161 protein-coding genes (2 of these 161 running past the window's edge) are annotated in these 230,686 nt (G+C 49.8%); 46 read left to right on the top strand and 115 right to left on the bottom strand.

The window, feature by feature from the left end; translation table 11 throughout:
- From IEV98_RS07010 to IEV98_RS06920, 19 genes are all read right to left on the bottom strand, one after another.
- Positions 1-643: the 5' portion of an alkaline phosphatase family protein gene (locus IEV98_RS07010; RefSeq protein ID WP_188505161.1), read on the bottom strand. It extends 281 nt beyond the left edge of the window; the window shows 643 of its 924 coding nt (coding positions 1-643); its start codon is at positions 641-643; its stop codon lies beyond the left edge, outside the window.
- A gap of 1 nt (position 644) precedes the next feature.
- Positions 645-2,027, bottom strand: a complete 1,383-nt coding sequence (gene pbfA, locus IEV98_RS07005) for a (R)-1-hydroxy-2-aminoethylphosphonate ammonia-lyase (RefSeq protein WP_188505160.1) — start codon at positions 2,025-2,027, stop codon at positions 645-647.
- 1 nt (position 2,028) lies between these two features.
- The gene (locus IEV98_RS07000) at positions 2,029-3,924 is read right to left on the bottom strand and encodes a metallophosphoesterase (RefSeq protein WP_188505159.1); all 1,896 of its coding nucleotides are present in this window, start codon (positions 3,922-3,924) and stop codon (positions 2,029-2,031) included.
- Between the two features lie 10 nt (positions 3,925-3,934).
- Positions 3,935-5,305, bottom strand: a complete 1,371-nt coding sequence (gene pbfA / locus IEV98_RS06995) for a (R)-1-hydroxy-2-aminoethylphosphonate ammonia-lyase (RefSeq protein WP_188505158.1) — start codon at positions 5,303-5,305, stop codon at positions 3,935-3,937.
- A 140-nt stretch (positions 5,306-5,445) separates the two neighbouring features.
- Positions 5,446-6,624 (bottom strand): purple acid phosphatase family protein, encoded by a 1,179-nt coding sequence (locus IEV98_RS06990; protein WP_188505157.1) that lies wholly within the window; start codon positions 6,622-6,624, stop codon positions 5,446-5,448.
- Positions 6,625-6,640: 16 nt separating this feature from the next.
- A complete protein-coding gene (locus IEV98_RS06985) occupies positions 6,641-8,173 on the bottom strand; it encodes an Ig-like domain-containing protein (protein WP_188505156.1) in 1,533 nt (510 codons plus the stop codon).
- Between the two features lie 23 nt (positions 8,174-8,196).
- The gene (locus tag IEV98_RS06980; RefSeq protein ID WP_188505155.1) at positions 8,197-8,676 is read right to left on the bottom strand and encodes a hypothetical protein; all 480 of its coding nucleotides are present in this window, start codon (positions 8,674-8,676) and stop codon (positions 8,197-8,199) included.
- Between the two features lie 12 nt (positions 8,677-8,688).
- Positions 8,689-10,326: a LamG-like jellyroll fold domain-containing protein gene (locus IEV98_RS06975; protein ID WP_188505154.1), complete on the bottom strand. Its 1,638-nt coding sequence runs from the start codon at positions 10,324-10,326 to the stop codon at positions 8,689-8,691.
- 10 nt (positions 10,327-10,336) lie between these two features.
- Positions 10,337-11,185: a DUF5007 domain-containing protein gene (locus tag IEV98_RS06970; RefSeq protein WP_188505153.1), complete on the bottom strand. Its 849-nt coding sequence runs from the start codon at positions 11,183-11,185 to the stop codon at positions 10,337-10,339.
- A gap of 8 nt (positions 11,186-11,193) precedes the next feature.
- The gene (locus IEV98_RS06965) at positions 11,194-11,829 is read right to left on the bottom strand and encodes a fasciclin domain-containing protein (RefSeq protein WP_188505152.1); all 636 of its coding nucleotides are present in this window, start codon (positions 11,827-11,829) and stop codon (positions 11,194-11,196) included.
- Positions 11,830-11,848: 19 nt separating this feature from the next.
- On the bottom strand, positions 11,849-13,375 hold the full coding sequence (locus IEV98_RS06960) for a RagB/SusD family nutrient uptake outer membrane protein (RefSeq protein ID WP_188505151.1): 1,527 nt from the start codon (positions 13,373-13,375) through the stop codon (positions 11,849-11,851).
- Between the two features lie 37 nt (positions 13,376-13,412).
- On the bottom strand, positions 13,413-16,481 hold the full coding sequence (locus IEV98_RS06955) for a SusC/RagA family TonB-linked outer membrane protein (RefSeq protein WP_188505150.1): 3,069 nt from the start codon (positions 16,479-16,481) through the stop codon (positions 13,413-13,415).
- A 32-nt stretch (positions 16,482-16,513) separates the two neighbouring features.
- Complete coding sequence (locus IEV98_RS06950) at positions 16,514-17,821, bottom strand: RagB/SusD family nutrient uptake outer membrane protein (protein WP_188505149.1); 1,308 nt, start codon at positions 17,819-17,821, stop codon at positions 16,514-16,516.
- A 10-nt stretch (positions 17,822-17,831) separates the two neighbouring features.
- Positions 17,832-20,267, bottom strand: coding sequence for a TonB-dependent receptor plug domain-containing protein (locus tag IEV98_RS06945; protein ID WP_188505148.1), 2,436 nt, complete (start codon positions 20,265-20,267; stop codon positions 17,832-17,834).
- 330 nt (positions 20,268-20,597) lie between these two features.
- Positions 20,598-21,170, bottom strand: coding sequence for a helix-turn-helix domain-containing protein (locus tag IEV98_RS06940; protein WP_188505147.1), 573 nt, complete (start codon positions 21,168-21,170; stop codon positions 20,598-20,600).
- Between the two features lie 130 nt (positions 21,171-21,300).
- A complete protein-coding gene (locus tag IEV98_RS06935; protein ID WP_188505146.1) occupies positions 21,301-22,518 on the bottom strand; it encodes a purple acid phosphatase family protein in 1,218 nt (405 codons plus the stop codon).
- A 92-nt stretch (positions 22,519-22,610) separates the two neighbouring features.
- Positions 22,611-25,622 (bottom strand): TonB-dependent receptor, encoded by a 3,012-nt coding sequence (locus IEV98_RS06930; RefSeq protein ID WP_188505145.1) that lies wholly within the window; start codon positions 25,620-25,622, stop codon positions 22,611-22,613.
- 209 nt (positions 25,623-25,831) lie between these two features.
- Positions 25,832-26,845: a FecR family protein gene (locus IEV98_RS06925; protein ID WP_188505144.1), complete on the bottom strand. Its 1,014-nt coding sequence runs from the start codon at positions 26,843-26,845 to the stop codon at positions 25,832-25,834.
- Between the two features lie 97 nt (positions 26,846-26,942).
- Positions 26,943-27,593: a sigma-70 family RNA polymerase sigma factor gene (locus IEV98_RS06920; RefSeq protein WP_188505143.1), complete on the bottom strand. Its 651-nt coding sequence runs from the start codon at positions 27,591-27,593 to the stop codon at positions 26,943-26,945.
- Positions 27,594-27,750: 157 nt separating this feature from the next.
- Here IEV98_RS06920 and IEV98_RS06915 point away from each other — a divergent pair, with 157 nt between their 5' ends.
- Positions 27,751-31,137 carry a DUF7133 domain-containing protein gene (locus tag IEV98_RS06915; protein ID WP_188505142.1) on the top strand — a complete coding sequence of 1,129 codons (3,387 nt, stop codon included), beginning with the start codon at positions 27,751-27,753 and terminating at the stop codon, positions 31,135-31,137.
- Between the two features lie 62 nt (positions 31,138-31,199).
- On the opposite strand, the gene IEV98_RS06910 is transcribed toward IEV98_RS06915, so the two are convergent.
- From IEV98_RS06910 to IEV98_RS06790, 25 genes are all read right to left on the bottom strand, one after another.
- The gene (locus IEV98_RS06910) at positions 31,200-31,937 is read right to left on the bottom strand and encodes a hypothetical protein (RefSeq protein ID WP_188505141.1); all 738 of its coding nucleotides are present in this window, start codon (positions 31,935-31,937) and stop codon (positions 31,200-31,202) included.
- Between the two features lie 70 nt (positions 31,938-32,007).
- On the bottom strand, positions 32,008-32,724 hold the full coding sequence (pgl, locus tag IEV98_RS06905) for a 6-phosphogluconolactonase (protein ID WP_188505140.1): 717 nt from the start codon (positions 32,722-32,724) through the stop codon (positions 32,008-32,010).
- Positions 32,725-32,732: 8 nt separating this feature from the next.
- Positions 32,733-34,235, bottom strand: coding sequence for a glucose-6-phosphate dehydrogenase (gene zwf / locus IEV98_RS06900; protein WP_188505139.1), 1,503 nt, complete (start codon positions 34,233-34,235; stop codon positions 32,733-32,735).
- Between the two features lie 72 nt (positions 34,236-34,307).
- The gene (locus IEV98_RS06895) at positions 34,308-34,763 is read right to left on the bottom strand and encodes an RpiB/LacA/LacB family sugar-phosphate isomerase (protein WP_188505138.1); all 456 of its coding nucleotides are present in this window, start codon (positions 34,761-34,763) and stop codon (positions 34,308-34,310) included.
- Positions 34,764-34,901: 138 nt separating this feature from the next.
- The gene (locus tag IEV98_RS06890; protein WP_188505137.1) at positions 34,902-36,167 is read right to left on the bottom strand and encodes a glycoside hydrolase family 99 protein; all 1,266 of its coding nucleotides are present in this window, start codon (positions 36,165-36,167) and stop codon (positions 34,902-34,904) included.
- 5 nt (positions 36,168-36,172) lie between these two features.
- A complete protein-coding gene (locus tag IEV98_RS06885; protein ID WP_188505136.1) occupies positions 36,173-37,411 on the bottom strand; it encodes a hypothetical protein in 1,239 nt (412 codons plus the stop codon).
- Between the two features lie 26 nt (positions 37,412-37,437).
- Entirely contained in the window at positions 37,438-38,694 is a 1,257-nt protein-coding gene (locus IEV98_RS06880) for a hypothetical protein (RefSeq protein WP_229738613.1), read from the bottom strand.
- 10 nt (positions 38,695-38,704) lie between these two features.
- The gene (locus tag IEV98_RS06875; protein ID WP_188505135.1) at positions 38,705-40,981 is read right to left on the bottom strand and encodes a GH92 family glycosyl hydrolase; all 2,277 of its coding nucleotides are present in this window, start codon (positions 40,979-40,981) and stop codon (positions 38,705-38,707) included.
- Between the two features lie 40 nt (positions 40,982-41,021).
- Complete coding sequence (locus IEV98_RS06870; protein ID WP_188505134.1) at positions 41,022-42,356, bottom strand: glycoside hydrolase family 99 protein; 1,335 nt, start codon at positions 42,354-42,356, stop codon at positions 41,022-41,024.
- A 134-nt stretch (positions 42,357-42,490) separates the two neighbouring features.
- The gene (locus tag IEV98_RS06865; RefSeq protein ID WP_188505133.1) at positions 42,491-43,228 is read right to left on the bottom strand and encodes a DUF3823 domain-containing protein; all 738 of its coding nucleotides are present in this window, start codon (positions 43,226-43,228) and stop codon (positions 42,491-42,493) included.
- A 22-nt stretch (positions 43,229-43,250) separates the two neighbouring features.
- On the bottom strand, positions 43,251-45,179 hold the full coding sequence (locus tag IEV98_RS06860; RefSeq protein ID WP_188505132.1) for a RagB/SusD family nutrient uptake outer membrane protein: 1,929 nt from the start codon (positions 45,177-45,179) through the stop codon (positions 43,251-43,253).
- A gap of 97 nt (positions 45,180-45,276) precedes the next feature.
- On the bottom strand, positions 45,277-48,420 hold the full coding sequence (locus IEV98_RS06855; RefSeq protein WP_229738612.1) for a SusC/RagA family TonB-linked outer membrane protein: 3,144 nt from the start codon (positions 48,418-48,420) through the stop codon (positions 45,277-45,279).
- Positions 48,421-48,822: 402 nt separating this feature from the next.
- A complete protein-coding gene (locus IEV98_RS06850; protein ID WP_188505130.1) occupies positions 48,823-50,763 on the bottom strand; it encodes an FG-GAP-like repeat-containing protein in 1,941 nt (646 codons plus the stop codon).
- Positions 50,764-50,776: 13 nt separating this feature from the next.
- The gene (locus tag IEV98_RS06845) at positions 50,777-51,688 is read right to left on the bottom strand and encodes a sugar phosphate isomerase/epimerase family protein (RefSeq protein ID WP_188505129.1); all 912 of its coding nucleotides are present in this window, start codon (positions 51,686-51,688) and stop codon (positions 50,777-50,779) included.
- 43 nt (positions 51,689-51,731) lie between these two features.
- Positions 51,732-53,984, bottom strand: coding sequence for an outer membrane protein assembly factor BamB family protein (locus tag IEV98_RS06840; protein WP_229738611.1), 2,253 nt, complete (start codon positions 53,982-53,984; stop codon positions 51,732-51,734).
- Between the two features lie 44 nt (positions 53,985-54,028).
- Positions 54,029-55,282, bottom strand: a complete 1,254-nt coding sequence (locus IEV98_RS06835; RefSeq protein ID WP_188505127.1) for an MFS transporter — start codon at positions 55,280-55,282, stop codon at positions 54,029-54,031.
- An 11-nt stretch (positions 55,283-55,293) separates the two neighbouring features.
- Positions 55,294-55,737 carry a nuclear transport factor 2 family protein gene (locus IEV98_RS06830; protein ID WP_188505126.1) on the bottom strand — a complete coding sequence of 148 codons (444 nt, stop codon included), beginning with the start codon at positions 55,735-55,737 and terminating at the stop codon, positions 55,294-55,296.
- A gap of 15 nt (positions 55,738-55,752) precedes the next feature.
- Entirely contained in the window at positions 55,753-56,727 is a 975-nt protein-coding gene (locus IEV98_RS06825; protein ID WP_188505125.1) for a hypothetical protein, read from the bottom strand.
- Between the two features lie 6 nt (positions 56,728-56,733).
- Complete coding sequence (locus IEV98_RS06820) at positions 56,734-58,911, bottom strand: outer membrane protein assembly factor BamB family protein (RefSeq protein ID WP_229738610.1); 2,178 nt, start codon at positions 58,909-58,911, stop codon at positions 56,734-56,736.
- Between the two features lie 12 nt (positions 58,912-58,923).
- Complete coding sequence (locus IEV98_RS06815) at positions 58,924-60,297, bottom strand: enolase C-terminal domain-like protein (protein WP_229738609.1); 1,374 nt, start codon at positions 60,295-60,297, stop codon at positions 58,924-58,926.
- Positions 60,298-60,478: 181 nt separating this feature from the next.
- Complete coding sequence (locus tag IEV98_RS06810) at positions 60,479-63,043, bottom strand: galactose oxidase (RefSeq protein ID WP_188505124.1); 2,565 nt, start codon at positions 63,041-63,043, stop codon at positions 60,479-60,481.
- A 210-nt stretch (positions 63,044-63,253) separates the two neighbouring features.
- Positions 63,254-63,451 carry a glycoside hydrolase domain-containing protein gene (locus IEV98_RS06805; RefSeq protein ID WP_188505123.1) on the bottom strand — a complete coding sequence of 66 codons (198 nt, stop codon included), beginning with the start codon at positions 63,449-63,451 and terminating at the stop codon, positions 63,254-63,256.
- Positions 63,452-63,461: 10 nt separating this feature from the next.
- The gene (locus IEV98_RS06800; protein ID WP_188505122.1) at positions 63,462-65,675 is read right to left on the bottom strand and encodes a DUF7133 domain-containing protein; all 2,214 of its coding nucleotides are present in this window, start codon (positions 65,673-65,675) and stop codon (positions 63,462-63,464) included.
- A gap of 47 nt (positions 65,676-65,722) precedes the next feature.
- Positions 65,723-66,463 carry a ThuA domain-containing protein gene (locus IEV98_RS06795; protein ID WP_188505121.1) on the bottom strand — a complete coding sequence of 247 codons (741 nt, stop codon included), beginning with the start codon at positions 66,461-66,463 and terminating at the stop codon, positions 65,723-65,725.
- Between the two features lie 51 nt (positions 66,464-66,514).
- Complete coding sequence (locus IEV98_RS06790) at positions 66,515-70,318, bottom strand: glycosyl hydrolase family 95 catalytic domain-containing protein (protein ID WP_188505120.1); 3,804 nt, start codon at positions 70,316-70,318, stop codon at positions 66,515-66,517.
- A gap of 485 nt (positions 70,319-70,803) precedes the next feature.
- On the opposite strand from IEV98_RS06790, the gene IEV98_RS06785 reads away from it, so the two are divergent.
- From IEV98_RS06785 to IEV98_RS06775, 3 genes are read left to right on the top strand one after another with little or no spacing between them, the layout of a single operon-like run.
- Positions 70,804-73,257: a TonB-dependent receptor gene (locus tag IEV98_RS06785; RefSeq protein ID WP_188505119.1), complete on the top strand. Its 2,454-nt coding sequence runs from the start codon at positions 70,804-70,806 to the stop codon at positions 73,255-73,257.
- A gap of 10 nt (positions 73,258-73,267) precedes the next feature.
- Positions 73,268-74,620 carry a PepSY-associated TM helix domain-containing protein gene (locus tag IEV98_RS06780; RefSeq protein WP_188505118.1) on the top strand — a complete coding sequence of 451 codons (1,353 nt, stop codon included), beginning with the start codon at positions 73,268-73,270 and terminating at the stop codon, positions 74,618-74,620.
- Positions 74,617-74,865, top strand: coding sequence for a hypothetical protein (locus IEV98_RS06775; protein WP_188505117.1), 249 nt, complete (start codon positions 74,617-74,619; stop codon positions 74,863-74,865). Before IEV98_RS06780 ends, IEV98_RS06775 begins: the two co-directional genes overlap by 4 nt.
- Positions 74,866-74,875: 10 nt before the next feature.
- On the opposite strand, the gene IEV98_RS06770 is transcribed toward IEV98_RS06775, so the two are convergent.
- From IEV98_RS06770 to IEV98_RS06735, 8 genes are all read right to left on the bottom strand, one after another.
- Positions 74,876-75,517 carry a beta/alpha barrel domain-containing protein gene (locus tag IEV98_RS06770; RefSeq protein ID WP_188505116.1) on the bottom strand — a complete coding sequence of 214 codons (642 nt, stop codon included), beginning with the start codon at positions 75,515-75,517 and terminating at the stop codon, positions 74,876-74,878.
- An 18-nt stretch (positions 75,518-75,535) separates the two neighbouring features.
- Positions 75,536-76,528, bottom strand: a complete 993-nt coding sequence (locus IEV98_RS06765) for a sugar kinase (RefSeq protein WP_188505115.1) — start codon at positions 76,526-76,528, stop codon at positions 75,536-75,538.
- A gap of 43 nt (positions 76,529-76,571) precedes the next feature.
- On the bottom strand, positions 76,572-77,756 hold the full coding sequence (locus IEV98_RS06760; RefSeq protein ID WP_188505114.1) for a trans-sulfuration enzyme family protein: 1,185 nt from the start codon (positions 77,754-77,756) through the stop codon (positions 76,572-76,574).
- Between the two features lie 62 nt (positions 77,757-77,818).
- Entirely contained in the window at positions 77,819-78,274 is a 456-nt protein-coding gene (locus IEV98_RS06755) for a DUF4395 domain-containing protein (RefSeq protein ID WP_188505113.1), read from the bottom strand.
- 110 nt (positions 78,275-78,384) lie between these two features.
- The gene (locus IEV98_RS06750) at positions 78,385-78,924 is read right to left on the bottom strand and encodes a dihydrofolate reductase family protein (RefSeq protein ID WP_188505112.1); all 540 of its coding nucleotides are present in this window, start codon (positions 78,922-78,924) and stop codon (positions 78,385-78,387) included.
- Between the two features lie 168 nt (positions 78,925-79,092).
- Positions 79,093-79,989 (bottom strand): DMT family transporter, encoded by an 897-nt coding sequence (locus tag IEV98_RS06745; protein ID WP_188505111.1) that lies wholly within the window; start codon positions 79,987-79,989, stop codon positions 79,093-79,095.
- Between the two features lie 89 nt (positions 79,990-80,078).
- Positions 80,079-80,495, bottom strand: a complete 417-nt coding sequence (locus tag IEV98_RS06740; RefSeq protein ID WP_188505110.1) for a hypothetical protein — start codon at positions 80,493-80,495, stop codon at positions 80,079-80,081.
- Between the two features lie 154 nt (positions 80,496-80,649).
- A complete protein-coding gene (locus IEV98_RS06735) occupies positions 80,650-81,630 on the bottom strand; it encodes a hypothetical protein (protein WP_188505109.1) in 981 nt (326 codons plus the stop codon).
- A gap of 230 nt (positions 81,631-81,860) precedes the next feature.
- Between IEV98_RS06735 and IEV98_RS06730 the strand changes: the two genes are divergently transcribed.
- Complete coding sequence (locus IEV98_RS06730) at positions 81,861-84,011, top strand: phosphocholine-specific phospholipase C (protein WP_188505108.1); 2,151 nt, start codon at positions 81,861-81,863, stop codon at positions 84,009-84,011.
- A gap of 92 nt (positions 84,012-84,103) precedes the next feature.
- Positions 84,104-86,170, top strand: a complete 2,067-nt coding sequence (locus IEV98_RS06725) for a dipeptidyl-peptidase 3 family protein (protein ID WP_188505107.1) — start codon at positions 84,104-84,106, stop codon at positions 86,168-86,170.
- A 73-nt stretch (positions 86,171-86,243) separates the two neighbouring features.
- Here the strand turns inward: IEV98_RS06725 and IEV98_RS06720 are convergent, their stop codons facing one another.
- Both IEV98_RS06720 and IEV98_RS06715 read right to left on the bottom strand, forming a co-directional pair.
- Positions 86,244-86,891 carry a hypothetical protein gene (locus tag IEV98_RS06720; RefSeq protein WP_188505106.1) on the bottom strand — a complete coding sequence of 216 codons (648 nt, stop codon included), beginning with the start codon at positions 86,889-86,891 and terminating at the stop codon, positions 86,244-86,246.
- Between the two features lie 179 nt (positions 86,892-87,070).
- Entirely contained in the window at positions 87,071-87,451 is a 381-nt protein-coding gene (locus tag IEV98_RS06715; protein ID WP_188505105.1) for a DoxX family membrane protein, read from the bottom strand.
- Positions 87,452-87,718: 267 nt separating this feature from the next.
- Between IEV98_RS06715 and IEV98_RS06710 the strand changes: the two genes are divergently transcribed.
- From IEV98_RS06710 to IEV98_RS06695, 4 genes are all read left to right on the top strand, one after another.
- Positions 87,719-89,863: a tetratricopeptide repeat-containing sensor histidine kinase gene (locus IEV98_RS06710; RefSeq protein ID WP_188505104.1), complete on the top strand. Its 2,145-nt coding sequence runs from the start codon at positions 87,719-87,721 to the stop codon at positions 89,861-89,863.
- Entirely contained in the window at positions 89,860-90,495 is a 636-nt protein-coding gene (locus tag IEV98_RS06705; RefSeq protein WP_188505103.1) for a response regulator transcription factor, read from the top strand. Before IEV98_RS06710 ends, IEV98_RS06705 begins: the two co-directional genes overlap by 4 nt.
- A gap of 91 nt (positions 90,496-90,586) precedes the next feature.
- On the top strand, positions 90,587-91,915 hold the full coding sequence (locus tag IEV98_RS06700; protein ID WP_188505102.1) for an OmpA family protein: 1,329 nt from the start codon (positions 90,587-90,589) through the stop codon (positions 91,913-91,915).
- A gap of 35 nt (positions 91,916-91,950) precedes the next feature.
- Positions 91,951-92,454, top strand: a complete 504-nt coding sequence (locus tag IEV98_RS06695; RefSeq protein WP_188505101.1) for a hypothetical protein — start codon at positions 91,951-91,953, stop codon at positions 92,452-92,454.
- On the opposite strand, the gene mfd is transcribed toward IEV98_RS06695, so the two are convergent.
- The gene (mfd, locus tag IEV98_RS06690) at positions 92,448-95,792 is read right to left on the bottom strand and encodes a transcription-repair coupling factor (RefSeq protein WP_188505100.1); all 3,345 of its coding nucleotides are present in this window, start codon (positions 95,790-95,792) and stop codon (positions 92,448-92,450) included. The genes IEV98_RS06695 and mfd overlap by 7 nt on opposite strands.
- A 44-nt stretch (positions 95,793-95,836) precedes the next feature.
- A complete protein-coding gene (locus tag IEV98_RS06685) occupies positions 95,837-97,891 on the bottom strand; it encodes a tetratricopeptide repeat protein (protein WP_188505099.1) in 2,055 nt (684 codons plus the stop codon).
- A 202-nt stretch (positions 97,892-98,093) separates the two neighbouring features.
- On the opposite strand from IEV98_RS06685, the gene IEV98_RS06680 reads away from it, so the two are divergent.
- The 4 genes from IEV98_RS06680 to IEV98_RS06665 all read left to right on the top strand — a co-directional run bounded on the left by IEV98_RS06680 (position 98,094) and on the right by IEV98_RS06665 (position 100,950).
- A complete protein-coding gene (locus IEV98_RS06680; RefSeq protein WP_229738608.1) occupies positions 98,094-99,167 on the top strand; it encodes a serine hydrolase domain-containing protein in 1,074 nt (357 codons plus the stop codon).
- A gap of 24 nt (positions 99,168-99,191) precedes the next feature.
- Positions 99,192-99,644 (top strand): carboxymuconolactone decarboxylase family protein, encoded by a 453-nt coding sequence (locus tag IEV98_RS06675; protein WP_188505098.1) that lies wholly within the window; start codon positions 99,192-99,194, stop codon positions 99,642-99,644.
- 164 nt (positions 99,645-99,808) lie between these two features.
- On the top strand, positions 99,809-100,183 hold the full coding sequence (locus IEV98_RS06670; protein ID WP_188505097.1) for a hypothetical protein: 375 nt from the start codon (positions 99,809-99,811) through the stop codon (positions 100,181-100,183).
- A 137-nt stretch (positions 100,184-100,320) separates the two neighbouring features.
- Positions 100,321-100,950 carry an LEA type 2 family protein gene (locus IEV98_RS06665; RefSeq protein ID WP_188505096.1) on the top strand — a complete coding sequence of 210 codons (630 nt, stop codon included), beginning with the start codon at positions 100,321-100,323 and terminating at the stop codon, positions 100,948-100,950.
- Here the strand turns inward: IEV98_RS06665 and rfbB are convergent.
- From rfbB to IEV98_RS06635, 6 genes are all read right to left on the bottom strand, one after another.
- The gene (rfbB, locus tag IEV98_RS06660) at positions 100,947-101,999 is read right to left on the bottom strand and encodes a dTDP-glucose 4,6-dehydratase (protein WP_188505095.1); all 1,053 of its coding nucleotides are present in this window, start codon (positions 101,997-101,999) and stop codon (positions 100,947-100,949) included. The genes IEV98_RS06665 and rfbB overlap by 4 nt on opposite strands.
- Positions 102,000-102,005: 6 nt before the next feature.
- The gene (locus IEV98_RS06655) at positions 102,006-102,587 is read right to left on the bottom strand and encodes a hypothetical protein (RefSeq protein ID WP_188505094.1); all 582 of its coding nucleotides are present in this window, start codon (positions 102,585-102,587) and stop codon (positions 102,006-102,008) included.
- A 9-nt stretch (positions 102,588-102,596) separates the two neighbouring features.
- On the bottom strand, positions 102,597-103,625 hold the full coding sequence (gene galE / locus IEV98_RS06650) for a UDP-glucose 4-epimerase GalE (RefSeq protein ID WP_188505093.1): 1,029 nt from the start codon (positions 103,623-103,625) through the stop codon (positions 102,597-102,599).
- Positions 103,626-104,609, bottom strand: a complete 984-nt coding sequence (locus IEV98_RS06645) for a UDP-glucuronic acid decarboxylase family protein (RefSeq protein WP_188505092.1) — start codon at positions 104,607-104,609, stop codon at positions 103,626-103,628. It abuts the gene before it with no gap.
- 155 nt (positions 104,610-104,764) lie between these two features.
- A complete protein-coding gene (gene hemW, locus IEV98_RS06640; RefSeq protein ID WP_188505091.1) occupies positions 104,765-105,898 on the bottom strand; it encodes a radical SAM family heme chaperone HemW in 1,134 nt (377 codons plus the stop codon).
- Between the two features lie 8 nt (positions 105,899-105,906).
- Positions 105,907-108,567 (bottom strand): PQQ-dependent sugar dehydrogenase, encoded by a 2,661-nt coding sequence (locus IEV98_RS06635; protein WP_188505090.1) that lies wholly within the window; start codon positions 108,565-108,567, stop codon positions 105,907-105,909.
- Between the two features lie 125 nt (positions 108,568-108,692).
- Here IEV98_RS06635 and miaB point away from each other — a divergent pair, with 125 nt between their 5' ends.
- The 7 genes from miaB to groL all read left to right on the top strand — a co-directional run bounded on the left by miaB (position 108,693) and on the right by groL (position 115,640).
- Complete coding sequence (gene miaB, locus IEV98_RS06630) at positions 108,693-110,129, top strand: tRNA (N6-isopentenyl adenosine(37)-C2)-methylthiotransferase MiaB (protein WP_188505089.1); 1,437 nt, start codon at positions 108,693-108,695, stop codon at positions 110,127-110,129.
- A gap of 51 nt (positions 110,130-110,180) precedes the next feature.
- Positions 110,181-111,431, top strand: a complete 1,251-nt coding sequence (locus IEV98_RS06625; RefSeq protein ID WP_188505088.1) for a sigma-54 interaction domain-containing protein — start codon at positions 110,181-110,183, stop codon at positions 111,429-111,431.
- An 11-nt stretch (positions 111,432-111,442) separates the two neighbouring features.
- A complete protein-coding gene (locus IEV98_RS06620; protein ID WP_188506147.1) occupies positions 111,443-111,964 on the top strand; it encodes an LptE family protein in 522 nt (173 codons plus the stop codon).
- 38 nt (positions 111,965-112,002) lie between these two features.
- The gene (locus IEV98_RS06615) at positions 112,003-113,010 is read left to right on the top strand and encodes a hypothetical protein (protein ID WP_188505087.1); all 1,008 of its coding nucleotides are present in this window, start codon (positions 112,003-112,005) and stop codon (positions 113,008-113,010) included.
- Positions 113,011-113,023: 13 nt separating this feature from the next.
- Positions 113,024-113,362 carry a preprotein translocase subunit SecG gene (gene secG / locus IEV98_RS06610; protein WP_188505086.1) on the top strand — a complete coding sequence of 113 codons (339 nt, stop codon included), beginning with the start codon at positions 113,024-113,026 and terminating at the stop codon, positions 113,360-113,362.
- 217 nt (positions 113,363-113,579) lie between these two features.
- Positions 113,580-113,855, top strand: coding sequence for a co-chaperone GroES (gene groES, locus IEV98_RS06605; RefSeq protein WP_188505085.1), 276 nt, complete (start codon positions 113,580-113,582; stop codon positions 113,853-113,855).
- Positions 113,856-114,002: 147 nt separating this feature from the next.
- Entirely contained in the window at positions 114,003-115,640 is a 1,638-nt protein-coding gene (gene groL, locus IEV98_RS06600) for a chaperonin GroEL (RefSeq protein WP_188505084.1), read from the top strand.
- A gap of 96 nt (positions 115,641-115,736) precedes the next feature.
- On the opposite strand, the gene IEV98_RS06595 is transcribed toward groL, so the two are convergent.
- The 5 genes from IEV98_RS06595 to IEV98_RS06575 form a co-directional block, all read right to left on the bottom strand.
- Entirely contained in the window at positions 115,737-116,063 is a 327-nt protein-coding gene (locus IEV98_RS06595) for a nucleotide pyrophosphohydrolase (protein ID WP_188505083.1), read from the bottom strand.
- Positions 116,064-116,087: 24 nt separating this feature from the next.
- Entirely contained in the window at positions 116,088-116,546 is a 459-nt protein-coding gene (gene dtd, locus IEV98_RS06590; RefSeq protein ID WP_188505082.1) for a D-aminoacyl-tRNA deacylase, read from the bottom strand.
- A 35-nt stretch (positions 116,547-116,581) separates the two neighbouring features.
- Positions 116,582-117,817: a PQQ-dependent sugar dehydrogenase gene (locus IEV98_RS06585; protein ID WP_188505081.1), complete on the bottom strand. Its 1,236-nt coding sequence runs from the start codon at positions 117,815-117,817 to the stop codon at positions 116,582-116,584.
- A gap of 121 nt (positions 117,818-117,938) precedes the next feature.
- Positions 117,939-120,404, bottom strand: a complete 2,466-nt coding sequence (locus tag IEV98_RS06580) for a TonB-dependent receptor (protein WP_188505080.1) — start codon at positions 120,402-120,404, stop codon at positions 117,939-117,941.
- A gap of 238 nt (positions 120,405-120,642) precedes the next feature.
- Complete coding sequence (locus IEV98_RS06575; protein WP_188505079.1) at positions 120,643-121,764, bottom strand: putative sensor domain DACNV-containing protein; 1,122 nt, start codon at positions 121,762-121,764, stop codon at positions 120,643-120,645.
- A gap of 89 nt (positions 121,765-121,853) precedes the next feature.
- Here IEV98_RS06575 and IEV98_RS06570 point away from each other — a divergent pair, with 89 nt between their 5' ends.
- Positions 121,854-122,219 (top strand): phage holin family protein, encoded by a 366-nt coding sequence (locus IEV98_RS06570; RefSeq protein ID WP_188505078.1) that lies wholly within the window; start codon positions 121,854-121,856, stop codon positions 122,217-122,219.
- A gap of 26 nt (positions 122,220-122,245) precedes the next feature.
- Here IEV98_RS06570 and IEV98_RS06565 read toward each other — a convergent pair whose 3' ends face one another.
- Positions 122,246-123,109 (bottom strand): helix-turn-helix domain-containing protein, encoded by an 864-nt coding sequence (locus IEV98_RS06565; protein WP_188505077.1) that lies wholly within the window; start codon positions 123,107-123,109, stop codon positions 122,246-122,248.
- Between the two features lie 36 nt (positions 123,110-123,145).
- Positions 123,146-123,541 (bottom strand): DUF983 domain-containing protein, encoded by a 396-nt coding sequence (locus tag IEV98_RS06560; RefSeq protein ID WP_188505076.1) that lies wholly within the window; start codon positions 123,539-123,541, stop codon positions 123,146-123,148.
- Positions 123,542-123,757: 216 nt separating this feature from the next.
- On the opposite strand from IEV98_RS06560, the gene IEV98_RS06555 reads away from it, so the two are divergent.
- The 6 genes from IEV98_RS06555 (at position 123,758) to IEV98_RS06530 (ending at position 130,687) form a co-directional block, all read left to right on the top strand.
- A complete protein-coding gene (locus tag IEV98_RS06555) occupies positions 123,758-126,550 on the top strand; it encodes a DUF1553 domain-containing protein (RefSeq protein ID WP_229738607.1) in 2,793 nt (930 codons plus the stop codon).
- Between the two features lie 12 nt (positions 126,551-126,562).
- The gene (locus tag IEV98_RS06550; RefSeq protein ID WP_188505075.1) at positions 126,563-128,053 is read left to right on the top strand and encodes a DUF1501 domain-containing protein; all 1,491 of its coding nucleotides are present in this window, start codon (positions 126,563-126,565) and stop codon (positions 128,051-128,053) included.
- Between the two features lie 71 nt (positions 128,054-128,124).
- On the top strand, positions 128,125-129,561 hold the full coding sequence (locus IEV98_RS06545; RefSeq protein ID WP_188505074.1) for a c-type cytochrome domain-containing protein: 1,437 nt from the start codon (positions 128,125-128,127) through the stop codon (positions 129,559-129,561).
- A 215-nt stretch (positions 129,562-129,776) separates the two neighbouring features.
- Positions 129,777-130,019 (top strand): DUF6266 family protein, encoded by a 243-nt coding sequence (locus IEV98_RS06540; protein ID WP_188505073.1) that lies wholly within the window; start codon positions 129,777-129,779, stop codon positions 130,017-130,019.
- Positions 130,020-130,165: 146 nt separating this feature from the next.
- On the top strand, positions 130,166-130,372 hold the full coding sequence (locus IEV98_RS06535; RefSeq protein WP_188505072.1) for a hypothetical protein: 207 nt from the start codon (positions 130,166-130,168) through the stop codon (positions 130,370-130,372).
- A gap of 72 nt (positions 130,373-130,444) precedes the next feature.
- A complete protein-coding gene (locus tag IEV98_RS06530) occupies positions 130,445-130,687 on the top strand; it encodes a type II toxin-antitoxin system RelE/ParE family toxin (RefSeq protein WP_307726854.1) in 243 nt (80 codons plus the stop codon).
- 66 nt (positions 130,688-130,753) lie between these two features.
- Here the strand turns inward: IEV98_RS06530 and IEV98_RS06525 are convergent, their stop codons facing one another.
- Together IEV98_RS06525 and IEV98_RS06520 are read right to left on the bottom strand one after the other, a co-directional pair.
- Positions 130,754-132,658, bottom strand: coding sequence for a RagB/SusD family nutrient uptake outer membrane protein (locus IEV98_RS06525; RefSeq protein WP_188505071.1), 1,905 nt, complete (start codon positions 132,656-132,658; stop codon positions 130,754-130,756).
- 17 nt (positions 132,659-132,675) lie between these two features.
- Positions 132,676-135,852, bottom strand: a complete 3,177-nt coding sequence (locus IEV98_RS06520; protein ID WP_188505070.1) for a SusC/RagA family TonB-linked outer membrane protein — start codon at positions 135,850-135,852, stop codon at positions 132,676-132,678.
- Between the two features lie 519 nt (positions 135,853-136,371).
- Between IEV98_RS06520 and IEV98_RS06515 the strand changes: the two genes are divergently transcribed.
- Genes IEV98_RS06515 through IEV98_RS06505 form a run of 3 tightly spaced genes read left to right on the top strand, consistent with a single transcriptional unit; the run spans position 136,372 to position 140,997 of the window.
- Positions 136,372-136,914, top strand: coding sequence for a T9SS type A sorting domain-containing protein (locus IEV98_RS06515; RefSeq protein ID WP_188505069.1), 543 nt, complete (start codon positions 136,372-136,374; stop codon positions 136,912-136,914).
- Positions 136,915-136,922: 8 nt separating this feature from the next.
- Entirely contained in the window at positions 136,923-138,077 is a 1,155-nt protein-coding gene (porV, locus tag IEV98_RS06510; RefSeq protein WP_188505068.1) for a type IX secretion system outer membrane channel protein PorV, read from the top strand.
- Between the two features lie 22 nt (positions 138,078-138,099).
- Positions 138,100-140,997 carry a collagen-like domain-containing protein gene (locus IEV98_RS06505; RefSeq protein ID WP_188505067.1) on the top strand — a complete coding sequence of 966 codons (2,898 nt, stop codon included), beginning with the start codon at positions 138,100-138,102 and terminating at the stop codon, positions 140,995-140,997.
- 19 nt (positions 140,998-141,016) lie between these two features.
- Here the strand turns inward: IEV98_RS06505 and IEV98_RS06500 are convergent, their stop codons facing one another.
- On the bottom strand, positions 141,017-141,835 hold the full coding sequence (locus tag IEV98_RS06500; RefSeq protein WP_188505066.1) for a sensor histidine kinase: 819 nt from the start codon (positions 141,833-141,835) through the stop codon (positions 141,017-141,019).
- Positions 141,836-141,855: 20 nt separating this feature from the next.
- Between IEV98_RS06500 and IEV98_RS06495 the strand changes: the two genes are divergently transcribed.
- The 3 genes from IEV98_RS06495 to IEV98_RS06485 are packed head-to-tail and all read left to right on the top strand — an operon-like array spanning position 141,856 to position 145,895.
- On the top strand, positions 141,856-143,307 hold the full coding sequence (locus IEV98_RS06495) for a flavin-containing monooxygenase (RefSeq protein ID WP_188505065.1): 1,452 nt from the start codon (positions 141,856-141,858) through the stop codon (positions 143,305-143,307).
- A 39-nt stretch (positions 143,308-143,346) separates the two neighbouring features.
- Complete coding sequence (locus IEV98_RS06490; RefSeq protein WP_188505064.1) at positions 143,347-145,128, top strand: histidine kinase; 1,782 nt, start codon at positions 143,347-143,349, stop codon at positions 145,126-145,128.
- A gap of 8 nt (positions 145,129-145,136) precedes the next feature.
- The gene (locus IEV98_RS06485; RefSeq protein WP_188505063.1) at positions 145,137-145,895 is read left to right on the top strand and encodes a LytR/AlgR family response regulator transcription factor; all 759 of its coding nucleotides are present in this window, start codon (positions 145,137-145,139) and stop codon (positions 145,893-145,895) included.
- Positions 145,896-145,946: 51 nt separating this feature from the next.
- On the opposite strand, the gene nagB is transcribed toward IEV98_RS06485, so the two are convergent.
- Together nagB and IEV98_RS06475 are read right to left on the bottom strand one after the other, a co-directional pair.
- Positions 145,947-147,875: a glucosamine-6-phosphate deaminase gene (nagB, locus tag IEV98_RS06480; protein WP_188505062.1), complete on the bottom strand. Its 1,929-nt coding sequence runs from the start codon at positions 147,873-147,875 to the stop codon at positions 145,947-145,949.
- A gap of 122 nt (positions 147,876-147,997) precedes the next feature.
- Entirely contained in the window at positions 147,998-149,419 is a 1,422-nt protein-coding gene (locus IEV98_RS06475; protein WP_188505061.1) for an AAA family ATPase, read from the bottom strand.
- Between the two features lie 333 nt (positions 149,420-149,752).
- On the opposite strand from IEV98_RS06475, the gene IEV98_RS06470 reads away from it, so the two are divergent.
- Positions 149,753-151,174, top strand: a complete 1,422-nt coding sequence (locus IEV98_RS06470) for a Gfo/Idh/MocA family protein (protein WP_188505060.1) — start codon at positions 149,753-149,755, stop codon at positions 151,172-151,174.
- A gap of 8 nt (positions 151,175-151,182) precedes the next feature.
- Here IEV98_RS06470 and IEV98_RS06465 read toward each other — a convergent pair whose 3' ends face one another.
- The 8 genes from IEV98_RS06465 to IEV98_RS06430 all read right to left on the bottom strand — a co-directional run bounded on the left by IEV98_RS06465 (position 151,183) and on the right by IEV98_RS06430 (position 160,188).
- Positions 151,183-152,337, bottom strand: coding sequence for a methionine aminotransferase (locus tag IEV98_RS06465; RefSeq protein WP_188505059.1), 1,155 nt, complete (start codon positions 152,335-152,337; stop codon positions 151,183-151,185).
- A 20-nt stretch (positions 152,338-152,357) separates the two neighbouring features.
- The gene (locus tag IEV98_RS06460) at positions 152,358-152,732 is read right to left on the bottom strand and encodes a helix-turn-helix domain-containing protein (protein WP_188505058.1); all 375 of its coding nucleotides are present in this window, start codon (positions 152,730-152,732) and stop codon (positions 152,358-152,360) included.
- A gap of 233 nt (positions 152,733-152,965) precedes the next feature.
- On the bottom strand, positions 152,966-153,184 hold the full coding sequence (locus IEV98_RS06455) for a hypothetical protein (RefSeq protein WP_188505057.1): 219 nt from the start codon (positions 153,182-153,184) through the stop codon (positions 152,966-152,968).
- Between the two features lie 271 nt (positions 153,185-153,455).
- A complete protein-coding gene (locus tag IEV98_RS06450) occupies positions 153,456-156,050 on the bottom strand; it encodes a TonB-dependent receptor (protein WP_188505056.1) in 2,595 nt (864 codons plus the stop codon).
- Positions 156,051-156,245: 195 nt separating this feature from the next.
- The gene (locus tag IEV98_RS06445) at positions 156,246-157,145 is read right to left on the bottom strand and encodes a sulfite exporter TauE/SafE family protein (RefSeq protein WP_188505055.1); all 900 of its coding nucleotides are present in this window, start codon (positions 157,143-157,145) and stop codon (positions 156,246-156,248) included.
- Positions 157,146-157,311: 166 nt separating this feature from the next.
- Positions 157,312-158,559, bottom strand: coding sequence for a YeiH family protein (locus tag IEV98_RS06440; protein WP_188505054.1), 1,248 nt, complete (start codon positions 158,557-158,559; stop codon positions 157,312-157,314).
- Positions 158,560-158,594: 35 nt separating this feature from the next.
- Entirely contained in the window at positions 158,595-160,025 is a 1,431-nt protein-coding gene (locus tag IEV98_RS06435) for a phytoene desaturase family protein (protein WP_188505053.1), read from the bottom strand.
- Positions 160,026-160,035: 10 nt separating this feature from the next.
- The gene (locus tag IEV98_RS06430; RefSeq protein WP_188505052.1) at positions 160,036-160,188 is read right to left on the bottom strand and encodes a DUF1731 domain-containing protein; all 153 of its coding nucleotides are present in this window, start codon (positions 160,186-160,188) and stop codon (positions 160,036-160,038) included.
- Between the two features lie 34 nt (positions 160,189-160,222).
- On the opposite strand from IEV98_RS06430, the gene IEV98_RS06425 reads away from it, so the two are divergent.
- A complete protein-coding gene (locus tag IEV98_RS06425; protein ID WP_188505051.1) occupies positions 160,223-161,359 on the top strand; it encodes an acetyltransferase domain-containing protein in 1,137 nt (378 codons plus the stop codon).
- Here the strand turns inward: IEV98_RS06425 and IEV98_RS24415 are convergent, their stop codons facing one another.
- From IEV98_RS24415 to IEV98_RS06390, 6 genes are all read right to left on the bottom strand, one after another.
- Complete coding sequence (locus tag IEV98_RS24415) at positions 161,360-162,607, bottom strand: DUF1684 domain-containing protein (protein ID WP_229738606.1); 1,248 nt, start codon at positions 162,605-162,607, stop codon at positions 161,360-161,362. It abuts the gene before it with no gap.
- Positions 162,608-162,947: 340 nt separating this feature from the next.
- Entirely contained in the window at positions 162,948-163,244 is a 297-nt protein-coding gene (locus tag IEV98_RS06410) for a hypothetical protein (protein WP_188505050.1), read from the bottom strand.
- A gap of 25 nt (positions 163,245-163,269) precedes the next feature.
- Entirely contained in the window at positions 163,270-163,842 is a 573-nt protein-coding gene (locus tag IEV98_RS06405; protein WP_188505049.1) for a DUF417 family protein, read from the bottom strand.
- Between the two features lie 81 nt (positions 163,843-163,923).
- Complete coding sequence (locus IEV98_RS06400) at positions 163,924-164,802, bottom strand: helix-turn-helix domain-containing protein (RefSeq protein ID WP_188505048.1); 879 nt, start codon at positions 164,800-164,802, stop codon at positions 163,924-163,926.
- Between the two features lie 49 nt (positions 164,803-164,851).
- Complete coding sequence (locus IEV98_RS06395; RefSeq protein ID WP_188505047.1) at positions 164,852-165,496, bottom strand: hypothetical protein; 645 nt, start codon at positions 165,494-165,496, stop codon at positions 164,852-164,854.
- Between the two features lie 109 nt (positions 165,497-165,605).
- On the bottom strand, positions 165,606-169,097 hold the full coding sequence (locus IEV98_RS06390) for a DEAD/DEAH box helicase (RefSeq protein ID WP_188505046.1): 3,492 nt from the start codon (positions 169,095-169,097) through the stop codon (positions 165,606-165,608).
- Positions 169,098-169,297: 200 nt separating this feature from the next.
- On the opposite strand from IEV98_RS06390, the gene IEV98_RS06385 reads away from it, so the two are divergent.
- From IEV98_RS06385 to IEV98_RS06375, 3 genes are all read left to right on the top strand, one after another.
- On the top strand, positions 169,298-169,675 hold the full coding sequence (locus tag IEV98_RS06385) for a hypothetical protein (RefSeq protein ID WP_188505045.1): 378 nt from the start codon (positions 169,298-169,300) through the stop codon (positions 169,673-169,675).
- 274 nt (positions 169,676-169,949) lie between these two features.
- Positions 169,950-173,138: a SusC/RagA family TonB-linked outer membrane protein gene (locus tag IEV98_RS06380; RefSeq protein WP_188505044.1), complete on the top strand. Its 3,189-nt coding sequence runs from the start codon at positions 169,950-169,952 to the stop codon at positions 173,136-173,138.
- Positions 173,139-173,157: 19 nt separating this feature from the next.
- Positions 173,158-174,702, top strand: a complete 1,545-nt coding sequence (locus tag IEV98_RS06375) for a SusD/RagB family nutrient-binding outer membrane lipoprotein (protein ID WP_188505043.1) — start codon at positions 173,158-173,160, stop codon at positions 174,700-174,702.
- An 83-nt stretch (positions 174,703-174,785) separates the two neighbouring features.
- Here IEV98_RS06375 and IEV98_RS06370 read toward each other — a convergent pair whose 3' ends face one another.
- From IEV98_RS06370 to IEV98_RS06315, 12 genes are all read right to left on the bottom strand, one after another.
- On the bottom strand, positions 174,786-176,279 hold the full coding sequence (locus IEV98_RS06370) for a sodium:solute symporter (protein ID WP_188505042.1): 1,494 nt from the start codon (positions 176,277-176,279) through the stop codon (positions 174,786-174,788).
- Between the two features lie 11 nt (positions 176,280-176,290).
- On the bottom strand, positions 176,291-177,106 hold the full coding sequence (gene murQ / locus IEV98_RS06365) for an N-acetylmuramic acid 6-phosphate etherase (protein WP_188505041.1): 816 nt from the start codon (positions 177,104-177,106) through the stop codon (positions 176,291-176,293).
- A 97-nt stretch (positions 177,107-177,203) separates the two neighbouring features.
- The gene (locus tag IEV98_RS06360) at positions 177,204-177,905 is read right to left on the bottom strand and encodes a polysaccharide deacetylase family protein (RefSeq protein ID WP_188505040.1); all 702 of its coding nucleotides are present in this window, start codon (positions 177,903-177,905) and stop codon (positions 177,204-177,206) included.
- The gene (locus tag IEV98_RS06355; protein WP_188505039.1) at positions 177,905-181,486 is read right to left on the bottom strand and encodes a glycoside hydrolase family 9 protein; all 3,582 of its coding nucleotides are present in this window, start codon (positions 181,484-181,486) and stop codon (positions 177,905-177,907) included. Before IEV98_RS06355 ends, IEV98_RS06360 begins: the two co-directional genes overlap by 1 nt.
- A 78-nt stretch (positions 181,487-181,564) precedes the next feature.
- Positions 181,565-183,412, bottom strand: a complete 1,848-nt coding sequence (locus IEV98_RS06350; protein ID WP_188505038.1) for a RagB/SusD family nutrient uptake outer membrane protein — start codon at positions 183,410-183,412, stop codon at positions 181,565-181,567.
- A gap of 11 nt (positions 183,413-183,423) precedes the next feature.
- Complete coding sequence (locus IEV98_RS06345; RefSeq protein ID WP_188505037.1) at positions 183,424-186,930, bottom strand: SusC/RagA family TonB-linked outer membrane protein; 3,507 nt, start codon at positions 186,928-186,930, stop codon at positions 183,424-183,426.
- 57 nt (positions 186,931-186,987) lie between these two features.
- Entirely contained in the window at positions 186,988-188,217 is a 1,230-nt protein-coding gene (locus tag IEV98_RS06340) for an exo-beta-N-acetylmuramidase NamZ family protein (RefSeq protein ID WP_229738605.1), read from the bottom strand.
- A 322-nt stretch (positions 188,218-188,539) separates the two neighbouring features.
- A complete protein-coding gene (locus tag IEV98_RS06335; protein ID WP_188505035.1) occupies positions 188,540-189,976 on the bottom strand; it encodes a SusD/RagB family nutrient-binding outer membrane lipoprotein in 1,437 nt (478 codons plus the stop codon).
- Positions 189,977-189,991: 15 nt separating this feature from the next.
- Positions 189,992-193,162, bottom strand: a complete 3,171-nt coding sequence (locus tag IEV98_RS06330) for a SusC/RagA family TonB-linked outer membrane protein (RefSeq protein ID WP_229738604.1) — start codon at positions 193,160-193,162, stop codon at positions 189,992-189,994.
- Between the two features lie 318 nt (positions 193,163-193,480).
- Complete coding sequence (locus tag IEV98_RS06325) at positions 193,481-194,983, bottom strand: serine hydrolase domain-containing protein (RefSeq protein WP_188505034.1); 1,503 nt, start codon at positions 194,981-194,983, stop codon at positions 193,481-193,483.
- Positions 194,980-197,394 (bottom strand): serine hydrolase, encoded by a 2,415-nt coding sequence (locus IEV98_RS06320; protein ID WP_188505033.1) that lies wholly within the window; start codon positions 197,392-197,394, stop codon positions 194,980-194,982. Before IEV98_RS06320 ends, IEV98_RS06325 begins: the two co-directional genes overlap by 4 nt.
- 69 nt (positions 197,395-197,463) lie before the next feature.
- Positions 197,464-199,557, bottom strand: a complete 2,094-nt coding sequence (locus tag IEV98_RS06315) for a S9 family peptidase (protein WP_188505032.1) — start codon at positions 199,555-199,557, stop codon at positions 197,464-197,466.
- A gap of 67 nt (positions 199,558-199,624) precedes the next feature.
- Here IEV98_RS06315 and IEV98_RS06310 point away from each other — a divergent pair, with 67 nt between their 5' ends.
- Positions 199,625-199,855 (top strand): hypothetical protein, encoded by a 231-nt coding sequence (locus IEV98_RS06310; protein WP_188505031.1) that lies wholly within the window; start codon positions 199,625-199,627, stop codon positions 199,853-199,855.
- The gene (locus IEV98_RS06305) at positions 199,842-200,258 is read left to right on the top strand and encodes a putative toxin-antitoxin system toxin component, PIN family (protein WP_188505030.1); all 417 of its coding nucleotides are present in this window, start codon (positions 199,842-199,844) and stop codon (positions 200,256-200,258) included. The genes IEV98_RS06310 and IEV98_RS06305 overlap by 14 nt, the downstream gene beginning before the upstream one ends.
- Positions 200,259-200,280: 22 nt before the next feature.
- Here IEV98_RS06305 and IEV98_RS06300 read toward each other — a convergent pair whose 3' ends face one another.
- Positions 200,281-202,116: an N-acetylmuramoyl-L-alanine amidase gene (locus tag IEV98_RS06300; protein WP_188505029.1), complete on the bottom strand. Its 1,836-nt coding sequence runs from the start codon at positions 202,114-202,116 to the stop codon at positions 200,281-200,283.
- Positions 202,117-202,263: 147 nt separating this feature from the next.
- Between IEV98_RS06300 and IEV98_RS06295 the strand changes: the two genes are divergently transcribed.
- The 5 genes from IEV98_RS06295 (at position 202,264) to IEV98_RS06275 (ending at position 210,342) form a co-directional block, all read left to right on the top strand.
- Positions 202,264-203,565 (top strand): UDP-N-acetylmuramoyl-tripeptide--D-alanyl-D-alanine ligase, encoded by a 1,302-nt coding sequence (locus tag IEV98_RS06295; RefSeq protein ID WP_188505028.1) that lies wholly within the window; start codon positions 202,264-202,266, stop codon positions 203,563-203,565.
- A 94-nt stretch (positions 203,566-203,659) separates the two neighbouring features.
- Positions 203,660-204,070 carry a DUF6841 family protein gene (locus tag IEV98_RS06290; protein WP_188505027.1) on the top strand — a complete coding sequence of 137 codons (411 nt, stop codon included), beginning with the start codon at positions 203,660-203,662 and terminating at the stop codon, positions 204,068-204,070.
- A 209-nt stretch (positions 204,071-204,279) separates the two neighbouring features.
- The gene (locus IEV98_RS06285; protein WP_188505026.1) at positions 204,280-205,533 is read left to right on the top strand and encodes an efflux RND transporter periplasmic adaptor subunit; all 1,254 of its coding nucleotides are present in this window, start codon (positions 204,280-204,282) and stop codon (positions 205,531-205,533) included.
- Between the two features lie 14 nt (positions 205,534-205,547).
- On the top strand, positions 205,548-207,926 hold the full coding sequence (locus tag IEV98_RS06280) for an ABC transporter permease (RefSeq protein WP_188505025.1): 2,379 nt from the start codon (positions 205,548-205,550) through the stop codon (positions 207,924-207,926).
- 49 nt (positions 207,927-207,975) lie between these two features.
- Positions 207,976-210,342: an ABC transporter permease gene (locus tag IEV98_RS06275; protein WP_188505024.1), complete on the top strand. Its 2,367-nt coding sequence runs from the start codon at positions 207,976-207,978 to the stop codon at positions 210,340-210,342.
- 3 nt (positions 210,343-210,345) lie between these two features.
- Here the strand turns inward: IEV98_RS06275 and IEV98_RS06270 are convergent, their stop codons facing one another.
- The 14 genes from IEV98_RS06270 to IEV98_RS06205 all read right to left on the bottom strand — a co-directional run.
- Entirely contained in the window at positions 210,346-211,983 is a 1,638-nt protein-coding gene (locus tag IEV98_RS06270; RefSeq protein WP_188505023.1) for a M56 family metallopeptidase, read from the bottom strand.
- A gap of 5 nt (positions 211,984-211,988) precedes the next feature.
- Positions 211,989-212,360, bottom strand: a complete 372-nt coding sequence (locus tag IEV98_RS06265; protein ID WP_188505022.1) for a BlaI/MecI/CopY family transcriptional regulator — start codon at positions 212,358-212,360, stop codon at positions 211,989-211,991.
- A gap of 111 nt (positions 212,361-212,471) precedes the next feature.
- Complete coding sequence (locus IEV98_RS06260; protein ID WP_188505021.1) at positions 212,472-213,560, bottom strand: hypothetical protein; 1,089 nt, start codon at positions 213,558-213,560, stop codon at positions 212,472-212,474.
- A 143-nt stretch (positions 213,561-213,703) separates the two neighbouring features.
- Positions 213,704-214,786, bottom strand: a complete 1,083-nt coding sequence (locus tag IEV98_RS06255) for a Gfo/Idh/MocA family protein (protein ID WP_188505020.1) — start codon at positions 214,784-214,786, stop codon at positions 213,704-213,706.
- Between the two features lie 26 nt (positions 214,787-214,812).
- Positions 214,813-216,018, bottom strand: a complete 1,206-nt coding sequence (locus tag IEV98_RS06250) for a nucleoside permease (protein ID WP_188505019.1) — start codon at positions 216,016-216,018, stop codon at positions 214,813-214,815.
- A gap of 8 nt (positions 216,019-216,026) precedes the next feature.
- Positions 216,027-218,681 (bottom strand): PQQ-dependent sugar dehydrogenase, encoded by a 2,655-nt coding sequence (locus IEV98_RS06245; RefSeq protein ID WP_188505018.1) that lies wholly within the window; start codon positions 218,679-218,681, stop codon positions 216,027-216,029.
- A gap of 19 nt (positions 218,682-218,700) precedes the next feature.
- Positions 218,701-219,696 (bottom strand): Gfo/Idh/MocA family protein, encoded by a 996-nt coding sequence (locus IEV98_RS06240; RefSeq protein WP_188505017.1) that lies wholly within the window; start codon positions 219,694-219,696, stop codon positions 218,701-218,703.
- 35 nt (positions 219,697-219,731) lie between these two features.
- Positions 219,732-221,303 (bottom strand): ADP-ribosylglycohydrolase family protein, encoded by a 1,572-nt coding sequence (locus IEV98_RS06235; protein ID WP_188505016.1) that lies wholly within the window; start codon positions 221,301-221,303, stop codon positions 219,732-219,734.
- A 102-nt stretch (positions 221,304-221,405) separates the two neighbouring features.
- Positions 221,406-222,866, bottom strand: a complete 1,461-nt coding sequence (locus IEV98_RS06230; protein ID WP_188505015.1) for an N-acyl-D-glucosamine 2-epimerase — start codon at positions 222,864-222,866, stop codon at positions 221,406-221,408.
- Positions 222,867-224,105: a DUF4998 domain-containing protein gene (locus IEV98_RS06225; protein WP_188505014.1), complete on the bottom strand. Its 1,239-nt coding sequence runs from the start codon at positions 224,103-224,105 to the stop codon at positions 222,867-222,869. It abuts the gene before it with no gap.
- A 27-nt stretch (positions 224,106-224,132) separates the two neighbouring features.
- Complete coding sequence (locus IEV98_RS06220; protein WP_188505013.1) at positions 224,133-225,323, bottom strand: DUF5000 domain-containing lipoprotein; 1,191 nt, start codon at positions 225,321-225,323, stop codon at positions 224,133-224,135.
- Between the two features lie 44 nt (positions 225,324-225,367).
- Positions 225,368-227,266, bottom strand: a complete 1,899-nt coding sequence (locus IEV98_RS06215; protein ID WP_188505012.1) for a RagB/SusD family nutrient uptake outer membrane protein — start codon at positions 227,264-227,266, stop codon at positions 225,368-225,370.
- A gap of 11 nt (positions 227,267-227,277) precedes the next feature.
- Positions 227,278-230,490, bottom strand: coding sequence for a SusC/RagA family TonB-linked outer membrane protein (locus tag IEV98_RS06210; RefSeq protein ID WP_229738603.1), 3,213 nt, complete (start codon positions 230,488-230,490; stop codon positions 227,278-227,280).
- Positions 230,491-230,556: 66 nt separating this feature from the next.
- Positions 230,557-230,686: the final stretch of a sugar MFS transporter gene (locus IEV98_RS06205; protein WP_188505011.1), read on the bottom strand. It continues 1,115 nt past the right edge of the window; only the last 130 of its 1,245 coding nucleotides appear in the window; its start codon lies beyond the right edge, outside the window; the stop codon is at positions 230,557-230,559.

Here is a 230,686-nt window from a genome sequence, read left to right as displayed (position 1 = left end):
CGTGCAAAATGAGTGCAACCAGGGAATCCGCATGGGTGATGGCAGTAAGGTACTCGTCGGTCATATGCCCATAGTGATGCCCAGCGTGGTCAACATGATCCAATTGGATAAATGCAAATACCGGCTTTTTGGTGGCGATGTATTCGCTAAATGCTACTGCTGTGGAATCCGGCGTATTGAAGTGTGCGTCGTAGCTGACGGATGCCTTATCATACAAGCGGCCAAAACCGCCCCACTCGTAAACGGCCCCGATTTCGGCATCGGGCCACTGTGCATGCACCACATCGAATACGGATGGAAACCGCCCATTTTCACCCCGTACAACGGGCGGAAGTCCGATGCTGTCCGGGTCCCATTCATTGCTGGTAATGCCATGCTGCTCGGGCCCCGCACCGTGTATCATGGACGCCCAATTCGGACTGCTAACCGAAGGGAGAACCGTACGCGCATTCCAAACGATGCTACCCTGTGCAATCAGGCTATCCATGGTCGGCGTGCTGGCATCGCGCAATCCCGTGCTGCTCAGTCCGTCAATACCGATAATAATGACGTGCTGGATGCCCTGTGGGGTTTTGGGGGAATCAGTCGCGCAGCTGGCTACCAGAAATGCGACCGCTATCAATACGTATTGTGGTAATTTCATCTTATGGTTTTATGTGATGGTTTATCTTGTTAAATGCATATTCAAATACGGATAGTATGGTATCGCTCTGCGCTTTGGTGATGGTCAGGGCGGGGCGGATGGTCGCCACATTGCCTTCGATGACTTTAAAGGCCACTCCATTTTCCATGCACGTATACATCACTTGCTCAGCGTAACGAAAGGCGCGCTCCTTGGTTGCCCGGTCCGTAACCAGATCAAGACCGATGTGCAGTCCCTTTCCCGCCACATGGCCGATGACCGGGAAGCGCTGTTGCATGGCGCGGAATCCTTCCAGCAGGTAAGTCCCCATCGCAGCTGCATGTTCGATGATGTGGTGTTTTTCCAGGTATTGGATGGCTGCAAGGCCTGCCGTGGCACTCAACGGATTCTTCTCGTGTGTATAGTGACCGATGGAACGGTGGCCTACGATGTTAAACTCCTCCTTGGTAACGATGCCGGCAAGTGGCAACAGCCCACCGCCCAGGGACTTGCCGATCACCAGTACATCCGGTGTAACGTAATGGTCGCAGGCAAACCACCGGCCTGTCCTTCCCAGCCCCTCGATAATTTCGTCGAAAATCAGGAAAATACCGTACCGGTCGCACAGGGCGCGTATACGCTCCCAATAGTGCTTTGACGGGACAACTGGTGTCGCGGAGATGGGTTCGGCCACCAGGGCTGCTACATCGGGATGCCGTTGCAAAATTACTTCCAGCTGCCGGATGTAGTGCTCATCGATGGCTTTGACGTCGGTCAACCCCCATGGGTTGCGGTAGTAGTTGGGAAATTCCACGTGGAAGGCCCCGGGAACCATCGGACCATTGCCACCGGTGAAATGCTCTTCGCCCCCGACACTTGCTGCCTGGAAACCGTTGCCGTGGTAGGAATCCCAATAGGAAAGTGTTTTCCAGCGTCCGGTAACCTGCTTGGCTAGTGTAATGGCCATCTCAATGGCTTCTGATCCTCCGGGACAGAACAAGACGCGGGTAAGCGGCTGCGGCGTCAGCGCAACCAGTTTTTGTGCAAGCCGGATGGCCGGAATGTTCGTATAGCGACGCGGGGTGAAGGCCAACTGCGACTGCAATTGCTGAATGACCGCCGCGATTACTTCCGGATTGGAAAATCCGGCGTTGTGAACGCCGTTGCCGTGTAAATCGAGGTATTCATTGCCCTGTAGGTCATAGATACCGGCACCTTCGGTTTTTGACAGGACGTTCATTACCGGCGTAGAAAGTGCCTGATGCAGGAAGGTTGCGGCATCGGCGGCGATCCAGTCGCGGGTTTGCGCATCGAGCCCCGAAAGATACCGGTCGCGCAGTTCGCTGGCATTGATGTCCCCCTGTTCACGTGAGATTTGTTCGTTCGCGATGGGTATGGTGCTCATCTTACTTCTTTTTCTGTAGGGACAAGTAATCACGCAGGTTTCCGACTATGTCATACACATGGAGCGTCAGCGTATCGCCGACAAGCTGCACCATGCAGTAATGATGACCACGGTATGTTTTCGCGCTGTACCATGCACGTGTGGGTGTGAAATCCTCTAAATTGCCCCCGGCACCGCCGGCTTGGATATAGGTGACCCCACCCGGTTCGATGTGCCCTTCACGTATGGGACGGGTACGCTGGTAGGTATGCAGGTGGCCATAAAAAACGACGTCTACCTGATATCGCTCGTACAGCGGCGCCAACTGCTGAAGCTCGGTGTCGCCCAACGCAGCCGGCCCCAACCACGAATTGCCGTAGTCATCGTCGTCGGCCGAATAAATGGCATGGTGATGGGCAACGAATTTCCACCTTGCGGTGGAGGTTTTCAGTGCGTCCTCCAGCCATTGGTATTGTTTGCCTCCCGGTTGCAAATCTCTTGGATGGTTGGTATCCAGCATGAAAAACTCGGCATCGCCTTGAGCGAAGCGGTAATAACCGGTGGTGCTGGGCAATGCGTGATAGCGATTGTACCAGTATAGGTCGTCTTCGCCGTTGCCCGGCACGGGAAAAAATGGAATCCGTTCCAGCAACTGACCCATTCCGGCGAAGTACTCGTAATTCCACTCATACTTGTTGTCCTTCATGCCGCCGTCGGTGACGTCACCGAGGTGGAGGGCAAAATCCGGCCGTTCATCCCAAGCGAGCTTGGCAATGCGGTTGTTGATGTGCGGGCGACCTTCGGTATCGCCGATGACGGCAAACGCGTAGGCCTGCACATCGGACCGGGCGGTCGCGAATGTGGAGGTACCCGAACGTATGGTTGCGTCCGCAGTGTCAGTCGCTTCGATTTCATAAAAGTAGGCCGTTCCCGGGCGGAGTCCGTCAATCGTTGCTTTGCGGATGTAGCTCCGCGTACCATCCTCGTGGGGTTCCCCCGCTTCCCGCTGGAACACCAGGGAATCTGCCAGGGGCAGCCGGTCGCCATACCGCACCACCGACCGTGCCGATCGGTCGGTTTCCCAGACAAGCTGGATGCTTTCCTCCTTGACGTTATTGAGGTACGGCCCGGCATTGAAGTGAAACCGATCTGGCAACAACCGTCCACTGGTAACCATATCCCGGAGCCTATTGAAACGGGTGCCGATCTCGGGTTGCCTGAGTGCACCATCCAGCAGCCGGACGTTCTTCATCAAATCCCCAAGCTGCATGTAGGGTTCTTTCTCAAAATATCCAGCTAGTTCCAGGGGCTCGCCGGATAGCAGCGGCCTATCGGTTTCAAGTTCGCGTTCATCAACCAGCTCGCCGTTGATGTAGAGGGATAGCCTGCCCGCTTGGTAGGTCCCCACCACATGCCACCATCGGTCTTTCCACCCTTCCCCATCAAGCACGTGCTCAACCGCACCATGTCGCTCACCACCGTCTTGCAACAGTTCCTCGGGTTGAAGCGAAAACCAGACCCGGTTATCATGGTAGCCCAGCACCCAGGACAGCCCGGTGCCGGACTGCCCACTCCGCATATACGCAGTGGCTCCCACCGGTTGGTTTACATGGTCAATGAGCCACATCTCCACGGTAAAAGCATCCATCGACCGGTGCTCGGAAGGAAGGGCCAGGGTCATACCATCGGTCGGAGAAGCCCCCAATAGTCGGTAATGCGGCCCGGTAGGCGATAGTAGCGCTACCGGCAAGCTATCCCATTGCAACTGATAGGCTTTGGGATTCCTAGCCTGTTGCCCCAGTGTATAGTCCGGCCATAGCCATTGATCGATCAACACATTCCTGTCCTGCGCATAGCCACAGGTCAGCAAAGCCAGCAGGAAGCAGCCCGAAAAAGCAAAAATCAGTTTACGCATCATCCGTAATTCGTTATACTTGAGATCGAAAGGCGTCATCCAATATATCCAGTGCCCGATGCAGCTCGTCTTCGGTAATCACCAGCGGCGGATAAAGGGAAAGCACATTGCCGCCGGATACCTTAAAGCTCAATCCCCGGCCAAGGCAATGGTACAACACACGTTCCGCCAATGCCGCATCGGGTGCTTTAGTCTCTCTATTTTTCACCAGTTCTACGCCCCATAATAAACCGATACCCCGAACGTCGCCTATCGCTTCATAGGTCGCTTTCATAGCCTCCAGGCGATCGGCCATAATCCGTTCCATCCGGCCGACATGCGGCAGGATATCGTGCGTATCCATATAATCCAGCCCAGCCAATGCGGCGGCGGCGCCCAATGGGCTCTTCTCGTGGGTGAAATGCCCCAAGGAAACCTGCGCCGCGACATTCAACTCATCTTTACAGAGCATAGCAGCCATCGGCATAATACCTGCTCCCAACCCCTTGCCCAACACGACGATGTCGGGTACGATGCCGTAGTGCTGGTAAGCAAACGACTTACCTGTACGCCCCAGCCCGATCGGGATTTCATCGAAAACCAGCAGTACCCCGTGCTGATCGCACAATTCCCGGATACGCTGCCAATACGCTTGTGACGGAACATGTACCGTGGTGCTGCGTACGGTCTCCGCAACCAACACCCCGATATCACCTTCCTTCTCCAATACGTATCCCAGGTAATCGGCGTACGCCATATCCCCGCTCCTGTCATTCGGGTTAAACCACATGCCCCGGTAGCTGTCCACAGGCGGGACGTGTACACTCCCTGCCATCAACGGCCCCAGCCCCTGCTGGAAAACATATTCGCCGCCCAACGAAATGCTATCCATCGATGCACCGTGGAAAGCATCGTACATGGCCAGCGTTTTAAATTTACCGGTGTGGATGCGGGCCAGTTTCAAGGCCATACCGATAGCCGATGTACCCCCCGGCGCGAAGAGCACCCTGCTTAACCGGTGTTCGGTCAGCGCAGCCAGCCGCTCTGCCAGCTCGATGGCCGGCAGGTTGGTAAACCGGCGCGGGCAGAACGCCAGTGTATCCAGCTGCTGCTTCACACGATCGATGATAAACGAATTGTTATATCCCAATTGGTGTACATTATTGCCGTGGAAATCGACATAGATCTTACCCGCAAGGCTCGTCAGCCGCACGCCATCGCTCGATGCCAGCACATCCAGACAGGGGGTGGAAAGTGCTTGATGTAGAAAACGGTCGGCATCCCGTTGCAAAGCAGCTTGGGTCGCGCCGTCGGTGAGTGCGTCGTGCCATTGCTTACGCTGACCGCTCAGATTAAGATCGCCCTCCTCAACCAAATGCTTTGCCGTATGTTTGGTATCGCTCATCAAATCGCATTAAAGTTTATCAATACTAAACATTGTTTATTAACAAAACTTGCAATTGGAATTAAGAAATCGTTAAACAAAAAAACGGGCGCCCTGAACTTGCAAGGCATCCCGTTTCCGTTTAGGTACTGGTTGCGTCGTTACTTGGCTATCTTTTCCAACTGGAATTGGTCGAATACCTGTCCGTTGAGGTCCATGGCCTGAAAATGCAATTCATCGCCGGCTATGCGGACATAACCGTAATGGTGACCATATTTCAGCTTATTGGTAAACCAAGAGCGCAGCAATGCCGGCGTTTCCAGGCTGCCACCGTTGCCGCCGATCTGTATGTAAGTAATCCCATTGTGGTTGTCTACCTCATTGTTCCGTATCGGCCAGGTGCGCTCATAGGTGTGAACGTGCCCGTAGAACACCAGGTCCACATCGTATTTTTCATACAGCGCTGGCAAATGGGCCAAACGCGGCATGCCCAATGTGGATTTGCCCACATGCGTATTGCCATGATCGTCATTATCCGACGAAAAAATGCAGTGGTGATGAGCGACGATCTTCCATCGGGCGGTGGATTTCGCCAATTCTGCTTCCAGTTCTTTGTAGTGTTCACTACCGACTGACATGTCCTGATTGGAATCGAAGAGGATAATCTGGGTATTCCCGTATGTGACCGTAAAAGCGCGCTTTTTTTCGGGGTGACCGAGGTATTTGTGGAAATACGGCGCATCCCCCTCGTGGTTACCGAGCGTCGCGTAGACGTTGTACTTGCTCATAAACGGCTGCCCTTGGGGAAGAAACTGCCCCACCCAATCGCTAAGCCGGTGCCCGTTGTCTACCTGATCGCCCGCATGAATGGCAAAATCGGGCCGTTCCAACTCAGCCAAGGTGGCTACCTGTCCCCATACGTTTGGATTGGGCCGCCCCTGCGAATCGGAAAACACGATAAAGCCGATCGGGGTGTCTTCCTTTACCGCGGTTTTGAACGGATACACGGAACTGTACAGCGTGTCACCCTGCTGGCTAACGCTCACCGTCCGGTAAAAGTACTCGGTCTGTGCTTCCAGCGCTGTTAACTGCACGGTATGGAAGTCCGTATCCGGATTGACAACACTCTTGCGCGAAAGATTGGGTTTCTTCGCCTTGAACTCCGCGGGTCCGTACTCTACCCAACCTATTGTAGGGTGTTCCGTTTCCCACTTCACCACAATGCTCGTTTGGGTAGCCCATTGTAAATAGGGAAGTACCACGAAACTTGGTTTATCTGCGGCAAGTCCCGCGTGCCAAACCATAAGTAAAACACAAAATTGAAAAAGCTTCTTCATCATCGTTGTCTTTATTCAGTTAATCGTTATACAATGCGGTCACTTCCGCCTCCGTCAGTGCCTTTTTATAGATATGCAATTCATCCATCAAACCGGTTAGTACTTTCCGGGTATCGCTGCCGGCGTTATAATCACCGGTTCCGCCCTCCCACAGGGTAAATGGATAGTCATTGACTTCGTCCCACAGCGGCCCGACAAGCGTACTCAGGTCGTCACTCGAAGGATTGCCGTCCTGTGCATAGGCCGTGCCATCGATATACACCTGCAGCTGCTTTTCGGTTTGGTTGATGACCATGGTAACCATGTGCCATCGATTGTCTGACAATGCCGGTGCGGGCGGATTGGTCTGCCCCGCCCGCCAGTCGATACGGGTGCGGGCATTGGCATCGCTGCCGGCCACTTTCACGATCCAGCCCCGCCCCGTTTCCGGCGTACCATTATACGTGGCTCCGCCATCGGTACAAAGTACCAGACCCGGATTGCTGCCACTATCCCAGTCAGAATTCGAGAAGATGACGGGGTCAGAACCTATACCCTGCAGTTTCACCCAAAGGTTGATGCTGAAGTTTTGCGTAGCCGTTGGCCGTAGCAGATCGTGCTTGGGCAAAACGGCATAGGAACCGGGGTTAAACTCAACCACCTTGCCGCGGATTGGGTCTTCCACGAAGCCTATCTCGGCTGTCGCCTTCATTCCCAAAGTAGCATCAAATCTATTTCCGCTGGCATCAGCCAGATCATCGTCCATAGGCAGGTAAACCACCACATCATCGGCACTGCCGGCTGTGGTCGTAAATGCCCACGGTGATGCCTCATCAAATCCCTGGAAGGTTTTACCATTGATATCTACAAACGCACCTTCTTCGATGGTTACGCGGTAATCCGTAGCAAATGCCAAGGGTGTCGGTAAGCTAACGGTCACTTCGCCGCCATTGATCATCACCTGCTGGCTGGCCACGGGCAAATCGGCGAGCACGCTGCCGTCAGGTCCTATGACCCGGATATTTCCTTCCCCTTTGCTTACTGCTGAGGCGAAAGCAAGGTATAGGTCGAACAACGAGGCGTCTGTTCCACCATTCGCTGGCATCATGGCTGTCAACGGCAAGCCACTTTCTCCCGCTGTGGTGAATGTCCACGAGGTACCTTCGGGCAATCCCATAAATTCATTGTCCAGCAAATCCATTACGATTCCGCGTTCCAACGTAACGGTATACACTTCATCCGCGTCGAACTCCGATGGAACGATGGTGACAATCCGCTCGTCTTCGCCGATCGTTACGTCATCGGACGTTACGTCGATCACCTGCGTGCCACCCGATTCGCCGGCGATGGTGATGGTGCCTTTGCCTTTCTTGACAATTTCATCAAACGTCAATATCAGCCTGCTGTCGATCGCGATGCCCTCCACCCCGGATACTGGGTTGTAGCTGACAACGGTGGGATTGGCCGTATCGATGGTGTGATCAAACTCTTCTTTGCACGCACCCAGGCAAACCGCCGCGATAACGACCCATACCAATTGCAGCTGCCTATACCTGTATTTTACTTTGTTCATATCTAATAACATTATCGTTCGTATTATTTCCTCGTGAGCGTTGCACTGAATTCTCCTTCACCCTGCTCGCCGGTCTCCGTATTTTCCCAGCCCATATAAAAGGAAAGGGTCAGCGAAGTGGAGGATACCTGGATGTCAAATTCGTCTACGGGTGCTACGCCGGACAAAACAACTTTTGCCGAGTCCGGTGTGCCGGACACCGACCAGGTTCCCGCTTCGGAGCCAAAAACAATCGGGCAGTCCTTGGCGGAGAATTGCGCCGGATACCCGTCGGCATCGGTCGTAAATACCAAACGCATCCCACCGAAGATTTCATTCGGGATATCATCCGGAGTAACTATTGAAGTTGGATCTCCCCATGTACCATCCAGTCGCCCGGCTACAAGCTGATCAGCATCCAAGCCATGGTCACGCACAAAATCCTTCTCGCAGCCACCTAATAGCAAGCAACATACAGCCATTAAGGCAAATAAGTTGTTTCTTAAAATAAGTTGTGTTCGCATAGTTATCGGTGATTAATTCACTTTAAATAAACGGTAAGGCACATTCGATTTCAACGCATTGCCTTCCAATCCCCAACTTCCGTCGATATTCAATCCCAAATGCCCCACGATATTGACAGCTACATCGGTGAGGCCGATGGGATAATACGGGTGGCGCTGCGTAGCATTGCCAACCAGTTCGCCGTGGTTTCCTTTGCCGCTGAAATCACGGATCATATTGCCCCGGGTCTCATCCAGCTTTAGGTAGAGGTTTAACGACGATAAGTTGGGATGGTCGCTGTTTTCAAGGTTTCGCAAGTACATGTAGTTCCTGATCGTTTCGGTAGGCAGTACGTCGGTCCATATCCGTACTTCGTTAAATGCGCCCGACCAGTTCGGACTGCCACCGCCGTAGCTCCCGGTACCTTCCTGGGCAAAGTTGATGTAATTATATGGCGAGGTCATGTTATCCTCGGGCTTGTAGGTGAGCGGCGAGGAGTTAACCAGTTCCCCGTCCTGGTATACGCGGCACTCGTTGGTCTTGTCAAACGTCACCGCCAGGTGATGCCAGCGGCCATCCTCTATCGGCTTGCTCGAACCGATGTCGTAGCGCTCGCTTTTGTGGTTTGCAAAATTGATTTTCCACGTGGATCCACTCCGGCAGAGGACAAACCCGGGATTGCCGCCGGAGTCCCAATCTTTATCGCCCATGATTGCCGGGTCGCTGCTGTTGTCACTGCCTGCCTTGACCCAAAGCTCAATGGTATACTTCTCCATACCCTGTAAGGCGGTACCCCCGATGGGAACTCGGACGTAGGTGCGGTCGCCAGATGGGTTTTTACTGATGGTCAGTATGTTGTCTGTGTTTTCGCGGGGGCTCAATGCACTGCCCACCAATTCTTTGTTGTCCAGGCTTGCACCCGAAAGAATGATGGGCACGTTGATTTCTTCCTCGCTGTTGTTCGTATACGCGCCGGATTCCGTTCCGCCATGGGACGACACCAGAAAAATCGCCCAGTCCTCACTGGCATAATTTTGCCGCGATTGGATGGCTGCGTGCAGTTTCGAGACATATTGGTCGATCTTTTGGATGGCCTGTACGTACCGCGCCTCCCGCAGTTGGAACCCAGTCTCCTCGCCGACTTCCTCGGGGCTGCTGAACTGCACAAACACCACATCCGCATCGGCCTGCTTCAGCAACTCTTCCGATTTGGCATAAACCGCTTCGTCAGAAGCGAAGTGGAACTTGTCGTCCGCAGCGCTATTCAGTAAATCGTTGATGGACGCATTACGTACAATGGACGCTACCGATATACCGGGATTGGCCGACTTGATACGGGTTACGACGGACGGGTAAAGACCGAACTGATTGCCTTCAAAAGAGTGATTGGAAGTCACGTGGTGCTTACCAACCGAGACTCCGGTCAGCATCGTAGCCCAACCCGTCGACGCGTACGCCGGCACGCCGCTGAAGCCGTTCATGCTGTAGGAGGCATTGGCAATCAATTGGTCAATACCCGGTGTTGTTGCATAATCTATGGCGGTATTGATGATTCCATCGACACCGATCACCAGAATTTTCTTTGTACCATCGGCAGCGGCCAATGATAACCGGCAGACCGCAACACTAAGGGTCAGCACCATGATGGAAAATCTAAAAAAAGTTCTCATTCCGTGATATTTATTTGTACAGCCGAATTATGTAGCTTCCCGGGCGGCCTAACACGAAATTAAACTCGGCGTTTTCATACGTGCTGGCCCCGACCCCGCTTTCGTTCGTTGTGATTTTCCAGTTGCAGTAGGTTGTAGCCTCCTTGACAGGAAAGCCGACATTCCAGATTTCGCCTTGCTGCGTATCGTCTACAAACGTTCCTTTGAATCCTAATGCCCTACTCTCGGTAAAATCAATCCGGTTGCCGTGGAGCGGCATGCCATCGAGGTGCCCGACAAACAAGATCTGGTTCGGTGCATCGCCAACACGTTCGATCTCGGGTGCTTTTGCCATGCTTCCCGACCATGATTTCAACTCATATTCGGCAAATTCGATAACAAGTGCGTCTTTAAGCAGCCTCGTGCCCGATGAATTGGATACCTGGATATCGAAATGATACTCTCCCGCCCGGATACCATTCCCTTCCTGGATTTCCAGACGTCCGGTATGCTGATTGATGGCAACGGCCGGAATCCGCACGGTGTCTGATTTGAGTTTAAGCTCTTCCGCTGTCTCGTCGCCAACAACCGGCTTGGTGTACCGGATGACCGGAATTTCCTGCTGCAAGGCCGATACATCGTTGCCATTCGCCTCGGTGATGTTGACAATCTCGAAATACAGCGGCAAGGTTGATGTAGATACCTGGAAATCGCCGATTGACTGTGCCAGTCCGGCAATAGCCTGCTGCTTCCTGTTCCGGTAGTTAATATCGGGGGCAAGACTGCCTTCTTTGGGAATATCCACGCAGCTACCTGCTAGGAACAGCCCTAATGTGATCAGTGCACCGCTGTAGAGCCGGTTTATTCGTTTGTTCTTCATTCGCTCCATTAGTTAAATCCAAAGATGTGTGTATCCGAATCAAGCACCTGAATCACCCCATTGGCTGACTGCAGGTCTGAAACCACCACACGTACCGATTGATAGTGTTCCTTCTGCCCTTCTTCCGCCATGTTCAGGGAGAACATGATGGCCTGTGCACCCATATTCACATTCCCTAGGTAGTCCTCACGGACCAGGTTAAACCGGGCCTTGCCCCCGCCATAGGTGGGCACATAGCTGTAGGAAGTCTTTAAGTCGCTCCGGATGATTTTCCGGTCCGGAATGATATAGTTCCTGATGTTTTGCTCGATCTCCGTGAGTTCGTCGGCGCCGATATCGGAAAGGGAAGCTGGCCAGGCATCCATTTCGGCAAACAACAGCTTGAAATAGTTATGGATAGAATAATCCTTGGGTGCCAGGAAGGTATTTCCTTCCTGGTTTACCGCATTTTCCAATCCACATAGCCTGATTAATGTGGCCAGTGTGTCAAATGTTTCGGGATGACTTTCCAGGTATTCCAAAGTTGACCCTTCAAAAACACCGGCATTTTCCGGAAGTATCCCGCCGTCTGCGAAATAGTCATCACTGCAGGCAGACACAAAAAGGGTTGCAAGGGCTATAAAGAGCACAATTGATTTTATCATGTAATGTACCATCGTATGCTTATTGATTGAATTGCCAGTACTCGGTCTGCGTCATATTCGGGTTATTTGCAAAAGCCTCCCTGCTAACGGGGACAAAGCCTGCGCCTATCCGCTCGTCCCGCTCACTGATATCCGGATTAAATTCGTGCAACCGACCCAAACGTACCAAGTCATATACGCGGTAATATTCGCCGATCAGCTCCCGCCGGCGCTCTTCCAGCACTTCTTCGATGACGAGCGGCTGATCGATCCGGTCGTATGTCCCCAAGCCAGCACGTTGGCGAACCGCATTCAAATTGGCCAAGGCCTCCGGAATCCGGTTCAGCCGGGCATCGGCTTCGGCCTTCAGCAACAGCACATCGGCATAACGGAAAACGGGGACCGGGGCATCCATACGGCTATATGATAGATCTTTAGGCTTGCGGAACTTGGCAAACATGATTTCGCGTTCGCCGTTCTGTAACGGATCTGCATGAATAGGCCGCAGCTCTGTGCCACTGACGGAGAAGTCCACGCTCTCGAAGAATGCAGCCACACGCTTATCCGACCTGTCGCGCGCATAATCGGGGTAAATCTGCAGGATGCGCTGCCGTGGCACGGCCAACGTCAGGTTAGTCCGTGGCGTATAGGGATTACTCAGGTAGTAGGTCATGATGTGACCGTAGTAATCCGAATACTCGCCCTTGCTTTCGTCGTAATACAGGTGAAAGATGGTCTCGTCCGAATCGCCAGTATCAAACAACGCACGGAACTCATCAACAGTCACCAACCGGAACACTTTCGAGTCGATTACCTGCTGAAGTACAGCAGAAGCGTCTTCATATTCTTCCAGCCACATGTGGGCATGGGCCTTCAAGACCAGTGCGGCTCCTTTGGTCCCCCGCGACATCACGGTTTTCCGCGGACCTTCATACTGCCAAGGCAGACCCTCCGCGGCTGTGGCTGCCTCCTCCACCACCATACGCATCACCGCGTCAAGGGGCTCACGGCCCAATGGCTCTACATTGCGCGCCGTGAGGTTGATCGGTATGTCTCCCCACACGCGTGCCGCGTAAAAATGGGCCATGGCGCGCAGGAAACGTGCCTCGGCCAGCAGTTGCGTTTTGCGCTCCTCGCTGAAATTTTCGGTTATTGCGGGCAATTCCTCCAGTGCGAGGTTGCATTGTTCGATTGTCCGGTAAAACAGCCGCCAATTGGTCAACGGCTCCAGCTCCGTACGCTGGATCAGGCGGTTCTCGAAACTGGCCTGCCAATCACCATCGTTATTCGGGGTAATCCAATCGCCCGAACGGGCATCGCCCCAGAAAAAGTGGTCGCCCCAGGCACCATTGCGGGTGGTGGCGGGGGTATCGTCTTTCGTAAGCCCTGCCAGGGCCCTGCGGAAAATGGCAAATGCGATTGCCACTGCACCCTCTGCATCGCTGCCATTTTGCCAAGCCTGGTCTTCGGTAACGGTATTCAGTGGCAATTCATCCAGCCAGTTCCTGCAGCTCCCTGTTATCACTACCAATACGGCCAGGCATACAATCAATTGTCTTCGTTTCATCTTTTGATTATCTTTCTTTAATACCCTTCAAAAAAAATTACAGTCCGAATGAAATCCCGAACAGCACCATCCTACGCATCGGATAACCGGAAGAATTGTCAAACCCGCCGACGGTCATCAACTCGGCATCAGGCCCGCTATACCGCGAGAACGTAGCAATATTATCCACCGTGCAATACACCCGTGCTTTATCGATCGGGATGCGTCCGAGCAGCTTTTTATCCAAGCGATAGGACAGCGTGGCCGTTTTTATCTTGAAATACGAACCATCCTCGATATACTCCGAATCGTAGTTGATGATCTGGGAGGCGTCGTTCCACGGGTTCAATGTCGGATAGGTGGCCACGTCGCCGCTTTTCTCCCAGATGGCATAGTTATCAAAATTGGGGAGCGCTCCGCTGCCTGCAAACTCTTTACCCAGGTTAAGCCTGCCCAACACGTCCGAGTTGACCACATCGCGGCCGATCATAAATGCCGAGATGACACTCAGGCTAAAATTTTTATAGGTGAAATCATTGGTCCACCCACCGGTCCACTCCGGGTTGGGGTCGCCGGCATAAATGCGGTCCTGCACATCGATGATGTAGTCGCCGTTCTGGTCTTTGAAATTCCGGTCGCCAACAGCCAGCTTCTTGTTCTGAAGGCTGACCAGCCGCTTTCCGGTATTCGGATTAACCGGGATTTCCTGCTCCGTTTGATAAATCCCCTGTGATTCGTAGAAAAAGAAACCATTGAGCGGCGTTCCTACCCGAACGATGGAACCGAAGTCCTGCCCTGATGTGCTGGTCTTGATGATATCGGCGTTCCCATCGGGAAGCGCCACCACCCGGTTTTGGTTATAGGCGAAATTGAGACCCATATCCCATCGGAGGCCGGATTGCCGGCCCACGCTGGTGTTTATGGTAAATTCCAGCCCGCGGTTCAAGACATCTGCGGCATTGCGGTATACCTCGTTGTATCCCGAGGTGGTAGGCAGGGCCGTGGTAAGCAAGAGGCCCTTGGTCAATTTTTCGTAGGCGTCAACTATAAACCCGACCTTACCATTAAATAGCGACAGGTCCATGCCGATATTCGCCATCTGGCTTTTCACCCAGGTAAGGTCCTCGTTTTTAAAACCATCGTACCAGGTGGGCGTAAAGCCCGATATCCCGCCATAGCTGATTTCCAACAACGAGCTATACTGGTCGAGCGAACCGCCGTCCATCACGCCCAGGGCCAGGTAATTGTTGTCCCAGGTAGTACCCGAAACGCCGTAACTACCCCTTAGTTTACCGCTTTCCAGCCAATCCGAGCCGGCAAATAGCGCTTCGTCAGAGAAGTTCCATCCGGCGGATACGGCGGGGAATATCCCCCAGCGGTTTGCCTGGCCGAATTTGGAAGACCCGTCTGCACGGAGTGATGCACCGAACAGGTATTTCTGCTTATAGGCGTAGTCCAGGCGGCTGAAGTAAGACAACAGGGTCGAGGCCGTATAGTCGCTGGAACCAATGCTATTATTGCCCGACCAATTGACCGAATGGGAAAGTGTAGGCGCTGCGGCCACGCTATTGACCTTCGTGATTTTTGACTCGATTTTTTCCGCACTTTGGCCCACCAATAAACTGATGCTGTGATCATCGCCAAACTTAGGCGCGTAGGTCAGTGTATTCTGGAAGAGCAGATTGGCGTTTTCCCCAACCCCACTGCTGTTTGTCGCCCGCAGCGTACGCCTGGATTCGCTGTACAAATCCTGCATGGACCGGGTATACTCCAGGCTCAGGCTGACTTTGTAGGTCAGGTCATTCCATATTTTCAGGGTGATATCCGGGCTGAACCGGATCCGGTCGTTGACATTGGCATTGTAGCCGATTCCATATACGTCTGCACCTTTCACGAGCGGGCTGTTTGGCAAGGGCAGCAAGGAAGAGAAGTTGCTCGAAAGGGCATCGGGGGTCCGGCTTTGGTCCGTCCGCGATAAGGCCAACGTATTATTGATAACCAACCGGCCGTTCAAGGCATTGAAACTGGTATTGGTCATTGCGCTGTACCGCTTGAACCCGGTATTAAACAGGATCCCTTCATTATCCATATACCCTAGGCTCACGCTGTATTGACCGAAGTCCCCCGCACCGCGGATCGACCCGTTATAGTCTTGCGTCAGCGACGTGTCATACAGATACCCTTGCCAGTCGGATGAATTGCTGTAGAACGGATTGGTCACATCGGTATACATACCTGGGGCCGAAACACCGTAGGGCGCGTACAATTCGTACAGCCGCAATACCTGCTCACGCTCCTTTACACCACCGGCGACGTCGCGCAATTGCGGCACCATGTTCACCCCGTTACGCACATTGAAATCAATCTGTGGCTTCCCACGCTTTCCCTTCCGGGTAGTGATCAGGATTACCCCGTTGGCTGCCCGCGACCCATAAATCGCTGCGGCCGATGCATCTTTCAATACGACCACCTCTTCAATATCACTGGGATTCAGGTCAGCAAGCACATTCGTACTCGTAATGGCAAATTCATCGCTGGAGCGCGAGATGATGGGCACGCCATCCACTACATACAACGGTTCCGATACCGCCGATGCATCGTCGCGGCTCACGGCTGCCAGCCCACGGATGATGATGGTGGGCGTTGCCCCCGGTTCACCCGAATTCAGCTGGATGTTGACCCCGGCGACACGTCCCTGCAGCATCGATTCAAACGATTCGGCAGCCTGAACTTCGGTCAACTGTTCCATCTCTACCGTTGCCACAGATCCGGTAACTTCCTGCTTTTTCTGTGAGCCATAGCCCACAACGACGACATCGTCCAACAATTGGCTATCCTGTTCGAGCCGAACATTCAAATCCGCCTTGTTGTTAAACGTCACTTCCCGCGCTTTATATCCGACAAACGAATAGACCAATACATCACCTGCGTTCAGTCGTAGCCTGTACGTTCCGGTTTCGTCAGTTAACGTTGCTTGGCTTGTGCCCTTCACCTTGATCGTAGCGCCCGCGATGGGAGTGCCCTGCGGATCATGCACTGTCCCTGTCTGCAGCTCCTGGCTCCAGGCCAGCACCGGAAACAGGACCACTGCGAAAAAGAAACCGAGCCGCTTTATTACTGTCTTCATTGGATCAAAATTTTCACTATCAGTTGTGTTGATTATTCATGTTCCCAGTAAGAATGTTGAGTCAGACCATTCCCGTTGAGGCTTCGTTGGGCGAGCGGCCAGTGGGCAGCCCCATTTTGGATGTCAGCCGTAGAGAAAATGGGAAGGTAGGCACTGACCTTGCCAAATCGCTTCAGATCAAAGAAGCGTTGCCCGCTCCCAATCAGTATCCGTTGCCGTTCGCGCAGCAGCGCATCTCCAAACTCCGCCTCAGTGAGTTCGCTATAATTTTCCGTGCCACCGTCAGCTGCTTCCGTCAGCCAGGTTCTGGCTTCCTCCAGCTTGCCGGTTTTCCAAGCGGCCTCAGCCATTAGCAGGTAGTGTTCATTTATCGTCAACAGACCGAGGCGCTCCTGATCCCTGACAATAAATGTCGCTTTCTGTTCATCGGCCGATAGGCGAAATATTACGCCTTGCCTGGCATCACCATCCGGGTAGATGGCGGCCAGGTTCGCTGCGGATATGCTGACCATGCTGGCGTTCAGCGGCTCCTCGGTAACACCTCCCCGCTCATCTTTGCCCATCGCCAGTCCGAAATCAGACAGGCTGTCTGCCCGCGCTTCGGTAGCCAGGTCCGCCATCAATTGGTAGGCTTCCTGGTCGTTGCCAAGCCATAGATTTTCCTGCGCCAATAAGATGGCTGCCGCTGTTTTATTGAACCTCACCGCAGTAACCGCGGCACTTTCAATCTGGTCGTCGTTAAGGAGTATCCACGGCAACAGGCCGTGCGCTTCGCGGGCAAATCCGGCAGCACGTTCAATTGCCATTGCTTCATCCATCGGTTGCCCGAAATCGGCCTCTTCCGCCGACGGCGCGATACCCCAGATCCGGGCAATGTAAAAGTAAGCCATTGATTTGAGCGCTAAAGCCTCCCCTTTAAACAGGTTATAGTGGTAGGTCGACAGTACGTCACCATCTGCTGCATCAATCAGGCGCAATACTTCGTTGGCATCATATATGACATCGTAAAAATATTCCCAATCCGCCAGGCGGGCAAGCTGCCGGTCGGCAACCGTCAGTTGCTGACCGGCTACCTTGGGATAGTACGCAACCTCGACCTGCAGTTCACCGGTTCTCGCTTCACCATACATCAGCCAGGCATGGTTGGTCAGCAGTGCCCGGCGCAGATCGACATAGCCACCGATGACTGCCTGTTCGACCCGTTGGGTCGACGTATAGTATCCTTCAGCTACGGTGCGATTATCCAATTCTTCCAGTGTAAGGTAATCACTGCACGAAGCCAGTACCGCTACCAGGAGTAATCCGACAGGCCAATAAATTATGTGTTTCTTTTTGTTCATCGCAGTCATGTTAAAGCACCAGTTTTAAACCCAATACAACCGATGATGGAAGCGGCATACCCGTACTGAAAAGGTCGGTACGCCGAATACCCGTTATATTTTCTTCGGGATTGAACCCGCTATACGCACTCAGCGTTAGCAGGTTGTCTCCCCGCACAAATAATTCGGCCTGACGGATGGGCAGCCCCTGCAGGAAAGACCCGAATTGATACGACAACACGGCTCTGCCCAATCGGATGAAACTCCCGTTTTCAATGGATCGGATGCCCTGATACACCGTGCCACCGTCGGCATCCTCTTCCACGAAATAGTACGGGGTCTCGGCGGTTTTCAACGGGAAGAAGCCCCCCACCTGCGATGCGGAATAGCGGCTGGAAAACGACTCCGCGGCCACATCGGCATTCAGGGCATAGTTGATTCCAAGGCCCAGCGTAAATCCTTTATACCGGAAGGTGTTGGTTACGCCACCAAACAGGCTGGCTTCGCTATTGCCTATTACCCTGGCCTGCTGCCCCTCCGTTGCAATGATGGAAGTCAGCGCATCTCCGGATTGCAGCGCCTGGAGATAAGCAAAGCTGGTATTCGCCGGGTCTTCCGGCAATGCGTTGACCGCGTTGCTGTAAGATGCCAGGTTGATATTGGTTGTCCATTGGAACCTGTCGTTTTGGATCAGCGTTCCATCCAACTCCACTTCCACCCCCGATAAAGCCAGTTTTCCGCCGGTTTCGTACCGGTAGTCTATGCCATAAATGTTGGGCAAATATCTCCGATAGGTGAAATCCGAATAACGCTTATCGAAGTAGTTGACCGATAAAACCAACGCGTCTTTAAACGCATAACTGATGCCGCCGTCAATCTGGAAAACGTCGATACTTTTTGCGCCCTCGAATGCTGCGTATAGCTTGCCGATTCCCAACTCATTGCCACTGAAATAGTCGCCAAAGGCCGTCAATTCACCTCGGTATACTTCCGGGCGGGACAGTATCCCCGTCTTACCCACCGATGCGCTAACTGTCAGCGGTAGTTGCAAGGTGCTTTTGAAGCTATAACTCGCTCCCGCAGCCGGATAAAAACCCCATTTTTGATCATATAACGAACTCGCGTCAGCGCGCAGTGTTGCATTCAGTTTGAGGTCCGGGTTGAAATCAACATTCCATAAGCCGTAGAAAGAAAGGAGGTTCTCCTGGTCATGGCCGGACAGTGCGTCCGTCTGATTGGCATTGTAACCGGTTACCACCTTTACAAAGTTGGAACCGCCATATTCCAAGCTCCGGCTCCCATCAACAGACGTGATGCGGTTGTCCGTCATCCGGACTTCATTACCCAGTGTCATGGACAGGCCCAGCCGGTCTGAAAAACGGTGACGATATTCCACGGCTGTATTGACGGAAATCAATTGTCGCCTTACGGCAGCACTGGCTGCACGGACATATCCGTCCAACACATCCGACGGGATAAAAAAGTCGCGTTTGGCGCCTTCGTAAGATATACCCGCAAGGGACGAAACGGACCACGCCGGAGCCAACTGGTAACTTAGGCGCAGCGACGAAAGCTGGGCGGTGTTTTTATTATCGTCCATAAAGAACGTCTCATCACTCAGCACCGGCCTAGCTAGTCCACGTTCGTATCCACCAGCGTAACGTCCCTTCCGGTTTGCCAACGTCAAATTACTATAAAATTGGGCTTTGAGCTGCTTAGAAATGTGATACGTGGCGTTTAAAAATAAAGATTGCTGCGTAAACTTACTTTCTGCTACCGCACCATTGTCCTGGTAATTCGTTACGCCAAATAAATACGACCCGAAGTCTCCGCCACCATCAATGATGGCTTGCTGGCTATGGGTGATTTGCGGCCGGTATACTTTCCGCCGTGCCGTGGTGTTGAAATCGTAGAACGCGTCTTTACGATAGTTGAAATCATTTAAATAATTGGTCCCGGCAAATGCAGATGCAGTGACGTGCAGTGGTCCGCTGCGCCCCTCTTTCAATACGATGTTAATCGCCCCGTTTGCCGCTAAAACGCCGTACGCCGCCAATTGGTCAATGGATTTGATGATTTCAATACGTTCAATTTGATCGGGTGTGTAATAGCTCAACGGGTTAATCGCGGTCACGCTGGAAGGGGTTGCAACGATCGGCACGCCATTGACCAAAATCATCGGCATGGTGGACTCATCGGTGGGATCCATGCTTAGCCCTCGAAGATTAATGATCGACTGTATACCGGCCTCGCCGGACCAGCTTTTCACGCGAAGACCTGCCGTGCTGCCCTGCAATAGGCTTTCCACCCCATTCCGCACCGGCCACAGCACGCTGTCCACCTGGACGACCTCCTGTGCACTTACGTGCACCAACCCCGCCGGAAGCAAAATGACGCAGAAAATTGCCCTCCAAAAAAATTTCGGGAGTAAGTCCATCATACGAATACCAAGGGTTACCTGCTCCATTTTTTAGTTAATAAGTGATTCATATGCATTACATTAGTTTTGATTGAAATTTCGTTGCCTTGAGATTGCGTCATCCAACCAGTCGTTTACAAATACTAATCGCATCTACCTCGTCACGTTCATTTCCAAACACGCACCCAATAAGTACGTCACTTAACTATCAAAGCCCCAACTGCTTGTTCAGAAAAGTTAAGCAATACTAAACAATGTTTATTAAGTCAATAAACCGGGAAAATTAAAAAATCATTAAACCGGCTGGCAATGCCATCGAGAAATCGAAATGCAGGAATGGAAAGGCTTAAGCTTTAGGGTTTTTGTTTGGTCTGTCAGTTAATTCTCAAAGAAATAGATGACCAACATGACGGCATTGTAGGCTCCGATATTTTTCGGCGTATGTGGGATACGCCCGTCAAATAGCATGGAGTCCCCTGCGCTTAGTCGGATATTCTCGTGTTCAAATTGGTATTCAACTTCACCAGACAACATGTATTTATACTCGAACGCCTCAGTTTCCACCATAGGTCGTTTAGCATTCGGTTCCAGTTCAAGCAATACAATGTCTACTGTTGATTTTTCGATGTTCCGAGTAAAGATCCGATGGTACCGGAAACCCAACGCTTGTTCTTTTTCGAAATAGTAATATTCGTCCCGGCGTTTAACCAGAATGGTTTTGGTCGAATCCGCCGTATCAATTTCCTTAAAGAAGACATTCAGGTCGACATCCAAGGCCTTGATAATCGCTATCAATACAATCAAGGATGGAACGGCACGGCTGTTTTCGATCTGAGAAATCAGGCCCTTGCTTACTGACGCGCGCTCAGCGAGCTCTTGTACGGTAATTCCTTTACTCTTTCTTCGTTCCCTGATTTGATTTGCAATTTGGATGAGAATGTCTTCTTTCATGTGCGTACTCTTGGGCGCAAAGATATTTCATTTTGGGAGAATGGCCAAAAAAGCCGCCAAGATGCCGGTGTTGACATCATGGCGGCTTTTCCTTACTTATCCAAACGCGTTGAAAAAAGGATACAAGCGGCTATTTCGTCAATTCAAATGAATCAAACAATTCGCCTGATACCTTATACGACTTGTACTCCAGCGTTTCATTTGAGACCTGGATCGTCTGGTAAAGTTGTATATCCGTAATCGATACATCCATCCAGCGATCTGAATCGGATTCGTACATCTTCGGCCCGGCAACGGAAAGCACATATACCGGACTGTTTGGCTGCGCATCAGGCCCCTTGCCCCTGGCATAGGTATGGTCATGACCCTGCAATACCAGATCCACGCCATAACGGTCAAACAAAGGTTTGAACAGTTCCCGCAGTACAGCATTGTCTCTCCGCTTCGATGTGGAATATACCGGATGGTGCATTGTTACGATTGTCCAACGCTGGGCATTGTCTTTCAATACCGCTTCGAGCCATTGCAATTGTGCGCTCCTAGCGGCTTCATCCAACATGATCAGCTGGCTGTTGAGCGAAATGATACGCACGTTCTGATAGTCGAGGTAATACACCGACTCTTGCATCCCATCCGGCCCATTGGTTGGCAAGGTAAATTGAGCTGCCCAATGTGGGTCCAACGTGAGCTGTTCGTTGTCATCTCGGAAGTACTCGTGATTACCTGGCGTAGGCACTGCGGGTATCATTCCGTGTATAAATGACGTGCCATAGTGCCATTCACCCCATTCCGAATCGGTATTGGAGCGGTTTATCAAGTCGCCCGCGTGGATAATGAACCGCGCATCGGATTGCTGCCGGAATGCCTGGCGGACGGTGCGTGACCACCGTGATTTCAGGTCGTTTTGACCGTCGCCGAGGTAAACGAAGGAAAAAGTAGAGTTGCCGTCGGCAGCATCTGCTGTGCGGAATTGGTACCACTCGCTCCAATGCTCCCCGTCTCCCACGCGATAGATGTAGACCGTAGCAGGTTGAAGCCCTTTGAAAGTCGCATGATGGTACCGATCTTCACGCCCTTCTTTGGTCGCTAGTGATCGTGTCGTAGCCGGAAATTCCTCAATGCCATGCTCCATATCCGGTGAAGCATCTTCCTTTTTGAACTGGGCTTTTGCCCTGTTGACCGTGGCATCCGTACGCCAAGTCACCGTTTGTGTCGTAGCCGGGTCGGCCGACCAGGTGAGGGTGACCCGGTCGGGATAACCCGATGGTTGAAACTCCTGCGCACACAGCACGGCGACGTTGAATAGCAGTAAGCAGGCGAGTATACCCGCGCGGAAAATTAGATTCATCGTGTAGTTCAATTTAATTTCACCTATTTATATTAATTAACTCATTGTAACCCATTTTTCCTCCAATCGACGGATATCAATGACTGTCGTCATTAGAAGGGTTTGTACCGTATCCCAATATTACCCCACACGGAGTAAATCCGGTCATTGTCCGGTCGGCCATCCCCATAATAATTCCTTATTGGCTCATTGGTAAGGTTGCTGACACCAAGAAAGATTTTGGTTTTGCTATTTATCCGCTGGGAGGCTGAGAAATCCAGCTGCATCCTACCTGCTTCAATCAAGTCTTCATTTGGTGTATCCGCCAGCTCCATGGTAAATGTTTCATAAAAATAAGCAGATATCCGACCTGAAAAACCGTACTTCTCGTATGACAGGGCTAGATTGCCAACCTTCGGCCGCATATCTGGCAAGCGCACCGTGCGATCCATCTCAATGCCGGGTACTTCAAAACTGGATTGGATCTGCGTATAATTGGCATAAATACCAAAACCGTTCAGGAATCCGGGCAAAAAGGTAAGCTGCTGCTGCCAGGCAAGCTCAAACCCATAAACGTCTGCCGCAGCGCCATTCGCAGCCTGGTCGATACGCCACCCATCGTACTCCCCGCCTACCTGTTGGAATGACCGGCTATAGATATAGTCATTTATGCGTTTGTAAAAAGCACCTCCCGACACTAAGCCTATCTTTTTGAAATAATGCTCAAAAAGGAAATCCAGGTTCGTAGCCGTAGACTGCTGTAGATCGGGATTGCCTTTGTTGACCCGTTGATTGCGGTTGAGCACTTCTTCCCACGGCACCAGGTCGTAATAGCTGGGGCGCGAAAGCGAGCGTGTGGCAGCCGCGCGGAGGTTGGTCTGCGGTGTCAGCGCATACTTGAGGTTGAGACTAGGAAAAAAACCGTCGAACACTTTGTCTGTATTCACGGGATTTGTGCGTACATAAGCGCCATCTTCATCCAGGATCACTTCGTTGCCTTGATAGTCAAACCCGGTCTGCTCATACCGGACACCAGCCGTAACCTCCAACTTATCCACATTGAACCGTGTCATCGCATACGCCGCTCCCAGATACTCCGTACCGGTATAGGAATCAGGGTCGGTATTTTGCCGGGTATAGGTTTCGTCGTCGATAAAGAGATCTCCGTTATCGCGGAAATAGCGCTCCATCTTCTCCACATCCGGGAATGTACCGATATTGTATTTGTTTTGATAGTAATCATCCCGCTCAATACCGGTATTGAAGTCCGCTAGCGAAAAGTTCCCATCTTTCAGCACATGCCTGTAATAATTCCTTGTCCGCTCGTTATACTTGTACCGGAAGCGGCCACCGAATTTGATAATCCCCTTATCGCGCTCGCTGAAGCGAAACGACCTGATGACATTCAACGTCAGTTGGCCATCGTGATCAAGCGACGAGTCGTGCCTGTTTACATATTCCCGGGCGGTATAGGCTACGGGATCGTATACGTCATCTCCTTCAAGCGCAATCATGGGTGTACGTAAAGACGACACGTCTACGGCCCCACTCAACCCGCCACGGGTGAAATTGGCGTTATAATAAATCGGCTGGTCATACAGCCCCCGGCTGTAGGTAAGGTCGCCATTCATCTCCCAATTGCCCCTGTTTCTTTTACCACCGAGTGACAACATCAACAGGTCGCGGTTATAATCGCGGTCGTTGCCGCCATGCTCCACAGTCACACCGGTCACCCGGTCGGTGCTTTGGTAATCGCCGATTACAAAATTGCGGTTGTTGCGGGATTGTATCTCGTAATATTTATTGTAATTGCCTCGAAGATAAAAATGGACATCCTGATTTGGAAAAAAATTCAGTTCGGCATGGATGCCCAAGTTGTCGCGCTTTAGCTGCGTATCTTCCAACGAAATAACACGGAGCCAGTTTTCACGATCTATGCCTTCTACCGTATAATTGCCATAGCTCTTTTGGATGCGGTCTTCCCCACGTAGCGATCTCATGTAATTCGCCCCCAGCTGATATCCCCACCTGGTTTTCCGTTCTGAATAGTTGAGGCCTACCTCATAAAGGTTTTTGCCCACCAACAGGTTGTTTCCAAGCGAAGCCTTGGCGTCCATTGACCTTGAGTACTCCGGGGGTGTCTTCGTGATGATATTGACTGCGCCCGCGGTTCCGTCCGCATCCTGATCGGGTGTCAGGGTTTTGATGACCTCAATCGCTTCCACGGTGTTCGAAAGAATCCCGTTGAGGTCCGTTGTCCGGTATCCCGCCGAGGTAGAAGGCAGGCGATTACCATTCAGGGTCACGGAACCCTGATCTTGGGAAAGCCCACGGATAATGACATTGCGGGCAAGACCATAGCTGTATTCGACCGCTACGCCCGGCACCCGTTGGAGTGCTTCGCCCACGGTATTGTCTGGAAACCGCTCCATTTGTTCCTGCGACAGTACATACTTGATGTTTTCGGCATTTTTCATGGTATTCAGCGACTTGACTTCTCCGCGGCGGATTCCCTCCACCGTAATGCCTTCCAGCTCGGTCAGCTGCGCTGCGAGCGAAACATTCATCTGCACCGACCCACCCGCCTGCACACTGGCCGTGACCTGCTGCGCTACATATCCGAGATACCGTACCACCAGTTCCACTCGTCCGACCGGCACGTTATTCAAACGGTAGTGGCCCCGATTATCAGCCACTGTGACTGCCAACGAACCCTGTACTTGGACCGTTGCATGGGCCAATGCCTCACCGGTCGAAGCGTCCGTGATGCGACCAATGATCCGGCCAGGTTCCTGCGGAATAACCTTGGTTACCGCAATAATATGCTTATTTTGGGCAATCTTCAGGTTAAAATCGCCAGCAATTCTTTCCAGCAATTCATACAGATTGGTTTCGCCTATATTTCCTAATCCGGCTCCCGTGATTTCGCCCACCGCCTTATCGTAATAAAATCGGAACCTCGACTGCTGCTCTACTTTCCGAAAGAGACTGCCGAGGCTACGGCTGTCATCATCACCAACTGTGATGTTGATTTCACGCAAGTGCTGTGACATCACATCCGATGCTATAATGACGCCACCGGTTGTACAGGATATCACCACAACCAGAAACAATAATCGCGACATATTACAAATTCTTTTTATTGAATTTTTATTCATAAAATTGTTGATTGTTTTTTATAATTCTTTTCCATTAAATGAATTTTGAAAACACACAGGGCGGGGTGGTGAGAAGCTTCCGCTCTATTTTTTCATCCTGAATAGTTTTTTTGTCAGCTTTTACACGTGCATAACAGACCTCCTTCCTTATCGTGACACTTCATCGCTATGGCTGCCTATTTCCAAACCGTCACCTTCCTTTTCTGGATATCAAAGTTGAAATCGCCCGCTTCCGAGAGCATGCCGAATACGGTTTGCAGGGGTTCGTTCTTCACGGAAAGCGACATTTGCTTCGTCTGAAGTGACGGCGAAGCAATTTGGATCTCTACCCCATACCATCTTTCGAGCCGTACGGCGATCGCTTCCAAGGGTGTTTCCCTGAAAATAAGTTCGCCATCTTTCCAACTCAACGCGACCCGCAAGTCAACCTCTTCCACGGTCGCCGTTTTATCCAGCAGACGATAGGTTAACTGCTCCCCTTTTTCGAGCATCCATCCCCGTCCCTCATGTACAGGTTTTACCGACACTATTCCACTGGCCACGGTGACCGCCGGCTCAGCGTCCGCCGGGTAGTGTTTAACGTCGAATGATGTACCCAACACTTTGACGTCCAATCCACTTGTGTATACAAAAAAAGGCCTTGTCGAATCCGGCTTCACCTCAAAAAAAGCCTGTCCCTCAAGGAAAATCCTGCGTTTATCAGGTTGGAAATTTTCCGGGTACCGGATTTTGCTGGCATTGCCCAGCCATACACGCGAACCATCGGCAAGTGTGAGCATTTTACGCTGTCCGGCAGCCGTACTGTGCTCAATATAGGCAGGTACCTGCTGTGCCGATCGGGCTGAATAGTCGCGGTAAGGTTTTACTAACCATACCATACCAAGCAGCAGAACCGCTGCCGCACCTGCTAACCAGATAAATTTCCTGGTTCGTGACCTAACGAGAACAGGAGGTTTAGCCCTCTCCTGAAGCTCAGTCATGGAGCGTTCCTGCCATTCAGCTAATGCCTTTTTATCCATGGCTTCGCCGATATCCAGCTGTTTCAGCCACCGCGCGATCAACTCTTGTTCCATGGTGGATGCAGTTCCTCCAAGTATCTTTTGATACCGCTCTTTTAGCTTTTTGACACTTTTCATCACGGGATTCCATTCATTTACGGAGATGCTTACGCTTCCCTCGCTAATCGACACTTGGGTCTCCGTTTACCTTATTAAAGCGTCACAAGCCCAAACGTACCAGTGTTTGGATATTAAGTTTCCGTGAATAATGATTAATGATTTTTTAATATCAGCTCGCAACGAGCCACCAAAGCAGCACAAAACTAGGAGAGGTCAGGTTCTGGACTTCCAAGGCCTTGCGGAGGCGTTTCATGGCGGTTTGCAGATGATTGCGAACCGTATTGGGAGAAAGGCCCAGATGCCCCGCTATTTCGTTGATGGTAAAATGCTGTTCACGATTTAGCAGGAAAACCTCACGCATCCGCTCAGGCATTTGTGCCACCGTAATCGCTATGGCATCCATGATAAGTTCGTAATCACGCTCAAGCATTTGGTTTGCGGACTCTCCGGGCTGCACGACCAAGGTTTCTTTTTCCATGAAATGCTGAAAATTGTCCAGATGCTGCCGCTTGAAACCCTGGCGACGGAAATGGGCGAGCAATTTGAACCACAACCGTCTTTTCAGCCAAACTATAGACAGGTTATCTAACGGAAAGACTTCCCTTTTATCCCAAAGTTCAATAAACAAATCCTGCAAGACATCGTATGCCTCATCTGAATCGCCCAATTTCCGGCAGGCCAATGGAAACAATACCGGCCAGGATGCTTCATGTAACCGCACAAAAAGCTGTTCGTCAGGCAATAGCGTAGGATTTTTTATGCCGTTTTGCTGGTTGGTTTTCACACCGACAAAGAATAGCAATTCATATTTATTAAACACAAAATAAAAAAGAATAAATTATTAAGCGTCTTCAAAATTGAAGATACAATGCGGGTTTTCCATAATCCTTCTTATATTAGCACAGCTAACCAAAGAAATGTTAGTCATACAGTTACCGGTTCTCGCATTTGCCAAGAATTGACTTAAGTAGATTTCAATGAATAAAACAGGTATTGCAATAGCTGCTACCGCTCTGTTGTGGAGCTGCCAAAATAAGACCGCCAATCTACCCGCCAAAGAAATGGACCCCATCCAGACCGCCCAATTGGCGACAACCATCGAGGAAAGCGTAAACGCTGAGCTGGATAGTGGATTCACGCTGAAATTATGGGGCATTGATTCATTGGTTATTTCGCCCATCGCCATCGACATCGATGACCATGGACGGCTATTCTATACGACGACAGACAGGCAGAAAAATTCTGAATTTGATATTCGGGGCCACCGCGACTGGGAAATACCTTCCATTAGCTTTAAAACGGTGGAGGATCGGCGGGCTTTCCTTCGCGAGGAACTCGCTCCCGAAAACAGCGCCCGTAATACCTGGCTCGCCGACCTCAATGGAGACGGTTCACACGATTGGCGCGACCTGACCATCCAGAAAGAAAAGGTATACCGCGTGGAGGACATTTCCGGCGATGGCATAGCCGATCGATCTCAATTGGTAGTGGATGATTTTCACGAAGAGATAACCGACGTCGCAGGCGGAATCTTTGCAGACGGGGACGACCTGTATGTAGCGGTTGCTCCAGATCTATGGCGTATGACCGATAAAAATGGTGATGGCATTCCCGATGAAAAGAAATCAATTTCGCACGGCTATGGCATACATGTGGGTTTCAGCGGCCATGGCATGTCTGGTGTGAAGATGGGACCGGACGGACGGATTTATTGGCAAATCGGAGACATCGGTTTCAACGGCGAGGGACCCGATGGAAAAAAATGGGAGCACTCCAATTCGGGGGTAATCGTGCGTTCGAACCCCGATGGCAGCGATTTCGAGGTTTTCGCCCATGGCTTGCGCAACACCCATCAATTTGTATTTGATGAATACGGCAATATCATCAGTGAAGATAACGATGGCGACCATGCGGGCGAAAAAGAGCGCTTGGTGTATATCGTCAATGGCTCGGATGCGGGCTGGCGCAGCAACTGGCAGTACGGCAAATACCGCGATCCGGATAACAACACCTATAAGGTATGGATGGATGAGAAAATGCATCTCCCCCGTTTCGAGGGCCAGGCGGCATATATCACACCTTGCATCAGCAACTTTGTGAGTGGGCCAGCGGGCGTGGTTTATAACCCCGGAACGGCATTAAGTCCGGCTTATAAAAACACCTTCTTTGTTGCCGAATTTGTAGGTAATCCGGCCAGTTCCGGAGTCCATAGTTTCAAGCTGAAACCCAAGGGCGCCACATTTGAATTGGGTGAACATAAGAAAGTATTGGGTGGCATACTGGCTACTGGTCTCGATTTTGGACCGGATGGAGCATTGTACGTAGCTGACTGGATTGATGGATGGGGCACGCACGATTACGGCCGTATCTGGAAATTGGACCATGCAGATGGGACCACAAAAGCCCTTCGCGAAGAAGTGAAAACGTTGTTGGCGACCGACTTTAGCGGGAAAAACAAATCCGAATTGGGTAACCTGCTCCGGCACGAGGATATGCGTATCCGGCAAAAGGCCCAGTTTGCCTTGGTAAAACAGGGGAAAAAAGGAATAGAAGTTTTCAAACAAGCGCTTGCACAGACCGACGATCAGCTGGCGCGCGTACACGCCATATGGGGCATCAGCCAGTTGGCGCGGCAGGATGAGCAAAACGCAGCGCTTCTCTTGCCCCTACTTCAAGATACCGATTCGGAAATACGTGCCCAGGCGGCCAAATGGCTGGGCGATATCCGATACGAAGAAGCTGGGACAGCACTCCTGCCGTTGTTAAACGATTCCAACAGCCGGGCACGCTTTTTCGCGGCCGAGGCATTGGGACGGATCGAATACGCTCCTGCCATTGCGCCCATTATCGCCATGCTGCAAGCAAATGACGACGATGATGCTTTTTTACGGCACGCCGGCGCATTGGCATTGGCCCGTATCGGCAAAGCCGAACCGCTTGTATCCCTGGCCGATAATCCTTCGCGGGCACTACGCATTGCCGCCGTAGTGGCATTGAGGCACATGGGTGATTCGGGCATTGCCCGATTCCTCAACGACAAAGACGAATTCGTCGTAACAGAAGCTGCTCGGGCGATCAACGACGACCTCTCTATCGAGGGGGCACTACCTGCCCTTGCAAGCCTGCTCAATACGACGTCGTTTTCCAACGAGGCGCTGATACGTAGGATCATTAACGCCAACCTCCGGGTAGGAAAACCTGATAACCTGCAACACCTCATCCAATATACCCAAAATAGCAGCCATCCTGCTGACATGCGCTCGGAAGCCATTGATGCATTGGGTACTTGGGCCAAGCCTTCGGTACTGGACCGTGTAGACGGTCGTTATCGGGGTACGATCGAGCGCGATGTAAACGCGCTGGAAAACGAGGCGACCGCTACCTTCATCGACCTATTAGCTGACCGCGAACTCTCTGTACGATTGAGTGCTGCCAAAGCCGTCAATAAATTGCAGCTTCAGCAAGCTTCGTCTGCCCTATTGGCCGGTTTGAAAAACGACCGGGAAGCGGCCATGCGGGTAGCATGCCTCACGGCACTCGTTGCCTTGGAAGACCCGAAGCAAGAAGAGGCCATCAAGTTGGCACTTGCCGACCGTGAGCGGTCCGTGCGTGTCGCTGGGCTCGATCTACTGGAAAACATGACGATTCCGCGAGAGGTTATCGTAGATTTATTGGCAAATGTTATTGCCACGAAGACCATCGAAGAAAAGCAGGCTGCCATCGTCACGTTGGGCAAACTGCCGCTCGGCAATTCGAACACGCTTTTCAGTAGCCTCCTGGATGACATGGAAAAGGGCCGCTTAAGCCCAGAGGTCTATCTGGAACTAGGTGAGGCCATCGATAGTGTGCGCTCCGAACCGCTCGCCGCTCGCTATAAGGCCATCAGCCAACATTTTTCGCCAGACCAACTACTGGCTTCCTATGCCAGTAGCTTGCAGGGGGGCAATCCGAATAGGGGCCGACAGATTTTCTTCCAGCATCAGCAGGCGCAATGTATGAAATGCCACGCCTACGATGACCGCGGTGGCAATGCCGGGCCGCGCCTCAACGGCGTAGGCAACCGCCTTTCGCATGAGCAATTGCTAGAATCACTAATCGATCCAGGCAAGCGGATCGCTCCCGGGTACGGCATCGTTATGCTGGAATTAAAAGATGGGCAAAGCCTATCGGGAATTTTTCAGGGTGAAGATGCACGTGGTGTAAAAATCCGGAAAGGACAGGAGCCTGATCAAGTTATCCCGCATAGCCAAATCAAGAAAAAGACCTTTTCGCCATCCAGCATGCTGGACATGAAAGGCATTTTGTCCAAACGCGAAATCCGCGATGTGGTGAGCTTTTTGGCGGCTCTTACGGAAGACGATTAGTAATCAACTGCACTGCCGTAATTCCACAGCAGTGCAGCAGGTCTTTTAGAAAAGAAGCTGATTTAATTCGCGTAGCGAAATCCATCCTTATGCTCACTACCTTTGACCTGTCCGGTCTTCAAGAGATGATTCAACCGGAAGGCGACCACTTTCTTCAGCTTGGTCAAGCCGTATTCCGGATCCAAGTTATTCAGGTAATCAATCACTTCGGCCTTGGTGCTACCCTTTTTTTGCGCCAACGCAAATCTAATCTTATCATCCATTTTAGCTTTGGGATCAAAAGATACGGGAATAGTTTTACCAGTGGCCTTCTTGGTAGCAGGCTTCGGTGAAGCCGGCGTTGGGACCTTTGATGCCTTGGTGGCAACCGCCTTCTTCACCGGTTCTTGCTTAGTGGTCACTTGATCGGTCTCAACAGCTGCGCTCGCGGAGCTGGCGGGTTTGGCTACTTGACGTGAGCGAGTCCGTTTAGGAGCATCAGCTGCGAGGGGCGCATCGGACACAGCCCTGCGCTTCTTTACCCCAGTTTCCTCTGCATCTGACGAAACTATACGACCGACCAATTTCTCAGTTTGCGTTTTAGCTCCCTCAATAGCCTGGGTTACCTTCTTACGGATAGACTTAACGGCCTTCTCCAGCTTTTTCTTACCCCTTTTTTTGCCTTTTTTTATTGCTGACTTTGAATTGGCGCCAACGACTGACAGCATCGTTTCGATCTTTTCCAGCTCATCCCGTAAAGCCTGCTTGCGTTCCTGAAGATAGGCGAGCACTTCGCTATCCTTAACTTTCGATTTTGCCATACTATTTGCTAGTTATTACGAATTAAAAGTACTCATTTTATCAAAAAGAACCGCCAAACCATGCTGTCCGCTAAAGTCGGCCGGCCGCGGCATCATCAACAAACCAGGTAACCCGCGCATCGTCGGTGTCGAGGAGTTGTGCCGGGTATTGCTCAAAATTGCGCGCTCCTTGTAATACTTCGTACAAGGCATCCGCTTTATTGGCACCAAAAGCAACCACCGCAACATTCGCTGCTCGATTAATCAGCGGTACGGTCAACGTAATACGGTACATATCTTGGGCATTCAAATAATAGGCCGCCACCCATTTGTCGTACTCATGAAGCACGCCCGTATTGGGAAACCAAGATGCCGTATGCCCATCAGCGCCCATACCCAAGAGGACTAAATCAAAACAACCGGCCGGATGGAGGTGATCCCGCAGCGATTGCTCGTATTCACGTGCAAATTCTTCCGGAGAGATGCCATCGGCCCACATAGGAAAGACCTGCGCTTTCGGGATAGGCACATGTGCAAGTAGTGTTTCTGAAGCCATGCGTGCATTGCTTCGCTCATCATCCAAAGGTACCCACCGTTCATCACCCCAAAACACATATACTTGTTCCCATTGGACTTGAGCACGATAAGGTGGAGTGGCTAACAACCGATACAAACCAATAGGCGAAGAGCCGCCCGTCAATGCCACAGTAAAGCGTCCCGTTTTAGCAATAGCTTCCTGGGCCACCTTAACAAACAATTGCGCAACTTCGCTATCAAGTTGCTTCAAATCATCAAATTTCCTAATCATCTCTTTTATTACGTATGCAAATTCAATGCCCAAATATGACCTTGCCGTGCAATCAATGCTTCAGCACTTTCGGGCCCCCAGGCACCTGCCGCATAATTAGGGAAATCCAGTGAATCCCTGCTTTCCCATGTTTCCAATATCGGTGTAATCACATCCCACGCCTCTTCCACTTGATCTGAGCGCATGTACAGGGTCGTATCACCCCGCATTGCATCCAGTAGAAGCGTCTCATACGCTTCGGGCGTTTGCGTTGAACACGTATCGTAGTTAAACACCATTTCCGCGGGATTGAGGCTCATCTCCAAGCCTTGCTTTTTAGCGGTAAACCGTAGTCGGATATCCATCGTCGGCTGGATGTTGATCGTCAGCCGGTTGGGCATTAGATTCCCTGCTTGCGATGACGAGAAAGTCGAATGCGGCACAGGGCGGAATTGGATCGTGATGGAAGAGGTCTTCTCCTGCATACGCTTTCCAGTACGTAGGTAGAAGGGCACACCTTGCCACCGCCAATTATCGATGTAAAGCTGAACGGCCGCATAGGTCTCCACGTTGGAATTGGGATCAACCCCTGCCTCCTGGCGGTAACCGGGCACCTTCTTTCCGTTTATCCAACCTGGGCCGTATTGTCCCCTTACGGCATACTTATGTACTTCTTCGTGTTTCAACCTACGGATAGCCCGCATCACATCTACCTTACGGTTGCGTATCTCTTCTGCTTGAAATGAAATCGGTGCCTCCATAGCGATCATACACAATACCTGTAACAAGTGATTCTGAATCATATCACGTAACGCACCAGAGTTTTCAAAGTAACTTCCACGGTCTTCCACACCTACCTGTTCTGCTACGGTTATCTGGATATAGTCAATGTAATTACGATTCCATAGCGGTTCAAAAAGCGCGTTGGCAAACCGGAAGGCAAGTATGTTCTGTACCGTTTCCTTACCCAGGTAATGATCGATGCGATAGATTTGTTCTTCCTGGAATGTATTTCCCAAAAGCTGATTGAGGGCTACCGCAGTCTGTTTGTTGTATCCAAACGGTTTTTCGACCACAATCCGATCGGACGCCGGTATATTAGCCAGTTTATATTTATTGATGTTGACCGTAGCCGCTTCGATGAATTGCGGGGCGATAGACAAGTAAAATAAGCGATTGGCCCTTACTCCCCACTCCTTGTCCAACGCATCTAGTTTGGTAGCCAAACCTTTGTAAGCAGCCTCATCGTTGATATTCGACTCAAAGTAAGAAATGGAAGGATTGAACTGATCCCATTGTGCATCATCAGGCTTTCCCTTGCGGGAAAATTCGACCAACCCTTCATATAAGTGTTCTCTATAGTCTTCGTCGTTAAGCTTGGTCCTGCCAAGTCCGATCACCGCAAACTTCTCGGGCATCCACCCATCGATATATAGATTGTAAAATGCGGGTATTAATTTTCTCTTGGTAAGGTCCCCTGTTCCGCCGAAAATCACAATAATCGTAGGGGATAGTTTTTTACTTGATTTCATTTTTGGTTTAAAACATGTTGTTCTTTAAAATAGTTTGTTTTAGCGGCAATGAAGCTTGCTTGAACTACCTTATTAGGTATGCAGTTGTTTTTCAAGTGCGATGACTTTCTGGAGGCGCCGTTCAAAACGTTCGCCACCATCATATTGGGCATGTAGGAAAGCAGTCACCAATTCCCAGATGAGCATCGGGCCAATGACACGTCCACCCAGGCACATGAGATTCATATCGTCGTGCTCCACACCCTGGCGGGCTGAATACGTGTCGGTAATCAGGGCGGCACGCACACCCTTTATTTTATTGGCTGCAATAGATACCCCCACACCACTACCGCAGACAGCGATACCGCGTGCTATTTTTTTATCGGCTATCGCCTTCGCCAACGGCACAATAATATCCGGATAATCATCGGCTGGATCATAGTCCAACGCCCCGTAGTCATGCACATCATAACCCATCTCGGTAAGTTTGACAATCAGATCCCGCTTTTGTTCAAAGCCAGCATGATCGGCCGCAATACCTATCTTCATCGCCATACAGCATATCGATTAATTAGCAACTCGCCACCCTAAATTTGATGCCAAATTAAGGCGGGTCAAGTTAGCCAAAAAATCGATATGCTGCCTAACCATTGTGTCAAAAATTGAAAACAAGGCCGAAAGGCTTCATCATCGCTGGGGCCGCTTGGCGCCATATCCCGGCTTTCCATGGAACCAAGCGGCAGCCTGACCGGTAAGCCACAGGTAGTGGTCCGTAGGCAAATCGTCTTCAATACCGATAAACCGGAGTCCTTTATCGCCATTGAGCGGTGTATCCTTCTCGTTGGCCACTTTAAAAATCGCGGTACCTTCGTCGATCTCATCAAACATCGCGATGTACAACGACTTCGCTCCCGCCTGCTTGGCAGCTGCTACCTGCTGCCAGAAAAAGTCACCTTTCAGACGCGGAATCTGGTGGTATATCTTCGGGTCGTGGTGCATATTGCCCCAGCTGAAGCCCGAAAATATCAACGGCACGTAATCCACCCCGTGGGCAGCGCTCCACGCAATATCAGCTGCCACGACCGAAGGATCAAACGTCTTGCTGTTGTAACGGCCCACCGCCCACGGCATCACGATATCGGCTTTTTTGATGAGGGCATGCAGCGTCTCCGAGGGCTCAGTATCCCGGCCCAGGCTGCTCCAGTAGTACGGCACGCCCAGCATAATGGAAACGTTGTTCTCGGGCGATTTTAACTGATCGACCACCGCATCCACATCGGCAATGGTATAACGGCGGCGGTCGTTGAAGCCTACGCCCCAGATGGTCATCATCGGCTTGCCGCGGTGCCACAGGTACGTCGGGTTAACCGAAGGGTCCGTCAACTTGAAGGTTTCTACGAGCTCTTTCCAGTCGGCCGCTACCAACGCAATATCCTCGCTGCGGCAGCCGCTCAGATCGTACATCACACTGATGGCCCGGCCGTATTTCTTAGCGGCTTTCAGGGCGTTGGCAAGCACCTGGTTGAAATGCCTTTTGCCCGATGGGTTTTTGATTTCGCCTACGAAGCGCTGCATGTGCACGCCATCGATGCCGTATTCCTTCATCCACTTGAAATGGAGGTCTACACTCTCTTCATCATACGGGCTGTACAGGTAGGCATCCCGGCCGTCAGCAAATTTAAAGGGCGACTTGTAGGTCTTCTTGTATTCCCGGATATCGGGCCACATGTCCACATTGGTATTTCCGGGGGCAAAAACGCGCCCGCGGCCCTGGTAGTGGTACCAACCGCGTTGGGAATCGTCCCCCTCGGCGGCAAACCACCCTTGGTAGCCGGCCATCACCAGCCCGGTGTACGATGGATAAACGGGTCTTGCTTTTGTCTTGTTTTGTGCCGACACATGCAGGCATATGCATGCGAAAATAACGGTACTGATAAGATGGATTTTCTTCATGATAACTAGTTAACGGGTTGGATGGTACGATTATATAAGTTTTCGTTGTGATCTACACAGGCAACCGCCTGGATGACGGCATTCGGGTTGTCTACCGTAAGCGGTTCTGCCGCGGTGTAATTGCGCATGCGGCATCCAAACAGCGAGATGGTCAGCCGCTTGTCGCCCTTTACCCACAGAAAATCATACGATTTCTCCAGGTTGGTCAATGCGCCATTGCCGCCGGAAAATGCCTCCACATTGGTGAAGGCGGTGTGGCCCTGGCCTTCGACGATGATGGGGCGCGTTTCCTCCAGCGTATTGCCGGCATTGGCGATGATGGAACCCTGCGCAATCTGCCAGTTCCGGTTTTTGGTATTGGCTCCTTCCTTGTAAATACCTACAGCCACGCAATCCAGGTTGAAGTTGGTCAGCTGACCGTAGCTTTCCGCACCCAGGTGTATGCCGCCCCACGTAGCGAAGGTAAAAAGGTCGATCAACTGGGCGTTGTCGGTATGGTTTACGCTAAACGCAAAGGTCTTGCGGTCAACTACCGAGTCGATCACCTCCTTCGAAAACCGGAAGCCGATTTCGCGCATGATGGCAGGGTTTACGTGGCAGTGCAGAAACCTCGGGATATCGTAACAATAGTCGATGCGGATAAACTCGCCGCTCAACGGATAGCCGTAGCAGTGTTCGATCAGGATCAACTCATTTTTGAAATTCGGGTCGGAGTTGAAATCCATCGCCAGATATTCGCCGTAAAACGTCAAATCCGCCAGCTTAACGCCCTGGGTGAAGGCCGTTTTATTCACCTGTATCGTCGCCGGATACGGGATAATCTTCTCGGGGTCGCTGAGTTCCTGTTTTGAATACCAGAACTGGATGCCTTCGATGCGCGTACCCGATTCGACCACAATAAACGGCTGGCTATCGTCCATGATGTTGAATACGCTGCCCACCGGCCGCTGCGCATCCGGATGCCGCGTACCTCTGGGGGTGGGACCATTGGCGCCTACCAGCGAAACGTTTCTTTTCAGGACAATACCCCCATCCATCGGGTAGGGCACTTCAACGGGTTCGATATACAACGCTGCACCGCTGCGGGTAGCCCAGTCGATAGCCTTTTGCAGGTTCTTCGCATTTACGGATGGAGTATTGGTAGGAAGTACCCCAAACTCCTGGATACTTTTCATTTGTGCTCCTGCAGTTGACAGCACTCCAACTGCCAAAAAGAGCATCAGTACAAAACGTGTTTGTTTCATGGATCTGGTATTTGACTAATTGATTACTAATTTTCCCAAATTTCTTTGATGGTGTTTTCCTGACTTTTACCCGTTGGGCAATTGGGACCCCGGGTATTTGCGCGGTATCGGTTGGTTTCGGCTCCGGTGATGATGCGGCTGCCGGGCATCTGTAAGAATCCGTAAGGATCGGCTTTCTTCACCCATTGGTAGGCGTAATGGAGGAATTCGTTCCGATAAGCTTCGGGTTGTTTTGAAAACCAGGTGATTTCATCGTAGCCCCATGCATAATGGTCCTTCCAATTGGGTTCATCCCGGTGCTTGCTGATACCGAAATTATCAAATTCTACCAGGAACAAACTGCGTTCGCAGGTCCAGCCACTAGGTGCGACCCCACCCACCGTTTTCTGGTAGATACCGTCGTAGTACCCTATCTCCAGTTCAACTTTCTGCGGTTCTTCAATGACTTCTTTCAAACGGAGCGGAAACGAAACGTAGTCAAACAGCAACTCGCCGTTTAAGACCATGCCCCCGTTGGGCAAATGGGAGTCACAGATGACCGTGCCTCGGCGGGCTACCGTCAACGCCGATAGGCGGACCTTGTCCAGCAACTCATTCCAAGCTGCCAAACCCGCTTCACGGCCAGACATCGCCATCAATTGCGCTTGCCCAAAATGGATGGCCTCGATGCCTATTTCCATATACCTGCGGGCGAGGTAATAGAAAAACAACCTGGTCTCCCGTTGGGTAATATCGGGCACACTGCTCCCCTTACGCCAGTGATCCACGTTGTGTCCTTCGCTATTAAGCATCGCTTGGTAGCCGAAATTCCGCTGTTCGACGGGCAGGCCGAATGCCTCAAACACCCATGCCGGTACCGGTATATCTTCCACTTTTTCAGTCACGATTTCGAAAATCGCAGCTTGGAAGACCACTGTACTGTCATATGCGTGGTAGTCATCGATTGCCGCCTTTGCATTGGCCCAAAATGAGGGCATAAGGAAAAAATTTTCCTTGCCCCAAGAATATATTGACCGACCAATAAACTTCGCCCCGATGTTTTTCAGCATGCGGAAATCGTCCTCCTTATTTGGATAAGGCCCGTCATTGTAACAGCCGTCGCTGGCGATTACCTCGGCTTGCGTAATGCTTCTGCTTAGGTAGTTTGACAACACCTGGCGGGATATGACACCATTGTCGAAATGGTAGGATGAATCGATGTCGCCTTTTGCCGTAACCGTATAGCCTTGCATCAATAGCAATAACAGAAAAGCGACGACCGATATTCGTATTGATCTGTTCATGTTCATTGTTTTATCCTTTTGGTTTTTCTACTCCCCAAGAGGTATTGGCCTTATCACCCATTTCAAATTCCAGTGTTCCTCCCTGACTCACGGCCTCATGCGAAACCCACGGTGTGAGAAGCGGTTGTCCATTCAGTTTGGCAGACTGGATGTATTTGTTGGTTTCGGACACGTTATTTGCAATCACTTCAAACACCTTCCCGTTGGGAAGTTGGATAATCGCCCGCTCAAATGCGGGACTGCCAATCGAATAACTCGGTGTTCCCGGTGTGACTGGATAAAAACCCAGTTTCGAAAAAACAACAAAAGCTGACATCCCCCCACCATCTTCATCGCCCGGCACACCCATCAGGTCATTGCGGAACCATTGCTTAAGCAATGTCCGGATACGCTTCTGCGTTTTCCATGGCTGACCGGCATAGTTGTAGAGGTAAGGAATGTGCAACGATGGCTCATTCGCCATCGAAAACTGGCCAACATTGCCGGTATGATCCGGAAGCTGCGCGTAGAAATCTTGCTTTGACTTACCCAATGGTTGATTAAACATATCATCCAGGTTCTTGATGAATGTTTCTTTGCCTCCCATGAGGGCAATCAGGTCGGGAATATTGTGCTGCACGTCCCAACGGTAAATCCAGGCATTATTTTCCCCGTAATATCCCCGCGCTCCCTGCCCGCCGGAAAACACATAGTCGAAGGGTTCTATAAATTCCCCCTTTGCATCCTTGGGATGGAAAAAGTGGGTTTCCGGGTGGAATAGATTTCGGTAATTGAAGGATTGCTGGAGGAAATATTCATATTCGTCGTCTTTGCCCAATGCTTTCGCCAATTGAGCGAGGCACCAGGTGTCATATGATGTACCCAGCGTCACAGCGACAGGTTGTCTTCGCTCAAAACCATTCACCTCCGGAATCGTCTCTTCCTCCCCTTCCCGCAAAGCGGGGATGTATCCGTTTTCTTTATAGAACCGATCCAACTCACCTGCAGGTGCACCCGACCACGGAGCCAGTGTCTTTTCGGTAATCGCTCCTTTTGCCGCCTGATAGGCTTTTTCCAGATCAAATCCTCTCACCCCTTTAACATAGGCATCCAGCAACGTTGCAACCCCATGGTTGGAATTCATCCGCCTGCTATCACCCGTAATCTCCGGAAACGTGGGTAACCAGAAGTGTTCCATCTGTTCGGCCATCGTCACAAACGAATGGAGGATGTGCTCTTCCTTTTCTGTATCAATCAGTACATTCAGCGGGTGATGTGCCCGGTAAGCGTCCCAAATCCAATCATCCGTAAAAAAAGGAATACCCTCATCGTGATGTACTTTACCGTCAAAAGCACTGAAGTAACGACCATCTTCGGAAATGTTTACAGGCCGTTCGAACGTGCGGTATAGTGACGTGTAAAAGACCGTCTGATCATCGAGACTACCGCCTGTAACCTGGATTTTGCCCAATGCATCGTTCCACACTTTGCGTCCTGTCTCCTTCAATGCAGCGAGATTGTAGTCCTTAATTTCCCGGCGTAGATTTTCTCGCGCCTGGGCTTCATCAATGAAGGAAATACCATAACGTAAACCTAGTTGACGGACACCATCCGCGAATTGCAATACCATAGCGGCATTCCGCCCTTCGGCTTCGTTGCCGTCTACCAATGCGTTGTCCCTTAACACAACGGCTTGAGCCGGGGCCTCCGCAGTTTCCAAATAGATGTAGACTTTCGTATGGTTGGCGAGCGACTGATACCCGGACAATGCCTTGCCATCCCAGCGTAATTTCCCGTTACGGGAGTTGATGATAATCGACACTGGATTGTTTTTTTTATGGAAGGCCAATTCATACAGTGCTGATTGATGAGAGAGGGCAAAGTCAACGCCGACCTGTTGTTCGTCTAGGTAAACGGAGTAAGCATAAGGCTTGATCACCTCTTGGTCGTAGCTGTAGGAGACGACCGGTTGGATGTCTTTGTTCTCGCCTTGAAAAGGGCTTAAGTTAAAAGCCGAACTACCCCGGTGACTGGTGACAATGAGCGGAAGCCCATGTAATCGGTCGCCGGTATAATCATGCCGCTCTGGATAAACGCGCAGGAAACTATTGGGAAGGTGAACCGTAGGATAAGTAGGTACCAGTAAATGGCTGATGTTTCCCATATACGGATTGACGTAATCTACGGGTTGTCTGACCGGCACCTCGGCATTGCTGTTTCCATGCATGCCGACGAGCGATACCGCAGCGATGCATGTGTAGGAGAGGAATGTACGTGTCTTGTTCTTGATTGTTTTAGCAGTTATCATATATCATATTAGTTACGTATTCGGAAAGTAGTGGCTCAACTTATCGATCCGGCTTGGCAGCCCCATAACCCGACTCGCCATGAAACCAGTTAGCTGCCTGACCGGTAAGCCAAAGGTAATGGTCTGTTTCCAAACCTTGTTCAATGCCCATGAATTGCAGATGACCGTTAAGCGGCACCTCATTTTCGCGCGCACATTTGAAAATCGCTGTGCCTTCATCGATTTCATCGAACATTGCCACGTACAGGGATTCTGCCCCGGCACCTTTAGCCCCTGCTACCTGCCTCCATAGGAAATCCCCTTTCAAGCGCGGAATCTCATTGTACTTCGACGGATCATTGTGCATGTTACCCCAGGTGAACCCCGGAAACACCAAGGGCACGTAATCCACCCCGTTTTGTTTACACCATAGCATATCTCCGACCAGGGTGGCGGCGGTGCTGTTATAGGTATCGTTATTGTATCGTCCCACCCCCCATGGCATAATGATATCTGCATTTTTAATGAGTTCATGCAGTGCGGGGTTACTTTCGGCATCATTTTTCAGTTCCCGCCAGAAATAAGGCACACCGAGCATAATGGAGACCCTATTGGATGGGCCTTTCAGGCGGTCGACCAACCGGCTTACGTCGGCAATCGAATATTGCCGACCATCGCTAAAGCCGACTCCCCAGATGGTGACCAGTGGCTTGCCGTTGTGCCGCAGGTATGTGGGGTGTTCAATATTGTCAAACAAGTTAAACGTTTCCTGCAACTCGTTCCAATCCTGTTCCAAATAAGCAACGTCCTCGCCGTTCGAACCGCTTAGGTCATACATCACACTGATTGCCCGCTCGTATTTCTTTGCCGCCTTCAAGGCATTGCCCAATACCTGGTTGAAGTGCCGCTTCCCGGAGGCATTGGATGGTTTAATCTCCCCCACAAACCGCTGCATATGCACGCCGTCTAATCCGTATTCTTTCATCCATTTGAAGTGGAGGTCTACACTCGCTTCATCATATGGACTGTACAGGTATGCATCCGAGCCATCTGCATATTGGAAGGGGGATTTGTAGGTTTTTGCATATTCGGATACATCCGGCCAGAAATCAATATTGGTAATGCCGGGTTTAAATGTATTATTAGGGCCTTGGTAATGATACCATCCGCGGTTTGAGCCATCACCTTCTGCGGCAAACCAGCCTTGGTATCCAGCCATAACCAATCCGGTATATGACGTGTATAAACATCCCGTTTCATCGTATACGGCTTCGGGGACTTCTTCGGGTTTATCGCCGGGCTTACTAACCGTACCGCCGCCTTTTTTGCAGGCGGCTGCCAACAACAGGGAAAAGCCTAGGAGGACAAAAGCATAAAATCTATTATGTGTAGTCATAACAATTTACGTAAACTTATTTCATGGAGTGGGTCACGCAGTCGGGCCAACGTTCTGGATGGCAGGGTTGCACCATAAAAAACGGTTGTCCAGCACGCAGCGGTGCCAGACAACCGTCAAATGATTAGGCTACCTTACGGAACATCTACCCGCACAATTTCTGTGTAGTTATATTTCCGGTTGGCATCGTTCACATTCGCGCCCAAACGGACGTAATACGTATAACCCGCTTTTACAGGCAATGGGCCGATGGTATACACATTACTGGTTTCGGAATCACCCACCTCGTCTTGCCACGATTTGTTGATTTGTATCCGTTTGTTGGAATACTCACCAATGTCGATGTTACTATTCGCACCTGCACCGCAAAACGTTGTGAGGCTCAGGAACGGCTTAACTTCCACCAGATTGGGCAATCCCGTACGAATAGGAGCCTTGAGGCGGCAACTCATAAAAAGGTTGGTTCCTTCTAAACGGGTTTCAAAATCCAGCAGTTGCAGATACGGCGTAACCGTAAAGTCCTGTTCCGTAGTTCCGTTAAAGGCGACGTTTTTTACGGTATCCGTAACCGGCCAGAACGGACCGCCGTAGGGAAGCATGTCGTAGGTTCCAGCAAACAGTTTACTGTTGTTATAGGAACCATCCTGCTTCACCGGCAAATTTTGATTGGTCGGCTCCGAGGCTGTCCAGCTTCGTTCCCAGATACGGATACTCCAGTCGTTTTGCGAGGAAAGCAGGTTTTCCCCGGTGTATGAATCAATCACACGCCCGTGGACACGCACACTCGGTGCGTCCCAGTTGTCGGCCTTGTAACACGAGGTAACCGACAATAGCATTACGCCTAAAATTGAATAGATGATTAACTTCTTCATAATACTTGTATCAACACGTTAACTAATAAAGTGGGTTTTGTGGCAGCAAGTTATTGTTCTTGCCAATTTCACCCCAGGGAATCGGTTCATAATAACAACTCTTGGAGGCATTCCATTGGCGGTTAAACCGGTTATCTTCGTCGAGGTAAATGTATTTCCCTTCATCGGCCACATAATAACAGCTCAATAGCCGTTGCCGGAAATTGTTCAGGATCTGGTCGGCTGTCCGCCAGCGGCGGATGTCCCACCACCAGTGATTTTCAGCATATAGTTCGCGCTGACGCTCGTCGCGGATGAACTGCAACGATTTTTCAAGCGAATACGTGTAGTTGGCCTTGTTGATGGAACCGATGTTCGTCATTGTCATGTCAATGGCCGGGCGAACCACCTTGGCACCTGCCCGTTCGCGGATCTTCGCGATGTAATCAAAGGCTTCCTCGCGTTGACCCAATTCATACAAAGCCTCCGCGGTATTCAGGTAAACCTCACCCAAACGGAACACCACCCAAGATTGATCACTCCTCCAGTCCCGGACATCAGCGGTCGGCATGTCGGGGTTGATGTATTTACGGATAAACGCCGACCCGAACGCATTATTCTCGCCGCCTTGATCCTCGAAATTCCCATGTGCACCGGTGATGGTATAGGTCACGCCGTTGATTTCGGTAGTCCAGCCCTTACCACCCAAAATGCGGTTGCCGTTGCTGTTGATCGGTGCCGAATTCACACCGCGTTGGATATCAGTGGCAACACCGTCGAATGTCCGGTAGATACCGCGCTGGATACTGAACGTTTTTCCCCGCAACTCGTCGCCGTCTAAGTACATGGTACCGCGTGCACGGGGTTCCATTCCATCGCGGATGTCACCGCGGTTGTCAAAGCGAACGGGAGTTCCGTCCGGGTTGGTGTAGGCCGGCATGTCGTACAATTCCATGAAGTCGAGTGGCACGAAGCTTTCTGCACCGACAAAGGAGGACATATCGGGTGCCGGAGACATCAATGCGTCGTAATTATGCTGCAACGCATTGCCACGCGGCGAATTCCTATTGTATTCTTTGACAAAGATGGTTTCCGGCGAACTGGCGTCAAGGAACAGGCTGGCAAAATTGGTTGCTTTGTCTGCATGTTTGTTATACAGGGAAAAAGGACCCGTTTCTACCACTTTCCCGGCTGCCACCGCATACTCGAAGAACTCATTTGCCTGTGAAGGTTCCATGCCTGCCAAGCCTTGCTGGGTAGCAAGTTCAGTGGCCTTAAATCCCAGTGATTCGGTATATTTTGCAACGGAACCGGCGTACAACATCGCGCGAGACATCAAGGCGGCGGCTACGTATTTATTGGCACGGCCGGTTTCCTTAGTATCGTCGGACATGTTATCAATTGCAAATTGCAGATCGTCGTGAATGAATTTCCATGTATCGTACTCCGTATTACGTGACACGTTCAATACCTCAGGACCTGCCAGCGGATTCTGGACTTCGGTTACGATCGGAACCCCGCCGTAACGCTTCGCCATGCCGAAATAGAAATAAGCCCGTAGGAAATGGGCTTCGCCCAACAACTTATTAAACGTCTCGTCGGGGAACTTGTCTTTATAGTTCGGGAAACTTTGGATAAAGTTATTCACTTCGCGGATGCGGTCGTACGGCCAGTAGCCGAACCCATCGTTATCGACACTGATCCAAGTATTGAAATACTCGCCGCTCATGGCGCCCTGGCTGTTTTTCTCCGTAGCCCAGTCGTTTCTACGGTAGCCGTCGTTCGCGTAATACTGAAAATCTTCAATGGGCAGCCAATTGTAAAGCCCGGTGAAGTACATCTTTACGCCGTATTCGGTCCCGAAAAGTTCCGGCTCACCCATGATCCCTTTCGGCTCCAAATCCAATTGCCGGCATTGGGAGAAAACGAGCGTACCTAACAGTGCAATATATGCTAACAATCTCTTTTTCATCAGAAAATAATTTATTTTAATGGCCTAATGGAACCTGCATTTTCATCGCCTTTTTAGTCAGTAGGCGCTGACATGGTAGGTTTCATCTTCATAATTTTTAGAATTTAATGCTTGCACCAAACGTGTACGTTTTATTGTTCGGATAATTGTACAAGTCAACATCACCCACCCCGGGTTCGTTGTTTATCCGTTGACCCGGACGTTCCGGATCCATGTGATCAAGCCCCGTGAACGTCAGCAGGTTGTATCCGCTGAAATAAATCCGCAGGTTCTTTACTCCTGCTTTCGATACCCAACGATCAGGCAAGGTGTACCCCAATTCGGCGGTTTTCAGCCGCATATACGCTGCGCTCTGAATCCCGTTCGTTCCGGTGCGGCGACCATCGCGGCCGGTAACCGGGAAAAATCCGGGGATCCATTCTGTGCTTGCGTCAAAATAATCGGCGTTCGGATCAACCGGACGCCAACGGTCCATGAAAAACGACAGCGTATTTTGTTCGCCGAAGGGTAACGCCTCAACCAGCAGCTCGTTATACTTCACGAAGACACCATGTACACCCTGGAAATCGAGCGCAAGATCGATCCCCCGCCACGAAGCACCCAGGGAAATCCCGTAGTTGAATACCGGTAATCCGATGGAGGCGATGGGATGGTTATCCTGATCGTTAATGACTCCGTCTTCGTTCCAGTCGTTCAGGTACCAGTCGCCCGGCAACGCGCCCTGTCCCTGAGGGACGGAGAAGTTGCGGATGTCCTCATAATTGGTAAACATGCCGCCCGATTCCGTTCCCCACCAGATATTGGTGTAACGGCCTGCGGTGCGGTTCCGCCAATAGTCATATGAATTGTTGGCCGGCGTTTCGAGCCAATCAGTTCTTTTTATTCTGGTGGCAGAAATCTGGCCGCCTACGTTGTAATAAAATTCGTTGACCCGGCTGCGGTAGTCCAACGAAACCTCATACCCGTAGTTTCGGTCGCCATTGAGGTTTTCCTGTGGCAAATTGGCCCCTACGGTCGCCGGAATCACTGCACCGCTGGTGGCCAGCAGCCCCGAACGATCACGCTGGAACACGTCGAACGTAGCGTTCAGTTTGTTCTGCAGGAAACTTACATCCAAGCCAACATTATACGATTTGATGTGATACCATGTTAAATTGGGATTCGGGATGGGTTGCGTGGTCACGCCTCCTTGAAGGCCGCCACCGAACATCCATCCAACCGCGTTGGGGTCAAGGTTATAACCCAGTGTCGGCGGATAGTTTCCTGCCGCATTGTCGTCACCCATCTCTCCGTACGAAGCGCGGATCTTCAATTCATTCACGAAGTCCACATTGTCTTTCATGAAATTCTCCTGGCTGACTCGCCAAGCGCCTGAAACCGACGGGAAGAATCCGAAACGCTTTCCTTCGGGGAAGCGGGACGATCCATCGTACCGGAATTTAAAGGCGAACATGTACTTAGCCGCATAGTTATAATCGATCTGGCCCACCATCGATTTGCTGGAACGGTCGCCCACACCGCCGCCCTGCGCACGCTGATTGGCATCTGCTCCTGCAAACAGGTATTCCGAATCGACGTGCATCTCCCGGAACGCGCTGAAGCTATCCCAGTTGCTGTAGGTTTCTTCGTAAAGCAGGAAGTTATTAAAATTATGCAAGCCAAAGGATTTGTTGTAAAACAAACCTAACTGCATGTTCGTGTTATTGTTAATGTTCACCCCCCGGGTGACCGTGGCCGGTGTACCTTTTTGAATGGGCGAATAGGTATCGCTATCCCGATTATACTGATAGACGGTGAACGTACGGTGGTAGTTATGGTAATCGGGCAAACTAACCGCGTAATCATACGATCCTTTCGCTGACAGGCCGTCCACTCCCGGGATCTGATATTCCAGCTGGAACGTTCCGTTGAACCGGCGATCCTTATTGAGGTTGTACCCTACGTAATCGGCATCGGTCTGTACCATCGGGTTCACACTTTCGTTCAGCACCTGAGGATCGCCATTGGGATACAGCGGGTTGTCGTTCGCATAGAAAGGCGCATTTGGACGAGTCAACCACGTCATCTTATAGGCCGTCCAATCGACACCATTCGGTTTCGTAGTGTTGAGCATGATGCCGCCGAGGGATACCCGGGCTTTCAACCGTTTGGTAATCTGTGCGTCAATATTTGAGCGCATATTCCAACGATCGGAATTGTAATCGTCGCTTCGATAAGAACCGGATTGCTTTGAATAACCGAGGTTAAAGAAATACTGTATTTTGTCGCTGCCTCCATTCACACTCAGGTTATGCTGGGATTGCGGCGTGGTTTTCTTAAATACCTTATCCATCCAGTTGTAGGAGGTCAACGTGCCGTCCAGGTAAGGTTGGAATTGTTCCTCGGGTACAAGGGGATTGCGGCGCACCATGTAGTTGCCCCCGAAATCCTGCCAGTTTCTCTCGTTTCTTAACGTAAAATAGTCAATGGCATTGGTTGTTTCAGGAACATTCAAAAACTGTTGCAGGGAAGTGTTGGTGCTGAACGTAATATCTACCTTTCCGTCCATGTCTCCGCCGCTTTTGGTGGTTACCAAAATGACCCCGTTGGCGGCACGCAAGCCATAGATCGCGGCCGTGCCGTCTTTCAAAACCGATACGCTCTCAATTTCATCACCGCTCATCCGTGAAAAATAATCTTTGTCGCGGGGAATACCATCCACCACCACCAACGGGTCACCCATCCCACGTATATCAAGACGCGTGCTGTAATCACCCGGCGCGCTGCTTCGCTGTTGAACACGCAAGCCCGGTACTTTACCGGTCAGCATGTTTACCACGTTTTCGTTTTTCGTACGGATCATGTCGTCGCCGCCGATGGATGAGACGGCACCGGTCAGTGTTGCTTTTGTCGTTGTGGAATAACCGGTAACGATTACTTCATCCAGTTGGCCTGCGTCGCCTTCCAATTGGACGGATATAGACGTCCGGTTGCCGATCTGTTCGGTCAGCGTCGTCTTGCCTACGTAAGCAAATACCAGGGTCGTCGCTTCGCCGGATACCTGGATGTTGTATGCACCTTCGTCATTGGTGGACGTAGCTTGTTGACGTCCCGTGGCCGTATTAGCTACCACACTCACACCTGCCAGTGCCTCACCGGTCTGGGCATCGGTTACTCGCCCTTGAATGGTCCGCGTTTGGGCAAGGCCATACAGCGGAGCAAGCATGATCAATAAATAAAATAAGTATGTTAATTTTTTCATCCCAAAAAAAAGATAATTGGTTAAATAATTGCTGATTAAGTGGTATCTGAGCATGATTCCTGTTTCGATAATTTGCCCAGATAAGTCTTGCTTTTACGTAAGACTACGTCGGTGGTGGTGGGTCATTATTGATTGTTTTCATCATGATTAGTTTTAAATTCATTCTCGCTACTTTCCAATTTCGAAACGGTATTCGCGACAGCATATATAGAAATAATGATGTCAGAAAAGTTTCAAGCCGGTATCAGAAATTAAACCGTAACAGGAACCGAAAATTTATAATTGTACAATTCGCTTAACGCGTTCTTTAAATCGTTTCAAGGATACAGATGGGACTATAACAAATAATTAACAAAAGATTAACAAGATTAATACACGAGGTATTATTATCATAAATAACTGTTAATCAGTAGTTTTATTCCAAAAAATAAATGTACCCCGATTTGTAGATGAAACGATTTCCAACTTACCGTCACCGTTCAAATCGACCGCTAATAAATCAGATCCGGCACCCGATCGATTATGCACCAGTTCCGGTTCAAAGCGTGCGCCACCGGGCGCATTGATATCGCGGACCGTCCGGAAACAATACAGTACCGCGGCACCGCTAGGGTCGGGGTCTAGGTGTGTATCCAGGTGCGACCAATACCGCTTCCCAGCGATAAAATCAGGGATGCCATCGCCATCGATGTCCCCAAATGTGGTACCATGCAACTGTGAAAATGTGACATCACCGGCATTGGCTGTTGAGTAGTCATCCATAATCATATGACGCTTGAATGCGATTTCACCGCGTTCATTGCGCTGCTGTTCGTACCAAGCCAAACCGAATCCATGTGCATTAAGACTGGTTACCACATCGTTATATCCGTCTCCATTTACATCGTATACCGCCATAATACTGCCTCCCATCCCGCCGCCCCGATGACCGTATCGCCCGAAAGCCACGGGATGATATACCCAAGGAGCACTCGTATCAAGCTGCGCGGGCTGCTCCCACCATCCGTTAGGATTGGTAATGTCCGGCCGGCCATCGCCGTTGATATCGCCGACACCGAAGCCATGTGCCGTATAATATCCGGTATCAGATACCGGATAAGATTCCCAAGGCTGGGTAGGATCTGCTGGATCAAATTTTGCATAGTTAAGCAATCGGTCGCCACTGGTTCCGTATACAATTTCGGGCCGACCATCGCCATCGATATCCGTAAACACTGTCACTTCTGAGTTGATGTTACCCGGAATGACAGCATGCATTTCCCAGCGCCGGGACTCGCCTTTAGGATTGATGTACAAGCGGCCAAATGGGGCCGCAGAAAACACATCTGGCCAGCCATCGCCATTAAAATCATAGGCATACTGGCAATTCACTTCCGAAAATTGCTGGGAGGGATTGTACGTCACCCCTTGGAAAATCTCGCGATAGGACGTATAATCCGGACCATAATAGATATGGGGACCAGCGACGATATCCATGATGCCATCCCGATTGAAATCTGCTGCCGCGGAGCTAAATGAATAATACATATCGCTAAGCTGCTGCACTTCATAACGCGCCGACGTTGCTTCTTTTGGCGTATTCCGAATTGCGAGATCTTTGTATTTGAAGTCTTTGTATCGTATTTCCGCGTCGCCCTTCACATACAAAGCGAGGGGGCCGTACTCGCCAAATTCACTGTCCGCTGCCCCGCCCGGACCATTGCCATCGTTGATAAACCCGCGCAAAATATTCATATCCAATACACATTCCACTTGGTTCCACGCATTGACTTGGAAAGCCGTCTGGGGCCGTGGTATCGGCAAAACCGGTTCTATCCGGTCCCCACCCCGACTGGGTTGTCTCCTGTTGTTGCTAGATGGATTTGAAGCGTTGGGATCGGGCGGCGGCGCTACCCGCATCATTCCCCCGGCACGCCGTAAAAGTGTACGGCTTAATTCTTTTCCTTCTGGATCAAGCACCAAACCATAGGCTGCCGATTCCTCGTTTTTCAACGAGACCAAAACACCGGTCCACCCCGTATCGGCTTTTTCCAACCTGAAAAGTATCCCCGCTTCTCCATCGCCAACCATCCTGACCAAGGTATTTACGGTCACATCCTGGAAAGATTGGTCCAGTATCAATAAACTTGCGCTTGAGGTATCTCTGGGCTTTCCAATCAATTCACCGCTTTCGGCCCGCCAGTCGGCTGTTCCAAATTTCCTCCAACGGGTGAGACTAGATCCTTCGAATCGGTAGTCGGGCTGAAAACTAAGTCCCCGACCTTCGGTCTCCCCAGCCTGCTGTGCATGGGAAAACCCAATGGTACACGCCAGGACCGACAATACAATTACTATCTTTTTCATTACCAATCCCCCATTATTTGATATGATTCCTCACATGGTCGATTCCCCACCTGGCTACGTTGTCGTAATCGATGTCCTGAAATTTGCCGCTCCATTGAGCAATAACATAGGTGCCTCTGAACCCCGCGTTTTCAGCTAATTGGATACACCGATCAAAATCGTACGAGACATGCTCCATCTGGTCGTTGAAGTCGACCATTTTAGCCGAAACTACATGGGCATAAGGCAGAATCTTAGCAAGCGATTCCATCATGACCTCCGTGCTGTATTGGGGTATGTAATTGCCGAAGTCGGGCTCCGTATAAACCCCCGATCCCCGAACAATCTGCACGTGTTTGTCGGCATCCATTTCGATGCCGAAATGATTGGCAGTAATGATGGTCAGCTTTTTCTGTTTTGCATAGCGATTCAGCTCCGTGAGTGATTCGATGCTTTTTTCGACGGAACCACTTGGTGCACCGGGGTTTATCCGTACGCACTTCGACCCGAGAAAGGATGCGGCATCCATCCACTGCTTCACGTCTGCCAGGCTCCGCTGGCGTTCGCCTTCGTCGGTAGCGGCCAGGTTATAGGAAATCCGGTCGATCTGTATGTTCAGCAGTTCCGCCTTGGCCGACTTGATTTTATCACGCAGTTTCCCCAGGTAATCCAGTTCCAACGACTCAAAATGTTCGTTCCAGAATTCGATCTTGCGAATGCCAAATTTATCACGATGATGTTCTGGGACATCCAATAAGGTCAATTCGTCTTTGATTACATCCCATTGCTTGGGTTTTGTCCGTTGGAATCGATACCTGAAGAGCAGTGTGCCCAGGGCAATACGATCCATCCCCGACTTGGGTAATCCAACCTTAGCCAATGCGGGTGATACCCACGCCGACAAGACAATGCCACCGGCCCGAAAAATAAATGCTTTTCTATCCATAGTATTTTATAATCAGTGTTCTCAATTTTTTATATATACTGCGTTACCTCTTCGGCAAGGCATAGACTACATATCCTTTGGGCACATCAGACTCGGCTTTCGACTTGTCTTTCAAACTGCCTACCGAACAGACGACCAAGTACTGCCTACCATCTACCTCATACATGGCCGGAAGCCCACCGGGATTGTTCCTGCCTAAATCGGCCGACCAGACCATCTGGCCATCATCTGTATTATAAGCGTAAACGCGGCCGTCCAAACAGGTGGAAAACAATAGGCCTGTTGATGTAACCACCATCCCTTTTCCTTGTGACCCGTTGGGCATGCTCAGGTTTTCGCTACCGGGTATGCTATCGTCATTCCCCAGTGGAATTTTCCATTTGATTTTCCCTTCGTTCAAATCATAGGCAACGATAAGCGACCAGGGAGGCGTCAATAAATTGGGCACGCCGAGCCCCCAGTTATTGGTTTCGACGTACTCAGATCGCGGTCCGGTATAGGTGCTGGGGTAGTCGGTCATGCGCTGGCCACCCGATGCGGGCAGATCGACCGCGACGCCACCGGAGGCTACCACCGGGCCTTCTGGCAACTCGGGTGCATCGCCGCCCCGATTTCCTCCTCCCCGCTGCGCCTCTGGTGTAAGGTAAGCGTAAATTGCTGCGACATCCGTTTCATTCAGGTGGGGAAATCCCGGCATGCGCCCCTTACCCACTGCCAAGATGCTCTTGAAGGCTTCGCTATTAACTTTAGTGCTTAGGTTCACCAACGTGGTACCCAACCCATCGATGCCCGCCCGGTTCTCACCGTGGCAAGCGATGCAGTGCTGCGCGTACAGGGCCTTACCCTGGGCAATGCGCTCGGGCGATACCCCGGGGTTCCGGCCGCCGCCGAAGCCGCCCCGTTGGGGTGCGGGTTCGCGCTTTTTGAGACTGTAAAAGTCTACAAGCTCTTGGGTCTGCACATACACAATCCCGTTCTGAGGGTCGGCCGCAGTATTCCCATAGTTTGCGCCACCCACCGCTCCGGGATTGGTTACGACCTCATACTGGTCGGAAAGCGGGTGAAAAAGGCCCTTTTTTGCGGCCGCAACCCGTGCGGTCCATTTTTCCTTCTCCTCGGCCGAAAAATAGGGATTGATGTCGTCTTCGCTGACCAGTTGACGATTAAAGGGCGGTACTACGGTAGGGAATGGCTGCGTAGGCCACGCCTCTTCGTTCGGCATATCACTGGCGGGAACCGGCCGCTCTTCGATTGGCCAAAGCGGTTCGCCCGTTACCCGGTCGAACACAAAGAGAAATCCATGCTTGGAGGCAACCGCCACTGCATCAACTTTTTTACCCTCGTGGTTTACCGTAATGAGCTGCGGCGCTGCGGCAAGGTCATAATCCCAGATATCGTGATGAACGGTCTGTAAATGCCAAAGCCGCTTGCCGGTGCGTGCATCCAATGCGAGGATGCAATTTCCAAACAAGTTACTGCCGGCGCGGTCTGCCCCGTCATAGTCGTAAGTAGGTGATCCTAAGGGAAAATACGCGATACCACGGTCTTCATCGACCGAAATTTCACCCCATGTGTTGGTGCCGCCTACATATTTATAGGCTTCTTCGGGCCAGGTATCGTACCCATACTCGCCGGGATGCGGAATGGTATGGAATACCCATTCCAGTTCGCCGGAAATGACGTTGTACGCACGTAAGTGGCCAGGTCCCGAAAAAAGATTTTCGCCGGGCGCAGAGCCAAGGATAATCAAGTCGTCAAACACCTTACCCGGAGTAGTGGACGTGGCCCGGCCAAATGTAGCCGGATCGCGGTCGAGCCCTTGTTTGAGATCTACATACCCTCCATTCCCAAAGGTAGTAATGGATTGCCCGGTGTTTGCATCGATGGCCTGTAAGGTATTATTCAGGCAGATCAGCAACCGCTTTTCCTTCTTGTCTTTGCTCTGCCAGAAGTTCACCCCCCGCTGTATAATTCCACGCAGGTTGGCGTGGATCCACAACTCTTCGCCGGTGGCGGCATTGATGGCTACCAGCGAGTTGTTCTTCGCCAGCACGTACATGACCCCGTCAACGACAATCGGATTGAAACGGTAATTCACATTATCGCCGCTCGGATAAACAAATGCTACCTCCAGCTGATTGACATTTTCACGGGTAATTTGCTTGTAATCCACGTATTTGGAATGATCGGGGCCTCCACCGTAATCACTCCATTCTTTATACCGGGTGTCGTTCGTTGTCTGACACCCCCAACATACTGATAAAAGGGCAGCTCCCAAAAAAGGAGCCTTTTGCATGATTGCCATGTTAGTTTAAAATTGGTTAATTCACTAGTTAACTATTAAGCGGTCTTATTACTTGGCTGTTTGACGACCACCATCGTTAAGATAGCCGAAAAGAGCAAGGAAGCCGCCATCAGGATGTAAGACGCACCGAAACCACCGGTATGGCCATTTAAGTAGCCCACCACGTATGCGCCGCCGAATGAACCCAACGCACCCATACTGTTTATTAAGCCCAGCGCACCTCCCGCCACATTGCGCGGTAGGATTTCGGTGATGACCGCGAAAAACGGACCGTAGGGGGCATACATTGCGCCGCCTGCGATAACCAACAAGCTAAATGATAGCCAGAAATTGTCCGTACCTACCAGGTAAGACAGGTAGAATGCCACCGCGCCCACCAGCAAAAACGGCCATATAAATAGCTTCCGGTTCAATGTCTTATCTGCGTAATACGAAGCTGCCAGCATCGACACAATGGCCAACAGATACGGTACCGATGAAAGCCACCCCGTTGTAACGATATCCATATCGGGTACGGAATTAATAATGGAGGGCAGCCACATGACAAAACCATAGAGCCCTACGCTCCAGAGCAGGTATTGTAGGCACAGTAAAATCACGGTCTTCGAGCGGAACGCTTCGGCGTAGTTTTTTACCGCCTTTATTCCTTGCTGTTCTTCCTTTAACTGCGCTTCGATGGCATCGCGTTCCGGCTCGGTCAACCAACTTGCATCCGTGGGCTTCTCGTCGATCATCTTCCACCAGATGACGGCCCATAGAATCGCCGGGAGGCCTTGTATGATAAACATCCAACGCCACCCCATCGAGTCAATCAGGTAGCCGGAGAGCACCGACATCCAAAGCACGGTTGCCGGATTGCCCAAAATCAGAAAGGTGTTTGCCCGCGAACGCTCCCCTTTGGTAAACCATTGGCTCAGCAAAATCAGCATCGCCGGCATGACCGCACTTTCTACGACGCCCAGCATAAAACGAATGACCACCAGGGCGGTTACGTTGTTCACCATACCCGTGGCGGTTGCGAATCCGCCCCAAAGGATCAGCGACCAAAAAATGAGCTTCTTTGCGCTTCTATGCGCGGCATAATGTGCTCCGGGAATCTGAAAGAAAAAATAACCCAGAAAAAAAAGCGAGCCCAGCAGCGACGACATACCCGGGGTAATACCCAGGTCTTCGGCCATGCCGCCTGCAGCGGCAAAACCGAAGTTGGCCCGATCGAGGTACGCAAGGCTATAGGTAATGAAAACAATCGGGATAATCCGATACCAACGGGAGGGTGCTAAGGTATTCATCCTAAAAATGCTTATGAATTAATTTTTACCGCCTGCCGAGCGACCAATCGCAATTTTCCGCTATCTTGTACCCATACCATCATCACCTTCAGGTGCACTTCGCCCGGCTCCTTGTCTGCATCATGCGTTTGGCCGACTAACTCATGCCTCACGATGGCCGTATTGCCTACGATATCGATGGTCTGCTGGGAAAAAGTTAAACCGGTGAACTTAAACTTGCCGCTCACCATCGATGCAATACATGTTTCTTGGGACTCCACCAATCCGTTGGAATGCCCATACGTCAACGCCTCGTGAAAAAGCGCCTCAAATGCGGACTGATCCGGATTCAGCATCACCTCGCGGAAGGATTCAACCGCTGCGGTAACGTCTGCTTCCGAAACCACTGCTTTGTTGGGGGTATTGCAACCCATAGCCATGGTTACAACCGTTAATACAATCATTGTTCTCTTCATCGTATATTATTAGATTTATTGAGTATTGCGATGATATTCGTAGGCAATCGTCCAACGATAGGTTTCTCCGGGTGCTACCCGGACATCTAGATAAGGCTCCGGACAGACCGTTGTGGGCGACGACCAGAATACCATCTTGGAAATGGGTCGGTCGCCCGTGATTCTAACGCCGGCTCCGCTTTTTACGTTGCGTACTGTAATGTCATAGTCGACGGGTTGCCCGCCGCCGAGGTCTGCAAAATACGCTTGCTCGCCGCGCTTCAGGGTGCGAAGAAAAATAAGTTCGTTGCCCTCCAAGCGGGCAATATCATTTAACCCCTTGGCGCCAATCGGATGCAACGTATCACCGGGTAACGTAATACGATAGCCCGGACCGGTGGGCTCCTTGTCGATCACAAAAAAATTATGGTTGTACACGCGGGTCTCAATCACTTTCTCGCCGGTATTTTCCAAGGAATGCGTTAGCACCATCTTGGCGGCTCCGTCTGGTAATTGAACCGTTTTTTTGTACACGTAGGCATAGCCGGCCGTGTTTAGCACGTGGGTAAAATCCACCTGTTGCTTCCCGGCCTTCACCTGCCAGCGCCCCCGATCGGAAAACGCATACCGTCGGTGAAAGGCATAGGGCTTCTCGTCGGGTTTGACCAGGCTTCCCACACCGATTTTCACGAATGCATCGCCTATTGCCGCCTGCTCAAACCCCAATGGCGTAAATTCCTCCACCGGACCCACAATGCCGTCATGCCCCAGCGGATCGTGTTCCGTAAACCATTCGCCATGGTACTGATGACCTTCGTAGACGAGCTCAGGTATAACGCCGGACCAATCAAATCGGGTTCCGCGGTAAAAGCCGACGCTGGTGTCCGGAAGATACAGCGTTGCTTGGACTACTCCATTGGCGATCTTGACGCTCGGAAACGGTCGGTCGCCGGCTTTGGCAATCGAAAGCACGCCAACTACTAAAAACAGAAAGCTTAGTTCTTTCTTCATATCCTATCATTGCTTAAGTGCGAAGGCCACATAGTTCCCGCCAAGTTTGGCTCCCCGCGCGCCGCCTGCTGCGATTACTACATACTGCTTACCGGCAATCTCATAGGTAATCGGCGTGGCAAATCCGCCCGCCGGCAACTGATTTTCCCATAATACTTTCCCGGAATTCTTATCGAATGCACGAATTTTCTCGTCGCGCGTGGCCGCAATAAACACCAACCCGCCTGCCGTAACAATGGGGCCGCCGTAGTTCTCTGTACCCGTGATGGGCACGCCTTTCGCTGTCAGCTCCGGGAATTCTCCGAGCGGCACACGCCACCGGTATTCGCCGGTATTCAGATCGATAGCATTTAACGTTCCCCAAGGTGGCTTCACACCCGGGTAGCCCGCCTCGTCTGTCAACCGCTCCCACACTTTTTTGACATACTGTGGTTTAAACCCAAATGAGGGCTGACGTTCTCCGCTCCGCTCCGCTGGCCGCCGGTTGCCGGCAGACTGCGGCGATGCCGCACGAGGATTCAGCACATATTGTACAATCGCTTCCCGATCGCTTTCGGCCAAATGCTGGAAGGAAGGCATCCGCCCGGTGCCAGCCGACACCACTTGTTTCAATTGAGCCGGAGACATGCGGTTGCCAATATCTGTCAGACCCGGAAACTCCAATCCGTTACCTTTACGGTCGCTCCCGTGGCAAGCGGCGCAGTTCATCGCATACAGCGCATGGCCCCTCGACAGTGCTGCCGTTTCTTTATTCAATGAGGCAGTATCGATCATCTGAAGAATCCAGGGTTCGTCATTTGCATTGACATACAACACGCCTTCCGGATCTGCCGCAGTACCGCCCCACTCCGCGCCGCCGCTATACCCGAACAAAAGCGTTCCGGATACGCTCGGCGGTGCGAATTTATGATCGGATCGGTAATTCAGGTATTGTTCTTTGATATAGGCGTATGACTCGGGCGAGATATCCGAGATGTCTCCTTCAGTAAACACTTGCCGGGAAAAAGGCATGGGCTTAAGTGGGAATTTTTGCGTTGGATAAGGATGCTCTCCGGGCAGCCCGTCGATGGGCACAGGTCTTTCCTCAACAGGAAACAACGACTCACCGGTCTCCCTGTCCAACAGGTATAACAGTCCGTCTTTTGTAGCTTGTGCTACCGCGTCCACCCGCTTTCCACTGTGATTTACGGTGACCAAATTAGGCTGGCAGGAAATATCGCGATCCCACAAATCGTGCTGGATGACCTGATAGTGCCAAGCGAGGGCACCCGTTCTGGCATGAAGCGCCACCACACAGTTTGCGAACAGATTCGCTCCTTCGCGTTCGCCGCCGTAAAAATCGGACGCCGGCGACCCCGTACCGAAAAACACCAGCTCCCGTGCTTCATCCACCACAAGCCCCGCCCAACTGTTGGCGGCACCGATCTTCAGGTAGGCGCTATCCGGCCATGTTTCATAGCCTGGTTCACCGGGATGCGGGATGGTATGGAATACCCATTTTAACTGACCGGTTTTCACATCAAATGCGCGAATATGGCCCGGAGCTGCATTGCCTGCTTCGGAAGTGGCAGAACCGACGATGTACACGTCGTCCATAATGACGCCCGGACTAGTGGCATTGATGGACAACCTGGAGACATCCGTTGCCAATCCGGCGGCAATACCTTCATGCAGGTTGGCCACACCTTGCTCACCAAAATGCAGCACCGGCTTCCCGCTCACGGCGTCTATGGCATACAAACTGGGCCCTACTGTATACAAAATCCGCTTGTCTTCATCCGCTTCCCAGTAGGTTATCCCGCGGCTTACATGAATCCTGGTTTCCGGCGGCGTAAATTTCCAAATCAGCTCACCCGTGGCTGCGTTCAATGCGAACAGCTTTAAGGCCGGCGTGGTACCGTATAAGACACCATCGACCACAATGGGCTGACACTGGATTTGCATGGCCCTGGGCTGCTTGCCGGGCTCGGTTTCCTCCGCAGCATTGAACATCCAGGCAACCTCCAACTCATGAACGTTGTCGGCATTAATCTGAGTCAGCGGTGAATAGCGGTTCCCGGCTTTGTTACCCCCGTAAACCGGCCAGTCGGCGCCAGCTTTGTACGAATAGGTATCAGGCGCTGTGCACGCCATCTGCGCGGAAGCCGCTATTAATAAGTATCTGAAAAGGCTCGCTCTGATCACAAGGAAACGAATTTATGGTCGGATAATGGTTCCATCATACTTCCGGATCGTCCATTTCGATCGTGTGCCGATCGGGTATTTGGCCGCTTCCTTTTCGTTGATATCAATACCCAAGCCCGGCGTTTCGTTCACTTTGAAATAGCCGTTCTCTATTGTGGGGGTACCTGGAAATACTTCGTGTACGCGCTCGTTAAAAAATTGCGATTCCTGGATGCCGAAGTTCCAAACCGCAATATTGATGTTGTTATTCGCTGCGTGACCCACGGGCGATGTATCGCCCGGGCCGTGCCATGCCGTGCGGACATTAAACCATTCACCGAGCCGGGCAACTTTCATGGCTGGTGTGATGCCTCCGATCTGGGAAATATGGATCCGGATATAATCGAAGAGCTGATCCACCATATAATCCCTGAACTCATTGATGTTATTAAATAGTTCGCCCATTGCAATGGGGACGGTCGTGGCGGCGCGTAATTTTCTGAACCACCCCATGTTCTCAGGCGAGAACGGATCTTCGATGAAAAAGGGACGGTATTCTTCCAATCGCTTGATCATATTGATCGCATCCATGGGGTCAACCCGCTCATGCACATCGTGCAACAACTGGATGTCTTCACCAAAACGCTTTCTTACCGCCTCAAACATCTTTGGCACATTCTTCAGATAGGTCCGTTGATCCATGAACTCATCGCTTGTCTTTCCGTAACCTGCCTGTTGAAAATCCGGAACAAAATCTTTATTCAACCCGACACCGCCGTATCCGCCCTGCTGAATGCGGATGTGTCTGAATCCGCGTTCAATATACCGGCCTACGTTCTCACATACTTCTTCGAAATCGCGTCCGCTGGCGTGCGCATAGGTGTCGATTGCAAAGCGGGTTTTGCCGCCCAACAGTTGATGTACCGGCACATTTGCCCGCTTTCCCTTGATGTCCCACAATGCCTGATCTAAGCCGGAGAGCGCATTATTTAACACAGGGCCATTGCGCCAATACGAACTCACATAGGCCGCTTGCCACATATCTTCGATATTGTCGACGTCCCGTCCCTGGCAAAATTCATTCAGGTAGGTATTGATAGCCGGAACCACAACCGCTGCCCGTTGGGTATACGTGGCGCATCCAAGACCATACAGTCCCGGTTCGGAAGTTTCTACTTTGACGATGACCAGGTTGTTTCCACCCGGCGCCGTCGTGATTGCGCGAACGTTAGTAATGGTAACAGGCGCAGTACCCCGCGCATACTGAGGTTTTTCCCGATCGCCCACTTGGGCTTTAGCGGTAGAGGTACCGCCAAGAAGACCAAACATTCCGGCCGCGGACCCTAAGCCCAGCATCTTGAGCATATCACGGCGGTTAGCTAATGTTTCTTTGTTTTTTGATTCCATATTGGTTAATGGTTTTGAAATTGGTGTAATGCGATCCCCTCCGCAAAACTTCTCCAAGACTAACGCCAACCCGCTAACAAAGCATTAACAAAAGCTTAACAACAAGGATTAGGCGGCAAAACACCACCCAAAAACCTCACTGTAAGCCAAAAAAATTACGTAACTAAATAATCGAAAGAGTCTAGGAGAGGATCGTTTTGTAGTCTTTTCCGAACGCTTCGCCATAAATCTGGCGGTATTCGTTACAGAAATTTTCAAATGTCTGCGTAGCCAGCGAATGATTACCCATGTGTGCTAAGGCTTTGCATTTGATGGTCATAGCCTCTTCGTGAACGGGATCAAAGTCGAAAATATAATTGGCTAGCTCCACCATGAATTCCGGATCTTCAGCAACCTGAACATTTTCCGCAAAACGCATATACGTATTGATCACTTGGATGGAAACTTCCGCCTTGAACGAATCGAGCCACTCGTAGTCTGTCTCCGAGAGGAATCCGCCTCGTTGCACAATGGCTGACAATTCTTGAATGCGCTCTTTATCCAACATATCCTTGTTGGTCACGATGGATAGGTAGTTTTCATAGTCGATGTAAATATCATTATCTGCTTGAAACTTCCAATAGCCCGTCTCCTTAGAGACCTTTGCACTTCCCAGTCGTTCTAATATGGTGTTGATTTTAGCAATATTGACGGAGCGGTTATTGCGAGCGCTCTCGGCAGATTTATCAAACCAAAACTGTTCGGTCAGCTTTTCTGAGCTGATGCCCCTGCCCCGCCGGAGCGTATGGAGCAATATAACCAAAAATACTTCTTTAATAAGTGGCGTGAAACTGCGAGTCATATCCGCTCCTTCTAAATCAAAAAGCTGCAAATCCCCACCAAAAAGAAAGATACTGCGCTTATCTGGCTGTTGTTCGAGCACAATCGGATGACGTGTCCGATCTTCCTTTTGCCCCGCTGCTGACCGAGAGCTGGCTGAGACCACGTGCTTTTTCTTCAAATTTCTTTTCCTTAGGAAAGCGAATATGCCTATGAGCGCTGCTGCGCCCAAACCTAGGTACAACAAATGCCATGCTTTCCGTGTTTCCCCTTGTGACTCATGCGTCGCATCGTAAGGAAGCGGCGGACTGGATAACGCATAAATCTTAGCTGTAGTGATTTCGTTTTGCTCGTTATAGTATAATGTTGCTGTCGCAAATCGCTTACTACCTGGGCAATAAAAGAGATCAGCGAATGATTGGATATCATAGAAGAAATAGGGAATAGGGGCTGCCAGCTCGGTTAAGCCAGGCTTGGTTAACGAGCCCGCAACCAACTGTAAACTCGAATGATACCTGTTTTTCGGGAATACCAGGCCATAAAATTGGTTGCTTTTCTCGTCTATAATCAATGAATTGGCCCACGCAATCCCTTCTTCCCCCGGGTCAAACTCATAGACTTTTGACAGCTTTTTGTCTTTAACATCAAAGAAAACCAGGTCGTAAATATGCCTTGGATTAAGCATTTGCTGGCCGGAAACACTTCCGTATCCCCCCAAAATATAGGCACCGTTTGGAGTCGACCCCAAAGCGGCGAGGTATCGGGGAATCAGCGGATCTCCGCCAGCTGTAAGGAGATCCCATTGCCCATTTGACCCATACCGATGAATCTCATTTTTGAAGAGGAAATGCCCATATCCCCCGATAAAGTACAAACTACTATCAATCGGTGAGTGAAATTTGTTAAAATGAAGGTAGCTGGTGCCCTCCCCTGGATAGGTAAAGTTCTTTGACCAACTCAGCGATGTAAAATCAAAAACCGAAACCGTTTGCTGGTCGATACATATATTCAGTAATTGATTAGTTAACGTATCAAAATAAGATTGGCTTCCATTGATCAATAGCAACGGACCCGATTCATACTTGAAAACACTGCGCTCACCCGTCGGGACATGGATACGCAATAGCGAATCCCGCCCCACGACGAATACACTTTCTGTTTGGGGATCGAATGCCGTGCTGGCACGCCCGCCGATCCTGACATCCTGAAGCAATCCCCATTCATAATGGGATCGTTTAATCCATTGCGGATTGATCGCCGAAGCGGTCATTCCCTCTAGGACATCAGTTACTTCCGTGCCTTCTTCTTCGTCCAACGGCCAGTGGCGCGCCAAGCGCTTCCCTTTCCAGACCTGGACATTCCGTATCTTCATCGCAGGCACATCGGTGGTTTTAAATGTTTTGTAGTCGTTATACCCAAAGAGCACTTTTAAACAACGATATGTGCCGATAGTCAGTTTTCCGGTATACACGCTATCACCACATGTTACCGTTAATAAATCTGACTGTGCATCCAACTTGATGGCAATGCGCACCCACTCTTTGAAAAGCTTATTGGAATCAATGTTAAAAGCAATATTGGAAAATTTATCGCCAAGCACGATTCTGAAGTGCTTTTCTACATTATCAAGACGATCATAGATTAAATCAATATTGGTCTTGTCATCAGCGATAATCCTTACAACATAGCCAAAATAATCGGTGCGGTTAGGCATGAATGAGAGTTCAAATGATAACTCCATGTCGTCGCCAAAACAGATTTGCTCACCGCTGCTTAAGTCCAACCCAGTCCGTTGGTCTAAAACGGCTTCATGGCCGGCAAAACCTAATCCGTATTGGGCATTAACAGCTAAGGGAAGTATAGCGATACTTCCCAGAATACACCCAATTACACAAAAAACAAAAGCCCACGATTTCAATGCCCACATAGATTTATAGATTGCAGTTCACCGATAGCCAACAGACGCCTTAAACCAGCGGATGCATTATGGATATCAATCAGCGATTACGTTCGCCTTCCAAATATCGATAAACTTGCCAATATCTGCAATGGATGTACGCCAAATTGTCAAACGGAGGCATGTCTATCGGACCCCATCCGTTGCTACCCCAAGGATATGAGGCTAGATACCGCTGAACTACCTCGTTGGTCGGTCGGTCATCGCTAACTCTAACATCCCCCCATTCATGATATCAGCATGTGAGAGAAAAGGTCTTTTCAATTTCCTGCCGTTTAACCGGGCAGATCCGATATACTTATACGTATCTGACACATTTTTATCCCTTACACGAAAAAAAGAAACTACACTGAATAACAGCGTGAAGGTTGCCTTCATGCGCTTCCTTTTAGTTGTTGTCGAGTTCTTCTTTTGTCCACGGTTGGGTCCGACCCGCTGTTTCTTCGCGGACCCGTTTTACCCTACCCGGTCGTACGGCAGGTGCCTTATTGCCCAGGTCATTCCGGATATAACTCAGCACAGCAGCGATATATTCATCATCATTGGAACCTACCGCCGGCATCATATTGGTATACGTCTTCCCATCGATCGGTCCGGTGAGTCCGTGCAATAGAATTTTGATGAGTTTGTTCGGATCTCCGTTTACATCGGCATTGCCCGCAAGTGTGGGCGCAGCTGCTGCGCCACCGCCGATACTCAGCCCCTTGCCATCTGCCCCATGGCACGATGCACAAAACTCCTTATAGATGACCGCTCCTTGTTTAACCCGTTTCTGGTCTTCAATGGCGAGCAATGCTGCTTCTTTTGCTGCTTTAGCCCGTTCAACCAACCGGTCTGTATACCGTTGCTGCGATAATGCGAATAGATCATTCGGATACGTTTTTAGGAGTTCATCGATGAGTCCTTTGACAGGGGTGGAGTCATCAAATCGCATATTAAGTCCCAATTGAAAACGTACTTCCGGATCCGGATCGTCTTTCAACGGGTACAAGGCATCGAACAACGCGGCATCGTTTTCCCATGCAGCCCCATCAGCTACCCATACGGCATTCTTGCGAACTTTGGCATCCTTATCACCCAACGCGGCTTCAAGTGTTGCCCGATTCAATATTCCCAAACCATCCAATGTCCATAACGCATGGATACGTGCCAGCTGTGCGGGCGACGATGCGACCAATTTTCGAAGTGCATCTCCGACGCTGGTGTCCCCGCGCAGTACCAACAATTTCTGTGCATTATCACGCCACCAACCATTCGGATGCTGCAGGTATTGAACAAGCCGGGCCGGAGTTTCGTCCAGCATTTTTGGACGGGTTGTGTCTGGCTTCATTCCATCATAAACCAGTCGGTAAATCCGGCCACGGCCAATATTTTTGTCTAGTCCGCGCTCCACAATTTTAGGCCGCAGGAAACTTCCTTCTTTTGTCCATTCGCTTTCCTGAATAATCCCCCGGTACATATCCACGATGTAGAGATTGCCGTCGGGACCGGTTTGTGTATTTACAGGCCTGAAGTTCATGTCAGACGATGCAATGAACTCTTCGTGATCGTATGCATTCGTTAACGAGATTTTACCCCCATTATTGGCTACTTTTGCCCGCCTGATCAATCTTCCCACCGGTTCACAGATCAACAGGTCTCCCACCATATCTTCAGGCAACGATGTTCCCCGGAAAATCGACTGCCCGGTACATGCCGTAAAGTGATTCAACGTGCTATCCGGGCGAAGCCTGTTCAGCCCACCCTGCACGTCGGGTGTGGAAATCACCGGCCATACGGCCTTGAACTCGTCATCATACTGATCGTTGAAATCGAGCCGGCCATAATAGGGATTCTGCTGAAAACCCAGTGCCGGGATCTCGGCCCCGGCGGCGGAGTAAAATAACCGGCCGTAATCGTCGTTGGCCAGCCCCCATTGTCCACCGGGGCTTTCTTCCAGCTCTTCAGCAACCAGCTTACCTTGTTCGTAACGGTAACGTACGTTTTCGACGGTCAGGTAAATCCGGTTGTCCAAATTCCAAACCAGGCCACTTCGTTGGTGTTCGAGGTTGTTGGTATTCTGCCGATCATTGACGAAAACCTTTTCCCGCTCATCGGCCACTCCATCGCCATCACTATCGCGGTAACTATAGATGCTGTTATCGAACGTCTCCGCCACCAAAAGCCGGTCATCCAATGGGAGAATCATCCGGGGCAGTACTAAACTATCGATAAAGACTACCGCCTTATCCATCTTCCCGTCTCCGTCCGTGTCCTCCAACCGTTTGATGGAGCATACCGGCTGCATTTCGCCGGTACCGTTTACGTCCTGCATGTACGTATTCATCTCCGCAACAAACATCCGCCCATTGGCATCCCATGCAATCGCAACAGGCTCATGGATCATCGGCTCGCTTGCCACCAACTCCAGCCGGTACCCGGGCTGTAAGTAAATCTGCGCCATGCTTTCCTCCGGCGACAGGTACGACGGCGATGGCAATGTATCGACGATAACTTTTCCGTTTTCGTCCCGTTTGAGCGACTTAATCGGCCCGTTACATGACATCGAAAGTCCTGCAACCGAAAGTGCTCCTATCAACCCAATTACATACTGTTTAATCATCTGTTTGATTTTAGTTATCTGCGCTTTTAAATTTCTTAGTTAGTCAATTACTTCCCCATCGCATAGGTGATACCTCCCCACAAGTGCTGCAGGAAAAGCGGTTCGGAAAAGGATTCCTCCGTATGCCCAAGTCCGGTGTAAAAGGATCTCCCGCCATCGTATTCATGATACCATGAAATCGGATGCGGATTCCCCATACCCTGCTCGCCGGCGTCATAGCTTTCTTCGTCTAGGTTGATCAACACCTCAACACCCTCCGGCCGCTTCCTGAACCGATACCACTCATCCTTCCGTTTCCATTGTGACGGCAATGGCTTGGTGGCCGGAAAATCCCGGTTGATCACTTCCAACAATGCTTCCTGCGGTGCCGGATGACCTGCAAAATATGCCCCTACCAATTTGCCGAACCAAGGCCAGTCATATTCGCAATCGGTTGCGGCATGAACACCCACAAACCCACCGCCGGCTTGAATGTACCGCTCAAAAGCTTGCTGTTGAGCATCGTCCAGCACGTCACCCGTTGTGCTTAAAAAAACCACCGCATCGTATTGCTTTAGTGTTGCATCATTAAATTTGGTTGCATTAACCGTACTGTCTACGCTGACTCCATTCGCCAAACCCAACTCCTGAATGGCTCGGATTCCCTGCTCAATGGAATTGTGATGAAATCCTGCGGTCTTGCAGAAAACCAGAATTTTGCTTTTTTGGGCATATGCATCACTGGCAAAAAGTACTTGCCCTGCGATGCATAACATGGCCAATACACCCATCATTTTTTTCGTCTTCATATGCTATTAATTTAAACAAATCCAAAAAAATTGGCAATTATGTATCGATGCTCAGATACGCTTCAAACTACCGTTCAATTCCAATGTTTCACCTTTCTTGGTTTTAAAGTTGACCACCCTGCCGCCGAGCCGCAGTGTCAGCTTCCCGCCTTTTTCCGCAAAAATCCGGGCCTCCTTCAACGTTCCATTTTCCCACGAAAGGTCGATCGCAAAACCTCCCCGCGCACGCAATCCTTTTACCGATCCATTGGCCAGGTCTGTAGGTAACGAAGGCAACAAGTGCACTTCGAAGCGATTTCCCTTAAGCGGCACATGACTTTGCACAAGCATCTCCGCAATGGCGGCGGTAGCACCGAAATTCCCGTCGATCTGGAAGGGAGGATGGTTATCGAACAAATTGGGCAAGGTCTTCTCCCGCAATAACACCCCCAACAGTTTATAAGCATGGTCACCATTGTGCAAACGATTCCACATATTGATCTTCCAGGCCAATCCCCAGCCGGTACCGTCATCTCCACGTGCAATCAAGGTTTTTCTGGCGGCTTCCGCAAGCTCAGGCGTACCGGTCACGGATATTTGGTTGCCGGGGTGAAGCGCAAACAAATGGGAAGTATGCCGATGGTGCGGCTCTACCTCCTTGTAATCTTCTACCCATTCCATTATCCGGCCGGTTGTTTCGCTGATCCGGATAGGCGCCAACTGGGAAAGCGTTTTCAAACACACCTCCCTAAAATCTTTGTCGATGCCTAATATCTTAGTTGCCGCAATGCAGTTTGTTAGTAGGTCATGAATGATCTCCAAGTCCATTGTTGCGCCGTAGGTAAACACCGACTGTTCACCATTCGGCAGGAAAAAGGCATTCTCCGGCGAATAAGAAGGGTTCGTCACTAATTTTCCGGCCACCGGTGTGCCCGCTGGAGCTTCAACCAGGAAATCGAGGATAAACGTTGCTGCCCCTTTCATCAATGGATAAGCACGCTGTCGCAGGAAAGCCGTGTCCAACGTGTAGCAATAGTGTTCCCATGGATGTTGTGCCAACCATGCAGCCCCCATTGGCCAGATGCCTTGCGGCCCATCCGCAGGCGCCGTAAATCCCCAAGCGTCGGTTAGGTGGTGTACTACCCAGCCATCTGCTCCATATAATACATTGGCTGTGCGCTCGCCTGGCGTTACCAATGCCTCCGTCAAGTCGAACAAGGGCAAATGCATTTCCGGTAAGTTGGCGATTTCCGTCGGCCAGTAATTCATCTGGAGGTTGATATTGGTATGATAATCCGCATTCCAAGGCGGATTCATCTGCCATGCCCACAATCCCTGCAAATTGGCAGGCATCGTACCGGGCCTCGAACTGGCAATCAACAGGTATCGCCCGTATTGAAAGTACGTTTCTACCAGCGAGGGATGAAGCTGACCTGTTTTCCTTGCATCATCCAATAGTTCGTCTGTGGCCAGCGTCTTACCTTTTTCGTCTGAAACCGCCAGTTCAAGCGCTGTGCGACCATAGTATTGTTGATGCTCCCGAATCTGGGCCGTTTTCACCACTTCATAGAGCTGACGCATCGCACGCGCGATGGTCGCGGCGCAGGTATCTTCCGGAACTCCGGAAAAGTCGTGTATATCGGAAATATGCTCAAGACCTGGGTGGTTGGTTGCCCCGGCGATATATAATGTCAGCGTATCGGCATCTGTCACAGCCATCACATCGTCATGAAAAGCGACACGACCCCCAGCTGTCACCGCCTTTAACTGTGCGGCAAACCGAATACCACGGGCATTGCCGTTGGCGTCTTTGATGGGTAGTCTGCCTTTCAACAGCAACGACTGGGCATCTGTGGGGTGCCGCTCCACCACGGCGTCCTGTTGACGTCGCAACGTAAACGAACCGGTAATCTTACCCCCTTTCCCGGGGGTAAACCGCACGATAATGGCTTGATGATCTGCAGAAGCAAAGATTTCGCGGGTATACCAAATGCCGTTGTGACGATACCGTACCGTGACAATACCCGTAGCCAGATCGAGGCTCCGTGTATAGTCCGTTACCGCGAGATGGGGGGTATCAAACCAGAGTTCACCCAGCGATTGATAGGGTTTCACGCCGCGCGGACGGCCCATCATCGTCTGCTCAGCGATCTTTACGGCCTCGTTGTTTTTATTTTCAAAAAGTAATTTTCGGACCTCGGGCAGTGTTTTCAGTGATTCCGGATTGTTTGGGTCCAACGCATAGCCATCCCAAAGTGAACTTTCATTGAGCTGGATCCGCTCATCGGCTACCCCGCCAAATACCATGGCTCCCAATTGGCCGTTCCCGATCGGCAATGCTTCTTCCCATACGCGTGCCGATTGCTTATACCAGAGTACGTTATTCCCCGCCGGCCGGTTACCCTCGCTTGAAAAACGTGTCCGATCTACCCATTCCGCACGGATATCTCCGGTACGTGAACTGGCAACGGAAGTTGCTGCCGTAGCCTTCAACATAAAATCAACAATAGGTGCAGGATTGGGGAAAGCATGGGGATGATGCTTGAATCCAGGTTTCATGATAACCGTGATATCACCACCCGCAGCCTTCACTTTCTTTTCAAAAGCAAGCGTTTGCGTTTGGGGGTCTACCGCCTCATCTGCATCTGCGCAAAGGATCAGTATTGGATAGCTGCCACGCACGATATCCGTGATTCTATCCATAGGGCTTCCCATAAAACCCGCTACGGCTTCATCAGTCGCTAAGCCGTATGCTTGCCGGATGCCATCAGCCATGCCCTTTTTCAGTAACGCATAGGCCCGCATATCGAGCAGTGGATTGTCTACGTATACACCCGCAACCTTGTCCGGATTGGCCGCCGCCCAATTCAATGCATATACACCTCCTCGGCTCATCCCTTCGAAAAGCGCCTTGCGATTCAGACCGGCGTTGTAAAGTATCTCATGGAACATATTCCACAACGAAATAGCCGTTTCATTGCCCAACATTTCTGCCGCATCGCAATAAGCGATGTGATAGCCCCGTTCCAACAGCGCAATATCCGCTTGCGGTTCATGCCCCCAGAAACGAGCACGCCAAACCCAGGGCCGGTCGTTGGCTACACGCTTAGGTTTCACGACCTTGCATTCACGGCCATTCAATGTAAAACTTGCTTCAGCGTAACCATAAAAAGAGCCCGATGTGAAGGGTCTGTCAAGTTGTTTGAACACATCATATTTCGTATCGAATTCCTGGTTAATCTGTTCCGCCAGGCGTCGAGCGATCATACCGGCCGCTTTTTCACCGGGATGGATCTTATCGATATACAATGCCGGCTGATCGATCAGGAGCGCATGCATATCGAGCACTTCAATGCCTTCTTCGGCCGCCGCCTGCCGCATACGTGGAGCGATCTCGTTAACGATGACCTTATCCCATATTTGGTTGGTATCAGTTTCAAACGATTTAAATGGAAGTAAAAGAATTACCCTAGGCGTCGACGGTAAGGCCTGGAACGACTGCACCATAGCCTGGCAATCGCGGATGATTTCACTATAATGAGCTCGATTCACTGCTTTAGCATCGTTGCCTCCCAAATCAATGAATACGATATCCGGATTGAATTTCAAGGCATCCTGATACGCTGGGGTATCCCAATAGGGTGAGTCACCGCTACGCAGCAGGGTAGTCCCACCGACACCGAAGTTTGCGATCTGGTACCGTCGGCCCAACAGCGCTTGCAATTGCCCGGGATAGGCCCTTTCGGTCGGATTATCAATGCCGTATCCCTCCGTGATGCTGGCCCCGACACAAGCCACTTTCACCTGTGCAAAAGTGGCCGTGCAAATAAATAAAGACAGCGCCGCGACAGCAGCGAATTTCTTGATTATCATCATCGTTTAGTTTTAGTTGCCTTATTTAGTGTTACGTTCTGGTAGTCTTACCTGTAGTATTTGCACAAAACCGGCCCCGATGTCACCAACGAGTTGCTGACACAAAACAGACCAATAAAAAGATACCGCTTGAAATCTAGTAGCAAACATATTTTAAGTTTATAATTAAGCGCTAAAATAGCTTACTGTATTAAAAAAAGCTTAACAAAGGATTAACCGGACAGCTATAATCGGTTTTTTGCATACTTTTTTTGCTTTTGCCCAATTCCCGCGGCGGTCTGGGCTACCTCATACAGTATATCGTCGCCTACCCACAAATGCACCCCCGATTCAATCTTCTACTTTTCGACTTTTTCTTTGTTGCCACTTTTCCGACACCAATTATGCACGGTGAATTGCATTAAACCCATTTTTCTTTGAAAAAAAGTTTGAATATACTGATTATTTGCTTTAAAATTGCACGTTATTTAAACTAAGTCCAAATAAGTATGAAGAATGTGTTTACTTCGCTCCTCATTATATTGTTTGCCGCTACCTGTCAATATGGCTATAGCCAAGGTACTTCGCTCTCGGGGCACGTGATTTCCGCCGTCAATCAACAGCCTTTACCCGGTGTTACTGTCCGGATATTGGGCATACCCAACGGCCGTGTAACCGATGAAAATGGTCGGTTTTCTTTTGAAGGCCTAGCCAATGGCCAATATACGCTGACGTTTTCCTACCTTGGCTATGAGTCATCTCGCCTGCAGATTTCCTTACCATCACCCACTAGTGAGCGCCTTTCCGTGGCGCTGTCCTCTTCCCAAAACCAGTTGCAGGCGGTAGAGATCATTGGCCGGAAAGAGCAAACTTATAAGAATACATCCTCATTTTCGGGGACCAAGACCGAAACTCCTATCAAGTTTGTTCCGCAAGCCATTAGTTATGTAACCAAGGAGGTCATCGACGATCAACAGGCCTTCAAAACCAGCGATGTACTGAAAAACATCAGCGGTGTAAATGTATTCTCCTTTTACAACAATGATTTTACCCTACGTGGCTTCAGGGCCGGCAATGCCTTGATTAACGGTTTGCGCGACGCGACGAACAGCTGGTCTCAATCATTGCTGCCCAACGTGGAGCGAATAGAAGTGATCAAAGGCCCCGCCTCGGCATTATTCGCGAACACAGATCCAGGCGGAACGGTAAATACGGTTACCAAAAAGCCACTCGATGTCGATCGGAAATCGGTTAGCTTTGCAACTGGCAGTTACAATACATACCGGATGACAGGCGACTTTACCGGACCGATGAACAACGAAAAAACGCTCCTATACCGCCTTAATCTAGCCTACCAAAATGGGCAATCCTTCCGTGTATTACAGGGTGGAGAAGACATGGTCATCGCGCCGTCCATCTCGTTTATCCCTACGGACCGCACACAGGTCAATGTCGACTTTGTGTATTCCAAGACCAAATCAAGACTTGACCGCGGGCAACCCATCTTCGGAGCAACCGCAGGTACAGACCTTTATTCCACGCCGATTTCATTCGCTATCGGTAAAGAGAATGACTATGCCAATGAGCTCAGTTTGTATACAACGGCATCCTTACAGCACAAATTTACGGACCGTATCTCATTCAATGCATCATACATGAAATTCCTGTATGATGAAGATCTGCTGGAGCACCGCACGTCCAATCAATACGCTGTAGACGCCGATGGAGCGGAAATCCCTACGCAAATGGAGATGCAGACTATCCGTCGAAAACGAAAGAATTACAACGATAACATCACGCTGTACCTCGTCAACGATTTCACCACGGGACCTTTGACACATAAATTGCTGGTTGGTTATGACTACATCCAGAACGTATCGCCCGTTGGCGGTTCCAACTACAATGCCAGGGGATACCGCAATGCGTCCAATACCGGTGCAATTAACAGCTATGACCCGGAAAACCGAGACCTTTACCTCATCCAAGGTAATCGCCCGGTACCAAACGTTCCGCATTTTGACCTCACCAATCCGGACTATTCCATCTCCGAAATATCTGGATACTTCAACGTTTCCAGCGCGCAGGCGGTAACCAAATACTTCGTCAACGGTGTATACGTACAAGATCAAATCACCTGGGGCCCCATACAGGCACTGCTGGCCGTTAGGCAGGAATTCTACACCGATATCCTAAACTACCAAAAGGAAAATGAAGAGGAGGTCCAACAGCAGGCATTCATCCCGCGCTTTGGCTTGGTATATACACCTATCGAACCGATAAGCCTGTACGTTACCTACGCCCAAGGGTATCAGCCACAAGGGGCTGGAACCGTTGGCGATCCGGACCGGTTTGGCGGCCCATTCGATCCGCTTACCAGCACGATGTATGAAGGCGGGGCAAAAATGGAGTTCCTAAATAAGCAACTGGCCATCAATACGGCGATTTACCATATCGAGCAGAATAATATCCTCATCAATGCCAACGATCCTGGAAATCCCGATCGCCTGCGCCAACTCGGGCAACAGCGTTCGCGGGGCGTGGAGTTGGATGTCTACGGCCAACTACTCCCCAACCTCAGTGTCACGGCCAATTTCGCCATCAATGAAACGATGATTACAGAAAGTGACAATGCCGATGAAGTGGGCAATATACTTCCAAACGCTCCCAAACATCAAGGTGGCATTTGGGCAAAATACACATTCACCATCCCGGCATTGAATGGGATTGGCATCGGGGCTGGCGCAAATTACGTCAGTACCAGGACCACATTCAGTGAAGTACTTACCTTGCCGTCGTATACCGTTGCCGATGCTGCACTGTATTATACGATTGACAAGTTCAGGCTATCTGCCAACCTGAACAACATATTCAATAAAACCCATTGGGTAGGTGGCTATGATTTCAACCGGTTGTTCCCCGGCACGCCACGCAATTTCTTGGTTGGTGTAGGTTATACATTTTAGACAACGGTGGATGTCAAAACGGGGCGATAAGGCTGAAAACGGCAAGAAATTTTTCTGGCGGCTTCACCATTGGGTGGGTGTCTACACGGGTATCCTCATCGGCGTACTCAGCCTTACCGGTGCCGTTGCCGTTTTCATTCCGGAAATTGACGCGCTCATCCTAAAACATCATTACGATGCCGTTTCCACGACATCGCCAACCGGAATGCCGCAATTCAGCAAGTCGATCGATTCACTCGTTCGCCGGTATCCAGATTACAGCTCCCTGGCGATCAGCCTACCGGACCACCCAGGCCAAGCCGTTAAAGTCGACCTGATAATCCGTCCTGAGGGTGGCGACCTGAAACGCTATGACTTTTTCATCGATGCGGGTAGCGATTACATTATAGGGCAACGCGATCACCAAAATTCGCTAGCGAATTACCTGCGTCAAATGCATGTTAGGCTCTATGAGGGGTATTGGGGCCGTCAGTTGGTGGGCATTGGAGGAATCGCCCTCGCTGTGGTGGCCCTTACTGGATTGCTCATTTACGGCAACTTCATGAAAAGACAGGCTTGGCCCAACCTCAGAAAAAGTGTGAACATGCGCATCCACATGGCCGATTGGCACAAGCTTTTGGGCATCAGCGCGCTCGCTTTCAATTTGGTCATCGCGCTGACCGGAGCATGGCTGGGGTTACAACCCTGGCTGATGCGATGGCTTGATATCACGACACCTAATCCCTATAAAGCCGCTATCGTGTTGGAACCAGCCAATGACCGCGCATTGACCGTTGATTGGCAAGGTATCCTCAACGCAACCGAAAAGGAATTTCCCGAATTGCAGCCGCGGTACATTACTCCTTCTACCAACGGATCGGGCACCGTAATGGTAAGAGGTAATATCCCAGGGTCGATCTATGAACGTGATATCAATACGTTGGTACTGTCTAAAACAGACCATACAGCGGTTTTCAAATATGATGTCCGCGAACAACCCTTTGGTCACAAGTTTTATTACGTACAGGAGGCCCTGCACTTCGGCGATTTCGGCGGACTGATGCTTAAGGCATTGTATGCGCTGCTTGGGTTGACCAGTGGATTTCTGTCGCTCAGTGGATTTATCGTCTTCCTCTGCCGAAAGAAAAAGAAAAAGGCCAATAAAGCTGCTCCTGGGAAAATCGCTTTCGCATACAGTGTGCTTATTCTCCTTTTTTTAGTCGGCATTGCCCAGATCAGTTTATTTATCGGCTATGCAGAAGCTTCCTTGGTAGCCGGTATCATTATCAATGTATTATTAGCGGCCTTCGTTGGTTATGCACTCGCAAAGTATCTCATGGGTAGCTATCGGCGGAAACGCCGGGCAATATTGGCACGAAAATGAAAAAAAGGACGCAGAAATCCCAAGTCATCGAGCGTTACCTCGTACCTGCGGCACTCTTCGTACTCAACTTCTGTGCGGTACACGTCATCTATGCCTATTCCACTAATAGTTGGATTAGTCTCTGGCACCTCATTGCCCTTACTGCCGTTCTTGTGGCACTGACCTTCGCGCTGGCATTAAAAAACAGCGGCTTCTTAGTGTGTTCAATTACAGCTTATTTGCTGATACTGACATACTGGTGGTAAGCCAAGCGACCTAGGCGTTAACCCAACCCATCAGTTCTTTGGCGCGATCAGCTAACCATCCGTATCCAGTAGCGCCCTCAGGTTTGGCAAATAATTTGGAACCCAGCCCCACCGCACTCACGCCAGCATCAAACCATCCCGAAATACTTTCCTCCGTTGGATTTACCCCACCTGTTGGCATAAATCGCATGGTGGGAAATAGTGGTTTAATCGATTTGAGAAATCCGGTACCCAGCGTATCACCCGGAAAAAGCTTTACCAAAGGCGCACCGAGGTCTTCAGCCATACTGATTTCGGTGGGTGTCATGCATCCCGGTACCCAAAGGATACGCTTCTTGAGCGTGATATCGGCGATTTCCTCCTTTACTACCGGACTCACGATGAACTCCGCTCCGATTTCCGTATATGCGGCAGCCATTGCCGCAGTTTTGATCGTGCCGATACCCAGCAATAAATCGGGCCAGTATTTTCTTTGGTACGCCAGCAATTGCGCGAAGTTTTCCGGCGCCTTATCGCCGCGGTTTACAAACTCAAAGACACGGATTCCGCCTTGGTAGCAGGCATTCACCACTTCCGTACACGTTTGGATATCATCGTGGTAATACACCGGCAGCACCGGGTACTTCAAGATATGGTCAAGTGTTTTTTTCATCAGCTGTTGCGTTAAGCATTACATACTCCCGTTACCGAAATCCCCTTTCACAAACAGTTTTTTAAACCCAGCCGCAGTAGCGGTATCGATGGTCTCCTGTCCGCCTTTATCATTGGCCAATGCATAGATTAGTCCGGCCATAAACGCATCACCACTGCCAATACGGTCTATCACGCCATTGGTTTCATTAATAGCCGAAATAAAATCCCCTTCTTTCGTATGATACGTTCCATACAGGAGATTATGCGTGGCCGAATCCATAAAACGGAAGGTATAGGCAATATGCTTGCACCGCGGCAATAACCCAAAGACTTCCAAAGCGGATTCCTTCGCGTGTTCAAAATAGGTATCGGGTGTGGTATCCCTTCCCAACGTCTCCAATACGGCAGTACCGAGCATCTTATTGGCCGCCCAGATATTGCCCATGACCACATCACAATATTTCAGCAAGTCCGGCATCAATTCGATGGGTTGCTTTCCATAGTTCCAGAGTTTATTGCGATAGTTGAGATCTACCGATATCGTCAGTCCGTTGCGCTGCGCTGACTCCAATGCCTCTTGGCAAACCGATGCCAGCGGCTCACTTAGCGCGGGCGTGAGCGCGCTCCAATGAAACCACGTATAGTTTTCCAATACCGCATCCCAATCGATGGTGCCGGGTTGCAATTGACTGAACGCCGAATACTTCCGGTCATACACCACTTCGCCCTTGGTAAGGCCATTGGCCGATAACAGGAAGTAAAGGCCCAACCGATCCCCTTCCAGCAACGATGGTGAGGTATCCACGCCTAAGCTTTCCAATGTTGATAAGGCTTGGGAGACCAATTCATTATCGGGCACCCGGCTCAGGTAACTGCACGGTACATTCCATTGGCCCAACGATGCCGCTACATTGGCCTCAGAACCACCCGGGAAGACCGCCACCTCGGCGTCTGTGCCCAAAAAAGAATCTCCTGACGAACTTAGCCGCAACAGCAACTCCCCGAACGAAAGTATTTTGTGTTTAGTCATGGGGCGCTAAAATAGTGTTTTTTTAGACTAGAGACAACAGGCACTAGACAACAGCCAGCGCCTGCTCGAAATCGCCAATCAAATCCTCGACATGCTCAATACCCACGGAAATGCGTAGCATCCCGTCATTAATCCCCGCTTTCAGCTTCTGGTCTGGGGAATGATGCAACCCCCACATGCTGGCGGGATGTACAGCCAACGATTCCACTCCACCCAAACTGGCGGCGTTGGCAAAGATTTTCAAATGGTTCAATACGGTCTGCGCGCGTGCAAATTGCTCCTGTTCATCTTTACCGGCCACTTCCACGCATAGCATGCCCGTAAAACCTTGCATTTGCTTTTTAGCGAGCTCAAACTGCGGATGCGAAGGCAAACCGCAGTATAATACGCGCTTGATGAGCGGATGCTTTTCAAACCAGTGAGCAAGTGCCAGCGCGTTTTCATTGATTTGCCGCACCCGGAGTGAAAGCGTACGTAAACCACGTAGCAACAGCCACGAGTCAAAAGGAGCTAACGCGCCGCCCAACGAAAGCAATTTTTTCCAGGCTTTATTTACGGCCTCTTGCGTACTACAGATTACACCGGCGGTCAGATCACTATGGCCACCGAGGTATTTGGTAGCACTATGCACAACGATGTCGATGCCGAAGTCTGCCGGACGCTGATTGATGGGACTGGCAAAGGTATTGTCGCAAATCGTGGTGATACCTAGCCGCCTGGCCAATGCACCCACATAAGCCAGATCCGTGACGGCCAAGTTGGGGTTTGACGGGGTTTCGAGATAGATCAATGTCGTATTATCCCGTATCGAACCTTCAAGCGATGCGTTATCGTGTTGATCGAAATACGAAACATCAATACCGAATTGCGGAAGCAACTCTTTCAGTAAGATGCTCGCCGCGGAATAATGCGATTGCTGCGCCACCACATGATCGCCCGCCTTCACAACGGAAAGCACGGCCGTGCTGATAGCAGCCATTCCCGTGGCGGTAAGCAATGCCGCCTCCGTACCTTCCAAACCGGCCAGTAGCTCGGCCGTCTGGCTGCTTACGGGGTTACCGTGGCGGTGGTAAAAGAAGGGATACCTTGCCTCGGTGGCAGCAGCCATGTAATCGTCGGCATCGGCAGGGGCGTAATACGTAGCCGTCTGGTAAATAGGGGGGACAACCGACGGGGTGTTATTGAATGACTTACCCGCATGGATTAAATCAGTTTCGATATGGCTCATGCTAAGAGAAATTTGATACGGCTAAGTTAAGTAGACCATATGGCAATACAAAACGCCATGGATTAACTTTTTGCCGATAATAGTGACCTGATAAGCGAATACACATGGCAACCGACACAAAAAGCGAACACTGCCTCCAGCAAAGCAAATATGGCTAGTATATCCGCCAAAATATAAGGCACAAATACAACCGAAAAAAGGTGGAGTACAGCGATGGCGGCAGTAAACAACGACCCCACGATAGCCGCAAAGCGCTTGGGTGCCCGGTCCGTTGGTTTATTACCAATGCTTAGTAAAGACGCCAGTAGTCCACTGGCCCTGCTCAACACACTGAAATTGCCTAGATTGGCTGCCCGCAGCAAAAAATCAATAGTCAAAAAAGCAATCAACAACCAGTAGCCTGTCAGGATATAGATTAAGGTCAATATGAATACGGACAGCGCCGTTATACGGGCTTGGTTTTCGTTAACAGTCGTCAAATCCACGGGACACATCATCGTGCAGTTCTGTTTGAACATCACTTTCGTTTTCTTCTTCGTAATCCTATCTTACCACCAAGCCCATCGCACACGATGCAAATATGCGAACAAAAATTTAGTCTACAAAAAAAGTAGACTAAATGGGCCTTTTAATAGTTAATGGAATACGAAATAAGTTGCAGCCCGTTTTCATAGGTGTTACTTTCGATGAGTTCAAGTTGATAGCTTCCACCCAATCCTTCAAATAGCTTCACCCCTTTTCCGATTACTAGTGGATTGAGCTTAATCTTCAACACGTCCAATTGCTTGTTTTCCAACAGCCAGCCGGCAAGCTTTCCGCCGCCGCATAAATAGATATCTGTTTCCGAAGTTTCCTTTAGTTGTTTGACCTCATCGATATCCATTCTTTTGACCACCACCTGTTCACTCTGGCTTTCAAACCGCAGGTTGTCGGAAAAAATATAATGCATCATATGCGCATAGGTCGGGGATGGCTGACCAGCCTCCACACCAAACTTGTAACCAAACTCATAGGTGCTTCTTCCCATGATGACCGTACGGAACGCTTTCAGGTCTTCCAGATACCTTTCTACACCTTTCCCGTCGTATAAGAACCCACTGACGTCATCGTTTATTCCAGAAATATACCCGTCGATCGAGCTTGCAACATAATATACAATTCGTTTCATCTGATTAATTTTTTGCTTTTTCCCTTGTCGCGGGGCTTATCAAAAAAAAATGCGCCAAGAATCTCAGCATGATAAAGCCCAATAAGACGGTCGCTTCTTTCACCATCCAGATCAACCGCACAGTTACTAACCAACAAAGCTATTAAACTACCCGATAAAAGCCCAGTATCATTTTCGCCTACTCACCCCCCTCCGCTGCACAAGGTACAGACCAACGAGGACGAGTATGACTCCCATCAGCGTATACCAAGAAAGCGGCTCCCCCATGAGGATTGCCGCGATGCCAAACCCGGCTATCGGGCACAAAAACAGCCAGGCCGATGCCTTGACCGGATTATCGCGGAGTAGGTAAAGCCAGAGGAGTACCGCAACAATTGAAACCGGGATGGCCAGCCACAGCACGGCGCCCCAAAAGTGCCCATCAAAAGTATTGGCTGAACCGTCGAAAAAAAAGAGCATAAATGGCAAAAGGCATACACCGCCGATCAACGTCTGCCAACCATTGATGGTAAGGATATGCACATCACCCCAATTTTGCCGGGCAAAGTAAATGGCGCCTGCAGAATACGATAACATACTCATGAAAAGGATACCGATGCCCCAGAGGGTAGCATAGCTATCCTGAAACAGTGGATAAGCCGCCAGTAACATACCCGCGATACACAGGACGAAACTGACCACTGTACTCAAGCCGACGGGCTGTTTGTACCACAGGGCACCCAGCAGCACGATGAGCACGGGATTAGTGGCCACGAACAAGGTACCTAAGCCAGCCGAAACCTCCTGCATCGCCAACACATACAGACCGAGGTAGAGCCCCACATTCAGCAGCCCGTATATAGTAAGCTGTTTCCAGATCCGGATTCCCGACGGTATTTTCTTCCGCATCAGCAAATGAGCAATCACGAGCATAATCGTGGAAGCTACCGTAAAACGCGCAATCGCAATGACGAAAGGCTGGGCAGCCAACAAGCCAATCTTCGTGGCGGCCGATGCCGACGCCCACAATATGGCGAATACCACACCCGCCAAGAAATATACAAACTGCTGGACCGAACTTTTCAACCGCGTTAAAACTAATCGGCGAAACTAATCAAAAGAACGTTCTCGATGATAAAAAAGTATATGATCACTTACAAGAAATTGCTTGTGAATCATCCGCTTGGATATGCTAATGCGTCCGGCCGCAATTTTGACAGCGCCTCACGAATGGTTTTACGCAACTTAAAATAGGCATAAAGCTGGCCCCAAACCTTGCCAATGAAGGCCCCAGCAAGGCAATACAAAAAAGCGATTCCCGCGTTGTACCAACTCCAAAATAGGTGCTTTTGAACAAATCCTTGGATAAAAAAGGCCCCTAGGGCAACCACAATGAAAAATTTCCCTTCGCCACAGCCACAGGCATTATGATAGCGATTTATTTTGTGCTCCAGCAATTGGTTTTCGACTTCATCCTGGCCAGCTAACCGGATGACCACTTTTGTAGTTGGTCGGTCCAGTATCCGAACCGCTAACAACGATTCCAATTCCTCGATACGAGTAATCGTAATCCTATTACTTTTCGCGTCCATCAGCTCAACGCAAAATTAACCAGCATGCGACTGCTATTACTGCCACCACAATCAGAAACACGAAGAAACCGGTTGAAACCTTCGCATTGCAATTGGCGCCATTGCCTTTCTGATGACGATCAATATTCGTATATTCTTCCATGAGTGAAATTGATTAAATAAACGTACAATGCCTACTTCCCCGCAGGGAGGCAATCTGAAAATTCGTCATATCCCTATTCACCAGTTCACCAGCTGCATCCGTTCTGATATTCGGAAACATCAGGTTATTTACATCAGCCGCATCCTCCAAATGGGGTAACAGGCAAGCATGGCCGATTTCATGGGCCATGGATTGTATACCGGCAATGTTGGGCTCTACCACCACGTAGTTATGTGTTGCCGAGAAACTACAACCCACCGTTGAACGAGGCGTGATGTCGGCGATAACGAAGACGATTAGTTCCGCACCGTACCCCACTATCCGTTTCCACCCATCCTGAAAAGCGCAGTCTGCGGAAACCAATTCATAATAGGACCCGCCTATCCACCAATCACTGAAAAAACCACCGGCGCCGCACTCGATATTGTTTGCCATATCATTGGTAACCAGCTGCGGTACGCAAACCCCTGTATAGATTAGGTTTACATTACATTGCCTGTCAAAAACCGCTTGAGCAGTTTGTATACCGCGTATGGCCACTGCCTCGGTGGTATGAGGCACACCATTATTATTCAAGATGATCAGTTTGACATACATCTTTTTCCGGATTCGGATCCCAGCCAATGACAACAGGAAATCGGGAAGGCTAACGATGCGCCAGATGATTTCCGTCACCCAATTGATAATCGTCCGGATGATCCCCCCCAGTATGGGGATACTCAAGATGACATTGATCAAGAAGCCCACAAGATCCAGAACGAATCCCACCAATGTGCATACAACCTCTGTAACTAATCGGGTTATCGTTTCGACCACCCAAGAAATTACCTTTACCACCACCACTACGATCCAGCAGAACCATTTGTTGCAGCACAGGCACCACCAGTTACAGGGTTGTTCACGGCAGCGCCGCTCTTCTTGGTTTACCCAAGTCTCAATCGGGCGTGAGATGTTCTCGGTTATCCAAGTCTGTATTTCTCTACATACTCTCATAACGACTTTGATTAAATTAACAACGATAGATTTAATCCAAAACTCTCTAAATCAGGCTATATACACAATACCCATTTTGGTGTAATATCAACGACACACTCGCAAATTGAAATGTCACCGGCGTTTTATTTCAAATCGATTTTTTTACCTTAACTTTAAACACGATTTCATGATCGAGCTTCTTGACTATCCAAAAGGCATACATCACATTGACGCGAACAATAACCAATATGTCCAAGCTACACCGAAGAGATTTCATTAAATTATCCGCAGCCGCCGGATTTACGGCTTCTATATGGGAGCCGTTATTGCAAAAAGCACTAGCCGTGGAGGCCTACAACGCCACTCGTTCCATACAAGATGTGCAACATATCGTCATCCTGATGCAGGAAAACCGTTCTTTCGACCATTATTTCGGAGCGATGAAAGGGGTTCGTGGATTCGGAGACCGCTTCCCGATACCACTTGAAAGCGGGCAGCGGGCGTTTCATCAGTCGGATGGCAAAAAGATCGTACCACCCTACCGGGCCGACAGAAAAAAAACCAATGCGGCACTCATAAACGGCACCCCACATAATTTTCCGGATACGCAGGCCGCCTGGAACCAGGGGAAATACGGGTATTGGCCCCTGTTCAAGACGCCCTACTCCATGGCCTACTACACCCGGGAAGAAATTCCGTTTCAATATGCCATGGCAGAATATTTCACGATTTGCGATGCCTATCATTGTTCGATTGCCACAGGCACAGACCCCAACCGAATCGTATTCTGGTCTGGATCGGTAGACAACCCCGAAAAAAGAGCCGCAGGCATTAACTGTACGGATGCAGACGCAGAGCCCGTGAATCTACGCTGCTGGATCAAGGGCGAAATGCCCGAACCGGGTTATACCTACCAGGGCAGTGCATTTAAATGGCCCACGATTCCAGATGTCTTGCAGGAAGCGGGTATTAGCTGGCGCATCTACCAGGATCCGAATGACAACTGGACGGGTGCTATGCACGGCTGCCTGGCATTCGAAAGTTTCCGGAATGCCAAACCGGGCGATCCAATCTATGAAAACGGCATGCGGCACTGGTCGCTGGAAGACCTTGCGAATGATGTAAAAAACAAGACCTTGCCTCAGGTAAGCTGGATACTTCCCTCCCAAAGCAATTCGGAGCACCCGGGGGCACCTTCTAGCCCATACCGGGCATCCAATTTCACGCATGAAGTACTGTCTGCCATTACAAGCAATCCCGAAGTGTGGAGCAAAACGGTCTTTTTCCTCACATTCGATGAAAATGACGGCCTCTTCGATCACCTACCCGCTCCCGCAGTGCCCGCTTACAACCTAGACAATACCCTCGCCGGTAAATCAACGGTCGATGTAGCTGGCATGTATTTCCATAATGACAAAGACAACCTCCAAGACACCGAGGCCGATCGGGTCTATATCGACAAACGGGATACCATTTCCGGCAACCTGCGGCCTTGGGGCATGGGGCCACGGGTACCGATGTACATCTTGTCTCCTTGGAGCAAAGGCGGGTGGGTGGATTCCGCCGTGGCCGACCACACCTCGGTAGGGCAATTTATCGAGAAGCGATTTGGCGTAACCATCCCTGCGATTTCGCCCTGGCACCGCGCAATCAGTGGTGACCTTACCTCCGCGTTTGACTTCGTTACCCCCAACGACCCGAAATTTCCCATGATGCCGGATACTTCCGCATTTGAAAAAATGGATGCTGCATCGAAAGAATTGCCAAAAGCCGTTGCCCCAGAACATCCGTCCGAATTGTACCAGGAAAAGGGAACCCGCCTTTCCCGGGCGCTCCCTTATCGCCTGCATTGCAGCATGAAATACCTCCCCGCCGAAGGTAAGGTGCAACTTGTATTCGAGAATAAAGGAGACAAAGGCGCCGTATATCATGTGTACGACATGAATCGGTTGGATCGGATTCCACGGCGATATACCGTGGAAGCTGCTAAATCACTTACTGATGAATGGGACGTAAATAAAACTGATGGCGCATATGATTTGGAAATATATGGGCCCAATGGTTATTTCCACAAAATAACCGGAAACATCAGGAACATTGAACCCGAGATCGCATTGGCGTATGACCACGTTAACGGTGATATTTCCATCTTGCTACAAAATAATTCTGCGACTTTGTTAGCTGCAGAAATTGTTTCCAATGCGTACGATTATACCAAATCCGTTACAATTTCTCTAGCGACTGGCAACCAACAAAAAAGGGTGATAAGCCTCAAAAAAAGCAGCAATTGGTACGATTTTACTATCAAAACGGAAAACGGCTTCTCGCATCGTTTTGCGGGCAGGGTAGAAACCGGCCAACACGGAATCAGTGACCCGGCAATGGCAACGGAAATTTAAGAGTTTGCTATCTATCTCTTTTTTGCTTCCTTTGCAAGGAACCCGATACCCAATTGGTTTCAACGCAATGCACAAAATGAATAGTTTGAATCATGAAAAGAGTTAGTACAAAATTCTCCTTGCTATTGGCAAGTTCACTAGCCGTGACTACATTCCATTCCTGCCGATCGCCGGAAAACAACGCAAACGATACCGATCAATCGTCCTCCCAGGTAAAAGTCGACGCCTTTGCTGATTTGGAGATTCTACGTTATGAGGTGCCGGGATTCGACGCCTTGAATCTCCAGCAGAAAAAGCTGGCTTACTACCTTTATAAGGCGGCTTTGTCGGGCAGAGACATCATCTACGATCAGCGCGGCAAGAACAACCTGACTATCCGGAAGACACTGGAAGCCATCTTCAACAACCCGAAAACCGAGAAAAACGACGGCGAATGGGCTAAATTTAAGGAATATGCTGGCCGTTTCTGGTTTAGCAACGGCGCACATCATCACTATTCCAATGATAAGTTTGTACCCGAATGCAGCCAAACATATTTCGCAGGCTTGGTAAAAGCCTGTGATCCGGCAAATCTTCCTTTACTTGACGAGGAGACCACCCAAGCGTTTGTTGGTCGCATCACACCAATCCTATTTAACCCAAAGCTGGATTCCAAGATGGTCAACCTCGCTGACGGGATCGACCACGTAGCCCTGTCATCCAATAACTTCTATGAGGGGGTCACCCAACAAGAGGTGGAAGATTTTTATGCGGGTTTTCCGCATACCGGCCAAGACCCCGAATGGGGGCTGAATAGCAAGGTGATTAAGGTGGATGGTAAACTCACAGAAAAGGTATGGAAATCGGGCGGAATGTATGGCGATGCCATTGACCAGATGATATTTTGGCTGGAAAAAGCTATTCCCTTAGCCGAAAATCCACAACAGAAACAGGCACTAACCCTGCTCAGCCAATATTACCAAACCGGCGACCTGAAAATATGGGACGAATACAACAAAGCTTGGGTGCAGGACACAACTGGCACCATCGATTTCGCAAATGGCTTTATTGAAGTTTATAACGATGCCATGGGCATCAAAGGCAGCTATGAGGCGGTACTTTCACTGAAAGACCTCGAAAGCACCAAACGCATAAAAGCCATTGCCGATGAGGCACAGTGGTTTGAAGACCATTCCCCATTAATGCCAGCGCATAAGAAAAAGGAGGTGAAAGGTATCAGCGCCAAAGCCATTACCGTCGTCGCGGAGGCTGGCGATGCGGCTCCCAGCACCCCGATTGGCATCAATCTTCCCAATTCGGACTGGTTGCGCAGGGATTATGGTTCCAAATCAGTGTCACTGAGCAACATCGTACATGCTTACAATGAAAGCAGTGCCAACAGTGGCTTTCTGGAGGAATTCGTAGGCGACACTGCCAGATTGAACCGGATGAAGAAATACGGCAACCTCGCCAGCGACCTGCATACCGACATGCACGAATGCATCGGGCACGCTTCCGGGCAAATCAATCCGGGTGTGGGTACCACGGATAAAACGTTAAAGAGCTATGCGTCCTGTTTGGAAGAGGCTCGGGCCGACCTCGTGGCCCTCTACTACATACTCGATCCAAAACTCGTGGAAATCGGGGTTATGCCTTCGACCGAAGTGGGTAAAGCTGAATACGACAGCTACATGATGAATGGACTGATGACCCAGCTTACCCGTATCAAGCCCGGCGACCAGATTGAGGAAGCTCATATGCGCAATCGTGCATTGAATGCGTATTGGGTATATGAAAAAGGCAAGGCAGACAACGTGGTATCCTTCGAGAAAAACGAGGGCAAGACTTTTGTGCAAATCAATGACTATGAAAAGCTACGCTCCTTATTTGGCGAGCTGCTGCGTGAGATCCAGCGCATTAAGTCTGAAGGGGATTACAAAGCAGGCAAAAACTTAGTGGAAACCTACGGTGTAAAGGTCAATCCCGAATTGCACGAAGAGGTTTTGGCGCGGTTTGCGACGTTGAACCTGAAACCCTACAAGGGTTTCATCCAACCGCGATTGGTCGCTGTGGAGGAAAACGGGGAAATCACAGACGTTAAACTGGAATACCCAAGTGATTTCTACGGCCAGATGCTGGAGTACGGCAAGGATTACGCCTTGTTGCCAGCGGTAAATTAGACCCGGAATTCCCTAGATTGAGGACGTTAAAGCCACGGGGAACGGTACCATCTCCCGTGGCTTGCTTGTTTGCCTAGATCTTATCCTTACCTCGGCTTTCCTTGTCCATCCGGCGGATATCGGGCAGTTTGTCTACTGAAATCAAGTTTTTGAAGTCCCAGAATGCCGAAACGCAAACAATCTTCCAAACCCCATCTATTTTTTCCATGAGCCTGACTTCTTTACTGTGGAAGAACACCTCGCCCTCCCGGTCGCTATTAAACTGATCCCAGGTCAGGTAAGCGACGTTTTCGTCATAGAATTTGAAGGTAATGTTTTTTCGCTCCACGATCGGGTGACTGGATACAGGCTCGGGGTTGTCGTGGATGTATTTTCCCACCGTGTTGTCGATGTTCTCCCAACCGACGCTGGAATCAAACGTACCATCCCGGTTACTCCATGCCTGAAAAGCATAATCTTCCTGTACGTAGGTCGACTTCCAATTGTCATAGTCCCGCGCAAAAAAGGCTTCCGTTTCCTTTTCAATCGTTGCTAATACGGCATCCTTTTCTTGTTGCAATGCCGCCTCGCTTTTTTCATGGGGATTGTTTGCATTACAGGCTGCAAAAAACAGGCCTATCAAAAAAAGGGCGGCTTGCCCTTTAAAATGCCGACGCAGATGCTGCGTGCCACCAGACACGCGTAATCCGCTTTGTAGGGTGTTAAAACTAAACCGTTCCATAATATTGCGTTTTAATTGGTAAAACTGCAACCCTCTGTCTGTTGCAGTACCCAATACTATACAAACAACGTTTATAACCAACGGTTTGCCAATTTCGAACAAGAAAATCACCGACAAAGCCCCACGATGTGGGGCTTTGTCGATTTAATGATTATTAAGCTTTGCTATTGGTTTGCTTCCTATTCGTTGATCATCGGCAGGTATTTCTTTCGGCTATCGATAATCACCCAAAGGTTTATTGCCATAATGAACAATGCTATGGGCAGTCCCGAAGGGGCAACGGTAGCATGGAGGAACAATACACCCACCGAAATCGGCAAAAGGACTATCGCACCGAGTGCCCGAAATTTAGGCGGAATGAACAGTACGCCGCCGATTATTTCTACCACCGCAACCAGCGGAATCAGCCAACTGATCTCCATCAGTGCGGTAAAGGTCCGAACCATTTCCTCGGGCAAGTCTTCTGGTACCGGCATGTAGTTAAAAAATTTGTTCAGTCCGGAGTTGATGTACCCGATCCCAAATACCACGCTCAATACAAATTGGATTTTCTTTTTCATGATTTTGACGTTTATTGATTTATTTTTCGCTTTATCTTTATTACAAAACAAATATCTCGGTTAAATCCGACACCAGCGATGTGCAAAAACGTCATAATTAAGGGGTGAATACGACAAAATATCGATAACCCTGAATGATTGAAGTTTTGATCGCAATATCGCGGTAATATGTATATCTTTACTTATCGAATCCGATTTAACATGTATAACCGATTTGAAATCACTCGTCTAAGATTAATACCTTTTGATTTTATACGGATGTTGCTAATGGTAGGCTGCCTAGGAGCTGCACAAGGAGCTGCCGCGCAATCGCCGGATTCGAAATTCATTAAAAACGTTGATGAATTGCTGTCAAAGACCCGAGTAGCTATGCTTCATTCAGCGTATGACTTGGCATTGGAATATGCACAGTCGGCCATGCGTGAGGCCAAGGAGATCGCCTACCAACGGGGGGAAGTACAGGCTTACGATGCGTTGGCAGAGCTGATGCTACAGATGGGAAGGAGCGCAGACATGAATGAATACGACGCCCAGCTTGTCCCTTTAGCTCAATACCTACGCGATACCTCATTTTGGGCAAACGGATTGAACCGGCAGGGTATTTACCTCATGGAAAATGGGCGACCCAAGGTCGCTGAGCAACGGTTTCTTGAGGCATTGAATCTTGGATTAGAAAAACGACAGACCCCCAAGACAGCCGAAATATACAGTAACCTCGGCTCAAACAACCTCGCCGTGGGCAACAATGAAAAGGCTATGGAATGGTTCTTCAAGGCATTACGGTTGTATGAAAAGCACCAGCAATTGAAGGGTATGGGTGAAACATTCAGCAATATTTCATCGGTCTTTTATCTCATGCGAAACATCGACGATGCCATCCAGTTCCAAAGGAAAAGCATCGAGGTACGCAAAGCAATCAATGATGAAGCGGGCTTGGTAATCACCCATGTCAACATCGGGCAACTTTATATTCTCAAGAATGATTTCCCGTTGGCTTTATCACACCTACAGCAAGCGGTGTACCATGCCGATAACCTCAACAACGCTAACCTACAGGCCAGTGCCTACGCGGGAATGGGTACGTATTATAGCCGGAACAATGTGTTGGATACGGCATTACAATGGCATGCCCGGGCAATCAGAATTTTTGAAGACCTAAACAATAAAACGCAATTGTCCCGGCTATATGTATCGACAGGATCGCTTGCTCACCGCACCGGCGATTCGCTCCAAGCCACGAAATACTTCCACAAGGCGCTTGATCTTGCCCTGTCGTTGAAAAACAAGGAAAACATAGCCAATGCCAACCTACACCTCAGCCGCTTTTATGAAGACCATCATGATATGGCCACCGCTTTCAGTTACTACAAAGTACATCGTAATTATCGGGATAGCATTGCTACCCAAAGTGCAATGGCGGCGATCGAAGAAGTACGTACCGAATATGAAACGGAGAAAAAGGAGGCTCAAATCGCGCAGTTAACTTCCGGGCAGCAAATCAAACAACTCCAGATCGAAAAGCAAAACGCGCTGTTGGCTGGCAACCTATTGGAGGCGAGACAAAACGAGCTGCGAATCAAACAACAGGAGGAGGCGTTAGAACGACAGACCCTTATCGCGCAAAATACCGCCCAACAACTGCAGCTGAACAAACAGGAGAAAGAACTGCAGAATCGTCAACTCAAAAATTCACGCAACCTACGGAACGCAATATTAGCCGGCATGTTGATCTTGGTGGTCATCGGTTATTTCTTGTTCAACCGTTATCAACTCAAACGCACCATCAGGAATCAACAACACTTACTGGATATTCGCAACCATATTGCCAAAGACCTTCATGACGAGATTGGCTCTACGCTCACGAGCATCAAAATCCTTTCCGATGTTTCGGGCAAAAAGCTAAAGGACGATCAGGGAAAGATCTCAACGTATCTGCAACAGATTGCCACACAATCGGCCTTAGCTCAACAGGGCATGAGTGATATCGTATGGGCAGTAAAGCCCGACAACGACAAACTGGAAAGCATGCAGATACGTATGCGGGAGTACGTCGCGCAGACGTTAGAGCCCACCGCGATAACCGTGAAGTGGTTATTGGATGCTAGATCGGCCAATATAACCTTAAACATGGAACGGCGGCGGGATTTCCTGCTTATTTTTAAGGAGGCAATTAACAATGTTGCGAAGCACGCACGTGCTTCGGAGGTAATCATCAGGCTTCTACATAAGCCGCACCATGTCGTACTATCCGTTGAAGATAATGGACAAGGATTTGATATAAACGGCCGACGGACCTCGAGTGGACTGGCCAACATGCGGAAACGTGCCCAAACATTGGGCGGAAAACTGGATATAGACACCGGTAGTCAAGGCACATCCATCAAATTAATTTTGCCATTGGAACAACAATGATGACCAAGGTATTACTATACGACGACCACAGCGGATTGCGTCTGAGCATACAAGCGCTCCTTGATGCAGAAGACGACATGGTGCTGACAGGGGCGTTACCATATGCGTTGGCCGTGACGGAAGACATCAACCAATATTCGCCGCAAATCGTGCTGATGGATATTGATATGCCCGGCATTTCGGGCATCGAAGCGGTAAGGCGTATTCGAGCTACCGATGAGACGTTGCCCATACTGATGCTTACCGTTTTTGACGATAACGACCGGATTTTCGATGCCGTATGTGCTGGAGCATCGGGATATATCCTGAAAAGTTCGGCGCCGGAGGAGCTCCCGCAAGCCATCCGGAGTGTATTGAGCGGCGGAGCCCCAATGACTGGATCGGTAGCCCGTAAAGTATTGCAGATGGTACCCCGTGCACGCCAAATACAGCACGAAACCTATTACCTTTCCGATCGGGAAACCGAAACACTTCAACTCCTCGTAAATGGCTATAGCTATAAAATGATTGCTGCCGAACTGAACCTGAGCATCGACACCATCCGGTTCCATATCAAGAAAATCTACGACAAGCTGCACGTACATTCGGCTACGGAAGCCGTATCCAAAACATTGAAAAACAACATCCTGTAGCGACAACCACATACTTATGTAGTTGACACCCATATGGATTAATCCGAGCTTTGAGTCAGGAAAATCTGTAGCGGTGAAAAACTAGTAAGTTATGAATGCGATTTGTATATGCCTTGTTGTTGGCCTGATGACCTTCCCCCACCATGTCGATGGCCAAATCCTGAAGAAGCTGGCAAAAAAAGCAGAGGAAGCAGCCGAACGGACCATTGAACGGCGAGTGGAACGGGAAACCGAGGAAAGTACCGACAAAGCACTGGATAAGGTGTTTGAAAAGGATAATAAGACGAAAGATAGCCCCAACCGTTCAGCTGACCAATCGGCCGATGGTATGATGACGAGTGGCGATGCCGCCGTAGGAGCTGCAACTACCAGAACATTTGCTTCGTATGGAAAATTTGATTTTATACCCGGCGACAACGTGATTGCCATCGAGGACTTCGCGCAGGACGCCGTGGGGGACTTTCCGGCCAAATGGAACACCAACTCAAGTGGAGAAGTAAGAACCATCGAGGGACGAGAAGGAAAATGGTTGGCACTGACCACTAAGGGTTCGGTGACGCCAGATTTTATCACTGAGCTTCCTGAAAACTTCACGTTGGAATTTGACTTGGCGGTAACACCCGACTATAGTTACTACGATGCTAGTTTATGGATTTCGATGGCCAGCTTCTCCGGCTCAAGCGGATTTACCGCATGGACACAGTTTGGAGCAGGCAAGAAAGATGGCGTGGTGGTGACGATCCACCCACAGGATGCCGGAGGCGCAGCCAAAGGAAGGAGTGGCTATTCCTTTTGGGAAGGAGGTAAGGTAACCATGGAAAACGATATGGGAGCACTCGATGCTTTCAACAATAAAGATAAAAACATCGTAAAAATATCCATATGGCGCCAAAACCAACGGTTGCGCTTCTATGTAGATGAAACGAAGGTATGGGATCTCCCCAGGGCATTTGCGAAGGACGTACAATACAATGGGCTGGTGTTTGACCGCGATGGGGCTGCCGAAGGAAACCAGTATCTCATCAGCAACCTGCGGCTGGCTGTGGGGACGCCCGATACCCGGAGCAAACTGATTAAGGAGGGTAAGTTCTCTACCACGGGCATCTACTTCAATTCGGGCTCAGCCGTCATCAAACCGGAATCATATGGGATACTGAAGGAAATCGCCACGGTGTTGGAAGAAAACGCCGCAGTACACGTATCCATAATCGGATATACCGACGGCGACGGAAGCGATGAGCTAAACCTTAAGCTATCCAAAGCGCGCGCGGAAGCTGTTAAAGCAGCGCTTGACGGCGAATTCGGAATTAGTGGCGATCGGATGCAAACTGATGGCAAGGGTGAAAGTGAACCGGTGGGTGACAATTCCACACCTACCGGTAGAGCGCAGAATAGAAGAGTAGAATTTATTAAAAAATAATCTGCATACCTATCATGACAAAAACGATGAACACGATGAAAAACCTTTTCGGATTGCTACTGCTCGCGGGCGGCCTATCATGCAGTAGTAACAGCAACAGGCCTGATGATGATCTGCCATCCGAAGCTTTTCTCCTCGTCAGGGGCGACGTATCATTAACCGCGACGCATATCAACGCCTTTGGAGCAAGCCTACCCGGAGGGGCAGGATTCGTTGCTTCCATCGTCGGAAAGGGTGAAAGCACATTTCCAAGCTTGAATATCGATATTCACCCGTTCAACAACGAAACTGGTTCGCATACCTTCACAAAAGGCAGCAACGGCCACATAGCCATTAACGTAGCTGCCAACACCGATGGTTACTACACTACCGATGAGATTGGGGCTGGTGGCACCGTAACCATCACCAAGGTGTATAAACGGGGCGTATACAGCTTGCTGGCCGGCACCTTCGAAGCGACCCTCGTTAATCCAAATAACGATGAAGACATCATCCGGATCAGCGGCGAATTTCAGGACACCGCATATCCGGACTATTGACTGTTGAGCTGCGCCATATCCCGCAGAATTAAAATAGCCTGCCCAATATCAGGCACCTGCTCAAAGGCGATACGCAGCGACCCTTTCACTTCTTTAAGGTTGCAGATCGTGGGATTGAGTTGTACGAACTGCAATACCTTGCCAAACTGATCACTTTCAAAATAGCTGGGATTGGTGGAGAAGTAACCACGCAGGATGTTTTTCTTGTAGGAAATTTTTTCTAAACCAATGGCTTTGCCCAGCCATTGCAAACGTAGTGTGTTGAGGAGCTCTTCCACCTGCCGAGGCACAGGCCCGAAACGGTCGCGCAATGAGCCTTTAAACGCATCCAGCTCCTGCTCGTTTTCGAGCTTGGCGATTTCATTGTACAGGTTGTACCGCTCCGCCACGTTGGTTACATATTCATCGGGAATCAATACTTCCAAATCGGTATCGATCTGGGTAAAGGATACAAAATCGCGCGGCTTTACATCTTGGAAAAGTGAAGAAAATTCATCGTCTTTCAACTCCTGTATAGCCTCATCCAGTATCTTATGATACATCTCAAAACCGATCTCGGCAATAAACCCACTCTGTTCCGCGCCCAATAGGTTACCGCTCCCCCTAATATCAAGGTCGCGCATAGCGACGTTGAACCCGCTACCAAGTTCCGAAAATTCTTCGATCGCATTGAGCCGCTTATAGGCTTCCGCAGTGAGCGTGGATAGCGGCGGACTGAGCAGGTAACAAAACGCCTTTTTGTTTGACCTCCCCACACGGCCCCGCATTTGGTGCAGGTCGCTTAGGCCGAACATATGGGCATGGTTGATAATGATGGTATTGGCATTGGGGATATCCAGTCCGGCCTCGATGATGGTCGTGGCTATCAACACATCATGCTCATGGTTCACGAACTTGAGCATCACATCTTCAAGCGCGTCACCTTCCAGCTGGCCATGCGCCACGCCCACGCGCGCATGGGGAACCAGCTTTTTGATCATGTTGCCCAACTGCGGCAAATCAGCCACCCGGTTATGGATAAAAAAGACCTGCCCCCCGCGATCTACTTCATAAGAAACAGCCTCCTGTATGAGCGTCTCGTTAAAAACATGCAGCTCCGTCTGTACGGGTTGCCGGTTTGGTGGCGGGGTATTAATGATGCTCAGGTCGCGTGCGCCCATCAATGAAAAATGTAGCGTACGCGGAATGGGTGTAGCCGTAAGGGTGAGCGCATCCACATTGGCACGGATTTGCTTCAACTTTTCCTTCACGCCCACGCCAAATTTCTGTTCTTCATCGACAATCATCAAGCCGAGGTCCTTGAACTTGACATCTTTGCTCACCAATCGGTGGGTGCCGATGATAACATCGAGCTTGCCGTCGGCCAGTCGCGCCAATGTTTCCTTGATTTGTTTGGTGGTCTTGAAGCGGTTGATGTAATCGATATTGCAAGGAAAGCCTCGCAAACGTTCCATAAACGTACGATGGTGCTGCATGGCTAAGATGGTGGTAGGCACCAGTACCGCTACCTGTTTGCTATCAGCCACGGCCTTAAACGCCGCACGGATAGCCACCTCGGTCTTACCAAACCCTACATCACCACACACTAAGCGATCCATTGGATGGGGCGACTCCATATCGCGTTTTACATCCAGAGTCGCTTTCTCCTGATCGGGGGTATCTTCGTAGATAAAGGAGGCTTCCAGTTCAGTCTGGAGGTAGGTATCGGGACTAAAGGCGTTACCGGTCTGTGCCTTACGCTTGGCATACAGCTTAATCAGGTCGCGGGCAATATCCTTAACTTTTTTTTTAGTGGTCTTTTTCAGCTTGTCCCACGCATCGGTACCCAGCTTGTTCATTTTGGGTACGCTGCCTTCTTTGCCCGTATACTTCGAAATGCGATTGAGCGAATTGATATTGACGTAGAGTAAGTCATTGTCGGCATAGACCAGGCGAATCATCTCCTGCATTTTGTCATTTACCTTTACCTTTTCCAGTCCGGCATATTTGCCGATACCGTGGTCGATGTGCGTGATGTAGTCCCCCGGTTTCAGGTCACGTAGCTCCTTGAGTGTGATGGCCTGAGAACGCTCATAGCCCTTCTTGCGTTTATATTTATAATACCGATCGAATATCTGATGATCGGTATAACATGCAATACCCAATTCCGTATCTGAGAAACCCTCACGCAACGCCGTATGAATCGGCGTAAAAGTGACCGATTTGTCCAGATCATCGAGGATGGTGATTAGCCGTTCAATCTGCTTCGGTGAATCACTGAAAATGCAGTTCTGAATATTAGCCTGCTCGTTTTCCTTGAAATTATGGATCAGCAGGCTAAAATCCTTATTAAATGACGGCTGCGGCCGCTGGGAGAATACGATAGTCTCGTTTGCCTGATAAAGAAATTGTTTACCGAACTCCACCACGGCAAAATCAAACAGTATGGCCGCCAGGTTTTTCTCATCGATAAAGTTGAACTTCGGGTCCACCCACTCCGGGTTCTGGAGTTTGTCGGCTTGGGGAAGCGCTTTCCATAACTCGGCAGCTTTTTTATACCCTTTGGCAATAACATCCATTGTAAACTGTACGTCTTCAAACCATATGGATGAATCGGCAGCGATGTATTCCAACAGCGAAATATTACCCTCGGTTAGAAATTTTGCCTGCACATTAGGTACGATGGTGACCGTGTGAATTTTACTTACGGATAGCTGGCTTTCGATATTGAAGGTCCGGATACTTTCGATGTCGTTACCAAAAAATTCGATGCGGTAAGGAAGGTCGTTAGAAAATGAAAAGATATCAACAATGCCGCCCCGAATGGCGTACTGCCCCGGCTCGTAAACAAAATCCACCCGCTCAAATTCGTATTCCTGAAGGAATTCATTGATAAAGTCGATATCGAGACTTGTACTTTGTGTAATTTCGAGCGTGTTTTTTTCCAGGTCGTTGCGATTGATTACTTTTTCAGCCAACGCTTCGGGATAAGTAACCACCATTTTCGGCAGTTCGCTGGCATGGTTGAGTGTGCTCAGCGTTTCAGCCCGCTGCAATACATGGGCGCTGTCTGTCTGCGTAAAATCGAATGCTTTGCGATAAGAGGCAGGAAAAAACAACACCTGCTTGTCCAATAAGCCTTCCAGATCGCTTAGGAAATAAGAAGCTTCTTCATGGGTGGGCAGCACAAACACTAAAGGACGTTCCTGTAGTTGATAGCATGACACCGCCACCATCGCATCAGCCGACCCAATCAACCCCTTAAGATGGATTTTCGGGTTTTTGCCGAGCAACGTTTTTGCCAAAGCAGCTACCTTATCGCTTTGACGGTATTCCGCTAAAATATCACTTATACCCACTATCTTAAAAACGGGGCAAAGGTACGGAAAAAAACAAGGTGGACTCAATTAAAACTGACCCCCGTTCGAAAAGGAGGATACACGAACTCCGTTTCTTGGGTTTCCAGGATAAAAATGGCGATTTGCACACGGGTTCCCTCAACGCGATCTTCCGGGTCCACCAGGTTTTCGATGCGCCATTGGATGTGATCTCGATAACTCTTGTTGAACAGGTCGACCCGCTTATCGGTAATTTTATGCCCCATACTCTTATGCCCCGACTGTGGCGTTCGGTGTTCAGCCAATCCAACACCGTTGTCTTCAATCGTTAGTTCGATATGAGTGGCGCCTGATTTTGCGACGATCCGGAGCTGTTTCTCCTTTCGATTTGAAGGCGATAGGCCATGACAAATTGCATTCTCGACAAAGGGTTGCAACAGCAGTGCCGGAATGACATCCCGCTCCTCCCATTGCTCCATTTCATTCACAATATGATAACTAAAGCCATCGTCAAAGCGATTTTTCTCCAGTCTCAGGTATTGGTCCAAGAGCTTTAATTCATCGGAAACGCTGTGGACAGGCCGATGGGAAATCTCCAGCACCCGACGCGTGAAACAGCTGAAATCAACCAGGTAATCGAGTGCCTTTTTATTTTCATTTTTCTCGACCAGAAAACGGATAGAACCCAGGCAGTTAAACATAAAGTGTGGATTGATTTGCATCCGCGTGGCGATAATCTCCGCCTCCATGAGATTCTTGTCATACAGCGCCTTCAATCGGGCGTCTTTCTGTCGCTTAATCAATTCATCCGACCGTCTTTTTAACCGTCTTACCCGTATCTTAAAAAAACCGAACCCGAAGATCACCGCTAAAAGGCCAGCCATTGCGAATATAATCAAATTCCGGCGGTGCAGTTTTGCTTCAGCCAATTGCTTATCCTTGGTGAGCAGTTCAATTTCAGCCTCTTTGCTCTCAAAGTCATATTGATGCTTGATGGCCGAAATCGCGATTTCCTGCTGGTGGAGTGCCAGGCTATCCTTGTACTGCTGGCTTATCCGGTAGTAGGCCAGCGCCCGCTTGGTGTCACCTTGCTGCTCATAAACCGTTGAAATCAACTCAGCACTGCTTTGTATCATCGAATTGTTCTGCAGGTCATTGCCCACATCATACGCCTGGAAATAAGCGGCCAGCGCCCGGCTAAGCTGACCATTCCGCTGAAAAACATCACCAATACTGCTCAACACCGTGGCCTGCCCCAATTGGTTGTTCAATTGCTCATACAGCTTCAATGACCGCTCGAAATACGTTCTTGCCGTCGGCAGGTCCTTGTTTTCACGCAGGTAACTGTTGCCGATGGCTTCCAAAGTGATGGCAATACCCTTCGTATCGTTCATCCCCTCGTTCAGCCGTTTCAATTCAAATAGGTATTTGCGCGCTGTTTCGTATTCGCCGATTTCGTCGTAATAACTCCCGATGGAGAGGTAGTTCATCGCCTGTCCTAGCGTGTTGTTGGAAGCTTTGGCAATTTGAAGGGCACGCCGCAGATGACTCAGTGCTTCCTGTTCGCGACCTGTGATATTCATCAGGGCAATGCCCAGTCCGTTGTTGGCAATCTCCTGGTTTTTTGCATCCTGTTCCTTTTCGGCAATCGCCAAGGCCTTTAGGTAATATTCAACCGAAACATCAAAGTTCCCGTTGTGGCGGGCGGCAACCCCCGTGTTATTGGCAAAGATCATTTTGCTCAGTGGCGGGATATCGAGCGATTCTGTCAAATCGAAGGCTTTCTGGTGCATTGGTATGGCTTGGGCATAATATTGATGATACCGGTAAAGCAGCCCCAGGTTATCCAATGCCTTTGCGTACAAATAGGTATCCCCTAGATCAACTGCATGCTGCACCGCATCTGAGGCGAGATTCATGCAGCGATCGCCGTGCTGTCCTTGGCGGTGGTATAACCGCGATACTGCCATTTGCGTCTCCACATATGCCGAGTCTATGGGTCCATGTTTCAGTATCCGCTCCAGGCTATCCAATTGATCCCCCTTCACAGCAACTGGTAGGAGAACAAAGAAACCGACGATAACCGCGGTTATTCGTTTCGATAGGCTACTCGATTTCATAATTGGCGTACTATACTGCGAAGGTACTATTTTATTTTCCGAGACTGAAAAAAATCCACTTGCCGTTTTATCGTCCTAAACAAGCACCTTACTTTGTCACCTTCCTGGGCAAGGACATGCCGGCGAAGCGCAGTTGGGAAGCAGGCAGCTCATAGTCACCCGGAATACCAAAGACATTATAAATAATTCCTATTTTTACTGCATGATGCTGTTATCCGTACGCTTCCTCGCCCTGCTCGTGTGCAGTTTGGCCCAGCCAGCAACCGCCCAAGATACGGTGGCGATCGACCGCATCCTTGCGGCCTACGAGGGTGACAACCCCGGGGCGGTATTGCTCGTCATCCAAGACGGAGCGGTATTGCTGCAACGGTGCTATGGCTATGCTGACCTCGAACACCAAAAAAAGATGACCCCAGCAACCAACTTCAGGCTGGCATCCGTGAGCAAGCAATTTACGGCGGCGGCTATCCTGCAGCTTATCAATGCGGGAAAGTTGGGATTGTCTACTACATTGTCCGAGGCGTTCGCTGACTTTCCGGCATATGGTGATGTCGTCACGGTGAAGCATCTCCTCACGCATACGTCTGGGATACCCGACTATGAAGATTTCGTGGCAGATACCGCCTTCAACCCTCAAATCAAAGACCAAGGGGTATTGGATATCCTCATGAAATTGGACAGCGGATATCTCACGCCCGGCCACCAATACCGGTATAGTAATTCGGCGTATGCTTTGCTAGCGCTGATGGTCGAAAAATACAGTGGCCAGCCATTTGCCGCTTACTTGCAGGCACATATCTTTAAGCCATTGGACATGACCACGACCCTTGCTCATGAAGCAGGTAGATCTACCGTATCGACGAGGGCATTTGGATACACCAAAACCAATAACCATTGGGAGCTTCGGGATCAAAGCGCCACCAGCGCAGTGCTGGGCGATGGGGGTATTTACAGCAACGTGCTGGATCTATTCAAGTGGGATCAATCCCTGTACAGTGACGGGACACTACCTGACCACCTCGTTAAGCAGGCATTTGCCTACAATACGTTGACCAGTGGCGATACCGTAAAATACGGATACGGGTGGCACCTCAAACAAAACGAAAGCGGCGACAAGGTGGTCTACCATACCGGTAGCAGTACGAGTTTCCGGAATATTTTTTACCGGGTGCCCGCCCGTCGATTCAGCATCATCCTATTGACAAACAGGGACCAACCCGTGGAAGAAGACATGCTTATCTTGGCAGAGCGGATTGCCAAAGCTATCAGCGAATAACTATTTTTGAACATAAACGATATCATGAACGAACGTATTCACATGACAGATTACCCGACCGGCTTATTGGAAGGGATGCGGAAAACACAGGATTACCTGGAGCAATCCGGTCTAGACCAAGGGCTGCTCGAACTCCTATACATGCGTGTGTCGCAAATCAATAGTTGCGCATATTGCATCGATATGCATTATAAGAAAGGGATTCACTACGGGGAAACCACGCTCCGACTTATTTCGGTGTCTGCGTGGCGCGAAACGCCTTATTATTCCGAAAAAGAACAGGCCGTATTGGAATTTGCTGAAAAACTGACCCATATGCCCGCAGAAGAGCACAGCGACGATCTGCATCTCGCGCTACTGGAACATTTCAACAAGCAGGAAATAGCCATCCTCTCACTCGCTGTGGCACAGATCAATTCCTGGAACCGGCTGATGCGTTCATTCGGTGCGGTACCAGGCAAATTCAAGACAGAATAAAAGCACTGATTTACAATTATTTATCATCAACAAATACAATCACAACCCGGCTTGTCTCCGTCTCTGGCACAACCTTTGCCTTTTCTATGCTGTAACAAAACGATAATTTTATGAAACCTGCATGAGCTCATGCAAGCTTCATAACCGTTTAAAACTTTAAAAAGATGAAAAATACAGCGAAAATGATCGGAACATTAGTGATAGCGTCATTGCTATTTATGGTTTCATGCGATAAGGACACCGATCCTTCAGACAGGGATGTATTCGTAGGTACATATGAAGGAGATATTTCATTCAGCAACGGCGAAGAGACGATTATTGACGAAGATGGCCGTGTGACGGTCGCAAAAGTCGGCGATTCGTATTCCTTTGTCTTTGGCAGTGGTATCCCCGACATCACCGGCGTTAAATTCGAGGCAGATGGTAATACGCATGTGAGTATCGGCGAAGGGCTCACCGGTATAACGATAACGGCAAGCTCGCTAAACATGCTGGTGACAAACGACCGAGGTACGTGGACAGCTGATTGCAGCAGATAAAGGGACAAATAGACTTCAAAAGCAAAGGGCCGGTAACCGGCCCTTTGCTTTTGAAGTCTATTTATACAGACATTTAGTCAACTAAATCATACAAATCAAAAACGAGTTTGGCCCCAATGTTGTGCAGGGTATGTCCGATGAGAAAGATTATAGGATTCACAGCGATAGTTGCGCTGCTTGCGGGCTGCGGTATAGACCGGCAGGCCAAGGAATTGCGGGCACTCGAGAAATGCCGATATGAATTTGTTTCGGCCGACAGTGTTCTTCTGGCCGGTACCGATGTAAATAAGCTCATCGCGAACGGGCGCGTAGATGTGAGCCGGCTACCCGGTGTAGCAATGGGCTTCCTCAGCCGTGATATCCCTCTTTCCGGTGTATTAAATCTTCGGATAACAAATCCGACAAACAATCTGGCCGGCATTCAGCAGTTTGCCTATAAAATAGAAGTAGAGGGTAGGGAAATCTTAGATGGCACGTCCGAATTGCCGATTGAGGTGCCCGCGGGTGAAACCGTCACGGTACCGGTACGGCTAAAGACAAACGTGTATAAATTCCTTTCCGATGGGCAGACACTCAAGAAACTACTGGCTTTCATCCAAAGCGCACGGGATGGAGCAACGGATGAAAAGGTGAACCTCACATTCAACATCAAGCCTACACTCGCGCTGGGCAATAAGCAAATCAATTATCCTGGCTATATCCGCGTTGACAAACAGGTTGATGCCCATTTTCTAGTAAAAAACGGGCTTATACCAACCACACGTTAACGCTTCACATACTGTTCTTCGTAATACTGCTGATAGTTCCCAGAAGTAACGCTCGCTAGCCAGTCTTCATTGGCAAGGTACCAATCTACGGTCTTTTCCAGCCCTTCCTCAAATTGCAGGCTTGGTTCCCAACCCAGATCATGCTTCAGCTTCGTCGCATCGATGGCATAGCGCAGGTCATGCCCCGCCCGGTCCTTCACATACGTGATCAACTTCGCCGACTCTCCCTCGGGCCTGCCCAGTTTCCGGTCCATGATGCTGCACAGCAGTTGGATAAGGTCAATGTTCTTCCACTCGTTATGTCCGCCAATGTTGTAGGTCTGACCGGAAGCCGCCTGATGGAAAATTACGTCGATGGCCCGTGCATGGTCTACAACCCACAACCAGTCCCGTACATTCTCTCCCTTGCCATACACCGGCACAGATTTATTGTTCTTGATATTATGGATCGCTAACGGGATGAGCTTCTCGGGAAAATGATGCGACCCGTAATTGTTGGAGCAATTGGAAATCACGATGTCCAATCCATAGGTATCGTGGTACGCCCGTACAAAATGGTCGGATGATGCCTTAGATGCGGAGTAGGGCGAATGGGGATCGTAGCTAGTTTCCTCGGTAAACATACCGGTGTCACCGAGGGCGCCATATACTTCATCCGTAGATACGTGGTAGAACCGATGTTTATCATAGGCGCCTTCCCAATACTTACGTGCCGCATTCAATAGGTTAACGGTACCCACTACATTGGTTAATACAAACTCAATCGGATTGCTGATCGAGCGGTCTACGTGTGATTCGGCTGCCAAATGGATGATGGCATCGGGCTGCTCCGTAGCAAACAGGTTATCGATAAACCCGGCATCCGTAATGTCGCCCTTTACAAAGCGGTAATTGGGCCTTGCTTCGATATCCTGGAGATTGGCAAGATTGCCCGCATAGGTAAGCTTATCCAAATTGATGATTTCGTAATCGGGATAGGTGGTTACAAACCTCCGCACCACATGCGATCCGATAAATCCGGCTCCGCCGGTAATAATAATCTTGTTCATATTAAATTATGCTTCTTTTGGTAGACCCAACGCTTCCATGTAGGGTCTCATACCCGATCGGTGCGCAAAGGCCAACGCTTCATTCAGCTCCTCCCGGAATTCAAATTGCAGATCTTCGTGCAGCTTTTCAAATTTGCCAAGGATGTATTTTATACGCGCCGCTTGATAACTCAACAGCCTCTCGTTACGACCATATAAATTCGCTTCGAAAAGCTTGTCAAAGCGGGCGAAGCTCCTTGATACTAAAAATAAACGAAGCCGCACCTCGCTCATTTTATCTTTGGTGACCGCAAAATGCTCATTGACGAGTCCACTTCCATATTTCAATTCGCCCATCAACTGGTCCGAATGACGGTATTGATTGGTATTGGGGACGTGTTCGCCAGCACGATCGAAGAGCAGCTCCAACTGGCGATGGACGGCCTCACTCCGTTCATCCAGATCCGCTTCATTCTCCAACAACTGGAAATGCAGCTGTTTCATCAATAGCCGGTCTTTGTTTATCAATCGCACCAAGAGCTTGTCTTTTTCCCGTTGGGGGAGGTCAAGTATTGCCTTTTTCAGCTCTGGTTGTTGATTGAGTGACATCTCCTGAACTTAGCTTAACGGATGGTCCTCCAAATATTGTTCCCAATTCCAGGCGGATCGCATCATTTCCGCGATATCCAATTCGGCTTTCCAGCCCAATTCTCGGGTCGATTTAGACACGTCTCCCCATACCTGTTCTACATCGCCGCTACGGCGTGGCCCGATCTGGTAGTTGAGTTTCACGCCGGTGGTTTCCTCAAATGCTTTGATCACTTCCAATACCGAATTGCCGCGACCGGTACCGATGTTAAACACATCGTAACTGCCGTTCGGATTGCCTTTTTCGAGTAGTCTGATCGCTGCCACATGTGCCTTAGCCAGATCCACCACGTGGATATAATCACGAACGGCCGACCCATCCGGGGTGTCGTAATCGTCTCCGAATACGGTTATCGGTCCACGCTTACCGATGGCGCTCTGCGTGATGAACGGCACCAGGTTCTGTGGCACACCCAGGGGTAATTCGCCGATAAGTGCACTTTCATGAGCACCCACCGGATTGAAATACCGAAGCGATATGATGTTGTAGTTGTTGGATGCCGCAGCGGTCTCCGACAAGATTTCTTCGGCAATTTGCTTGGTATTGCCATACGGCGATTCGGCCTTCTTCACCGGTGCGGACTCTGTGACAGGCAGCTCGTCAGGCTGGCCGTAGACGGTACAGCTCGAGGAAAACACGAAATCAATCGGCCGCTCACGGTAAGCATTGAGCAGGTTTATCAGCGAGAAGAAATTATTGTGGTAATACTTCAGCGGCTGCTGCACGGATTCCCCCACCGCCTTATATGCCGCAAAATGGATAACGCCGGTGATATCCGCATTATCTGCGACGAATCGCTTAACCGCGGCTTCATCACACAGATCGAAATCATGGAATTCCGGTCTTACGCCCGTAATCTTTTCGATCTGGGCCAGTACGCCCACGTTCGAATTTACGAGGTTATCTACGATTACAGGTGTGTAGCCAGCACGCTGCAACTCGACAACGGTATGAGAGCCGATGTAACCCGTACCGCCTGTTACTAAGATCTTGCTCATTTATTTCTTATTGTAATAGGTAAAATCTTTATGTTTTATTTCCTTGTCGGGCAAGGATCTGAAATAGTCGTACGTAATCCGAAGCCCTTCAGCGCGCCCTACTTGGGGTTCCCATCCAAGCAGTTCCCGGGCTTTGGTGATATCCGGTCGTCGCTGCTTGGGATCGTCGACCGGCAAATCGTGGTACACCAGCTTTTGGGTTGTGCCCGTCAGTTTGATAATTTCTTCGCCGAACTGTTTGATGGTGATCTCGTCGGGATTGCCGATATTCACCGGATGGGAGTAATCACTGTGGAGCAGCCGATAAATCCCTTCTACTTGATCATCCACATAGCAAAAAGACCGCGTCTGCGAACCGTCGCCGAAGACGGTCAGGTTCTCGCCGCGCAGTGCTTGGCCGATGAATGCCGGCAACACCCGCCCGTCGTTGAGCCGCATGCGCGGACCGTAGGTGTTGAAAATCCGGACAATACGGGTTTCCAGACCATGGAACGTATGGTATGCCATGGTAATGGCTTCCTGAAAACGCTTGGCTTCGTCGTACACACCACGCGGGCCAACGGGATTAACATTGCCCCAGTATTCTTCGGGTTGTGGGCTCACGGTAGGGTCGCCATAAACCTCCGAAGTGGAAGCCACCAGAATACGCGCGCCCTTTGCCCGGGCCAAGCCCAGCAGGTGGTGTGTCCCCAATGAACCCACCTTCAGCGTCTGGATGGGAATCTTCAGGTAATCTATCGGACTCGCCGGAGAAGCGAAATGCAGGATATAATCCAGCTTACCCGGCACATGTACAAAGGTGGAAACATCGTGGTTGTAAAACTCGAAATTATCCAGCTTAAATAAGTGTTCGATGTTGCGGAGGTCGCCCGTGATGAGGTTGTCCATACCGATGACGTGGTAATCCTCCTTGATGAAACGGTCACAGAGGTGTGATCCTAAGAAACCTGCGGCACCGGTGATAAGTATGCGTTTTTTTGACATAATCTGCGCAGTATAAGCGACTAAGGGAACTTTTGATATTATGGTGCGAATATAAGGATTTATCACAAAGCTGGGGCAAGCTATCCCACTACAATCAAAATTTAGCGATCACTAATTTGATTTTGTCGACTTTTAACGACACGCACCAATCGTCCCTAATCAACAAATAATTCTGACGCAATGTGGTCAGCCAGTAACTTTCCTGCCTGTGTCAGGGTGGCCACCTGTCCGGTCAAGGACACTTCCGCGCTCAACACAAAGGGCTGAAGGCCTAAATAAAGTGTTTCACGGTAATGACTGCCGAATCGCTTTTCTACCTCATCCAAATCGAGCCCCCAAACGGTCCTCAAGGCTGTCATGATGTATTCATTGAGTTTGTCCTGTTCCGTTAACTCTTCCTTTTCACAAGGAATTCCTCCTGCATTAATGGCTCTGATATAGCGTGCATTGTTACTCACGTTCCATTGACGGGTAGTGCCGTTAAACGAATGGGCCGAAGGGCCGATACCGAGATAAGGCACGCCTTTCCAATAATTGCTATTGTGACGCGCGTAATTCCCTGGTCTGGCAAAGTTGGATATTTCATAGTGGATAAAACCGGCGGCAGTAAGTGTCTCCATCAAATACTCAAACTGGGCAGCACTTTGGCCTTCTCTCATGGGAATTTGCTTGCCTTTACGGACGGACACCCCCAGCGCCGTCTGCGGTTCCACAGTCATGCTGTACGCTGAGATATGCGGGATGCCAAATGCGAGCAACTGGTTGATATTATCCTGCCACTTTGCATCCGATAGCAGTGGGTAACCGTAAATCAGATCGGCCGTAATATTGCGATAACCAGCGTCCTGCACCCGCTTAATCGCTTCATGCGCCTCATTTGCGTCATGCGCACGGTTCATCCACCGCAGGTCCTCTTCAAAAAACGATTGAATGCCGATACTGAACCGGTTGATGGGTGTTGCCCGCAATGCCTGTACTTTCTCGTGGTCAAGGTCATCGGGGTTAGCCTCGATGGTGACCTCTGCATCGTGATGGATCGCAAAGTGTTTACCGACCTCATCAATAAGCCCATTCAGATCGGCCGCTGCCAACAGCGAGGGGGTACCGCCGCCGAAGTAGATGGTTTCGATCTGTTGCCCAGTCCCGCTTAGGTAGGTCTTCTGCAACGCAATTTCCCGATGCATGGCGGCCAACAGTTCATCCCGGTATTTCAGCGACGTGCTGAAATGGAAATCGCAATAGTGGCATGCCTGCTTACAGAAGGGGATATGGAAATAAATGCCGGGCATAAGCGGTCCTATTTCTGCCCTTCCAGGTAGGCAACCAACGACGCCAGCTCCTCAAAGCTCAATGCATTGGCGAGCCCCTCTGGCATCATGGACATATCCAGCTCCTTGCGTTCCTTGATATCCGCAGTTTTGATGTCGGTTGCCATACCCGCGATATTACGTATGGTGAGCTTCTCGGCCGATTCTGCCGTCACGAAGCCCATATGCATCTCACCGCTTTTCGTTTGGATCTGCACGGTCGCAAATCCCTGCGAAATCGATGCATTGGGTTTCAGTATCGATTCCGCAATCTTCTCTCGGTTCATGATTGAACCGATCTGCCCCATGAATGGGCCTTTCATGACTTCACTTTTATCGATACTATGACAGGCCACGCAGCCCTGACGCACAAAAATCGCTGCGCCCGCCTCGGGGTCGCCCTTGATTTTCTCCAGGGCCAACAGGATGTCTTCGATGGACGACTCGCCCACTTGCCCCTTCTTCTTTTTGATGGCTTCGAGGTCTACCTTCAGCGCTTCTTCTCGGGCAGCGTCCAGGTCGGCCGTACCGAACTGGTCGATGCCCAGTCGGTATTTGGTATTGAGGGCGCTGAAGACCTTCCGGCCGGCATTACCAGCTATCTCCCACTGTTTGATTAAGAAACCACGTATTGCCGGTGTGGAAGTCCATTCTTCCGTGCGATAGTAGGGCCCGTGTGTATCGGGCCGCGTGCCCCACCACCACGACGCATCGTAGGCCGGCTCGCGGTAGTAAATACGCGCCAGCGTATTGATTATTTTTTCGCGGTAGGCCGTGTCGTCCGTGTGGTCATAACTTCCGATCAGGGCGTCCACCACACGGTCATCGTGGAAATAACGCATCGCCCAGAGCGCCATATCAGCTTGTTCGCTGTTCAACGCATCGATACACTCCGCCACCGCATCCAGCGCCACCAGCGCTTTCACCGAAAGGTGCGGGATGATGATTTCCGCGTTTGGCGTTGCGTGCGGGCCTTCGGCACCGAGCGCAGGCGCCTTGAACGATGCGGGCACCTCAGTAGCCAGCAATTGGCCGATGGCCTGCCGGATACCCAGTCGGCCCACGCCGATGGTGGCAACGGCCTGTATACGCGGGTTCTCCGATCGCAGCGCGGCCAGGAACGGTTCCGCAGGTACAGCACCTGCCCACTCCTTACGGTCGGCCAGGGCACGAAGCGCAAACTCCTGCAGCGCGGTATCCTGCGCAGCCACTACCAGGTGGTCGATGCCTACCTTACCTGCCAGCTGCGCATAGGTGTATAATGCGGCTACCCGCTGCGCCTTGCCCAGCGAGCGCTTTTCAACCAGTTTCCATACGGACGAGGAGATTCGATCGCCGCCCCCCCTGCCCAGTAGTTCAAACTGGGCCGCTTGGCGCGCTTTGGCATCAGGCGATTCGAGCAGCTTAACCAGCTGGCGGTCCGACTTTTTGGTTACATCGGCAAAGGGTTGGTAGGTCCAGTCGCGGGGCACCGCACGGACGATATAGCCAATATCCGGACTACCGGAATACCCGGCGCCATCCCAGGCAGATAGGTACATGATTCCCGACCCGTCGATATCGATATCGGTAATCTGGGGCAACTGGATGAATGGTTCCTCCCGCTGCGTGTAGGTGGGCCCATCGGCCGTAACCGGGTGCCGGTATAGGTAACTACGGCCCCAATCGGCCATCAGTGGTGTTTGGTTATACATTTCCGGCCAACGGTGGTCGCTCAGGTAAAGCGACCCCGTGCCCGAGCCACCGCCCACATCCACCAGCGCCGGGATAATCTCTTCCGTATACTGCTTAAACAAGAGCGGATAACCATACTCGCCGGTCTGCAGCTGATGCGAAAACCGGATATTCCATCCGCCACCGTCGTTGGTATTATCCCGTGTAAACATATTCATATAGGGATCGATGGCCACGTCGTAGATGTTACGCAGGCCGTGCGTGTAGACCTCCATCTCCGTGCCGTCGGGCCGCACACGCAACACGCCGCCACCGAGCATAGTTAACCGGTTGCCATCGCGGTCGGTAGCATTATGGAAACCGAAATCGCCCACAGCAATGTAGATCCAACCGTCTATACCCAGCTGGATGCCGTTGGTGGCATGGTCTGTGCCCCGCTCGGCCAGGTAAGTGGGGTTGCTCAGGCCGGTAATCAGCGGTTGCGCGGCGCTGTCGGCCACCCCATCGCCGTCGTTATCCTCAAACACCACCAGGTCCATATTCTCCGCCTTCTTCGTTTCGGGCGAAAAGCGTGTATGCAGCACAAACACCTTGCGGCCCATGGCCAAAATGCCCCGGGGATTATCCACACGGGCGAATTCCGATTGCCCATCCAGGATGCCGTCCCCGTTGCAGTCGATCAGTTTTACAATCGCCCCATAGCCCATATCCTTACCTAAGGATCCCATCTTGTCTACACCCACATATACATCGCCCAGTGCCGAAACGGCCATGCACGCCGGACTTGGTACCAATCCGGCATCGGCAAATACACGGATATCCAACTCTTCCGGCCATTTCAAGCTACCGTTGAGTGAGTCGGTCATCGCCGTATATTGATAGGTACTGGCCGGCGTACAGTCGCGCGTTTCACTGGCGCAGCTCCAAACAGCGACAGCTCCCAAAAATGCGTATGCCGTATTAATCAATCCTTTCATAAGTTCTTTTAAGTTCATTAGCACCTAGGCAAATATAAGTGCATAATCCAAAAAGTCTCACATTCTGCCAAACTGTCATTCATTCAAAATATTATTTTTAACTTTGTAAGCTTTAATTATCAACGATGTTTGAGATACCGACAAGTACGAAACAGCACGACGAATCGCGGCAAGGGGAAGCATTGCTTATCGAAAACGACCCGCAGAAAAGTAATGGTCGGAAGCTGTATATAGAAAGTTATGGTTGCCAGATGAATTTTTCGGATAGTGAAATCGTGGCTTCCATCCTCCTTGACAAGGGCTTTGAGACAACGCGGGACTACCGGGAAGCTGATGTGATATTCATCAACACGTGCTCCATCCGTGAAAATGCCGAACAGCGCGTACGCAACCGACTGAAGGAATTTGAATCGGCCAAGGCCAAAAACCCAGGGATGGTGGTCGGTGTATTGGGCTGCATGGCCGAGCGGCTGAAATCCAAATTCCTTGAAGAAGAAAAACTGGTGGATGTGGTGGTTGGGCCGGATGCCTATCGTGACTTGCCTAACCTCATTGAGCAGGTTGACGAAGGTTCGCGTGCGGTAAACGTATTGCTATCGCGCGAGGAAACCTATGCAGACATCAGTCCGGTACGCCTCAATACAAATGGGGTTACCGCATTCATCTCCATCATGCGGGGCTGCGACAACATGTGCTCCTTCTGTGTTGTTCCGTTTACCCGCGGGCGGGAACGCAGCCGAGATCCACAGTCTATTGTGAAGGAGGCTCAAAACCTCTTCCATGCCGGATACCGGGAAGTTACCCTTTTGGGGCAAAATGTAGATTCTTATAAGTATACCGCTGCTGTTGCCGATGGAGAAGAAGCCGGCCCGACGATTACCTTTGCCAATTTATTGGAACTGGTTGCCCAGGTAAACCCCTTACTGCGCGTGCGTTTTTCCACGTCGCATCCAAAAGATATTACCAATGACGTACTATACACCATGGCGAAGTACGAAAACATCTGTAAGTACATCCACCTGCCCGTGCAGTCTGGCAACTCACGGGTACTCCAGCTGATGAACCGGACCTATGATCGGGCATGGTATATGGAACGGATCAATGCCATCCGCAGTATCATTCCCAACTGCGGGATTTCCACGGATGTGATTACGGGATTCTGCAGCGAAACGGAGGAAGAACACCAGGAGACCATCTCGATGATGGACTATGTAAAATATGACTATGCCTATATGTTTGCCTACTCGGAACGACCCGGCACATTGGCCGCAAAACGCTATGCGGATGACGTACCGGAAGAAGTGAAGAAACGGAGGCTCACCGAAGTGGTAGACCGGCAGCGCAGACATAGCCTGGAGCGCCTGCAAACCTATGTTGGGAAGACGCACAAGGTGCTTATCGAAGGATTTTCTAAACGATCAGACAAAGACTATTGCGGCCGCAACGACCAAAATGCAATGGTCGTTTTTCCGGTTGACGAGCGCTACAAGGTAGGTGACTACGTGAATGTTTTTACCGACAAGTGCACTTCAGCGACATTGATTGGAGTAATTAGTAGTTAGTAGATACTTTATACTAAATACTATTACTAAGTACTTAGTACCAAGATAAAAATGGATACGCAAGACATAAAAAATAGATTCGGCATCATCGGCAATTCACCGCTGCTTAACCGGGCGATTGATGTGGCACGACAAGTGGCACCCACGGATATTTCGGTGTTGATTACGGGCGAGAGCGGAAGTGGTAAGGAAGTATTTTCGCACATCATCCACCAGCTCAGCTCACGCAAACATGGCCCCTTTATCGCAGTCAACTGCGGGGCAATACCTGAAGGCACCATCGATTCCGAACTTTTCGGCCATGAAAAAGGCTCATTCACCGGGGCACATGAGGCAAGGAAAGGATATTTCGAGGTGGTAAACGGTGGCACCATCTTCCTAGATGAGGTTGGCGAATTGCCGTTGGGTACGCAAGCGCGTCTACTACGCATTTTGGAAACCGGCGAATATATCCGTGTTGGTTCGTCGAAAGTACAAAAAACCAATGTACGGGTTGTTGCCGCCACGAATGTAGACATCTACAATGCCGTGCAAAAGGGCAAATTCAGGGAAGACCTTTATTACCGGCTTAATACGGTACCGCTGCGCACACCAGCCCTACGCGACCGGAAGGAAGACATCCACTTGCTCTTCCGTAAGTTCATAGCCGATTTTACGGACAAATACCGCAGCCCTAATGTGCAGCTCACGGCCGATGCACAGCAATTGCTTGCCAATTATCCATGGCCGGGCAACGTAAGGCAATTGAAAAATATCGCTGAGCAAATTGCCGTGCTGGAAAAAGAGCGGCTGATTGACGCGCAAATACTCCAGCAGTATCTGCCGTATGACAACAGGAGTAACCTCCCTGTACACGTCACCTCCAAGGGAACGGATGATTTTTCCGAACGGGACCTGCTTTACAAGGTGCTTTTCGACATGAAAAAAGATATGGTGGAGTTAAAAAAATTGGTGGTGGAAATCGTTCAAAACGGAGTGAATTCACGAATTATGGAAGATAATTCACCATATATCAACCAATTATATCGCGAAGTAGACAATACAACACCGGAGCAATTGGCTACGCCACCCCAGTTAACCATTCACCGACCACCTACTAGCGGACCAAGCGAGGACTTCCATTTCCATACACAGGAGGCCGAAGAAGTGGAGGAAGAATCGCTATCCCTGGTAGAAAAGGAATCGGATTTGATCAGAAAGGCATTGAAAAAACACAAAGGCAAGCGAAAATCTGCGGCGCAGGAATTGGGGATATCCGAAAGGACATTGTATAGAAAGATAAAGGACCTCAACTTAAATTGACACGGATGAATATGGCGCTCGCGAAAAGAATCTCCTATATATCCCTGCTACTGGCTCTGCTATCCACACAGGGTTGTGGCATCAAATACGGTTTTACCGGGGGTTCCATTCCCGAGGGGATGAAAACCTATACCGTCGAATTTTTCGAGAACACGGCCCCGATTGTCAGCCCTACACTGAGCCAAACGTTCACCGAGGCCCTTAAAGAACGGATACGCAGCCAATCCAGCCTCAGCCAGGTAACCAACGATGGCGATGCCATCTTTGAAGGACGGATTACGGGGTACAGCATCGCGCCGGCGGCCGTAGAAGCTGGCACTGATCGTGCAGCACTCAACAGGCTATCAATCACTGTCAATGTCAAATATACCAATAACATCAAACCCGAGGATAATTTTGAGGCGCCTTTTACCCGCTTTAAGGACTTTTCCTCGGCCGGCAGTTCAATACCGGCACAGGAGGAGGCGCTTATCCGGGATATAAACCAAATGCTCACCGAAGATATTTATAACCGGGCGTTTGCCAATTGGTAGGATACCAAAATGATTTGGAAAATTTGAAGACTAGCTGAGTGGAAAAGGTAAATTATAAGGAACTGTATAACAAAGCGCTGTCCGACTCTTCGGCGATCGACGACGAAACGCTGTCAAAATTGATTGACCGTTATCCGTATGCGCAGCCGCTGCGATATATCAGGGCCCGTAAACACTTCCAGAAGCATCACGCACATGACGATGATGCCCTGTTATACACCGATCTACAAGGTTGGTTACATGGCTATATCGTTTCTGAAGCTCCTCCTGCAGGTTACGCAGCGGAAGGCGTGCCATTGATCAACACGGTTACAGCTGCGGAGATCGAAACCGTCGTACCTGATGCGGACGACTCGGGGCTAGCCGAACATCCCGTAGCTATCGACTATTTCGTTTATGACGAAAAATCGGAGCGTGAAGTCGAGACCCCATCGGAAGACATACCTTCCGAGGACGTACCTTCGGAAGACCTATCTTACGAAGTAGTGCCCCTAGCACAAGCGACACCGCATGAAAAGGTAAGCCTGTATAATGACGATCATTTGCCTTATAGCTTTCTTTGGTGGCTCAACAAAACCCGCATGGAACATGCACATACCTATCAACCCTATGCCCCACTTGGTAGTAAATCCGATGTTCCGGTAGATCAATCGCAAAAGCCCGATGAGGAGCGCGTGCTGGACCATCAGATCAGGGAAAGCATCTTCCACCTACAGGCACCGGAAGAAAAGCTGAGCACCGAACAGCAGGCGGAAACCGTGCATTTTCAGATTCCAAAAAAAACAGACCCCATCATCGAACGGTTTATCCGGGAAGAACCGCAAATCAAACCACCACAAGCAGATAAGATAAATTTAGAAAACAAGGCACGGAAAAGTGCCGAAGACCAATCAACACTGGTAACGGAGACCTTGGCGAAAATATATGTGGAGCAAGGGCTTTATCCAAAAGCGATAGCCATCTACAAAAAATTAAGTTTGAAATATCCCGAAAAAAGTGCTTACTTTGCCGCCAAAGTAACTGAATTAGAGAATAAATTGTCTTAACATCATATAAACAATGCAAACACTATTGATCATACTGATTATTCTGGCCAGTGTGCTGTTGTCTTTTCTGGTTTTAATCCAAAACCCAAAAGGTGGTGGATTGGCTTCGGGCTTTGCCGGTGGCACCAACCTGATGGGGGTGAAACGTACGGGGGATATCCTGGAGAAAGGTACATGGGGTCTGGTAATCGCCATCATGATCTTCTCATTGGTGATAAATGTGATGAGCCCTTCAGCTGGCTCGGGCGGCAGCGGTTTGACCGAACAAATCACACCTACGGCACCTGCCACTTCGCCACTACCCCCAGCTGGTGCTCCTACAGCGGTGCCAGAAGCAGACACTGCACAATAAAGAAATCGAAGGCCCCGCGTATACCGCGGGGCCTTTTCCTTTCACTGCCAATCACACTGACATCCTGACACGCTGCTAAAAAAGGCTTGTGACTACTGACCTGAAAAATGAAAAAATGGCAAGGTCGGGGCACAAAACATGACTTGGCATAGTTGATGACGTAAGTGGGGTAGGAAAACAAAATAAATTAACATTAAATATTAAATTTAGATCAATTATGGCGTTAAGTATTAAACCTATCGGAGACAGAGTGGTGGTAGAAGCCGCCCCTGCAGAGGAGAAGACCGCATCAGGTATCTACATTCCAGATACCGCAAAAGAAAAGCCGCAACGTGGAACCGTAGTGGCAGTTGGTGCAGGAAAAACGGACGAACCTTTGACCGTAAAGGTAGGAGATCAAGTGTTGTATGGCAAATATGCCGGCACCGAAATTACTTACGAAGGAAATGAGTACTTAATCATGAAGGAATCTGATATCTACGCGATCGTTTAAGATCAGCGGCTATCGGAAATTCCTATTTTCCTCGTGAGCAATCAGTTTAATAATTAATGGTTTATTGAAAATTGCGATACGGGATACAGCGTAATCAAGCTTGAAAAATCCCGCATTGCAAAGCGCAAATCTCAAATCAATTAAAAAATGTCGAAACAAGTAAAGTATAACGTTGAAGCGCGTGACGCACTCAAGAGAGGCGTAGACACGTTGGCAAATGCAGTGAAAGTAACATTGGGCCCACGCGGTCGTAACGTAATCATCGAGAAGAAATTTGGATCACCTTCTATCACGAAGGATGGTGTTACCGTTGCAAAGGAAATCGATTTGAAGGATGCCCTGGAAAACATGGGTGCCCAAATGGTTAAAGAAGTAGCTTCCAAAACCGCTGACCAAGCTGGTGATGGCACGACTACGGCTACCGTTTTGGCACAAGCCATTATTGCACCGGGATTGAAAAGTGTTGCTGCCGGAGCCAATCCAATGGATTTGAAACGCGGTATCGACAAAGCGGTCAGCACCGTAGTTGAAAGCCTGCAAGGGCAATCAAAAACTGTTGGTGAAGACAACAACAAAATCAAGCAGGTAGCCAGCATCTCCGCCAATAACGATGAGGTGATTGGTTCACTGATTGCCGAAGCCATGGAAAAAGTCGGCAAAGACGGTGTGATCACTGTTGAAGAAGCTAAAGGTACCGAAACTGAAGTGAAGACTGTTGAAGGTATGCAGTTCGACCGCGGTTACCTGTCGCCTTACTTCGTAACCAATACGGACAAGATGGAAGCCGACCTGGAAAATCCTTACATCCTGATTTACGACAAGAAAATCAGCAACATGAAGGAATTGCTTCCCATTTTGGAAAAACAAGTACAAACCGGCAAACCATTGTTGATCATCGCTGAAGATCTTGATGGTGAAGCGTTAGCTACCTTAGTAGTCAATAAGATCCGTGGTTCACTCAAAGTTGCCGCTGTAAAAGCACCCGGCTTTGGCGATCGCCGCAAAGCCATGCTGGAAGATATCGCTATCCTTACCGGTGGTACGGTTATCTCTGAAGAAAGAGGGTTTAAATTGGAAAACGCCGACCTAAGCTATTTGGGCCAGGCAGAGAAAGTGGTTGTCGATAAAGACAATACCACCATCATCAACGGATCAGGCAACACAGACGATATCAAAGGCCGCGTAAACCAAATCAAGGCACAAATCGAAACCACTACGTCAGACTACGACCGCGAGAAATTGCAGGAACGCCTGGCTAAATTAGCCGGTGGTGTAGCCGTATTGTACGTAGGCGCTGCTACCGAAGTGGAAATGAAAGAGAAGAAGGACCGTGTAGACGACGCCCTCCACGCTACCCGCGCTGCGGTGGAAGAAGGTATCGTAGCCGGTGGCGGTGTGGCCTTCATCCGTGCTAGCGAAGCGTTGAAAGACCTGAAAGGTGCCAATGAAGACGAAAACATCGGCATTGAAATCATCAAACGTGCCATCGAAGAGCCGTTGCGCCAAATCTGCAACAATGCTGCTGTAGAAGGTGCAGTAGTAGTACAAAAAGTGCGGGAAGGCAAGGATGACTTCGGTTACAATGCACGCACAGGCAACTATGAAAACCTGATCGGTGCAGGTGTAATTGATCCCACCAAGGTTACCCGTATCGCATTGGAAAACGCTGCTTCCATTGCTGCGATGCTGTTGACCACCGAAGTGGTGTTGGCAGACGAGCCAGAAGAAGAAAAAGCTGGTGCTGGCGCTCCTCCAATGGGCGGTGGCATGGGTGGAATGATGTAAGAACATCGCGTCTCCGGGTTACCGGAGACCATCCTAAGCAAATAAAAAACGGTACATCTTTTAGGGATGTACCGTTTTTTATTTGCTTTACGATTTTTACTTCAGCTTCTCGTTATTCCGATGCCGATCCGCATCCCGGATCTGTTTCTTTTCCAGGTTCTTCTCCAAGGCTTTGGTCAGGTCGATACCGGTTTGGTTAGCCAAACAGATCAGCACAAAGAGCACATCAGCCATTTCATCAGCCAAATCAACCTCCTCATCGGATTTTTTAAAGGATTGCTCGCCATACTTACGCGCCATGATCCGCGCCACCTCACCGACTTCTTCCATTAAAATGGCCGTATTGGTGAGCTCGTTGAAATAACGGATCCCCGTGGTGTTTATCCAATGATCGATCTGTTCCTGGGCCTCTTGGATGGTCATGTTGTGGTGATTAATGAATGGTGATCAGTGATTGTCTTTGTCTTTCGTATCCATGATTATCGTTACCGGACCATCGTTTACGAGCGTGATTTTCATATCGGCACCGAATATTCCCGTAGCGACTTCCTTGCCCAGATGGGTAGCAAGCACCGTAATCATGGCTTCATACAGCAGGACCGCCCTATCGGCCTTAGCCGCCCGTATAAACGACGGTCGATTGCCCTTTTTTGTTTGTGCAAAGAGCGTAAATTGAGAGATTAACAGTACTTCGCCGCCCACGTCATGAATCGATTTATTCATCAATCCATTTTCATCACCAAATACGCGGAGATTAGCAATTTTTTGTGCCAGCCATTGGATATCTTCAATGCCGTCCGCTTCTTCAATGCCCAGCAATACCAGAAAGCCCTGGCCGATAGCCCCTGTTATTTTTCCAGCTACCGCACAAGAAGCCTCCGATACGCGTTGAATGACTGCCCTCATGCTGTCAAACTACACAGGTAACAGACCAAACCAAGCTACTTCCCGATCCGGTATAACCGTCCGCCATCAGTAACGGCATACAATGCCCCATCCTTGCCCTGCTGCACATCACGGAACCGCTGTGCCTCCTCCGTCAATAAACGTTCTTCACCGACAACCTTATTATCCTTGATCACCAGCCGCGCGATATGCACACTGCTTAACCCGGCAATGAATAGGTTATTCTCCCACTCGGGGATCGAATTTCCCGAGTAAAATGTCATCCCACTCGGCGAAAGCACCGGATCCCAATAGTAAACTGGTTGTTCCAGACCTTCTTGTTGCTGAATCGCACCTCCAATCTTATCTCCGCTATATTCCAACCCATAGGTGATGGTCGGCCATCCGTAATTCTTTCCCGGTTGGATGAGGTTCACCTCGTCACCTCCACGCGGCCCGAATTCATTTTCCCAAAGGTCGCCTGTAGCGGGATGGAAAGCCAGCCCCTGTACATTGCGGTGTCCATAGGAATAAATCTCGGGGCGGGCATCACTCCTTCCTTCGAACGGATTACCCGGAGCGGCCTTACCTTCGGTGGTAATGCGCAATACCTTTCCCAACGCGGCATTCAAATCCTGCGATAAGGGTCTGGTAACGATGTCCGAACGCTCACCGGTGCTCACGAATAGGTAGCCTTCTTTATCAAAAAGAAGCCGCCCGCCATAGTGCAGATTGCTTTTGTGGGCAGGCGTTGCTTGATAGATAACCGCCGCATTTTCGATCGTCTTTTCATCATCCGCCAACCGGCCTTTTCCAATAGCTGTTAACGTCCCCGCAGGTGTATCCTGTGAAAACGACCAATAGACCATCCGGTTTCCTTCGAAATCGGGATCAATGGTGACACCCAATAGTCCCCCTTGGCCGGCGGAATTAACAGCGGGAAGGCCCGTGATGGCGTCACTCAAATCGCCAGCTGAAGTGGCAATCCGAAGAGTTCCCCCTTTTTCGGTGATCAGCAATCTACCGTCCGGCAGAATGGCAATGCCCCATGGCCTGTTGAGCCCTTCACTCAGTACCTTAGTTTCATAAGCCGTCGTGGTTTTTACACCCGCTATGCGGGTTTGACCTTCAAAGGCGGGTTTATAATCCGTGTTAGGTGCTTTGGTCTCCACAGGAGCATAAGTAGAATCTACGGGTGGATGGTCTGTTTCTTTCGATGCTGATGAATCACAAGACGAAACCGCCAGCGATAATGCCGAAAGTACCCCAATTGACTTCCATGTATGTTGCATAGTGAAAAATTTGCCTAAAGATAACTACATTTCCTTGATAAAATCAATGGCCATCACCTACTAAAAAGAAAGCGCGCTATTATTTTTACAACAGCGCGCTTTCCCCAACCACCGTATTAAGCTAGAACTTAAGGTTTAATCCCAATAGGAAGTTTGCGGTAGCTTGTGGGTAATAGAAGTTATAGTCCACCCGATCTGTCTCCGATAGGTAGTAGCCCCACGTATATCCGCTCGACGCGTATTTTTGACTGAGTATGTTGTTGACCAACAAAGTCACCCCCACGTTTTTTAGCTTCCAGAAGGATGTATGGTATGCTGCCCGGATGTTGTTTACAAAAAAACCATCAATACTTCGGCTAGCACTGCCCGTGTTATCCAAATATTGCCGCGACACATACTTACTCAGCAAGGCCAGTTCTACCGGCTTCCAGGGCTTAAAAGCAAGCTCGTTCGATGCGACCCAATCCGGGGAAAAGGAGATGTCTGTGGTTTCATAAAAATTCTCCACATCGCCCACAACCTCTGTAAAATCCCTGATTTTATTCTGGCTGTAAGCCAACGTGGCCCCCCAGGAAAACCAAGTATTGGGCACCCACCTACCGTCAAACTCCAATCCAACACGATAACTATCGTCTACGTTCCTCCTTAAGGTGCTACCCACATCGTTGAGCTGCCCGGTAAGTACCAATTGGTTTTTGTAAAGCATGGCATAACCATTCACGCCGATATTGAATTGCTGGGACCGGATACGGTAGCCCGCCTCGACGTTGTGCAACTGCTCAGCCTTGGGTGTTTGCTCAATGGGCCAATCTGTAAAATCACTGCGTACGGGCTCTTTGTTGGCCAACGCATAGGAAGCATACACGTTACTCGCAGGAGACAATTGGTAGGTAAGCCCTACCTTCGGATTAAAAAAATCAAACGATGCGTCTTGCGTGATGTCGCGCAGATCATTATCTATTCCCGTGATCGCGTAGTCGATATGCCGGTATTGTACATCGGCAAATAGGAATAAATCATCCCAATGATAGGAAGCTTTCAGATAGGTATTGAAATCTTTTTTCGTTGCATCCCCATCGTAGTACCGATACGATGTATGGAAAGCTCTTCCTGATTCACCCACGTATTGGCGCTCAGTGAAAATTGGATAACGCGACCAAACGATATCACCGTAATGACCTCCTTCGTATTGATTGTATGCTCCGCCCCAGGTAACCTCAACGCCTCCGACAGGCTTATAGACCAGCGAATAAGTACCCCCATAAAAATGATTGTCCAGCCACCGCTGGCGTATCAAATCTGTCTCTTCGATGGTCTCTCCGCCTATGACGACCGGCGACAGCCCATAGTCCGTTAGGCCATCCCCGTCTTTAAACTCCTCGTAAAATCCCTTTCCCCGCGTATAATGCAATGCCGTATTGAGGGTCCATTGGTCGGAAAGGACTGTGGAAAATAACAACTGGTAATGGGTTTGGCCGTAATTGTCCGTCTGATTGTCATATAGGTATTTGTTATACCTCCGGTCTGAGCCTATCAAATTTTCGATTTCATAATCTGTCAGCCCATCGTCACCCGCATAAGCTTCCATGGCTGCCCTATCTCCGGCGAGCCTGGATTCCGGTGTACCGTACCACGCTTGATAGGTCTTCTCCTTCCCGCCAAACACATTGGCACGCAACAAGCTGTTCTTGCCATGCCATGCACCGGATAAAAAGAAGGATTGCAGATCGGATGTCGCACGATCGATGTAGCCATCACTGCTAATGCGCGATAAGCGGCCATCGAAACTAAACCTCCCATCAATGAGGCCAGTACCCAATCTTACGGTATTTTTCAACGAATTATATGAACCGATCGAGTTGTCTAGCTCGGCATAGGCTTCTTCATTGAGGGTATTGGTTTGGATATTGAGGCTGGCGCCGAAAGCCCCGGCACCGTTGGTGGATGTTCCCACTCCACGCTGAATCTGAATGTTATCCACAGAAGACGCAAAGTCCGGTAGGTTGATGAAAAATGATCCCAGACTTTCTGCATCGTTAAGCGGAATACCGTTGACGGTTACATTCGTGCGCTGCGCATCGCTGCCACGGATGCGCATGCTGGTATAACCAATACCCGCTCCCGCATCTGAAGAAACCACCACACCGGGGGTTTGGTCTAGCAAATAAGGGATGTCCTGCCCCAGGTTATTCTTGGCAATGTCCGCTTTGCCTAGGTTTTTGTACGTGGTAGCTGTATTCTCGGTAGCCCGGGTGGCCTGTACAACCACTTCGTCGGTAAGCAGTGTCGCCCGGTGCAACGAAAAATCAACCAGCTGATCACCTGAAATCGAAATCTGCCGGGTCGCGGATTCATAGCCCAGGTGGCTCACCACAATGGAGTAAGTGCCGGATTTCACGTGCTGAATGATGATTTTTCCTTCGGCATTCGCCTGCCCACGGTAAATCGTCCCTTCGAGCTGTACCGAAGCACCCGGCATCGGCCTGTCATTGTCTGCATTGACCACCGAAACGGTGATGTTGTGCTGCGCCATGGCCACGCCCATGCACGCGAAAAGCGCAATCCCTGCGATTGACTTTTTAATCATTTTGTAACTTGTAATTTTTAGTTAAACATCACTGCTATAAGGGGTTCATAGCAGCCCTATTATTTAACTTACCTTCCCTACGCCGGCATTATCCGGATCAGGTGCTTGACGCAAAAGCGCCAATGGGTATGATCTCAGCCTTTATTTGTGTTTGTTGAACCAAACAAGGCACCCCTAAATGATGATGCAAAGGTACGCTATTTTTTCGCTATTGCAAGCGGACTGCACAGGTGTTGTATTACATCAACAGCGTATCAATGCGATGGCCGTGCACCAACTGCTGCTTTTCAGACCACGAAAACACGGTAAACGTACCATCCTGCGAAGCGACCATCGCAAGGGAATCGTGCTGATCGTTTACAAACTGTGCCGCAGCCAGGTGGCGGGTTCCACCGATATTCGTCGCGTCCAGTAATTGCATGGCGCTGCCTGCAACGGGCTCGGTAATCATCAATTGCGCTACGGGAAGCGCGTGCGGCGAACGGGCCACTTTGGCGCCAAAAGCCAACAACCGGTGGTCGTGTGTAATCACCGTAGCCCCATCGATAGCCGAATAACCACCCACCGCGCTGATCATTTTAGCTGTCATCTCCGAATAAGCGATATCCGGTGCTCCTTCATCGGGGTGACTAGCCAGTGCCGGGTGGTGGTTTACCAAGTAGTTAATGGGCTTCACAATGGAATGCAGCCATGCCGAACTACTGGGTGGCACCACCAAAAGCAATGCTCCCCGGCCGTGGCTGCGCATAGCCAGCGCCAATTGCACCAAGATATTCTCCTGTTCACCAGCCGTTGATGAGGCGGAGAAGCCCAGCAACGCGGAAAGTATCCCCGGGCAGTCCGTCAGCCCCCAATGATTATCATCCATGATTTTAATCTGATTGCCCTTCAGCACGGCGATGTTGATAAACTTGCCCGCACGGTCACTGTGCTTCTGCTTCACCACCAGCAATCCGGCTTCCACCACTTCCACTACCATGCAATGAAGCGGTACTTCGTAAGTCGTTCCCCAGATATGGAAATTATCATCATCCATCCAGACGCCGAGGTGGATCCCCGGCTGTAGTACAGCGGGCGACAACTTGACAAGGTTGTGCGGGCTGAAGCGTTGTCGGTGGTGAAAAACAAGACTATTCCCTGCCATATCGGGTGGCGCAAAAGCGATCGAAATTTTCGGTTCATAACCTTCCTCTCGACGCAGGCTGGCCCAAAATGCGGTATCGATGATGGTTTCGATGACCGGAATATCCGGGATAAGACGCCGTTCGGCATCCGGATGGAGGCCCACCTGCTTTTCGAAATGTGCAGCTATGCGATCCGATACGATTTTCGCTGCTAAATAAGTAGGTTCTGAAATCATTTTTGCCTACCGGCCAAACAATTTGACCGGTTTTGATATTTATGGGTTATATTAGCAAACTTACATAAAAATCAACAAACTGAAATGTTATGCGATTCATCATTGATGTATTATTGACAGGATTAGCGGTATTTCTAGCCGCATTGATCCTGCCCACCTCGGCGGTAACCGTCGCCGGATTTGGCTGGGCGATTGTTGCGGGGCTCATCATTGCCTTCGTTAATGCAACCATTGGCACAGTGCTTCGGGTTTTTACGTTCCCCCTCAATTTCCTCACATTGGGGCTTATTTCCTTTATCATCACCGTATTGATGGTGCAGCTGACCAGCTATTTCATGGGCACCAAGTTTGAAGTGGCCAATTTTTGGTGGGCGGCCGTGTTTGCGATCATTGTGGCGCTGATCCAGCTGCTGTTGAATGGGATCTTTGGTTCAAAAAACAGCAATTCAGATTAATGCCTTCCCGAAGGAATAAAGGAAGGTTAATCAATTGTTCTCCGGAAAGCCTCGGGCGTGGTGCCCGTGTATTTCTTAAAAAACTTAGTGAAATTGGAGTTGTCTTTAAAATTGAGCTCATCGGCGACAGCCGCAATAGCGAGCCGGGGGTTTACCAATAGCCGTTTAGCTTCCAGGATCACTCTGTTACGGATTACTTCGCCCGCCGATTGGCCCAGCAACTCCGAACAAATGGCGTTCAAGTAGTTGGGCGTTATATAAAGTAGGGCTGCATAGTCTTTTGGTAATCGGAGCTCGGAATAATGTTTCCCCACCAGTTTTCTGAAATTCCGGAGCAACACGATGTTATTGGAAAGCGGTGAAGGCTTTGCTGGTTCATCCAGGCTCGCCAAATCGAGGAATAATCGGAGCGCTAGTACCCGCAATTTGTCGAGGTGAAGCATGCTGATGGATGGTACCAACGCGATCATTTCCTCAAAGATATCCGCAATACGCGTGCGCATCTGCTCGGGAACAGCCAGCACGGACTGTTGGGCTTGCCCCTGAAAAAACGTAAACTCTTCGATGTAATCGGGGCGTAGCAAAAACTGGTGGAAGAATGAGGGTGAAAAATTAAGTACATATCCTTCCACCTCACCTTCAAAAGCCCAACGATGTACCTGTCCGGGTACCATCGCGTACAATTGGAACGGACGCACCTCAAAACGATCGAAATCAATGGTATGATGACCGGCACCCTTGGTGAAATATACCATGTGGTAGAAACTGTGCCGGTGTGGCACATGGAGTTTACGATGCTGCCCGATATACGGTGCAAAAGAACCCACTAAAATATCAGACCGGGAATCCAGTCCCGCAATATCGTATACCGGGTAAACCTGCCGCGTCATGGGCAGTAAGTATACCGCTTTTTTGTGGTGTTTCGATCAGCTTTTTTCTTCCGGCCTGTAGTACAGCCCCGGAGTGAGCCAGTAAAGCAGAATAACCCGCGAATAGCGGAAATTAAGGGGTGAAAACAGGATGACCGTTCCAATAGTCGCAATAAGATAAGGCCACGGCCCATCCATATAACCGGTAATGAGGTAGAAACCTACACAAGCCGCAATCATTTCAGCCATCGCCATGGCATAACTCACAAACATCGCCACATAGAAATAACCCGGTTCGCGTTCAAAGCGCAATCCACAATGAGGACAGGTTTCGTTCATCTTTTGCGCTTTCAGCGCATAGGTTTTGCCACTGAACATATTCCCTTGGCGGCATCTTGGGCATTTTGCTTGAAGTGCAGCCTTGATTGGGGTGAGTGCTTTATCGTTTTCCATCTTATTTGATATACTAATCGGGTTAAAACCCCTGTGATGCAAAGATAACCTTCTAAAACCTATCCCATTGGTAACTTCTAGGTATCTTATGGTATTTTTTGCGGATATCCTACTATTACGGAATCGACTGCATAAACTTTTTCGTTGGAAGTCCGTCCAAAAGTACCTACCTTGGACTGTTAGTTAGGACCAATTGCGATCAATTCTGGGGTTTCGATGAAAACAGCGAGGATGCGATATATGTGGAATAGCCGCCGAAAAAAATGGTACATTGTCATCGGTATTGCCATTGCCGTGCTGGTGGTTGCCTTGTTGCAGGGGAAAGAAGATCCGATCGACTTCAGCTCCGAAGTAAAACCCATCATCAATAAGCACTGCATTAGTTGCCACGGCGGGGTGAAGAAAAACAGCGGCTTCAGTCTCCTTTTTGAAGAAGAGGCCTTCGCCATCGCAGAGTCCGGCAGTGCGGCCATTATTCCGGGCGATGCGGAACATAGCGAATTTATCCGCCGGCTCACAGCTGATGATCCCGAGGAGCGGATGCCTTACAATGCTCCGCCATTGAGCAAAAAAGAGATCAAGGTACTCACCCGCTGGGTGGAAGAAGGTGCAAAATGGGGCGAGCATTGGGCATATTCACTACCCAAGAAAGTAGCCGTACCCCGTTTCCGGTTTGGCTTGGCTTCCTTATTTAGCTTTGCGGGCAGCCCGTCGATGTACAGCGAAATCGATTATTTCATCCAGGAAAAGCACCGTGAACAAGGACTTTCGTTTTCCGGCACAGCCGACCGCGCTACCTTGCTCCGCAGGGTATCATTAGACCTCACCGGGCTACCGCCCTCGCCCGAACAAGTCGCGGCTTTTGTAAACGATGATCGAAAAGATGCTTATGAGCGCCGCGTAGATAGCCTATTGGCTTCACCGCGATTTGGTGAACGGTGGGCGTCCTGGTGGTTGGATATCGCCCGCTACGCCGACACCAAAGGTTATGAAAAGGACGCCTCACGGCAAATATGGGCCTATCGCGATTGGGTCATTAAGGCCTTCAACAGCGACAAGCCCTTCAATACATTTACGGTAGAACAATTAGCCGGTGACCTGTTACCCAATGCCACTAAAGATCAACTCATCGCTACCGCCTTTCACCGCAACACCATGGTGAACGACGAAGGGGGTACCGACGATGAGGAGTTTCGCGTAGCGGCTACGATAGACCGCGTAAATACCACGTATCAGGCTTGGCTCTCCACCACATTTGAATGTGTACAATGCCACAGCCATACGTATGACCCGATCAAGTTCGAGGAATACTACAAGTCGCTGGCATTCTTCAACAATACGCGCGACGAGGACACACCGGGCGACTATCCGACGCTCCGCTTCTATAATCGCGAAGACAGCTTACAGGTTGCGGAGGTGAAACAGTGGGTGGCCCAGCATGCCTCAGCCGAGGCCGTTGCTTCCATGGATCTGTTTTTGCATGCGCTCGAACCCAAGATACATGCCCATGCATGCGACCAATTGATCAATGGGGCGTTGGTAGACACCAAATGGCTGGGCATCCGCAATGGCGGCAGTGCCCGCCTACCGGCCATCGCCCTCAATGGAAAGGATCGATGCTATTTGAACTATGCTACGGGCTCCGCTGGTGGCGTAATGGAAATACGGGCGGATAGCCCCGACGGGCCGGTATTGGCCAATATCGCCTTGCCGGCCACCAACGGTACGGAAACCATTGCAGTCCCTATCGTGCCCTTGGATGGCCAACATGACCTTTTTTTGCAGTTCAGAAATTCCTCGATACCTGCAGACCGCCCGGTATGCCTCGTAGAATGGATGGCGTTCCGCAAATCATTGCCCGGCAACGGCGAGCCAGATTATCCCAAAATGCAACAGACCTTCCTGGAATTGATAAACACGCACACTCCTTCTGTACCCATATTGGTTGAAAACCCGCAAGATATGCGGCGGGAAACCCACGTGTTTGAACGGGGCAACTGGCTTGTGAAAGGTGAAGTGGTGGAACCCGCCGTACCCCAATTTCTCCAAGATTTCCCAAAAGACGCCCCGCAGAATCGCTTAGGCTTTGCGCAGTGGCTGGTCAGCGAAGACAACCCACTGACCGCCCGCACACTTGTAAATCGGCTATGGGCACAATTATTTGGCCGAGGCATCGTAGAGCCACTGGGTGACATGGGTTCACAAAGCGATCCGCCCACCCATCCCGAGTTACTGGATTGGCTGGCCTTACAATTCATGCATGAAATGGACTGGAGTGTGAAACGCTTGCTTCGCGAACTCGTGCTATCGACGACCTATCGGCAATCGTCTGCATTGGAGGGGAAATCCGCTGAAAAAGACCCAAACAATATTTACTATGCCCGGGGACCACGGTTTAGGCTCTCTGCGGAGCAAATCCGGGACCAGGCATTGGCCGTGAGCAACCTCTTAAGCACAAAGATGTACGGCCCCAGCGTGATGCCTTATCAACCTGATGGGGTGTGGATGACCGTATACAGTGGTGAGCGCTGGGCTACAAGCGAAGGCGAAGACCAGCATCGCCGAGGGCTGTACACCTTCATCAAGCGGACCAGTCCTTATCCCTCCTACGTCACTTTCGACGCATCCAGCCGGGAAGTCTGCTTGGTAGACCGCATCCGTACCAATACACCACTACAGGCACTCACCACGCTCAACGATCCGGTGTACCAAGAAGCGGCACTACACCTCGCTAAACGTATGGAAACCCAAGGTAAAGGAAAACCCACGGATGCCATCCGGGCAGGGTATCTTTCGGTGATGCAGCGCCCGCTCGCACCCGATAAACTCACAGCACTTGAAAGGCTATTCAGGGAAACCCTTGCTCATTATCGCCAGCAGCCCACTGAGGCAGCCAAGCTGCTCGGCACATCGGCAAGCGGCACGGCGCAGAAAGACGCCACCACCGCTGCTTACACCGTGGTAGCCAGCACATTGCTGAATCTCGACGAATTTCTTACCAAATCATAATACGCTGCAACGATGGAAAAGTTATTGAAGGAAGCACAAGAAGCGACACTCCGGGCGGTTACCCGCCGACATTTCCTCCTAGAATGTGTGGCCGGCGTAGGCAGCATCGCGTTGGGATCCCTACTCGGGGGCTGCATGGGCACCACGAAAAGCGGACTGGAAAGCGGGTTGCTGTCCGATACCATGAACCCCTTGGCTCCCAAACCCCCACATTTTGCCGCGCGTGCCAAAAGCGTGATTTACCTGCACATGGCAGGGGCACCCTCCCAGCTTGAGCTTTTTGACTATAAGCCCGAGTTGCATAAACTCCACAACCAGCTATGCCCGCAATCGTTACTTGAAGGCAAGAAATTCGCCTTCATCCGTGGTACCCCCAAAATGCTGGGGCCGCAGGCCACGTTCAGCCAATACGGCGAAAGCGGGGCGTGGGTATCCGAACTGCTCCCCCATTTTTCGAAGGTGGTAGATGAAGTGAGCTTCCTCAAAGCGGTGCATACCGACCAGTTCAACCACGGGCCGGCGCAGCTCTTCATGCATACGGGGAACGCCCGTTTGGGTAGGCCCAGTATCGGCTCTTGGGTTACCTATGGGTTAGGCACCGAAAACAGCAACCTACCGGGGTTTGTTGTACTCACCTCGGGCGGGAAAACCCCTGATGCAGGAAAAAGCGTATGGGGCAGCGGCTTCCTTCCGTCGGTATACCAAGGCGTGCAATGTCGCTCGCATGGCGACCCCGTGCTGTACATCAGTGACCCCGACGGAATAAGTCGCGATGTCAAGCGAAAAGCCATAGACGCCATCAATGCGGTGAATATGGAGGAATACCAGTCGTATAGAGATCCTGAAATCCTGGCTCGCGTTGCGCAATATGAAATGGCCTATAAAATGCAGGTTACTGTACCGGAAGTGATGGATATCAACAACGAGCCCGAATACATTCATGAGCTTTACGGCACCCAGCCCGGCAAGGAATCCTTTGCCAACAATTGCCTGCTTGCACGCAAGCTGGTGGAACAGGGTGTGCGCTTCGTACAACTGTTTGACTGGGGATGGGACAGCCACGGAACGGACGTGGGTACGGCACTCGACCTGGGCTTCCGCAACAAATGCCGGGAGATAGACCGCCCGATGACCGCCCTCCTGCTCGACCTCAAACAACGGGGTCTCCTCGACGACACCTTGGTGGTATGGGGTGGTGAGTTCGGCCGTACGCCCATGCAGGAAAACCGCGACAATAAGGACATGCCCTTTGCCGGGCGCGATCACCACCCCGATGCCTATACCATCTGGATGGCCGGTGGCGGGGTAAAAAAAGGAGTGACGTGGGGTGAGACCGATGAAATCGGTTTTTCAGCCGTGAGTGGCAGTACCGCCGTACACGATGTACACGCCACCATGCTCCACCTACTGGGCTTTGACCATGAAAAACTGACCTACGATTTTCAGGGGCGTCCGTTCCGCCTCACCGATGTGGAGGGTCATCTTATCCAAGCACTCGTTTAATTTCTGATACCAGCAATGAAGAACAATACTTCGGCTACTATCCTTCGGCCAAAAACCCGCTACTGCAATTAATGGAAAGCAACGGCGATATGCTCCTATTCTTTGGTAGGTGGCACCCCTTGTTGGTGCATCTGCCCATCGGGATGTTAGTGCTGTCTTTTTTGTTCGCACTACTCGGCCAGCGGAAGTCTTACGCAGCGTTGGTTCCCGCTGTTGCAGTTACCTTGCTGTTTGGGGCTGCGGCCGCCGTGTTATCCGGTATCTCAGGATACCTGCTATCGCTTGATGGCGGATATGATGCACAAACACTATCACTCCACCAATGGCTGGGTATCAGTGTTGCATTGGTGAGCATCCTATGCTGGCTGCTGTACAGAAAGCCCACTATCGAAAAAGACCTGCTCAGTCCCCTTCGCAAAATCCGGTTTGCATTTCTTACCTTGATGGTCGCATTACTTTGCCTCGCAGGGCATTTTGGAGGCACACTTACCCATGGTGAGGATTATTTAGTGGAAGCGCTGCCCGAACGGACCCGCCAGCTATTGGAATGGCAACCCGAGCGGATGGTCATCAAAGATGTGCAGGAAGCGGCCGTATACGCCGACATCGTTCAGCCCATTTTCAGGCAGCGCTGCCAAAGCTGCCATGGCCCTAAGAAACAAGAGGGTGAGTTAGCACTGCACACGATGGAAATGCTTATGAAGGGTGGCGAGAATGGAGCGGTAATCACATCCGGTGACACGGCAGCGAGTGAGTTGTATCGGCGACTCATGTTGCCAGAAGGGCAAGAAGACCGCATGCCTCCTAGAAACCGTACCCCCATAAGTGAGGATCAAATCAAGCTTATCGCTTGGTGGATCAGCGTAGGTGCGCCGGAAGACAAGCAAGTAAAAACGCTGGACCAACCCGAAGAAATCAAACCGGTGCTACTTGCACTGGAAGGAGGTGCGGATGGGTCCGATATGCTCGACTCGAACGCCGCATTGGCCGATCTGCCACCGCCGAATGCCGATGCCGTTGAGAAATTGCGCGCTAAAGGTGTAAAGGTAGTCACGCTGGCAGCAAACAAGCATCAATTGGCCATCAACGCGATCAACTACCCCGAGTTCAACGCTGAAGACGCCCAGCTATTGGCTGCACTAGGTGAACATGTGGTCCAACTTGAACTGGGCGACACGAAAATCACGGACGACGCGCTGGAACCTATTGGAAAATTGGCTAGTCTGCAGCAGTTACATTTAAAAAACACGGCGATAGGAAATGCTGGCCTCGCACACATCGTTGCATGTAAGCAGCTTAGGTATATTAATCTGGTCAACACCAAAGTAACGGATGAGGGCTTGCACGCATTGACACAACTACCTGCGTTGCAAGCGGTTTACCTTTATCAAACGGCAGTCACCGCCGCAGGCGTGAGCTCGCTGGCCCAATCGCGGCCTGTGCTGCAAATCGATACCGGCAGCTATCAATTGCCAGCGCTGCCTACGGATACAGTGGTATATCAATAAATCGTCTATTTTCCGAAGTATTCTCCGTTATCCCTAATTGGCAGATTGCCTATTACCATTTCCAGTGTAAGCCGAAAAACTATAGGGAAGTACTAAGAAGATTCTAGGGACTTTATAGGGACAAATCCCTACTATTTGCCTGTTACCTATCCATTAATTTCCACTAACTATTGGAATTGGTGATAGCTTTTGGTTACTTTAGGGTGAACTTAAAGATGATAGACTCTGGTGAAGGAAACGCTAGTGGCAGAGACAACCTATGGGTGCTGTTATTTTTTCCAGAATACGAAACAACCGAATATCTTTTCAATGGGGCTACACGGGATAAGGGCCAGGATATTATTCCGGTCCGGCCGCATCATCTCGGTAAGCCCGTACACGTCTACGCCTCGTTTAACCGGTACAACGGAAGCGATATTTCGCCGAGCAGCTATATCGGTATAGTACCACATAGCTGATATACCCGTAAGACTAACAAAGCTTAGTGGATTTTCGTTGTAAAAGTCGTTAAGTGTATTCCATACCGCTTTGATGTCAAACAGATTTTGTTGTACATTTTTAGTTATTAATAAAAAGTAAATGACGTTGATAATTCAGGTTAGCCATGAAAGTATTGTTGGATATAAAAGAAGATAAAGTGGCTTTTGTGCTTGAGATGCTTCAAAATTTCAAGTATGTCAAGACGCATCTACTAAGCCCGCATCAAGCAGATGTCATTGAAGGGGTAAAAGAGGGGGCTGAACAAGTAACTATGATACGAAAAGGGTTGATGGAGGATATTCCGGCAAAAGACCTGATCGATGAGTTATGAGGTTATAGCAACTCCCCGTTTCGCCCGGGATATTAAAAAACTAGCGAAAAATTACAGCTCTTTAAAAACCGAATATGCAGAGCTAGTCAGTACACTATACGCAGACCTAATCAGGGGACGCCACTTGGAAACGATTGCTATAAGATAAGGCTGGCCTTTGCCTCAAAAGGTAAAGGAAAGTCTGGTGGCGCAAGGCTAATTTCCTGTGTCAAAATAATTGACTCAAAAGTATACCTGCTTACCATATATGATAAATCTGAAAAAGATAGTGTAAGCGATAAAGCGCTTAACGAACTCTTAGGTCAAATAGAATAATATAAATCAAAAATAGGTGCCCGACGAATCGGACACCTTGCAAATCAATAATTAAAAACTTATCGATTAAGCTCCTCCTTGTGGCCCCAGAACTGTTCCTTCTTCGGGTACGGGGAGCGGCTCTACATTACGTTCAGCGCCCGGATACCCAATGTTTTGATTGATAACACCTTTGATATTCGTATTGATTGCATTTGCAGGTACCGGCCATAAAATATGATGTACACTTACCTTGTATTCCGCCCATTTGTGTACTACCCCTTTGTTGTAGAAGTTGCTTCTTGCTACTACCCGGTCGTACCAAAAGTTAATACCCTCCTGTTTAACATTTGAACCTGCACCACCCGGACCACTGAGATTTTCGAGGTTGTAGGTACGGCCACCGAATATTTCGCAGGGTTTACCGGTTTTCGCGTAAATGTACGAAATCCTGACCAACTCAATATGGCGGTTCTCTTCATAGTACAACTCCCGCGCACGCTCATCGAGTATTTCGCCGATATTGATGTCTCCGGCGTTGAGCGGTTCGGCACCGGCGCGGGTCCGCACCTCGTTCAGTGCTTCAGCGGCAAGTGCCGGTTGGTCTTTCCAATAATAACATTCCGCAATCAACAGGTAAACTTCGGCCGACCGATAGATGTACCACGGCGTTTCGCCACCAGCCCATTGGCTTTGCAGTGGATCGGGAACAAACACTTTGAAATGCGGCCAAGGATACCATGTCCGAATGGTGTCTTCCACGCTCATAGAAACAGGCTTCACCAAGTTTGCGCCATACCAGGGGCCACCTTTCAACCCCGGGGCATTATACCGCAGATCTTCCATCCGGCGCCAGCTATCCTTATTGTGAATGCCCCGCATATCGTTGGCTTCCTTGTCTGCCCGCCAGATGTAACTGGTGAAATAAGACGTGGAACGCAACCGACCTATACCACGGCCATACGTCTTGTTCGGGTCCAACTCCGGATCGGTCTCTCCAGCAGCAGGGTTGATACTGGTCCCCGCCTGTCCATCGGGAGTTCTGATATTTCCGCTACTCCAAAATGGCACAGCATTCCGCATGGTTTGGATGCGGTCCGAGCCTTCTTCTTCGGGATAGGATACCACATACATCAGCCCCTCGGTATTGGACATATCGAGCTTGGCCTCCACGCTATGCAAATCAAACATGAGGTTAGTGTTCGGTTTACCCTGGTTAGTCGTAAAACGGTTCTTCATCAGTGGATGCCTTGCAACGACCTCGTTTCCTACTGCAATTGCACGGTCAAAATCGCCGAGCACCATGGAAACTTTCATGAGTAAAACACCACATGCGGCCTTAGAGGTCCGACCACGATCCACCACCTCTGGTACCCACTGATAAGCAAATTCAAGATCTTTCTTCATCCGTTCCAAAATCCCCCACCTGTCATATGAAAAGAAATCATATTTAGGCGTTTCAATTTCCCAATCCAAATAGGGTATATCACCGAACTGATGCGTTAGCTTGAAATAGCGGTATGCACGATGGAAATAGGCCGATCCTAAAACCGCATTGCGTTCTTCCTCACTGCCAAATTCAGCATTATCGATCCGTGCGATTATTGTATTGGCATATTTAATCCCTTTATAGCCCTCATACCAATACCAGCCTACTTTTGTGAAATCCGTATGATTCAATTGCGCATCTGGCAGAAGTGCAACGTCCATATCCATCTGCGGGCCTGCTTTGTCTGTAGTGCCTTCAACGGCGACTTCTGACTGAATAATCTCGGTCAAGATTGGTGCATTGTCACCAAAATATTCGTGTCGCATATTCCGCTCCAATGTTGTAAGCGCGGAATACATGCCCTCAGCGTTGGACAATGCGATTCCAGGTTCGTAAAATGACAAGGGCTTGGGCGTTAACCAGTCTTCATTACAGCTGACAGCGGTAAAGGCCATGGTCACAAACGCCAAGAGTGTTCTCTTATATATCTTTCTACTGTTCATCTTCTTGTATTTTCAAGTTAAAGCGAAAAATTGATACTCATGTTGTAGGTCCTTGGAGTAGGCATACCCCCCAAATCAGGGTCATCGTATGACTCTGGATCGCCAAATGTCCAATCGGGGGCCCAAACCGCTACGTTACGTACCGTAGCCGATATTCGTAAATTCTGGATATTAAACCTCTGGAGGAAGGTGTTGGGCACGGCATAAGAAAGCGACACGTTGTCAAGACGGATAAACGACCGGGAGACGTAATTGTTACTGATGTTTTTAGAACCGATACGGCCATAGTCATTTATGGGGTTATCCGGCGTCCACCGGGGTTGTACGTAATCCGTGGCGCGGTCGGCAAAATTCGCATTGTTTGCGGCCCGATTAAAGGTGTCGTAATGCCCCCAATTGGAATAAACAAAAAAGGAAAAGTCAAAATTGCCATAACGGAAGTCGTTCCGTAACGACCATCTGAACCGAGGTGTCGTCCATTTTTGGAAAACCCGGTCTTCGTCGGTCATCACGCCGTCTTCGTCTTGATCTTTATACTTGAAGTCGCCGGGTTGCAAACCATAAGGCTTAGCCGCATCTTCCTCTCCGACCTGCCAAACGCCAATCCGCTCATAAGACCATACCCGATCCGGATCCTGGCCGATGAACCAGCGATTCTTGATGTCGTCAGCTTCGCGTTGACCGATGACATTGCCATTAGCGTCCTTGATGTCCACCATATCGCCATAGAGGTGTTTGATTTCCCGTCGATTGAGCATAAAGATGGCCGACGCATTCCAATTGAATTTTTCTCGCTCAATAATCCGACTGTTCAACGCCACTTCAAAACCTTTGTTTTCCAACTCGCCAAGGTTCGCCGCCACGCTATTGAAGCCGATAATTTCGGGGAGTGCCCGATCTACCAGTAAATCCATGGTGGTGGAGGTATAAACATCTATTGCGCCCCCTAGCTTATTGTTGAACAAGGAGAAATCTATGCCCAGGTTATATGAGGACTTGTTTTCCCACCGCAGTCCTAAATTGGCCATGCGGTTGACATAAAGCTGAGAATAAAGGTAAATATTACCTTTTGAGTCGATATACGGATGCAGACCGGACGTCATGTCCGACAGGGCCTCGTATTGTCCGATATCACGGTTACCGTTACGTCCCCACGACAAGCGAAGCTTTCCATAATCCAACCAGCTTGAGGTTTTCTCCATGAACTTCTCCTCGGACAAATTCCAGGCAAAGGCTAAGGCCGGGAATGTTGCCCGTGGATTTTGGGCGCCAAACGCCGAATAGCCGTCGCGACGTACGGAGGCGGTCAGCATATACCGATCATGCAACGAGTAAAACAACCGAGCCATCAGTGCATCGCCTGTACGATAAGTATCGTCGCTTTCGTTTAAAGGCACCGCTCCAGCTTGCAGGCGATGCCAGCCTAAGATGTCGCTCGGACTATAGTTGGAAGCCATCGCCTTGGTTTTCCAAAACTGCCCCTTTTCCGCATTCTGCAATAAGGTCACTTCAAAGTTGTGGACATCGAACCGTTTATTCCACCTCAGCACGTTATCGATTTGCCAGTTATATGTTTTCTCGAATGTACGCTCCGAATTTCCGCCACGGTTGGCCCACTCATAATTTTCTGAGGATTCGTGGTTGTAGTACTCGCGCCAAACATACGACGGGGTGAAATTGGTTTGGAATTCGATACCATACGGTAACGAAATCACTCCATACACAGAGGCATTTAAGGTATTGTACCGATCGATGCGATCTCTGTACATATTGTCAAAGAATGGGTTTTGCGGTGTTGGGTCACCTGTTGGTAAGCGTTTGAGGATTTCTTCACTTTCGGGATCGCCGATGTTGTTTGATCCGTAAGGTGAAATAACCGCCGACTGCCCCCAGTTTGCCTGCAAAAACCCTTCGTTGCGCGTGGCAAAGTTTGCGTTAGCGCCTACGCGGAGGAATGATGTGATGGTCGATTCCAGGTTCAATCTGGACCGCAGGTTTTTAAACCGATTACCAACGATGATGCCTTCACGGTCAACTTGGTTTACGGACCAGTAGTAATTGACATTGTCTGTCTTATTTGAGATGCTGACCGAATAATCTTGTTGAAGACCTTGCTGGAATACGAGGTCCTGCCAATCCGTAAGGCGATTGGCCATATAGTTATCGATTTCCGGTGCTTTGAGTTCCAGACGGGTAAGCCACATCCGAAGGAGCTGATCGTCGGTGACCGATGTCACTTTATCTTCTTCCTTGAAATCATAATTGTACCAGTCCAGTTGATTGACGCCCGATAGTTGGCGTGGATCCACAAACATTTCTGGATACTGCTGATGATATTCATCCGTGCGCCGTCCCATTTCATAATCATACCGATAAACGAGGAACTCCTCGGCCGTCATAACGCGCGGCATATTGGCATTTTCAACCATGCCGAGGTTTCCGTTGAACGAAATCCGGGGCTTTCCTACCTGCCCTTTTTTGGTGGTGATCAACACCACGCCGTTGGCTGCCTTGGCTCCGTAAACTGCCGAAGCACTGGCATCTTTTAGAATATCGATGGACTGGATGTCGTTTGGATTGATGTCCGATAACGCACCGTCGAAAATAACACCATCAACAACGTGCAACGGACTACTACCAGCCTTGAGGGTTCCTTTGCCCCGGATAAGCAATGAGGCATCTCCTTTTGCCGTGTTGCCCTGCCCGATAATCATACCTGCAGCATTTGCTCGCAGTAAATCTTGGACAGACCGTGGTGCCTGGGTTTCGAGCTTTTCCGCTTGAACTGACGCAACGGCTCCCGTCAAGTCCTTCCTTTTTGCCGTGCCATAACCAATTACAACGACTTCATCGAGGTCTTGGATGTCCGCTTTTAAGACTACATCAATAACGGAACGTTGATCTACCTGAATTTCCTGCGTACTATATCCTGTTGATGAAAAAACTAACGTGGCACCCTCTTCAGGTAATGCGAGGCTAAAAGCACCCTGGGCGTCTGTTCTCGTTCCTGTACCGGTGTCCTTTATCACCACCGTTACGCCCTCTAGGGCAAACCCAGCATCGCTTTTAACCGTACCGGTAACGACACGCTGAAGTGCGCCATTATGATAGGTAATGCCGGGCTTCGATTGACCGTACTGTACGCAAAAAAGCGGCAATAGTACTAAAAACAATTTGGCTAACTGTATTCTCATTGGTTCATTTTTTGGTTATAAAATAGACGAAAATCAAATGACGATTAATCTACTCACAAATCGCCTTTTTTGTTACAATCGGTAAGATGCTAGGTGGGATACCTATTGGCATCATCAATCATAATCTGGTTTGAAAACCCGTAAATGTGTTTCATAAAGAACCTTTTTATTTAATAAGTATAAATTGGTGAGCTTGATCGTCGGAAGGCTTTATGCCCTGTGTGTTACCGACGATGTGTATCTTCAAATATACGCGAATGTTGACTGCTATTGCATGGCATCCGTATGATTCAGGTGGTGCAATTGTTCGAAAACTGTGTTTTTGACACCGTTCAATCGGTGGACTGATTTTGATTTTGTAACAGGGTTGTTGCTTAACATTAAACAGCACAGCATACGTTTATAAACCTCCATCAATTGAAACCCGCTTTCCGTCAATCCAGAAAGTCCATTCATTAAGTGTGGTGTTAGTCGGCGGTTACCTGTCGTTAGTTTTGGCCCCCGAACGAAAAATTCAGCATGATGACTCTTTTAGCAACACCTATCGATAACTGTCGCGGCATCATTGGCCTGCTGTGTACAATCTTACTTGGTGCATCAGCGACATCCTTGTGCGCACAGGAAATCGTTTTAGAAAGGCAAGTGGTCGGTAGTACCGGATATGACAGGCAGACGGGCAACACGATCTTCCAATATACGGTTGGAGAGGCCGCGGTCGCGACGTTGATGCAACCGACATTCCTCTTTACCCAAGGCTTCCAACAACCCCAGGTAACGGTAAGTTCTCATATCCCGCAATTACCTGACTTAACCGATTTTATCGTATTCCCAAATCCGGCAATCAGCTATACGACCATCCGGTTTACCCTTGTTGTACCGGGTAGCGTGCGGTTTATACTGGTTAACAACGCTGGCCAGATCGTATACAGCGAAGATCGGGATGCCGCCGCCGGTCAGTTGGAGTACCGCATCCCACTCGAGCAGTATGCATCGGGTCTGTACTACCTTGTTGTATCGGTAAACTCATCCAAAAAATATACGCAAAAATTAATCATTCAGTAATCAACGTAATGAACACCAAAATAATCATCGGCATTTTTGTGGCTCTGCTCGTTGCAATAGCCCTTCCAACGAAACGAACAGTGGCGCAACGTACTCGAACTGTGACTACCGGAGCGTCCTTTCTCCTACTGAGCCCTGATGCTCGCAATGCCGGTGTCGGTGAAGCCAGTACGGGTTTGGAGGCCGATGCCAATGTGCTATATGCTAATGCGGCAAAATTAGTCTTCGCCGACCGTATGGGCGTCAGCCTATCCTATACGCCCTGGATGCGGCAATTAGTAGACGATGAACACTTAAGCTACCTTACAGCTTACCATAGATTGAATGATCGGGAGGTACTGGGGATGTCGGTTAAGTACCTCGACCTAGGTGAAGCTTCCTTTCGAGACGAAACGGGTAACCTCTTGGATACTTATAAGCCTGCAGAATTTGCATTCGACGTCAGCTATGCCCGAAAATTGGGCGAATATTTCGCCATGGCGCTTACCGCACGGTATATCCGTAGTGCATTGGGGGCCGGTAATTATAACGGCCTGGAAATGGATCATGCTAACGCATTTGCAGTAGACATCAGCATTTACTCCGAACGTGAACTATTCCGATCCCATCAATTTGGAAAGCGCTTTGCATGGGGAATCAGCCTGAGCAATGTCGGCACCAAAATCAACTACACCAACTCCAAGGAAAGCTTTCTTCCCATGAATTTACGTTTAGGAACAGGATACGCCCTCTACAACGATCCGAATAATCGGCTTACGCTGCTACTAGACATCAATAAATTGATGGTCCCTACCCCACCAACATACAAACAAGATGAAAACGGGCAGCTAACCACCGAAATTGAACGAGGCAGAGATCCCAATAGAAGCGTACCGGATGCCTTGTTTACGTCCTTGTTTGACGCCCCGGGGGGATTCCGCGAGGAACTTTCGGAGTTTACGGTTGCCGGCGGGTTTGAATTCAGCTATTACCGGCAGTTTTTCCTCCGCGCGGGCTATTTCCATGAAGCACCGGATAAGGGCAATCGGCAACACCTTTCTACCGGACTGGGTGTGCGGGTGAATGATTTCCAACTGGATATGAGCTATACCATGCCAATGGCCCGGCGATATACCGTGCGCAATGAATTCAAGGCTACTTTAAGTTTCAACATCAACAATTAATCGAATCATACAACAGCTAATCATGACTATGAATGCAAAACCATTAACCATTACATTAGCCATCCTATTCCTGTGGCTGGGCGTAGCCGCTCAATCGAGCCTAGACGGCATCAACTACCAGGCCGTGGCCCGAAACACGGATGGAACCGTACTGGCCGAAAAAAACATCCGGGTGCGGCTATCCGTCATTGGTGGGTCGGCTACCGGCGACGTTCAATACCGGGAAGCGCATGAGCTCCTTACCAACAAGCTCGGGCTATTCACCTTACGGATTGGACAGGGGCAGGTAGACCAAGGAACCTTTGCCGCAATTCCATGGCAAGACACCAATCAGTACCTGAAAGTGGAAGTCGCGTTGGATGGCGGCATGTTTGCCGATCTCGGCACTACCCAGCTGATGAGTGTACCGTTTGCCTTGTATGCGGCATCGGGCGGCGGCACACCGGGTGCGACCGGACCACAGGGGCCCGCAGGCCTCCAAGGTCCTGTTGGACCACAGGGGCCAAAAGGTGAAAAGGGTGATCCGAATGGCCCTCCGGGACCGCAAGGTGAGCAAGGTGAAAAAGGCGATGTGGGGGCACAGGGGCCGCAAGGCATCGCTGGACCGCAGGGTGTTGCCGGGCCACAAGGCCCTTCGGGACCACAGGGCGAAAAGGGCGAAAAGGGCGATGCTGGTGAGCAGGGGCTGCCGGGTATTGCCGGACCACAGGGACCCGAAGGGCCACAAGGGCCGCAGGGTGAAACCGGCGCTGCCGGACCGCAAGGTCCATCTGGACCGCAAGGGGAAAAGGGTGATAAGGGTGACCAAGGAGATCCCGGTCCTGCGGGAGCCGATGGTGTACTCGCAGGTCCTGCGGGAGGCGATCTATCGGGCACCTATCCCGATCCCATAGTTACCAAACTACAAACGGTACCGATATCCGATGCGACCCCGGCCAACAACGATGTATTGCGATTTGACGGTTCACAATGGGTCCCAGGCATCGCGGCCGGCGACGGATTTACCCTACCCTTCGCCGCCACGGAAAACCTAGCTAGCACCTTATTCTACCTCACCAATGAAGGCAATGGGACAGCGGGTAGTTTTAATATAAACAACATCGCCGCATCGGTGCCAGCGCTCAGCGTACAAACCAATAGCCAGAGTTCACAGGCCGCATATTTCCATAATGACGCCAATGGCAGCGGTGACGTGCTGCTCGTAGCAGGCAACGGAACCGGCACCAGCATATCGAGCCAGGCGAATGGTACCAGTGGACATGCGGGGTTCTTCCGTACCAGTAATACCAACAACAATTCGAATACCTTGCGTGTGGAAACACTGGGGGGCGGGGCTGCAATAGCCGCGCGGTCGACCTCGGGCAGCACCATCTCAGGCTTCAACAACAATTCCGGCACCGTTTTCGAGGGCATCAAGCAAGGTACCGGCATGGTCGCCTCCTTTCGATCCACCACCAATTCCAACAACGAACCGAGCCTATTTGTGGAATCCGTAAGCACGGGTACAGGCCGCGGAATCGATGTTGTCGCTGCCAATGGAACTGCAATCCGCGCAACAAGTTCCGGGCCAGCGCCTGTAGCGGAGTTCTTTACTTCGGGAGGCGCAGAGGCCAATGCACTCTACCTACGCAATACCGTACAAGCCAACAGCAACGAAACCCTCTTGGTCGAAACAAACAGTACACTTGCCACTGCAGCTCGTTTCCGGGTGATGGGCGGCATCGGGTCAGCAGTGTCTGGCGAAACAACCGTCAATATTCCCAACAGCAATGCCGCCGTAACGGGCCGATCGTCAGGTGCAGGGGGCGGGGCCGGCAATTTCGTTATCAGCAATGCAACAAACAGTGCTACGGCATTACGCGCAACACATCAAGGCAATGGCCGTGCCATTAGCGCTGTAGCGCAGGGAAACGTGCCCGTGGTAGAAATCGAGAATGCTGGAGCAGCCACGAATGCCGTGCTTCGCGTCCGCAATACCCTTGCGGCAAACAGCAGTTCGGCAGTCAGTGTAGAAAGTCAATCCGTATCTGGCAATGGTGCCTTTTTCAGTTTGACCAACCCCAACAGTGCCGGTGCGGCAATTTTCGCACAAACCAATTCATCCACGCCCAATCCGAATGCAGCGGTTATCGGCCGTGCGTCTGGTGGTGCAGGCGGTGCAGGTCTTTTCGTTAACTCCAATGCTGGCAATAATACAGCCGCATTACACGCCGAACACCAAGGTGGTGGCCATGCGCTTTTTACTCGCGCATTTAATAATGGGTCGGCGCTTTTTGCTTCCGGTGTTGGCAGTGGTACCGTTATCCAGGGGAGTGACGGCGGAACCGGGAGTGGAAGTCTGCTCTCCCTAACCCGAACAAACGCAGCAAATTCAACCGATGTATTTCGCATCAATTCTGCCGGCTCCGGCAACCTCGCCGTCTTCCGTAGCGGCGGCGCCAACCGCGCCCGGATTAGTGCCGCGGGTGTCGGATTTTTCAATGGGGGGACCATTAATGGCGGTGCCGATATTGCCGAAGCATTCGATGTGGAAGGAATCATCGCCCAATATGAGCCGGGTGATGTGCTGGTCATTTCTATGGATGAGGATCGGACAGTAACGAAGTCGGCCGAACCTTATTCGGATATTGTGGTGGGCGTATACGCTACCAAACCCGGTGTATTACTGACCGAAGAGGATATTGATACAGACATCTCGCAAAAAGTACCCATGGGAGTAGTCGGTGTTATACCGACCAAGGTATGCCTGGAAGGCGGTACAATCAAAAGGGGAGATTTACTGGTCACTTCATCCACACCCGGGGTAGCCATGAAAGCCGACAAAGCGAAGGTAGGGCCAGGACAGGTGATTGGCAAGGCATTACAGGAATACAGCGGTGCGGGGATCGGCAAGATCCGGGCACTTGTCAACGTCAAATAAACACCATCGTGAACGCCACTTATTCAACGGGTACCCATGCAAGCTGGATAGCCACCGATGTACCGGCATTCTGTTTGTCGGCGTCTACCAAATCGTGGATAGCAAACGGCAATGTACGACCAAACGCTTTATTGAAAGCCGCAATGCGCTTGCAGGTAACTGCGATACCCAGCGATTTATTGGTAGCAGGCAAGGCATCCTTTTCCGATTGTGCCCGGCCAACACCATTGTCCGTGATGGAGCAACTTAGCGTTACCGCATCGGTCATTAAAAATTCGACGATGATGGTGCCGTTTGCCTGCCGTGGGAGTAATCCGTGGATTAACGCATTTTCAACAAAAGGCTGGATAAAAAGTGGAGGCACGATGATGCTTTCGGGGTCAATCTCTGCTGAAACGGCGATTTCGACGGCAATTTTGTCGCCAAAACGCAGTTGCTCCATGTGGATGTACTGCCGCACCGTATCGAGCTCATCGGCAAGGGTTATGGTGGCTTCTTCCGAATGCTCCAGCAACCTACGTACCAGCCGGGAAAGGCTGGTCAGGTATCTGGCCGCTGATTCCTTGTCATCCCTATGGATCATGCTGTTGAGGCTATTCAAACAGTTATTCAGGAAATGGGGGTTCATCTGCAAACGCCAAACTGTATCCTCCAACTCTGCTACGCGTTGCTGGAAAACGGCCTGCAGGAGCGCATTTCTCTTTTTGAAATACCAAAGAAAACCGCAAGCGGTTATCAGTAAAGTGCCGATGAAGATGAGTAAATAGGTAGTCATAGCTGTGCTAACGGCCAGCGTAAAATAAGTGAATTTAAGGCAATTATCGAAAAAAATATTCATAATTTTTAATCATTAACCAAATGAAGCATATTGGTATCATCGGGGCCGGCATAAGCGGTCTCACCACAGCAAAGGCCTTCCTGCAGAAAGGCCATCAGGTAACGGTGTTGGAAAAGTCGGACGGGTTGGGTGGCGTGTGGCACAAAAGCCGCTCATATGCGGGTGTTACCACCCAGACTACCCGTGATGAATATGCATTTTCGGATTTTCCAATGCCAAAACATTACCCATTGTGGCCTACCGGCGAACAGGTACAAGCGTACTTAAAAAACTACGCTATTCATTTCGGTATCATGCAGCACATCCGGTTTGGCATGACCGTAAAAACCATGTACTACGATGGTTTCAACTGGATTGTTAACCTGGAAGGGGGCGAGTCCATTTCCTTTGCTTATGTGGTCATCTGTACCGGGACCTTTCATGAGCCCCATGTTCCTGAAATACCGGGTAGGAATTCCTACACGGATGCCGGTGGTATACTGCTGCATTCATCCAACCTATCGGCGGCCGATCAATTGGCTGGCAAGGATGTCGTGGTGGTGGGCTTTGCGAAATCCGCCACCGATATCGCTACCACAGCCGCTGATGTAAGCAAAAGCTGTACACTCATTTACCGTAGGGCCCAGTGGAAAGTTCCTCGCTATTTCGGCAACAGCATCAACATGAAGTACCTGTTGTTCTCTCGCTTTTCCGAAGCGTTCTTCAATGCCCGTAAAAAAACGGCGCTTCAACAGGTATTGCATTCCGTAGGTAAACCTTTCGTATGGTTGCACTGGCGCATGCTTGAGCTGTTGTTAAAAAAGCAATTTGGCCTGAAAAAGTGCAATATGCTGCCCACGCACCGCATCGAAGACCAAATCAGCTGTAGCCTCGGCGTAGAACCGGTGGATTTTTATAGCAAAATAGCTACGGGAAAAATACGCGGTATTTGCACGGAAATAGAACGGTTTGAAGGTCGGGATGTGGTGCTCAAAAACGGGCAGGTAATACGGCCCGATGTGGTCGTATTTGGCACAGGTTTCAAACAACGACTACCATTTCTCCAAGTGCAATACCAGGAAATGATTACCACGGCTTCCGGAATGTATAGCCTTTACCGGAATATTTTACACCCCGACTTGCCGCAGATGGGATTTGTGGGTTTCAACTCGAGCCTGTTTACCACACTCACTTCTGAAGTGGCTGCTCACTGGCTGGCGGCCACGGTATCCGGTGAGCTTATCCTTCCGCCGGTGGAAGATATGCTGCGTGATATGCGGCTGATGGAAAGATGGCGATGCGAGGAACGACCGATTGCGGCTGAGTTCAGTGGTCTTTGCGTAGCTCCTTTCAATTACCAGCATCTCGACGAACTGATGAAAGACCTTGGTCTTCGCACCAGGGCCTCAAAGAATTTCATCTACGAGTTCTTTAAACCCATCAACCCGAAAGACTATAAAAAGATGCTCGCCGGGAAATCAACAATTATTTAACGACTTTTTGTTACCTTAGCGCAAGAAGCCAATGTGTTCATGAACGGTATCAAACCATTTATACGGATACTATCCATCGCCTGGTTTTTGGGCATGGGCGTGGCCGCTGCACAAGAATCGGATAGCTGGGCAACTATACAGGAAAACAAAGGTGGTACCGTCACTGCGCTATGGTATGACATCGATCCCTATATTTTTGAAGACGACAACGGCAAACTGCAGGGTGTCGAATACGAATTGATGGAGTCGTTCGTCCGTTGGATAAACAAAACCTATGACTACAAGGTTGCCATCCGGTGGAAAAATGCAAGAAGTTTCGACGGCATTTACAACCAGATACGCAATACGTCAGAAGGCGGCGTATTTGGATGGTCGTTTTTCTCCATCACGCCGGAAAGAAAGCAGGAAGTGCAGTTTACCCCGCCATATATGCCAGATATCAATGTACTGGTTACCAACGATCGGATGCCTTTATTTACCAACGAAGCGGCATTTCGAGACACAATCCCCCACCTACGCGGATACACCATGCGCTATACCGCTATGGAGCAAGATATGGACTCCCTTATACGTGGATATGCAATTCCTGTATCCCGTAAATATGACGACTACCAAATCTTAGAACGAATCGCGGCAGAAAGAGATGCCTTTGGATATGTTCCGCTGACGGTGTACGTGGTAAGCCTGCAGAAAGGAATCAAAGTGAAAAGGCAGCATCTATTTGCGACGGAAAGACCCGGATTGGCGGGCATATTTCCCATAAATAGCGATTGGCAGCCCATTGTAGATGAATACTTCCAGAGTTTTGAATGCAAACGGCTGGTGAGCGGTTTTCTTTCCAAGTACCTGGGCAGTCAAATCGGACCAATCATCATGGAGGGCCCCGGAGCCTCTCCGGATGGACAACGCGACGCTGAACTCGAGCTGCTCACCAAGGAGCGCGAAATCGTATCACAACGGCTTGCAAACAGCTTGCTGGCCGCCGAACGCGATCAAATCCTTCGTTATGTGAGTATGCTGTTGATCGTCGTCGCCATCGGGATAGCGGTGTTGATGTACAACAGGTATCGGATGAAAACCCGCCTCACCAAGCTACTCACCCAGCGTAATACGGTCATCGGAAAGCAACATCGGGACATCGAACGGATAAACCGAAAATTGCATATGCGCGTACTGCAGGCTCAAATAAACCCCCACTTCGTATTCAACTCGTTAAACGATCTCCAATATTACATCAATAAGGGTGATACGGCTACCTCACTCGGCTACGTATCGCGCTTTTCGCGGTTCATCCGCGAATTACTGGCTCAGGCGAACGTCCCCGAAATCTCATTGACACAGGAAGAGAAATTCCTAAGGCTTTACTTGGAGCTCGAAAAAATGAGATTCGCCGGGAAATTTGATTACGCCATCGAAACAGAAGAAGGGATACCGTCAGATTTATCCGGCCTGCCTCCGCTCATTATTTATCATTACGTCGAAAACGCCCTGTACCATGGCATTCTCAACTTGGATCGGCACGGGGAAATCAGGATCACATTCCGATATGAGTTCCCCCATTTAGTATGCAACATCACCGACAATGGATGTGGTAGGGAATCAGCCAAAGAACGAACGAAACAGCGCGACGCCAATGAAACTACACCTTACAAGCGATTGCTGAAAGATCGTATCCAAATTTTGAACGATGAAGTATCCGGCAGGATAACCGTGGCCGTGGCTGATTTAGTGACGCCTGAGGGGAAACCAGCGGGCACAAATGTGACCCTGCATATACTCATCAACTCGCGCGCTCAAAACCCAATTGTACTAGATTATTAATATCCCCAATGCAGAACGCAATAATCGTCGAAGATGAGCCACGGAGCAGGGAGTTGCTATACGATCTCATCAAGGCACATTGTCCGGAAATCGAGGTGGTAGCACTGGCCGGCACCGTCCAAGAGGCAGCGACACTGATCAGACAGCACAAACCGCAGCTACTCTTTCTGGATATCGAACTACAAACCGGAACGGGCTTCGAAATCCTCCAGCAATTGGATGACTTGAGCCCTGCGGTAATCTTCACGACGGCCTATGACCATTATGCAATCAGGGCGATCAAGTTCAGCGCAGCCGATTACCTGCTTAAGCCGATTGATATCGATGAATTGAAAGAGGCAGTAAGGAAAGTATTGGGCAGATCGGCAGAAAGCCATCAGCTTATGTTGGCTGCATTGATTCAAAACCTGAATGAATTGCAGCACCGCGGCCAACCAACACTTACCCTGTCACTGGCCAATGAACTTGAATTTGTTCCGTTGAAAGATATCATCCGGATCGAGGCAGCCGGTGCCTACTCCACGTTTTACCTAACCGATGGGCGGCACGTAATGGTGAGCAAAAACCTTAAGGAATACGAGTTATTGTTGACAGGCCATCATCAATTCATGCGCATCCACAACTCCCACATCATCAACCTCAATCAAATAAAACGGATGTTGAAAACGGACGGTGGCTATGCGGTGATGAGCGATGATTTTCCGGTGATGATTTCGCCCAAAAAGAAGGAAACGTTTATTCGTTTGATGAACAACCGGAACTTGTAAGTACAACACACAGCCCCGGTTTCACCCATGGGCTATGTGTCTTCCTAAAATCTACTCATCTTCAAATTTCCAGCGTACAAACGCCTCAATGGCCTCATATTCGGCCATCCCAAGACCGTCATACAGCCTCGCAGTTTCACGCGTGCGCTCTTCAGCGCGCACCCAAAACTCGCGGGCATCATCACCGGGGAATACTGGTAAATCTTTTTGAGACTGGTGTTTGAATATCGCATGGCGCTTGCGCAACACCTCCTGGGGGGAGAGCGGTACGGCCATCTCAATTTCGTGAATTTCGAACTCATGCCAAGCCCCGCGGTAAAGCCATAACCAGCAATCCTTTGTCCATGCTTCGGTCTTGCGGAGGCGCTTCATGGCATGATGGATGATATCAAAACACACCTTGTGCGTACCGTGCGGATCGGCAAAATCGCCTGCGGCAAAGATCTGTTGGGGCTTAATCCGTTGGAGCAATTCCATGGTCGCCTGGATGTCATCTTCATAATCAAGCATTTTGCTGAATTTCCCACGATCATAAAAAGGCAGGTTCTGGAAATGGATATTTTCATCCGGTAGCCCGGCAAAACGAGCACCTGCAATGGCTTCCCCTTTGCGAATCAGTCCCTTAACCGTAAGCAGTTCCACCGTATCGATTTGGTTGGGCTTCTTGTCAGTGATAAATTGGCGTGCATCGCGATAGAGCACTTCCAATTTCTGGGTATCGAGCCCCTGCGACTTGGCGAAATCTGTAGCAAATTCAATGAAACGCAGCGCATCATCATCCCAAACCGCCGTATTGCCGGAGGTCTGATAGGCCACATGCACCTCGTGCCCCTGATCGGCCAGGCGGATAAACGTGCCGCCCATGGATATCACATCATCATCCGGATGCGGCGAAAAAATAATCGAGCGCTTCTTGGCCGGATCGCGGCGCTCCGGGCGTTGGCTGTCGTCGGCATTCGGTTTACCGCCTGGCCATCCGGTAATGGTGTGCTGAAGCTGGTTAAAAATATCGATATTAATATGGTAAACAGGCCCTTTTTCGGTAGCCAATTGAGCCATACCGTTGGTATTGTAGTCGTCTTCAGTGAGTTTAAGAACAGGCTTATTGAGCGTCTGCGACAACCAGACCACGGCCTTTTTGATCGTTTTGCGATCCCACACACAGTCCTTCACCAACCACGGTGTATCAAAGCGCGTCAGTTGCGATGCCGCATCTTCGTCAAGCACAAACTCCACACTTTCCGACAATTGCAGGTAGGTTGCCGGTACATCCGAAGATATTTCACCCTCAATAGCCTTTTTGACAATTTCAGCCTTTTTCTGGTTCCATGCCATCAAAATGATTTCACGGGCTTTGAAGATGGTGCCAATGCCCATGGTGATGGCTTTAGTGGGTACATTCTCCTTACCGCCGAAGTCGCGCGAGGCATCACGGCGTGTCAGATCGTCGAGGGTAACCAACCGCGTACCGGAATTGGGGGCCGAACCCGGTTCATTGAACCCGATGTGACCGGTACGGCCGATACCCAGCACCTGTAGGTCGAGTCCACCTAAAGCGGTAATTTTTTGCTCATACGCCAAGCAATAATCGTGGATGTCTTCCATGGCCAAAGTCCCATCCGGAATATGCACGTTGGCCCGATCGATATCTACGTGGTCAAACAGGTTTCTGTTCATAAAGGTCACATAGCTTTGCTCCGAATCGGGTAGCATCGGATAATATTCGTCGAGATTGAAGGTGATCACGTTTCTAAAGCTCAGCCCTTCTTCCCGATGCAGGCGTACCAATTCTGCATAGACTTTTACAGGGGTTGCACCTGTAGCAAGGCCAAGAATGGCCTGCTCACCCTTTTCTTCTTTGCCGCGGATCAGGTCGGCAATGCGCCTGGCCACGGCCAGTGAAGCCGCAGTCGGGTCGGAGTAAACACTTACGGGTACCTTCTCGAAGCGTGTTTCTTCCAGTAAATTTAATCTTGCCATTATAAAGGATTACGTATAAGGTGAGAAGCAAAAATACAGAGTTATTTGAAAAAAATAGCAAAAGCGGCATCACTTTTTCAATTTTCTTTCAAAACGTGAGACGCAATCGTGTGCGCTAATTTTTAAAATAACTGTGCAAGCGTCACCTCGCTATCGACATATTGATCTTTGTATTCATTCTTAGCTATACCGTAGGTAGTAATTAATGTGGTGAACGTAGTTTTTTTTGACTTTAACGAAGTTTTGTAGGCCAGCATTTTGTGGTGTAGCTCTTTGGCGTACTTCGCGTTAATAGTGTATTCAGCCTCCGAAAACTTAATTTCGCATAAATTTACACACCGGTCCGCACGGTCTATCACCAGATCGATCTGTGCACCGGCCTGTCTGTCGTACCATGTAGCTTCTTCCGAGTATATACTTCCAATTTGTAAAGCCATTTTGATATTTTCCACGTGTTTCAGGCACAGGTTTTCAAAAGCGTACCCACTCCACGCCTTCCAGGTGGGCTTAGTGCTCAATAGTGCCCAAGTAGCTTTTTGCTGTGCTCTGGATTTCTCTATAAACTTTAGGTAGAATAAGGAATATTCATCGGTGAGCCGGATAATAGCGTCTTTTGATTTGCGATTGATGGGCAAGTAGGCGGTAATAAAACCGCTTTCTTCCAGTTCCCTTAAAATGCCGGTGAGGTAGCCACCACTGGTTAGCTTGGTGTCCGCTACGATTTCATTCCGGGTCAAGCCACTGCGGCGCTTACTTAATGCGCGGATGATGGCGATATGGTTGTCTGCTTGGTCATAAAGGGAGCTATAGAGCTTTTCGAACTCGTTACGTAGCATGCCTTGCGGTGAAAAGCAAAGATCGTCGATGTTTTGTGTTGCACTTTTGCCGGATCTGATTAGGTCTAGGTAATGGGGTACCCCGCCAATAGTCATGTACAACTCGGCAATCTGATAATCATTTAATTTAACCCTTTTGTGATGGAAAAATGCTTTAGTCTCCCGGAGCGTAAATGGCAATAACCGGATCTGACGGGTGATGCGATTATGGAGACCGCCCTTGTTGAACAATATTTTTTCGATCATCCACGATGCAGCGGATCCGCATATGACGACGATGATATCAGTTCGTTTGGTACACCAAGCATTCCAAAAGTAATCAAAGGCACTTAGGAAGCCTGAATGCAGGGAGTCTAACCATGGCAGCTCATCAAGGAAAATCACTTTCTTGTCCTTTCCTTTCAACTGTTCGATATAATTGCCCAGCATAATAAACGCTTCTGACCAATTGGCTGGTGGCCTCGGTATGAGGTTTAAATTCATAGATTTACCTAATACGGTAGCGAAGTTGAATAGTTGAGTTTCCATGTTGGCATTTTGACTACCGGATAACTCAAATTTCAGGAAACGCGCAAAGAACTGTCTAACTAAGAAGGTTTTCCCGATGCGTCGTCGTCCGTATATAGCCACTAGTTCGGCCCTGTTACTGGTTAGTGTTTCGTTCAAAACAGCGATTTCTTCGACTCTGCCGATTACTTGTTGTTCCATTTTATGAAATTCATTAGCGCCAAAAGTATAAAAAATAATTGACTTTTGGCGCGTTTTAATTATTTAATATACGCCAAAACAATACGAAAATATTGACTTTTGGCGCAGTTGGATATATCTCGACCCGATTAGTCCCCTGGCAATTGCAACTATAATTTTCGGGCGCTGGTGACAATCCCACTCAGTACCAACTCAAACTTCATTAAAACAACATCCAAAAATTCAAACAAACGGTTGCGTTGCTCCAAGATTTTGATAACTCCGCAAACTGTCCTATACTTGTTCAGCAAATCGTATGATATACATGGCAGTTGCCATCCAAAATAACCGAATATGAAGTATAACCGCAGAAATTTCCTGAGAAACGCTACCCTTCTTTCCGGAGCGGTGGCTGCACTGCCCGCTGTAGCGCGTGAAGCAAATCACGACAGCCGCTTGGGGGCAACTGAATCCCAGCCAACGCGCCCGCAACGTTTCAACATGAGCGGTTATGCCGCTCCCAAAATCGATAACGTCCGCATTGGCTTCATCGGTTTGGGTCAGCGTGGCCCCGGTGCCGTGAACCGCATGTCGCGTATCGAAGGTGTTGAAATCAAAGCCCTGTGCGACAAGGATCCCGCAAGGGCAACGAAGGCGCAAGGTATCTTGGAAAAAGCGGGCCTCCCTAAAGCTAAGGAATACTCCGGCGAGGATGGTTGGAAAGACATGGTCGCCAACGAGGAGCTCGACCTGGTATACATCTGTACACCATGGGACTTGCACACCCCCATGGCGGTGTTTGCCATGGAGCACGGCAAACACGCGGCAAGCGAAATACCAATTGCCATCACACTGGATGAGTGCTGGCAATTGGTCGAAACGTCAGAACGGACGAAAAAGCATTGCATGATGCTCGAAAACTGTTGCTACGATTTCTTCGAGATGCTTACGCTCAATATGACCCGCCAAGGCCTATTCGGTGAAATCTTGCATGCCGAAGGTGCCTATATCCATGATTTGCTGAGCCTCAATTTCGATAAAAATGGTTATGCCGATATGTGGCGATTGAAGATGAATGCCAAGCATAACGGAAACCTGTATCCGATGCACGGCCTTGGCCCCATTGCTCAATGCCTCGATATCAATAGGGGGGATAAGATGGATTACCTGGTATCGATGTCTACCAACGATTTCATGATGGCAGATACAGCTGCGGCAAAAGCAACCGAGGATCCGTTTTTCAAGCCCTTTGTTGGCAAATCATACCGTGGCAACATGAACACGACACTAATTCACACGGCCAAGGGAAAGACGATGATGGTGCAGCACGATGTTACCTCGCCGAGGCCTTACTCCCGCATACACCTAATCAGCGGCACAAAGGGGGTAGCATCCAAGTGGCCATCGCCCGAGCGGATCGCGTTTGGCCACGATTGGGTGAAGGATGAAGAGCTCAAGGAGTTGTATACCCAATATACTCCGCCGTTAATCAAACACATCGGGGAAATGGCCAAGCAGGTAGGCGGACATGGCGGCATGGACTTCATGATGGACTGGCGATTGATCGATTGCTTGCGCAACGGGCTTCCGCTCGATATGGACGTGTATGATGGCGCTGCTTGGAGCAGCGTGATCCCGTTGAGTGAACAATCGGTAACCAATCGCTCGCGATCCCTGGACCTGCCGGACTTTACCCGCGGTGCCTGGAAACAAAACAAACCCGTAAACCTGACCCTGGAAGGTGGAGCGACCACAGGGGTAAGGAAGGTTGGATAACGTCGCATTTAAAGCGCTACTACTTTACGCAATCGTTCAACCGCTTGTGCCAACGTCTGTGTCTTCTTCGCAAAGCAGATGCGGATGAGGTGCTGATTTCGCGTATCATGATAAAACGCCGAAATTGGAATAGTAGCCACACCGTGTCGTGCGGTCAGCGCTTCACTGAAAGCTTGCTCCGGTAATTGGCTGATCGCCGAATAGTCGGCGAGCAGGAAGTACGTGCCTTCACAAGGCAATGGACGAAAGGGTGTAGTTTCCAGTGCCTCAATCAGGAAGTCGCGTTTCTCTTGAAAAAATGCACTGAGCGCTATGTATGCATGATCGTCACGCAGAAAATCCGCCAGTGCATATTGCACAGGCGTATTCACACTGAATACATTGAACTGATGTACCCTTCGAAATTCTGCTGTAAGCTGTGGTGGCGCCAAACAATACCCCACCTTCCACCCCGTAGTATGGTATAACTTACCGAAAGAAGCAACGACAAACGCACGCTCGCGAAGCGTTTCATAGTGCGCAACGCTTACATGCGACCGCCCATCATAGACCATATGCTCATATACCTCATCACTCAAGATATAACAGCTGGTATCACGGACAATACGGACAAGCTGGCGATAGTCGGAATCCGCCAAAACACGGGCCGTCGGATTGCTGGGGGAGTTGACAATGATTAATCTCGTCTTGTCGGTCACTAACAGCTCCACAGTTGCCCAATCGACATGAAAATCAGGAGCCAACAAGGGCACCGCCTTGGGTATGCCACCGAATACGCGGACACTGGGTGCATACGAATCATAAGCCGGCTCAAACAGGATTACCTCATCCCCCGGATGAATGAGCGCAGCCATCACAGTAAAAAGTGCTTGGGTAGCCCCTGCGGTAACGGTAATGGCGGTATCGGGGTCATAAAATACCCCTTTAGTGGCAACCACCTTCGCGCTGATCTGTTCGCGGAGCGCTATTACCCCCGCCATGGGTGCATACTGGTTATACCCTGCTCGCATGTACTGCGATACCAACGAAACGAGCCGCGGCGAACAATCAAAGTCGGGAAAACCCTGTGAAAGATTAATTGCTTGATGCCGAGCCGCCAATTGCGACATCTTTGTAAAGATCGACGGGCCGGTATCCGGCAATTTGGACGTAATGGTATTCATTGGTGCATCGTTAATTCTATCTAAACGGCCCGGTCCTCCCGAAGGATTTCCCGATAAAAGCGGATGCTGTCTTCCAACTGTGCGATATAAGCCTCTTTATCCGTAATGATTTTGTCGTACAACACTTTCTCTTCATTCATGACTCGGATCAGGTCTTCATTATTCCCCTTATTACTGCCATCCAATAGGTCGTACGGCGCCACGCCCAATACATCAGCAATCTGCCCTAGGCGATCGATATCAATACGGGTAATGCCCACCTCAATATTCTGATAGGTTTTGAGGGCGACATGCAGTGCCTCCGCCATATTGGCCTGTGATAAGCCTCGCCCTTTCCTTAGCTGCTTTATTTTTGCCAAAATATCCCGTTGCGCCATATTGAACCGATTAGGCATGAATTATAAGTGTCCTACCTTTGTTGCAGAAGCAAAGATATTATTTTTCACCTAAAAAGACTACTGAATTAGTAGATTATTTATGTTGTATTCACTAAATAACTACCACACAAAGTTTTCGCTTATTGTTTTAGTTAAAAGCGGTGGGGTATAAGACGCGACAAAACTTATAAAATCTATTCAACAAATAGATTTTATAATTACACAGAAACGGTTTGGTAGATTTAGCGCAACTATTCTTCGTAGACCTGCGTGGCGTCGATTCCCAGGCTTTCGAGTGCTTTGATAATATCCAGCGCTTTGATATTAATCCCCTTTAATGAAAGTAAAAAATGGTTGGAAAAATAATCCATGCACCAATCGACAACACTCGGCACCTCGTCCAGATAGTGCGAAAGCTTTTCCAACTGTGACGGTGCGCCTACTGACGTTTCAAACTTCAAGGTTTCCATGGCAAGCTCTTTTAAATGTAACTACTAAACAATTATTTCCTCTCACCTGTCCTTAGGCCAAGCTGGAGCCTTGACCAAACATCTATCCCGGTTGATCATTACTTTGCGTTCCTTCTTGGCAAGGCCCAGTGTGGAATGCAAAAAAGCGGGCCAACAAGTTTGCAAAAAAAACCGATAATACAAAATAATAAGCAAACAAAAAGTGCGGGAGGCACGAACAATACGCACCTTCCGCACTTTTTGGCATGGAAAATACAATTTTTGGCGGATACTAAAAAGCATACCGCAACGTAACACCGTATGTTCTCGGATCGCCCAATACCCCTGCATAGTGACCTGCGTTTCCTCCACCCGGCAATAACTGTTCGAAATAATCGGTATCGAACGCATTCCGTACCCATAGGAAAAGTGATGCTCCCGCTATCGTTCGGAAACCCGCGCGCGCGTTCAACAACGTGTAGCCATCCACGACAAGATACGCAGAGGGTGATGGGTTGGAAGAGAACGATGAACGGTAGAAGCCATCCAATGCAAAAATAAATTCTCCTGCCTGCCCCAGGAAGTCTACTGTTTTCGTTGCGGCTTCCCCACCAAACGAGGCCGCCCACTTGGATATACCGGGCAGCTCACCGCCCGATATGTCCTTAAAGGTAGGGCCGCCGGTTTCTTCCAACGGTGGCGGGGCGTTAACGAACGTCACGTATTTGCCGTCCGTATAGGCGAGTGCGCCATAAATGGAGAGGAAATTATTAAACCGTATGTTGGCGTCGAATTCCAGACCTCGGACGCGTATTTTTTCTGCATTGGCTAAATATCCGCGATTTACAGCTAAATCAGCGGCTTGCACCTGTGCTTGGTAATCGGCTACATCGGTATTATATGCGGTCAGTCCCAACGATACATTGCGTGTGGGCTGCGCTTTCACGCCAACTTCATAATGGCGTACCCTTTCCGGCTTGATTACAGCCAGTTCGAGCATGGTTTGCCCATTTTCCCTGGGCAAGCCACCCAGGTTCAGTCCTACGGGTCTGAATCCGGTTGAGAATGTTGCGAATGTATTGATTTTATCGGTCGCTTTAAAAGCCACCGTCAATTGCCCCGAAACGTCCGTATCGTCGATATCCGCTTCGAATGCCTGTGCGCTGTACACCGTATTTTTTATGGCCAATAGATCGGGGTCATCGGTTTCTAAACCGCCATAGGTCTCCCGGCGGAAATTCACCGATTTATCGTCATAATTCAGCCGGATACCCGGGAGCAATCGCAGACGTGGGGTAATCGCCCAGTCCACCTGTGCAAACACCGCCCCGCTAAAGGTTTTTAGGCTGGGGTAGGTTTTGATTCCATATCCCTCCAACAGGCCCGGTGTCTGCCAAAGTGGGCTTTCCGAATTCTGCGAGAAGCGCCATTGATCCCTTCCTGACTCTTCGGTATGTGCCGGGTCGGCATTTAGCGATTGTCCGAACGCAAAAAGCCCAACGACCGCACTTAAGTTGGGCGAGAAGTCTCCTGCCCAACGCACCTCTTGCGACCATTGTTCGTGACGCGATGGGGCTTGTGACAGTGCAAGGCCTTGCAGTCCCGTGAAATCGCGATCATTTGAAGGCATCCAATTCCAATACCGCCAAGCCGTGGTGGATGTCAGCGTACCCGGCCCGACCTTTACATCCACATTGGCCGAAACACCTCCCAGGTCCTGCCCAGATTGCCACGGGGTATCGTGGTCTATCAGCCGGTCAAACGGATTGCGACTTGGCAGCTCGTATCCCAAGTCGGCGATAATTTTTTCAAACTGCCGATACGCCGATCGCTGGGTCGGTGCCACCCCAGCAAACACCTGGGCATAGCCATTCGGCCGCTGGCGGGACGCGTCTCCTGTCACCAATACCTGCAAATTCTCCGTCGGCACATATAGGAGTTGTCCCCTGAGCCCAACGTTATTCAGGTCATTCAGGCGTTGTTGTGTAGCCACATTGTATAGCAGCCCATCCCGTTGGGTACCGCTGAATGATAAGCGTGCAGCCAAATGCTTGGTCAGCGGACCGCTCACGGATGCCTTTGCCTGGATGAATCCATAATTTCCATAGCTCAGTTCGGCCCTGCCTTCCGGCGTGAATGTTGGCTTTCGGGTGGTGACATTGAATGCCCCCGCTACGGTATTTTTGCCAAATAAGGTCCCCTGCGGACCGCGTAATACTTCAATCTGCTCGATATCGATAAAATCAAGTGTCGTTGCCGCCGTGCGTGCATAATAAACGCCATCCACGTAGAAACCAACACCGGGATCTATGCCGTCATTGGTAAGTCCGAATGTCGTACCCAGCCCGCGTATGCTTAATCCCGTATTGCGTGGATTGGAGGAATACAACTGCACAGTAGGCACCAGTTCCTTTAGGCGATTTACATTAAACGCTCCCGCTTCGTCGGCCAGCGCACCACCGATTACCGAGACCGGAATCGGCACATCAAGAAGCAATTCCCGCCGACGCCTAGAGGTCACCACAACCTCGCCCAAACCTGTTGCGCTGCGTTCCAATGCGATCGTAGCCGGGCTTTCCGTTACCACTACCTCTTTCGTAGCATAGCCGACGTAAGAGACGATCACCGTCAACGGCAGCATCTGCCCCGTCACGAACAGAAACTGCCCGTTCCTGTCTGTCTTGGTCATGTGGGTGACACCGGCAAGCTGCAGCGTGGCTCCGGCCAGCGGATCCTGCGTATTGGCATCCAGTACTACGCCCTCTAGTGTAGCATTGATCAATGGTTTGGTCTCTTGGGCATTAGCAGATAACGCTACCCCTAGTTCCAAGGCTACGAGGATACACACACCCAGTACCTTTAGTTGAATACGTATTGGTTTTAACATCGAAAATCAGCTTACTTTTGTATCGTTAAGACATTGAACGAAAATGCATCACAAGCATTTTATCGTGCAGCGCCGATGCAAAAGTATACTGATTTAGTAGACATTAAAAGGAAGAAAAGATACCTGTAATAGGAAGAAAATATGCGTGTTGCAGCGGAGGCTAGCTAAGGACGCTGAAGAACGATGCTTCGGCTATCAAGAAAATGCGTTCAACAACGAATACAGTGAGGTGATCATAATCAACAATCCTACAATGACAAACAATGTCTTTTGTGGAATTTTTTTGGTTATATATGCCCCTAATGGCGCGGCCAGGCTACCCCCTAGAATCAATCCTAGGATAATCTGCCAGCTTTGGATGCCGGTAAAGTAAATCAATATGCCCGCAGAAAAATACGTTACAAAGAATTCAGCAGTATTCACCGTACCGATTACCTTGGCCGGCGCATTTCCTTTGCTGATCAGATTGGACGTCACGATCGGTCCCCAGCCTCCACCGCCTATGGCATCCAAAAAACCACCGAAAGCAGCCAGTATGGGGGCATGCTTCACATTTCGTTTTATCTCGAGCTTCTTCCGCACCGATTTCAATAAGATTATTGCTCCTAAAATGAGTAAATATGCATTGATAAATGGTCTAATGTAGCCACCATCAAGGACAGTCCCCAGTAAAAACGCACCCAGTGACGCGCTAAGTACCCCTGGAACGATCAACTTGAAAAATAACGGCTTATCAAAATTACCCAATTTAATATGCGACAACCCAGAAACCCCGGTGGTGAATACCTCTGCGGAATGTACGGCAGCGGAAGCCAATTTGGGGGAAAGGCCGTACCCAAGCAGTACCGCACTCGATGTCGCGCCATACGCCATCCCGAGTGCACCATCGACAATCTGCGCAATAAACCCAGCCAGCACAAACCAAAAAAACGTAGAATCCACATGCCAATCACTCACGCTAGCGGTAGGAAGGTATTTTACCAATACAATGGCCACCAACACGAGCTTGAGAAAAACCATTCCAATGGAAATATGTCTTGCAGTTATTCTATTAGCGGTGAAGTTGATAACCTTGGCTCTTACGGATTGAATCATTTACTTTTACTTATGTTGCGCTCGTTGTGTCTACCGCCTATTATTAGCAGCCTACAAACATACGGAATCACTCATAATCCATCAACTAAGTAGACTATTATTTTTCCAAAATTGTGATAAATCCCCCCTGGCGCTTCCTAAAAAGCGGGTATCCCGTTGCGACAGGTTACCCGAAAAGCCACCACGCAACGGCCAGCGTAATCAATATGTTAAACGACTGCGCGATTAAAAAGGCCCAAAACGGCTTGATACTATTATGGTCTAATAGTTCCTTAAAATTCGTTTCCAGACCGATGCTGGTAAACGCCAAGGCAAACCATACCCCCTGAATTTCCTTAACACCGCCCTTTACTTGGGTCACGGTTGCCGCGTCCAGCACGAATGAAAACAGCAGCGATGCGCCGATAAAACCCAATACAAACTTGGGAAAACGTTCCCAAATGATTGCCAGACTCGGCTTTTCAACCTGTTCGCCTTTCGGGGCACCTCGATATGTCCAATAGATTGAGATGGCTAAAGCAGCGATGCCCAACAGCACATTCTGCGAAAACTTCACAATGGTACTGATTTCCAGTGCCCGTTCGCCCACCAAACTACCGGAAGCCACTACCGCACCCGTGGTATCGATACTGCCACCCAGCCAAGCGCCGGTGACCTCCTGTGAAAGCCCGAAAACCTTGGCGAGGTAAGGCATCGCAATCATCATCGGTATGGCGGTAATCAACACCATCGATACCACGTATGATAATTTCTTCGAATCTCCTTTGATCGCACCCGAAGTTGCAATCGCAGCGGAAACTCCACAAATCGATACGGCACTGGAGATCATCATGGTCAACTCGTCGTCTACCTTCAGTTTACGGCACAGCCAAAATGCGAAATACCATACCGACAGGACAACAATGAGTGATTGCACCAAACCCAAAGATCCTGCCTTCAGAATATCCGAAAAAATGACGCGTGTGCCCAAAAGCACCAGCCCGATCTTTACCAGCAATTCTGCGTTCAGGGAGTCCCTGAACCATCGGGGCAGCCGGAATAGGTTCCCGATCAATAAACCGATCAATAAACTAAAAATCACCGTCTCTAACCCCAACTCATTCAAAAACGAGTTTCCGGACAAGATCAATGAGCCGAGTGTCAAGAGAAATACCAAGGGAAATCCCAAAAACTGGGATTTGACGGGTTTTCCGGTAATGAAAGCGCCAATAATGACGATGACATAAGCAAACAAGAACTGAAAAAAAACACTGACCCCATTGGTAGCGGTAAATAACGACACCAATGCTGCCCCGTCATTCCATTCATACATGGGGATCGGAATAGACAGCCCCCAAACAGCCAGTAAAATAATGAGAAAGCCCAAAAATACCACGGCCCAATCTTCGGTAAGTTTTATGTTTGATGATGACATAACAAAATAAAGAATAGTTAGATAAAAATAGTTAGCTAAAAAATGTCTTTCAATGCCTGCGTAGCTGCATAGAACCCGCCCATTCCATGCACACCTCCTCCCGGCGGCGTCGATGCCGAGCAAATATAAATACCTTTGGCCGAAGTGCGATAAGGGGATAACCCAAGTATGGGGCGGTTGAACAACTGGGCAATATTGACGACCCCGCCATTGATATCGCCGCCGATATAATTCGGGTTATAGGCTTCTATTTCGGCGGTATTCAAGGTATGCTCAGCCAATATGGTATCCCGGAATCCCGGTGCAAAGCGTTCCACCTGATCGGTAATTGATTTGGTCATATCCTTTGTAGCCCCATTCGGCACGTGGCAATAAGCCCAACCCGTGTGTTTTCCCATCGGCGCGCGTGTAGCGTCAAATACACTTTGCTGTGCAAACAGCACAAATGGCTTGTCCGGATACTGACCTCGCCATACCTGCCGTTCTCCATAGGCTACTTCTTCAAATGTTCCGCCCAGATGCACCGTGCCGGCTTTGCGTGCGGCTACGGCAGCAAACGGTGCCGGCTCACTCAATGCCCAATCCACCTTGAATACGCCCATGCCATACCGATGGCGCTTCAGCTGCCACCGATAAAGCGGAGATAGCCTATCACCACATATCTTAAGCAGTTGCTGCGGCGAAGTATCGAATAATACCGCTTTCGATTCGGGCAAATTGGCAAGTGCAGTCACGGTTGTATTCAGCTGGATTACACCTCCCAGTGACTGAAAATATTTCTTCAGCGCATCGGCAATATTTTGCGATCCGCCCTTTGGAATGGGCCAACCACCACGGTGGCCAGCTATGGTAAGCACAAATCCGATTGCCGAAGCGGTGAGGGATTCCAATGGAATCATGCTGTGGGCTACGATACCCGACCACAGACCGCGGGCCCCCATGGTACGGAAGCGAGCAGCAATCTGCCTTCCCGATTGAAGGGATTTCAGTCCAAATTGTGCCAAGGCAACTGGATGTCGTGGGATTTTCAGCATCGGGCCAAGTACATGCGTATCAATCCGCGGCCAGCTTTCGATCAATGGTTCAAAAAGCCGACGATACGACTCGCCATCTTCTCCCAGTCCAGCAGCGGTTTCATCCAGTGACTGATACAGCGCCGCCGCTGTGCCGTCATCAAACGGATGAGCCGCCAACACTTCGGGATGGAGGTATTCAAGGCCGAAATCACGTAATGGCAGCGAACGCAAGAACGGCGAGGTTGCGCCCATCGGATGGACCGCCGAGCAGACATCATGGTGGTACCCCGGCAACGTTAACTCAGCCGTACGCATTCCGCCGCCCACGGTATCTTTCGCTTCCAGCAGCAGCACATGGAGACCTTCTCGCTGCAAGGTAATGGCAGCGGCGAGCCCATTAGGACCAGAGCCGACGACAATGGCATCATATGATTGGTGTGATGAACTCAAATGGAAGTGATTACAGGGCTAAATTACGAAATGCATCTGTTATTTCCGGAAAATCAAACTGAAAACCTTCTTCCGCTAATGTTTTTGAAACAACCCCGCTGCCCAACAATACCAATTCGGCCTCGGCGCCAATCAGCCAGGTCCCGAATTTTTCAAATCCCATTTCTTATCCGTTCTTTTGTTAAAACGATTAGGTGATGTCGAACGCAAACAGCTCTCGAATCCAGTCTATAGACTTCGTCCGCGGCGTAGTCATGATCATCATGGCGCTCGACCATATCCGTGACCTCTTTCACGAATCCGCTCTCCTTGAAGACCCTACAAACCTAGCGACAACGACGCCAGCGCTGTTTTTCACCCGATGGATCACACACCTGTGTGCGCCGATATTTGTCTTTCTTTCGGGCACCTCGGTATACCTCTCCTTCCGAAGACCCGCTGATACCAGTACCACCAGAAAATTACTGATTACGCGAGGGTTATGGCTTATCCTGCTGGAGTTTACCGTGGTGAATTTCGGCATCTGGTTTGACATTCATTTTGAGGTATTCCTTGCCCAGGTCATTGCCGCCATCGGTCTGGGTTTGATATTATTGGGCATTTTGCTTGGTACCCCACCCCCTATACTCGGCTTGATTGGGGTATTCATAATAAGTACATATAGCTTCTTTCCGCTATCCCAGCTTGTCAATCCCGGCCTCATTCCCCTCCCTTGGGGTAGTAATTTGCTTGTGGGCTATCCCCCGATCCCTTGGATCGCCATTCTTTTGGTTGGTTATTGGGCGGGGACGTTAATGGAGTTGGATAAGGCAAAACGCAGCCGGACTTTTCTGCTTATCGGTGTTGGCTGTCTGGTTAGCTTTATACTGGTCCGGTTAGTCAACGGTTACGGCGATCCCGCGGCATGGGGCATCCAGAAAAACGACTTGTATACATTCCTTTCCTTCATCAATGTAACCAAATATCCGCCTTCATTATTGTTTGATTTATTGATGCTGGGCAGTATGTTTCTGCTGCTCAGCCTTGCTGAAAGGCTCAGCGGACGGGTATTTGGGATAGTTAAGCTATACGGCAGTGTCCCGCTCTTTTATTACCTGTTGCATTGGTACATCATCCATTTACTACTCTTCCTCGTGCTGTTTTTCCAAGGCTTCACGGTTGCCGATTTCAGGTTCGGTTTCAATTTCGGTCGCCCGGAAGCACCCAGTGGTCTACCACTATGGGGTGTGTACGCGGTGTGGGTAGGTGTCGTGGCGCTGCTTTACCCCCTATGCCGTTGGTACAGCCGCTATAAAAGCACCCATAAAGAAAAGAAATGGCTGCGTTACCTGTAATTATTGCCGTCGTAGCCGCTGTTCCAAATATAACTGCACTTCCGCATTGATCAAGTGGTAGGCATTGGCTTCCTGCTCAGCAAGCCGGTCGGTAAAAAGGATGCCATAGAGGTGATCGGTCTCATGCTGGAAAACCACCGCGGTAAAGCCCTCTATCATTTCCTCGTGATGTGTACCTGCTATATCCTGATAACTGAGCCGTATGGTATAATTGCGAAGCACCTGCCCCATCGTATCCGGTATGGACAGGCAGCCTTCCAAGCCTTTACGCAGCAGCTTGGATCGCCAGGTGATTTTTGGATTGAGGTATAGTTCCAGCGGTTCGTCCGGTTTGTCGAAGCGCTGCACCCAGATGACGTTTCGGTTGATGCCCACCTGCGGAGCGGCGATGCCCACACCGGGATGCAGCGAATCCGTCACGGCAAGGTACATCCGGTTCGCGAGGAGCGGTAGCAGTGTATCCTTCGGATCAATATCGTTGGATAGCGACCGGAGGATACGGGTTTCTGCAGCTACGGTATCCTGGATTACCCGCAGCAGTTGCGCGGTATCGCCAGCCAGGATAAGATCACGTTCCGCCTCGGTCAGCGGCTTCGGCGGCACCGACGGCTGCGGCCGTTGCCGTATGGGGCCCGTGTAGTTCTTTTCACCCGCCTTGATTGCGATGGGAAGCTGGTTTTCGGCAGGCGGCACAGGGCAGCGGTATCCGCCACTGTATGCACAATATGGATTATACGCAGTATTGAAATCGATGGCAATGCGACCATCGTGAATATCCGTCACGGACAGATCGATGTATCGGCCCCCACCGTAGGTTTCTCCGCCATTGGTTTCATCAGTGAAGGGCAGGAAAAGGTGGTTGCGGTACGCGGGGCTGACAAATAAATCTGTACTCCGGTAGATCGTCAGTTCGGATGCTTCCCCATCGATACTGAACCGGGCTTTGGCATACCGTATATACTCCTTGCTCGTACCATCGGAAGTCGGCATCCGGAAAGGCAGTTCATTCAACAGCAGTTCGATGGTTGCCTGTACACGATAGCCGCTGTCGGGCTCGTAATGGTGTAGGTATTGGATATCTGTTTGTTTCAGTGGAGCAGTCGGGTCTTTTGCAAAGTGATCCAGCTTGGCCTGCCGCGATGCCAGCAGACTGTCCCGGTAGGTTTGCGCCTGGCCCGGCGCAATCAGTATGAAGCAACATACCGCATAGAGAAGCCCTTTAAGGCGTAAGTCGAAAATCCGTTTCATGCTAGCTATCGTTGGTTTCACAAAGACTTATCATCCTGAATTTGCGCCATCAATTCTTCAAGTTCTCCGTTCGCCAAGGATTCTTTATCACCCTTATCATAAATAGGTAAACGATAGCTTCCGAGACGTGGACATGTGTAATCACACGGGCCCCTCCACTTTTTCCTTTACCTTTAGCAGAAATCCTCAATCGAATTTTATAACACGATTTACCCATGGTGTGCCCTGAATTGGGCTTATTTCCAACTCGTCGATGAAATTTTCAAGATCACCTCTAAAAGATGGATACTTTTTATTTAATTTTTTCGCTTCCTTCTGAAAGCGATCGGTCAGAAACAGGTTATAACTCATCGAGAAAAGCTCTAGCAGACTTAAGCTGAACTTTCCCTTTCTTAGCCAAATTTACTTCTTCAACAGCTTCTTTAATTCCACTTATTAATGCTAATTTCTCCTCATCTTCTTGTAAAAACGAAATGAGTTCTTTTTTCTTGTTCAGCGGTAACTGACGAACGACACTCACCAATTGACTAAAAGAAATATTGATATCGACATTTAAGCGTGCACCGGCAGCCATGATAAATCGTTTGATACAAAAATAACCTATTTTTTCCTTTTTCGCAAAATGTGTCAAATTCACAACGGAAAAACAAATACCAAAACCATCAAATACGCTTCAATAACCGTTGGGCGGCCTCCGAAGCGATTAGCAAACCAGCCGCCATCATGATCACATCTTTCAGCACCAATCGACCGGCACCCGAGAGGTAAGGGAAACCATAATGTGGCGTCGGGAAGTCTCCGCCTAAATTGGGCACATATACCTCCGGAGTCGTTATCAGAAATGAAAGGGTCACGATGGACATCACGAATGTCAGCAACCCGCCGACTATTCCGATTCCGGCCGACCAGATCCCTGCCAACACAAGCAGCCCAATGATGACGATCACGGTTCCCAGTCCGTAGGAAAACCAATACGTACCATTGGCGCTATGCCATTCGATGTTTTTCATTACGGTTCTTCCCTCCGGGTTCTTATATTGTTGATATTCCGGAGCATCTTTTGTGTAGAAAAAACTCATGAACGGACTATTCGCCACAAAGGGAACAATGCCGTCAGCTTCGTATTGAAAGGCCTTCAATCCGCCGATCCAAGCCATCACGATAAAAATCGCGACCCTTAGAAAATTCACAAAGATCCGTTGGCTATCGGCCAAAAAAAGCAGTAGATTTTTCATCAGATTCACTCGTTTTTTTACAACGCGAAGATACAAGGGTATGAAGACCTGGGAAATGGACAAATCCGTATTTGTCATGAACTATTTTGAAGCCACGATCGAAATGCCGACCTGTGCCCGGAATTCGGATGGCGAAACACCGACGTTCTTTTTGAAATACCTGCTGAAATAGTGCTCATCGTCGAAATTCAGTTTCAGGGCAACCTCCTTTACCGACAAGTATGTGAGGTGCAGCAATTTTTTTGATTCCAAAACCACACGCTCCTGGATGAGCGTGGAGGGCGACTTGCCCAGCTGCGTTTTTATCTTTTTACTGAATGTTTCCGGGCTGATATTCAATTGGCTTGCATAGAAATTCACTGATTTTTCGTCGGAAAAATGTGCTTCCAATAACTCCTGAAACAGCGACCCTTCATGCATCTGGGCTTTGCTTTTTAACGATACGAAGTCGATATGTTTCTTTTTAACCTTACTGGATAAGGCTAAAATGAGCTGCAGATACGATTTGATTACTGCGTCTGAAAAATGAGAGCTATCATCCAACTCCCTGTTCATCTCTTGGACGATCTGCTCAATTTTTAAATAGGTATCGCTATCCAAAGACACAAAAGGTTGGAGGTAGATGTTATTGAACAAAAGCCCATTGCAGGCCACTTCCGCTTTATGGTATTCGATGCAATAAAAATCGCCATGAAATAAGATCCGGAAAGCCGACTTCGGAAAAGGTCTTTTCCATTCGATATGCTGATAAGGACTCAAGAACAATAACGAATGGGGCGAGGTTTTATAAGGTGTGAAATCAACGGCAATTGTTACCGGATCCGGTAATAATATAATTTGGTACAGCGGACTGTCTTCTGGATTGGGGTGAGCTTGAGGGTTGAAGGAATCGATATTAATAACGGACTCTACCGCATTGAGCTGCTTCTCATTTTGTGGTTGAACAATCGAAGCTTGCATATGATTACCGATTTCATGTAAAATTAGGAAATATTGACATAATACAAAGTCAACTCCCCCGTTCTCGGAAATGAAGTCGACCAAGATACATCTTCAGCGTAAGCTTGCCGGCATTGATCTGCTGATAAAGCACCTGTTTCACACACAACGGCCGCAGCTGTGGCGACCATCGGCATCGCTTCTCCACTTCACGGTAAATATCGAGCGCTAGCCGATCTTGTTTAAAAAAACCCAGGGCGATCAACCTGCTTATCGCCTGCTCACACCGCAATCGGATTTCAACTATTTCTGAAATGCTAATGCGTCTTTTCCGCTCAAGAAAGCTTAGCTGCTTCGGGCCTTTTTCTATCTTCCATGGGATGGTTATGGCAAAGCCAGTCTGTTTAGCCTCTTCCACACGCTTCACGCGGATAATCCGTTTCTCAAAATGCCCAAAATCATCCTCACCCAATTCGAGTTGTTTCGGCGTTGAACCATTAAAAATATCGGACAACACGTCCTGATCATCGTTATTCAATCGCGATGCGCTGGATATGATTTCGTAGTCGGAAAAATAATAAGGCGGTTTACTCATCAAGAAAGACACTTCTTCGGCAGTGTATTGGTACGCTATCCGGAAATCCACGTATTTGTACCATTGCTTGAAATCGCTTTGATCAAGCATTCCGGCATACGAGGTTATTTTAGGTTCCATAACATTGAATAGTTAGTTGGTCCCCTCCAAGCACCCCACCCCATGCGGAGTGGGGATGTCAAGAAGGGTTCAAACACATGAAAGGTTACTTAGCCGTATCGCAAACGTTTTAATCAAACAATCGCAACAAATCGTCTTTGTTCAGGGCTTTCAGCACGCTTCCATCTGTTTGGATAAGCGAATCTGCTAATGCTTTCTTGCTGGCCTGCATGTTGAGGATTTTCTCTTCGATGCTATCTTTGCAAATCATCCGATACGCCATTACATGTTTATCCTGCCCGATACGATAGCATCGGTCGATGGCTTGTGCCTCCGCGGCAGGATTCCACCATGGATCGAGGATGTATACGTAGTCGGCTGCCGTAAGGTTCAGTCCTGTACCACCGGCTTTGAGGCTGATGAGGAATACACGACAGGCCTCGTCGTTTTGGAATTTCTCCACTTGGGCCTGCCGTTGGTCGCCCGGCACTTTCCCATCCAGGTAGGCATAGGAAATACCGAATGCTTCAAGCTCGGCTTTCATCAAGCCCAGCATAGCGGTGAACGATGAGAATATCAACAATTTATGCCCCTGTGTCTTTTCGAGGACATGCTCCTTCATCTCGTCCAACTTTGCAGATACATTGGGTAAATTCTCACTTTTTATCAGCGAGGGAGAATTGCACACTTGACGCAATTTCATCAACCCTTCCAATACAAAAAACTTCGCCTTATCCATTCCCTCACTTACTTTACCTTCCAATTCTCCGCGGAAATATTTGCGATAGCGCTCATATATTTTTCGTTGCTCCGGCAGCATGTCACAATAAAGTACCATCTCCGTTTTTTCCGGCAGGTCTTTGGCCACCTGTGCTTTGGTACGCCTTAGCAGAAACGGCGCAATGATCCGTTGCAACGATTCCTTAGTCTCCTTGCTGGCCGTACCGTCGCCAATACCCGGGAAATTTTTCTTGAACTGGCCGTATGTGCCAAGGAAGCCGGGGTTAACAAAATCCAGCTGAGCAAAGAGATCCGCTATACCGTTTTCGATAGGTGTACCCGTCAATGCGAGCCGGTACTCCGCCGGAACAGCCTGCGCACATTCGAAACGCTTGGATAGCGGGTTCTTGATGGCCTGGGATTCATCCAAGACCAAGTAACTGAAATGGTTGGCTTGAAGCATTTCAACATCCCCGATCAACGTTCCATACGTAGTAAGCACCAACTGGCCCGTCTCACAATCGAGCTGAGCATCACGATTGGTTCCGTGGTGCACAATTACCGGTCGATGCGGGACGAATTTTTGGATTTCCTGCTGCCAATTGAACAAAAGCGAATTAGGAACAACAATCAACGACGCCGGCGCTTCAGGCGATTGCTGGTAGTGGTAATCGAGTAACGTGAGAATCTGTAGCGTCTTACCTAAGCCCATATCATCGGCTAAGATGCCTCCCCAGCCGAATTCGCGGAGGAAACCCATCCAGCTGAATCCCATTTCTTGGTAGGGGCGCAGCACCGCCTGTACGGTTTCGGGTTTGGGTAGCGGCTGGATTTTATCGAGGGATTGGAGCTTAAACTTCTTGAAACTAGCATCAAATTGAAATCTATTGAAATCTTTTCCTAATTGCTTTATCGTAGTAAAATGACCACTATGTATTTTAAAGCCACTACTTCTTATGTCGCCTAGTACCGAAAAGTCCAACAAGAGTTGCTTATCTTGTCCCGATATTAGCCCGATAAGCTCATCTTTCAATTTTATCTCTTGGTCTCCCTTTTTAACTGCAGATATCAATTTAGAAAAAGTAATAGGCTGATCGCCAATAAATGCTTGCAATCGAACGTCAAACCAACTATTCTTCAATGTGACATTTATAACCACGTTGATGTTCCGTACTTTAACGTTAAACTTTGCAAGACTGTCGGCTAGGTGAATACGAATTTGATTATCTTCTAACTTAGCGATCATTTGACCGAACAAATAACTTTTCTTTATATGACTCAGAGGCAGATAAAAAAACCCCTCCTCTACTTGCCATTCGAAATCAGGATGTAAGGCAATCAATTGCTTCTTAAAGAGGGATTCAGAAAGTCTATCTCTTACAAACACTTGTTTTCCGTTTTCATTCTTGTCAAAAAACAAGGTCCCTTTGGTCAATGGATTTGCCTCAAACCCATATTCGTAGCAAACTGATGGTTTCATGACCAAATAGTCTCCTTTAATATACAACTTAACCTGTCTGCTTATTGCTTGAATTGGAACACTAGAAGTAAATTGCTGTGGACTGTCGGCACTCAAGGAAAGATTAACACTATAAAACTCAGCCAGGGGAATCAAATACGAGTGTTTAAAATTTTCAAAATCTTCAGGAAAAACAGACATACTGAAATGCGAATACCGAAAACAATTGATTGTTCTCTCATCGCGAACCGAAGACGCAATGAAAATTTCTCTATAGGGAAGTGACAATAGGAAATAAGAATCCCAACTTCCCAAGAATTCAAAGTCTTTGATATACTCTTCCCCCTTATACAACAGCATTTTCAACTTAAAAACGATGCCATCGTATGACAATTCAAAGCAGATGTCCAACGGAGTGGTTGACATGGAAGACTTTCGTCCAGCATATCCACCCACGCGATGTCTTGAAGAAATTCCGAAATCCTGTCGGAAACTAATCACATCCTGTCCATCAAGCTCAACTAAGGCCTTTTTCCAAAGATTTAAAAGAACTGCTTCGATAACCGAATCATGGTCAATTGCTTCATTATAAAAAGCTATGTTCTTTTTAAAATCAGCCTTCGTCCGCCCGGCCTCTTCATTTTCAAGACTATGCACAAGAGCAAGCATTTCTTTGGAAATAGCATGGAGAAATGAATCCTTTTGGGAGAGGTTAAATGGAGTGAGCGACAATGTTAACAAACTAGATTTTTGAATATCTGAATACGATTTATCACTATTTCCGCCTTTTGCCGGCACAACGCTATAAGGTAACAAAACAGGCATAAATCCGGTATTAGCACAATATTGGAGTCCGTATACCAAACTTCTGGAGCGATCGAAAAATCGCCCACCGGAATGGATACTGCCAAACCCATCAGTCTGCTTTTTTCCGAAGAGGGCATTATGTGGCAGCAAAGAGCTTTTATCTTTGCTGTATTCAAACCAAACGTCGTTATGACTGACTGAAATATCCACAAGTTCGGGATGAGGTATTTTCGAAAGAAAATCATGCGACAGTTTATGAAAGGGGAACGACACTTCTGAAAAACTTCTCATTAGATAATATGCGTGACTGCATAAACCGTCAACACATCCATCGCAGGAACAGCCTACCCGCAATCCTTCATCACCTACCGAAACATATACTTCTATTTTGTCTTGATTGAAAGTAGCCTTTTTGATCATTACTCGACTACTTTTATCAAATTCGGTTTCACCATAATAGATATAGTGAAAGTTTGGCTTACCTCCTAGTAAGAAGCTATCAATTACCTTTTTGTGTATAGTCTTCTCATTCGCATTGTCCCAAGGAAGTAAAAAATAATTCGATGCATTCCGTTTTTCGGTTGTCTTCTTTTGCGTCTTCGCAGATTGCAGGCTTACAGATGATTGTTCACTCATGATAGATAATTAGGTTAGTTTATGAATATTCTGTCCCTTTACAGTACATTTCCGCTGTAAAGACAGTCTTCTCTTGGCAGCGGAGAGATCGATAAATCCCTCTTCTTTGGAGGAATTTACCTAAGTTTGTTCATACTACCGCAAAGATAGTATGATTATTTTATACTTTAAAACGAAAAGTAGAATAATTTCATATTTTTATGAGCTTATCACACAACGAGCGGTTATTTCAGGTATTTGAACACTTGAAATCATCCAGCAGAATAAAGACATATATATCCTTTGGGGAACTCATCGGTGAAAATAAAGCCGGTGTAAATGATCTGAAAAACGATCGAAAAAAGGTGACCATTGAACATTTCTTCAAGCTGAAAAACTCATACCCCGAACTGAATACAGACTACTTGATTGGGGTCTCCGATGAGCTGCTGCTCCCGGATTCGGACGGCAATGGCCATTACGCTCCGAAAGCCTCCACGCCGCAGGGCGATCAGCAAGCGGTCATAGCTGCACTACGCGAAACCATTGCTTCCAAAAATGAAACCATTGAGGCACTGAAGTCGCTGCTTAGCAAGTAGCCGCTTCTGCCATGGCTAGATTAGGCCGTGTTTCGAAATGAATTGTACTTTTTTCGTCATATCTGAAAAAGAATTGAATAATTCGTATATATCCATTATTTTTGTCGACTGATTTAATAGACAATAATATGGTCACTGATTTTACACGAAGTCGTCGCTGCGTAACAAGCAATTTACCCGTTTACTTCCCGTCGCATCGAATGCGAATGTGCTGCTAATCCCGGCAGCTCTACTTCTACGATTTTTTTACTATTAATCTTCAAGCATTAATTCCATGAACAAGAAAACTTGTGTGGGTATCTTTATATACCTCATCTATTTGGTGGCACCGCTGATTGCGTTTGGCCAACAAACCGACATTACAGGCAACGTAGTCGATGCCCAATCCAATGCACCCCTCACGGGTGTATCCGTATCGGTTAAGGGAAAAGCCCTTTCGACCCAAACGGACGAACAGGGTGCCTTTGTACTACGCAACGTGTCGCCTGCTGATATTTTGGTCTTTTCTTTTGTAGGTTTCAGCCCTTATGAAACCGCTGTCGGCCAGCAACAAACGCCGCTGCAGGTCGCACTCACCAGCATCAGCGAGGATCTCGACGAGGTCGTCGTGACTGCGTTCGGTGTATCCCGGGCAAAAAAAGCGCTCGGCTATGCCGTACAAGACGTGAAAGCGCAGGAGCTATCAACCCGCCCGGCAAATGCACTCGGTGCGATTTCGGGTAAAGTAGCCGGGCTGCAGATTATCCCGTCCGGCGGCAACATCGGTGGCTCGACCCGCGTATTGCTGCGCGGTATCAACTCGATCAGTGGCAATAACCAACCGCTTTACATCATCGATGGGACTCCGATAGACAATACCGATCTGAACAGCTCGTCGACGATAAATGGCAGTGCCGGTAAAGATTTCGGAAACCTCATCCAGGACCTCAATCCCGATGACATCGCCAACATCTCGGTGCTTAAGGGTCCTTCTGCGGCCGCACTATATGGATCGCGGGCTGCAAATGGTGTGATTCTCATTACCACGAAAAAAGGGGAAGGGCAGGACAAATTCAATATCACATTGAATACAGGGTTTGAGCTCGAAAATATTGTCCGGCTGCCCAAGCGCCAGCAACTGTATGGTCAGGGCTACTCCACGGCGTTCGGCACGGCCACCATCAATGGCCAGGAGTATAATATCGTCGACTACGCGTCGGACGAAAGCTGGGGCCCCAAGCTGGATGGTACGCCGGTGCTGCATTGGTATAATCTAGATCCTGAGTATCCGGCCGACTACCTGAATCCCCAACCTTGGCTATATCCAGAGCACGACGTGTCGTATTTCTTCCGTACGGGTATTTCCAACACCAACAACCTGGCGATATCCGGCTCATCGGGCAGTACGGCATACCGATTGTCTTACACCAACCGTAATGTAAGGGGTACGGTTCCCAACTCCAGTTTGGGCAGAAATACTCTTAATTTTTCCGGATCGACAGATTTTGGACGTTTAAAAATATCCAGCAACCTCAACTATACACACAATAATACATTGGGCCGACCCTGGGGTGGTGCTTCAAACCGAAATATCATCCTCGAAGCGTTCCAATGGGGCGGTGTACAGGTCGACTACAAGCGGCTTGCTGACTATCAACGTCCGGATGGTACACCGCGGGCATGGAACCGTACCGGCTATCAGGATACGCCAGCAGCAGAGGCTACGCGATTCATCGACAACCCATACTGGTCTGCCTATGAAAGTTACCTCGAGGAAAAACGCGACCGCCTTTATGGCAATATCGGACTTACACTCCAAGCCACGGATTGGCTCGACCTCTCCGGCCGTGTGCATGGCGATATCTACACCCATCAATTCCAAGACCGTATTGCTGTTTACTCGCGTTCGCAATCCCAGTACCAAGAATACAGCAATCATTTCAATGAATACAATTATGAATTTATCGCGGCAGCCAATAAGCAATGGGATCAATTTTCACTGTCGGGCAATGTAGGTGGCAATATCCGCGATCAGCAGCGCAGAATCACCGACGGTACCACGCAAGGTGGCCTGATTGTGCCGTTGTATTACAACCTGAAAAATGCACCTGCCGTGTTGAACAATAATGCATTCTACCACAAACGGGTATATTCGCTGTTCGGCAGTTTCTCAGCCGGCTGGAATGATCTTCTTTTTGTAGACGGAACGATACGCAATGATTGGTCGTCTACCCTGCCCACTTCAGACAATTCTTTCCTGTACCCCTCCATTACGGGAAGCTTCGTCTTCAGTGAGCTCCTGCGGGATATCCCCTACCTCACATTCGGCAAGGTGCGTGCCGGATGGGCACAGGTCGGAAATGATACAGACCCCTACCAATTGCAGCAGGTCTTTGAAGCATTGCCTGCATTCAGCGGAAATCCCAACTACAGCCTCAGCGGCACGTTGAATAATGCATTGCTTAAACCCGAGATCACCAGCTCCTGGGAAACCGGTCTTAATCTCGTATTCTTCAACAATAGACTGGGTCTCGATGTTACCTATTACGACAACATCAGCAAGAATCAAATACTTCCGGTACCGGTATCTGCCGCCTTCGGCTACGATGCGAAAATACTGAATGCCGGCAGGGTAACCAACAAAGGCGTCGAGGTGACGCTCACCGGCACACCCGTCAGAAACAACATGTTTGAATGGAATAGCACGGTCAACTGGTCAAAGAACCGAAATCGGGTCGATCGGCTTGACGAGGGTGTGAATACGCTTGAATTAAGTAATTCGCTGGTAACACTTGTTGCCCGCGAAGGCCAACCGTATGGTCAGCTGCTGGGTTATGATTTTGTATACGCCCCAGATGGACAGCGGGTAGTGCAGGAAGATGGCACCTACCTTAAGACAACACAGTTGGTTCCATTGGGGAGTGTCTTACCCGACTACCTGCTCGGATTCCAAAACCAATTCCGGTTCAAAAACCTGACGTTTGGATTCCTCATCGATGGGCGCGTGGGCGGCAGCTTCTTCTCACAGACCTATAAGGTAGGCATGTATTCGGGCATTCTCGATCGCACCGCGGCAAATGGGATACGTGAAAATGGTGTGGTAGTGGATGGCGTCAAAGCAGACGTAGTCTTCAACCCCGATGGCACCTATACCGTATCCAATCCGCAGCCCAATGACACCCGGATCACGGCACAGGACTGGGCGCGCAATGAATACAACGGACCGACAACGTTCAGCGTATTTGACGCCACATTCTTTAAACTCCGGGAGGTCACCCTCGGCTATCAGTTCAACCTCAAAAATAACATCGGCATATCTCGCCTTGATGTTAGCCTGTATGGGCGGAACCTCTGGAATATTTACACGAAAAGCAAATACATCGATCCTGAGTTTACCAACAGTGGCGGTAACGTACAGGGTATAGAAGGTGGCAGCATTCCTGTACCGGCTACCTATGGATTAAACGTCACCGTAAATTTTTAACCCGATAAACAGTATGGTCATGAACACCGTAATTAAAAATATCCTTTATACGACTGCACTTGCATTCACCTTGGGTGCATGCAGCGACAGTGAGTTTGAAAAAATCAATACCGATCCCAACCGGCCAGCAAATGTGCCGACGCCCAGCATCATCCTGGCAGCGCAGAAGCAATTGGTGGATAATATCCGAAACGAGAATTTTTCGTTGCGGGGCGCACAGCTGTTCGCGCAATATTACAGCCAGAATATCTACACGGACCAGTCGCGCTACGACATCCCGAGGAGTTATGCAGATACTTATTGGGCCAACGCGTACAAAGCACTCAATAACCTGAACAAGGTTATTCAGCTCAACACCGATGAGGCCACCAAAGCCACCGCATCTGCTGGGGCAGCGGGAACCAACGCCAACCAAATAGCCATTAGCAGGATTTTGAAAGCATTTACATTTCATTCGCTTACTGATGTATTTGGAGATATTCCCTATGAATCCTATGGCAATGATGATCCTGATTTCGAGGCCTTGCAACAGGACCCGGAAAACTACACGCCCAAATATGCGTCTCAGCAAAAAATCTATGCGGACTTGCTCAATGAGTTGCGATTGGCTGCTGACACGCTCTGGAAATACAAAGACCAGAATACCTTCGGTAATTCGGACATTATTTACAAAGGTGCCAATGAGTCGTGGGCGCGATTTGCCAATTCGCTGCGATTGAGGCTGGCTACGCGTATACAAACGAAGGACGCCGACCTGGCTAACCAACACATCGAGGCGGCCATCGCACAGGGGGTATTCACCTCCAATGCACACAATGCAGTTTTCCGCTATGCAGCGAGCGCCCCCAACGAAGCTCCGCTTTACCGCGCGACAGTCACTGCCAACCGTAAAGACTTTGCGGTTTCACACATCGTGGTGAATGCATTGAAAGGAGAACTCGGCCCCTTCGACAGTGAAGACCCTCGGCTCAGCGTGTATGCGCTGCCCAATGCAAACGGCCAATATGTCGGTCAGCCCTATGGACTTCCGCTAGATGCAGGTGGCATCAATGGTCCCACGGACATCAGCCTGCCCGGTGCAGTGATCAACGCGGCCAACTTCGGCGAAACACTCCAGGAATATGCCGAAGTGGCTTTCTTAATCGCTGAACACAACAATTGGAGCGATGCCGAATACCGCAGCGGCGTGCAGGCTTCACTGGAGAAATGGGGTATTGGGGCCGCCACCGCGAAGGCGTATGCCGACGGACTGCCTCCGGCGAGCCGCGAAACCGTACTTGCCCAGAAATACTTTGCCTTATTCACCCAAGGGTTAGAGGCGTGGTCGGAGATCAGGCGGACCGGGCACCCCACATTCTTGGTGAAGCCAAACGACGTCGTTTGGGAGCGCACCACAGCCAACGGAACCACAACGTATCGCTTTGATCCCATCTTCGGCAATGGCATTCCGCAACGGTTATTCTACCCTGAAAAAGAACAAAGCGTAAATCGCTCAAACTATCAAAACGCACTGGAAAATCAGGGCGACGATGTCATCACAACTAAGATATGGTGGGCTAAATAATCTTTGTCGGAACGAAAAGGCCCACTGAAAAAAAAGGGCAGCTCCAAAACGCTGGAGCTGCCCTTTTTTTAGTCGATGCCGACTTACTTTTCTCCTAGTACTCCGACAGGCTTAGCGGCAGAAAAAGAAGTGGCCCATAGCATCAACCAGGTGAGCAGTCCGTTGTAGATAATCAGCTCAAAACCCACAGCATACGCCGTATAGGGTATCACCACGTATGTATTGAGCGCATAGCACAATACAGGTGATAATACGCAGATATAGGGCACCAGGCGGTCGGCCACCGGCAGTTTGGTAAGGATACCGAAGGCAAAGAGCCCCAGCAACGGTCCGTACGTATAGCTGGCGGCGGTGAAAATCGCGGTGACCACCGAATCGTTGTTAATAATCCGGAACACCAGGACGACCAGCATCATGACAATCGAAAAACCGAAGTGTACCCTGTTCCGCGTGCGCACCAGTGCGCGATCATGGGGATCGGCTTTCTTATTGAAGTTGAGGAAATCGACACAGAACGAGGTAGTGAGCGCCGTCAATGCCGAGTCGGTCGTGGCAAACGTGGCGGCGGTGAGCCCCATCATAAATACGATTCCGGGCACAATGGCCAGGTGGTGGAGTGCAATCTCGGGGTACAGGTAATCCGGCGTGGGTAAATTGGCCAGGTTTATCCCCTTCTGGCCGGCGTAGATGTACAGCAAGGCGCCTACCGATAGGAAAAAGAGGTTGATGACCACGAAAATGCCCGTAAACGTGAGCATATTCTTCTGCGCCTCGCCGATGGTCTTCATACTCAGGTTTTTCTGCATCAGATCCTGATCCAATCCCGTCATCGCCACGGTCACGAATATACCCCCGAGGAAGTGTTTCCAAAAATGGATCCGGTCGCCAAGCATATCTTCCCAAAAGAAAATCTTGGAGTAACTGCTTTCCTTCACCGTTTCCATGGTTTCCATGAAACCAAGGCCCAAGCTATCCGCCATGAAATAAATGGATAGGACGACCGCCAATACTAGAAAGAAAGTCTGCATCATATCGGTAATGATGATGGTTTTCAGCCCTCCTTTATTGGTATAAAGCCAAATCAGCACTAGGCACAACGCGATGGTGACCGCAAAGGGTATGTTCCAGGCGTCGAAGATAAACCACTGCAAAATGATAGCCACCAGATAGAGCCGGAATGCCGATCCGATGGTACGCGATATTAAAAATATCATTGCGCCCGTTTTGTAGCTCCGGTGTCCCAAGCGCTCCTCCAGGTACGTATAGATGGAAGTGAGGTTCATCCGGTAGTACAAGGGCAACAGCACATAGGCAATAATGATAAAGCCAACCGCATTACCCAGGATGAACTGAAAATAGCCGAAATCACTATTCCCGACGGCCCCTGGCACCGAAATGAACGTAACCCCCGATAATGCTGTACCGATCATGCCGAAGGCCACCATGTACCATTTGGCATTTCGGTTGGCCACGAAAAACGTCGCATTATCTGCCGATTTGCGTGAAGTGAGATACGCTACGCCAAGTAGCAGGCTAAAATAGACCACCAAAAAGAGAAGAAGAACGGTAGGTGTCATGCAGTTTCAAATTAATGGTCCGCTACACGCGAGTTTTCGATAGCCTTGCGTACGCTGCCGTATTTTTCGAGCAGATCTGAGGCAGATTGCGCATCGATACCCGTTTCTTCCATAATAATACGGATACCCCGACTGAACAACTTGTTGTTGGTCAGCTGCATATCCACCATCTTATTTCCCTTTACACGGCCCAACTGAATCATTACCGCCGTGCTAAGCATATTGAGCACCAGCTTTTGAGCAGTACCGGCCTTCATGCGGGTAGATCCGGTGACGAACTCGGGGCCTACAATGACCTCAATGGGATAAGTAGCCTCGGCGGCAATGGTTGTATGGGCATTGCATACAATGCATCCGGTCACCAGCCCAGCGGCGTTCGCTTGTTTTAATGCTCCTCTCACATACGGGGTACCCCCAGAAGCAGCGATACCTACCACCACGTCCTTGCTGTTGATACCATGTTCCTGCAAATCGATCCAAGCCTGCTTCTCATCGTCCTCCGCAAACTCCACTGCTTTCCGTATGGCAGTATCGCCACCCGCGATGATACCAATGATCCAGTCGTAAGGTATGCCGAATGTAGGCGGGCACTCCGATGCGTCCAAAATCCCCAATCGGCCACTCGTACCGGCACCGATATAAAACAACCGTCCACCCTCCTTCATCGAGGCAACGGTAGCTTCAATAAGGCGCTCAATCTGCGGGATAGCCTGCTGTACGGCGATGGCAACCGTCTGGTCTTCGTTATTGATATTTCCCAATAATTCACCCACAGACATCTTATCCAAATTCTGGTAATTCGATTCTTTCTCCGTCGTATTTGTCATCTCGCGCTCTTTGTTGTATTTTTATATAGTCACCTTCCATCCACCATGCTACCAGCCCCCCAAAATGTCGATAAAGTAACGGAAAAACGATTAAATATTACTGAAATAATTTATCTATCCGTTTAAACACGTAGCCCTTTAACGTCAATGTCTCAATCAATTCGGGTAATCGATGGTAAAACTTATCCATTCTCCTTGGGTCTGTGCCCAAGTGTATCAGTACGATAAATCCGTTCAACCCGCTAGGGTGTTGCGCTTCGTAAGCCAGCAACTGTTCATAGAGCTTACCCGAATCCATATACCGATCACCCATTTCGGGATAGGTATAATCCGCCGCCGTACGCAAGCCGGGCGTAAAATTGACCAACTGCCCTCCTTGCTCTTCGGTCCACTCCACAATACGGCGGTTGTACCATTCGTATGGCGGCATGAAAAATAATGCTTCCGATCTGTCAATCCCCCACTTGGCCATTTCGGTATAATTTGCCCTCAAATCTGCATCAAAGACCTCCCTGCTCACTAGCAAGCTGTCTCGATTTTCCCAGTCGCAATAAAGCAGGTGCCTGTCAGAATGCGGGCCAAGATAATGGCCATCGGCAACCATCCGCTTTATTGCTTTTGCGTTTCCCGCGTCACGGAGGTAATTCCCCGTCAGGAAAAAAGATCCCTTGATCTGGTCATCGTTCAAAGCATCCAAAATAAACGGAGCACCGGCTCCATATTCATCCGCGGTAAACACCAACGCCAGTTGACGCTGTGTCGTATCACCCCGGATGATACAACCATAGGTATCGTACACTACTTTTTTGGTTGAGCCACCTCCCGTGACTCCTGTTCTTTTGCCGCCAGCAAATAAATCAATGATGCCGTACCGTCCATCGTCGGCTCATTTGTACTGTAGTCGCCGTAGTCATCGTGGTAGACCGCCAAATCCGATTGAAAGGGCGCATGCGCGTCTGGCTTCGTCAACTGGATTCCAATCAGGCTATTGAAGATGTTGCCGTACACCGGGCCGTCTACCAGCCCACCATCAATCGGATAATTTCCCAACCGGGTAAATGCCGAATGCGGATCGGTAGGCGTATCACCCCACGCCGGCAGGCCATAAACCATGCTGGTACCCCACGGATTACAGCCAAACAGCCAGTCGAAATTGGCTTGTACGAGCTGAGCATACGTATCGTCATTGGTCAGCTGCTCGTACCACAGGCATTGGATGGCAAACGACGCGGTGAGGTTATTGCTGCACCAAATGAAGGGCACTCCGCGGTAAAACGCATTCTGCTCGGCCCTTGCCCACACTTGCTCAATTCCTTCCTTATAATAAGCGATGACTTCTTCTCGCTTCTCTCCCGTCGTTCGCCGAGCAAGCTCCCGGTGCCCCAGGTTGATAAATGGATACCATTGGTAATGCGCCGCCGTATCGTTCGCCATCCAGGGTGTCACGGTTTCCTGCCGGGCATAATCGAGCGCTTCCTGTAAAAAGGCAGCATCGCCCGTCGCTGCCCATTGGGTTGCGGCAGCCAATTCCATATCATCCACCCAATTGTCTTCGGCATAGATATACGGCGACTTCACCGAAGCCGTCTGCGTTACACCGGGTCGTCGTTTTGCAAAAGCATAGGCCGTCTTTGCCTTTTCCAGCAACCGTTGCGCATAGGTCGTATCCTTGGTCTCGAAAAGCAAGCTGCCCAAGTTAAACGCACTGGTAAATTTGGCGGCGGTGGAGCTTGTTCCAGTGGTGCTATTCATGAACTTCCCCCGTTGCTGCGGCTCACCGCTCACAAAATATACCGGACGCTCGAAACCCCGGCCGTAAAAATCATCTTCACCCGGCATACGCATCCCCGCGTGGTCCCGGTCATCAGCAATCTGGTTAAATAGCAGGTGAGGCTCGGGATGCATCTTCAGCAACCAATCCAATCCCCATCTGGCCTCGTCGAGCACATCGGCGATGCCATTGCTACCATCCAAGCCATTGGCCTGTTTATGGTCGCCAAAAATAGCCGGAAAATCGCGGTAAGCGGCCAGCAAATGATAGGTCGCATTGGCAGAAGTTGTTGCATACTGCAAATAGTCAGACGCATCATGCCACCCACCGCCCACATCAATCCGCGTACTATCCGGCAGGCCGGCTCCCGCTGCGTACAGCGTAAAGCCATCGTGCGTATGGCAACTGTCTTTCAAAAATGGATTAAAGAGGGTACGTTGCTGGCGCATGTAGCGCAGGGCAAAATCAGCAGCGCCTGTATAGACATCACTTGCAATACGGAATTGCGGTGAACGAACACCGTCCACTTCCAGGTAATACGTGCCGGTATCCGCATAAGCAGAAAAATCCAGTCGATAGGACGATCGGAACGGCCCATAGGTCCCGAAATCCTTGCCCGCCTTTCCGGCAAACACCGCTTTGCCCGATTCGCCTTCGACCAGCCGGAATCGAGCTATCCGCTTGGTACTTTTACCACCCCATACCGCCACTTTGATGCCCTGGGGCGTATAGCCGAGTTGGTTGACACGAATCCACGACCGATCTTCCGGGTCGCCGTATGCCAGGCAGACCACCTTCCCATCCATCGTGCTTGCTACCAACCGCTGCCCCCGTAGCGGCAGCATGGGGTTAACCATCGCGTTAGATAGCTTATACTGCCACGCTACATCGCCACTGGCAGCATTCAGGCCGCTTACCAACCCCGAATGGCTCGGCACAAACACCAGGCCGTCGTTGGCCGAGATAGCCGAAGGGGTCAATTCATACGGCAACTGCAGCTTGGATCTCCATGCGATCTGCATGCTGTCTGCCGTGGTCGATACGCCCAGTACCTGGCCATCCATGGTTTTCACGTAGACCAATGTGCCGTCCTCAGAGAGGCCCATCGACTCACGCACGCGTACGCTATCGATTTTTTTACGCCAGATTTCGGCACCGTTTCGAGCATCCAGCGCGGTCATATACCGATCGGGCGCCACGATGAATATCCTTCCATTCGCCCCCACGGGATAGCAGGCCGCGGGCGACAGCATCCGGCTGGAGGCTCCGTTGGACCATTGCCACTTTAGGTGCCCATCGGCCGGATCAATCGCATAGAAGCCATTGCCCCACGAGCCGAAGTACAACGTATTTTCATACAACAATGGTTTACCGGAAACATACCCTTTCACCTCGTCAAATGACCAGCGTAAGCGGCCGGATTTGATATCCAGCGCCCTGAACCTGCCATCAGAAGCCCCGATGTAAGCCACACCGTTATGCACCAATGGGGAGCCCAGTACGGCCTTTTCCGCTGCATGTTTCCACAGCAGCTTGCCGGTTTTGGCGTGTAAGCCATAGATAAGTCCATCGGAAGACCCGACAACCACGTAGTGCTTCCACACCGTAGGAGTGGAATACACTTTCCCACCCGTTTGAAACGACCAAACTTTCCGGCCCGTCTGCTCATCGAGCGCATAGACCTGTCCGGCGGTATTGGCGGTAATGACCAGTTGCTTATACGTAGCCAACCCAGCTCCAATATCGCTCGCATCCTGAAAGGACCACACTCCCCGTACAGCGGCATGCCGCGTATTTAGCGAATAGTCGGGTCGATCGTACAAACGAGCTTCGTCGGCAAAGCGATGGTTGAGCAGCGGGATGACGGCCCAAGGTTCCTGCATACCAGCGCCCGGATGCTGCTCTTGGTATAACGCCCGGCCGTCGGCGATGGTGACGATGTTATAGCCACCAACGCTGTCTTTGGCCCGCAGATTGGACCGCCCCATGATGCCGGGGATGCCTTCAAATTCGTATTGCTTATTTTGATGGCCATGGCCACAGAAAAAAAGCTGCACATTGCGGGTCTTCACCCGGTCTAACGCTTCAAACCAATTGTTTAGTGAGGAATCCTGCGGATAATGATTGACGTAGATGATCGGCATGTCCTTATCCGGATGTGCCGCGAACAGCGAATCCATCCACACCAGGTTCTCACGGGGTACCTGCCCCGGACTCATCCGCATATTCGGACCCGAATTGGTACCGACGAAAAAGTAACCGTTGTGTACAAAGGCAAAGGTTTCACCGCCGAATATTTTGCGGAAGCTGTTGCCACCGCTTTCGGACCAATTGGTATCGTGGTTGCCGGGAATGACATACCACGGAATGAACAGGCTATCCAAAATTTGCTTCGCGAGCCGCAACTCCTCATCCGAGCCGAATTCGGTTACATCTCCTGACAAAATCACGAAATGGAGATCCGGGTTGGCATTGATGTCAGCCACTGTCCGCCGCAGGTCGTCCGCACCGGTGGCGCTCCCCACATGGGTGTCCGTCACGTGCGCGAATTGGAAGGGCTGGGCATACCCCGCGAACGCGGTAAGCACCAGCACCTTCAGCAGCGCCATTGGTTTTAATAAGTACCTTAAACATGTGCTATCCGTCATACCCTGCAATCGCTTATTCAATCAGCTAGCGGAATTTCACTAGTTCCATCCTGCTGTTTGGGTTAAGGTGTAGCCTCGTTCTTGATAATCGATGATTTGCGATTGACCCACTGGAGCCATGTAAACCTCACTGCCGAACTCATTGCGGTTAGCGGCATTTTCGATCATGTAGAACCCAACCATATCGGCTCCATTGGAGCCGTTGTAGGTCACAATAGTTCCATCTTGTTTTCGCACTTTTAACACCCCTTCATTACTTTCGGATAAGAGGACCGGCGCGTCCTCTTGAACAGCTATCCAAGGGCCGAGGAAATAATCCGGGTCGGTACTGAAATCCATGTACTCTATTTTCTCCCACCGTTTGATATCCAGTAACCGCGTATGCTCATAGAAGAACTCCATACGTCGCTCGCGGCGGATTTCCCAAATTAGTGCCGACACGTCGGCATCGCGATCGGGATCGTCCGGAAGTGCGGCGAGCATCAATGGTGCCGTTTTCTGTATCCCTTTCGCAATAGCGGTCTCATCCAATGGTCGATCACGGATCGCGTTGATGGACGCATCGACGTCGCCTTGAGTTACCGCAGGGCCACCGAAAAACTCGGCCAGTACTGCCTTGGCTTCAATCCAGTTCAGTACAGGTTCGGCCAGCCGCATCACCGGTGCATCATTGGTATTGGTGTTGCTTCCCCAGGCAGGCGGATAACTTTGTCCGATATAGGTCATGGCCTCGCGCGAGGCAAATTTATAGGTATAAAATAAAGACGCCGATGCGGGGCGGGGATCTTCATATATGGTTGCTTCAAAGCGGGGATCACGTGTTAACGCCAGGTCGGTTATCGAAAAACTGGAGGCGCCATCTACCGTTGAGTGCTGCCATACCCGGCCATCGTTGCAAATAAACGACTTAACAAACTCGAGGTTCGCGCCTGCTGGTTGTCCTTCCGTACCGTTATTGTACGAGCCGATGTGATGGGTTACTCCCAATGCGGCATCATACGTCCTCCACATCAGCACTTCCGGGTTGCCATCCAGGCTCTCCGAAGCGAAGAGACCCTTGAAATCACTTTCAAACGAATAGGGCCCGCTCATCGCAAACGCTGCAGCCTCAACGGCGAATTCAAGGTATTTCTTCGCCCGTTCAGCATCCAGCTCATGATAATGCTGGAACGTGCCCTCAAACAGCATGAACCGGGAGATAAACGCAGCAGCGATATATTTGTTTAGCATTTGCTTTCCATCGTTAATGCGGATATTGTCCATCACGAACTTGAAATCGTCGTACACCCCGTCCATCACTACGCCACGGTCATCACGGTCTTTATACAATTCATCCCATGCATCATCGGTTAATACATGATCATAGTACGGCACGTTGCCAAATACACTCACCAAACGGCTATATTCGAACCCTCGGAAGAAACGTGCCACCGCCATCCAGTGGTTATAGGCATCGGCCTCTAAATTGGCTTGGGCAATATTCTCGAGCCGGTCAATAAAAATATTGGCTTTACGCACCCACGAAAAATTCCAGGACGGGCCAGCATATTGGGTTAGCCACAGCGCGTTCGCTCCAGTTTCGGCGGTTTGCGCTCGGCTTGCTGGCACACTGTTTTCAAAATGCGTTTGCACGTTACGGCTCGTCACATCATCCGAAAAGGTATAACCCCGTACCGGTGTATAATCGACACCCCATGCACTATTGTAGCCCACAAAATACTGCGAATAGAAGCCGTTAGCGAACAGCCTAACATCCGTCTCATTCCGCCAGAAACTGTCATCGACAGGTTCGGTCAGCGGCGGCCGATCCAATAACTCTTTGTTGCATCCGGCGATCAACAGTGATGCCGCGCAAATACTGTATATGAATTTAGTTGGAAATTTCATCGTTTTAACGTTTAGAAGTTCAATTGAACACCAAAGGACACACTCTTGAATGCAGGGGTTCCCACACCCGTGCGACTAGAATTGTAGTTGGTATTGTTCCACATGGAGAAACCGGCGACAGCTTCAGGGTCGATGGGTAAGCCGTTCAGGTTATCCCAGGTAACAAAATTCTCCAGCGATGTATAGACCCTCAGAGAATTGACACCTACGCGGCTCAGTAACGACGCCGGTAACGAATAACCCAACGAAATGTTCTTGATACGCAAATAAGACATATCCAGCAAGTACCTTGATTGTCGTTGCATATTGTTATTCGTGTTATTCCCTGCGTTGTTATAAGCTGCGGGATAGAAGGCATCGGTATTTTCCGGTGTCCAATAATCATCCGCAATAGCCGCTGGCATGGCACCATCTGAGGCGTGGAATCCCGGAATTGCCAAATTGCCGCCGCCCCAAACTTCACGGCTGCCCACACCTTGGAAGAAGACAGCGAAGTCAACGCCTTTGTAATCGGCGCCTAAGCGGAAGCCATATTCATATCGCGGAGTAAAGTTACCGATGACATCCCAATCGCCGTGATCGCCAACAAGCTGGCTTCCATTATCCAGCTCGCCGTCTCCATTAGAGTCCACGAATTTAACATCGCCAGGCCCGAAATAAAAGTCCGCACTATTTTGCAGGAAGGCTTGATAAACGGGCTTCTCGCCGTTCGGTCCCGGCTTGAGCTTATAGGCTTTCCTTCCCGCATATTTTGCACTTTCCGCTTCGGTCAGTGTAATCAGTTGTGGCTCACCATCGGGCCCTAACTCAAAGTCATCGTATTGATACAGCCGATCCGTACGGTACCCCCAGATTTCGCCATAGGTCTTCCCCACATAATAATTGTTTACGCTCTGTGTTGACCCATATTCCATGACGACCGACTTCGCGTCGGAGATATTCCCCCGTACGTTTATACCCAAACCGTTGTCAAATCGATGGTTGAAGTCTACCGCAACCTCCCACCCTCTGGTGCGCAATGACCCGTAGTTGCTTTCCGGTGCACCAGAACCGAATGTTGGCGGCACACCTTCCGCGGGAACAATCATATTTTCGGTATTACGCTGGTACCAATCGAATGAAAATCCGAATTTGTTGTTGAAGAACCTAGCATCCACGCCGAAATCCAAGGTGGTGATATCCTGCCAGGTGATGGCGGCCGCAACGGCATTTGGGGTACCTACAAAATATGAACGAGAACCATCCCCACCGATCCAGGTGGATTGTCCGATATCCATAGTGGGCACATATAAGTCGCTTGGCACGCTCTGATCGCCTATCGTACCCCAAGAACCCCGGAATTTAAATAGATCCAGCCAGTCCCGGGTACTTTCCATAAAACCCTCTTCACTCAGTACCCATCCAGCCGAGAATGAGGGGAACCAACGCCATTTCAAATCTGTCGGGAATTTCGAGGTACCGTCATACCGCAGGTTAGCCTCCACCAGATATTTATTCTGATACGCATAGTTGACGCGACCGAAGTAGCCCAATTGCGCCTCCCAGAATTCGCCGCCGTCTCCTGTCCAAGTACCGATGCCGTAGGGGAACTGCGGATTTACAATATCGATGAGGTTGGTCACCTGAGTGAAATGGTTGGCCCAGTCGTCGGTCACCCGGTTCATCCCCAGCATAAACTTAAAGTCATGACCATCTTCCAGACCTAGATTATAGGTTGTAAAGGCATTAATGGTATGTTTGTTCAGATTTTCAGAAAGCTTGTAGATATGGTCCGGGCTTGACCCCGGCGCCGTATACGTTTCCAGTCCCAGGTTATAGGCGGGCATTGCCCCCTCTGTTGTACTTGACACCACTTCCCCTGCCGAATTCACGTAAACGGGATTACCATCTGCATCAACCCGTGCCTGCGGTGCCACCCATGAGTTGCGGGCGGTGTACTTCGTCCCCGGTCGGTCCCAAACGTGCCCTTGGTTGGCATAGGTATAGTCGAAATCGACCGTCCAGTTGTCCGTAAGGGTCACGGTACCGCCGAGATTCAGGTTCAAATAATTATACAGCAAACTTGCGGTGTTTGCCGCTGCTGCTTCGCTTGCCGGACTGCGGATAGGGTCGCCATTCTCGTCATTGCCAAGCGGATAAATCGGACTCCACCTGAATAGATAGAGCCAAGGGTCTGCCGTGGTCGAGTTGGACACGTACGGGTATTCTTTGTTCCGTTGAGAATACAACACACCTGCTCGCGCTGTAAAATACTTATTGATTTCACTGGATACACGCAATGATGCATTGTACCTCGTGAATTGATCTTTCTTCGCCGGCTTCATCATCCCACTTTGGTCCAGCAAGCCCAAGCCAAGATTGTAAGAAGTCTTTCCGGAAGTACCAGCGATGCTCAAGTTGTGTTGTTGCGTAGGTGCCCATTCGCGCACCATCGCTTCATAGGGATCATACGTGCGCAATCCAAACTTGTAGGGCCCGCCTGGTTCAAAGTACCAATCCCGGCCATATACCGTCGGATCGTCCATTCCGATGGTCCCGCCATACGTATTGTGCCAATCAGCTGCGCGCGCATAACTTGCGCTATCGATTTTATAAAAAGCACCCGTAAGCGAGCCCCCGATCCGTTCCACGGCATCCAGCGAATATTTCAACCCATTCAGGCGTGCCATCCGTAGGTCTTTCCACGGGTTTTGAAAAGAAAAGTTATTAGAATAGGTGATTTGAGGCTTTTCTATGCCGGTACCTTGCTTGGTTGTGATCAAAACAACGCCAAATGCGGCTTTTGCCCCGTATATCGAAGAGGCGGCGGCATCTTTTAATACCGTGATGGACTCTACATCGAGGGGGTTCACAAGCGTGATACTCGGAATTTCGACGTTATCAAGTAAAATCAACGGCTGGGTTTGTGTGCCCCCGTGTGCCAACCCTTGTATGGAAGCAATTTGCCCCCGTATGCGGATCACAGGATCAGACCCTATCTCGCCGCTTGGAAGTGTTACACTTAATCCCGGCGTTGTCCCCTGAATCGCGCGTCCTACATCTGCTATCGGTCTCGCTTCGAGGTTTTCCTTCACACTGATCGTCGAAACCGCGCCCGTCAGGTTACCCCGGCGTTGCGTGCCATAACCTACTACCACCACTTCGTCCAAGCTCCGGTCTCCGGGCTCCAAGGTGACATTCAACGTCGCCGCATTGACCGCTACATCTTTTGCTGTATAGCCAATCATCGTGAAGTGCAAGGTTGCCCCCATTTGCGCCGAAATGCTATAATTGCCGTCTTCGTTGGTACTGGTAGCGGCCGCACCACCGACAACGGATACACTGACACCGGGCAGCGGTGCTCCGTCGGTACCGGTAACCTTCCCACTGATCGTTTGCTGCATCGCCAAGGCTAGCGAGCTGGTTGTGATGGCGCCCGCTGCTCCCGAACGGTCGAGCACCCCATTTGCTTCATAGCCAAAGGCCCAAAGTGGAATACTCAGCGCAATCATCATCGAGAATTGTATTAGTTTTCTCATTGTGTAAAGCGTTTAGTTAATTAATGCGTGTTATTTTTAAGTGTGTGAATAAAGCGATTATTCAAAATCAGGATACAACAAATATTTTTTGCGCATCGTCTTATACGCCATCAAGTCTGTCGACCAAGATGCGCTGATCTGCTCTTCCGTTTGTCCCGCGATGATCTGCTTCCGCAATTCATCCGTACCGGCCAGTTTGTCGAAAAACTCGGGGCGCGAAAAAAATGTATCCTTGAATGGCGCTTTCTGATAGAAATCGATCAGATATTTCAAGGTGAAGGTCTGCTCCTGAGGATTCAGCTGCCGCAGATCCAATCCATAGCATAGTTTATCCTGTTGCTCCACATGGGCGGCCATTCCGGGTCGTATGCCCGGTGTAAATGTAAACTCACCAAATACCGGATCGGGATAGCCCAGTACCTGGAACGGCCAGTCCGTACCCCGCCCCACACTGATATCGGTACCTTCAAATAAGCATAGCGATAGGTATAGCCGAACCGACAAGTGATTGGGCAAGCTGGGTGACGGAATAACAGGCAACTCGTAAGGTGTGCCATGCTTGTAGTGCTGCACGGTAATGACCTCGAGATCACACTGTGCTCCGCTATCAAGCCACCCCTCGCCGTTGATCATCTGCGCCAACTCACCGACGGTCAGCCCATGAACCATTGCAATCTTATGATAGCTGACGTTGGATTTGAATTTATCATCTTTCCGCACCGGACCATCCACCTGATCGCCATTTGGATTGGGTCGATCCAGTACAATTAGTTTCTTACCGTGGTTTGCACATAATTGCATCACCCGGTGCATCGATGTGATATAGGTATAAAATCGCGCTCCCACATCTTGCAGGTCGAAAATCATCACATCCACCGACGCCACAATTGAATCTGCTTTCTCGTTTTTGCCATATAAGGAGTACAGTGGTAAGCCGGTTTGCTCGTCTACCTCATTGGATACCTTTTCACCACGTTCAATATCACCACGAAAACCATGTTCCGGTGCGAAGGCGAACTTCAGATCCACACCACTTTCCAGCAACACATCAACCAAATGTTCTTTATCCGGACCTACAATGGATGTTTGGTTGCCCATCAGACCGACCTTTTTCCCTTTAAGCAAGGGAACATAACGGTCGAGTTGGTCGGCACCCGTGCTGAGAATTGAATCAGCCACAGCATCGGTTCCCGTTTGGTCGGTCTGCACAGTCCCACCGCATGACCCCATCACTACTAGGGAGAAACACGATAAAATGAGAAACCTCAAGTGTATTGTTCTTTTCATAATTGTCATAAAAAGCCCCCTCATTCAGCTTATTGAGGCTTATCGTTAATTGGACATACAAGAGTAATAATAATTTTTTATTATTATGCATGTTTTTGCATGTTTTTACAAAAATAAATACAAACAAACCTTGAAGGCGAAAAACAAAAAAGCCATAAATACGGCAAATTGAAACCATTTACCTGATTTAACGTCCGGGTTACACAAAATTAATTTTACGCTATTGTGCAACTTTATGCAATATTTTACGCGATTGTAATGAAAAAAGCCCGCGCTTGCTGACCAGCAAACACAGGCTTCTGTTTTTAATAGGTGTAAATCGTTACGGCATATCCCACCAAAGCGGCGTATCCAGTGATTCTTGCTCGGGGATATTAGCACTATTATTGACAATCTCTGTAGCAGGTATGGCGATACGCCGAATAAATGTAGGAAGCACTGCCCCTTCGGGCATCTGGAACCCTTGATAACCGTAATCATGCCGCCGGGCGTCATTCCATGCTTCGAAATTGAGGTAGGTGGCCACGTATTTTTCCTTGAAAATGTGATTCAACGTCAAACCCAACTCCCCCACACTTACCGAAGGCTCTTCGATGTAGTTCTGCGCATCACCACTAGCCACCTCAAGCAGATTCATAGTCGCCTGTATTCCAGCCAAATAGGCTACATACGCTCGTGAGCGCAATCCCGCCCGAAGCGCAGCCTCAGCTTCGACGAACTTCAATTCGGCATACGTCATGATGTAAATCGGCGACACTTCGCTGGTAAGCGGACAATTGGTTGAGATGTAACATTGGTCATGCACGGTGTTGGCCAACGGCCCCTGGTTGCCGCCGCCGTTAGGGGTCCCCACATAATCATTGTTTACTGTCAGGTCAGTAATCTTGCCGACCCTAGGATCAATAACACCGTAAGTTTCGCCGTTGAGGTGATTTACAAGATTGGTCGAAAGCCACCCTCCCAGTAGCGCCCCAAGATTATCCAAGGCGATTTGTGCCCACGGATTGTTGCCGGAAAACACGCCCATTGTCATGTCGTCGTTGGCCGACATATAGGCATTGTCCAATGCGGTGAGTACGGCCTGGGGGTCGTACGACGATTTCTTGGAAATCTTATTCAGATGCCTGGCCTTCAATCCATACGCGGTTTTGATCCAAGCCCCTACATCGCCGCCATGGATGACATCCAATGCCGGGTCAAGCGGCATCGTTGCATCGGTACTGTTCAATGCGGCGATGGCTTCATCAATCAGTTGCCCGATGGACGCATAAAGTTGCTCGGGCGAATCGTAGACCGGCGAGAAGGTCTCGACTTTATTGAATGCTTCTGTATAGGGAGCTGTACCCCATGAGTCGGCAACCAGGCTGAGCTGGTAAGCTGTCAATAATTTACCTATACCGGCATGCAGATCGGCCCCCGATTCTTCGGCGCCCACGATCATATCATGGGCATCGGACATTCCGTAGTACGCCTGTGACCAGGTGGTCGATAGGTTCGTGATTTCGTAGATATCCGATGATGATCCCTGCGACGGACTGGCGATGTACTGCACATAATTGGCAACCGCGTTGCCATACCGGTAGGCATTCATCCCTGCACGGTGGGTCACCGACGCCATCAGCGAATTCAAACTGGGTTCGGTGACAAGATTAGGGTTGTTGCCCACATCGAAATAGTCTCCGCAACCTTGGAACACCAAGACCGATGATAACAATCCGGCAGCTATGCTTTTCGTTAATTTCTTTGCTGTGATATTCATGATCATACCTTCCAATTAAAATCCAACATTCAGTGTAAACAAATAACTCCGTAACGCCGGATAGGTCATCCCCGCAAACCCTTCGGCATTCGAACTGCTGTTGGTCGTCGAGTTCTCCGGATCGTAGCCGTTGTAGTCGGTGATCACCAGCAGGTTATTGCCCGTTAGGCCAACGGAAGCATTCTTGATGAAGCGGGTACCGAACCAGCTGGACGGCAGTTTGTAGTTTACCGAAACCGACCGGAGCTTCACCCAGCTGGCCTTCTGGACGAAAAACTCGGAGTTACCACGGTAATAATCACGATAGTAGCCGTTGCCATAGTTCCGGTCGGTCACCTCGTCGTACCCCTGTCCCAGCCACACCTGCTGGGTGTTGGGCGAGCCGTCGGCCAGGACACCCTCGAACACGATGTGGTCATTCCGGTTGAGCGTATACTCGGCCATGCCAAATGCCGCCAAGAAGTTATCCATTTGGTTATAATAACTTTGGCCGAACTGCCCGTCGATCAACATCGATACGGTAAGGTCCTTGTATCGGAAGTTATTGTACCAACCCCCTATCCATTTGGGGAACACGCTGCCCAGTTGTTTGACATCGGCTGCCGGAGCCAATATGGGGAACCCATTGTCACCGATTAGCAAGGGCCGGCCCTCGTCGAGTTCCAACGACTTGTCTACTCCCGCGGCGATTTCCTCGGCCGTATAATAGCGCCTGTAGGTGCGTCCATATAGCGTGCCGTAAGATTTACCGGGGATAACGCGCATTTCGACCGTAGAGCTCAGGTAGCCAAATTCGGAAGCCACCGGGATCTGATCGGTGCGGTCACCGCTGATCGACAAAACTTTGTTCCGATTAGCAGAAAAGTTAAACTCGGTATCCCATGTAAAGTTGGCATTGCGTACCGGGGTCCCCCCCAGCGTGATCTCAATACCAGCATTACGCATATCGCCTACGTTGATCGAAGCGGTGGAGAAGCCGGTGGTAGTGGAAATCGGGGCCGACAGGATCTGGTCGCGCGAGTCCGAACGGTAATAGTTCCCATCAAACCGTAACCTGCTGTCGAACATATTCAACACCAAACCGGCCTCGAACGTATTCGTAAATTCGGGCCGTAGATCGGGGTTACCCAACAATGCGCCCCGGGTAAATCCAGTGATACCCGTAGGCAGCGCACTGTAAGATGTGTACCCTAAGCTTGTTGCATAAGGCAGCGCATCTTTACCGATCTGGGCGTATGAGAGCCGCAGCCGGGCATGGCTTATCGCTGCCGGTAGCTGTAGGTGGTCGGACATCACATAGCTGATGCTGGCAGAAGGATAATAAAACGAATTGTTCGGTTTCAACAGCGATGAGGTAATGTCGTTCCGAAGGGTCGCATTCAAATAGAGGTAATCCTTGAAGTTGAGCGTCAGATCAGCGAACGTACCCATCAACCGGTATTCTTCGCGGCTTGTAGCGACATCGAGCTGATTCGCGTTACCGAGGTTAAACCAATTCCATACCGAGAGGTCCCACCCTTCTGTGGCCGAGCGGTAGATGCTTCGGTCGTATAGCTCGTTGCCCAACCGCAGGGAACCACCGAAATCGGTGGTGAACTGATGGGAAAGGTTCACCAGAAATGTACTGTTGAAGGTCCGGTATTTGGTATCGTATACATTATAGAATCCGCGGCCCGTAGCTCCTTCGCCGCCGTTATCCTCAACGATAATCTCATCTTCCAGACCGCGGAATCCCAACGCGGTGCCTTGGCGATTGTCACGATACGTATCAACGCCAAATGTATAGGTAAAGCCGAGCCATTCATACGGGTTATAGTTTAAACTCGCGTTTCCTATAAAACGCAGTACGTCATCGAAAAACCGATTGGTCTTGGCCACGTAGATGGGATTGGTGGATAAACCCGGGAAACCCATATACATAGTACCGTCTTCTTTCTGATAATGGGTAACGTCCCACCGGGGCACCCAGTAGGCAAGCTGCTCGTTGTAGCGCCCGGCATTGCCGCGATCGCCCCCACTATTGGCCACATTCATGTTGGTACTGATCGTGAACTTGTCGCTTACATTCACCTTGGTATTCAACCGGGCCTGGATGTTTTTGAAATCCGTAAACGGCATGATGCCCTGCTGTTTGAACTGTGACAGCGAGGAATAGAACGTTATCCGGTCGGAACCGCCGGAAGCACTCAACGTATTCTTAAACTGATAACCGGTCTCGTAAGCGTCTTCCAGATAGTTGTACAACCTCGCCGGATGGGTAGGGTCGATTGCGCGGGCTTCTTCTACCGTAGGACCGAAAGCCGGCCAGAACTCATTGGTATCATAAATGTTGTTCCACCCCTGAGTATATACATCCTGCAATTTCGGGAATTTATTTACTTCGTCTATACCTACGGCACCCTGGTAATTGATGCGGATATCGCCAGCGTTGCCCTGTTTGGTGGTAATCACCACTACCCCATTTGAACCGCGAAGCCCATACAATGCCGTTGCCGCACCACCCCGCAGGATGTTCATGGACTCGATGTCGTTCGGATTGATGTCTACAGCACGGTTACTCATACCACGGATACTCGCTGATTCTCCCTGCGTTGAGGTACTGTTGTCCATAATCACCCCATCGATAACAAACAAGGGCGAATTGTCTCGGTCCGGGTCGAGTGAGTTGATACCCCTAATCTGAATTTTAGCTCCCTGACCGGGCGCTCCGCCCGTATTGCGGATCTGGATGCCGGCAGCCTTGCCTTGTAGCGCATTGACTACATTAGGTTGCTGGTTGACGGTTAGCTGCTCGGCGGTAACAGCTTGTGCCGTATACCCCAACGAACGCTCCTCGCGCTTGATACCGAAGGCCGTCACCGCCACCTCGTCAAGCGTTTCGGAAGCCGCAATCAGGGTAATATCGATCGTTGTCCGATCACCTATGGCGATTTCCTGCGACGCCATACCTATCAGGGAAAACACCAGGACATTTCCTTTGGACGCTGTGATACGGTAACTACCGTTGTCATCGGAGACTGTTTGCCCACCTTCGTTCTGGACTGTCACCGTAACGCCTTCCAGCGGTTGGCCCTGCTGGTCCGTGACCCGGCCATTGATGGTCCGTTCTTGGGCGTAGCCCGCCGGCAGCAACCACAGCAAGGCCATCATAAGCCCACCTAGTTTTTTGAGTTCAATTCCTCTCATGGTTCTCCTTTTGTTAGTTTGATTGTCTTGATAAAATGAAAAAGTAAAAATCCAAGTATCTATCGCCGGTCTAATAGGCATTATCGTCCGATACGCCATTACACCTCAAACATTGCTACAAATGCCTAACCCTGAATCTAACTTTTTATATAATTGGTCGCTTTTCAGTACAAGAATACTAAAAAAAGCATGTTTATGCAAATTTTATTGTTATTTTTTAAAAAAAGCGCACAAACACGGAAACAAAGTTCGCTATACAACCCAAAAGGTGCCGCAAATCGCGCATAAAAATGCATGTTCGCAACTTCCGGCTTCACATTATTCCCCATCTATCACACTTGACAGTTTAATGGCGTAATCCTGGATACGCGGGGTATGTTCTGGCGTTAATGTAAAAAACACTTCCACATTTCGGTTTTCGCATTCAATAACAAACGTGCCACGTAGCTTGTTCCTAGGGGTAATCTCATGTACTCGTATGATTCGGCCGGCCGCTTCAAAAATTGCTTTGCATTCATCGCGCAGCGTTTCGATGTAAAAATCCGCAAAGAAATTGCCAGCGAAAATCGGGCTTTCCTCAGCATGTTCCCATCCGGGCAAAAAAGCCATCAATTGTTGTTGCCGTTCGTTAAGAATCGGAGATACCGGAATAGTGCGGGGAGCAAGATCCGCCCGCTCTATAATCGACGTGGCGACTAAATTGTTGGCGCGTACGGCGGGGGCATACGTTACGTTACTAAAGCAGACCACACCCAAATCATAGTCTGGCAGGACGATCCAGTTGCTACCAAAGCCGGGCAGACCGCCGGTATGCCCCACTGTGGTCACGCCGCTGGTATCACGGCTCCAGCGCAATCCGTACCCATAGGCCAGCGACAGCGGTCGCTCATTCATTTCGGTTAACGAATAGAAGACCCAGGGCGACTGCATTTCCCGCAAGGAAGAGCGGCGGATCAGTTGGCTATCCTCCCCATTACGCGCCGGCCAGGCCTGCTGGTGCAGCGCCATGTATTTGATAAAATCACCGATCGTCGTCAGCATTCCTCCCATCGCGCCATAGGTACCATGGCCGACCAACGGCTGTTTCACCCACGCTCCGTTCACCCAGCGGTATCCATAGGCCAGTGATCCATCGGGTACACGGGTGTAATCCCAATACGTATGGTCCATACCCAGCGGTTTCCAAATATGCTGGCTGATATATGCATCAAAGGGTTGTCCTGTGATGCGATGAATAACCTCTCCCAACAGCGCATAAGCGGTATTGCTATATTCGTACGTTACACCCGGTGTATTGGAGAAGGAAAAACCTTCCCTAATCCGGTCACGAAACGCTTCCTGAGGCATATCCAGCAACCGATCCCCCCATGGATCATCCTGTGGAAGTCCACTGGTGTGGTTGAGCAGGTGGCGGATGGTCACAGCCGGAGCATCGGTTGTGGGCATCGGCTGCCCTGCAAACTCAGGAATAAAGGTTGCGAGCGAGTCGTCCAGCTTCAACCGGCCTTCATCGCGTAATTGCAGAATAGCCATCGCAACAAAACTTTTCGTCATGGAGGCGATGCGAAACACGGACTGTTCGGATACCGGAATCTGCTGTTCCAAATCGGTATACCCGTACGTACCCATATGAACGACTTGCCCTTGGTAGATCACCGCGTAGGCCAAGCCCGGCGAATGCTGTTCTTCGGCAAACGCACGATACACACTATCGATAAAGGGGATAGTTTGCTTCAAGGCATTCATCGAATCCTGTCCGCAAACAAATAGGCCGTTTATCATCACGGCAACCAACCCCGTTATGGCACGAAAACTTTTCATTCTATTTCACTGATGTAATCATAAACCAACCGCGATACTGTTGCCACGGTCTCGCGGGCTACACGCTCTTCCATGTTTCCGGAGAGCAGCACCAACGCATAAGCCCGCCCGTTGGGCAGGTAAACAATTCCGCAGTCGTGATAGATACCCGCTATCGCACCGGTTTTGTGGGCCACTACCACGTCTTTGGGAAGTTGGCCAGGTATCCCGTCGTTAAACTGTTGCGCCTTGAGTATTTTCACCATCGCTTTGCTTGAAACACGGTTTACGGCCGTTCCTTCTGCCAGATGCTTAAAAATGAGCATGAGGTCATACGCCGTCGTCGTATTATTCATTCCACGCTCAAATGCTTTGGAGTCTTCCACACCACGCAGCACCTGGATTTCATGCGCGCCCATCGCCCGCATGGTTTTCATCACATTTTTCGCTCCTACTTGATCAATCAGGATGTTCGTGGCCAGGTTACTGCTCTCCGTAATCATCCGGAACACCATATCATGCCAAGTCATTTTGCTACCTATCCGGCCATACAGATCGCCCTCGCTATCCGTATTGGCCGGAAGGGAGAACTTGCTGTTATCAACGATGCTCTTGAATTCATTATAGACGGTGAGCGAATCGGTCATGCTGAATTTTCCCGCCGCGGCTTGTTTGAACACTTCAATCATCACCGGAGTCTTCATCGTGCTTGCCGCATGGAATGTTTCCTGTTCGTTGTACAACAGCTGGTCACCGCTTTGCAAATCCAATAGCGCATAGGCAAAGCGCCCATCAGGATGTTCTGCCAACGTCTTGCCGATCCGTTTGCGCAGTTCGGCAGTATCGAGGATCGCGCTTTTTTCCGGGCGCAGCACCACATCAGACCAGTCGCTACCTTCTCCTGCCTTTTCAGCTACGAAGCGGCCCTCTTGGATGGATTTATCAGCGTTAAACACGAAGGTCAGAAACGGCCCCTTACCCCGATCGGTATTGTCATAGATCAAGCGGAATAAGTCGCCATGGAAATAGCGAAGCAGACCGCTGTACTGGGGCGATTTGATAAAATCGATACGCAATGTGGTATCGCCTACCACACTGACTACTCCCCTGCCCAGGAGCTGATCGCGGTATGCTCCAGCGTAATCGGCTAAGGATAACGACCGTTTCAACGTAGGGTCAGGTATGGCGGGCTTATGCTTGGCCCGGGAGGAATCTTGCCGGGCCAGTGAGCTGTCCAACTCCTTTTTGTATCCAGCAATCCAGTCGAATGGTTCATTGCCAAGGTAATAGTCGAGCACATGGTTAATGATCGACCAGTATGCACCAGACGAAAGCTGGTTGGTGAGCACGACAACACCAAGATTTTGCTCGGGCACCATCGCGATCTGCGAAACAAAACCGGTCAGTAAGCCGCCATGCCCGACTACTTTTACTCCCCGATAATCATACGCCCGAAAGCCCAGCGCATAGCCATAGAAGTTCTTTTGATTAGGTTTAAGCCATTCCGGCTCTTTACTGATGGGCATCTCCCGTACAATTTTCCAAAGTTGCTCGGTTGCGGATGGCCTGAATATCCGGAACCCATCCGGTGTCCGCCCCGAATCCAATTGGGTGATCAACCAGCGTGACATGTCGGCAGCCGAAGACGCAATACCACCAGCCGGATTGCCATTGTCGCCGATATTGGTTTCGAAATACCGTTCGCGTACTTCCAGCTTCCCGTCCCGCCGGGCGTGCGCATACGCGACATTGGGCTGGTCTTTTAAGGTACTATATCGGGATATGGTATTTTTCATCCCCACACGATTGAAAATCCGCGTTTTCACGAAATCTTCCCAAGGCATGCCGGAGACCGCCTCTACCACTTCGCCGGCCGCAACGTAAAGAATATTATCGTAGGCATAAACTGAACGGAAATCATGGCGCAATGGTACATTCTTCAACTTCTTAAGCAATTCCTTACGGCTATAGGTCGACGGGGGGAACAGCAAAAAATCATTGGCGTAGGCTGGCAGCCCACTGTGATGCACCAACAAATCGCGAACGGTAAGGTGTGCGGTCACGTAGTCATCCGAAAGCTGAAAGTAAGGTAAATACTTGATTACAGGATCTTCCCAGTCAAGCTTTCCTTCCTCCACGAGCATTGCAAGGGCCGTAGCCGTGAATGCTTTGGAATTTGACGCGATATTGAAAAGTGTATTTTCATCAACCAGATCCGGTGTTCCCAATTTCTTCACACCATATCCCTTTGCTAACACAACCTTTCCGTCTTTGACAATACCGATGCTGATTCCCGGCACGTCAAACGCGTGAATCACTGCACCCACGTACTCGTCCAACCCGGGAGGCAGCGATTGTTCCTGCGCCTTTGAAATTCCTGTGATGCTTAGTGCCCACAGCGCATAAAACACAATTTTTCCAGTTTTCATCATATCAATTAATCTAGTGATGTCGGTTTGGATACCCGCCGCAATAAGCCCCAGCCCCATCAGTGATGGCCACTAAGGGTATAATTGCTTTTGAAGAAAATCGGCAGTCGCTTGATTGACCATCACCTGGTGTTCATATAACATCCAATGGTGCGTATCGTCTGGGATCATCAGGGTCTCTATCAGCACATTTGTTTTCTTCAACCGGTTCAGCAGGTCTATCGTTTGCTCGAAATCCACATTCGCGTCGTCGTCGCCATGGATAAGCAACACGGGCGACCGCCACGTATCCAAATAAGATACCGGCGAGGAGCTTCTGGCCAGCTCGATGGCCCTCTCCGCATCGGGTGCCGGCTCAGCACTTACCGGTGGTATCCGTCCGATGTAATTGTGTACGCCGTGAATGTCAACACCGGCAGAAAAGAGGTCGGAATCCTTACCCAGGGCAAGCGCGGTGAGGTATCCCCCATAGGATCCGCCATATACGCCAATGCGCGTAGCATCCACCTGCGGTTGATCGGCCAGCCATTCCCCGGCAGCCTTGATGTCCTGGTATTCGGAAGCACCGTATCGTCCGGCAAATAACGGCTTATGGAAGTCGAAACCATAGCCGATACCGAGCCGGTAGTTGACCGAAAGCACAATAAATCCACGGCTGGCGAGGTATTGGTTCAATGCATAGGTATTGGCATAGTAGTCGCCATAGTGCCAGCCCAGCAGCATCTGCCGCTGTGGCCCCCCGTGGATGAATACGACGGCGGGCTTTTCAGCCGCTCCACCCACTGGCTCGAACAATTGCGCATAGACCGTCATCCCGTCCGGCGCCTTGAATTCCACCCGCTTAGGCGTCACCAATTCAGCGTTTTGCAAGATATCGGGGATGAGGTGCTCACCCAGCAACCGGACGGTTGTGTTAGTGCCCGGCCATGGCAATAGGGCAGGCACCGACGGTCGCGAGGCCGTGGCACTTAAGAAAACCAGGTGCCTGCCATCACCGGTAATGCTTGGGAAGGCCTCGATGCCTTTTCCGGGGGTGATCACCTCCATGTCGGGCTTATCCACGGGCACGCGGATGATGTGGCGACGGTCGATGTCATCCCTATCGGGGCCTGTATTGGCGCTGGCCACCAGCCACTGGCCATCCGGCGAGGGCCTGATATGTTCCACCATAAACGCCCCAGGAGTGAGCAGCATGGCGTCGCCGCCCGTATCCCGTATCGAATACAGATGGGGCCATTTATCGTGGTAAGAAAGGAACGTTATCCGATCTTTTCCCACCCAATGCAGGTTGGTGCCCCCGTTTGTGGTAGGCACCGCACCCTGCGGCGTTCGCGGTGCACTCCAGATTGGGGCTGCATCACCATCATCGACATTGGCCGTCCATATGGCCCACGGGTTAATAACCGGACTAAGTATCGAGTCTGGCGCACCACCCCATGCATCTTGCCGTACGAAGGCGATCCGTTTGCCATCCGGCGACCACCGAGGGGAGCCATCACGCGCAAACGTAGGGGCGACCCATTGGATAGGTGTCTGTTTGTTGCGGAATATACCTACTAAAGAATGGCTCCCTCGCGCCGACACAAACGCCAGTGCGGTCCCATCGGGCGACCATTGGATACCGCCATTAACGCCCCGTGCATAAAACAGCTGTCCTGCCTCGCCGGAACCATCGATGGCACATGTCCAAACCTGTCCCTGCCGGATAAACGCAACGCGATCGCCTTGGGGGGATACCACCGGATCATCGCCATCGGCGAGCAATTTCGGCTGCCCTCCAGCAAAGGGAACACTCCATACTTGTACCTTGGTCGCCACAGGCAGGGAAGCCGGGTTACGGGGCGTATTTGCATTGGAGCCCCCGTGGTCGCCTCCTTTTACGTAGACCACCCAATTACCATCCGCCGAAAGCTGTACGCTGGTGATTTCATCACCCAGGTCTTCATCATAGGCCGTCAGCTTACGTAGTTCGAATGCCGGTCCTTCTGCTACATAGAGGTTGCGGCGACCCTGTTCGTTGATAGCCAAAGCCAGTCGGCTATCCGTGGTCGCGGTTGCCAGTTCCGAGGGAAATGGATAAGTCGTAAGCTGCTGCATCGTAGGTTGCTGAGCGATCAGCAAGTAGCTCAGGGAGCAAAGCAGCAATAATAAAGTTAATTGTCTCATTCCAATGTCTGATATTTAAGGTTATAGCATTGTTGCATTTGTATAATTATTTGTATTTTTGTCTATTATGGAACGAATTGTATTGGAAGTGGATGGCAGTTTGGCCCAGGCATGGAAGAGAATGCCTGCTACAGCTAAGCAACGGTTTGCCAAGGACGTGGAAGTACGGTTGGTCGAGCAAATTCGTTTGGCCGAAAAAGATGAATTTGAGAAATCGCTGAATAATTTGCGGAGTCAAGCGGCCGCAAACGGTCTCACCCAAGAAATACTTGAGGACTTGCTTCGTGAAGAGGGCTAAGCTTTTCATTTTTGATGTTAATACGTTAATCAGCGCATTTGTCATCGGCAGCCAGACCAATGCGAAAGCATTTGACAGAGCTATAAGTATAGGTCGTATTATTACCTCTCCTCCAATACAATCTGAACTATCGAATGTATTTCTCAGGCCTAAATTTGACCGATTTGTCAGCCTCGAAGACCGCCTTGCTTTTTTAACATACCTGGATCGCCAGATGCTATCGTGGTCGTTACCAATTTCAGCTATCCAGGCAAGTCGCGACCCGAAGGACGATAAATATTTAGAATTAGGAGTTGCAGCTGAAGCGACTTGCATTATTACAGGCGACAATGATTTACTCATATTGCATCCATTTCATAATATTCCAATATTAAGCGCCGCCGATTTCCTTATTCAGTTTTAGCGGTGCACAGACCATTCAACGGTCACCCACCATTCACCTCCCTCAAAAACCCCTTCACTCCATCCACAATGCGCTCGGCTACATCGCCGTGAAATTGCCTGTCCAGCAACCGCTCCTCATCCGCCGGGTTGGAAAGAAAACCGACCTCTACCAATACGGAGGGAAATTCCGTGGGCGAGTTGAGTGTGAAATTAAATCCGCCCACATTGCCGAAGTCGGCCAGATCCAGTTGCCGCATTTCCGTAAGGATGTGCTGCGATAGTGGTCGGTACGCGTGATAGCGGTAATACGTTGAAACGCCCTGCACCATCGGGTTGCCAGCAGAATTACAGTGGATGCTGATCAGTAGATCCGGATCCTGTCGCTGAAATCGCTTCAAACGATGACCGTTATTGACCGACTGATCGCGGTCCCGTGTCATGATCACGGTACTGCCCGCCCTCTCCAGTGCCGTCTTCAGCTTCAGGGCCATCGCTAAGTTGAGATCCTTTTCCAATACACCCGTCATCCCCACCGCACCCCGGTTACTGCCACCGTGCCCTGCATCAACAGCGACGGTGAGCCCCCGGAGGTCAAGTGTTTCCGGCTGGGGCTTCACCCGGATAACCAACTGATTCCCCTGATAACCTACCTCATAGCCCCAAAGTTGCTTTTCCTTCAATTCGATATATACCCTGAAAATCGACTTACTGTGCTGTTCATACCACACGTTCCGGATAGCTACAAGTCCCGCTTTCTGTGTAATCCAGTTGCTGTTTGAAACCGCTCCATAAACATCCAGCACGATACGCGTTGGCTCCTGCTGTACGAGATGGGTATAGGGAAGCCGCTCGTTCAAGCCGATTCGCACAAAGTCGGCCGTGCTATCCGAAAACACCGACCAGCTGCCCGTCAGTGAGTATGGACGGAAATGTGCGCCCTTTTGCAAACGAAGGCGATTCACGGGTATATAAGCCTGCACCTGATCGGCCAGCCTTACCCGGTACATGTCATTCATCTTCCCTGTCACCTCCAGTTTCACCAAGCTATCCAACTCCCCCATCTTGGCTCCGCCCAGACGGTCGGCGCCCAATCCGTAATATAACGGCACCTGACCGGCAGTGGTGAGCCCAGTCAGCACGTGGGACTGGTTGAGTATCGTAATCCGCTGGCGGCTTTCCGCCATGACGTTCTTTTCGGTCGCTCCATCATGGAGATAAAATGGGATGGGCAGGTCCACCAAGGTGTCCGAAGGCTGGATGGTATATTCCCCACGGTAAATGCCTGCCACATGGGTGTCTGCGGTATCCATTTCAAAAAGCGGGACGCCCTTATAAAAGGATGCCACCATGCCGGGTGTTGCCTTCATTTCCACCTGCAGGAGATCGCCAGTCTGCAGCCAGATGTCGCCCTTCGGCAGCACGCGCGTATACTCAATGGAAAAACCGGCTGTAGGCTGTAATGGAGTTGGCTTTTCATACACCACAACGATGCGTTTATGTAGCGTATCGGCATCCACTACGTGTTGTACCAAAAACTCATTCACCCCCGTTCGCAGGTACATTGGAGCAGCAAAAACTCCTGTGCCATAAACGGGTACCTCTTCCCCATTGAGGAACAATGTACCCGTGGGGTCGGCCTTCCCGCGGAAATAAGCGACGGTGTCGGCCACCACGCTGCTATCCGCAGCGGGCGATACCACCTTTAAGCGGGGTTGCTGCTGCCCCAATGCCACTGATGAGCAAAAAGAAACCTCAAAAGCCAAAACTAAACAAAACGAAAGAAGGTATAATTTCCACATATTTATAAATAGCGATATGACGACATCGTCTTCAACATCAGACCAGCAAGCGCTCCCTTCCTTTAACTGGTTTATCATTGGGTTGAGCAAGGTTAAGCAAAATAATTGAAACTATATGCATGTTGTTGCATTATACATCAAAGAGCCGCAACAATATGTACCAATCAGTGATCCAGTGTTGAAAGTAGCGCTGAATAATTCCCAAACTTTCCCTAAACTTGCACCATGGAGCCTGCATTATTATATCCTTATTTCCTCGAGCATCCCGCAATCAGTACGGATACCCGTAATATCCAGCCCAACAGTCTTTTTTTCGCCCTTAAGGGTGAAAACTTCAATGGCAACGCCTTTGCGGGCGAAGCACTCGAAAAGGGTGCAAGGTATGCCGTTATCGATGAGCCGCAATACCAAACGGATGAACGGTTTTTGCTTGTCGCGGATGTACTAACCGCTTTGCAGGAACTGGCCCGCCATCACCGCCATCAACTCCGGATTCCCATTGTCGGCATTACCGGTACCAACGGTAAAACGACCACAAAAGAATTGATCCACGCGGTACTATCGCAACAATTCAACACCCTTGCCACCACGGGTAATCTGAATAACCATATCGGCGTACCGTTGACTATGCTAGCCATCACCGAGCAAACGGAGATAGCGATCATTGAGATGGGTGCCAACCATGTGGGCGAAATTGCGTTACTCTGCGGGATTGCCCAGCCTACGCATGGATTGATTACCAATGTAGGGAAAGCCCACCTGGAAGGATTCGGCAGTTTCGAGGGCGTTAAGAAAGCCAAGGGTGAATTGTATGATTATCTTGCTACCCATAATGGCACCTTATTTCTGCAAAATGACAATCCATTACTCCACGAAATGGCTGCTGCCCGTAGGGTACCGCAGGTAGTAACTTACGGCTTTTCAGTCGGGAATGATGTTGTCGGCGAATTGGTTTCGGCCGATCCGCTGTTGAATGTCAGCTGGAAACTTCAGGCAGCTGCGACGCCCCATATCACTCCCACTCAACTTACCGGCTCCTACAACACCGAAAATATCCTGGCCGCCGTCTGTGTTGGTCAGCATTTCAACGTACCACCGGCAAAGATTAATCGGGGTATCGCTGAATATACACCTAAAAACAACCGTTCCCAACTCACCAAAACGGAGCACAATACCATCATCTGCGATTATTACAATGCCAATGCCACCAGTATGGCTGCTGCGTTGGATAACCTACGTATGCTCAAAGCCGAAAGGAAGGTGGTCATCCTCGGCGATATGTTTGAATTGGGTGCAGAATCACATACCGAGCATCACCAAGTGGTTCAACACGCCCTTTCACTTGAGGTATATCGGCTAATTTTCGTAGGCGAAGCTTTTTTCGAACACTGCTTTGCGGGTGCTGAATTCTACAAAACCACTGCAGAGGCACAAGCCATGTTGCAACAACAGCCGATCACCGATGCATTGGTGTTACTAAAAGCATCCCGTGGCATGGCGTTCGAACAATTGGTAAGCTACCTTTGACATTTCACCGTAACTACGGCAAACCATTACGGGTTGAACGTGTTTACTTGCAAAGGAATATAGTAAACGTCCTCGTTGCTTAATTAGTTGTCACATGCAGCCATTTTATGATTTCTTTACGGCATACGGTTCATTTTCTGTTGGAGATGATCCAAAAGCCATCGCTTCGTTTTATGCCGAAAGCTTTATAGCCGCTGCCCCAGGCGGCGCAGCTTCCTACGACAACGATGATCAATTCATCGACTGGCTAAACGGTGTACTCCAATTCAATAAGCAGGTCGGCCTGCAAAAAATGACACCGCACAACGTCGATACTACATCGATGGGCGAACACTTTACACTGGCAAAAGTAACCTGGGAAGCCCTGTTTTCCAAAACCGGAAACAAACCGATAATTTTTGATATCAGCTATATTCTGCAACATACAGGTAATGGACCAAAGATTATAGGGTATGTTTCGCACGACGACCAAGAGGCTGTCATGAAGGAATACGGCCTGATGTAGGACGAATCGTTACTTCCACACGCGCAAGCGCCGTTGCCGTATAAACTTCATCAATTGTCCGCTACCGCACAACAGGTGTCCGATATCGAACAGTTTCATTTTACCCACCACCACAACACACTGTATCCAAATTAGTTATATTTTTGGCACGGCGTTGTATGGTAATGGGTGGCTAGAAAATAAAGCCGACAGCCGATAGCGACAAGAAAATGGATAGAGCATTACCAAAAAAAAGATGGAACAGTAAACGCATCGCGATGGTTGCGGGTGGGGCGGGCATCTTGGCCTTGATCTTCGCCAGTTATTATTTTACCTCCGGCAACTCGCGGCTCAATGTGGATGCCGAACGTATCACCATATCAGAAGTGAAAGAAGACTCCTTCCGTGAATTTATACCGGTAAACGGCACGGTACTACCCCTTACCAGCATCTTCCTCGATGCCTCCGTAGGCGGGCGGGTGGAAGAAAAGTTTGTAGAGGACGGGGCCAAACTCAAAAAAGGTGACCCGATTATGCGGCTCTCGAATACCGATTTGGAATTGAGCCTGGTAAGCCAGGAAACGAACGTATACAACAACCTGACCCAGATGCAGATCGCCCAAACGAACGCCCAACAAACTTCTATTTCGAATCGCAATCAAATGGTCGATGCTGAAAATGCCTTAAAAGAGGCTAAGCGGCTATATGATCTCAATAAGACCTTGTTTGAAAAAAAAGCAATTGGTTCGCAAGAATATCAGCAGGCTAAAAATGAATACGATTATCAGCTAGAGCGGATCAAGTTGACACGGGAAAACATTGAGCAAGATTCGATCCGAAGTGTCCAATCACTCCAACAAAACGAAAAATTGTACTCCAGCGGCATGTCTGCACTGGCGCTGATGCGTCAAAAAGTGGATGATCTCATCCTTCGTTCACCGGTAGACGGACAACTGACGTCCTTCGATGCCGAAATTGGGCAGAACAAACCCGCAGGCGAGCGCCTCGGCCAAATCGACGTGCTTACCGGATTCAAAGTCCGTGCGGATATCGATGAGCATTATATTTCCCGCATTTACCCCGACTTGGAGGGTGAGTTTACGTTTGCTGGGAAAAGCTATAAGCTTGTCATCAAGAAGGTATATACGCAAGTGACCAACGGACGCTTCCAGGTGGATATGGAATTTGTAAACGAGATTCCTGAGGGCATCCGCCGCGGGCAGACCCTCCAAATCCGTCTTGCCCTCAGCGATGAGACCAAGGCCATCCTGTTGGCCAAGGGCGGCTTCTATCAGCAAACCGGCGGCAATTGGGTGTTTAAGCTTACGGAAGATGGAAAGACGGCTTATCGTGTAGATGTACAGCTCGGTCGTCAAAACCCCGACTATTATGAAGTGGTGAGCGGGCTGGAACCGGGAGATAAAGTGGTAACCTCCAGTTATGAGACATACGATCGGGTACAGGAGTTGAGCATTAGTAATTAAAACCTGACGGCGCGATGTTAAAGAATTATATCAAAACTGCTTTTCGAACCCTCGTCAAAAATAAATCGTATTCCACTATTAACATTGCCGGGTTAGCAGTAAGCCTTTCTGCAGCCATCCTTATTTTGCTATGGGTATGGGACGAGCTGAGTTTCGACCGCATGCACAGCAAAGCTGACCGGATTTACCAGGTATCCACAACGTTTGATGCCTCGTCGGATAACGTATGGCCTGTTGGCCCACCACCGTTAGCATTATTCGGAAAAGCCGAAATACCCGGCATCGAAGAAGCTTGTCGATTCAGTAATAGTGAAGCTGCCATTACCAAGATCAATGATGATCGCAAATTTACGGAGTCAGGCCAGTATGTCGACCCTTCCTTTTTCAAGATTTTTGACTTCTCGTTGTTGGAAGGCAGTCAACAGACTCCGTTCCCCGACAACAGCTCCATCATTCTCACCAAAACACTAGCGAAGAAATATTTTGGCGACAAGGAGGCCATCGGGCAAATGGTATTGGTCACCGTTGATCCCGCTGCAGCAGATAGCAAGCGGAATTTCCGTGTCACCGGCATTGTCGACGATTTTCCGCTCAACTCCTCCATCGAAGCAGATTTTCTCCTTCCATTTGATTTGCTCAATGAAAACCGAGAGGGAGATGGCCTCAATGCCGAATGGGGAAATTTTGGCTACCGTACATTTTTTCTCCTCCAAAAAGGCACTAATCCAAAAGCTACTGAAAAACAGTTGGCAGATCTCCACCGAAAAAATAATGATGCGGAGATCTTTAAGACTTTGGTATATTACCTCCAACCCCTCGAAAACCTGCACCTCTATAATGGAAAAGGTGAAGAACGAGGTATGCAACAAGTACGGATATTCACGCTCGTAGCCGGCATCATTCTGTTGATTGCGTGCATCAACTATGTCAATCTCGTCACCGCACGCTCAACGCGACGTAGCAAGGAGGTCAGTGTCAGAAAGGTAGTAGGAGCTAATCGCCTGCATCTTTTCTGGCAGTTCATCACCGAATCCGTTGTGGTGTTTGTTATCGCTATGGCCCTGGCCATCGGGCTCACCTATGCCGCTATGCCGCTCTATAATGGCCTTTCGGGAAAAGAAATGACATTCAGCTTGCTGGATACCCGCGTGTGGTTACTCTTTGGCTGCACACTCTTCGCTGTAGTTTTGCTCGCCGGTGTGTATCCTGCGCTATTGTTATCCACCTTCAAGCCCGTCCAAGCGCTGAAGGGCATCCTACCGGGAATCGGCAAAAACAATGGCTTCCGTAAAGCCCTGGTGGTGGTGCAGTTCAGTTGTTCGGTAGTACTTATTATTGCTACCATCATCATCAGTCGTCAACTGGAATACATCCGCAAAAAGGAATTGGGATATGACAAGGAGAATGTTTTCCTTTTCGCCCAACGCAATTTCATCGGCCGATTTGATGCCATACGCGCTGAGCTGGAAAGCCAGCCGGGTATCAAAGGCATTACCGCCGCCAGTAGCGACATCAGCAACATTGGAAGTGGCACAGGAGATATTGAGTGGGAGGGCAAACCCTCCAGCATGGCCAATTTCATGGTCAATCAAATGGCAGTAGACCACCAGTTTTTGGAGGTTATGGACATCCCATTAACGGCGGGTCAGGGATTTTCAGGCATGCCGTCCGACACGAGTTACATCGTGCTTAACGAGACAGCCGTCAAACAAATGGGATTGGAAGATCCGGTGGGAATGGCCATCACCTTTCGCAACAGTCCCAGAACCATCATTGGTGTTGCGAAGGATTTCCATTTCAACGATCTGAAAAAGGCGATCGGGCCGTGCGTACTTTTTGCGGAAGCTAGCATGCCCCTTGGCGGCATGTATGTCAAAACTACGGGAAATGATGCTGCACAGGCAATCGCTGCCGTGGATAAACTGTGGAAACAGTACAACAGCGAATTTGAATTCGACTACCAATTCATGGACGAATCATTTGACAAACTCTATAAAGGGGACATTCAAGCCGGTAAATTATTTAATGTCTTTGCAGGAATCACGATCCTTATTTCCTCTCTTGGTCTTTTCGGCCTGGTTACCTTTACTGCCGAAACGAAATTCAAAGAAATCGGGATCCGCAAAACGCTGGGTGCCAGCATATCCAACATCATCTTACTGATATCCAAAGATTTCCTCCAACTGGTGGGAATATCGTTCCTGATTGCCTTTCCCGTGGGGTGGTGGATGATGAATAAGTGGCTGGCCAATTATGTATACCGAACAGGCATGGAGTGGTGGGTGTTTGTAATCGCTGGTTTTACGGCATTTGCAATCGCGGCGATCACCGTCTGTGGAAAGTCGCTGAAAGCCGCGAAAGGGAATCCAATCAAGGCAATCCGGACGGAATAGTTGGCGGTGCGCGATCAGCTGACAGCCAATTACCATAACTGAAAAGCTCATGCTAAAAAATTACATCAAAACCACCTTTCGCAACCTTTGGAAAACCAGGGGATACAGTTTTCTTAACATTTTTGGCCTGGCCATCGGCATCACTTGCGCGTCGCTCATTTTCCTATGGGTGGAAGACGAAATGAGCTATGACAATCATTTTCCGAATAAGGAATATATTTATATATCGAAGTCCAAGCAAACCCACGATGGCGGCACCTATGTGTTTGAAGCTAATCCTGGGCCATTAGCTCCTGCGATTAAAGCGGAGTTGCCTGGTGTCAAGTACGCGGCGCGAGTAAACTGGCCAACGCCACTCCTGTTCAATCTGGGCGAAAAGACCCTCTACCAAACCGGGTTCTATGCCGATCCTGACTTCCTCGACATCTTCTCGCTGGAATTCATCGAAGGCAACCGGGCCTCCGCGATGGGCAACATCAACGACATTGTGCTGACCCAAAAAGCTGCTGCACGCCTTTTCGGTAACGAACCGGCCATGGGCAAGCAGGTACGAATAAACAATGAAGAAAGTTACACCGTTGCCGGTATAGTAGCGGATCTACCCAAGAACAGCAGTGTGCAGTTTGATTGGATTATTCCATTTAAAAAATTTGAAAGCCAGAGTGAGGGCGGATTTGAGACATGGGGCAACAACAGCTTCCTGACGTATGTGCAGCTGGAGGCCTCGGCCGATCTCGCCGACGTCAACAAACAGTTCTATGATTTTGCGGAACGTAAAGTGGGTGACGATCTGTTCTATAAGAATTTCCTGTACCCGATGGAACGCTGGCGGCTATACAACAGCTTCGACCGCGATGGGAACGAACAGGAAGGCCGCATTAAATTCGTGCGGTTGTTCAGCATTATCGCTTGGGTGGTACTCCTCATTGCCTGCATCAACTTCATGAACCTTGCTACAGCCCGTTCGGAAAAACGGGCTAAGGAAGTGGGCATGCGCAAGGTGGTAGGGGCTACCAAAACCTCCCTCATTGGCCAATTTCTAGGCGAGTCGCTGATTCTCGCCGCACTGTCGGCACTGTTTGCGATCGGACTTATTTTTGTATTCATCGGGCCTTTCAATAGCTTGGTCGAAAAGGAGCTGACGGTTGGATTAGTTGAACCCATGCACCTCGCCTTCCTGGTCTGCATCGTGGTGGTATGCGGTCTCGTTTCCGGAAGCTATCCGGCATTTTACCTTTCATCCTTCAACCCAATCGCTACCCTAAAGGGAGCTAGACAGAAAGCTGGCATGGCCGGGTTCATACGTAGGGGGCTGGTGATTATCCAATACGCTGCTTCCATTACCCTTATTGTCTGTACGGTTATCATTTTTCAACAAATCCAGCACGTGAAGGGCCGTGATATGGGCTTCGAGCATAGCCAGGTCATGACCACACCTTTGCGGGGGAAGATGCTGGAACACCTGGATGTCATCAAGGAAAAGCTCATCGCTACCGGTGGTGTCGAAACCGCGGGGCTTAGCAACATGAGGGTGCTGAATATCGGTTCGAATACTTGGGGCATCAGCTGGGAAAACAAAGATCCAAACAAGCAAATATTGATCGGTATCCTCCATACCGATGCCGACTTCATTCCAGCCATGGGAATGCAGTTGATCGATGGGCGCAACTTCCGGCCGCATATGCTAGGCGACAGCAGCAGCATCGTTATTAACGAGGCCTTTGCCAAGCTCATCCAGCCCGATGGCCGGGTTGCAGGACAAACCGTGCGTTGGGGTGAAGACACCCACACCATTGTCGGCGTCGTGAAAGATTTTGTGTACAACAACGTGTATACACCTGCCGAACCTGTGCTGTTCTATCCGTTTGCGACCAAGTGGGGCGTACTCAACATCAAGACCAAAGCGGGGATGAACCTGTCGAAAACGGTTTCCCAGATCGGCGAAATCCTTAAGGAAACCAATCCGGGATATCCATTTGAGTACGAGTTTCTGGATAATGTCTTTAATGAAAAATTCAAATCGGAAATGCTGATCCAGAAACTGGCGGGTGTATTCGCTGTAATCTCCATTATTATTTCTTGTCTCGGCCTCTTTGGCCTCGCTGCCTTCACCGCCGAGCGACGTACAAAGGAAATGGGAATCCGCAAGGTATTGGGAGCATCAATCTCGTCATTGGTCGGGTTGCTCAACCGCGAATTTGTCGTACTCGTACTGCTCTCCTGCACGGTAGCCTTCCCCATCGCGTGGTGGATCATGAGCGACTGGCTGGACAACTATCAGTACCACACCGACCTGCACTGGGGGGTGTTTGCGCTGGCTGGCGGGGGTGCGCTGCTGATTGCATTGCTTACCGTAAGCTCACAGGCCATCAAGGCTGCGTTGACAAACCCGACGAGAAGCCTAAGGGATGAATAATCGCTAGGGTAACCGCTCTGCCGATTCGAAGTGAATCCTGATCGAATCGGCTTGTCTGCGTACCGGCTCGATGAGTTTGCGCAGTTCCTCGTCGGACCACTTCATTTTCTCCATTTTTTCCTTCCATTCAGGCGAATCGAAATATGCCTTTAACGAATCTGCCTGCTTGCGGACTTCTACCGTTATTTTCCGCTGCTCCTCCTTCCATTCCGGAGACGTGAAGTACGCTTTGATAGAATCCGTCTGCTTACGGACCTCAGCAGTTATCTTGCGTTGCTCTTCTTTCCATTCAGGGGAGGAAAAATATGCCTTTATCGAATCCGTCTGCTTACGGACTTCAGCAGTTATCTTGCGTTGCTCTTCCTTCCATTCAGGGGAAGAAAAGTACGCCTTGATCGAATCAGCATGATGCCGAGCGGCATCCACTTCTATCTTCAGGCTATCCGGAAGATCCTCGTAGGGTTCAAACGTCTGCGTTGCACTGCTGCTAGCGGTAAAGGTGATGTTCGATTTTCTGCCCGGGGGCAGTGTATCATTTGCTACCGCCTGGAACACGATGTTTTTTTCAGCATCCACAGCTAGGGCAGCCACCGTATCAACGGCGACCGCTGGTAACACGTACATTTCCGTTGGCTCCGTATCCCGCGCAAAGGGTTTCACCCAAGCGAGCGAAGCGATACAGCCTAGCAATAGTGTCAGGATAGCCAATTTATGCTTGGCATTCAAATAGTTAATTTTCATATTAGTCATTCGTTGAATTCGGAGTAATAATTGCTTTTTCTTCGTGATTGCCTGCATGGCCAGCCGATAGCTTGGCAGCTGGCGTCGCTCTTCCAGCCACAGCAACGTCTGCGCATATCGGATAGGACTTGATGTCAGCTCCACCACCATGTCGTCGCATGCGTTTTCCCGCTCTGTCTCAAGCATTCTACCGATAAGCCACACAAAAGGATTGAAAAATAATAGCGTCTCCGCGATTATTTTAACGAGATTGAAGAGGTAGTCGCGTCGCTTGATGTGTGCCAATTCGTGGATGAGCACCGTCTCTACCTGCTCCGGGCTTATCCCGGAAAAAAGTGCCAAAGGAAATAAGATAACCGGCTTAAAGTGGCCGATTACTGCCGGAACATCCACCAATGTGGAAAGGTGGAATGCGATGGATTTGCGAAGACCCAGCTGTTGCTTTTTGCTAGCCAGCAACGCTTTCCACGATTCGGGCACTTCCAATAAGCCCTGTGTACGGATCATACGTAACTTTCGGAAACCACTTACAACCAATGCCAACTGGAAGAGTACACCAAGCGCATAAAAAACGGCAACTAATGGGAAATACTGTTCCACCGTTGCCTTGAAGGAAAACGAACTGTTATAGTCGGACAATGGGAAAAACGCGACAGCACCATCCGTAAAAGCCGCCAGATCACTTTTCACATCAGCCGCTATGTAATATAAAGACGTCAGGAAAAAGAATCCCGATAGTACCAATAATGCCACTACCGCCAGCAACGATTTTATTTTCGCACGTCCGTTTAAAAACTGGAAGGCTAAGAGCAGTGAACCATAAAGGATAGCACCCATCCATAAGGAATGGATAATCCCCCAGCCCAGCCCCTTGAAAATCAATAGACCAAAATTTTCCATCGTATTTATTTTTCTAAGTTATCAAGGTATTTTTTTATTTCTGCAAGCTCTTCGGCACTGGCCGTATTGCTGCCCAACGCCTGCATGATCAGCCGCCCAACCGAACCATTGAAAACATTGTCAATCATCTTACCAAGCAGATGCCGTTGGGTCAGCTCCTGGCTTACCATAGCCCGGTAGATGTGTGTCCGCGCCGAACTATCCCTGCTTACCAAGCCCTTCTCATGCATGATCTGCATAATCTTCAGTGTCGTTGTATAACCTGCGTCCTTGTTTTTCAATAACACTTCATGGACATCCCGCACGCTAGCCTCGCCCTTTTCCCATAGAATCTGCAAAATCTCCAATTCACTTTCTGTCGGTCTTATATGCGCCATACATCATACGATTAATTTCGTACTTCAAAAGTACGAAGGAATTCGTAAAATACAACTGTTTTTGCATTTTTTAACATTTGACTTCAAAAAGCAGGTTGAAATAACTAAGGATCAATCAACTAGTTCGCTCGGCGTTTTTCTTGACAGGCCGTAATAAAACCGTTGACCGGGGATATATTTTTCCTGGAGTTCAAAATTCTCAAATGAAGGACCACCTGGAATACGCATGTAGTGCGATTTATCCCTACTACCGCCACTCCAATACCGGGCCCTTCCATTTACCCGAACCGAAAGGGAAGGATCGGCGGTCTTTTTCTCCTTTTTCCAGTATTGCGTAAACTTAAAAGGCGCACGGTATTTCCAGCCCATCTTGGTCCGGGCCAGCGAATCAACTGGCCAATCCGCCAGGTCGTCCATGGTCTCATCACCCGTTGCCAACGCCCAAAGGTATCCACCGGTGTCTTCCAGCATCTGGCTCATCGGATAGCCGTCCTTTTCGATAAAATCGATTCCGTCAAATCCGTTATATAATTGGGTCGACGTCACCACACTACCTTTCAAGTGGAGATTCCGCAGCCGGGAATAGTTACCCATCGTGGCGGTGATGGCACATCGATCCATCGGTGTGCTGCCTTCATGGTGAAATACTTGGATGCACAATTCCTCCGGACGGTCACTGCGAATAGAAAGTTTCAAATAAGGAGCAGCTCCATGGGCAAACCGTTCCATAAATACATAAACGGATAGCTCCTCAACTGCCTCTCCCGCCCCGCCAACTTGGCTGACCACACCTCGCGCACGAGCCGTAGGATAATATGAGCCCGCCTCCGGCGTATCACTAGCCCACAGCAGTTTGCCCCATACACCGTCCACTGCAGAGGGGGAAATCTCACTGAATTCTATTTTTCCACTTACGATAGGCTCGATAGCCAGAAAGTTCATCAGGTACGTTTCCTCTCCGTTTTGATAACCTACGCGGATGAGCCCCCTAGGGCCACCACCATAGGGACGCTCATTTCTATGCTCAAGGCCATAAGGCCACAGGCTGAACACGATGCCGTTTTCGATTCCCCACACGGCTTCATCCGCTGCATGGTCCGGCCGGATCCAGGGTTGTGCTGCAGCATCCTGAGCATGGGCAACAAATGATGGGAGGCTAACAAACAAGAAAAGACCAAGGGATATTATTCTTACAATCATCGTCGTTTTGCGAAATGGTTAGTAACTAGTACGGTGGCGTCACGTACAAAAGTAGCCGGTATCGCCATGACCCAAAACCTATTACTCCGCCAATCGTGACTGTATTTTATCACACTTGGAGAAAACGACGTAAAAAAGTGCCTTTAGAGATACACCGGTTGACCTGTCTTCACCGATTCATCGCATGCAAATGCAATCTCCAGGCTACTGATGGCATGTTGCGTCAATTCATCCAAATCCAAGTCCGAATGGATGGCTTCCAAGAAAAATCGTTGTTCCCGGTTACACAGCTCCTGATGGTCCGGTTCGTCGGTCAGGTCTATCCATTCATCCGGTTTCACGAACGTATTGTTCCCATCAATTTCCGCATGGTGCAGGCGCAGCGATTCTGTTTTGGTATGCGCCGATACATTGTCTGAATTGCCCGTGGCGCCGGCATCCCTCGCAACGATTGAAAGTGATCCCTTTGGACCGAATACATCTTTCACAAAAAAAGCCGTTTCGCTGATCATCGGCCCCCACCCGGCCTCATACCAACCCACCGAACCATCTTCGAAACGGATCTGCAGTTGTCCATAATTGTAATTGCCTGCCGGAATATCATCCGTAAGCCGGGCGCCGATGGCATTCACCTGCACAGGTTTGCTTTTGGTCATTTGGCACATCACGTCAATATAGTGGACTCCGCAATCTACGATGGGGCTCAGGCTTTTCATCAGATTACGATGTACATCCCACATGCGGCCATGACTCTGCTGGTTGAGGTTCATCCGCATGACCAACGGCTTGCCCAATTGCCCGCTCAGTTCGACGAAATGCTGCCAGGAAGGGTGGTACCTCAGGATGTAGCCGATAACCAACTTCTTACCGGTTCGCCTTGCTGCTTCGGCCACCCGCTTTGCCCCCTCCACTGTATCCGCCAGTGGCTTCTCGATGAAGACATGACAACCATGATCAAACGCCATGATGGCAAATTGCTCGTGCGTATCGGGGTAGGTGGAGATGCAGACCGCATCCGGATTGGTTGCAACTAGCGCCTCCTCATAATTGCTAAATAGCGGATAATTACCTCCCAACGTTTCGTTCAACCGTTCTTTACTCGTGCCGGTAGAGACCAGTCCACAGATCTCAAACCCATCCAAACTGTGATAAGCCTGCGCGTGTGATGCTCCCATGTTGCCACAGCCGACAACCAGAATGCGTATTGTTTTTGATAACTTCATCATTTCAAAATAACAATTAATTTAACCATTTACCTATCCATCTGCTTTCCATTACCCCTGAACACCATTACGAAGACCACTAAAATAGCCAGTGAAATCCCCGCAGGTACTAGCCACACCCCCCGCCAATCATACAGATCCCCCGCACCTTCCGGCAATTTATATGCGTGAGTAATCCAACCCGACACATATGAACCGATCAGCATGCCGACGCCGTAAGTTGCAAAGGTAATCAATCCCTGGGCAGCATTCTTGAACCGTTCACCTGCCTGCCGGTCTGTATAGATCTGGCCCGTAACAAAGAAAAAATCATAGCAAACCCCATGCAGGAGAATGCCGAAATACAGCATCCATATCCCTGCACCCGCATCGCCATTTGCGAACAATCCATAACGGAGTATCCACGCCGCTATTCCGATCGTAAGCAGTAACTTTACTCCCCATCTGCGGAATACCAAGGGAATCAATAGCATGAACGCGAATTCCGACAGTTGGCCCAATGTCATCTTACCCGCAGCATTGGTTACCCCAACATCATTCAGGAAGGGGTTTGCAAAGCTATAGTAGAACGACAACGGAATACAGATGGCCAGTGACGCCACAAAAAAAATGATAAACGAACGGTTCCTGAACAATACGAGCGCATCCAGGCCAAGCACTGTGGAAAGGCTTGCGGCATTGCCCCGGTCGGGTGGGGTATCCGGAAGGTAGAAACTCAGTATCCCAAGTGCCACCGATGAACCGGCGGCTATATAAAAGATCCAAGGGCTGCTTTCCAGGCCCATAAAACCGACCATCAATCCAGCGGCTATCCAGCCTACCGTACCGAATACGCGGATATAGGGAAATTCTTTTCCGCCGTCTCGCAGCTGCTTAAAAGTAATGGAATTGGCTAGCGCCATGGTAGGCATGTAAAGTAATGTATATAACAGCAAAAGCCACCAGAAAAGGGAAGGTTGGCTGATTGTACCGAGCAGATACAGGGTCAGTGCCCCGGCAAGATGCAGTACTCCCATAACCCGCTGGGCGGCAAAGAACCGGTCCGCAATCAAACCTACAAAAAACGGTGATATAATCGCAGCTACCGACAGGTTGGCATAGGCAGACCCGATCTGGACCGCACCTGCCTGAAATTGGTCAATCATATACGTACCCAGTGTGACATACCACGCGCCCCAGGTAAAATACTCCAGAAACATGGCAAGCGACAACTTAACCCGTAAAGTTGAAGACATCGTTCCCATTATGGTTTCCGGTAGAATTTAAGCCAATCGAGATGGAACAGGTGCGTAGTCGCACTAGGGTTCTCAAATGTCAGGTAGAGGTCTTTATTGTCAAGTTCTCCCTTTACGGATGCTGACAGCTCCTGCCAGCCGTCCTCAGCACCGCTGTACTGTCCAGCGGGTACGGTTACGGTACAGACAACAGGTCCGTCCTTACTGCCCTGCCGTACTACGATGTTCCCGCCAGACCCGTTCGGCTGCACCCGGAAGCCCATGCGCGCAACGCCTGAAAGGTCGATCGCATTGAACCGAATGTATGTATCGTGGACGATGCCGTAAACATAGGCCATGAAAGCCGTCGTGACAGTCGCAATGGCTACATTGCCCGCATCAAAATCCTCCGCCTGCAACAACGGATACCGGAGCGACACATAATCTCTTGCCACCAAAGCGTCGATGCCATTTGCGCCCCCGTCGCGGTAAGATGCCGTAAGCAGATAAACGCCTTCCTGGCCCTGATGTGCCGTTAGTGGCAGTTCTCCCTGCAACGGCAGCTTCTCTCCCTTAGATGAAAGCGAACGGATGTAGTTGACCACCTCGACCGCATCTTCACGCGCCAGTTCGGGATGTGGCGACATTGCCCGCTCTCCCCAGTTCCCACTGCCGCCTTGGATGATCTTGCCCGCTAGGAACTCCGTGGCGCCATCCTGGCGCGCATACCGCTTGGCGATGGCCGTGTATGTCGGCCCTACCGATTCCTGATCCACGGAATGACAAGATTTACAATCCAAGCTCGAAATGAGCGTTTGCCCCTTGAGATATTGGAAACTAGCCGCGTCCTGTCCATTTGTCAACACGATAGCCGCATCCTTACCATGGGGAATATAGCCGAAAGAAACCGATATCCGTTCCGGATCGACCTGCTCTTCCTTGTCGGTAATAAATACCCGGTAGTCCAGTGCCGAATCATCCCAATAGAAACTGCGGTTGCCCTTGGTGGAAATCCGCACCTCGGGTGGCGTATTACCCACATAAACCATGCGCTGGGTTTCTCCGCTCCCCCCATGGCCATCCGTTACGGTAAGGACTACCTTATGGTTGCCATTGGCCGAAAACGTGTGTGAAACCGTCGGGCCCGTATAGGCCTCTCCATCAATCTCCCAATGATAATCCAGTTGGTCCGACCCGTCGTGATCGATGGTTCCTGCCGATGATAATTGTACGGTGAATGGTGCAGCTCCATATTGACTATCCATTGTTATGGCGGGGATGGGATTCCGGTTACCCTCCGCATATTCGATACGGATCAGCCGTGCATTGGTATTCTTAGCAAACCAATTCGTGCCGTATTCCAACAGGTAGATGGCCCCATCGGGTGCAAACTGCATATCCACCGGTGCATCAAACTTCCAATGATCCAGAAATGGCTCCATGCCGGCAAAATTCCCCTGCTCGTCAAAGCTGACAGCCATGATCCAGCCCCGGATCCATTCGTAGATAAACAGCTTGCCATCGTAATAGTCCGATAGCTTATACGGCGCGTTCTTGAAATGTTTGCTATAAAACACCGGACCTGCCATGGCGCTGGCCCCGCCATTGCCCACCAGCGGAAAATATTTTGAGTTGGTCTTGCCATACCAGATCATGGCAGGCTGCGCCGGGGGAAGCTCTCGTAACCCCGTATTATTCGGTGATTCGTTGATTGGGTTTGCGGGATCTTTGCCCGGCTCCTCCGCCTTCGTTTCGTAATTATACTTGGGAAATACATCGTTATTCCCCAGAAAATACGGCCACCCGAAAAACCCGGGCTCCCGCACCTGATTGATCTCATCGTAGCTCATCTTCTCCCCATCGGGTGCCTCCACCTGCGTATCCGGGCCCACCTCGCCGAAATACAGGTAACCCGTTTCGGCGTCGATACTGAACCGGTAAGGATTGCGGATACCCATCGCATAGATTTCAGGGCGGGTCTTCGGTGTGCCTTTGGCAAAAAGGTTACCTTCTGGGATTGCGTATCCACCCTGCGGCAATGGTTTTATACGCAGTATCTTGCCACGCAGGTCGTTGGTATTGGCTGCAGTTGCCTGATCGTCAGCCAGGCCACGCCCCGCACGCTCGTCCACCGGTGTATACCCTTCGGTCTCCTCGGCGTTCGTGTTGTCTCCCGTAGAAAGATAGAGGTTCCCCTGCTTATCAAACTTCAGGTAGCCAGCGGAATGGCAGCAGTAAATTCGCTGGGTAGGTATCTCCAGAATAACAGTTTCGCTTGGTCTGGATAGGCTATCGTTGCGGAACTCAAAGCGCGATAGCCGGTTAACAGCGCTGTCGCCTGCCACTGCATAATAAAAATAGAGCCAGTGGTTCCTTTCGTAATCCGGATCGGCGACAACCCCGAGCAAGCCATCCTCGATTCCGCTAAACACTTCGAAATTGGCAACCGTGCGTAGCTCCTTTGTCGCGTCCTTGTAAAGCCGCACCCCCCCTTTACGCTCCACAAACAGCACGTCGTTGCCAGGGAGGATAACCATCTCCATGGGCTCATCCAGTCCCTCGGCCAGCACCGTACGCGTGTAACGGCTGCTATCGGGGGCTACCGTTGGACGGAATCCCGAACCGCCGACACATGCCGTCAGCACTAAAAAGCTAATACAATATAGCGGAATAAAAACCTTCATAATCCATTTCCAAGCCAGGCTATACATCGAGTGCTACCGCCTTTCCATTACGTTTTCTACTGCGGTCCGCTGCCTCCATGAATGCGAACATCTCCAAGGTATCCGCCGGCTTTACCGGGGCAATTCCCGTATCAAAAAACTGTATAATTTGAGTGATCAATCCGCGGTAAGCCTGATCGGAAAATGGCCCCAGCGGAGCTGTCCCCTTTTCACCAAAAGCCGTACCTGCTATGCCCACAGGCCATTTACGGACGCCCCGCACCGTACCGATACGACCATCTGCCCATACCCCGGTGACGACATCGGCCTCCGGTGTATAAATACGCGATACCTGCTGGCAGCCCGGCCCCAATACCGCGTACAACATCTCCAAACCGTGTATCGCATACCAAGCCATATCCAAGTGACTTTCTTCCAACTCTGCCGGTGTATAAACATCGGCTCCGTTTACCTTGCCTACCGAACCTTGCATCACCTGCTGTACGTTCGGATCAAAACGCAGGGAAGACGACGAAAAAAACGGGGTACCGTACCGTTCGGAGGCCGATGCAATCGCCCGGGCTCCAGGTAACGACGCAGCGAGCGGCTTATCGATAAACACTCGTTTCTTTGCTTCAAAGACCGGTAATACCTGTTCGAGGTGCGGTCCTCCTTCGATGGTTTCCAACAGTACTACATCGCAAGCATCCAGCAATGCATCCATGCTGTTTACCAACGTGACACCGGCATCGGTCAACGCTTTCGAAACCGACGGCACCAGATTCAATACATCCCGGTTGGAAGCAGGGTGATAAGCCACGGTGACCCGGTAGCCCAGTCCCTCTGCCCCCATTTCGTTGATCATCCGGCAGAAGACTTCACTATGTGAAGTGTCCAGCCCGATGATGCCTATCCGTTTCCCGGTGATAGGGGCAAATGATTTCGCCTGCAAACCATATCGTCCCAGCATACCTAATCCGATTCCGGCAACCGCCACAGACCGGATAAACGATTTTCTATCTAATCTTCTACTCATGCTGTTATTGCTATGTTGATTAAAAGTTACTCCATTCATTTCATTACCCGCATCCCCCGGTTCGGTTCATCACGGTAAACCAGGCAATCTACGGTACGGAATTCATACGCGGGATGTGGATTCAGCACCTTGATTTCTACTTGATGGTTCCCTTTTGCCAATTGATACCTCCAGAACAGATCCGCGCGCGACTTTATGGGGTCGGTCGGGAAATCGGCCTGTTCCACTTCCTTTCCGTCGATATACAATCCGGCCCGTAACACGTGATCCGGGGCATCTGCCGATTTCTTCGCCGCATAACCGCGGACGACAAAACCGATACCGTCCACTTCAAAAACATAATTATCAGAAAACACCGTACCGAGCGGCTTTAGCTCGACCGGAAAATGACCAGCGAAATTTTCTTCAAATTCGACCGCCTTAACCGCCATCTCTGGCATCTTAACGGTATTGCCGGTAGTATCCCCGCCATGGAAGGCAACTGATGCTAATGCATGTTGGTATCCGACTTCGTACACTTCCGCCAATGAAAGGTTCGTGTAGCTGAATTTGCGATGTTCGGCCCGCTGTAGTGGAGCTAACCAATATGCCGGGATCTGGCTGTATCCCTTTACGACACCAAGCACGCCGAATGCAGTAGCCGGATTGCAATCCGAATCCTGTCCCACCCGTGTGGCAATTTCAATCGTCTGCGTAAAATCTCCGCCTCCATACAATAAACCCATGACCACGTAGGCGGCATTCAATTTCGCATCGATATTAAGCGGATGGAACACGCCGCTCGGACATCCCACCTCTGTTGCCCACTTCTTCTGCAGTTCAAACCAAGTTTGCTTCCAATCAGTAGGGTATTGGCCATGCCAACGGATAACATCCGAAATACATTTGTAAAAATTACTTTGCGCAGGAATGGCCTGTAACGCGTCTTTCACGATAAACGGAATATTGTCGTGCACGAATGCCAACGCATAAAGGTTGGCTACATAGACCCCGCCATATAGTCCATCACCCGAATTAACCAACCGGCCGATTTTATCGGCCACGCCTGTCGCCGCGCCTGGCATCCCGGGGCTCATCAACCCTGCAAAATCGGCTTCGATTTGAAAGTCGATGTCATCGGCATGTGGGTTATGCAACCAATGGCCGGCCCGATCTGCTGGCACGCCGTTCTGCAGATTATATCGCCCGGCCTGGTTAGCATGCCACAACTGGTATTCTTTACTGGCAAATGCGTCCGCAAACACCTCCAAAGGCGCATCGATACCCGACTTTTCGAACACTTCTACAAACGTCAAATCCACATAGACATCATCATATAGCCCTGGGAATGCCGTCATGGCTTCATTGACGTAATCATCGTGCCACGGAATACGCTGATCATCCTGAATGTACGTACCCAGATATTGAAACTCCGTTGGCCAACCAAACGTGACCCCAATGGTCTGTCCAGCCCAGCCGCCTTTTATTTTATCTTTTAAGTGTTCTTTACTGATAAGCAGTGCTTCCGTTCCCCGCTTCACTTGGCTATGGCTCGCCGAACAAGCAAACCAATGGACTCCGAAAATAATAAGAAAAAGACTTAATTGCCTTATTTTGTTCTTCTTCATTTTGCTATTCTCCATCTATTATTCTATTCCGTATTCAAAAAGACTAGCCTCGGCCTTCGAATTCGTTGGGACTGTCCAAGACGGATTGCCTTAAAAATATCCTTACTCAATCGTGATTGTTGAGTTCGCATCCACCTGATGAGCGGAAAACCCCTTATGAAACCACAGATCAGGCGTGTCCTCAATCTGTTTAAAATGAATATCAAAAGAGCTGGCAGGAAAATCATCCGCAGTTATCTTGATGCGGTTACCATCCACTTTTACGGATGATATCGTTACTGAAACAGGATTCTGACGCTGTGAAAAGGAAAAGTTCAACGGATCTTCACCCGTAGCACTGTCTATCCGTTTGCTGAATGAAATCACGATGGATTTTCCGTCAGTTCGCTTGGCGGCTTTGGGCACAGGGGGTTCGGTATAGATATAGCCACCGAGATGGTATTCATAACTTGTCCAGGTAGCATAACTGTGCTGTGATGCGGCCTTATTAAATTCCCTGACCCAATAGGCCGATTTGATCATGTTTTTTGCCGAACCGATATCGGCTTGAACACCAATCGGCACGTTGGGATGCACCGCTTTAAGCTGGTCCACAAACCCTTGGTAATGCCGCATGTAATCGGGTGGAAGCTGCGCTTCGGTCTTCACCCAGTCCGGCCAATGCGTCTGAAAATAATGGACATCCGGCTTTACCATGCTGACCATAGCAGCGGCATCCAGTCCCTGGTCTTCCCTAAGCCGTTCAAACGACTTCGGGCCAGCATCGATCGCGAGACTCCACGTGGCAACCAGCGCATCCGGCCTAGCGTCCCGTACGCCGCCCTCGCCGTTAATCAACTCGTTAAGGAACTGATTCACCGCATTAACTCTGAAATCAACCCATTGCTGATAAACCTCCGGCTTTTTCGTATAGTAATCCTCAGCCGAGGGATCCGAAAAATTCGGCATATCCAGACCATACTGCGTTTTGAAAGCCAGTTGCGCAAGCGGACCGACATCTCCGTAAGTTCCTTTCGCGATGGCCTCCCATTCTGGAAAATAAGCTTCAGCCAATTCCAAGCCATCAAACGGATAAGTTGTCATTAGCTTAACTAAGCTCCGCTTTTTCCACGAAACAAAGTCTGTGTTGAAAGGCGATAGAAATGTAAAACCAGCAGCCCCATTGATGCTATTATTCAGCCCCATTTTCCACTGTTCCCATCCCGCGGGGTACCCAGCTGTCGAATAGGTACCATTCCCTAACGTCATCAGCCAGACACGCATCCCTTCATTATGGAATGCATCAATCAGGTCGCCATTCACCTGATTTTCATTGACCACGAAATAATGGACGGCCTTGAATCCAGCAAGTTTCACCTCTTCCGCTATGCTTTGTGCCGAACGGTTTTGATAGTAGGCAAACCCCGGATCAATCTGGATGGTTACATCATCCGCGTGTATAGCCGCTAACTTTTCGCTGGGAATGACGTACGTTTCATCTGCCGTCGATACCCGCTTTTCCTTCTTGCAGCCTGAAGCCAATGTCAGCAAACAAGCCACAATTGTATAGGTGATGTTCATCATTTATTGATAACCCCAAAATGTTAATTCCGCGATCATGACATTCAGGTTGCCGCCCCACGTGGCGTTTGTCTTAAACCGAATGTATTGGTAGAACTTATCCGTAGCTGGGAAATTAAACGTTTCACCTGCAACGGCAATGGCTGCGTCTTGTTCGGATACTTCGCCAACAGGCAAACCGGAAGGCTTCACAGACTCGAACGTACCCAAGAGCGTCCAGCTATCCCAGCTACCGTCTGAAGCTGGATCATTGCTACCATAGATTTCAAATTGTTTAGGAGCACCAACATTAAACATCCAATAGGGATCATGGGAGAGCTGGTTTACCGTGATTTTTGTCAGTCGGCTTGCGTAGCCTAAATCCAAGGTAAACCAATTGGGAAGCGACAGCTCAGGGAGATTGGGATTCATGTAAAAGAAGTTGGGACTGCTAATCTGATTATCCCAGAGGTTCTCGATTTTCCAATCATTGAATTCCGGCAGGTACGTATCAGATGGCAAGGCGTTGAGTGACCACACGGCTTTGTCGAGCAATGCTTCCTCAAGCACCTCCTGAAAGACCTCTTGCTCCGAATAGAACGTATCCAATGCAGCTGCTTCCGGTAGGAAGGCTGTCCGATAGGTAAATTTCCCAGCCCGCGGAAAGTTAGACAACGTATCCAGGACCCGGTATGGCGCTACTTGATGTACAACATTTTCGCCATTTTCCGCCACATAGTGGAGTTCAACATCGGCCATCGTATTATCTGCAGGCATCCAACCGATTTCCAAATCATTGCCTATCCGTCGAATCGTTCGGTATGCCCGATTCAACAGGGAACGCTGGTAACGCTCCCCGTACGACTTTCCACTAATGGAAGATTTAACTGAAGAATTACCGTAGCGGTCGAACAGGAAGACATCAAAATGATGAATACCCTCGGCTAGATCCGTAATGGTTACGCGTACGGTATCGATTGTCGATGTTTTCGAGAGATCGCCTTGTAAGGAGTCTTTACCGTTGTTCCAGAATAACCGATACCCGGTTACCTTGGGATCGGAGATCAGCAGCCAGGAAACCTCCACCCGGCCGTTTCCACCATGGACAGCCAAGGAGTCTGTCTTTCCTACATAGATGGTTTCGCCACCTTCGATGAATGCCCGATATTGGTCATCCATCTTTTTGCAGCTGACGATTGCCAACAGCCCAATAATGACAGTGGAAAGACCCGTTATATGCAATCGCATTTGATTGGTTTTCATGATTAGTCTTGTTTTGTGTATCTAAACTCAGTTTACCGGTTGCCCCCAGAGTGTCAACTCCGCGATCATCACATTCAAGTTACCACCATACGTCCGCTTGGTTTTGAAACGGATATAGCGGTACGAATCCACTTCCAGTGGAAACGTAAAATCTTCCCCCGCTATGGCTACAGCCCTATCCTCATTGGATAAATCGCCTAATGGGCGCCCGGAAGGTTTAACAGACTCGTATTCAGACAACAACGTCCAACTGTCCCAGCTACCATCTGCTGCAGGGGCATTACTGCCATACACCTCAAACTCCTTGGGGGCGCCGCCCTGGAACATCCAAGCATCGTTATGGGACAACTGGTTCACCCGGATACGGCTGAACTTCGCTTCCTGACCCAGGTCAATCGTAAACCAGTTGGGCAGTGCTAAGTCTTCCAAATTTGGTTTTACGTAAAAAATCAACCCTGTCGTTCCATCCCATAGGTTTTCGACCCGCCAATCAGCGAACTCCGGGACATACGTATCGTTTGGCAAGGGAAGATGTTTCCATTTTGACTTGTCGAGTGCTACCTCAAACAAGGGGGTCATCGTTGTAAAAAGTGTATCCGACGAGTTTTTCCATTTATCGGTAAAGAAAAACGCAAAGTCGGTTGGTTCGGATTCCAGTCCTCTGACGGAATAGTCCCGTTCCTTGGCGTTGGTATAAAGCCGGTCATAAGAGACCCATCCACCATCTTCATCTTTGATCAGCGTATAAAAAACATACTCACCACTTTCATCATTGGTAAACAATGCATTGATTCCTCCGAAAGTTTCCCGCACTTTCAGCGACTCATACACGACATGCAGATTGGCTTTGAGCGGGTTGATGTTTACAGCCACCGGCTTGGACCGGCTTTCTGAGCGGTTAACTGCGTAGAGGGTTACTTCTCTGGGCTGGGTATCAGCAAAGCCATCCAATATGATATAGTTTGTATAAGCGGATGCTTTCACTGTGCGTGCCGCTCCCGATGCGGATATAAATTCGGCGACGACATACAACACATCTTCGTCATCAGGCAGCGTATAGGTAATCTTTGCACCACCTGCTACATTCGTCACTTGTAAATTGGAAATAACTCCCGGTATATCGCCGTTCGTTGCCAACGGTCCCATCGCCGTATCCTTACAACCTGCTACAATCAGCAGAAAGCCGGCGATCATGAACGTTAATTGTTTCTTTTTCATTGCCTATTCAATTTCTTGATTAATACAAAATTTCCGTCGTTCAATTACCAACCGGGGTTTTGAGTAAGATTTTTATTCACGATCAGATCGTTCTCCCTGATTGGCCAGAAATAATCTTTAAGCCCGAACGTTTGATCGTACAGTATACGCACACGATAGTATGCCTCTGGAGTGACCTGGTCGACATCCCAACCCGAAATCGACTGATTCAATTCCTCCGGGGCGGTCTTCCACCGGCGGAGGTCCCAAAACCGCTGACTTTCTAAAGCGAGTTCAATATTCCGCTCACGGTGAATGATTTCCCGCAACCCACCCACGGTTGACGGCTTTTGCGGATTTTTGGAAAAATTGGCCCATGAATCGACCACCCCATCCAGACCAGCCTTTTCCCTGACCAGGTCGACGTAACGAATGCTCTCTGGATTCGGCCCTTGGGCCTCATTAAGCGCTTCCGCATAAAGCAGGTATAAATCCGCCAAGCGAAGCATCACCCAAGGCCAATTGATTGACGTATATGTGCCCGTATTTACCGACGTATTCGTATAATTAATCCACTTCTTTGCATAGTATCCGGTTACCGAGTGCCACCCCACCTGAATCTTACCGCCTATCTGTTCTTTCTTGATCTGCAGGTAGTAAGGGTCATTATCGTCAAACCGTCCCTGCCCGTACCAAACACCGCCATCAAAGCCCAGTGTACCATAAAACCGTGGTTCCCGGTCGAAATTCAGCTGGGACGTGGTGTATCCTTCTTTGATCTGGTATTTTTCACTGGCAGTACTTGTCCGCAAGGCGTAGCGTTCCGAATAGTTGTACGTCACATCTTCATCAATGGGCACACCGTTTTTCGAATAGAAGAGGTTGACAACTTTCATCGTCACACCGATACTGCCATTGGGCTCCTGGTTACCGACGTGTGACGGTTCCAAGACCCTGGGGGCAGCCCATACTTGCAGGTCACGCGTTGTACTTCCCGTATTCGCCCAGATAATTTCATTATTCCACCGCTCAGTAATCGTCCCTCTGGTGGTTAGATGAAGTTTGGTGTCAGCGGAAATATTGCGTGTCTGTTGGCTCCCTTCAAATTCATACAACGCATAACCAAGCGAGTGGCATAGCTCGATTGCCGCTTTACAGGCCTCGGCAGCCCGAACCCATTTTTCAGCGCTGTAGGTTGTATTGAACAACGGGATGCCGTCACGATTGGTGAACCCGGCATAGTCCGTATTTCCATTAAACAGCGGGCTAGCCGCATAGGTAAGCACTTTCGCCTTCATTCCGATCGCGATGGGTTTCGTAATTCTGCCCAGTTCGGAGTTTTCGTCACGCACCTCGTTTGGCAAATCCGGCGCAAGTTCATCCAGCAGGTTAACAACATATTCAAACACTTCGTCGACAGGCCTCCGGATGACACGGACTTCCTCTCCCGATGCCGAAATCGGCAGATTCTCATCGATGATCGGAATAGGTCCATACATCCGCAGCAAGAAAAAATGATAATAGGCCTTTAGAAATTTTGCTTCCGCCGCCCATTGTGCCTTTTCGCGATCGTCCATATCGGGAACTTGATCGATATGCTCGAGAAAGATATTGCATTGGCTAATGCCAGTCCACAATGCCATAGCGGAATTGGCACCGTTCCAATAATCCAATACCGGATTATTCACGTTTTGGTTCCCCAGGGCGACCACCCAGTTTGGCCACCATGACTTATCTGCCGAAAGCCAGAGTTCATCGCCGCCGAACATGGCTGGATTTTGGTACATGTCGCCCATTCTTGGCAGGAAGGAGTAGCAGGTAAACAGGTACTTTTCTGCGGTTACCCGCATACGGAAAGCATATTCAACCGTGGCAATATTATCGGGGACAATATCCAGGTATTTTTGACAGGATACTGTTAGCGATAAAACTGCACCGCATATAATCGTTTTGATTGCGTTCATTGCTGTATTTTCTAGAAAGTAAGGTTTATACCGAGGTTATAGACACGTTGGAGCGGATAGCCCAGTCCATTTCCGCCCATCTCTACGTCCCATAGCTTAAAGCCACTGATCAAAAACAGATTGGATCCACTGACGTAAAGACGTAGGTTCTTCATATACATCCGCTCTGCAAGTCGCTGAGGAAGTGAATAACCCATTTCAACCTGCTTAAGCCGCAGAAACGCCCCGTTATTCAACCACCAGGTGCTCAACTGCGTGTTGTTCTGCTGAGACTCGGTACTAAACCTTGGCCACCGTGCGTACAGATCGGGATTTTCCAACGAATAATGGCTATCCGCGTACGCCTTGATGATCTGCTTTCCTCCCACAAAAGGTTCGACGTTCGCAGGTCCGGTAATATACCCTCCGGTCGCTGCGTTCCAGGCTGTCCCTCCCGTCCAGAACGAAGAATAAGCGGAACCCTGGAAAAACGCCGACAAGTCAAAATTCTTGAAGCCAATGGAAAAGCCGCCTCCATAGATAATTTCGGGAACCGTAGGATAGCCAATGGGCACCATATCCAAGGCGGTGATTTCACCGTCACCATTAACGTCCTTGTATTTGATATCACCGGCCACGTTCTTGGTCCCAAAATTCTGTGCGGGGGAGTTATTTACCTCATTATCATCCACAAACAATCGCTCGGCAATAAAGCCCCATTGTTGGCTCAGTGGATATCCGATACGCGATTTCCACCATTCCTGCTCGTATTGCGGTTCTTCGTAGGTGAGGTACTTATTCGTCGCATAGGTAAAGTTTCCCCTTGCCTGTAACCAAAGTCCGTTTGAAAAGCTATGCGCGTAATCGACGGATACGTCGATGCCCTGCCCCTCCGCCTCACCAACATTCGCACGTACCGGCGCAGTCAGTCCCATCGTCGACGGGATATCAGCCCGGTCCATCAAGATATTGGATCGCTTCTCCCTGAAATAATCGGCTTGCACGGTTATTTTGTTGAATAGTCCAAGTTCAAGTGCAAGGTTCAGTTTCTGCGATTTCTCCCACGTAATATCAATATTTGAGTACCGGGTAATGTCAATGCCGTTCAAGAATCGTCCGGATTCGCGGCCGAATGCGAAGCCACGGTAGTCCGCGTTCATTTCAACGTTTGAAAGGTAGAAGAAACGATCCGTTGCCTCGCCGATCGCGTCATTACCCACCAATCCATAGGTAGCACGGAGTCGCAGGTTGTTCACGTTATCCTTGAACGGCTTCCAGAACTCCTCGTTGGATACCGTCCATGCCAACCCGAATGAAGGGAAAAAGCCGAACCGTTTATCTTTATAGAATCTTTCGGAGCCATTATATCCAAAATTGAACTCAGCAAAATAACGGCTATCGAAGGCGTAGGTAGCGCGGCCCGACACGCCAAAATTACGTGATGGCAGAGAAAGCTGCAGGCTACCTGCCTTTGCATTCATCCCTGAACGCATAATGGACACAAGCATCCCGCTGAGACTGTGCCGTTCGTTAAATACCCGGCTATAATTCAAGGCATTCTCCATATAAAACACCGTTTGCTGCTCACGTAGGTCGGGATTGAGTGTAAAACTCAGAAATTCCTCCCCCGCTGTCTCATTGAACACCCCGACTTCGTAATCCAGTGTCCGCTTATCGTAAGACTCCAGTTGATAGAAAAACGGCTTATAGGCTCGCTCGATGTCAAAGCGCGAAATCCGGTTCGTATTGAACATGGATCTGAATGTCAGCCCTTCGGTCAGGAAATACAGGTCTTGTTTTATTTCCATTTGGGCCATCATCAATGACCGGTTATAATCCTTATACCCTTTAACCATATCTGCATAGGGGTTCAGGAACGCTCTCCCCGAAACCCCGCCAAACATGACGTGCTGAACGTGCTGATGCGCTTCATCTTTCGGATAAAACGGAAGGAAGTCAACCGGATTTGTCCGGATCACCGTGTTGTAAATGTCGCTTCCTCCCTGGATAGGCCCGGTATAATCATCAAAATTGCCGCTTAGCCGTACGATCAACTCGGTAGATTTCGTCAGATTGACATTTACATTGGCGCGTAGCGTATAGCTTTTTAAATCGATGTTATTGTTGAAGTTACTGACCGGGTCAACGCGAAGCACCCCATTATCCTGCGCAAGCGAGCCAGCAACGTAATACCGGGCTACTTTCCCACCCCCGGAAACATTGAGGTTGTAGCGATGGTTAAGGGTGTTATTTTTGAACAATGCAGACCGCCAGTCCACAGCCGGGAAAATCACCGGGCTCACACCTTCAGCGGTCATATCAATCTTTTCCGTAGGATACAAAGGCTCATCAAACGGATTCCGTGCATATTGCGCATCGTTGTAAAGCCGCATAAACGTTACCGGATCGGCCAATTCCACATTTTTAGTCGGCGCGGAAAGTGACGTCTCTGCACGGAAGGAAATCGAAGCAGCGCCCTCTTTCCCCTGTTTCGTGGTCACGAAAATGACACCATTGGCACCGCGCGCACCATACAGTGCGGTAGAGGTGGCGTCTTTCATAATGGAGAAACTTTCGATATCGTCCGGTCGTAACCGCGCGAGTTCCGTGGTACTCAGCTCAACACCATCGATCAATATCAGTGGATCTACCTTACCCGTTCCGAAGGAGGTAACGCCGCGGATAAAAAAATCCGCATTATCCTGCCCGGGTTCGCCACTGCGCTGGTACGCAATAATCCCTGCGGCCTGGCCAGCCAGTGCAGTGGTTAGGTTGCTGGATGGAACACGTAGACTAGATGGCTTTATTGACGTTACAGCACCAACCATATCCGTTTTCTTCTGTGTACCAAATGCCACGACGACCACTTCATCCAACGCCGACTGGTCTGCTTCTAACACCACCACCATATCAGATCCGGTAACCTGTACCTCTTGGGTAGTGTATCCTGTGTACGTAACGACAAGTACATCATTCTTTCCGACGCCCGGAAAAGCAAACCGGCCGCCTTTATCGGTTTGCGTTCCCACCGCTGTACCTTTGATGAGCACGGTGGCACCAGCTAACGGTGTTCGGGAAGAATCGACCACAAGCCCCGTTACCTGGTCCTGGAGGGATGCTTTCCCTGTTGCAGACAACGGTTGGCCGGCAAATACCACATACAGTGCGATGGCCAATAACCACCTCATTCGCACGAGCCCGATCAACGTACCCATGCGCCATAATCGTGTATCTTTTTCTTTCATATATTTAAGTTAAAATGGTTTTCAAGTCTGTGTAATTGGATTTTTTATATCATTAAGAGGTAAGGATTAACTGCCGGGACTCCGCACACGGTACCCATAAAGTCCATAATAGCAAACATAGGCGTAACACAGCATGGGTAATATAAATGCGAGCTCCCACCCGCTGACATCGATCAATACACCTTGTAAGTATGGA

This window comes from Parapedobacter pyrenivorans, assembly GCF_014636865.1.
GTDB classification, from domain to species: domain Bacteria; phylum Bacteroidota; class Bacteroidia; order Sphingobacteriales; family Sphingobacteriaceae; genus Parapedobacter; species Parapedobacter pyrenivorans.
The sequence above is the reverse complement of the archived record's forward strand: the minus strand, read 5'-3'. Positions and strand labels throughout refer to the sequence as shown.

Excerpts from the sequence above, each read along its gene's own strand:
- pbfA (WP_188505160.1), bottom strand. The coding sequence starts at position 2,027 with ATGAGCACCATACCCATCGCGAACGAACAAATCTCACGTGAACAGGGG.
- IEV98_RS07000 (WP_188505159.1), bottom strand. The coding sequence starts at position 3,924 with ATGATGCGTAAACTGATTTTTGCTTTTTCGGGCTGCTTCCTGCTGGCT.
- pbfA (WP_188505158.1), bottom strand. The coding sequence starts at position 5,305 with ATGAGCGATACCAAACATACGGCAAAGCATTTGGTTGAGGAGGGCGAT.
- IEV98_RS06990 (WP_188505157.1), bottom strand. The coding sequence starts at position 6,624 with ATGATGAAGAAGCTTTTTCAATTTTGTGTTTTACTTATGGTTTGGCAC.
- IEV98_RS06985 (WP_188505156.1), bottom strand. The coding sequence starts at position 8,173 with ATGAACAAAGTAAAATACAGGTATAGGCAGCTGCAATTGGTATGGGTC.
- IEV98_RS06980 (WP_188505155.1), bottom strand. The coding sequence starts at position 8,676 with ATGCGAACACAACTTATTTTAAGAAACAACTTATTTGCCTTAATGGCT.
- IEV98_RS06975 (WP_188505154.1), bottom strand. The coding sequence starts at position 10,326 with ATGAGAACTTTTTTTAGATTTTCCATCATGGTGCTGACCCTTAGTGTT.
- IEV98_RS06970 (WP_188505153.1), bottom strand. The coding sequence starts at position 11,185 with ATGAAGAACAAACGAATAAACCGGCTCTACAGCGGTGCACTGATCACA.
- IEV98_RS06965 (WP_188505152.1), bottom strand. The coding sequence starts at position 11,829 with ATGATAAAATCAATTGTGCTCTTTATAGCCCTTGCAACCCTTTTTGTG.
- IEV98_RS06960 (WP_188505151.1), bottom strand. The coding sequence starts at position 13,375 with ATGAAACGAAGACAATTGATTGTATGCCTGGCCGTATTGGTAGTGATA.
- IEV98_RS06955 (WP_188505150.1), bottom strand. The coding sequence starts at position 16,481 with ATGAAGACAGTAATAAAGCGGCTCGGTTTCTTTTTCGCAGTGGTCCTG.
- IEV98_RS06950 (WP_188505149.1), bottom strand. The coding sequence starts at position 17,821 with ATGAACAAAAAGAAACACATAATTTATTGGCCTGTCGGATTACTCCTG.
- IEV98_RS06945 (WP_188505148.1), bottom strand. The coding sequence starts at position 20,267 with ATGGAGCAGGTAACCCTTGGTATTCGTATGATGGACTTACTCCCGAAA.
- IEV98_RS06940 (WP_188505147.1), bottom strand. The coding sequence starts at position 21,170 with ATGAAAGAAGACATTCTCATCCAAATTGCAAATCAAATCAGGGAACGA.
- IEV98_RS06935 (WP_188505146.1), bottom strand. The coding sequence starts at position 22,518 with ATGAATCTAATTTTCCGCGCGGGTATACTCGCCTGCTTACTGCTATTC.
- IEV98_RS06930 (WP_188505145.1), bottom strand. The coding sequence starts at position 25,622 with ATGTCGCGATTATTGTTTCTGGTTGTGGTGATATCCTGTACAACCGGT.
- IEV98_RS06915 (WP_188505142.1), top strand. The coding sequence starts at position 27,751 with ATGAATAAAACAGGTATTGCAATAGCTGCTACCGCTCTGTTGTGGAGC.
- IEV98_RS06910 (WP_188505141.1), bottom strand. The coding sequence starts at position 31,937 with ATGGCAAAATCGAAAGTTAAGGATAGCGAAGTGCTCGCCTATCTTCAG.
- pgl (WP_188505140.1), bottom strand. The coding sequence starts at position 32,724 with ATGATTAGGAAATTTGATGATTTGAAGCAACTTGATAGCGAAGTTGCG.
- zwf (WP_188505139.1), bottom strand. The coding sequence starts at position 34,235 with ATGAAATCAAGTAAAAAACTATCCCCTACGATTATTGTGATTTTCGGC.
- IEV98_RS06895 (WP_188505138.1), bottom strand. The coding sequence starts at position 34,763 with ATGAAGATAGGTATTGCGGCCGATCATGCTGGCTTTGAACAAAAGCGG.
- IEV98_RS06890 (WP_188505137.1), bottom strand. The coding sequence starts at position 36,167 with ATGAAGAAAATCCATCTTATCAGTACCGTTATTTTCGCATGCATATGC.
- IEV98_RS06885 (WP_188505136.1), bottom strand. The coding sequence starts at position 37,411 with ATGAAACAAACACGTTTTGTACTGATGCTCTTTTTGGCAGTTGGAGTG.
- IEV98_RS06880 (WP_229738613.1), bottom strand. The coding sequence starts at position 38,694 with ATGAACAGATCAATACGAATATCGGTCGTCGCTTTTCTGTTATTGCTA.
- IEV98_RS06875 (WP_188505135.1), bottom strand. The coding sequence starts at position 40,981 with ATGATAACTGCTAAAACAATCAAGAACAAGACACGTACATTCCTCTCC.
- IEV98_RS06870 (WP_188505134.1), bottom strand. The coding sequence starts at position 42,356 with ATGACTACACATAATAGATTTTATGCTTTTGTCCTCCTAGGCTTTTCC.
- IEV98_RS06865 (WP_188505133.1), bottom strand. The coding sequence starts at position 43,228 with ATGAAGAAGTTAATCATCTATTCAATTTTAGGCGTAATGCTATTGTCG.
- IEV98_RS06860 (WP_188505132.1), bottom strand. The coding sequence starts at position 45,179 with ATGAAAAAGAGATTGTTAGCATATATTGCACTGTTAGGTACGCTCGTT.
- IEV98_RS06855 (WP_229738612.1), bottom strand. The coding sequence starts at position 48,420 with ATGAAAAAATTAACATACTTATTTTATTTATTGATCATGCTTGCTCCG.
- IEV98_RS06850 (WP_188505130.1), bottom strand. The coding sequence starts at position 50,763 with ATGAAAAAGATAGTAATTGTATTGTCGGTCCTGGCGTGTACCATTGGG.
- IEV98_RS06845 (WP_188505129.1), bottom strand. The coding sequence starts at position 51,688 with ATGGATAGAAAAGCATTTATTTTTCGGGCCGGTGGCATTGTCTTGTCG.
- IEV98_RS06840 (WP_229738611.1), bottom strand. The coding sequence starts at position 53,984 with ATGCAAAAGGCTCCTTTTTTGGGAGCTGCCCTTTTATCAGTATGTTGG.
- IEV98_RS06835 (WP_188505127.1), bottom strand. The coding sequence starts at position 55,282 with ATGAATACCTTAGCACCCTCCCGTTGGTATCGGATTATCCCGATTGTT.
- IEV98_RS06830 (WP_188505126.1), bottom strand. The coding sequence starts at position 55,737 with ATGAAGAGAACAATGATTGTATTAACGGTTGTAACCATGGCTATGGGT.
- IEV98_RS06825 (WP_188505125.1), bottom strand. The coding sequence starts at position 56,727 with ATGAAGAAAGAACTAAGCTTTCTGTTTTTAGTAGTTGGCGTGCTTTCG.
- IEV98_RS06815 (WP_229738609.1), bottom strand. The coding sequence starts at position 60,297 with ATGGAATCAAAAAACAAAGAAACATTAGCTAACCGCCGTGATATGCTC.
- IEV98_RS06810 (WP_188505124.1), bottom strand. The coding sequence starts at position 63,043 with ATGTGGGCATTGAAATCGTGGGCTTTTGTTTTTTGTGTAATTGGGTGT.
- IEV98_RS06805 (WP_188505123.1), bottom strand. The coding sequence starts at position 63,451 with ATGAAGGCAACCTTCACGCTGTTATTCAGTGTAGTTTCTTTTTTTCGT.
- IEV98_RS06800 (WP_188505122.1), bottom strand. The coding sequence starts at position 65,675 with ATGATTAAACAGTATGTAATTGGGTTGATAGGAGCACTTTCGGTTGCA.
- IEV98_RS06795 (WP_188505121.1), bottom strand. The coding sequence starts at position 66,463 with ATGAAGACGAAAAAAATGATGGGTGTATTGGCCATGTTATGCATCGCA.
- IEV98_RS06790 (WP_188505120.1), bottom strand. The coding sequence starts at position 70,318 with ATGATGATAATCAAGAAATTCGCTGCTGTCGCGGCGCTGTCTTTATTT.
- IEV98_RS06785 (WP_188505119.1), top strand. The coding sequence starts at position 70,804 with ATGAAGAATGTGTTTACTTCGCTCCTCATTATATTGTTTGCCGCTACC.
- IEV98_RS06780 (WP_188505118.1), top strand. The coding sequence starts at position 73,268 with ATGTCAAAACGGGGCGATAAGGCTGAAAACGGCAAGAAATTTTTCTGG.
- IEV98_RS06775 (WP_188505117.1), top strand. The coding sequence starts at position 74,617 with ATGAAAAAAAGGACGCAGAAATCCCAAGTCATCGAGCGTTACCTCGTA.
- IEV98_RS06770 (WP_188505116.1), bottom strand. The coding sequence starts at position 75,517 with ATGAAAAAAACACTTGACCATATCTTGAAGTACCCGGTGCTGCCGGTG.
- IEV98_RS06765 (WP_188505115.1), bottom strand. The coding sequence starts at position 76,528 with ATGACTAAACACAAAATACTTTCGTTCGGGGAGTTGCTGTTGCGGCTA.
- IEV98_RS06760 (WP_188505114.1), bottom strand. The coding sequence starts at position 77,756 with ATGAGCCATATCGAAACTGATTTAATCCATGCGGGTAAGTCATTCAAT.
- IEV98_RS06755 (WP_188505113.1), bottom strand. The coding sequence starts at position 78,274 with ATGTTCAAACAGAACTGCACGATGATGTGTCCCGTGGATTTGACGACT.
- IEV98_RS06750 (WP_188505112.1), bottom strand. The coding sequence starts at position 78,924 with ATGAAACGAATTGTATATTATGTTGCAAGCTCGATCGACGGGTATATT.
- IEV98_RS06740 (WP_188505110.1), bottom strand. The coding sequence starts at position 80,495 with ATGGACGCGAAAAGTAATAGGATTACGATTACTCGTATCGAGGAATTG.
- IEV98_RS06735 (WP_188505109.1), bottom strand. The coding sequence starts at position 81,630 with ATGAGAGTATGTAGAGAAATACAGACTTGGATAACCGAGAACATCTCA.
- IEV98_RS06730 (WP_188505108.1), top strand. The coding sequence starts at position 81,861 with ATGTCCAAGCTACACCGAAGAGATTTCATTAAATTATCCGCAGCCGCC.
- IEV98_RS06725 (WP_188505107.1), top strand. The coding sequence starts at position 84,104 with ATGAAAAGAGTTAGTACAAAATTCTCCTTGCTATTGGCAAGTTCACTA.
- IEV98_RS06720 (WP_188505106.1), bottom strand. The coding sequence starts at position 86,891 with ATGGAACGGTTTAGTTTTAACACCCTACAAAGCGGATTACGCGTGTCT.
- IEV98_RS06715 (WP_188505105.1), bottom strand. The coding sequence starts at position 87,451 with ATGAAAAAGAAAATCCAATTTGTATTGAGCGTGGTATTTGGGATCGGG.
- IEV98_RS06710 (WP_188505104.1), top strand. The coding sequence starts at position 87,719 with ATGGTAGGCTGCCTAGGAGCTGCACAAGGAGCTGCCGCGCAATCGCCG.
- IEV98_RS06705 (WP_188505103.1), top strand. The coding sequence starts at position 89,860 with ATGATGACCAAGGTATTACTATACGACGACCACAGCGGATTGCGTCTG.
- IEV98_RS06700 (WP_188505102.1), top strand. The coding sequence starts at position 90,587 with ATGAATGCGATTTGTATATGCCTTGTTGTTGGCCTGATGACCTTCCCC.
- IEV98_RS06695 (WP_188505101.1), top strand. The coding sequence starts at position 91,951 with ATGAAAAACCTTTTCGGATTGCTACTGCTCGCGGGCGGCCTATCATGC.
- IEV98_RS06685 (WP_188505099.1), bottom strand. The coding sequence starts at position 97,891 with ATGAAATCGAGTAGCCTATCGAAACGAATAACCGCGGTTATCGTCGGT.
- IEV98_RS06680 (WP_229738608.1), top strand. The coding sequence starts at position 98,094 with ATGATGCTGTTATCCGTACGCTTCCTCGCCCTGCTCGTGTGCAGTTTG.
- IEV98_RS06675 (WP_188505098.1), top strand. The coding sequence starts at position 99,192 with ATGAACGAACGTATTCACATGACAGATTACCCGACCGGCTTATTGGAA.
- IEV98_RS06670 (WP_188505097.1), top strand. The coding sequence starts at position 99,809 with ATGAAAAATACAGCGAAAATGATCGGAACATTAGTGATAGCGTCATTG.
- IEV98_RS06665 (WP_188505096.1), top strand. The coding sequence starts at position 100,321 with ATGAGAAAGATTATAGGATTCACAGCGATAGTTGCGCTGCTTGCGGGC.
- rfbB (WP_188505095.1), bottom strand. The coding sequence starts at position 101,999 with ATGAACAAGATTATTATTACCGGCGGAGCCGGATTTATCGGATCGCAT.
- IEV98_RS06655 (WP_188505094.1), bottom strand. The coding sequence starts at position 102,587 with ATGTCACTCAATCAACAACCAGAGCTGAAAAAGGCAATACTTGACCTC.
- galE (WP_188505093.1), bottom strand. The coding sequence starts at position 103,625 with ATGAGCAAGATCTTAGTAACAGGCGGTACGGGTTACATCGGCTCTCAT.
- IEV98_RS06645 (WP_188505092.1), bottom strand. The coding sequence starts at position 104,609 with ATGTCAAAAAAACGCATACTTATCACCGGTGCCGCAGGTTTCTTAGGA.
- hemW (WP_188505091.1), bottom strand. The coding sequence starts at position 105,898 with ATGCCCGGCATTTATTTCCATATCCCCTTCTGTAAGCAGGCATGCCAC.
- IEV98_RS06635 (WP_188505090.1), bottom strand. The coding sequence starts at position 108,567 with ATGAAAGGATTGATTAATACGGCATACGCATTTTTGGGAGCTGTCGCT.
- miaB (WP_188505089.1), top strand. The coding sequence starts at position 108,693 with ATGTTTGAGATACCGACAAGTACGAAACAGCACGACGAATCGCGGCAA.
- IEV98_RS06625 (WP_188505088.1), top strand. The coding sequence starts at position 110,181 with ATGGATACGCAAGACATAAAAAATAGATTCGGCATCATCGGCAATTCA.
- IEV98_RS06620 (WP_188506147.1), top strand. The coding sequence starts at position 111,443 with ATGGCGCTCGCGAAAAGAATCTCCTATATATCCCTGCTACTGGCTCTG.
- secG (WP_188505086.1), top strand. The coding sequence starts at position 113,024 with ATGCAAACACTATTGATCATACTGATTATTCTGGCCAGTGTGCTGTTG.
- groES (WP_188505085.1), top strand. The coding sequence starts at position 113,580 with ATGGCGTTAAGTATTAAACCTATCGGAGACAGAGTGGTGGTAGAAGCC.
- groL (WP_188505084.1), top strand. The coding sequence starts at position 114,003 with ATGTCGAAACAAGTAAAGTATAACGTTGAAGCGCGTGACGCACTCAAG.
- IEV98_RS06595 (WP_188505083.1), bottom strand. The coding sequence starts at position 116,063 with ATGACCATCCAAGAGGCCCAGGAACAGATCGATCATTGGATAAACACC.
- dtd (WP_188505082.1), bottom strand. The coding sequence starts at position 116,546 with ATGAGGGCAGTCATTCAACGCGTATCGGAGGCTTCTTGTGCGGTAGCT.
- IEV98_RS06585 (WP_188505081.1), bottom strand. The coding sequence starts at position 117,817 with ATGCAACATACATGGAAGTCAATTGGGGTACTTTCGGCATTATCGCTG.
- IEV98_RS06580 (WP_188505080.1), bottom strand. The coding sequence starts at position 120,404 with ATGATTAAAAAGTCAATCGCAGGGATTGCGCTTTTCGCGTGCATGGGC.
- IEV98_RS06575 (WP_188505079.1), bottom strand. The coding sequence starts at position 121,764 with ATGATTTCAGAACCTACTTATTTAGCAGCGAAAATCGTATCGGATCGC.
- IEV98_RS06570 (WP_188505078.1), top strand. The coding sequence starts at position 121,854 with ATGCGATTCATCATTGATGTATTATTGACAGGATTAGCGGTATTTCTA.
- IEV98_RS06565 (WP_188505077.1), bottom strand. The coding sequence starts at position 123,109 with ATGACGCGGCAGGTTTACCCGGTATACGATATTGCGGGACTGGATTCC.
- IEV98_RS06560 (WP_188505076.1), bottom strand. The coding sequence starts at position 123,541 with ATGGAAAACGATAAAGCACTCACCCCAATCAAGGCTGCACTTCAAGCA.
- IEV98_RS06555 (WP_229738607.1), top strand. The coding sequence starts at position 123,758 with ATGAAAACAGCGAGGATGCGATATATGTGGAATAGCCGCCGAAAAAAA.
- IEV98_RS06550 (WP_188505075.1), top strand. The coding sequence starts at position 126,563 with ATGGAAAAGTTATTGAAGGAAGCACAAGAAGCGACACTCCGGGCGGTT.
- IEV98_RS06545 (WP_188505074.1), top strand. The coding sequence starts at position 128,125 with ATGGAAAGCAACGGCGATATGCTCCTATTCTTTGGTAGGTGGCACCCC.
- IEV98_RS06540 (WP_188505073.1), top strand. The coding sequence starts at position 129,777 with ATGATAGACTCTGGTGAAGGAAACGCTAGTGGCAGAGACAACCTATGG.
- IEV98_RS06535 (WP_188505072.1), top strand. The coding sequence starts at position 130,166 with ATGAAAGTATTGTTGGATATAAAAGAAGATAAAGTGGCTTTTGTGCTT.
- IEV98_RS06525 (WP_188505071.1), bottom strand. The coding sequence starts at position 132,658 with ATGAACAGTAGAAAGATATATAAGAGAACACTCTTGGCGTTTGTGACC.
- IEV98_RS06520 (WP_188505070.1), bottom strand. The coding sequence starts at position 135,852 with ATGAGAATACAGTTAGCCAAATTGTTTTTAGTACTATTGCCGCTTTTT.
- IEV98_RS06515 (WP_188505069.1), top strand. The coding sequence starts at position 136,372 with ATGATGACTCTTTTAGCAACACCTATCGATAACTGTCGCGGCATCATT.
- porV (WP_188505068.1), top strand. The coding sequence starts at position 136,923 with ATGAACACCAAAATAATCATCGGCATTTTTGTGGCTCTGCTCGTTGCA.
- IEV98_RS06505 (WP_188505067.1), top strand. The coding sequence starts at position 138,100 with ATGACTATGAATGCAAAACCATTAACCATTACATTAGCCATCCTATTC.
- IEV98_RS06500 (WP_188505066.1), bottom strand. The coding sequence starts at position 141,835 with ATGAATATTTTTTTCGATAATTGCCTTAAATTCACTTATTTTACGCTG.
- IEV98_RS06495 (WP_188505065.1), top strand. The coding sequence starts at position 141,856 with ATGAAGCATATTGGTATCATCGGGGCCGGCATAAGCGGTCTCACCACA.
- IEV98_RS06490 (WP_188505064.1), top strand. The coding sequence starts at position 143,347 with ATGAACGGTATCAAACCATTTATACGGATACTATCCATCGCCTGGTTT.
- IEV98_RS06485 (WP_188505063.1), top strand. The coding sequence starts at position 145,137 with ATGCAGAACGCAATAATCGTCGAAGATGAGCCACGGAGCAGGGAGTTG.
- nagB (WP_188505062.1), bottom strand. The coding sequence starts at position 147,875 with ATGGCAAGATTAAATTTACTGGAAGAAACACGCTTCGAGAAGGTACCC.
- IEV98_RS06475 (WP_188505061.1), bottom strand. The coding sequence starts at position 149,419 with ATGGAACAACAAGTAATCGGCAGAGTCGAAGAAATCGCTGTTTTGAAC.
- IEV98_RS06470 (WP_188505060.1), top strand. The coding sequence starts at position 149,753 with ATGAAGTATAACCGCAGAAATTTCCTGAGAAACGCTACCCTTCTTTCC.
- IEV98_RS06465 (WP_188505059.1), bottom strand. The coding sequence starts at position 152,337 with ATGAATACCATTACGTCCAAATTGCCGGATACCGGCCCGTCGATCTTT.
- IEV98_RS06460 (WP_188505058.1), bottom strand. The coding sequence starts at position 152,732 with ATGCCTAATCGGTTCAATATGGCGCAACGGGATATTTTGGCAAAAATA.
- IEV98_RS06455 (WP_188505057.1), bottom strand. The coding sequence starts at position 153,184 with ATGGAAACCTTGAAGTTTGAAACGTCAGTAGGCGCACCGTCACAGTTG.
- IEV98_RS06450 (WP_188505056.1), bottom strand. The coding sequence starts at position 156,050 with ATGTTAAAACCAATACGTATTCAACTAAAGGTACTGGGTGTGTGTATC.
- IEV98_RS06445 (WP_188505055.1), bottom strand. The coding sequence starts at position 157,145 with ATGATTCAATCCGTAAGAGCCAAGGTTATCAACTTCACCGCTAATAGA.
- IEV98_RS06440 (WP_188505054.1), bottom strand. The coding sequence starts at position 158,559 with ATGTCATCATCAAACATAAAACTTACCGAAGATTGGGCCGTGGTATTT.
- IEV98_RS06430 (WP_188505052.1), bottom strand. The coding sequence starts at position 160,188 with ATGGGATTTGAAAAATTCGGGACCTGGCTGATTGGCGCCGAGGCCGAA.
- IEV98_RS06425 (WP_188505051.1), top strand. The coding sequence starts at position 160,223 with ATGTCGAACGCAAACAGCTCTCGAATCCAGTCTATAGACTTCGTCCGC.
- IEV98_RS24415 (WP_229738606.1), bottom strand. The coding sequence starts at position 162,607 with ATGAAACGGATTTTCGACTTACGCCTTAAAGGGCTTCTCTATGCGGTA.
- IEV98_RS06405 (WP_188505049.1), bottom strand. The coding sequence starts at position 163,842 with ATGAAAAATCTACTGCTTTTTTTGGCCGATAGCCAACGGATCTTTGTG.
- IEV98_RS06400 (WP_188505048.1), bottom strand. The coding sequence starts at position 164,802 with ATGCAAGCTTCGATTGTTCAACCACAAAATGAGAAGCAGCTCAATGCG.
- IEV98_RS06395 (WP_188505047.1), bottom strand. The coding sequence starts at position 165,496 with ATGGAACCTAAAATAACCTCGTATGCCGGAATGCTTGATCAAAGCGAT.
- IEV98_RS06390 (WP_188505046.1), bottom strand. The coding sequence starts at position 169,097 with ATGAGTGAACAATCATCTGTAAGCCTGCAATCTGCGAAGACGCAAAAG.
- IEV98_RS06385 (WP_188505045.1), top strand. The coding sequence starts at position 169,298 with ATGAGCTTATCACACAACGAGCGGTTATTTCAGGTATTTGAACACTTG.
- IEV98_RS06380 (WP_188505044.1), top strand. The coding sequence starts at position 169,950 with ATGAACAAGAAAACTTGTGTGGGTATCTTTATATACCTCATCTATTTG.
- IEV98_RS06375 (WP_188505043.1), top strand. The coding sequence starts at position 173,158 with ATGAACACCGTAATTAAAAATATCCTTTATACGACTGCACTTGCATTC.
- IEV98_RS06370 (WP_188505042.1), bottom strand. The coding sequence starts at position 176,279 with ATGACACCTACCGTTCTTCTTCTCTTTTTGGTGGTCTATTTTAGCCTG.
- murQ (WP_188505041.1), bottom strand. The coding sequence starts at position 177,106 with ATGACAAATACGACGGAGAAAGAATCGAATTACCAGAATTTGGATAAG.
- IEV98_RS06355 (WP_188505039.1), bottom strand. The coding sequence starts at position 181,486 with ATGGCGCTGCTGAAGGTGCTGGTGCTTACCGCGTTCGCGGGGTATGCC.
- IEV98_RS06350 (WP_188505038.1), bottom strand. The coding sequence starts at position 183,412 with ATGAAATTTCCAACTAAATTCATATACAGTATTTGCGCGGCATCACTG.
- IEV98_RS06345 (WP_188505037.1), bottom strand. The coding sequence starts at position 186,930 with ATGAGAAAACTAATACAATTCTCGATGATGATTGCGCTGAGTATTCCA.
- IEV98_RS06340 (WP_229738605.1), bottom strand. The coding sequence starts at position 188,217 with ATGAAAAGAACAATACACTTGAGGTTTCTCATTTTATCGTGTTTCTCC.
- IEV98_RS06335 (WP_188505035.1), bottom strand. The coding sequence starts at position 189,976 with ATGAATATCACAGCAAAGAAATTAACGAAAAGCATAGCTGCCGGATTG.
- IEV98_RS06330 (WP_229738604.1), bottom strand. The coding sequence starts at position 193,162 with ATGAGAGGAATTGAACTCAAAAAACTAGGTGGGCTTATGATGGCCTTG.
- IEV98_RS06325 (WP_188505034.1), bottom strand. The coding sequence starts at position 194,983 with ATGAAAAGTTTTCGTGCCATAACGGGGTTGGTTGCCGTGATGATAAAC.
- IEV98_RS06320 (WP_188505033.1), bottom strand. The coding sequence starts at position 197,394 with ATGATGAAAACTGGAAAAATTGTGTTTTATGCGCTGTGGGCACTAAGC.
- IEV98_RS06315 (WP_188505032.1), bottom strand. The coding sequence starts at position 199,557 with ATGAGACAATTAACTTTATTATTGCTGCTTTGCTCCCTGAGCTACTTG.
- IEV98_RS06310 (WP_188505031.1), top strand. The coding sequence starts at position 199,625 with ATGGAACGAATTGTATTGGAAGTGGATGGCAGTTTGGCCCAGGCATGG.
- IEV98_RS06300 (WP_188505029.1), bottom strand. The coding sequence starts at position 202,116 with ATGATAAACCAGTTAAAGGAAGGGAGCGCTTGCTGGTCTGATGTTGAA.
- IEV98_RS06295 (WP_188505028.1), top strand. The coding sequence starts at position 202,264 with ATGGAGCCTGCATTATTATATCCTTATTTCCTCGAGCATCCCGCAATC.
- IEV98_RS06290 (WP_188505027.1), top strand. The coding sequence starts at position 203,660 with ATGCAGCCATTTTATGATTTCTTTACGGCATACGGTTCATTTTCTGTT.
- IEV98_RS06285 (WP_188505026.1), top strand. The coding sequence starts at position 204,280 with ATGGATAGAGCATTACCAAAAAAAAGATGGAACAGTAAACGCATCGCG.
- IEV98_RS06280 (WP_188505025.1), top strand. The coding sequence starts at position 205,548 with ATGTTAAAGAATTATATCAAAACTGCTTTTCGAACCCTCGTCAAAAAT.
- IEV98_RS06275 (WP_188505024.1), top strand. The coding sequence starts at position 207,976 with ATGCTAAAAAATTACATCAAAACCACCTTTCGCAACCTTTGGAAAACC.
- IEV98_RS06270 (WP_188505023.1), bottom strand. The coding sequence starts at position 211,983 with ATGGAAAATTTTGGTCTATTGATTTTCAAGGGGCTGGGCTGGGGGATT.
- IEV98_RS06265 (WP_188505022.1), bottom strand. The coding sequence starts at position 212,360 with ATGGCGCATATAAGACCGACAGAAAGTGAATTGGAGATTTTGCAGATT.
- IEV98_RS06260 (WP_188505021.1), bottom strand. The coding sequence starts at position 213,560 with ATGATTGTAAGAATAATATCCCTTGGTCTTTTCTTGTTTGTTAGCCTC.
- IEV98_RS06255 (WP_188505020.1), bottom strand. The coding sequence starts at position 214,786 with ATGATGAAGTTATCAAAAACAATACGCATTCTGGTTGTCGGCTGTGGC.
- IEV98_RS06250 (WP_188505019.1), bottom strand. The coding sequence starts at position 216,018 with ATGTCTTCAACTTTACGGGTTAAGTTGTCGCTTGCCATGTTTCTGGAG.
- IEV98_RS06245 (WP_188505018.1), bottom strand. The coding sequence starts at position 218,681 with ATGAAGGTTTTTATTCCGCTATATTGTATTAGCTTTTTAGTGCTGACG.
- IEV98_RS06240 (WP_188505017.1), bottom strand. The coding sequence starts at position 219,696 with ATGAGTAGAAGATTAGATAGAAAATCGTTTATCCGGTCTGTGGCGGTT.
- IEV98_RS06235 (WP_188505016.1), bottom strand. The coding sequence starts at position 221,303 with ATGAAGAAGAACAAAATAAGGCAATTAAGTCTTTTTCTTATTATTTTC.
- IEV98_RS06230 (WP_188505015.1), bottom strand. The coding sequence starts at position 222,866 with ATGATGAACATCACCTATACAATTGTGGCTTGTTTGCTGACATTGGCT.
- IEV98_RS06225 (WP_188505014.1), bottom strand. The coding sequence starts at position 224,105 with ATGAAAACCAATCAAATGCGATTGCATATAACGGGTCTTTCCACTGTC.
- IEV98_RS06220 (WP_188505013.1), bottom strand. The coding sequence starts at position 225,323 with ATGAAAAAGAAACAATTAACGTTCATGATCGCCGGCTTTCTGCTGATT.
- IEV98_RS06215 (WP_188505012.1), bottom strand. The coding sequence starts at position 227,266 with ATGAACGCAATCAAAACGATTATATGCGGTGCAGTTTTATCGCTAACA.
- IEV98_RS06210 (WP_229738603.1), bottom strand. The coding sequence starts at position 230,490 with ATGAAAGAAAAAGATACACGATTATGGCGCATGGGTACGTTGATCGGG.